The sequence below is a fragment of the Streptomyces sp. NPDC007863 genome (assembly GCF_040633895.1).
Taxonomy (GTDB): domain Bacteria; phylum Actinomycetota; class Actinomycetes; order Streptomycetales; family Streptomycetaceae; genus Streptomyces.
The window spans coordinates 334,750-547,287 of record NZ_JBEYEI010000002.1; the positions used below are offsets into that span (position 1 = coordinate 334,750).

Sequence of the window (212,538 nt, forward strand, 5' to 3'; positions counted from 1 at the left end):
CCCCGCCTGGTGGTCGAGGTCGAGGTCGAGGCGTACAGGAGTGATGCGGCATGAGCCTCGCCGTACGCGTGATCCCCTGCCTGGACGTGGACAACGGTCGGGTCGTCAAGGGCGTCAACTTCCAGAACCTGCGGGACGCCGGCGACCCCGTCGAGATGGCCAAGCTGTACGACGCCGAGGGCGCCGACGAGCTGACCTTCCTCGACATCACCGCCTCCTCCGGCAACCGCGAGACCACCTACGACGTGGTGCGCCGCACCGCCGAGCAGGTCTTCATCCCGCTCACCGTCGGCGGCGGCGTCCGCTCGGCGGAGGACGTCGACAAGCTGCTGCGGGCCGGCGCGGACAAGGTCGGCGTCAACACCGCCGCCATCGCCCGCCCCGAACTGATCCAGGAGATCGCCGAGCGCTTCGGCCGCCAGGTCCTGGTCCTGTCGGTCGACGCCCGGCGCACCGCCTCCGGCTCCTTCGAGGTGACGACGCACGGCGGCCGCAAGGGCACCGGCATCGACGCCGTCGAGTGGGCCCACCGCGCCGCCGAGCTCGGCGCGGGGGAGATCCTGCTCAACTCGATGGACGCGGACGGCACCAAGGACGGCTACGACACCGAGATGATCACGGCCGTGCGCAAGCACGTGACCGTGCCGGTGATCGCGTCCGGCGGCGCCGGCAAGCTCGGCGACTTCGCCCCGGCCGTCGCCGCCGGTGCGGACGCGGTGCTCGCCGCCTCCGTCTTCCACTTCGGCGACCTGCGGATCGGCGAGGTCAAGGAAGCGCTGCGGGAAGCGGGTAACGAGGTCCGCTGAGACGTCGTTCCGCCGGTGGGAAGGGCCCCTTCGGGGGCCCTTTTCGTCCGCCGAATGCACAAGAAAAATTGTGCAATCTTCGTTGCGCAAATTTTCCTGCGCGTCTACGGTCGTGGACATGACCTCCTCCGAGACCCGCCGGATCACCGAGCTCGGCACCCTCAAGGCCATCTCGCACCCGCTGCGCATGCGCCTCTACCGGGCCCTCTTCGTCGCCCGCACCGCGACCGCCTCGCAGCTCGCCGACCAGGTCGACGAGGCCGTGTCCCTGGTCAGCTACCACCTGCGCAAGCTCGCCGACGGCGGGCTCATCGAGGAGGCCGAGGCGCAGTCCGCCGACGGGCGCGAACGCTGGTGGCAGCCCAGCTCCTACGGCTTCGGCATCCACGAGGAGGACGTCAAGGACGCCCCCGAGCTCGCCGCGGCCAGCGCCGCCTTCGGCCGTACCGTCAGCGAGCAGCGGACCGAGATGCACACCCGCTTCCTCGACGAGCGCCTCACCTGGTCCGACGCCTGGCGCTCCGCCTCGATCAGCTCCGAATGGCTGCCCCGGCTCACCGCCGCCGAACTCACCGCCCTCGGCACGGAGCTGGAGGCCGTCCTCCGGAAGTACGACCAGGCCGCCCGCGCCGCCGAGGCCGCCGGCGACACCGAGGGCCGCGAGAACGTCGCCGTCCACCTCCACGCCTTCCCCTACCGCCCGTGACCGCGCTCACCGAGGCCGCCGCCCGCCCCGCCCACCGCAGCCCTCAGGTCCTGCGCTGGCTCGGCGCCTACACCGCCTCCACCCTCGGCGACAGCGTCTTCTACCTGGCACTCTCCTGGGCCGCCGTCAGCGGCGGCACCCCCGCCCAGGCCGGGCTCGTCATGGCCGTCGCGGCCGTGCCCCGCGCGCTGCTCATGCTCTTCGGCGGAGTGATCGCCGACCGGCTCGGCCCGCGCCGGGTCGTCGTCGTCTCCGACACCGTCCGCTGCCTGGTCACCCTCGGCCTCGCGGCCACCCTCTTCCTCGCCTCGCCCGGCCTGGGGGCGCTCGCCGCCGTCGCCCTCGTCTTCGGCACCGTCGACGCCCTCTTCCTCCCGGCCGTCGGCGCCCTGCCGCCCCGCATCGCCGACCGCGACCAGCTCGCCCGCGTCCAGGGCATGCGCGGCCTCGCCTATCGGACGGGCGCCATCGTCGGCGCCCCGCTCGGCGGCCTCGCCGTCGCCGTCGGCGGCACCGCGAGCGCCTTCGCCGTCGCCGGCGCCCTCTTCGCCTTCTCCCTGCCCCTGCTCGCCGCGCTCCGGCTCCGCCCGCTGCCCCGGGAGGAGGCCCGCGACGGCTCCGCCGCGCGCGGCCTCACCGACGGCCTGCGCTACCTCCGCGGCCACCCGGTGCTCGGCCCGCTGATGATCGTCGTCCTCCTCGGCGACCTCGGCTTCACCGGTCCGCTCAACGTCGGCCTCGCCGTCCTCGCCGAGCAGCGCGGCTGGGGCGCCACCGGCATCGGCTGGGTCCTCGCCGGCTTCGGCGTCGGCGCGGGCGCCGCCTCCCTGCTGCTGACCGTCAAGGGCCACGTCCCCCGGACCGGCCTCGTCATGGGCTGGACCATGGTCGTCGGCGCCGTGTCGATCGGCGCGCTCGCCCACCTCCCCAGGCTGCCGCTCGCCGTCCTCGCCGCCCTCTCCATCGGCCTGCTCGCCGGCCTCTCCGGAGCCCTGTGCAACGCCCTGATCCAGACCGAGTGCGACCCCGCCTACCTCGGCCGGGTGAGCGCCGTCGCCAGTCTCGGCAGCCTCGGCATCGCCCCGCTGAGCTACCCGGTCACCGGCGCGGCGATCGGCCTGTGGGGGACCGGCCCGGTCTTCGCCGTCAGCGCCGCGGTCTGCGCCCTCTCCGGGGTGTACGGCCTCGCGGTCCGCGCCGTCCGCCGCGCCGAGCTCCCGAAACCCGAGCGCCTGCCCTAGGCCGTGTCTTCCGGATCAGGCCGGAAGACACGGTCTAGATCCCCAGCTGCTTCGTCGTGCTCAGCAGCTCGATCGCGTCCGGCTCGCCCTCCAGGCCGACCTTCGCGACCTCCGTACGCCCGTACAGGTACATCGTCAGCTCGCCCGGCTCACCGGAGACCGTCACCACCGGGGTGCCGCGGTGGGCGACCACCGTCTGGCCGTTCGGGCGGCGCAGCACCAGGCCCACCGGGGCCTTGCGGCCGAGGAGGCGGGCGCCCTTCTCCAGGCGGGACCAGAGCGCGTCCGAGAAGACCGGGTCCAGCTCCCGCGCCGACCAGCCGGGCTGGGCCCGCCGGACGTCCTCCGCGTGGACGTAGAACTCGACCACGTTCGCACCCTCGTCCACCTGCTTGATCGTGAACGGGGAGAAGCGCGGCGGACCCGTACGGACGAGCTGGATCAGCTCCTCGTACGGCTTTCCGGCGAACTCCTCCTGCACCCGCTCCAGGCGGTCCTTCAGCGCCGGCACGAGCGTCCCCGCCGCCGCGTCGGGGCGTCGCTCCCGCACCACCACGTGCGCCGCGAGGTCCCGGGTCCGCCAGCCCTCGCACAGCGTCGGGGCGTCGGGACCGGCCGCCTCCAACAGATCAGCGAGCAGAAGCCGTTCACGTTTGGCATGGGTCGACATGCCCGCCAGCGTACGATCCCGCCACGCCGTCCGCCCAGTGGACGCCCGGCCGGACACGCCGCCGCGCCACGGCACAATGGCGCCATGAGCAGCACGCCCCGGACCCCCAGCGACCTCGACCCGGCCATCGCCGCCCGCCTCAAGCGCAGCGCCGACGGACTGGTCCCCGCCATCGCCCAGCAGTACGACACCGGCGAGGTGCTCATGCTCGGCTGGATGGACGACGAGGCCCTGCACCGCACCCTCACCACCGGCCGCTGCACCTACTGGTCCCGCAGCCGCGGCGAGTACTGGGTCAAGGGCGACACCTCCGGGCACGTCCAGCACGTCAAGTCGGTCGCGCTCGACTGCGACGCCGACACGCTCCTCGTCCGGGTCGACCAGGTCGGCGCCGCCTGCCACACCGGCGCCCGCACCTGCTTCGACGCCGACGTCCTCCTTCCCGCATCCGAGTAGGGTCTGGCGCCATGGATCTCGAGACCTTCCGCAAGCTGGCGGCCGACCGCCGCGTCATCCCCGTCAGCCGCAGGCTCCTCGCGGACGGCGACACCCCGGTCGGGCTCTACCGCAAGCTCGCCGCCGAACGCCCCGGCACCTTCCTCCTCGAATCCGCGGAGAACGGCCGCAGCTGGTCCCGCTACTCCTTCATCGGCGTCCGCAGCGACGCCACGCTGACGGTGAAGGACGGCGAGGCCCACTGGCTCGGCACCCCGCCCGTCGGCGTCCCCGTCGACGGCGACCCGCTCGCCGCCCTGCGCGCCACCGTCGAGACCCTCCACACCCCGCGCGACCTGGCCGGCGACCTCCCGCCGTTCACCGGCGGCATGGTCGGCTACCTCGGCTACGACATCGTCCGCCGCCTGGAGCGCATCGGCGACTCCACCCGCGACGACCTGCGGCTCCCCGAGCTCACCATGCTGCTCACCAGCGACCTCGCCGTCCTCGACCACTGGGACGGCTCGGTCCTCCTGATCGCCAACGCGATCAACCACAACGACCTGGAGACCGGCGTCGACGAGGCGTACGCCCACGCCGTCGCCCGCCTCGACGCGATGGAGGCCGACCTGGCCCGCCCCGTCGCCACCACCCCCGCCGCCCTCCCGCCCTCCGAGCTCCCCGAGTACTCGGCGCTCTGGGGCGGCCCCGCCTACCAGGACGCCGTCGAGGACATCAAGGAGCGGATCCGGGCCGGCGAGGCCTTCCAGGTCGTCCCCTCGCAGCGCTTCGAGACGCCCTGCACGGCCTCCGCGCTCGACGTCTACCGGGTCCTGCGGGCCACCAACCCGTCCCCGTACATGTACCTCTTCCGCTTCGAGAACGGCTTCGACGTCGTCGGCTCCAGCCCCGAGGCCCTCGTCAAGGTCGAGGACGGGCAGGCGATGCTCCACCCCATCGCCGGCACCCGGCACCGCGGCGCCACCCCGCAGGAGGACCACGACCTCGCCGAGGAGCTGCTCGCCGACCCCAAGGAGCGCGCCGAGCACCTCATGCTCGTCGACCTCGGCCGCAACGACCTCGGCCGGGTCTGCGCCCCCGGCACCGTCGAGGTCGTCGACTTCATGTCGATCGAGCGGTACTCCCACGTCATGCACATCGTCTCCACCGTCACCGGCCGCGTCGCCGAGGGGAAGACCGCCTTCGACGTCCTCACCGCCTGCTTCCCGGCCGGCACCCTCTCCGGCGCGCCCAAGCCCCGCGCGATGCAGATCATCGAGGAGCTGGAGCCCTCCCGCCGCGGCCTGTACGGCGGATGTGTCGGGTATCTCGACTTCGCCGGTGACTCCGACACCGCCATCGCCATCCGCACCGCGCTGCTCCGCGACGGCACGGCGTACGTGCAGGCCGGAGCCGGTGTCGTCGCCGACTCCGACCCGGCCGCCGAGGACGCCGAGTGCCGCAACAAGGCCGCCGCCGTGCTCCGCGCGGTGCACACCGCCAACCGGATGAACGGTTCGGCGAGGCCGTAGGGGATAGTGGGGTACGTGAGTGCCGCATCCGTACCCCAGCCCCGAGCCGCCCGCGCGGCCGTCACCTCCGGCGGCCGGCGGAGCCTCGCCCTCGCCCTGCTCCTCGGTGCCCTCGGGGCCACCGTCGTGCTGCTCTCCGCCGGCCAGATCTGGGCCGAGGGCACCGCGTCGGTCGCCGGGGGCACCGTCCCGGTCGAGGCCGACGGCGGCACCGTCACCGGCGTCCCGACCGCCCTCGCGATCGTCGGGCTCGCCGCCCTCGTCGCCGTCTTCGCCGTCCGCCGCACCGGCCGCACCCTCGTCGCCGGGCTGCTCGCGCTCAGCGGCGCCGGCGCCGCCCTCGCCGCCTTCCTCGGCGCCTCCGACAGCGCCGCCCTGGACGCCGAGGCCGCCCGGATCAGCGGCGACACCGCCGCGGCCGTCGCCGGCCTCACCCACACGGCCTGGCCGTACGTCGCCGCCACCGGCGCCCTCCTCATCCTCGTCGCCGGCCTCTTCGCCCTCCGCTACGGCAAGAGCTGGCCCGCGATGGGCGGCCGCTACGAGCGCTCCGGCGCCCCCCGGCCGTCCCGCCGTCCCGCCGCCGGCGACCCCGACCGCCCCGAGGACCTGTGGAAGGCGCTCGACCGCGGCGAGGACCCGACGCACGACGCGTGATCGTCCGGGACCCCCCGAGTCACCTCCGCGGGGTCATGTGCGGAAGAATGACGCCGTCATCACATGACAGCCGTCATCTTCGACGTCACCACCGAGCAACATCTACGAGGAGCAACTCATGGCGGGCAGCGCCCACGGACACACCCCGGCCGCCTGGACCGGTGTCATCATCTCCTTCATCGGCTTCTGCATCGCCGGAGTCTTCATGGTGGCGGCGAACACCCCCGGCTTCTGGGCCGGCATCGGCGTCATCCTCCTCGGCGGTGTCGTCGGCGGCGCGATGAAGATCGCCGGCCTCGGCATGCCCAAGGAGTCCCAGGCCGTCGCCTCGGCCCGCGAGTCCGCGACCGCCGCGATCAAGGCCCGCGCCTGATCCACGGCCCGGTCCCCGGGCCCGGCGCGTGACACGCGCGGGCCCGGAACCACACGAACGGCGCAGTCCGGCACGGCCGGGCCGCGCCGTCGTGCGTCCCCGGGCCGCCCGGGCGACAATCACGGCGTGACCGCCGAGCCCACCCCCCAGACCGCCCCCCGGCCCCACGAGGCCGAGGAGTTCCGGCGCAGGCCGCTCGGCCGGCGGCTGCTCGCCCCGCTCGCCACCCTCGCGGGCGTCGGCGCCGCCTTCACCTACGTCGGCCTCGTCGACCCCAACGAACCCGGCCACTACCCGGTCTGCCCGCTGCTCCGCTTCACCGGCCTGTACTGCCCCGGCTGCGGCGGCCTGCGCGGCGCCCACGCCGTCGCCCACGGCGACCTCGCGACCGCGCTCGGTGCCAACGCCCTCGCCGTCGCCGGCTACGCCGTCTGCGCGGTCCTCATGGCGGTCTGGCTGGTTCACGCCGTCCGCGGCCGGCCCACCCGGATCGTCCTCACACCCGCCCGATGGTGGGCGATCGGGGCCCTGACCGCCCTTTTCACGGTGGTCCGGAACCTTCCGTTCGGCTCCGCGCTGGTCCCCTGAAGTCCCAGCTTGTGGGACGCCGCGCCGCTCGATGCGGATCAGAGGCCCCGCTGCGGATACCATCGACATGGCTGAACCGTGTTCATTCAGGTTCCGTGGAACCGTCACCGTCCCGGAAGGGGGCCTCTCGCGTGAGTGTGCTCGACGAGATCATCGAAGGCGTGCGCGCCGACCTCGCAGAGCGGCAGGCGCGGGTCTCCCTCGACGAGCTCAAGGAGCGGGCCGCCAAGGCCCCGCAGGCCAAGGACGGGGTCGCCGCGCTGCGCGGCGACGGCGTCACGGTGATCTGCGAGGTCAAGCGCTCCAGCCCGTCCAAGGGAGCCCTCGCGGCCATCGCCGACCCGGCGGGGCTCGCCGCCGACTACGAGGCGGGTGGCGCCGCCGTCATCTCCGTCCTCACCGAGCAGCGCCGCTTCGGCGGCTCGCTCGCCGACCTGGAGGCCGTGCGCGCCCGGGTGGACATCCCGGTCCTGCGCAAGGACTTCATCGTCACCGCCTACCAGCTCTGGGAGGCCCGGGCGTACGGAGCGGATCTCGCGCTCCTCATCGTCGCCGCCCTGGAGCAGGAAGCCCTCGTCTCCCTCATCGAGCGCGCCGAGTCCATCGGGCTCACCCCGCTCGTCGAGGTCCACGACGAGGAGGAGGTGGAGCGCGCGGTCGACGCCGGCGCCCGGATCATCGGCGTCAACGCCCGCAACCTCAAGACCCTCCAGGTCGACCGCTCCACCTTCGAGCGCGTCGCCCCGGAGATCCCGGCCGGCATCGTCAAGGTCGCCGAGTCCGGCGTCCGCGGCCCGCACGACCTCATCGCCTACGCCAACGCCGGCGCCGACGCGGTGCTGGTCGGCGAGTCGCTGGTCACCGGCCGCGACCCGAAGACCGCCGTCGCCGACCTGGTCGCCGCCGGCGCGCACCCCGCCCTGCGGCACGGGCGGAGCTGACCCGACCGTGACCCCGCGCCGCGCCGTGCCGACCGCCCCGGGCTCCGCAGCCCGCGGGCCCGTCGGTGTGCGCGCGGTCGCCGTGGCGGCCCACGCCCGGCTCGCCCGGGGCTGCCGGCCCCGCGGCTGCCGGGCGCCCGCCCGCCGGGTCCACGGCCGCCGGGTCCGCCACTGCATCGGCTCCGAACCGGGCACGGTCCCCGGCATGCGATGGCGCGCCCGCACCTCACACGCGCGCCCGTCGTTTCGTCGTGGGCATACGTTCCGCTAGGGCGGAACGGGTGGGCACAACGGAACGGCACCCTTCGCGGGTGCCTCCGCACCTGCGCCTGAACCCGCACCCCTGAGAAGCCGTGCGTCGGGTGCGGGCTCAGGCCCGGAAGGCCTAGGCCCGGCAGAGGGGCGCCGTCCCTGTGCCCACCCGTCCCTCCCCCAAGGACTTCGTCCAGGGGGGACCCCCAAGCGGGACGATTGCCCACAGGGACGGCGGGATCGCCGCGCGCGTGTGTACGAAGCGAGTCACGTCCTATCGACCGCATCGCCCCGCGAGGAGCAGCATCAGCATGACCAGCGAGTTCTTCATCCCGGACCCGGAGGGTCAGGTCCCGTCGCCCGAGGGCTACTTCGGCGCCTTCGGCGGCAAGTTCATCCCCGAGGCCCTCGTCGCCGCCGTCGACGAGGTCGCCGTCGAGTACGAGAAGGCCAAGAACGACCCCGAGTTCGCCCGCGAGCTCGGCGACCTCATGGCCAACTACACCGGCCGGCCCAGCGCCCTCACCGAGGTCCCCCGGTTCGCCGAGCACGCCGGCGGCGCCCGGATCTTCCTCAAGCGCGAGGACCTCAACCACACCGGCTCGCACAAGATCAACAACGTGCTCGGCCAGGCCCTGCTGACCAGGCGGATGGGCAAGACCCGGGTCATCGCCGAGACCGGCGCCGGCCAGCACGGCGTCGCCACCGCCACCGCCTGCGCCCTCTTCGGCCTCGACTGCACCATCTACATGGGCGAGGTCGACACCCAGCGCCAGGCCCTCAACGTGGCCCGGATGCGGATGCTCGGCGCCGAGGTCGTCGCGGTGAAGTCCGGCAGCCGCACCCTCAAGGACGCCATCAACGAGGCGTTCCGCGACTGGGTCGCCAACGTCGACCGCACGCACTACCTCTTCGGCACCGTCGCCGGACCGCACCCCTTCCCGGCGATGGTCCGCGACTTCCACCGGGTGATCGGCGTCGAGGCCCGCCGCCAGCTCCTGGAGCGGGCCGGCCGCCTCCCCGACGCGGCGATCGCCTGCGTCGGCGGCGGCTCCAACGCCATCGGCCTCTTCCACGCCTTCCTGCCCGACACCGGCGTCCGGCTCATCGGCTGCGAGCCGGCCGGCCACGGCGTCGAGACCGGCGAGCACGCGGCCACCCTCACCGCCGGCGAGCCCGGCATCCTGCACGGCTCCCGGTCGTACGTCCTCCAGGACGACGAGGGCCAGATCACCGAGCCGTACTCGATCTCGGCGGGCCTCGACTACCCGGGCATCGGCCCCGAGCACTCGTACCTCAAGGACACCGGCCGCGGCGAGTACCGGGCCGTCACCGACGACGCCGCCATGCAGGCGCTGCGGCTGCTCTCCCGTACCGAGGGCATCATCCCGGCCATCGAGTCGGCGCACGCGCTCGCCGGCGCCCTGGAGGTCGGGAAGGAGCTCGGCAAGGACGCGCTCCTCGTCGTGAACCTCTCCGGCCGCGGCGACAAGGACATGGACACGGCCGCCCGCTACTTCGGCCTGTACGACGGGGAGGGGTCGAAGTGACCACCGGGAACATCCAGCTGCTCGCCGACACCCTCGACCGCGCGAAGGCCGAGGACCGGGCCGCGCTCATCGCCTACCTCCCGGCCGGCTTCCCGACCGTGGACGGCGGCATCAAGGCGGTCAAGGCGGCCTTCGAGGGCGGCGCCGACGTCGTCGAGGTCGGCCTCCCGCACAGCGACCCGGTCCTGGACGGCCCCGTCATCCAGACCGCCGACGACATCGCCCTGCGCGGCGGCGTGAAGATCGCCGACGTCATGCGGACGGTGAAGGAGGCCCACGAGGCCACCGGCAAGCCGGTCCTCGTCATGACCTACTGGAACCCGATCGACCGGTACGGCGTCGAGCGCTTCGTCCGGGAGCTCGCCGAGGCCGGCGGCGCCGGCTGCATCCTGCCCGACCTGCCGGTCCAGGAGTCCGCGCTGTGGCGGGAGCACGCCGACGCGCACGGTCTCGCCACCGTCTTCGTCGTCGCCCCCAGCAGCAAGGACGAGCGGCTCGCCACCATCACGGCGGTCGGCTCCGGCTTCGTCTACGCCGCCTCCCTCATGGGCGTCACCGGCACCCGCGCGTCGGTCGGCGAGCAGGCCGCCGACCTGGTCCGCCGCACCCGGGTCACCTCGAAGATCCCGGTCTGCGTCGGCCTCGGCGTCTCCAACGCCGTCCAGGCCCGCGAGGTCGCCGCCTTCGCCGACGGCGTCATCGTCGGCTCGGCCTTCGTCCAGCGGATCCTGGACGCCGACGGCGACGAGGCCGCCGGACTCGCCGCCGTAAAGGAACTGGCGGCCGAACTGGCGGACGGCGTACGCCGCAGCTGATCACCCGATGTAGTCCATTCGGGTGGATATGGGACCGGGGAGGCGCGGACGCGCCTCCCCGGTTCGTTGCTGTGGGCGTGAGCGAGAAGAACCGTGACGGTAGTAACAAGAGCGCGCGGGAGCGCCTCCAGCAGCAGCGCGAGCGCGAGAAGGCCCGTGAGAAGCAGCGGCGGGTCCTCATCGTGACGGCGGGAGTGGTCGGCGTCCTCGGCCTCGCCGCCGTCGTCGGCGTGATCGCCGCGAGCGGCGACAAGGACTCCGGGTCCGACAAGGCCGGGCCCGTCGTCGCCCCCTCCGGCTCCATCGAGGGCGACAAGCCGGCCATCCCCACCGGGAAGACGGACGCCCCGTCCACCCTCCAGATCTGGGAGGACTTCCGCTGCCCGGCCTGCGCCCAGTTCGAGAACGTGATGCGGGACTCCATCCACGAGCTGGAGTCCGCCGGGGCACTCAAGGCCGAGTACCACCTCGCCACCCTCATCGACGGCAACATGGGCGGCAGCGGCTCGCTGCGCGCGGCGAACGCGGCGGCCTGCGCCCAGGACGCCGGAAAGTTCACCCCGTATCACGACACGCTGTACACCAACCAGCCGCAGGAGACCGACGACGCCTTCGGGAACAACGCCAAGCTGATCGAGCTGGCCGCCAAGGTCCCCGGCCTCGACACGCCGTCGTTCCGCTCCTGCGTCGAGGACGGCACGCACGACAGCTGGGTGGAGAAGTCAAACGAGGCCTTCCAGAACGGCGGCTTCCGCGGCACCCCGTCCGTCCTGCTCAACGGAGAATCGATCTTCCCGACCAAGGACGGCGAGCAGATCTCGCCGGAGAACCTGAAGAAGTGGGTCGCCGAGGCCAACAAGGGCAAGAAGCCGGGCACGGCCTCCCCCTCGGCCGGATAGCGCCGACGGGTTAGTTACCCAGACGTTGCCGGGCGGGCTGCCGGTCCGCCCGCCCGGCAGGGTAGCGTCGGACCTGCCATGGACCTTGCCTACATTCCCAGCCCGTCGACCGGTGTCATCCACCTCGGACCGATCCCGCTGCGCGGCTATGCCTTCTGCATCATCCTCGGTGTCTTCGTCGCCGTCTGGCTCGGCAACAAGCGCTGGATCGCCCGGGGCGGCACCGCCGGCACCGTCGCCGACATCGCCGTCTGGGCGGTGCCGTTCGGCCTCGTCGGCGGACGCCTCTACCACGTGATCACCGACTACCAGCTGTACTTCAGCGAGGGTGAGAACTGGGTCGACGCCTTCAAGATCTGGGAGGGCGGCCTCGGCATCTGGGGCGCCATCGCCTTCGGCGCCGTCGGCGCCTGGATCGGCTGCCGCCGCCGGGGCATCCCGCTCCCGGCGTACGCGGACGCCATCGCGCCCGGCATCGCCCTCGCCCAGGCCATCGGCCGCTGGGGCAACTGGTTCAACCAGGAGCTGTACGGCAAGCCCACCGACCTGCCGTGGGCGCTGAAGATCACCGAGAGCGCCAACCGCGAGGCCGGGCTCTACCACCCGACCTTCCTCTACGAGTCGCTCTGGTGCATCGGCGTCGCGCTCCTCGTCATCTGGGCCGACCGCCGCTTCAAGCTCGGCCACGGCCGCGCCTTCGCCCTGTACGTGGCCGCCTACTGCGCCGGCCGCGGCTGGATCGAGTACATGCGGGTCGACGAGGCCCACCACATCCTGGGCCTGCGCCTCAACGTGTGGACCGCGATCATCGTCTTCCTGCTCGCCGTCCTCTACATGGTCCTCTCGGCGCGGATGCGCCCGGGCCGCGAGGAGATCGTCGAGCCCCGCTCCCGCAAGCCGGTGGACATGGAGAAGACCGAGCAGGCGGAGGAGACGGAGCAGGCGGACGACGCCGAGGACGCCGGTGAGCCCGCCGAGGACGCGGAGGAGTCCGGCGACGCCGATTCCGGCGGTGACGTCGAGAACGGCGCCGGATCGGCCGCCAAGAAGGGCTGACCCGCCGCACGGAACACGAGGGCCGCCGGGACCGAGGAGGTCCCGGCGGCCCTCGCGCGTGTCCCGGTACGGGTCAGCAGACGCGGTCCGCGAGGGCCAGGACCCGGTGGGCGCCCGCCACCACCGCCGCGTCCACGAACCGGCCGTCCGCCAGGGCCAGCGCGCCCCGGTCGGTCTCGGCCGCCGCCACCACCGCGCGGGCGGCGTCGACCTCCTGCGGGGTCGGCAGATAGGCCCGCTCGATCACCGGGAGCTGCCGGGGGTGGATGGCGGCCCGGCCGAGGAAACCGAGCGCCCGGCCCCGGGCGCAGCCGGCGGCGAGGGCGTCGAGGTCGCCGATGTCCGCGTGGACCGACTGCACGGGCGGCGGCAGCCGCGCCGCCCGGGCCGCGACCACGATCCGGCTGCGCGGCCAGTCGAGCCCGCTGTCCTCGCGTACCCCCAGGTCGGCGCCGAGGTCGGCCTCCCCGAGGGAGAGGCCGCGCACCGCCGGGTGGGCGGTGGCGATGGCGTACGCCTGCTCCACGGCCAGCGCGTCCTCCAGGAGCGGGTACAGCGGGAGGCCGGGGGCGAGCTCGCTGATCCGGTGGATGTCGGAGGGGTGTGTCACCTTGGGTACACGGAGACCGCCGAGGCCGGGGAGGGAGGCCAGGACGGGGATGTCGCGCGGGGTGTGGATGCGGACGTGCACCGGGACCGGGTGGGCGTCGGAGAGCAGATCGACGGTGGCGTCGAGGGCGTACGCCTTGCGGTCCGGGGCGACCGCGTCCTCCAGGTCCACGATGACCACGTCGGCGCCCGAGCCGAGCGCCTTGCCGACCACCTCCGGGCGGTCGCCGGGGGCGTACAGCCAGGTGAGGGGGAGACGGCCGCGGTGGCGGCGGCCGTTCACGGCGCCCGGGGCGCTCATACCGCCCCCTGGGCGCGCAGGGCGCTGATCTCGGCCGGGGCGAAGCCGGCCGCGGTCAGGACCTCGTCGGTGTCGGCGCCGTGCGGGCGGCCGGCCCAGCGGATCCCGCCGGGCGTCCCGGAGAGCCGGAAGAGCACGTTCTGCATGCGGATCGGGCCGAGTTCCGGGTCGGGGACCTCGGTGACCGTGCCGAGCGCCTGGAACTGGGGGTCGGCCAGGACGTCCCGGACGTCGTAGACCGGGGCGATCGCGGCCTCCGCCTTCTCGAAGGCGGCCATGGCCTCGTCACGGGTGTGGCGGGCGATCCAGGAGCCGACGGCCTCGTCGAGGACGTCGGCGTGCGCGGCGCGGCCCGTGCCGTCGGCGAACCACGGCTCGTCGATCAGCTCGGCGCGGTCCACCAGGCGCATCACGCGCTCGGCGATGGACTGAGCGGAGGTGGAGACGGCCACCCAGGAGCCGTCGGAGGTCCGGTAGGTGTTGCGGGGGGCGTTGTTGCGGGAGCGGTTGCCGGTGCGCGGCTGGACGTAGCCGAGCTGGTCGTACCAGAGGGGGTGGGGGCCGACGACGGAGAGCATCGGTTCGATGATGGCCATGTCGACGACCTGGCCCTGGCCGGTCGTCGTCCTCGCGGTGAGCGCGGTCATCACCGCGTACGCGGTGGCGAGGGCGGCGATCGAGTCGGCGAGGCCGAAGGGGGGCAGGGTCGGCGGGCCGTCCGGCTCGCCGGTGATCGCGGCGAAGCCGCTCATCGCCTCGGCGAGGGTCCCGAAGCCGGGGCGGTGGGCGTACGGCCCGAACTGGCCGAAGCCGGTGACCCGCGCGAGCACGAGGCGGGGGTTGACCGTGGACAGCTCGTCCCAGCCCAGGCCCCAGCGCTCCAGGGTGCCGGGCCGGAAGTTCTCCACGATCACGTCGGCGTCGGCGGCCAGCCGGAGGAGGGCGTCCCGGCCGCCGGGCGTGGACAGGTCGAGGGTGACGGTCCGCTTGTTGCGGCCCAGGACCTTCCACCACAGGCCCACCCCGTCCTTGGCGGGGCCGTGGCCCCGGGACGGGTCGGGCTTGCGGGGGTGCTCGACCTTGACGACGTCGGCGCCGAAGTCGCCGAGCATCATGGCGGCCAGCGGCCCGGCGAAGAGCGTCGCCAGATCGAGGACGCGCAGCCCCTCCAGGGGCGGGGCGGGGGAGGGGGCGGTGGTCATGCGGGATCGGCCTCCAGGGACGCGGGGGAGCCGAGGGCCGTGTCGATCTCGGTGCGGTACGGCATCGAGGTCGACGCGCCCTCGCGCCGGACGGACAGCGCGGCGGCCGTGCCGGCCCAGGCCAGCGCCTCGGGCACGGGACGGCCCTCGCCGAGGGCGACCGCGAGGGCGCCGACGAAGGTGTCGCCGGCCGCGGTGGTGTCCACGGCCCGCACCCGGGGGGCGGGCACGGAGAGCAGATCCGCGCCGCGCGCCGCGTAGAGACAGCCGGCCGCGCCGAGGGTGACGACGACCTCGGGGACGACTTCGAGGAGGGCGAGCGCGGCGGCGTGCGGGTCGGCGCGGCCGGTGAGCGCCGTGGCCTCGTGCTCGTTGGGTACCAACAGGTCGGTGACGTCGAAGAGTTCGGGCGGCAGCGGCTGGACGGGGGCCGGGGTGAGGACGGTCTTCACGCCGCTCCGGCGGGCGTGCGCGGCGCCGTCGACGACCACGGAGAGGGGGAGTTCGAGCTGGAGGAGGAGCAGGTCGGCGGTGGTGATCAGGGCCTCGTCGCCCTGGCTGAGGGAGGTGACGGTGCCGTTGGCGCCGGGGACGACGACGATCGCGTTGCCGCCCTCGTCGTCCACGACGATGTGCGCGGTGCCCGAGGGGCCCTCGACGGTGCGGAGCAGGTCGGTGTCGACGGAGCAGTGCTCCAGGACGTCGCGGAGCCGGTGGCCGAAGTCGTCGGCGCCGACCGCGCCGATCATGGCGACCTCGCCGCCCGCGCGGGCGGCCGCGACCGCCTGGTTGGCGCCCTTGCCGCCGGGGATCGTGCGGAACGAGCGGCCGGTGACGGTCTCGCCGCGGGCCGGTGCCTTCGCCACGTACGCGACGAGGTCCATGTTGGTGCTCCCGAGCACCACGATGCTGGTCATGGGCGTACTGCCTCCAGGTGCGTCAGGTCGGCGAGGGCGTCGAAGCCGGTGCCGTCGAAGGACGGCACCGACGTCGAGAGCCGGTTCTTGAGGGGGGAGGTCCAGCGGTCCGGGAGCCGGTCCGGATGTCCGGCGAGGAGACCGGCGACGGAGCCGGCGGTGGCGCCGTTGGAGTCGGTGTCCCAGCCGCCGGAGACGGCCGCGCAGACGGAGCGGGTGAAGTCGCCGTCGGCGTGGGTGAGGGCGGCGGCGAGCAGCGCGGTGTTCGGCACGGCATGGACCCAGTGGTACCCGCCGTAGCGGGCGTGCAGCCGGTCGACGACGGTGTCGAACGCGGGGACGGCGCGGGCGGTGGCGATGCCGTACCGGACGGCCCCGGCGAGCCGGGAGCGGGGCGGGACGACGGAGAGGCCGGCGGCCAGCGCCCGGTGGACGTCGTGGCCGCCGTCCGCGGCGGCGGCCAGGGTCGCGGCGACGAACATCGCGCCGTGGACGCCGGAGCCGGTGTGGCTGAGGACGGCGTCCCGGTGGGCCTGGGCGGCGGCCCCGGCCGGGTCGCCGGGGCGGGTCCAGCCGTGGACGTCGGCCCGGATCTGGGCGCCGATCCACTCCCGGAAGGGGTTGCGGCGGACGGCGGTCAGCGGCGGTTCGACGCCGTCGAGGAGGTTGCGGTAGGCGATCCGCTCGGCGGTGAAGGTCCGGCCGGCGGGGAGTTCGTCCAGCCACAGGCGGGCGACGTCGGCGGTGGTGAAGCCGCGGCCGTGGCGGCGGAGGAGGAGCAGGGCGAGGAGGGGGTAGTTGAGGTCGTCGTCCTCGGGCATGCCGTCGATGTTCTCGGCGAGCGAGGTGGGGGCGGAACGGCGGTTCCAGGGGTGCGCGGCCAGCAGCTCGGGCGCCACCCCGCGCGCGGTGAACCAGTCGTCGAGCGGCCAGTTCCCCGCGGCCCGGGCGAGCGCCCGGATCGCGTCCAGCGGCAGCTTCTCGACCGGCTTCCCGAGCAGACATCCGACGGCCCTGCCGAGCCAGGCGGCGTGCAGCCGGTCGCGGAGGGCGGGGTCGTGGGCCGCCCCGTCCGGTCCGGGGGCGGGCCAGTCGGGGCAGGCGGCGACGATCGCGTCGAGGGCGGTGGGTTCGTCGGCGGCGAGGGGGGAGGGGAGGGCGGCGAGGGCGTCGAGCAGCTCCTCGGCGAGCGGCCGCAGGTCCGGCCGCGCGTCGGGGGAGGCGCCGGCGGCGGGCGGCGCGGGGTGCCCGCCGGCGGCGTACCAGCGGGCCGCGCACTCCCGCGCGTCCCGCCCGTCCTCGCCGGCCTGCCGCAGCTCGTGCCCGACGAGGTCCTCGGGCTGCACCCAGGTGAGACGGAGGGCGGCCGCGGGTGCCGTGCGGCCGCGCGGGGCGGGCGGGGCGGCACGGCCGGGCGGCGTGGACGCGACGAGGGGGGCGGGTGCCGCGTCCGTCATCGGGTCGTGCCCGTCAGGGTGGCGCGGGCGGACTCGTGGGCGCGGCGGCGGGCGGCGTCGCGGGCGAAGACCTCGGCGGCCACGGCGGCGAGGGAGCGGGCCGGGGCGTGGAGGTCGAGGCGGCTGGCCTCCGCCACCCGCTTCGCCCACTCCGCGGGGACGGCCGCCTCGCCGTGCAGGGCGCCGGCGATCGCCCCCGCCATGGTGGCGATGGAGTCGCAGTCGCGGCCGTAGTTGACCGCGCCGAGGACCGTACGGCGGTAGTCGCCCTCGCCGACCAGGAGCATGCCGAGCGCGATCGGCAGCTCCTCGATGGAGTGCAGGCGGGAGGGGCGGCGGGCGTCGAGACCGGGACTGCGGTAGTCGGGGCCGACGGAGTCGTACGGGGCCACCGCCCGGCGCAGCGGTACGAGCGCGGACTCGAAGTCGCGGTGGCGGTCGGCGACTTCGGCGACCGCCTCGATCGCGGCGCGGGTGCCGTCCTTGGCGAGGGCCAGGACGGTGTCGACGACCGTGCGCGGGGTGGCGCCGGGGACGCAGGCCGCCGCGACCGCCGCCGCGAAGACGCCCGCGGCCTCGCGGCCGTACGAGGACTGGTGGGCGCCGGCGACGTCGATCGCCTCGGCGTACGCGCCGTGCGGGTCGGCGGCGTTGACCAGGCCGACCGGGGCCATGTACATCGCGGCGCCGCAGTTGACGATGTTTCCGGTGCCGGCCTCGCGGGGGTCGTTGTGCCCGTAGTGGAGGCGGGCGACCAGCCACTTCTCGGCGAGGAAGATCCGCTGGAGCGGCAGCGCCTCCGCCTCCAGCTCGGGGATCCACACGGGCGTGCCCATGAGTTCGGGGACGAGGTGGTCCGCGACCGCGTACGCGTCGAGGTGGTCGCGGACCCGTTCGTACACCCGGACCAGGGCGTGGGTCATCAGGGTGTCGTCGGTGACGTGCCCGTCGCCCTTGTGGTACGGGGCGATGGGGCGGGCGGTGCGCCAGGCGTCGCCGTTCCAGGGGCCGACGACGCCGGTGACGCGGCCTCCGTGGCGTTCGGTGATCTGCTCGGGGGTGTACCCCTCCACGGGGCCGCCGAGGGCGTCGCCGACGGCGGCCCCGAGGAGACTTCCGGTGATCCGGTCATCCAGTGTGGGTGTCATGTCGGAATTGTCCACCTGGGGGTGCCGGTTCCGTGGCTCCCAGGAGCCCGGCGAGTTCCACCAGGTCCGTACCGGCGAGGCGGGGGAGCGCGCAGCCGGAGAGCGTCCGGCAGGCGTCCCGCCAGCTCGCCGGGACCGAACGGCCGCCGCCGAGGGCGCCGGTGAGCGCGCCGGCCAGGGCGGGGGCGGAGTCGGCGACCCGGGACAGGCAGGCGGCCGCCGGGACGGCGGCGGTCATCGCGCCGCGCGCGGCGACGGTCAGCGCGAGGGCGACCGGGACGGTCTCGGCGGCGGCGATGCCGTAGCTGTAGACGTGGTCGACGATCTGGTGCTCCAGGAGGGGGACCAGTTCGAAGGCGGTGTCGGCGGTGCGGGCCAGCTTCACGGCGTGGCGGGCGTTGCGGCCGATCTCGGTGACGGACGGGAGTTCGGCGAGCGCGGCCTCGACGGCGGTGTCGGGGTCGGCGCCGCCGAGGGCCGCGGCGACCGCGGCGGCGGTGGCGCGGGCGCCGTGGACGCCGTCGCCGTCCTGGGTGTACCGGGCGTCGAACTCGGCGAGTTCGGCGGCGGCGCGCGGGTCGCCGGGGTGGACGGTCGCGAGGACGGCGGCGCGGACGCAGGCGGCGTCGTCGAAGTAGTGCGGGTTGTCGTGGCCGGTGGCGGGCGGGCGCAGCCCGGTGGCCAGATTGCCGAGGCCGGCGCGGACGGAGATGCGGGCGCGGAGGGGGAGGACGGCGGACTCGATCTCCAGCGCGCGGTCGGCGGCGGCCGCGACCTGGCCCGCGAGGTGGTTCCAGGCGACGTCGACGGCGGCGCGCAGGCGGCGCTCCGTGGGGAGGGCGGCGAAGAGGGGGCCGGTGGCGGCCAGGACCGCCTCCGCGGTGAAGGCCGCCCACTCGGCGTCGTCGGAGGGGCCGAGGCGGAGGGGCTCGGGGGGCTGGTTCAGGGCGATGGGGACGGGGAGGGTGGTCGTCGCGTTCTGCTCCGCGAAGGTGTCGAGTTCGCGGGTCAGGCGGCGGGTCCACTCGGGCATGCGGGCGGCGCGGTGCCGGGCGGCGGGCCAGCCGGCGGCGTCGCCCGCGGCGAGCCCGAGCAGCAGCCCCTCGACCCGGTCGCGGCTCGCTCCGGCCCGGGCGGCCGGCCCCGGAGCCTCCGCCGCGTGGGGGGCGGGCCAGGTGCCGGTGGTGCGGGGGGCGGCGGTTCGGGGCGTACCGGCGCCGGGCGCGTCGGTCGCGTGAAGGGCGCCCGGCACCGGGGGCGGCTCCGGCAGGACGGCGGCCCGTTCGACGGCGCCCCGCACCGGCAGGCCCGGCGGGGCGAGGTCCCGCGTGTCGGTGGCAACGGACGCTGCGGGGGCGACGGGGGCAGCCGGGGCCGCAGGGGTCGTACGTTCCGTGGGGGGTGTCGCGTTGGTCGTGGTGGGGGCGCTCATGGGGTGGGCTCCGGGGTGAGGAGGTCGGCTACTTCCAGGACGTGGTGGCCGCGCATCGTGGGGAGGCAGCTGCCGGTGACCGGGGTGATGGCCGTTGCCCATTCGTGGGGGATCGCCGTGACGCCGCCCGCCGCGCCGGCCAGGGCGCCGGCCACCGCGGCCGTGGTGTCGGCGTCGCGGCCCATGTTCACGGCCGTCAGGACCGCCGTGCGGAAGTCGCCGCGGGCCGCCGCGAAGGCGCCGAAGGCGAGGCCGACGGCCTCCGGGGCCAGGTCGGTCCAGGGGTAGCCGCCGATGACCACCGCGGAGCGGACCTGGCGTTCGCGGGTGAGCGGGTCCGGCTGGACCCGCTGCGCCGCGACCACCGCGCGGCGCAGCGAGCGGGCCGTCCAGGAGTCCATGGGGATCACCGAGAGGGCCGCCGCGATGACGGAGGTGACCGTCGCGCCGGACATCGCCGCCGCGACGCCCGCCGCGACCGCCTGGCCTCCGTAGATGCCCTCGCCCTCGTGGCTGACGCTGCCGTCGATGGCGACCAGGCGGGCGGCCTCCGCCGGGCGGCCCGCGGCGAAGACGCCGAAGGGGGCGGCCCGCATGGCGAGGCCGTCCGACCACGCGTGGCGGTGCTGGGCGGAGATGGGGGCCGCCAGGCCGCGCCGGAGGTTCTCCAGGGTGCCGCGCTCCGAGAAGCCGGCGCCGCGGAAGGGGCCCTCGTCGAGGTCGGCGATCCAGCGGTGCCAGGCCCGCTCGACGTGGGCGACGGTGAGCGCCGAGCCGTGCCGGGCGAGCAGCAGCGCCGAGAAGATCGCGTACTCGGTGTCGTCGGTGCCGGCGGGCCGGTCCGTCAGGAAGCCCTCGATCCGGCCCCAGCGGCGGCGGATCTCGGAGGGCTTCATGTTCTCGGCGGGGGCGCCGAGCGCGTCGCCGACGGCGAGGCCGAGCATCGCCCCCCTCGCCCGTTCCCGGGTGTCGCATGCCGTGGTCACCATCCGCGCGCCCCTTCCCTCGGTGCGGGCACCGCTTCGGCGGTACCCCATCGCCTGGATCTGTGCCACGGCGGGCCGGCGACTCGCCGGTGGACGGCTTCTGTCACCCGTCTGTCGGTGGGGGAAGGGGGGTTGAGGGGGTGTCAGGCAAGGCTTCCCACACTGAGGCGGGCCTTACTAAGTACGGCCTGCCTTGCTGGCGGGACCCTTACATCGGGCGTATTTTCGAGTGCGTTGGGGGCGGCGGGTGCGACCCGGCCCGCCGTGACGAGGGGAGAAGCATGTCCATCATCGAAGCCCAGGCACCACTGCACGAGGCGCACCGAGACAACCACACCCACCGTGACGTGAACGGCGGTTGGCTGCGGCCCGCGGTCTTCGGCGCGATGGACGGACTGGTCTCGAACCTCGCCCTGATGACCGGCGTCGCCGGCGGTGCCGTCTCCTCGCAGACCATCGTCGTCACCGGCCTCGCGGGCCTCGCGGCCGGCGCCTTCTCCATGGCGGCCGGCGAGTACACCTCCGTCGCCTCGCAGCGCGAACTCGTCCAGGCCGAACTGGACGTGGAGCGCCGGCAGTTGCGCAAGCACCCGATCGACGAGATGGAGGAGCTCGCCGCCCTCTACGTCTCCCGGGGCGTGGAGCCCGCGCTCGCCCGCGAGGTCGCCATGCAGCTGTCGAGGGATCCCGAGCAGGCGCTGGAGATCCACGCCCGCGAGGAGCTGGGCATCGACCCCGACGACCTGCCGTCGCCGATGGTCGCCGCGGTGTCGTCCTTCGGCTCCTTCGCGCTCGGCGCGCTGCTGCCCCTGCTGCCGTACCTGCTCGGTGCGACCGCGCTCTGGCCGGCGGTCCTCCTGGCGCTCCTCGGGCTCTTCGGCTGCGGCGCGCTGGTCGCCCGCGTCACCGCCCGCGGCTGGTGGTTCAGCGGCCTGCGCCAGCTGCTTCTCGGCGGTGCCGCGGCGGCCGTGACGTACGGCCTCGGCATGGCCTTCGACGCGGTCCTCTAGCCCGCGGAGGCGTCGCCCTCCCGTCCGCGGAATCCGTACCGTCCGGCCCGCGGAATCCGTACCGCCCTCCATGCCCGAGGGGCCCCGCAAGGGGCCTTTCGGGCTTTTCGGGATGACTTTTCGGGACCCAAGCCTCATTCTCGCTGTGACGCATATCCCTGTTCGGAATCCGCGCGGCGGTGAGACACTATGCACGACGCCACATATGTAGCCGGTTACCCGGCGGTTTCGAACCCGTGACCACCGGGAAAGAGGCAGAAGCGTCGTTGGGCAATGAGGCCCTTCCGAGACGGACCGGTACGGTTCCGTCCCCCGCGGAGCAGTCACGGTGCAGTCACTGCCGCCGCATCCAGAGGAAACAGGTGAACGCGCACCACCGCTCCGTGTCGGAGGTGTCCGCATGCTGGAACGAGCTATCCGCTAGGCGAGAAGCACGCCATCATGTAACCTGCACGAAATTTCGCGGAGGGCCAACGTCGTCCCTCGGCATCTGCATATGCCACGACGACGACGGGAGAGCCGATGCGTTCCGACGCCTGGTCGCCCATGGACGGTCGCCCCGCCCCCCAGGGCATGTACGACCCCCGTAACGAGCACGACGCCTGCGGCGTCGGGTTCGTGGCCACCCTCACCGGTGTGGCCAGCCACGCGCTGGTCGAGCAGGCGCTGACCGTACTGCGCAATCTCGAACACCGCGGCGCCACCGGCTCCGAGCCGGACTCCGGCGACGGCGCCGGCATCCTGCTCCAGATCCCGGACGCCTTCTTCCGCGCCGTCACCGGCTTCGAACTGCCCGCGGCCGGCGCGTACGCGGTGGGCACCGCCTTCCTCCCGGTCGACGGCGCCGACGAGACCGCCGCCGCCGTCGAGGCCATCGCCGCCGACGAGGGCCTCACCGTCCTCGGCTGGCGCGAGGTCCCCGTCGCCCCCGCGCTGCTCGGCGCCACCGCCCGCGCCACCATGCCGGCCTTCCGCCAGCTCTTCGTCACCGACGGAGAGACCACCGGCATCGCCCTGGACCGCAAGGCCTTCGTGCTGCGCAAGCGCGCCGAGCGCGAGGCCGGGGCGTACTTCCCGTCGCTCTCCGCCCGCACCCTCGTCTACAAGGGCATGCTGACCACCGGCCAGCTGGAGCCCTTCTTCCCGGACCTGTCGGACCGGCGCCTGGCCTCCGCCATCGCCCTCGTCCACTCCCGGTTCTCCACCAACACCTTCCCGAGCTGGCCGCTCGCCCACCCGTACCGCTTCGTCGCCCACAACGGCGAGATCAACACGGTCAAGGGCAACCGCAACTGGATGACGGCCCGCGAGGCCCAGCTCGCCGGCGACGTCTTCGGCGAGAGCAAGGCCGGCAAGGGCCTGGACCGGATCTTCCCGATCTGTACGCCGGACGCCTCCGACACCGCCTCCTTCGACGAGGTCCTGGAGCTGCTCCACCTCGGCGGCCGCTCGCTGCCCCACTCGGTCCTGATGATGGTCCCCGAGGCGTGGGAGAACCACGACTCCATGGACCCGGCCCGGCACGCCTTCTACCAGTACCACTCCACGATGATGGAGCCCTGGGACGGCCCGGCCTGCGTCACCTTCACCGACGGCGTCCAGGTCGGCGCGGTCCTCGACCGCAACGGTCTGCGCCCCGGCCGCTACTGGGTCACCGACGAGGGCCTCGTCGTCCTCTCCTCCGAGGTCGGCGTCCTCGACATCGACCCCGCCAAGGTCGTCCGCAAGGGCCGCCTCCAGCCCGGCCGGATGTTCCTCGTCGACACCGCCGAGCACCGCATCATCGAGGACGACGAGATCAAGGCCGGCCTCGCCGCCGAGCAGCCCTACGCCGAGTGGCTGGAGACCGGGGAGATCGAGCTCTCCGACCTCCCCGAGCGCGAGCACATCGTGCACACCCACGCCTCGGTCACCCGCCGCCAGCAGACCTTCGGCTACACCGAGGAAGAGCTCCGCGTCCTCCTCGCCCCGATGGCCCGCTCCGGCCTGGAGCCGATCGGCTCCATGGGCACCGACTCGCCGATCGCGGCCCTCTCCGAGCGCCCCCGGCTCCTCTTCGACTACTTCACCCAGCTGTTCGCGCAGGTCACCAACCCGCCGCTGGACGCCATCCGTGAAGAGCTCGTGACGAGCCTCCGCTCCTCCCTCGGTCCCCAGGGCAACCTGCTCGACCCGACCGCGGCCTCCTGCCGCTCGGTCACCCTGCCCTTCCCGGTGATCGACAACGACGAGCTGGCCAAGCTCATCCACATCAACCACGACGGCGACATGCCGGGCATGAAGGCCGCCACGCTCTCCGGCCTCTACCGGGTCTCCGGCGGCGGCGAGGCCCTCGCCGCCCGCATCGACGCCATCTGCGCCGAGGCCGACGCGGCGATCGAGGGCGGCGCCCGCCTGATCGTCCTCTCCGACCGGCACTCCGACGCCGAGCACGCGCCGATCCCCTCGCTGCTGCTCACCGCCGCCGTCCACCACCACCTCATCCGCACCAAGCAGCGCACCATGGTGGGCCTGCTCGTCGAGGCCGGTGACGTCCGCGAGGTCCACCACGTCGCCCTGCTCATCGGCTACGGCGCCGCGGCGGTCAACCCGTACCTCGCCATGGAGTCCGTCGAGGACCTGCTCCGCGCCGGCACCTTCCTGTCGGACATCGAGCCCGAGAAGGCCATCCGCAACCTGATCTACGCCCTCGGCAAGGGCGTCCTCAAGGTCATGTCGAAGATGGGCATCTCCACGGTCGCCTCCTACCGGGGCGCCCAGGTCTTCGAGGCCGTCGGCCTCGACGAGGAGTTCGTCGGCCGGTACTTCAACGGCACCGCCACCAAGATCGGCGGCGCCGGTCTGGACGTCGTCGCCCAGGAGGTCGCCGCCCGCCACGCCAAGGCGTACCCGGCCACCGGCATCGCCTCCGCGCACCGCGCGCTGGAGATCGGCGGCGAGTACCAGTGGCGCCGCGAGGGCGAGCCGCACCTGTTCGACCCGGAGACCGTCTTCCGCCTCCAGCACGCCACGCGGAACAAGCGGTACGACATCTTCAAGAAGTACACGGACCGGGTGAACGAGCAGTCCGAGCGCCTGATGACGCTCCGCGGCCTGTTCGGCTTCGCCGCCGAGGGCCGTACCCCGATCTCGATCGACGAGGTCGAGCCGGTCTCCGAGATCGTCAAGCGCTTCTCCACCGGCGCCATGTCGTACGGCTCCATCTCCCAGGAGGCGCACGAGACCCTCGCCATCGCCATGAACCGGCTCGGCGGCAAGTCGAACACCGGTGAGGGCGGCGAGGACCCGGAGCGCCTGTACGACCCGGCGCGCCGCTCCTCGATCAAGCAGGTCGCCTCCGGCCGCTTCGGCGTCACCTCCGAGTACCTGGTCAACGCCGACGACATCCAGATCAAGATGGCCCAGGGCGCCAAGCCCGGCGAGGGCGGCCAGCTGCCCGGCCACAAGGTCTACCCGTGGGTCGCCAAGACGCGTCACTCGACGCCCGGCGTCGGCCTCATCTCGCCGCCGCCGCACCACGACATCTACTCCATCGAGGATCTGGCCCAGCTGATCCACGACCTGAAGAACGCCAACCCGCGGGCCCGCATCCACGTGAAGCTGGTCTCCGAGGTCGGCGTCGGCACGGTCGCGGCCGGCGTGTCCAAGGCCCACGCGGACGTCGTCCTCATCTCCGGCCACGACGGCGGCACCGGCGCCTCCCCGCTGACCTCGCTGAAGCACGCGGGCGGCCCCTGGGAGCTCGGCCTCGCCGAGACCCAGCAGACGCTGCTGCTCAACGGCCTGCGCGACCGGATCGTCGTGCAGACCGACGGACAGCTGAAGACCGGCCGTGACGTCGTCATCGCCGCGCTGCTCGGTGCCGAGGAGTTCGGCTTCGCCACCGCGCCGCTCGTCGTCTCCGGCTGCGTCATGATGCGCGTCTGCCACCTCGACACCTGCCCGGTCGGCATCGCCACCCAGAACCCGGTCCTGCGCGACCGCTTCTCCGGCAAGGCCGAGTACGTCGTCAACTTCTTCGAGTTCATCGCGCAGGAGGTCCGCGAGCTCCTCGCCGAGCTGGGCTTCCGCACGATCGAGGAGGCCGTCGGCCACGCCGAGCTGCTCGACACCAGCCGCGCCGTCACTCACTGGAAGGCGCAGGGCCTGGACCTGGAGCCGCTCTTCTACGTGCCGGAGCTGCCCGAGGGCGCGGTCCGCCACGCCCTGATCGAGCAGGACCATGGCCTGGAGAAGGCGCTCGACAACGAGCTGATCCAGCTCGCCGCCGAGGCGCTGAACGCCGACTCCGCCGAGCAGGCCCAGCCGGTCCGCGCCCAGGTCGCGATCCGCAACATCAACCGCACGGTCGGCACCATGCTCGGCCACGAGGTGACGAAGAAGTTCGGCGGCGCCGGCCTCCCGGCCGACACCATCGACCTCACCTTCACCGGCTCCGCCGGCCAGTCCTTCGGCGCCTTCCTGCCGTCCGGTGTCACCCTCCGCCTGGAGGGCGACGCCAACGACTTCGTCGGCAAGGGCCTCTCCGGCGGCCGTGTGATCGTCCGCCCCGACCGGGGCGCCGACCACCTGGCCGAGTACTCCACCATCGCGGGCAACACCATCGCGTACGGTGCCACCGGCGGCGAGCTCTTCCTGCGCGGCCGCACCGGCGAGCGCTTCTGCGTCCGCAACTCCGGCGCCCTGGTCGTCTCCGAGGGCGTGGGCGACCACGGCTGCGAGTACATGACCGGAGGCACGGCGGTCGTCCTCGGCGAGACCGGCCGCAACTTCGCGGCGGGCATGTCCGGTGGCGTCGCCTACGTCATCGACCTCGACCGGTCCAACGTCAACTCCGGCAACCTCGACGCCGTCGAGGCCCCGTCGGACGCCGACAAGGCGTGGCTGCACGACGTCGTGCGCCGCCACCAGGAGGAGACCGGCTCCACCGTGGCCGAGAAGCTCCTGGCCGACTGGGACGCGGCGGTGAGCCGCTTCAGCAAGATCATCCCGACCACGTACAAGGCAGTGCTCGCCGCCAAGGACGCCGCTGAGCTCGCCGGTCTCTCCGAGCAGGAGACCACCGAGAAGATGATGGAGGCGGCGACCCATGGCTGACCCGAAGGGCTTTCTCACCACCGGCCGCGAGGTCGCCCAGACCCGCCCCGTCGCGGAGCGCGTCCGCGACTGGAACGAGGTCTACGTCCCCGGCTCCCTGCTGCCGATCATCAGCAAGCAGGCCGGCCGCTGCATGGACTGCGGCATCCCGTTCTGCCACAACGGCTGCCCGCTCGGGAACCTGATCCCCGAGTGGAACGACTACGCCTACCGCGAGGACTGGTCGGCGGCGTCCGAGCGCCTCCACGCCACCAACAACTTCCCGGAGTTCACCGGCCGCCTGTGCCCGGCTCCGTGCGAGTCGGCGTGCGTGCTCGGCATCAACCAGCCGGCCGTCACCATCAAGAACGTCGAAGTCTCCATCATCGACAAGGCGTGGGACGCCAACGACGTCACGCCGCAGGTGCCCGAGCGCCTCTCCGGCAAGACCGTCGCCGTCATCGGCTCCGGCCCGGCCGGTCTCGCCGCCGCCCAGCAGCTGACCCGGGCCGGCCACACCGTGGTCGTGTACGAGCGCGCCGACCGCATCGGCGGCCTGCTGCGCTACGGCATCCCCGAGTTCAAGATGGAGAAGCGCCACATCAACCGCCGCATCGAGCAGATGCGCGCGGAGGGCACCAAGTTCCGCACCGGCGTCGAGGTCGGCCGCGACATCACCGCCACCGACCTGCGCAAGCGGTTCGACGCGGTCGTGGTCGCCGCCGGCGCCACCACCGCCCGCGACCTGCCCGTCCCGGGCCGCGAGCTGGCCGGCATCCACCAGGCGATGGAGTACCTGCCGCTCGCCAACAAGGTCGTCGAGGGCGACTTCGTGGCCTCGCCGATCACCGCCGAGGGCAAGCACGTCGTCGTCATCGGCGGCGGCGACACCGGCGCCGACTGCGTCGGCACCGCCCACCGCCAGGGCGCGGCCTCCGTCACCCAGCTGGAGATCATGCCGAAGCCGGGCGAGGAGCGGAACGCGGGCCAGCCCTGGCCGACCTTCCCGATGCTGTACAAGGTCACCTCGGCGCACGAGGAGGGCGGCGAGCGGGTCTACTCCGTCTCCACCACCCACTTCGAGGGCGACGAGGACGGCAACGTCCAGTTCCTCCACCTCATCGAGGTCGAGTTCGTCGACGGCAAGCTGACCCAGAAGCCCGGCACCGAGCGGAAGATCCCCGCCCAGCTGGTCACCCTCGCCATGGGCTTCACCGGCACCGACGTCGTCAACGGCCTGGTCTCCCAGTTCGGCGTGGAGCTCGACGAGCGGGGCAACATCGCCCGCGACGCGGACTTCGCCACCAACGTCGACGGCGTGTACGTCGCCGGCGACGCCGGCCGCGGCCAGTCGCTGATCGTGTGGGCCATCGCGGAGGGCCGCTCGGCCGCCCGCGGCGTGGACCGCTACCTCACCGGCGCCAGCTCCCTGCCGGCCCCGATCCGCCCGACGGACCGGTCCCTGCTGGTCTGACCGGCCCCACCGAACGTCCCGTACAACGGCGTACGGAACCGAACGACGCCCGCCCCGTCCCCGACCAAGGACTCAGGGGCGGGCGTCGTGGTGTTCTCAGCTCTTGCCGGGGAAGATCCAGGTGACCAGCGAGGCGGCGGACACCGCGAGGACCCCGACGAGCCCCATCCAGCGGGCCCAGGACGTCCTGCGGCGGACCTTCGCCGCCCGGTCCTTCTCGTGCCGCAGCAGGCCCGCGGCGCTGGAGGGGAACGTCGCGCCAGGCCGCTCGTGGACGGCCGACACCATCAGCCACGAGGCCAGGAGCAACAGCAGGAACGCCCCGGCGAGCAGTCCGATGACCCACCAGCGGGGCCCGGTGGTCATCTTGCTCAGGTTCTCCTGGCCCTTGAGCACGAAGACGACCGTCAGCAGACCGGTGAGGGTCGTGAGGAAGTTCCGGTACCCCTCGGCCTGCTGGACCGCGGCCCTCAGCTGCTCCGGCGGTGTCGCCATCGACCGGACGCGCGCCTCGGCGTCCCGCAGCTCCTGGGGCGTGAACCCGCTCACAGCGACGACCCCGGCGGCGGAGGCGCGATCCAGAACGACGCCCCGCAACCCTCCCGCACCTCGGCCGGCCGGTCCACATGCCAGGTCGCGCAGAGGCACATCGCGAACTCCGGCTCCCCATCGGGGAAGAGTCCCGCCTTCTTCCCGATCCGGCGCCCCTTGGCGACGTACTGGACGGCGTCCCACGCCCGGGTCGTCACACACCGGCACACCGGACACTCGCCCGTGGCCTCCACGCCCCCGCCGTCGCGCGGCCGGAAGAGGAAGGTGACGGGGGAGGTGGCAGGCAGATCGTCGGCCTGGTAAGGGACGGCGGAGCTCATGAGCGGGGGCCTCCGGGGCGGTCGGGGAGCGTCAGGTCGAACAGCCGGGCGTAGCGTCGGAGACGGTCGAGGACGTACTCCTGGGTCTGTTCCGTCTCCTCCGAGAGGAGAACGACGTGCTCGGGCGTCACGGTTCCCGCCAGCGCGGGTGCCCGCCCGGTCAACTGCTCGGTGAGGACGACGACATCGACCCAGTTCGGCGTCGTCTCCCGCTCCTCCGGGAGCAGTTCGGGGACGGTGACGTCGAGTCCGAGCGCCCCGAAGGGGGCGTATCGGTCGTAGGTCTCCCCGAGGGGCCAGCCGAAGCGGCCCGCCACGAGGACGAGTTCGAGGGGGCCGAGGCGGCCGGAGCCGAGGAGATCCGCCTTGAAGGCCACGAGATCGAGGGAGGTCGGCTCGAACGCGGCGAGGGGACCGGTGGCTTCGCCGGGAACAGCAGGGCCTCCGAGGGGCTGGAACGCTTCGAACGCCTCGATCGTCGCGCCGAGCGTGTCGTAAGCGGAACGCGTGGCTTGGAGGAGATCCCAGTGCGTCAGCGTGGTGCCGGAGCCGTCCCGTTGCGCTCTCACGGATCCCACCAGGTGGCGTACGAGGAAGTGGTGGGGGACCAGGGAGCCGACCTCCTCCGGAAGGTCGGGGAGACGGAGCGGGAGCCGGACGTCGAGTTGGGCGAGCTCGTCGACGGCGGCGCCCATCGTGGTGCGGACGTCGGCCGCGTACTCCAGCAACAGCGGCATGGGAACCTCTGACCCGAGATGCGTGGGGGTCAGCTCCGTCGCGTAGCTGGCGAAGGCCCGGCCGAGCAGGTCCTCGAGACGGGGCGACATGTGCTCGAACTGGTCCACGACGACGGCGACAGGGTCCGCCAGCAGACCGCACGCCTGCAGAAGGGTGAGTTCCCCGCGGAACTCCTCGGGGGAGGGGGAGGGGCGGTGGCGCTCCACGTCGTGGATCAGACGCCAGGAATTGAGCGGCGCTTCGTCGCCGGACGCGGTGGCAGGGCCGGAATCCTCCTCCTGTACGGACCAGGGCGCCGGGATCCACGTCAGACATTGCGCCGGGACTTCCGGTACGGACACGCCGGTAGCGGGTTCCAGGTCGGCGATCTCCCGGGCCACGGCGCCGAGTGGTCGTCGCAGCGCGGCGCTGCGCTGGACGAGTTGGCGCATGGTCAGCCGGCCCGCCGGAAGCCAAGGAGGCAGCCCGTCGACGTCCCTCGACAGCAGCCTCAGTTCCATGGAGGTCAGGGGAGGGTGGTCCAGGGTCCTCTCGCTCACCGTGGGGGCGAGACGGAATCCGAGCGGTTCCCAGGCCGTGATGCGCTCGGCCAGGCGACGTCGCTGCGCGGGCCGGGGCGCACGCCAGAGCAGGTCGGTCGGGTGCACGGTGGCCGGGTGCCACGCGTCCAGGTCCAGACCCAACGACGTCAGGCGCTCGACCTCCCAGGAGGGCGGCTTCGTCTGCAGATCGATGGTCGCCAGCACGTCCGGCGGGGGGACTTCGACGCCGAGGTTCCACAGGGCGCACAGGTCGGGGACGAGGGCGGAGGGCGGCATGTCGCGTCTTGCGGCCAAAGCCAGCAAGGGGGCGTGGAGCGCCGGGGACGCGGAAGTAGTCCGCCTGGGGGCGGTCTCGTACAACCGGCAGAGGTCCGCCATCGCGGAGCGGGGAACGCCGACCTCGCGCAGCGCGGTGATACTGCGCACAGCCGGGACCTTGACCCCGGCGATGGCGTAGCGGCGCAAGGCCCGGATGCTCCGTACGAGCGGGGTCTTGGCGAGGGCGGCGGCCCGGATCGCCGTATGCCAGCCGTCGATAAAGGCGCCGGGGGTCACGAGCATTGCGTCGAGGCCGACGGGCTCCGGGTAGTGCGCGAACGAGAGTGAGCTATCCGACGGGCGTTCGACACCCAGGGAGGTCAGCCGCCAGGTCTCCTGGAGAATGTCACCAGTGGGGCGCGTTTCAGTGACATGCGAGCGGTCGATGGCGAAGATTCCCGCGCCTCGCACGGGTATGCGGGAGTGGAACGTCCGGTAGTCGTCCGGGTCCGAGTCCAAGACGCCGATGGTGTCCGCCGGCAAGACGTCGAAGAGGTGGACGAGGAGCCATGGCTCGGCCGTCGCCACGTCCCACAGCCACGGCACGGACACCTCGCCGAGAGCCCCGGCCGCCTCCGGGATCCCCGCAAGGATCTCCTCCTCCACCGCTCTCCTGTCGTAGGAGAGCAGGGAGTTCCGATCCACGCTCGGCACCGGGCGGTGCCTCTCCCGGAGGTTGAAGACGAAGCCGGTGACCTCGGGCGCGTTCTCCACCACCACGCCGTCCAGCAGGAGCTGTCCCTTCCCCTGCACGATCCAGTTCGCACCGGCCGGCGCCGGGTCGCCGAACCACTCGAAGGCGCGGTCCTCGGACGCCTGCAGCACCCCGGGTTCCCACTCCTCCGAGCGGATCACCTTGCCGTCCCGGTCCTGCTCCTCCGCCGTCACCGGGAAGTCGCTCACCCACAGGAGCCGCCGCAGCGTCTCCACCACCGACGGCGATTCCGTCTCGGCGTCCTCCGGGCTCAGGTACAGACGGACGACCGTGCCGCCCAGCTGCGGGCCGGTGGCCGTCTCGCGGATCTGGAGGAGGCCGGAGCCGGACTGGACGGTGGCCTGGAGCGGGGAGACCGCACGGTCGAGGTTGCCGTGCTGGTCGATCGCGGCGGTGCTGACCGTGACCTCCTCGGCCAGCATGAAGTAGCTGAACACGCCGATGCCGAAGCGGCTGTTGAAGGGGATCGGCTCCATGCCGACCCGTCGCCAGTTCCGGCGCTCCTGGACGTACTCGGGATCCTGCTCGTACCGCTTGCCGGCGCGGGCGAACATCGACGTGACCTTCTCGCGGCTCATCCCGGAGCCTCCGTCGTGGCACTCGATGTACAGGCGGTCCCCGTCGTACCCCTGGACGAAGCGGATCACGGGGTCGCCGTCCGCGCCGCTGTACCGTTCCCGCCTGCGGCCGTACTCGACCCGCAGCTTCCGGTGGCGGCAGGCGTCCAGGGCGTTCTGGTAGAGCTCGCGCACCGCCAGCATCCGGTCGCCGTACAGTTGGGTGCCCATGAGGAGAGGGCGGATCTCGTCCTCGGCGAGGCGGAAGCGTTCCAGGGGCTTCGTGTACGAGTGGTCCATGGGCTTCAGGAAGTCGGCGGTCACCCGGCGGGGCACCCCGCGGAGCAGGTCGGCGACGTCCTTCCCCTCGCTCCGCGCGGTCCGGTGCAGGGTGCGTACGGAGGAGTCGGCCGTCGCCACGAGCTCTTCGAGCGCGGCGTGCAGCGCCGGATGCGGGCAGTCGAGGCGGAGCGCGTACCCCGTCGTGCCGTCTCGCTCGACCGTCTCCCAGCCGAGGCCGGCGAGTCTGTCGACCACCTCGGCCGGGGCGAGCGGCCGGTGCGCGCCCAGGTGGTCGACGAGCACGCTCGACATGCGGCGCGGATCGGCGGCGAGGAGCGCCGCGAACCACAGCAGGCGGGCGAGCTCCCCGTCGCGCCATCTGTTGCCGGGCACGGGGCGCTCGTCCCGGCTCCAGTGGGGTGTGCCGGTGTCGTCGATGCGGGGGCCGGAGCCCGGGGCGACCGTCATGTGGGGCAGGACCCGGCGGACGTGCTGTCCGACGACGCGGGGTTCGGGCCTGGCGCCGTCCGCGCCGGCCGAGACCGCCGTGACCACCATGTCGAGCAGCCGGTGGACGGCGCCGTAGCCGTTGCCCCGGTCCCACAGCCCGTCCCAGTCCGCGATGAACCGGTGGCGCAGCCAGTGGTCGGCGGCGGTGGCGGCGTCCGTCAGGTGGCGGCGGCGCAGTGCCTCTCCCGCGAGGGCGACCCGTGAATGGGCCCGGCAGGTGTCGGCGGCGGCCTCGCACACGAGCCGGTCGTCGTCCTTGACGGGATCCTCGCCCCGGTCCTCGTTCCACCGGTCGAGCCGGTCCGGACGGAGCCGGGTGAGTTCGCTCAGGGCGACGGCGACGACGCCCTCGTGCAGGAGCGGCGCGGCGAGCAGGGCCGCCGTCTCGGCGGGGGAGAGGCGGTCGGCGGGGTCCAGTCCGGCGTCCTCGACGAGACGGCCGAGCAGGTGGACGACCCGTTCGGGGTACGTCTCGTCGTGCCAGGGGGTGTCGAGCGGGGACTCCGAGACGACCCGGCTCCTGGCGACCTCCGCCGCCAGGTCGGCGAGCCCCTCCTTGACCCGCTCGTGGACCTCGGCGCTGCCCGAGGTGTGCCGCCAGAGGGCCGACTCGGCCACGATCCTCGCCCAGCGGACGGTTTCCTCGGAGCCGCTGCACAGGGGCAGTTCGCGCGCCCACGCCTCGCGTCCCGGAGCGGGGTCGAGCTCGACGGTCGGGGGCGGGCCCTGCATCGTCCGGGTCAGGCGGCCGATGCGCCCCTGGACGAACCCCTTGATCTCGCCGAGCGTCTGCGGCGGATGGGCCGGTGAGAGCGCTTCGGACAGGGCGAGGCCGAAGTAGCTGCCGCGCTCGCGGTCCGCGAAGGTCGCCTGGCCCCGGCTGCTCGCCCGCAGCCAGACCACGTTGTCGTACGCGTCGCCGGCGGCGGTCCGGTTCTTCCGGAAGGCGGTTCCGGTGCTCTCCGTGCGGCAGGTGTCCAGACAGACCACGACGGTCACGCCGGCGGGGACCTCGCCCAGCAGGTCGGTCACGGTCGTCTCGACGAGAGTCTTGGCGATCAGGGTGCCGTCGGCACTGTGCCGGGCGTCGGAGGGAAGGAGGTAGTCGCTGCCGTCGATGGTGACGCCGTGGCTGGAGACGTACACGAAGGCCGTGTCACCGGGGGAGCACTCCCCCAGGAAGTCCACCATGGCCTGCGTGATCATGCCCTGGGAGGTGTCGCGTTGATCGTCCTGCTCATGTCCCGGGTGGAAGGACCGCACCTCGTACTCCGAGGCCAGCAGGGCCTCCTCGATGCGGCGGACGTCGCCGTCGACGCACTCCAGAGGCGGGTAGAGCGCGGCGAGACGCGGGTGCCTCGCCAGAATTCCGGTGTCCCGGACCCCGATGAGCAGAGCCCTGCGGACGCCCGTCGCCGCCTCCGTACCCTGTTCCGCCGTCGTGCCCACACGCCCCCGCTTCCCTCGCTCCGCCCCGAACGGCCATGATTCCAGAAGAGAGAGAGGGGGGCTCATGGCATTGAGTCTGCGGAAGGTCGAGGAGGAGGCGCCCGCGCTGGTCGGCCTCTACAAGACGGCTGGGGAGTCGCTGCGCCGGCACGGGGTCGACGGGCAGCGGGTCGCCGTCTACCTGGTGGTCGACTACTCCGGCTCGATGAAGCCGTACTACCGGGACGGCAGCGTCCAGGCGCTCGCCGACCGGGTCCTCGGGCTCTCCGCGCAGCTCGACGACGACGGGCGGGTGCCGGTCGTCTTCTTCTCCACCGACGTCGACGCCGAGACCGAGATCCGCCTCGACGACCACCAGGGGCGGGTGGACCGGATCGTCGCCGGCCTCGGCCACATGGGCAAGACGAGCTACCACCTCGCCATGGACGCCGTCATCGACCACTACCTCGACAGCGGGGCCACCGCGCCCGCGCTCGTCGTCTTCCAGACCGACGGCGGCCCCGTCAACCGGCTCGCCGCCGAACGGTACGTCTGCAAGGCGGCCCGGCTGCCGATCTTCTGGCAGTTCGTCGGCTTCGGCGACCCCGGCAGCAAGCAGTTCGACTTCCTGCGCCGGCTCGACGAACTCGCCGTCCCCGAGCGCCGGTGCGTCGACAACGCCGGCTTCTTCCACGCCGGGAGGGAGCCCGGCCGGCTCGCGGACGCGGAGCTGTACGACCGGCTGGTCGGCGAGTTCCCCCGCTGGCTCACCGCCGCCCGCGCTCAGGGCATCGTCCGGTCATGACGCCGGCGCGGCCGACAGGCGGGCGAACTGCTCGTCCGTGAGCCGTACGTCCAGCGCGCCCAGGTTCTCCTTCAGATGGCGCTCGGAGGAGGTGCCCGGGATCGGCAGGACGTGCGGCGCCCGGTGCAGCAGCCAGGCCAGGGCCGTCTGCGACGGGGTGGCCCCGAGCTCGCGGGCCACCTCCGCGACCGGGCCGCCCGGAGCCGCGTGCCCGCCCATGGCGATCGGGAAGAAGGGCACGAAGGCGATGCCGCGCCCGGCGGTGTGCTCCAGGACCGCCTCGTGGTCGCGGGCCGCCAGGTTGTACAGGTTCTGCACCGCCGCGACCGGTGCCTCCGCCTCGGCCTCCGCCAACTGGGCCACCGTCACCTCGGAGAGCCCGATGTGCCGGACCTTCCCTTCCTCCCGGAGCCGCCGCAGGGCCCCGAGCTGCTCGGCCACCGGCACGTTCTCGTCCAGCCGGTGCAGGTAGAGCAGATCGATCCGCTCGGTACGGAGCCGGCGCAGGCTCAGCTCGGCCTGCTGGCGCAGATAGGCGGGGTGACCGAGCGGCACCCACTCGGTGGGGGAGGGCCGCACCACGCCCACCTTGGTCGCGACGGCGACCTCGTCCCCGTACGGGGCGAGCGCCTCGGCGAGCAGCTCCTCGCCGGCGCCCAGGGCGTACGCGTCCGCCGTGTCGAAGAGCGTCACCCCGGCGTCGGCGGCCGTCCGCAGCAGCCGGACCGCCGCCGCCCGGTCGGCCGGCGCCGTCCAGATCCGGGCCTCGGGCCCGGTGGGGTCCGAAGGGCCGTCGGCGAGCCGCATGGTGCCGTAGCCGATGCGGCGCACGGGGAGGTCGCCGCCCAGCCGGAATACGGTGGAGTCGTTCGTGTCCGTCGTCGTGTTCGTGTTCGTGTTCGTCGTGTTCGTCGTCATGGGGAGACGCTAGGAGCTCACATGGATGTGAGCTTCAAGCTCCGGCCGTGCGATGTGAGGGGGGTCACATGAAGATCGGTGAGCTGTCGCAGGAGACCGGCGTCGCCGTCCGGCTGCTGCGCTACTACGAGGAGCAGGGCCTGCTCGTCCCGGACCGCACCCCGGGCGGCCAGCGCCGCTACGGCCCCGACGCCCCGGCCGTCGTCCGCCGCATCCGCGCCCTCCTCGGCGCCGGCCTCCCCACCCGGGTCATCGCCGAGGTCCTGGACTGCGTCTGCGGCAGCGAGGCGGAGATCGAGCCCTGCCTCAGCCCCCTCCTGATCGCCCGCCTCGACGCGATCGACGCCCGGATCCACGACCTCCAGGGCGCCCGTTCCTCGCTGGCGGCCCTGGTCGCCGCCACCGAGGGCAAGGCCCTCGCGGACGCCGCCGGATGACGGACCGCCGGAATTCCCTGGCCGCCCTCCGGGGCGAGGGGGATCATGACGCCATGAGCTCTCTCGTACGCCATGTGACCATCGACTGCGCCGACGCCTACACCCTCGCCACGTTCTGGGCGGAGGTGCTCGACGGCAGGCTCGCCGACGACGACAACCCCGGGGACCCCGAGGCCACGGTCGAATCGGCGGGTGCCTCCCTGCTCTTCATCCGGGTCCCCGAGGGGAAGACGGTGAAGAACCGGGTCCACCTGGACCTCCAGCCGCAGGACCGGACCCGGGACGAGGAGGTCGAGCGGTTGCTCGCGCTCGGGGCGAAGCTGCTCGACGACCACCGCAAGCCGGACGGGACGGGCTGGGCGACCCTGGTCGACCCGGAGGGCAACGAGTTCTGCGTGGAGCGCAGCAAGGCGGAGCGGGCCGGCGCCTGACCGCTGCCGGACACCCGGAGCAATCCGGACAGTAGGTGTCGGGTATCCGGTGTTTCCTTGGATCATGAGCGACACCGGAACCCTCACCTGGGCGGACTTCGAAGCCGCCGAACCCGCCTTCGCCGCGACCGTGCGCGAGCGCTTCGGGCAGTACACCCACCACGCCCTCGCGACCCTCAGGAAGGACGGCTCGCCGCGGCTCAGCGGCATCGAGGCCGACTTCCGGGGCGGCGAGCTGTGGCTCGGCATGATGCCGAACTCGCGCAAGGCGCTCGACCTGCGCCGCGACCCCCGGTTCTCGCTGCTCGCCAACCCCGGCTCCGGGACGGACATGGGCGGCGGGGACGTCCGGATCTCCGGCCGGGCCGTCGAGGTCACCGACCCGGACGCGCTCGCGCGGTACGCCGCCGAGGCCGGGGCGCCGCTGCCCTTCCACCTCTTCCGGGTGGAGCCCGCCGAGGTGGTGCGGATCTGGGTGTCGGGCGACGAGATCCACTTCGCCACCTGGCGCCCCGGCCGCGCGCTGCGCACCCTGTCGCGCGGCAACGACGACGCCCCGCCGCGCGAGGACGGGTGACCGCTTCGGCGCGGACGCCCGGGCGCGGACCGACGACAATGGGCGGGTGTCAGCGACCAAGAAGAAGAACCAGGTGAACGCACCGGCGCCCGAGCGGCGCCGGGAACTCCTCGACACCGCCGCCGAGGTGTTCGCCGCCCAGGGGTACAACGCCACCACCGTCCGCAAGATCGCGGACGCCGCCGGCATGCTCGCCGGCAGCCTCTACTACCACTTCGACTCCAAGGAGTCGATGCTCGACGAGATCCTCTCCACCTTCCTCGACGAGCTGTGGGAGGGGTACGACGCCGTCCTCGCCGCCGGTCTCGGTCCCCGGGAGACCATCGAGGCCCTCGTCACCGAGTCCTTCCGGGAGATCGACCGGCACCGCGCCGCCGTCGCCATCTACCAGAAGGAGTCCCGCCACCTCACGGACCTGCCCCGCTTCCACTACCTCGCGGACTCGCAGCGCAGGTTCGAGAAGGCGTGGCTCGGCACCCTGGAGCGGGGTGTGGCGGACGGGGTGTTCCGCGCCGACCTCGACATCCGGCTCACCTACCGCTTCGTCCGGGACACCGTCTGGGTCGCGGCCTCCTGGTACCGGCCGGGCGGCCGGCACAGCCCCGAGGAGATCGCCCGCCAGTACCTGTCGATGGTCCTCGACGGCATCGCGGTGGGCGGCTGACACCCCCCGTCCTCGTCGTACGCGGGTGGGCGCGGCCCCCGCACGGGCCGCGCCGCGCCCCGCGTCAGCCGGCCAGCCGCTCCCGCAGGCCCGCGAGGGCGCGCGGGTCCAGGCCGAGGCCGGCCGTCACATAGCGGTACAGGCCGCCGTAGCCGGCGCGGACCTCGCCGAGGGCCGCGTCCAGGTACTCCTGGCGGACCTCCTGGAGAGGCACGATCAGCTCCGGGTTCTGCATGAGGCCGCCCTGCTTGAGCCCTTCGCGGACCCGGGCGTCGTGGGCGGCGCGGAGGGCGTTGGAGGCCAGGTAGTCCTCGGTGGCGAACCGTTCCGGCACGCCGACGAGGAGCAGCAGCAGCCAACTGGTCCAGCCGGTGCGGTCCTTGCCCGAGGTGCAGTGGTAGAGCGCCGGGCCCGAGCCGGGCGCGGCGAGCTCGCGCAGGGTCCGTCCGAAGGCCTCCCGGTTGGCCGGGTCGGTGACGAAGGTCCGGTACACGTCCGACATGAAGGCGGCCGCCCGCCCGCCGCCGAGCATCTGCTCCTGCCGCACCGGGTCGCGCGAGCCGATCGCGGCCATCAGCTGCCCGAAGAGGCCGTTGTCGGTGACGGGCCGGGAGACCGCGGCCACCCCGGCGGGGAGCCGGTCGGTGCCGTCGTACCCGACCTCCGTCGGGATCCGGAAGTCGACGGCGCGGGCGAGTCCGAGTCCGGCGAGCGTGAGCAGGTCGGCGTCGGTGAGCTTCCCGAGGTGGTCGCCCCGGTAGACGAGTCCGTGGCGGACCCGTTCGCCGTCGTAGGTGGGGTAGCCGCCCAGGTCGCGGACGTTCACCGCGCCCTGGAGCGGGATCTGGCGGATCGGGCTGCCGGTCCTGGGGCGGGCGGCGGCCGGAGGGGCGACCGCGGCCAGGGCGGCGGCGGCGCCGGCGGTACCGGCGGTGCTCAGCAGTGCGCGTCTCGACAGGGGCATGGCCGACTTCCCTTCCACCAAACATTAGTTAGGTGACGTCGAGGGGGAAGGTAGCAGCCCGGTGGGGCCGACGGGGAGGGTCGTGCCGGCTACTCGCCCCCGGAGAGCCCGCGGGCCGCGGCGCGCTGCCGCTCCGTGGCGCCGGTCGGGAAGCGCGGCACCGTGCGCGGAAGGCGCGCGAGGCGCACCCCCGCCCCGGCGGGCGTCAACGGCGGCGCGGGGCGGTCCATTCGAGCCGGGTCCTGACCCGGGCGTCGCGCACGAACTCCAGGGCGGCCAGCGCCGTCTCCCGGGGCGCGCCGTCCGGGTCGCCGTCCGCCAGGACCGCCGCGAGCGCGTCCACCGCCCGCGGGTCCTGCCGGATGGCGAGCCCGCGGGCCGCCTCCGCCGCCGTCTCCGGATCGGGGTCGGCGAGCCGCTCCGCCAGCGCCTCCCGCACGAGCGGGGTGTCGTCCGGCAGCTCGGCGAGGGCCAGCACCGCCCAGTCCCGCACCCGCGCGTCCCCGTCCCGGCTCAGCTCCAGCAGCACCCCGAACGCCTCCAGGTGCCCGGCCGGCACGAGCCCGGCGAGCGCGCCCGCCACCGCCCGCCGCACCTCCGGGTCCGGGTGATCCGCCGCGGCGAGCAGCTCCGGCACCGCCGCCGGGTCCCCGCACGCCCCGAGCGCCGTCACCACCGACAGCACCGGCTCCCGCGCCGGCTCTCCCGCCTCCACCGCCACGCTCCGCAGCACCGGCACCGCGCTCGCCGCGAACCCCGGCAGGGTGCCCAGGACGCGCGCGCCGAGCGCCCGCCGCAGCGGATCGCGGTCGGCGCACCAGGCCGCCGCCGCCACGAAGGTCTCCTCGTCGGCCCGCCCGGCGAGCGCGTCCACCGCCGTCGTCCAGTCGTCCAGCTCCGGGTCGCCGCGGCGCAGCGCCCGCGCGGCCAGCTCCTCGTGCGGCACGCGCAGGCCCAGCGCCACCTCCAGGAGGGTCGCGACCGCCGCGTGCCCGGTCTGCCGCTCGTCGCCGCGCCCGGGCCGCCCGTCCTCCCGCAGCAGCTCGACGACCACGGTCACCCCGCCGTCCTCCCGCACCCGCCGCACCACGGCCTCGTACGTCTCCCCGCCGCCGTTCCCGGCGACGAGTCCGCGCCGCAGCTCGGCCGCCACGTCCACCCCGATCCACCGCCGCGCCTCCCGCAGCGCGCCCTCGGCGCCCCGCGCCCCGCCGTCGAGCAGCGCCCGTACGCAGGCGGCGGAGCCCCGCCGGGCGGCGGCGGCCAGCGGCTCAAGGCCGTCGGGTCCGACCCGGTCGGGCGCGGCCCCGGCCGCGAGCAGCGCCCGTACGACCTCGGCGTGCCCGAGCCGCACCGCCCAGGCCAGCGCGGTGAATCCGAACTCCTCCTCCTGGTCGACCCCGGCGCCCGCCGCGAGCAGTGCCCGCACGGTCTCGGCGTGCCCGCCGCAGGCCGCCCCGCACAGCGGCAGATCGCCGCCCTCGGGCCCACTCGCCCGCCCCGGGTCGGCCCCGGCGGCGAGCAGCAGCCGTACGATCCCCGGTTCGTCGGCGACCGCCGCCCGGTAGAGGGCGGTCTCCCCGTCGTCGGTGGCCTCGGGGTCGGCCCCCGCGCGCAGGGCCCGGACGACCGCGTCCTCGTCCCCGCCCGTGATGGCGTCGAACAGCGTGCTCATGGCACGACCCTGACCCGCCGTCCGGTCCGGGCGCAAATCCGTTCCGGCCGGCTCAGCGCTTGCGCGCCTCGATGAGGAAGCGGCTCGTCGTGGCCGTGAACGGCCCCTCGCGGCCGATCCGTTCGTGCAGCTCCCGCAGCCGGTCCCGGTACGCCTCCACCGTGAAGCCCGGCACCATCCAGATCACCTTCCGCAGGAACCAGACCACCGCGCCGACGTCCCGGAACTCGGTCCGCAGCGCCTCCGCGCGCAGGTCCACCACCTCCAGGCCAGCCGCCTCGGCGTCCCGCCGCGCGTCCTCGGGGTGCCGGGCCCGGCGGACCTCCTCCGGCTGCGGACCGAGGAAGTACTCGACCAGCTCGAAGACGCTGGCCGGGCCCACCTGCTGGGAGAGGTAGGTGCCTCCGGGCCGCAGCACGCGGGCGATCTCGGCCCACCACACGGTCACCGGGTGGCGGCTGACGACCAGGTCGAAGGCGGCGTCGCCGAAGGGCAGCGGCGGCTCGTCCTCGTCGTGGACGACGACCGCGCCGAGCGGGTGCAGCAGCCGGGTCGCCGCGGCCACGTTCGGCGGCCAGGACTCGGTGGCCGCCGTCAGCGGCGGCAGCTTCCCCGCCCCGGCCAGCACCTCCCCGCCGCCGGTCTGGACGTCCAGCGCGGCCGTGGCCGCGGCCAGCCGCTCGCCGAGCAGCCGCTGGTAGCCCCAGGAGGGCCGCTGCTCGGCGGCCCGACCGTCGAGCCAGGAGAAGTCCCAGCCCTCCATCGGGGCCGCCTCGGCCTCCGCCACCAGGTCTTCGAAACTCCGCGTCATGCCCGCATTGTCCCCATCGGGGCCGTGACGTGCGCGGATTTTTTCACCCGGCGCAGTCGTGGACCGCCCCGCACAGCCGGCAGCGGGCCCGTACGTCGCGTCCGGCCGGGACGCGCAGCCGCTGGTGGCAGACCGGGCAGGGGAAGGTGACGCCGGTCGCGGGCGCGCCGCCGGTGAAGGCGTACGGGGCGTCGGGGGCGGCGCGGCCGAGCCGGCGGTCGTGGGCGTAGCGGCGGCGGGCCGTCCAGCCCGCGGCGGCGAGCGGCGGCAGCCGCCGTTCCCGGCGCGCCTCCGCCCGGCCGCGCCGCCAGGCCTCGTACGCGGCCGCGCTGGTGAACCACGGCGAGGGGTCCTCGCCGAAGAGCTCGGCGCGCCGGGCGAGCACCCAGCCGAACTCCTCCGGGGTGAGGTAGCCGAGCTTCTGGCTCTCGGCGCCGTCCTGCCGGAAGGCGTCGAGAAGCAGCCAGCCCGCGCCGAGGTAGGCGGTCACGACGTCGGTGAGGATCTCGTTCCGTTCCCCGTCGGGGAAGCCCAGGCCGAGGCGGTGCAGCAGGACGTGGGTGATCTCGTGGGCGAGGGCGGCGCCGATGTCCCGGGGGCGGCCCCGGAAGCGTGCGTTGAGTTCGACGAAGTACTCGGGTCCCGCGGCGAGTTCGACGGTGGCGGCGTGCTCCATCTCGCGGAACGACACCACCATCCGGGCTTCCGGGAGGCGCAGGTGGCGGACCAGGACCCCGGCGACCCGGGTGGCGCCGAGGAGCGGGTCCTCGCCGGGGGAGAGGGCCACGTCGGCGGCGGTCACGCTGGTCGGATAGCGGTCGACGCCGGTGGGTCCGAGGCGGCGGTAGAGGGCGGTGAGCGAGGCCCGTACGGCCTCCCGGTGGGGGAAGCCGTGCTCCACCCCATGGGTGTCCTCGCGGACCCGGTCGGCCCCGTGGCGGTCCGTCATGCGTCCTCACCCCCGCCCTCCACTGTACGGTCCGGGCACGATGTCTGGCCGAAAAGGCTTCCTTGTGGCGGCAGTTGAAGCTGTCCATAATCCGGACATGGCTTGACGGGCGCATGTCAGCAAGCGGGGCGTGCGCGACCCACCGTCGGTGCCGCACCCCCCATGCGCCACCCCCCACGAAAGAAGGCAGACCGTGCAGAAGAACAGGTTCGTCCGCACCCTGCAGAAACTCGCCGCCGCCGGCGCCGTCGCGCTCGCCGCGCTCAGCCTCCAGCCCGCCTCCACCGCCACCGCGGCCCCCGCGCCGGTCGTCGGCGGCACCCGCGCCGCCCAGGGCGAGTTCCCCTGGATGGTCCGGCTCTCCATGGGCTGCGGCGGCTCCCTGATCAGCCCGCAGATCGTCCTCACCGCCGCCCACTGCGTCAGCGGCTCCGGCAACAACACCTCCATCACCGCCACCGCCGGCGTCGTGGACCTCCAGTCGAGCAGCGCCATCAAGGTCCGCTCCACCAAGGTCCTCCAGGCCCCCGGCTACAACGGCAAGGGCAAGGACTGGGCGCTCATCAAGCTCGCCAGCCCCATCACCTCGCTGCCCACCCTGAAGATCGCCGAGACCACCGCGTACAACAGCGGCACCTTCACCGTGGCCGGCTGGGGCGCGGCCCGCGAGGGCGGCGCGCAGCAGCGCTACCTCCTCAAGGCCAACGTCCCCTTCGTCTCGGACGTCTCCTGCCAGGCCGCGTACGGCAGCGACCTGGTCCCGTCCGAGGAGATCTGCGCCGGATACAGCCAGGGCGGGGTCGACACCTGCCAGGGCGACTCCGGCGGCCCGATGTTCCGCAAGGACAACGCCGGCGCCTGGATCCAGGTCGGCATCGTGAGCTGGGGCGAGGGCTGCGCGCGGGCCGGCTACCCCGGCGTCTACACGGAGGTCTCGACCTTCGCCGCCGCGATCAAGTCCGCCGCGGCCACGCTGTAACCCACCCCAGGACCGGGGCCCCGGGGCGGCACAGCGCCCCGGGGCCCCACCCCGTCCCCCTCAGCGCAGCTCCACACCCGAGGGCCCGTCGCCCTCCAGCTCCAGCACCCACACCTCGTTCGTCCCCTCCCGCAGCACCGGGCCCGGCACGAACAGGCCCTCCTGCGGGCCCGCCGACGGCCAGGAGCGGCCCAGGCAGAAGCCGTTCACCCAGACGAAGCCCCGGCCCGCGCCCGGCAGCCGCAGCTCCGCGTCCCCGGCGCCCGCCACCTCCACCGAGGCCCGGTACAGACCCCGCCCGTCGGACCGCTCCGCCGCCGGCCGGAACGGCACCCGGCCCACCGCCTCCGCCGTGAACGCGTCCAGGCGCAGCCCCCGGGCCCGTACCCCGTGCACGTACTGCCGCTCGTGCAGCAGCCCACCGGTGATCCCCTTCGGCTCGGCGAGCCGCGGCCCGTAGTTCACCCGGCCCAGCGACTCCACCCACACGTCCACGACCGCCGGCCCCGCCACCGGCTCGGGCAGCACCGCGTCCTCCTCCGTGAGCACCCCGGCGAAGACGCCGTCCACCCACACCTGCGCCCGGTCCCGCAGCCCCGTCACCGCCAGCGGATACGGCTGCCGCGGCCCCGGCACGAAGAAGCGGTACCGCACCAGACCCCGGTCCACGTCCAGCTCCTCGAAGGTCGGCGGCACCCCCGCCTCGGCCTCCCGACGGCCCAGCGCCCCCAGGACCGCGCCGAGCGACGCCCACTGGGCCGCCTCCGCCCGCACCGGCGCCGCCAGCCGCGCCGGCGGCTCCGGCACCTCGGGCAGCGGGCCCGCCGCGTACCGCGCCAGCACCTCCCGGAAGCGGTGGTACTTCTCCGTGGGCCGGCCCCACTCGTCCACCGGGGCGTCGTAGTCGTACGAGGTCACCGTCGGCAGCAGCCGGCCGTCGTGCAGGTCGCCCGAGCGGTTCGCGCCCGCCCAGCCGCCGAAGTTCGAGCCCCCGTGCGCCATGTAGACGTTCACCGACGCCCCGCGCTTCAGGACCTCCCGCAGCGCCTCCGCCGCGTCCGCCGCGTCCCGCGCCGCGTGCTCCGTGCCCCAGTGGTCGAACCAGCCGCACCAGAACTCCATGCACATCAGCGGCCCCGACGGACGGTGCCGGCGCAGCGCCGCGAACCCCTCCTCCGCGCCCGAGCCGAAGTTCGCCGTCGCGAGCACCCCCGGCACCGAACCGCCCGTCAGCATGTGGTCCTCCGGCCCGTCCGAGGTGAAGAGCGGCACCGTCACCCCGCACTCCCGCAGCAGCCCCGCCAGCCACTCCAGATAGCGGGCGTCACTCCCGTAACTCCCGTACTCGTTCTCCACCTGGACCATCAGCACCGGCCCGCCCCGGTCCGCCTGCCGCGCCACCACCTGCGGCAGCAGCCGCCGGAACCACCGCTCCACCGGCGCCAGGAACTCCGGGTCCCGGGTCCGCACCCGCCGCCCCAGCGGCCCCGTCACCCAGTGCGGAAGCCCCCCGTTCTCCCACTCCGCGCAGATGTAGGGTCCCGGGCGCACGAGCGCCCGCATCCCCGCCGCCGCCACCGCGTCCAGGAAGCGGCCCAGCGCCTCCGGATCCGCCCACCGGCCCGGCTCCGGCTCGTGCAGGTTCCACGGCACGTACGTCTCCACGCACTCCAGGCCCATCGCCCGCAGCATCCGGAGCCGGTGCTCCCAGTGCCCCTCGTGCACCCGGAAGTAGTGCAGCGCCCCCGACAGCAGCCGCACCGGCCGCCCGTCGAGCAGAAAGTCCTCGTCACCCACAGCGAACGTGCTCATGGCCTCACCCTCGCCCCCTGGCGGCGGACCGGTCCATGGACAAAGATCGTCGCAGTTTGGACGTTAGACAGGGCGCGGAGGGGCGGGCCGGCGGATGTACCACACCTGGATGCGCTACTTCACGCCCGGCCCCGTTCACCACCGCCTCGGCCTCGTCTGCCTCGGCGTCGGACTCCAGCACGGCAGGCTCCCCGTCGTCGGCCCCCGCACCCTCGACCACCACGTCGCCGTCCTCGTCTCCGCCGGCGGCGGCTGGTACCGCTCCGCAGACGGCCGCACCACCCCCGTCGCCGCCCCCGCCCTCCTCTGGCTCACCCCCGGCGTCCCCCACCACTACGGCGCCGACCCCGCCACCGGCTGGGACGAGTCCTTCGTCGACTTCACCGGACCCGCCGCCGCCACCTACACCGAACTCGGCTACATCGAACCCGACCGGCCCGTCGTCCCCCTCGCCGACGCCGGCCCCGCCCGCGCCGCCATCGGCCGCATCGCCCGCGCCGCCCGCCCCGGCAACCCGCTCCTGGAGGTCGAGACCGCCGCCGCCGTCCACGAACTCCTCGTCGCCCTGCGCCGCGCCCGCGCCGACACCGACGCCGACGGCGACCCCGTCCTCACCGGCCTCGCCCGCGACGCCTTCCAGCCGCTCTCCGTCGCCGAACACGCCGCCCGGCACGGAATGACCGCCGCCGAGCTGCGCGCCGCCGTCCGCCGCGCCGCCGGCTGCAGCCCCAAGGACTACCTGCTCACCGTCCGCCTCGGCCGCGCCAAGGAACTCCTCGCCGCCACCGAACTGCCCGTCGCCTCCGTCGCCCGCCGCGTCGGCTACGACGACCCCGCCTACTTCTCCCGCCTCTTCACCCGAAGGGTCGGACTGGCCCCCGTCCGCTTCCGCGAGCAGCAGGGCCGCGCCGTCCACGGCGGCTGGAGCGACCGCGTACCGGATCCCGAACACCCGCCCACCCTCACCGGGGACTCCGGCTAGGCTCGCTGACCATGAGCGACACCAGGAACGACTCCCGCGACATCGACCCCGCCGTCCGAGCCGAGCTGACCCGGCTGCGCGAGTCGATCGACAACATCGACGCCGCCGTCGTCCACATGCTCGCCGAACGCTTCAAGTGCACCCAGCAGGTCGGCGTCCTCAAGGCCGAGCACCAGCTGCCGCCCGCCGACCCGGCCCGCGAGGCCCGCCAGATCGCCCGGCTGCGGGAACTCGCCGAGAGCGCCAAACTGGACCCGGCCTTCGCGGAGAAGCTCCTCAACTTCATCATCGCCGAGGTCATCCGCCACCACGAGACGATTGCGGACGGAGCACGCTGATGGCCCGCGTCACGGTCTTCACCCTCGGAGGGACCATCTCCGCGCGAGGCGGTGACGCGGCCCGGATGACCGGCCCCGAGGTCCTCGCGGCCCTCGGCGCCCCCGAGGACGTCGAGCTGCGCGACTTCCGCCGGCTCCCCTCCTCCTCCCTCGCCCCCGAAGACCTCGCCGCCCTCGCCGCCGAGGTGAACGAGACGGTCGCCGCCGGCTCCGGCGTCGTCGTCGTCCAGGGCACCGACACCCTGGAGGAGACCGCCTTCCTCCTCGACCTGCTCTGCCCCACCGAGCGGGCCCCCATCGCCGTCACCGGCGCCATGCGCCGCCCCGACCTGCCCGGCGCCGACGGCCCCGCCAACCTCGCCGCCGCCCTCGCCGTCGCCGCCGACCCCGCCTGCCGGGGCCTGGGCGTCCTCGTCGTCCTCGCCGACGAGATCCACGCCGCCCGGCACGCCCGCAAGACCCACACCACCTCGGTCGCCACCTTCGCCTCGCCCGGCGCCGGCCCCCTCGGCACCGTCGTCGAGGGCACCCCGCGGATCCTGCTCCGCCCCGCCGTGCCCACCGCGCCCTGCCGGCTCTCCTACGACCCCACGGTCCGGATCGCCCTGCTCACCCTCACCCTCGGCGACCGGGGCGAGCTGCTCCCCGCCGTCGACGACCGCTTCCAGGGCCTCGTCGTCGCCGCCTTCGGCGCCGGCCACGCCCCCTCCTGGCTCGTCGAACCCCTCGCGGAGCTCGCCCGCCGCATCCCGGTCGTCCTCGCCTCCCGCACCGGAGCGGGCACCGGACTCACCGAGACCTACCGCGGCCCCGGCTCCGAGCACGACCTCCTCCACCACGGCCTGATCCCGGCCGGCCCGCTCGACCCCGCCAAGGCCCGGCTGCTGCTCGCCGCCCTCGTCTCCAGCGGCGCCGCCGGGCCCGCCGGCTACGACCGCCCCCGGATCACCGCCGCCTTCGCCCACCTCGACGGCACCGGCCTCGCCTGAACCGCTTGGGAGCCCCCGAACCGGGACGGATCGACGTCACCCCTGCCCGCCGACCGGACGATCGGGCAGCATAGGGCCATGTCCGTACTGACGCGCGACGAAGCGCAGACCCGTGCCCAGCTGCTCGACGTCCACCACTACACGGTGGACCTCGACCTCACCGACGGCGACGAGACCTTCGGGTCCACCAGCCGCATCCGCTTCACCGCCCGCGCCGCCGGGTCCACCTTCGTCGAAGTCAAGCCGGACACCCTGCACTCCGCGACCCTCGACGGCAAGCCGCTCGACCCCGCCGCGCTCACCGAGAACCGGCTCCCGCTCGACCTCACCGAGGGCGAGCACGAGCTGACCCTCACCGCCACCATGCGCTACTCGCACACCGGCGAGGGCATGCACCGCTTCCTCGACCCCACCGACGGCGAGTCCTACGTCTACACCCAGCTCTTCATGGAGGACGTCCAGCGCGTCTTCGCCGCCTTCGACCAGCCCGACCTGAAGGCCGTCTTCGACATCGCCGTCACCGCCCCCGAGGGCTGGACCGTCCTCTCCAACGGCATCACCGAGCAGCAGGACGACGGCCGCTGGACCGCGGCCACCACCCCGCCGCTCTCCACCTACTTCGTCTGCGTCGCCGCCGGACCCTGGCACTCGGTCCGCACCGAGCACGCCGGACTGCCCTTCGGCATCCACTGCCGCCGCTCGCTCGCCCCCTACCTCGACGCCGACGCCGACGAGATCATCGCCGTCACCAAGGCCTGCTACGACCGCTTCCACGAGAAGTTCGACGAGCCCTACCCGTTCGACTCGTACGACCAGGCCTTCGTCCCCGAGTTCAACGCCGGCGCCATGGAGAACCCCGGCCTCGTCACCTTCCGCGACGAGTTCGTCTTCCGCTCCGCCGTCACCGCCACCGAGCGGATGACCCGCGCCATGGTCATCGCCCACGAGATGGCCCACATGTGGTTCGGCGACCTCGTCACCCTCCGCTGGTGGGACGACATCTGGCTGAACGAGTCCTTCGCCGAGTACATGGGCTACCAGACCGTCAACGAAGCCTGCTCCGACCTCTTCGCCGACACCTGGATCGACTTCGGCGTCGCCCGCAAGGCCTGGGGGTACGACGCCGACCAGCGCCCCTCCACCCACCCCGTCGCCCCCGACCCCGAGGCCGTCCCCGACACCGCCTCCGCCCTCCTCAACTTCGACGGCATCTCCTACGCCAAGGGCGCCTCCGCCCTCCGCCAGCTCGTCACCTGGCTCGGCGAGGCCGACTTCCTCGCCGGCATCAACATCCACTTCAAGCGCCACAAGTTCGGCAACGCCACCCTCGCCGACTTCATCGACAACCTCGCCGCCGCCACCGACCGCGACGTCCACGCCTGGGCCGAGCAGTGGCTGCGCACCACCGGCGTCGACACCCTCACCCCCCGGCTCACCGGCGAGGGAAGCCGCTGGGAGCTCACCGTCGACCGCGCCGGCAGCCGCCCCCACCGCATCGAGGCCGGCCTGTACGACCGCCGCCCCGACGGCGAACTCGCCCTGCGCGAGCGCGTCGCCCTCGACGTCCCGCAGCAGGAGCCCGCCCGCCTCACCGGCCCCCGCCCGGCCCTCGTCGTCCTCAACGACGGCGACCTCAGCTACGCCAAGCTCCGCTTCGACGAGGTCTCCGAGGAGTCCGCCCTCCGCGGCCTCGCCCGCGTCCCCGACCCGCTCACCCGCGCCGTCGTCTGGAACAGCCTCCGCGACATGGTCCGCGACGGCGAACTGGCCCCCGCCGACTACCTGGAGACCGCCCTCGCCCACCTCACCGAGGAGACCGAACTCGGCGTCGTCCAGGGCGTCCTCGCCTTCGCCCGGCAGCAGGTCGCCGACCGGTACGTCGCCGGGGAGCAGCGCTCCGCCGCCCTCGCCACCCTCCGCGAGATCGCCCGCGCCCTGCTCCGCCGCACCGAGGACGGCGAGGACCCCGGACTGCGCCTCACCGCCGTCCGCGCCCTCATCGACAGCGCCACCACCCCCGACCAGATCGCCTCCTGGCTCGACGAGGGCACCGTCCACGGCGGCCCCGAGCTCGACCCCGAGCTGCGCTGGCGGATCCTCGCCCGGCTCGCCGTCCTCGGCGCCACCGACGAGGCCGCCATCGCCGCCGAGCTGGAGCGCGACCCCAGCGCCACCGGCCAGGAGGGCGCGGCCCGCTGCCGCGCCTCGCTGCCCGACCCGGCCGCCAAGGCGGCGGCCTGGGCCGCCATGTTCGACTCCGACGACCTGTCGAACTACCTCTTCACCGCCACCGCCCTGGGCTTCTGGCAGCCCGAACAGGCCGACCTGGTCGGCGAGTACGTCGAGCGCTTCTACGACGCCGCCGCCGCGCTCGGCGACCGCCGGGGCCCCGCGATGGCCGAGGCCGCCGGCCGGTACGCCTTCCCCGCGTACGCGATCGACGCCGACTCCCTCGCCCTCGGCGAACGCCGGCTCGCCGACGACGCCATGATCCCGGCCCTGCGGCGCAAGCTCGTCGACCAGCTCGACGACCTGGCCCGCGCCCTGCGCGTCCGCCAGGGCTGATACCGAAGGGACGGCACCCCGCACCGGGGTGCCGTCCCTCGTTCGGGTCACAACCCCCGACTCCCCGGACAGCGGCGCACCGGCCCCGGCACCCTGTCGTCCATGCGTGTCGCACCCCCGCCGCCCCTCGCCGCCCAGCCCACCCCGCTCAGCCGGCTCCTCGGCATCACCCTGGACGCGCTGCGCACCGGCGCAGAGGAACGCGGCGGGCCGCTGCCGCCCGGCGGACCGGCGGCCGTCACGGCACGCGTGCGCGCCGCCCTCGGAGACGTACTCCCCGAGACCGGGACCGGGGCGGACGAGGCGCTGCGCACCCTCGTGCACCTGGTCGCCGCCGGCGCCGCCGACCCCGCGCACCCGCTGTGCGCCGCCCATCTGCACACCCCGCCGCTGGCCCTCGCCGCCGCCGCCGACCTGGCCGCCGCCGCGCTCAACCCCTCGATGGACTCCTGGGACCAGGCCCCGGCCGCCTCCGCCCTGGAGGCCGAGGTGACCGCCGCGCTCGCCGCCGAGGTCTTCCCGGCGGCCGACCGGCCCGACGCGCTCGTCACCACCGGCGGCACCGAGTCCAACCAGCTCGCCCTGCTCCTCGCCCGCGAGCGGCACGGCCCCGGCCTCACCACCGTCACCGGCGCCCACACCCACCACTCCGTCCACCGCGCCGCCTGGCTCCTCGGCCTCCCCGAGCCGGTCACCGTCCCGACCCCGCGCGGGGTCCTCGACCCGGAGGCCACCGCCCGGGTCCTCGCCGCCCAGGACGGGCCGGTCCTCCTCGCCGCCACCGCCGGCACCACCGACGAGGGACTGATCGACCCGCTGCCCGCCCTCGCCGACGCCTGCGCCGCGCACGGCGCCGAGCTGCACGTCGACGCCGCCTACGGCGGCCCGGTCCTCCTCAGCGCCGCCCACCGCCACCTCCTGGACGGCCTGGACCGGGCCCGCACCGTCACCCTCGACCTGCACAAGCTCGGCTGGCAGCCGGTCGCCGCCGGGCTCCTCGCCGTCCGCGAGTGCGGCGACCTCGCCGCCCTCGCCCACACCGCCGACTACCTCAACGCCGACGACGACACCGAGGCCGGCCTCCCCGACCTCCTCGGCCGCTCCCTGCGCACCACCCGCCGCCCCGACGTCCTCAAGGCCGCCGTCACCCTGCGCGCCCTCGGCAGGACCGGGCTCGGCGCCCTGGTGGACCGGTGCGTGGAGCGCGCCCGGGACCTCGCCGACCTGGTGGAGAAGCACCCGGACCTCGAACTCCGCGACCGGCCCGTCCTCACCACCGTCCTCTTCCGCCCCGCCGGCGCCGACGACGCGGCGGTCGCCGGGGTCCGCCGCCGGCTCCTCGCCGAGGGCCGCGCCGTCCTCGGCCGCGCCGAGGCCGACGGCCGGCTCTGGCTCAAGGCCACCCTCCTCAACCCCCACACCACCCCCGACGACCTGGACCGGCTCGTCGCCCTCATCCTCGCGGCACTCGTGGAAGGCAGCACCGACCGATGACCGGCAGCACCCCCCAGCAGGACCTCGACCGCCCGCACGACCTGGTGGGCGTCGGCATCGGCCCGTTCAACCTCTCGCTCGCCGCCCTCGCCGACGGCGTCCCCGGCGGCATCGCCGCGAGCTTCTTCGAGCAGCGCCCGGCCTTCCACTGGCACCCGGGCCTCCTCATCGAGGGATCCACCCTCCAAGTGCCCTTCCTCGCCGACCTGGTGACCCTCGCCGACCCGGCCAGCCCCTGGTCCTTCCTCGCCTACCTGAAGAGCCGCGAGCGCCTCTTCCCCTTCTACTTCGCGGAGAAGTTCCACATCCAGCGGGCCGAGTACGACGCCTACTGCCGCTGGGTCAGCGAGCGGCTGCCCGGCCTGCACTTCGGCCACCAGGTCGACTCGGTGCGCTGGAACCCCGAACGGCGCCTCTTCGAGGTCGACTTCACCCAGCTCGACCCGGACGGCGAGGCCGCCGCCCTCGGCCGCGCCTACAGCCGGAACGTGGTCCTGGGCGTCGGCACCGAGCCGTACGTCCCCGAGCCGCTGCGCCCGCTCGCCGACGCCCCCGGCGTGCCGGTGATCCACGCCGCCGACTACCTCGCCCACCGGGAGTCGCTGCTCGCCGCCGGGCACGTCACCGTCATCGGCTCCGGCCAGTCCGGCGCCGAGGTCTTCCTCGACCTGCTGCGGGGCCGGCCGGCCGGCGCCGAGCGGATCAGCTGGCTCTCCCGCACCGAGGCCTTCGCGCCGATGGAGTACTCGAAGCTGGGCCTGGAGCACTTCACCCCCGACTACACCCGCTACTTCCACGCCCTGCCCGAGCAGGTCAGGGGCGAACTCGTGCCCCGTCAGTGGCAGTTGCACAAGGGGATCGACGCGGAGACCATCGCCGCCGTCCACGACGAGCTGTACCGCCGCACCCTGCACGGCGGCTGGCCGGACGCCGTCCTCACCCCCGGGGTGCGGGTCCGCACGGCCGGCCGGGTCGCCACCACGCAGGTCGAGCTGCACCTGGAGCACGTCCAGCAGGGCACCCGGTCCCGGCTCACCACCGACGCCGTGGTCCTCGCCACCGGCTACCGGGAGCGCCCGGTCGACCGGATGCTGGCCGGCCTCGATCCGTACCTGCGGCACGACGCGGCGGGCCGGGCGAGGATCGACGAGCACTACCGGCTGGTCCTCGACCCGTCCGTCACCGGCGCGGTGTACGTGCAGAACGCGGAGCGCCACACCCATGGCGTGGGCGCCCCCGACCTGGGCCTGGCGGCCTGGCGCAGCGCGGTGATCCTCAACGCGGTGACCGGCAAGGAGCCGTACCCGCTGCCGCGCCGGACCGCCTTCACCAGCTTCGGCCTGGTGGCGCGAGAGGCGCCGAGCATTCCGTCGCAGGAACGGAAGCTGACGCCTCTCGTGGAGCACTGAGCCCCTGGGGGAGAGCCCTTAGAAGACGGGGGTGCCGTCCCGGGTCAGCTTCCAGCCCACGGACGCGAACTGCCCCGGGTCGACCGTGCCCTTGGCCTGCACCCACTGGATGATCGTGTTGCGGATCTCGTCCGAGTTCGCCCACAGCTGCTCGGCCTTGGCGACGTGCGGGAAGGCACCGCCGCCGCTGGCGCGGTAGTTGTTGACGGCGAGGACGAACCGCGCGGCCGGGTCGAGCGGCTCGCCCTCGAAGGAGAGGCCGGTGATCCGCTGCCCGGCCGGCTTGGCGATGTCGATGTCGTACGTGAGCCCGGAGACGGCGTCGTAGTTGTAGTCCGGGGTGCCGTCCGCGTTGGTGAGCTTCGCGGTGTCGACGGGGGCGCCCGCCGGGGTCTGGACGTAGTACTTCGCCGAGTACTCCAGGTACTCCTTCAGCTGGGCGCCCGTCATCAGGCGGGCCTCCAGGGTGTTCTCGAAGGGGTAGAGCCCGGCGGCGTCCTTGATGGTGATCTCGCCGGCCGGGATGCGGGCCGTGCGGGAGAAGCAGGAGGCCTGCGAGAGCACCGGCAGGGCCGCGTACGCGCCGCCGGCCAGGGCCGCCTTCACGGTCTCCGCCTGGACGACGTTGATCAGGTCGATGATCGGCTCGTCCTTCCACGGCGCGTCGGCCGTGGTCATGACGGCGGTGGAGGTGCCGATGACGGTGTTGACGTAGGCCACGACCTTCTTGTGCTCGTCGGCGAGGAGCCCGGTGATCTCCGGGTCCTCCTCCACGGTGTTGGAGTTGAGGACCTGGGCGGCGACCTTCTCCACCGTCCAGCGGCCCTTCTCCCACACGAGGTCGAAGTCGAAGAGGGTGAGGCGCTGGCCCCACTTGAGCGGCTCGGAGAGGACGACCTCCTTGCCGGTCTCCTTGTTGGCGATCCGGTACTCGGGGATCTCGGTGTGGGCGTGGCCGACGAGGATCGCGTCGATGCCGGGGACCTGCTCGGCGACGAGGCCGGCCGCGTTCTCGACGTGGGGGAGCTGGTCGCCGTACGAGGAGGTGCCGCTGGAGCCGGAGTGGGCGGAGACGATCACGACGTCGGCGCCCATGGAGCGCAGCTTCGGCACCCACTTCGCGGCCTGCTCCTCCAGGCCGGGGAAGACCATCCTGCCGTTGACGTTGGCCTTGTCCCAGATGGCGATGCCGGGGTTGGTCAGGCCGAGGACCGCGACGCGGACGTCCTTGCCGTGCGGGGTGCGCAGCCGGTGGAAGCTGTACGGGGGGAAGGCCGGGCGCAGCGTCTTCGCGTCGAGCGCGTTGGCGCCGAGCAGCGGGAAGTCGCACTGCTCCTCGAACTTCCGCAGCACCGGGATGCCGTAGTTGAACTCGTGGTTGCCGAGCGCGGCGGCGTCGTAGCCGATGGCGTTCATGGCCTGGGCCATCGGGTGGACCGGGCCGCCCTGGCGGGTGATCGGGTCGACCTTGGCGTAGTAGTACGAGAGCTGGGTGCCCTGGATGGTGTCGCCGGCGTCGATGAGGAGGGTGTTGCGGCGGCCCTTGGCGGCGCGGACCTGGTTCACCAGGGTGGAGATCTTGGCGAGGCCGACGTCGTTGTGGGCCTTGTCGTCGAACTCCTTGTCCGTGAAGTAGTCCCAGTTGAGGACGTTGCCGTGCAGGTCGGTGGTGCCCATGACGGTGAAGGAGTACCGCTTGGCCGGCCTGGGGCGGGTTCCGTGGGCCTCGGCGGGGGCGGCGGTCCCGGCGGTGAGGGCGGCCCCGGCCCCGAGGGCGGCGGAGCTCTCCAGGAAGGTCCGGCGGTTCAGCGGCATGTGTGTCTCTCCTTGTTCCGTGGCGCTGCCTCGGTGCACAACGCGCGTAGATTCTGGCTCAGACCTTTCGCCGGCAACAGCCCTTTCGGGTTACGGAGTGGGAAAGTGTTCGTATGCCACCGATCCCCGGTCCGGAGGAGCCCGCCGTGACGCACCCCCACCCCACCCCCGAGGCGCCGCAGGTGACGGTCCGTGGCGAGGGGCTGATCGAGGTCGAGCCGGAGCTGGCCCGCATCGCGGTGACCGTCTCGGCGCGCGGCGTCGACCGGGCCCCGGTCCTCGCGGACCTCACCCGGCGCAACGCCGAGGTCCTCGACCTGATCAAGGCGCGCGGGGCGGCCGTGGCCAGGCTGGAGACGGGCGGCTTCTCGGTCGCCCCGGAGCGGCCGCGCCGGGGGAAGGGCGAGCGGACCCGGATCCACCAGGGGCACGTGCGGATCACCGCCGAGCTCACCGACTTCACCGCCCTCGGCGAGCTGGTGCCCGAACTCGCCGACCGGGACCAGGTCGAGGTGTACGGCCCGTGGTGGGAGCTGCGCCAGGACTCGGAGGCGTACGCGGAGGCGCGCCGGCTCGCGGTGACGGAGGCGGTGCGGCGGGCGCGGGCCTACGCGGAGGCGCTGGACACCTCGCTGGGCTCACTCCTCGAACTGTCGGACGCCGGACTGTCCGAGCCGGGGGCGCGGGGCGGCGGCGGCTTCTCCCCGGTGCTCACCGCCTACGCGGCGGAGGAGCCCGGCGGGGCCCCCACGCTCGACCTCGAACCACAGCGGCAGACGGTGACCGCCGAGGTCGTTGCGCGCTTCACGATGCGCCCGCCCGCACTCTGAGACGAGGCGCCCGAGGGCGCGAAAATCGCTCATCGGAGCACTCCGGCGCACAGATTCAAGTCTTGTCAACAACGTTTCACGGAAAGGTTGTTGAGTAGTCATGCGGGACCCCACGGCTACTGATGGGTAAGGCCCTAGGCTCGACTCATGCGCCGAGCGAAAATCGTTTGTACCCTTGGGCCCGCCACCGAAACATACGACCAGATCAAGGCGTTGATCGAGGCCGGCATGGACGTGGCCCGTCTCAACCTCAGCCACGGCACCTACGCCGAGCACGAGGAGCGATACCGGCGGGTCCGCAAGGCGGCCGACGAGACCGGCCGCAGCGTCGGTGTCCTCGCCGACCTTCAAGGCCCGAAGATCCGGCTCGGCCGTTTCCGCGAGGGGCCCGTACTGCTTGAACGCGGCGACGCGTTCACCATCACCGTCGAGCCGACGGAGGGCGACCGCCACTGCTGCGGCACCACCTACGCCGGCCTCGCCGAGGACGTCACCGCCGGTGAGCGGATCCTCGTCGACGACGGCCGGGTCACCCTGGAGGTCACCTCCGTCGACGGCCCCCGGGTGCACACCCGGGTCGTCGAGGGCGGCATGGTCTCCGACCACAAGGGGCTCAACCTCCCGGGCGTCGCCGTCTCCGTCCCCGCCCTCTCCGAGAAGGACGTCGAGGACCTCCGCTGGGCGCTGCGCACCGGCGCCGACGTCATCGCCCTCTCCTTCGTCCGCTCCGCCCGGGACGTCGAGGACGTCCACCGGATCATGGACGAGGAGGGCCGCCGCCTCCCGGTCATCGCCAAGATCGAGAAGCCGCAGGCGGTCGAGAACATCGAGGAGATCGTCGCCGCCTTCGACGGCATCATGGTCGCCCGCGGCGACCTCGGCGTCGAGATGCCGCTGGAGCAGGTGCCGATCGTCCAGAAGCGCGCGGTCAAGCTCGCCAAGCGGAACGCCAAGCCGGTCATCGTCGCCACCCAGATGCTCGACTCGATGATCGACAACTCCCGGCCCACCCGCGCCGAGGCCTCCGACGTCGCCAACGCCGTCATCGACGGCACCGACGCCGTGATGCTCTCCGGCGAGACCAGCGTCGGCCGCCACCCCATCGAGACGGTCCGCACCATGAGCCGGATCGTGGAGGCCGCCGAGGAGGACGTCCTCGCCAAGGGCCTGCCGCCGCTGACCGAGCGGAACAAGCCGCGCACCCAGGGCGGCGCGGTGGCCCGGGCCGCCGCCGAGATGGGCGACTTCCTCGGGGCCAAGTTCCTGGTCGCCTTCACCCAGTCCGGCGACACCGTCCGGCGGCTCTCCCGCTACCGCTCGCCGATCCCGCTGCTCGCCTTCACCCCGGACCCGGCGACCCGCTCGCAGCTCAACCTCACCTGGGGCGTCGAGACCTTCCTCGGCCCGCACGTCGACTCCACCGACGCCATGGTCGCCCAGGTCGACGAGGAGCTGCTCCGCATCGGGCGGTGCAAGAAGGGCGACGTCGTGGTGATCACGGCCGGCTCGCCGCCCGGCGTCTCCGGCTCCACCAACCTCGTCCGCGTCCACCACATCGGAGACCCGCTCTCGTAGCCGCGAGCGACGCGCCTCCGGAGCGACCGCGCGCGACGGTATACCGAAATAAACCCCGCCACCAGCCTTGGTGGCGGGGTTCTCGCGTTCCCGGGCGGATTGGCATGCCAATCGGAAGTTACGGCCCGGGAGCCCTTGACGGGTCCTCTCGGCGAAAACTACGTTCTGTCGCACGGAAATCGGCTTCCGCTTTGTGGAAACGTCCGAATGTCCGCCCCCCAACTCCCTCGGTCGCCGGAGACCCCCCTGCCACTCGGCGACCCAGAGCACCTGTGAGGGCCCTGATGACCGCCCTGGACTCCACCCGGCCGCCCGAGACCGCGACGCCGGCCGCCGCCACCACCAGTTCCGTCCTCTACACCTACGACCTGGCCCCCACCAAGAGGGAAGGACGGCGCTGGGGCGCGTACAACGTCTTCACCCTCTGGGCCAACGACGTGCACAGCCTCGGGAACTACGCCTTCGCCCTCGGCCTCTTCGCCCTCGGCCTCAACGTCTGGGGCATCCTGGCGGCCTTCGTCCTCGCCTCGGTCCTGCTCTTCCTGCTGCTCACGCTCTCCGGCTTCATGGGCCACAAGACCGGCGTCCCCTTCCCGGTCATGAGCCGCATCGCCTTCGGCATCCGGGGCGCCAAGATCCCCGCCGCCGTCCGCGGCGTCGTCGCCATCGCCTGGTTCGGCATCCAGACCTATCTGGCCTCCACCGTCCTCGGCGCCCTGCTGATCGCGATGTTCCCCGGCCTGGGCTCCCTGGACGAGGGCTCCTTCCTCGGCCAGTCCGCCCTCGGCTGGATCACCTTCCTCGCCCTCTGGGCCGTCCAGCTCGTCATCGTCAGCTACGGCATGCAGATGATCCGCCGCTACATGGCCTTCGCCGCGCCGACCACCCTGATCACCATGTGCGCCCTCGCCGTCTGGATGTTCGTCCGGGCCGACGGCTCGATCTCCTTCTCCGTCGACGCCCCGCTCTCCGGCGGCGAGATGTGGCTCCAGATCCTCCAGGCCGCCGCCCTCTGGGTGGTCATCTACGGCACCTTCGTCCTGAACTTCTGCGACTTCACCCGCTCCGCCCGCAGCCGCTCCTCGATCGTCCGCGGCAACGTCATCGGCATCCCGGTGAACATGCTCTTCTTCGCCGCGATCGTCGTCGTCCTCAGCGGCGCCCAGTTCAAGCTCGACGGCCGGATCATCACCAGCCCCACCGACATCGTCCGCACCATCCCGAACATGGCGCTCCTCGCGGTCGCCTCGCTCGCCCTGATCGCCCTCACCGTGGCGGTCAACCTGCTCGCCAACTTCGTGGCGCCGATCTACGCCCTGATCGACCTCTTCCCGCGCCGGCTGAACTTCCGCCGGGCGGGCGTGGTCAGCGCCCTCGTCGGCCTGGTGATCCTGCCCTGGAACCTCTACGACAGCCCGGTCGTCGTCAACTACTTCCTCGGCGGACTCGGCGCCCTCCTCGGCCCGCTCTTCGGCGTGATCATGGCCGACTACTGGCTGCTCCGGAAGGCCCGGGTCAACGTCCCCGACCTGTACAGCGAGGACCCGCGGGGCGAGTACCACTACCGCGCCGGCTTCAACCCGCGCGCCGTCGCCGCCTTCGTGCCCAGCGCGGCGGTCGCCGTCGCCGTCGCCCTCGTCCCCTTCTTCCACGCCGTCGCGGGCTTCTCCTGGTTCGTCGGCGCCCTCCTCGGCGCCGCCGTCTACGCGGTCATCGCCGACCGCACCGCCCCCATGCGCGACGTGGACGGCGAGGCCATCGCCGTCGCCGCCGAGTGACCCCGCCCCCCTCCTGTCCGACCGAAAGCCGTCCCATGCGCATCCTCGTCGTCAACGTCAACACCACGCAGTCGATCACCGACGCCATCGGCCGGCAGGCCGCCGCCGCGGCCTCGCCCGGCACCGAGATCGTCCCCCTCACCCCCGCCTTCGGCGCCGAGTCCGTCGAGGGCAACTACGAGAGCTACCTCGCCGCCGTCGCGGTGATGGAGGCCGTCCGCGCCCACCCCGAGCCCTTCGACGCCGTGATCCAGGCCGGCTACGGCGAGCACGGCCGCGAGGGCCTCCAGGAACTCCTCGACGTCCCCGTCGTCGACATCACCGAGGCCGCCGCGAGCACCGCCCTGTTCCTCGGCCGCGCCTACTCCGTCGTCACCACCCTCGACCGCACGGTCCCGCTGATCGAGGAGCGGCTGCACGTCGCGGGCCTCAGCGCCCGCTGCGCCTCGGTGCGCGCCAGCGGACTGCCCGTGCTCGCCCTGGAGGAGGACGAGGAGACCACCGTCGAGGCGATCGTCGAACAGGCCGTCCGCGCCGTCGAGGACGACCGGGCCGAGGTGATCTGTCTGGGCTGCGGCGGCATGGCCGGCCTCGCCGAGCGGGTGGTGGAGCGCACCGGCGTCCCCGTCGTGGACGGCGTCAGCGCCGCCGTGACCGTCGCCGAGTCCCTCGTGCGGCTCGGCCTGTCCACCTCGAAGGTGCGCACCTACGCGCCGCCGCGACCGAAGGCGATCCTCAACTGGCCCCCGAGGGGCCGATAAGTCTCATTCCTAGGAATCAAAGGTAATGTGCCCCGGGTGGGATTCGAACCCACGCTGGATGGTGTTTGAGACCACTGCCTCTACCGCTGGGCTACCGGGGCTTCCTTTGAAAGCAAGGGTCATGATCACCCGCCGTGCCCCTACCTTACAGGAGGTGGGTAGGCTCATGGGGAGCTGTATCCGCCTCGGAACGAGGCCATGGAACGAGGAGCCCGCGTGACTGCCCCCGAGTCGCCCCAGCCCGCCGCCGACGACGCCGACGGGTCCCACGTCCCGCCGCTGACCACCCGCGTCGTCATCGCCGAGGACGAGGCCCTGATCCGCCTCGACCTCAAGGAGATGCTGGAGGAGGAGGGCTACACGGTCGTCGGCGAGGCCGGCGACGGCGAGACCGCCGTCGAACTCGCCCGCGAGCACCGCCCCGACCTGGTCATCCTGGACGTGAAGATGCCCAAGCTCGACGGCATCTCCGCCGCCGAGAAGATCGCCGGCGAGTCCATCGCCCCGGTCCTCATGCTCACCGCCTTCTCCCAGCGCGACCTCGTCGAGCGCGCCCGCGACGCCGGCGCCATGGCCTACCTGGTCAAGCCCTTCAGCAAGAGCGACGTCGTCCCCGCCATCGAGATGGCCGTCTCCCGCTTCGCCGAGCTGCGCGCCCTGGAGCAGGAGGTCGCCGACCTCAGCCAGCGCCTGGAGACGCGCAAGCTGGTCGACCGCGCCAAGTCGATCCTCCAGACCCAGTACGGCCTCTCCGAGCCGGCCGCCTTCCGCTGGATCCAGAAGACCTCCATGGACCGCCGCATGTCCATGCAGCAGGTCGCCGAGGCCGTCATCGAGGACGCCGAGGAGAAGAAGGCCGCCAAGGGGCAGTAGCCCGTACCGGCACACGGCAGGAGGCCCGCCCCGCGCGATGCGGGGCGGGCCTCCTCGTGTGCGTACGGCTCAGTCCTCGCCGAGGTACGCCTTGCGCACCGACTCGTCGTGCAGGAGGTCGCCGCCCGTGCCCGAGAGCACGATCTTGCCGATCTCCATCACGTGACCGTGGTCCGCGAGGGCCAGCGCGGCCTGGGCGTTCTGCTCGACGAGCAGGATCGTGGTGCCCTGGGCCTTCAGCTCGGCGATCGTCGCCATGATCTTCTGCATCATGATCGGCGACAGACCCATGGAGGGCTCGTCGAGCATGAGCAGCTTCGGCTGGGACATCAGCGCCCGGCCCATGGCGAGCATCTGCTGCTCACCGCCGGAGAGCGTGCCGGCCGCCTGCTTGCGACGCTCGCCCAGGATCGGGAAGAGGTCGTAGGCGCGCTGCACGTCCTTGGCGATGCCGGCGCTGTCCTTCCGGAGGAAGGCGCCGAGGAGCAGGTTCTCCTCGATGGTCATGCGCGGGAAGATGTGCCGGCCCTCGGGGGAGTGGGCCAGACCCAGCGAGACGATCTTGTGCGCGGGGATCTTGCGGAGGGACTTGCCCTCGAACTTGATCTGGCCGCCGACCGGCTTGAGGAGCCCGGAGAGGGTCCGCAGGGTGGTGGTCTTCCCGGCGCCGTTGGTGCCGATGAGGGTGACGACCTCGCCCGCCTCCACGGAGAAGGAGATGCCCTTGACGGCCTCGATCTTTCCGTAGGCGACGCGCAGGTCCTCGACTTCGAGCAGTGCGGTCATGCGTCGTTCTCCTTGCCCGGAGCGGCGTCCTTCGCGGCGCCCGCCGCGTCCGCCGGGGTGTCGTCCTCGTCCTCCGAAGCCTCGGGAGTCTCCTCGGCCTCGGGGGTCTCCTCGGTCTCCTCGGCCTCGGGGGACTCCGGGGCTTCCGGAGCCTCGGGTGCCTCGGGGGCGTCGGCCTTCGGCGCCGGGGTGTCCTCGATCGGCTCGCCGAGGTACGCGGCGATGACCCGCTCGTCGCTCTGGACGGTCTGGCTGTCGCCCTCGATCAGCTTCTGGCCCTGCACGAGCACGGCGACCCGGTCGCACAGGTTGAAGATGAAGCGCATGTCGTGCTCGATGACGAGCACGGCGATGCCCATGTCCCGGATGGCGAAGATGAGTTCCTCGGCCGCCCGGGTCTCCTGCGGGTTCATGCCGGCGGTCGGCTCGTCGAGCAGGATCAGGCCCGGGTCGCTCGCGAGGGCGCGGGCGATCTCCAGCTTGCGCTGCTCGCCGTACGGCAGGTTCTTGGAGAGGTGCTGCGCCTTCTCCGCGAGCCCGACGAACTCCAGGAGCTCCATCGCCCGCTTCTCGGAGGCCGCCTCGGCCCGCTTGAAGCCCGGCCCGCGCAGCAGGGCGGACCAGAGGCCCTCCTTGGTGCGGGTGTGCCGGCCGACGAGCACGTTCTCCAGGACCGTCATGTTGTTGAAGAGACGGATGTTCTGGAAGGTACGGGCGATGCCGGCCGCGGTGACCTTGAAGGACTTCGGCGGCAGGACCTGGCTCTTGTAGCGGACCTCGCCCTCGGTGGGCACGTACAGACCGGTCAGGCAGTTGAAGAAGGTCGTCTTGCCGGCGCCGTTCGGGCCGATCAGACCGACGATCTCGCCGGCGTTGACGGTCAGGTTCACGTCGCGGACGGCGGTCAGACCGCCGAAGCGCATGGTGACCCCGCGCGCGTCGAGCACGGTCTCTCGGGCGGCCGGCTCCGCGGTGGCGTCGGCCTTGGTGGTGGTCGTCGTCATGGTTCAGGCACCTGCCTTGGCGGGCGTAGCGTCCGGCGCCGGCTGCTCGTCGTGCTCGTGGAACTCCAGCTGACGCCGCTTGTCGGCGACGATGCCCTCCGGACGGAAGCGCATGATCAGGACGAGCGCGACGCCGAAGGCGAAGAGCTGGTACTCGCCCATGAACTGGAGCTTGTTCGGGATGAGGAAGAGCAGGGCCGCGCCGACCAGCGGGCCGCTCATCGTGCCCATGCCGCCGAGGACGACGGCCGCGAGCAGGAAGGCGGAGTTGGGCGGGATGGGACCGGCGAAGAGGTACTGCTCCGGGGTCACCGTGTACGTGACGTGGGCCTGCACCGTACCGGCGAGACCGGCCAGACCGGCGCCGAGCGCGAAGGCGACCAGCTTCACCCGGAAGCCGTTGATGCCCATCGCGAGCGCGGCGGTCTCGTCCTCGCGGATCGCCACCCAGGCGCGGCCGATGCGGGAGTCGCCGGAGCGCCGGAAGACCAGCACGACGACCGCCGTGATCAGCAGCATCAGGAAGAAGTAGTTGGCGAAGCGGCCGATGGTGAAGCCGGCGATGCTGTGCGCCTGGCCGAAGTCGAACCCGAAGAGGTTCAGGTTCGGGATGGACGCGATGCCGTTGGAGCCGTTGGTGATGTCCGGGCCGGAGGTGCCGTCCGTGTTCATCACCGTGATGCGGAAGATCTCACCGAAGCCGAGCGTCACGATGGCGAGGTAGTCGCCGCGCAGCCGCAGGGTCGGGGCGCCGATCAGGACGCCGAAGACCACCGAGGCCGCGGCGCCGACCAGGATCGCCGCCCAGAAGGGGAAGTGCACGCCGAACGGCGAGGTCGGGGCGCCCGAGACGAGGGCCGCCGCATAGGCGCCGACGCCGAGGAAGGCGACGTAACCGAGGTCGAGCAGACCCGCGAGGCCGACGACGATGTTCAGGCCCAGGGCCACCGTGGCGAAGATCAGGATGTAGACGCCGAGCGTCGCGTACTGGTCGTCGGTCTGGGTGAAGGGGAACAGCGCCGCGGCGATGAACGCGCCCGCGATCGACAGGTTCTGGTGCTTCGCCGTGAGCTGCGTGGCCTGCTTGAGCAGACCGGAGGCGCCGACCGCGGCGAAGCCGAGACCGGCCGTGATCAGGAAGCCGAGGAAGAGCTGGTCGTACTCGGTGCCGATGCCGTAGGTGAAGACGCCGAGCGCCACCGCGAGGACACCCGCGATGATCAGGATCTCCACGGCGGAGGGCAGCGGCGGGAGCTTCTTCACCGGGCGGGGGGCGGAGAAGGACGCCCGGAAGGAGGCCCAGCCGTTGCCGGCCCGGTGCTTGAACTGGTCCCAGCCGGTGTCCTCCGGGTCGACCGGCAGCACGGCCGGACGCTTGAAGGGCAGGTCCAGCGCGGCCAGCAGGGTGACCAGGGTGGCCACCGCCAGGACGAAGCCGCCGGGCTCCAGGTTGACCAGCCCGCCGAGCTCGACGCTGATCGCGATGACGGTGAACCAGGCGGTGCCGAAGGAGGCCAGCGCGCCGAGCTTGACCGCGCCGTCGGCGCCGGCCGGCGTCAGCCAGCCGAGGCCCTTGACGCCGTACGAGGAGAGGGTGAAGAGGGCGGTCAGGACACCGAGCACCAGCACCTGGAGCTGGAGGCCGGCCGGGTAGCCGTACACGGTGAGGTCACCCGGGAAGCTGGAGTCCCAGGTCCAGGCGAGGAAACAGCTCGCGACGGTGAGGACGGAGCCGCCGAGGACGACGGCGCGGGCCACCCGCTCGGGAAGGAAGCCGATGAGACCACGGTCGGCGGTCTTCACGGTCTCCGCGGCGGCGGGTGCCTGGGGGTTCTCGGAGATGGTGGTCATGGTGCTCACGCCCTGTCCGCGACGCGCTCGCCGAGCAGACCCTGGGGCCTGACGAGGAGCACGACGATGAGGAGTACGAAGGCCCAGACGTTGGCCCAGGACTGGCCGCCGAGCTGCTCCATACCGGGGATCTGGTCGACGTAGGCGGTGGCCATGGTCTCGGCGACGCCGAGGACGAGGCCGCCGATCATGGCGCCGTAGATGTTGCCGATGCCGCCGAGGACGGCGGCGGTGAACGCCTTGAGTCCGAGGAGGAAGCCCATCTTGTAGTCGACGACGCCGTACTTGAGGCCGTACGCGACGGCACCGACGGCGGCGAAGACGGCGCCGAGGGCGAACGCGATCACGATGATGCGGTCGGTGTTGACGCCCATGAGCTTCGCGGTGTCCGGGTCCTGCGCCGTGGCCTGCATGCCGCGCCCGGTGCGGGTGCGCATGACGAAGAAGGCGAGGAAGGCCATGCAGATCGGGGCCGCGATCACCAGGAAGACGTCACCGGTCTGGATGGTGACCGGGCCGAGCTCGATCGGGCCGCCGGGGATCTGCGGGAAGGTCCGGGCGGACTTCGCCTCCGGGTACCAGACCCAGACCGCGTACTGCAGGGCGAGCGAGAGGCCGATGGCCGTGATGAGCGGGGCGAGACGCGGGCCGCCGCGTAGCGGACGGTAGGCGAAACGTTCCGCTCCGACGGCTATGGTCGTCGCGACGATCACGGCACCGATGATCATGAGGGGCAGTGCGACCCACATGCTGGTGCCGCCGGGCAGGATGAGCCAGACCGTCAGGGCCCCGAAGCCGCCGGTCATGAAGATCTCGCCGTGGGCGAAGTTGATGAGCTGGACGATGCCGTAGACCATCGTGTAGCCGACGGCGACCAGCCCGTACATGGATCCCAGTAGCAGGCCGTTGACCAGCTGCTGCGGCAGTTCGTTCACCGCATTGTCCTCCGAGACTTTCGACGGATATGACACCGCGCGGGGTGCCTGTGGTGTGCGGCCCCCCGCGCGGTGAAAGATCGTGCTGAGTGGTGCTGGGTGGTGCTGTGTGGTGCTGGGTGGTGCTGAGTGGGGTGGAGCTGAGGATCAGCCGCCGAAGGCCTCGGTCACTCGCCGAAGGTGTCGGACTTGACCGGCGTGTGGGCGCCGTTCTTGACCTGGTAGACGGTCAGCTGCTTGTTGGTGGTGTCACCGAACTCGTCGAAGGCGACCTTGCCGGTCACACCGTCGAAGGAGACGCCCTGGACGGCCTCGACGACCTTGGCGCGGGCGTCCTCGGGGAGCTTGCCGCCGTTGCCGTCGACGACCTTCTTGACCGCCTCGATGAGCGCCCAGGTCGAGTCGTAGGAGTAGCCGCCGTAGGCCTCGTAGGCCTCCTTGTAGTTCTCGGCCTTGTAGTTGGCCAGGAACTCCTTGGCGGAGGCGAGGGTCTCGATCGGGGCGCCGACGGAGGTGGCGAAGTCGCCCTCGGCCGCGGCGGCACCGGCGAGCTTCACGTACTCGGGGCTGAAGAGCGCGTCACCGCCGACGAGGGTGACCTTGGCGCCGGCCTCCTTGATCTGCTTGGCCAGCGGGCCGGCGGCCGGGTACTCGCCACCGAAGTAGACGACGTCCGCGCCGGAGCTCTTGACCTGGGTGGCGACCGCGGAGAAGTCCTTGGTGTCGGGGTCGATGTGCTGGGTGCCGACGACCTTGCCGCCGAGCTTCTCGAACTCGCCCTTGAAGGTGCCCGCGAGGCCGGCGCCGTAGGTCTTCTTGTCGTCGATGATGAACGCCTTGGTCTTCTTGGCGTCGTTGAAGACGTACTGGGCGGCGAACGGGCCCTGGATGGCGTCCGTGGTGGCGGTGCGGAAGTACGACTTGTAGCCGCGCTTCTTGTCGCCGGAGGCCCAGTTCGGGCCCTGGGAGAGCGCCGGGTTGGTGTTGGCCGGGGAGATCTGCGCCAGCTTGGCGTCGTCGAAGACCTTCTGCATCGACTCGGCGACGCCGGAGTTCAGCGGGCCGACCACGCCGAGGACGGTCTTGTCGGCGACCAGCTTGGTGGCGTTCTGCTGGCCGGCGGAGGGCTGGGCCTGGTCGTCCAGGGTCTCCAGCTTGAAGGTGACGCCCTTGACGTACTGCTTCTTGTTGGCCGTCTTGACCGCGAGGTCGGCCGAGTTCTTGATGCCGAGGCCGAGGGCCGAGAGCTCACCGGTGAGCGGGGAGTCCAGACCGATGGTGACGGTGACGCCGCCGCCCTCGCCCGAGCTGTCGCCGCCCTTGTCGTCGCGGGAACCGCAGGCGGTGAGGGTGAGCGCTCCCGCGGTGACCGCGGTGGTGAGTATGAGCAACGAACGGTTTCGCACGAAGGGTCCTTTCCCAGGCGCGGCCCCCTCTGCCGAGGCGGTGCCGTGGAGCTGCGGAGCAAGAGGTGCCGTAAGTGAATGCCGGGCCGTACTGCGTGGTGGTACGTGGCCGTGCAGGCGGTCCCGCCCCGGTGGCGCGGTGACTGGCGGTGACTCTAAGCGCAGGTGGGGAGGGTCGGGGAGCGGCGAGGGAAGGATGTGACTGTCTTGTTATGCCGACGGGCGGAGCGAGGCTGAGAGGTCAGGCGAAATCCGGGCATTGCGGTCCGTGGCCCGGTGTTCACATCGTGAGAACGTGCAGTTCCGCTAAGGGGCTTGAGGGAATCTTGGTGCTTACGTGAATCTTTGGTGGGTCTCCGGATATCGGACACTGCGCCCGAACTGAGCGGACGGATGTCAAGCCTCGGCGTCCTTTCGACATCCCCTGTTGATGATCACCCAGCGTGACGAAAACCGCCTCCCGAAAGGTCGGTCGGTTACTCTTCCTTCGGCTGGAACCCGCCCCTCTCGAACGTATCTACGAGGATGGGGAGTTGGGAGTGACTGGCGTGAAAGAGGCGTGGGGGTAAAGGAGTTGGGGCGCGGAGGGTGACCGTGGGAGGGAATCGGCGCGGGTGGGTCATGCGCCCGGGGTTTCCCGCGAAGTGCCCGGATCCGTCGGGCATGTACCGAAGATGCTGCCCGCATCCCTCGCGCGTACGCCGGAGGGGGCGGTACGCGCTTCGCGTACCGCCCCCTCCGGCGAAACAGGCTGTCCGCCCGGCCCTGTCCGGGCTCAGGCTCAGGCTCAGGCGAGCTTCCCCTCCTGCGGCAGGTTGCCCGCGTCCAGCGGGCCGATCTCCCGCAGCATGCAGGTGAGGCGGGCCGAGCAGACCCGGCGCCCCTCCTCGTCGCTGATGACGATCTCGTACGTCGCCGTCGACCGCCCGCGGTGCACCGGGGTCGCCACGCCGGTCACCAGACCGCTGCGCGCGCCCCGGTGGTGCGTGCAGTTCAGGTCCACGCCCACCGCGATCTTCGACGAGCCGCCGTGCAGCATCGAGCCCACCGAGCCCAGGGTCTCCGCGAGCACCGCCGAGGCGCCGCCGTGCAGCAGCCCGTACGGCTGGGTGTTGCCCTCCACCGGCATCGTGCCGACGACCTTCTCCGCCGAGGCCTCCAGGATCTGGACGCCCATCCGGTTCCCCAGGTGCCCCGCCGAGAACAGCGCCGGCAGATCCACGCCGAGCGCGGCGTACTCGTCGATGATCTCCTGCGGGAACTTCACGTGCTGCTGCTCACCCATGGCCCGGCTCCGTTCGTCGTCGTACGGCTGATCCTTCCGTCGCCCGGCTGGCTGAGCAAGCGCTTAGGCGGACGGCTGCGGTGATTCTTCCAGACGCACGATCACGGACTTGCTCGCGGGGGTGTTGCTGATGTCGGCCGTCGACTCCAGCGGCACCAGCACGTTCGTCTCCGGGTAGTAGGCCGCCGCGCAGCCCCGGGCCGTCGGGTAGTGCACCACCCGGAAACCGGGCGCCCGCCGCTCGCTCCCGTCCGTCCACTCGCTCACCAGGTCCGCGTACGCCCCGTCGGCGAGGCCGAGCGCCGCCGCGTCCTCGGGGTGCACCAGGACCACCCGGCGGCCGCCCCTGATCCCCCGGTAGCGGTCGTCCAGACCGTAGATCGTGGTGTTGTACTGGTCGTGCGAGCGGAGCGTCTGCAGCAGCAGCCGGCCCTCCGGCACCCTCGGGTACTCCACCGGCGCCGCCGTGAAGTTCGCCTTGCCGGTCTTCGTCGGGAAGCGCCGCTCGTCCCGGGGCGCGTGCGGCAGCGCGAAACCGCCGGGGTCCGCCGCGAGCCGCGCGTTGAAGCCCTCGAAGCCGGGCACCACGCGCGCGATCCGGTCCCGGACCGCCGCGTAGTCCGCCTCGAACTCCTCCCACGGCGTCCTCGACGCCTCGCCGAGCACCGCCCGCGCCATCCGGGCCACGATCGCCGGCTCGGAGAGCAGATGCGGGCTCGCCGGCGGCAGGTTGCCGCGCGAGGCGTGCACCTGGCCCATCGAGTCCTCGACCGTCACGAACTGGCGCCCGCTCCTCTGCACGTCCTTGTCCGTGCGGCCCAGCGTCGGCAGGATCAGCGCCCGGGTGCCGGTCACGGCGTGCGAGCGGTTCAGCTTCGTCGACACGTGCACCGTCAGCCGGGCCCTGCGCATCGCCGCCTCGGTCACCTCGGTGTCCGGGGTGGCGCCGACGAAGTTCCCGCCCATGGCGAAGAAGACCTTCGCCTCGCCGTCCCGCAGCGCCTGGATCGAGCGCACCACGTCGAAGCCGTGGTGGCGCGGCGAGACGATCCCGAACTCCTTGTCCAGCGCGTCCAGGAAGGCCGGCGCCGGGCGCTCGAAGATGCCCATCGTCCGGTCGCCCTGCACGTTCGAATGCCCGCGCACTGGGCAGACGCCCGCGCCGGGCCGGCCGATGTTCCCGCGGAGCAGCAGCAGGTTGACCACCTCGCGGATGGTCGGCACGGAGTGCTTGTGCTGGGTCAGGCCCATCGCCCAGCAGACGATCGTCCGCTCCGAGGCCAGCACCATCTCCAGGGCCCGCTCGATCTCCGCGCGGGACAGCCCGGTCGCCGCGAGCGTCTCCGCCCAGTCGGCCTCCCCGGCGGCCGCCGCGAACTCCTCGAAGCCGTGGGTGTGCTCCCGTACGAACTCCTCGTCGACCGCCCCGGGCGTCTGGAGGACCAGCTTGTTCAGGAGCCGGAAGAGGGCCTGGTCGCCGCCGATCCGGATCTGGAGGAAGAGGTCGGTGAGCGCCGCCCCGCGCAGCATGCCCTGCGGGGTCTGCGGGTTCTTGAACCGCTCCAGGCCCGCCTCCGGCAGCGGGTTCACCGAGATGATCCGCGCCCCGGCCGCCTTCGCCTTCTCCAGCGCCGACAGCATCCGCGGGTGGTTCGTGCCCGGGTTCTGCCCCGCCACGACGATCAGGTCCGCCCGGTGCAGGTCCTCCAGGGAGACGCTGCCCTTGCCGATGCCGATCGTCTCGGTCAGCGCCGAGCCGGAGGACTCGTGGCACATGTTCGAGCAGTCCGGGAGGTTGTTCGTGCCGAACTCGCGGGCGAAGAGCTGGAGCAGGAACGCGGCCTCGTTGCTGGTGCGGCCCGAGGTGTAGAAGAGCGCCTCGTCGGGGGAGGAGAGCGCGGTCAGCTCCTCCGCGAGGATCGCGAAGGCCCGCTCCCAGGTCACCGGCTCGTAGCGGTCGGCGCCCTCGGGCAGATACATGGGCCGGGTGATCCGGCCCTGCTGCCCCAGCCAGTAGCCGCTCCGCTCCGCCAGCTCCGCCACCGGGTGCGCGGCGAAGAACTCCGGCGTCACCCGCCGCAGCGTCGCCTCCTCGGCGACCGCCTTCGCGCCGTTCTCGCAGAACTCCGCGAGGTGCCGCTTGTCGCCCTCGGGCCAGGCGCAGCCGGGACAGTCGAAGCCGTCCTTCTGGTTGACCTTGAGGAGGGTGCGCGCGGTGCGCACGGCGCCCATCTGCTCCTGGGCGATCCGCAGGGTGTGCCCGATCGCGGGCAGACCGGCGGCGGCGTGCTGCGGCGGCGTGACCTGCGGTGCGTCCTGGACCGGGTCGCCGGCCGGCGGCTTGCTGACCATCGCGCTCTCCCTTGAGCGATCATCCTGCGTCGTACGCCTCCGATCCTGTCACGCGGCACCGACAGTCCGGCACCCCGGCCGGTGTGGAGGGGATTGTCGGCGGTCCGTGGCAGGATCGTCGTGTGGCCCAGACAGCATCGAAGAACCCCGCAGACACCCGCCCCCGCCTGCTCCTCATGGACGGGCACTCGCTCGCGTACCGGGCGTTCTTCGCGCTGCCCGCGGAGAACTTCACGACCGTGACGGGGCAGCCGACGAACGCGATCTACGGCTTCGCGTCGATGCTGGCGAACACCCTGCGCGACGAGGCGCCCACGCACTTCGCGGTCGCCTTCGACGTCTCCCGCAAGACCTGGCGGTCCGAGGAGTTCCCCGAGTACAAGGCGAACCGCTCCAAGACCCCCGACGAGTTCAAGGGGCAGGTCGAGCTGATCGGCGAGCTCCTCGACGCCATGAACGCGCCGCGGTTCGCCGTCGACGGCTTCGAGGCCGACGACATCATCGCCACCCTCGCCACCCAGGCCGAGGCCGCGGGCTTCGAGGTCCTCATCGTCACCGGCGACCGGGACTCCTTCCAGCTGGTCACCGAGCACACCACCGTGCTCTACCCCACCAAGGGCGTCTCCGAGCTGACCCGCTTCACCCCGGAGAAGGTCCAGGAGAAGTACGGCCTCACCCCCTCCCAGTACCCGGACTTCGCCGCCCTGCGCGGCGACCCGTCCGACAACCTCCCGGGCATCCCCGGCGTCGGCGAGAAGACCGCCGCCAAGTGGATCAACCAGTTCGGCTCCTTCGCCGAGCTGGTCGAGCGCGCCGAGGAGGTCAAGGGCAAGGCCGGGCAGAACTTCCGGGACCACCTGGAGTCCGTCAAGCTCAACCGCGTCCTCACCGAGATGGTCCGGGACGTCGAGCTGCCGAAGACCGTCGCCGACCTCGCCCGCGAGCCGTACGACCGCAAGGCCGTCGCACTGGTCCTCGACACCCTGGAGATCCGCAACCCCTCGCTGCGCGAGCGGCTCCTCGCCGTCGACCCCGGTGCCGCCGAGGAGGCCGAGCCGGCCCCCGCCCCCGGCGTCGAGCTCGACTTCACCGTCCTGGGCTCCGGCGAGCTCGCCCCCTGGCTGGCCGCCCACGGCGAGGAGCCCCTCGGCGTCGCCACCGTCGACACCTGGGCCCTCGGCACCGGCTCCGTCTCCGAGGTCGCCCTGGCCGGCGCCGGCGGGGACGCCGCCTGGTTCGACCCGAGCGAGCTCGACGAGGCCGACGAGCGGGCCTGGGCCGCCTGGATCGCCGACCCGGAGCGCCCGAAGGTCCTGCACAACGCCAAGGGCGCGATGCGGGTCTTCCCCGAGCACGGCTGGAGCGTCGCCGGCGTCACCATGGACACCGCGCTCGCCGCCTATCTCGTCAAGCCCGGCCGCCGCTCCTTCGCCCTTGACGCCCTCTCCCTGGAGTACCTCGGCCGCGAGCTCGCCCCGGCCGCCGCCACCGAGGGGCAGCTCGCCTTCGGCGCCGAGGACCACGCCGAGGCCGAGGCCCTGATGACCCAGGCCCGCGCCGTCCTCGACCTCGGGGCCGCCTTCGAGTCCAAGCTCGACGAGGTCGGCGCCCGCGCGCTGCTGTACGACGTCGAACTGCCCACCTCCGTCCTCCTCGCCCGCCTGGAGCGGCACGGCATCGCCGCCGACCGCGACCACCTGGAGGCGATGGAGCAGCAGTTCGCCGGGGCCGTGCAGCAGGCCGTCAAGGAGGCCCACGCCTCCGTCGGCCACGAGTTCAACCTCGGCTCGCCCAAGCAGCTCCAGGAGGTCTTCTTCGGCGAGCTCAACCTCCCGAAGACCAAGAAGACCAAGACCGGCTACACCACCGACGCCGACGCGCTCGCCTGGCTGGCCGGCCAGACCGAGCACGAACTGCCGGTGATCATGCTCCGCCACCGCGAGCAGGCCCGGCTCCGGTCCACCGTCGAGGGTCTGATCAAGACCGTCGCCGCCGACGGCCGGATCCACACCACCTTCAGCCAGACCGTCGCCGCCACCGGCCGCCTCTCCTCCACCGACCCCAACCTGCAGAACGTGCCGGTGCGGACGGACGAGGGCCGCGCCATCCGGCACGGCTTCGTCGTCGGCGAGGGCTTCGAGTCCCTCATGACCGCCGACTACAGCCAGATCGAGCTGCGCGTCATGGCCCACCTCTCCGAGGACGAGGGCCTCATCGAGGCCTTCACCTCCGGCGAGGACCTGCACACCACCGTCGCCTCCCAGGTCTTCGGCGTCGAGCGGTCCGAGGTCGACGCCGAGATGCGCCGCAAGATCAAGGCCATGTCGTACGGCCTGGCCTACGGCCTCTCCGCCTTCGGCCTCTCCCAGCAGCTGAACATCGACCCGGGCGAGGCCCGCGGCCTGATGGACACCTACTTCGAGCGCTTCGGCGGGGTGCGGGACTATCTGCGCCGGGTCGTCGACGAGGCCCGCGCCACCGGCTACACCGAGACCATGCTCGGCCGCCGCCGCTACCTCCCGGACCTCAACAGCGACAACCGCCAGCGCCGCGAGGCCGCCGAGCGGATGGCGCTCAACGCCCCGATCCAGGGCACCGCCGCCGACATCGTCAAGGTCGCCATGCTCAAGGTCGACCAGGCCCTCACCGAGGCCGGCCTCGCCTCCCGGATGCTCCTCCAGGTCCACGACGAAATCGTCCTGGAGATCGCCCCCGGCGAGCGCGAGCGCGTCGAGGCCCTGGTCCGCGAGCAGATGTCGGCCGCCGCCGACCTCCGCGCCCCGCTCGACGTCTCCGTCGGCGTCGGCCCGGACTGGGACTCCGCCGCGCACTGATCCCGTACCGCTCCGCCGGTGGCCGCGCCTCCCCGAGGGGTGCGGCCACCGGCGTGTGCGCCGGGTGGAGCAGTCCGGGAGCGGGGCGGGCGGAGCGCTCCCGAGACTGGGAGGCATGATCACGACCCGTCGCCGCAGGCCGCCCGTCTGGGCCCTCCTCGGCGCCCTGCTCGGGGCCACCGGAGCCGCCCTGCCCGCCGAGGACCGGCGGGCGCCCGCCGCCTGCGTCTCCACCCGGGAGCCCGCGCTCGCCGCCCGGCTCTCCCAGGACCTCGCCGCCGCCCTCGACGGGCGCGACAGCACCGTCGGCGTCGCCCTCCACGACCCCGTACGCGGCCTGCGCTGCGGGCTCGACGACACCCGGCTCTACGACTCCGCCAGCGTCGCCAAGGTCCTCATCATGCAGGCCGTCCTCGGCCGCGCGGAGGAACTCGGCAGGGAACCCACGGCCCTGGAGTCCCAGCGGCTCGAGGCGATGATCACCCGCTCCGACAACGACGCCGCCGGCGCGCTCTGGCAGGGGCTCTCCCGCGCCCGCCTCGACCGGGTGCTGCGCGAGGCCGGCGCGCGGGACACGGTCCTCGGCCCCGACCGCTACTGGGGCCTCACCCGCACCACCGCCCGCGACCAGCTCGCCCTGCTCGCCGCCGTCTCCCGCCGCCCCCAGGCCCTCACCCTCATGGGCCAGGTCGTCGCGAGCCAGGCCTGGGGCGTCACCGCCGGCGCGCCCCGCACGGTCAGGGTCCACCTCAAGAACGGCTGGCTGCCCCGCTCCACCCACGGCTGGCGGGTGCACAGCGTCGGCGTCGTCCGCGGCACGGGCTCCGCCGCGGCGGCCACCGACTACCGGATGGCCCTGCTCAGCCACGACAACGCCTCGATGGGCTACGGGGTCCGCACCCTGGAGGGCGTCGCCCTCGCCGTCCACCGCCGCCTCTCCGGCACGGCCGCCGCCCGCGGCCGCACCCCCGCCTCCGGGATCAGCGAACGCCCGGACGGGAGCGCGCCGTACGGCCCGCCGGCTCTCCCGCCGTTCCCGCTCCCGGACCGGGGACAGGGGCCGGGGCCGCTCGCCGCCCTCGCAGCCGGGCCGCCGTCCCGTACAGCAGCAGCCCCGCGACGAGCCCCGCGCCCGCCCCGAAGCAGGCGGTCGGGATGATGTCGAGCGGGGTCTCGATCCGGCCCCAGCCCCAGTACGCCGCCCACCGCAGCACCCGGTGCGCGATCCCGGCGAGCACGCACGCCCCGATCAGCAGCAGCGCCGCCCGCCGCTCCCGCCGCCCCGGCCCCGGCACCGCGGCGGGCGCCTCCCCGGCCGGCACCGACCGCAGCGCCCGGGCCGTGAACCAGCCGAGCAGGACGAGCGCCAGCGCCGAACCGCCGTACTGCGCGTACAGATAGACCGGGAAGCCGGCCACCACCTCCGCCAGGAAGGGGACCGCCCGCGTCCCCCACCGGTCGAGGTGGGTGAAGGCGTCCCAGACGACGTGGGTGACCGCGCCGAGCACCGCCGAGACGGCGAACCAGGCGACGAGCCCGGCCGGCCGCCGCTCCCGCCACGGCCGGCCGCGCACCACCCCGTACACCCGGCCGCGCCACCGCTCCGGCAGCAGCCCCACCAGCGGCTCACGGACCGTCAGCCACAGCCCCACCAGGGCGGCGGTGATCAGCACGTCGACGGTGACGATCCCGACGGGGGAGTGGGTCACGTCCCCGAAGGCCATCGCCCCGGGCGCCACCGTCGCCGCGAAGTAGGTGAGGTCGGGGGAGAAGCTGCCGGCGACGAGGGCGGAGGCGACGAGCGGACCCCGCGCGGTCCCGTCCCGCCGCAGCCCCGGCAGGACGGCGGCGGCGTGGCTCAGGGTGAAGGGCACGGAGAACCTCCCGGTCGTACGGATGATCGGCCCGAGTGCAAGAGGTACCGGACCGCCCCCACGGTTCCCACGCACCCCATGCACCCCATGCACGCCACGCCCCCCACGCCCCCCACGCACGCTATGCACCCCATGCACCCCGCGCGTCCCGTACGCCCCGGGGACCCCGGGGGTGGCCGGCTCCGGAGGCCCGGACTCCGGAGTGCGGACCTCCGTGTCCGGCCGCCGGGAGGCCAAGGGGTGACGAAAGCGTGAAACACGGTCAGGCCGTGGTGTCGTGTGCTAGGGACATCGCATAGGGTCGCCTGAGGTCACGCGCGGGGAGCGCGCGGCCGCAGTCGAATGGGGAGGGAGTTCCGGAATGGCAGCGCAATTCGGCCGCCGCCTGCGCAGGGGAGCCACGAGCGGCGCGATCGTCGCCGCCGCGGTCGCGGCGCTGGCCGCCTCGCAGGGCCCGGGGGCGATCCCGCCGCCGACCGACAACCTCAGCGGCGACACCACCATCGGCGCCGGCGACGCCACGACCCCGCCCGGCGACGCCGCCGGCTCGGCGACCGGCGACTCGCCCTACTACACCGACCTGCCGCCGCTGAACCCGCCGAAGGTGCCCGGAGTGGCGCCCACCGGACCCCAGGTGCCGATCGTCACCGGCCCCGCCGAGGCCGGCATACCCGCGACCGTCCTCGCCGCCTACCGCCGCGCCGAGGCCTCGGTCCGCGCCTCCGACCCCTCCTGCAACCTGCCCTGGCAGCTCCTCGCCGGCATAGGCAAGGTCGAGTCCGGCCAGGCCAGTGGCGGCCGTGTCGACGGCAACGGCACCACCTTCACCCCGATCCTCGGCCCGGCCCTCGACGGCAACGGCTTCGCGCTCATCCAGGACACCGACGACGGCGCCTTCGACGGCGACACCACCCACGACCGGGCCGTCGGTCCCATGCAGTTCATCCCGTCCACCTGGGCCGTCTGGGGCCAGGACGCCAACGGCGACGGGAAGAAGGACCCCAACAACATCTACGACGCCGCCCAGGCCGCGGGCATGTACCTGTGCGCCGGCGGCCGGAACCTGGCGATCAAGGCCGACCTCGACAAGGCGATCCTCAGCTACAACCGCTCCACGGAGTACCTGACCACCGTCCTCAACTGGTTCGAGTACTACGGCCGCGGCGCCCATACCGTCCCGGACGGCACCGGGCGGCTCCCGGTCGACCGCAGCGACCGCCCCGGCTCCGGCCGGTCCCCCTTCCCCGTGTCGCCGAGCTCGCCGGCCACGCCGTCGCCGCGCCCGTCGCCGGACCGTCCGTCGCCGAAGCCCACCGACCCGGCCACGACCCCGCCGTCGAAGCCCTCGGAGCCGTCGAAGCCGTCGACCACGAACCCGAGCGGGCCGGACGTCGGCACGCCCGTCGAGGTCCCGCCGACCCTCCGGGTCTCCCGCCTCAAGCCCGGCACGGCGACGCTCACCGCGGTCACCGGAAGCACCTTCGCCCAGGCCGCGTCCGTCACCGCCGTGGACGCCACCGGCCGCCCGGTCGCCGGCGTCAGCGTCCGCTTCGTGCTCCCCGCCACCACCGACGCCCGCTTCCCCGCCGGCGCCACCACCGTCACCGTCGCATCGGACGCGCGGGGCGTCGCCACGGCGCCCGCCCTGCGCGCCGGCGAGAAGGCCGCGTCCTTCACCATCCGCGCCACCGTCCCGGGCCGCTCCTCCCTGCCGGCCGCCGAGCTGAAGGCGACCGTCGAGGTCCGCAAGGCCGACGCCCTCACCCGGATCGGCGACACCGCCCTGACGGCCGAGACCGGCGCCGGCTACGCCGACGTCACCGTCGAGTCCCGCCTCGCCGGTGCCCTCGCCCCGGGCGTGACCGTCACCGCCGTCGTCACCGACTCGGCGGACTCCACCGGTCAGAGCGCCGACGGCCCGTCCTTCGGCAAGGACGCCGCGGGCAACCCGATCCGCACCAAGGTCCTGAAGACCGACGCCCAGAGCCGCCTGGTCGTCGAGGGCCTCGTGGCGGGCGAGAAGGCCGGCAGCTACGTCCTGCTGCTCACCGCGCCCGGCGGCGGCACCGTGAAGGTGCCGCTCACCGTCACCGCCCCGGTCACCACGCCGCCCACGACCCCGGACCCGACCGAGGAGCCGACCCCGGACCCGGCGCCGACCACGTCCTCGTCGACGTCTCCGTCGACCTCTCCCTCCGCCACCACCTCGCCCACCGCGAGCGCCTCGCCCTCCGCCTGACCCGCACCTCCTCCCTCCGCGCCGCCCCCGCCGTCCCCTCCCGGGACGCCGGGGGCGGCGCGCGTTTCGGTTCGTCCCGCCACGAGCTGTTCTCATCTCACGGTCGCGTTGCTACGGTGCCCCCGCCCTGACGACCCATCAGATCACTTGCCGGGAGGCCGACATGCGCGCCCTCGTCGCCGCGGCGATCGGACTCGTACCCGTCCTGCTCTTCGTCCTGCTCGTCTCCCTGGTCGATCTGCCGCCCGACGGCCCCACCTCACCCAGACCCCTGCTCACCGCCGACCCCGGCCCCAAGAAGTAGGGAGCAGCCCGTGCGCCGCCGAGCCAGCCTCGTCCTCCTCTCCTTCGCCGTCCTCTTCGCCGCCATGGCCCCCACCCTGCGCTGGTACGCCTTCCCCCGGCTGGCCAAGGTCCCGCCGAACCAGTACCAGGAGGTGGTCCTGGAGGCCCGCCCCGCCACCCTCCTCGACTACGGCACCCTCAAGTCCCGCGAGGTCGAGAAGATCACGATCGTCCAGACCCTCAAGGGCAACGTGGAGGAGTCGAAGCGGATCGAGGCCGGCACCGACCGCGACGTGGTGGTCTGGGACTCCCTCTCCTACTTCATGGGACCCGACGGCAAGATGGTGTCCAAGATCCCCGAGCGGTACATCTTCGACGCCCACACCCAGGACCCGGTGAACGCCCCCGGCGAGATGGTCGACGGCGACCCGGTCAAGCGCGAGGGCATCGAGTTCAAGTGGCCCTTCCTCACCGAGAAGCGCGACTACCTCTACTTCGACGCCCAGACCCGCACCGCCGCCCCCATCCACTTCGCGGGCACCCGCACCTTCCGCGGCCTGGAGGTCTACTACTACGAGCAGACCATCCCCTGGACCCAGGTCCCGATGCCCAAGACCATGCCCGTCGACGGCATCACCCCCGAACTCATCGCCTCCACCGGCCTCACCCGCTGGTACACCACGAAGCGCATGTTCTGGGTCGAGCCCGTCACCGGCGCCCCCGTCAACGGCGAGGAGATCCACAAGGAGGAGCTCCGCGGCGCCAAGGCCCTCATGGGCACCGACACCCTCACCGTCTTCGACGGCCACGTGAAGATGCGCGAGGACTACATCGCCGACACCGTCGAGCTGGTCTCCGCCAACCGCACCACCGTCCTCCTCCTCGTCTCCCGGCTCCCCTGGACCTTCACCGTCCTCGCCCTCCTCCTGTTCGCCCTCGCGCTCTGGCTGGAGCACCGCTCCCGCCGCCCCGCCCCCGGCACCGCCCCGAAGCCGGCGCCGCGGACCGCCCCCGAGCCGGTCACCCCTCCCGTCTGAGCCGCGCGCTCGTGTGCCGGGTCGCCACCCCCGCCGAAGGGTCCTCCGGCCACGGATGCCTCGGGTACCGCCCCCGCAGCTCCGCCCGCACCGCCCGGTAGCCGTCCCGCCAGAACGAGGCCAGATCGGCGGTCACGGCCGCCGGCCGCCCGGCGGGGGAGAGGAGATGGACGAGGACCGGCACCCCCGCCACCCGAGGCGTCTCGGCGAGCCCGAACATCTCCTGGAGCTTCACCGCCAGCACCGGCCGCCCCTCCCCGTACGCCACCCGGATCCGCGAACCGCTCGGCACCTCGATCCGCTCCGGCGCCAGCTCGTCCAGCCGTCCCGCCTCGCCCGAGGCCCACGGCAGCAGCCGCCGCAGCGCCTCCCCGGCGTCGATCCGCCCCAGATCCGCCCGCCGCGCCGCCCGCGACAGCTCCGGCTCCAGCCACTCCTCGGCCCGCTCCACCAGCGCCTCCTCCGCCACGTCCGGCCACGCCCCGCCGACCGCCCCGCGCAGGAACGCCAGCCGCTCCCGCAGCTCCACCGCCTCCCGCCGCCACCGCAGCAGTCCCGTCCCCTCCCGCCGCAGACCGTCGAGGAGCGCCTCCCGCACCAGCGCCGGATCCGCCCCCGTCCCCAGCGGGCGTACCGTCAGCTCCACCGCCCCGAGCCGCTCCACCGACCGGGCCACCACATCGCCGTCCTCCCAGCGCACCTCCTCGTCCGAGCGGAGCAGATGGCCGCCCGCCCGCCGCGCCACGGCCTCGTCCACCACGGCCGCGAGCCGCACCCGCGCCGTCGCGTCCCGGGCCGTCCGGTCCGCCACCGCCACCGCCAGCCACGGCGCCGACCGCAGCCCCGAACCCTCGGCGAGCCGCGCCCCGCTCCCGGACACCATCAGATGCCCGCCGCGCTCCCGCGCCCGCGCCACCCGCTCCGGGAACGCCAGCGCCGTCACCACTCCCGCCACCGCGTCCTCCCCGGCCGCACTCCCTTCCCCCGTGCCGCCCTCCGCCTCCGAGGCCGCCGCCCGCTCGAGGCGCCGCACCTCCGCCCGCCACCGTGCCCCGTACGCGTCCCCGCCCCGGCGGGCCTCCCGCCAGGCCGCCGCCAGATCGTCCCCGTACTCCCGCGGCGGCTCCTCGCTCAGCAGCGCCACGACCTCGGCCGCCCGCCGCGCGCCCACCTCCGCCGCCCCGTCGAGCAGCGCCCGCCCGAGCCGCGGATGCACCCCGAGCCGGGCCATCCGGACCCCGCGGCCGGTCGCCTTCCCCGACGCGTCCACGGCCCCGATCGCCGCGAGCACCGAACGGGCCGCCGTCAGCGCCCCGGCCGGCGGCGCGTCGAGCAGCGCCAGGCCCTCCGCCGTGGGATCGCCCCAGCAGGCGGCCCGCAGCGCGAACCCGGTCAGGTCGGCGATCCGGATCTCCGGCGCCGGGAACCGCGCCCGTCCGCTCTCCTCCGCCGCCGACCAGCACCGGTACACCGTCCCCCGCGCCTCACGCCCCGAGCGCCCCGCCCGCTGCGTCGCCGCCGCGGCCGACACCGGCACCGTCGCCAGCGACCCCAGGCCGCGCGCGTGGTCCATCCGCGGCTCCCGGGCCAGCCCCGCGTCCACCACGACCCGCACCCCCGGCACCGTGAGGCTCGACTCGGCCACCGACGTCGACAGCACCACCCGCCGCCGCCCACCGGGCCCCGCACCCCGCAGCACCGCGTCCTGTACCGCCGCGGGAGCCCGCCCGTGCAGCTGGAGCACCTCGGCGTCCACCCCGTCGAGCAGCCCCGCCGTCCGCGCGATCTCCCCGGTGCCCGGCAGGAAGCAGAGGACGTCGCCCTCGTGCCGCGCCAGCGCCCCGCGGACCGTCGCCGCCACGTGCCGCAGCAGCGCCGGATCCACCCAGGTGCCGTGCGCCGGCCGGATCCCCGCCGGCGGCGGCGCGTGGACCACCGCGAAACCGTGCCCCTCGCCCTCGCTGCGCACCACCGGCGCGGGCCCGCCGCCCTCCTGGGAGGTCAGCAGCCGGGCCCAGGCCTCCGCGTCACTGGTCGCCGAGGCCGCGACGACCCCGAGCTCCGGTCGCAGCGCGGCCCGTACGTCCACCAGGAACGCCAGGGCCGTGTCGGCGTCCAGATGGCGCTCGTGACACTCGTCGAGGAGCACCACGTCCACCCCCGCCAGCTCCGGATCCCGCTGCAGCCGCTGGAGCAGCAGACCGGTCGTCACGACCTCGACCCGTGTCGCGGGCCCCGCCCGCCGCTCCCCGCGCACCGCGAAGCCGACCGTGCCGCCGACGTCCTCGCCCAGCAGCCAGGCCATCCGCCCGGCCGCCGCCCGCACCGCCATCCGGCGCGGCTCGGCCACCAGCACCCGCCGCTCCGGCCCGTCCCCTATCAGCCCCGCGAGCGCCAGCGGCACCAGCGTGGTCTTGCCGGTGCCGGGCGGCGCGTGCAGCACCGCCGTGCCGCGCCCTTCGAGCGCGGCCAGCAGCTCGGGAACGGCATGCCGGACGGGAAGCAGATCGAGTACGTCGTTTCGGATCACGCACTCAGTCTCGTACGCCAAGGAAAAAAGGCGGGCCCGGTTGTCCACAGGCCCGCCTGTAAGTACGACTGTCGGACATCCGACGGTCGGTGTGCGAAGGAGTCGGGGGTCCGGCTCAGTCCTCGCGCTCGCACACGAAGATCGCCGTGCCCGGGATCAGGTTCCCCCGCAGCGGGGACCAGCCGCCCCACTCCTGGCTGTTCCATTCCGGCCACTCCGGCTCGACCAGGTCCACTAGCCGGAAGCCGCCCGCCACCACGTCCCGCACCCGGTCGCCGAGCGTCCGGTGGTGCTCCACGTACACCGCCCGCCCCTGCTCGTCCTGCTCGACGTAGGGCGTGCGGTCGAAGTAGGAGGCGGCGACCGACAGGCCCTCCGGCCCCGGCTCGTCCGGGAACGCCCAGCGGATCGGGTGGGTCACCGAGAACACCCAGCGCCCGCCCGGCCGCAGCACCCGGCGCACCTCCCGGAAGACCCGGACCGGATCGGCGACGAACGGCACCGCCCCGTACGCCGAGCACGCGAGGTCGAAGGCGCCGTCGCGGAAGGGCAGCGCCCCCGCGTCCGCCTCGACCAGCGGCACCTCCCCGCCGATCCGCAGGGCGTGCTGGAGCTGCCGGTGCGAGAGGTCGAGCGCCACCGGCCTGGCCCCCTGGGCCGCCAGCCACCGGGAGCACTGCGCGGCGCCGGCGCCGATCTCCAGGATGTCGAGCCCCTTCAGTCCCTCCGTCGGCCCGAGCAGTCCGGCCTCGGCCTCGTCGAGCCCCTCCGGACCCCATACGAACCGGTCGTCGCCGAGGAAGGCGCCGTGGTCGTTCTGGTACTCGTCGGCGTTCCGGTCCCACCAGCCCCGGCTCGCCCGGCTGCTCTCCGCGTCGCCGGCGTCACGCCTGGTCGCCACCGCCTCGTCCTCGTCCGTCTCGAAGCGGTCGTCCTGTTCGTACTCTTGGTTCATCTCGCCCGTCGATGTAGTTTGCGCTCAGTGCCGCGGAACGGCGGAGGACCGCCGATGGCCCGTGGACGGACACGAGTTGTGCCGGGTTCGCGCACTTCTGTCCCGGCTGCGCGCTTCGCGCATTGACCCTGTCCGGCCGTCCCCGTATGCTAAAGGTTGCGCTGCGGGCCTGCGCGCCTCAGACGGAGCAGGCCGCGCTCGCACCTGTTGCAGTCCCCTCGGTTTTCGAGGCGCCCCCGGTCTCCGGAAGGCGCTTCATCAGCTGTCCGGCTTCTTCAGTGCGATACGGGCTCTCGGCGTAGCAGTACCTACGACTTTCTGTCCGTAACCGGAGCCCTTTCCCACATGACGAGCAGCACCGAGACCACCGCCACCACCCCGCAGGTTGCGGTCAACGACATCGGTAACGAGGAAGCCTTCCTCGCCGCGATCGACGAGACGATCAAGTACTTCAACGACGGCGACATCGTCGACGGCGTCATCGTGAAGGTCGACCGGGACGAGGTCCTGCTCGACATCGGTTACAAGACCGAAGGTGTCATCCCGAGCCGCGAGCTCTCGATCAAGCACGACGTCGACCCGAACGAGGTCGTCAAGGTCGGCGACGAGATCGAGGCCCTTGTTCTCCAGAAGGAGGACAAGGAAGGCCGTCTGATCCTCTCGAAGAAGCGCGCCCAGTACGAGCGTGCCTGGGGCACCATCGAGAAGATCAAGGAAGAGGACGGCATCGTCACCGGTACCGTCATCGAGGTCGTCAAGGGTGGTCTCATCCTCGACATCGGCCTCCGCGGCTTCCTCCCGGCCTCCCTGGTCGAGATGCGCCGTGTCCGCGACCTCCAGCCCTACGTGGGCAAGGAGCTCGAGGCGAAGATCATCGAGCTGGACAAGAACCGCAACAACGTGGTCCTGTCCCGCCGTGCCTGGCTGGAGCAGACCCAGTCCGAGGTCCGCCAGACCTTCCTCACGACCCTCCAGAAGGGTCAGGTCCGCTCCGGCGTCGTGTCCTCGATCGTCAACTTCGGTGCCTTCGTGGACCTGGGTGGCGTCGACGGTCTCGTCCACGTCTCCGAGCTGTCCTGGAAGCACATCGACCACCCGTCCGAGGTTGTCGAGGTCGGCCAGGAGGTCACCGTCGAGGTTCTCGACGTGGACATGGACCGCGAGCGTGTCTCCCTGTCGCTGAAGGCGACGCAGGAGGACCCGTGGCAGCAGTTCGCCCGTACGCACCAGATCGGCCAGGTCGTCCCCGGCAAGGTCACCAAGCTGGTTCCGTTCGGTGCGTTCGTCCGCGTGGACGAGGGCATCGAGGGTCTGGTCCACATCTCCGAGCTGGCCGAGCGCCACGTGGAGATCCCGGAGCAGGTCGTCCAGGTCAACGACGAGATCTTCGTCAAGGTCATCGACATCGACCTCGAGCGTCGCCGGATCTCGCTGTCCCTGAAGCAGGCCAACGAGTCCTTCGGTGCCGACCCGGCGTCGGTCGAGTTCGACCCGACCCTGTACGGCATGGCCGCGTCCTACGACGACCAGGGCAACTACATCTACCCCGAGGGCTTCGACCCCGAGACCAACGACTGGCTCGAGGGCTACGAGACCCAGCGCGAGGCCTGGGAGGCCCAGTACGCCGAGGCGCAGGCGCGCTTCGAGCAGCACCAGGCCCAGGTCATCAAGTCCCGCGAGGCCGACGAGGCCGCCGCTGCCGAGGGCGCTGCCGCCCCGGCCGCCGGCAACGCCGGTGCGGGCATCTCGGGTGGCTCCTACTCCTCGGAGTCGGACGACTCCGCCGGCGCCCTGGCGTCGGACGAGGCCCTCGCCGCCCTCCGCGAGAAGCTCGCCGGCGGCCAGAGCTGAACAGGCTCTCCGCTGAGCGGCGCTAGTCGCTAGCAGTACACCGGGGCCCGCTCCCTCCCGGGGGAGCGGGCCCCGGTCGTTTTTCCGCCACATCGGCCCGAACGAGCCTTGGCGGGAATGACCTTGCGCTCCGGGGCGTTCTTCCGGGAGACGCGAGGAGGAGCGGTAACCGTGCTTGATCCCCAGGATTTGTACGAATGGGACGCCAAGGGCCTGGCCGTGGTCGACCTTGCCCTGGCACAGGAGTCGACCGGGCTGGTCATGCTGTACCACTTCGACGGCTACATCGACGCGGGAGAGGCCGGCGAGCAGATCGTCGAGCGGGTGCTCGACACCCTTCCCCACCAGGTCGTCGTCCGCTTCGACCACGACCGGCTGGTGGACTACCGGGCCCGCCGCCCGCTGCTGACCTTCCGGCGCGACCGCTGGGCCGGGTACGACACCCCGGCCATCGAGGTCCGCCTCGTCCAGGACGCCACCGGCGCCCCCTTCCTCTTCCTCTCCGGCCCCGAGCCGGACGTCGAGTGGGAGCGCTTCGCCGCCGCCGTCGCCCAGATCGTCGAACGGCTCGGCGTACGGCTCGCCGTCAACTTCCACGGCATCCCCATGGGCGTGCCGCACACCCGGCCCGTCGGCCTCACCCCGCACGGCAACCGCACCGACCTCATGCCCGGCCACCGCAGCCCCTTCGACGAGGCCCAGGTGCCCGGCAGCGCCCAGTCCCTCATCGAGTTCCGGCTCTCCGAGGCCGGTTTCGACACCCTCGGGGTCGCCGCCCACGTGCCGCACTACGTGGCCCGCTCCCCGTACCCGGACGCGGCGCTCACCGTCCTGGAGGCCGTCACCGCCGCCACCGGCCTCGTCCTCCCGGGCGTCGCCCACGCGCTGCGCACCGAGGCCCGCCGCACCCAGACCGAGATCGACCGGCAGATCGGCGCCGGCGACGAGGAGCTGGTCGCCCTGGTCCAGGGGCTTGAGCACCAGTACGACGCGGTGGCCGGCGCCGAGACCCGCGGCAGCCTGGTCGCCGAGCCCGTCGACCTGCCCTCGGCCGACGAGCTGGGCCGCGAGTTCGAGCGCTTCCTCGCCGAGCGGGAGGGCGACTCCTAGGACCGCGGAGCCGGGGGCCTAAGCTGCCGCTCATGCTGAAGATTGGCCTGACCGGCGGCATCGGCGCCGGCAAGAGTGAGGTGTCGCGGCTGCTCGTCTCGTACGGGGCCGTGCTGATCGACGCGGACCGGATCGCCCGCGAGGTGGTCGAACCGGGCACCGAGGGGCTCGCGGCGGTCGTGGCCGCCTTCGGGGAGTCCGTCCTCACCGAGGACGGCACCCTCGACCGGCCGAAACTCGGCTCCATCGTCTTCGCCGACCCGGAGCGGCTGGCCACGCTCAACGCCATCGTGCACCCGCTCGTCGGCGCCCGGTCGGCCGAGCTGGAGAGCGCCGCCGGCCCCGGGGACGTGGTGATCCACGACGTACCCCTGCTCACCGAGAACGGCCTCGCGCCCCTCTACGACCTCGTGGTCGTCGTCGACGCCTCGCCCGAGACCCAGCTCGACCGGCTGGTACGGCTCCGGGGCATGGCCGAGGCGGAGGCGAAGGCCCGGATGGCGGCGCAGGCCGGCCGGGCGGCCCGGCTGGAGATCGCGGACCTCGTGATCGACAACGACGGCCCGCTCGACGCGCTGGAGCCGCAGGTGCGGAAGGTGTGGGAGGAGCTGGAGCGCCGGGCGGCCGAAACCGTCTAGACGCCGGGCGCCCGTCCGGTGTCCGGGACCCGGATCGTGGGAAGGATGCAGTTCATGGCCGAGAGAAATCCGGAGACGCACGTCATCGACTTCCGTGCCGCCGAGCACCTGCTGGCCGCACGGGACCCGCGTGGTGCCGTGAAACTGCTGGACTCGGTCATCGCCGAGCACCCGGAGAACACGGCGGCACGGCTGCTGCGGGCGCGGGCCTTCTTCGCCGCCGCCCAGCTGCGGCCCGCGCAGCTGGAGTTCGAGCTGGTCCTGGAGCGGGAGCCGGACAACGCCTTCGCCCACTTCGCGCTCGCCCGCACCCTCCAGCGCTCCGGACAGGAAGCCCGGGCCACCCGGCACTTCCGGCTCGCCGCCGCGCTCGACCCCCGGCCCGAGTACGTCCAGGCCGCGGGCTTCGGCACCGAGGACTGACCGGCCCGCTCCGCCGCGGCTCAGCGGTCGCCGCGGTCCGGGCCGTCGTCCGGGTGCCGGGGCCGTCCGTCGCCGTGCTCCCGGCCGTCGTCCGACCGCCAGGGCCACCCGTCGCCGCCCCGGTCGCCGGTGTACCCGCTCCGGGAGCGGCCGTCGCCGTGGTCCGGCTCGTACGGCGGGATGTCACGGCCCGGCTGCCAGTGCGGGCCCTGCCGGAGATGGCGCAGGACCATCGTCATGTCGGCCGCGACCACCAGGAGCAGCACCGCGCAGGCCACCGCCCAGCCGGGGCGGCCCACCAGCACGAAGACGACCGTGCCGAAGACCGCCCACACCATTCCCCAGGCACTCAGCCAGAACCGCAGCCGCAGCGCGCTGCGCGCGGTGACCGGCTCGCTACCGGTACGCATGACGGCGCCCTCTTCCGTCGGATCCCTGTGGGCACTTCCAGCATGTACCCGCACGGAGGCGAAGGGAACGGCGTCGGCGGCCGGGCTCAGTGCACGATCGAGTAGCTGTGCCAGGCCAGGGTGCCCGGCGCGATCGAGTCGGTGCTGTTGGTCGGCAGGTAGATCGTGTCCTCGCCCCGGCAGTGCGGGGTCCGGTAGAGGATCAGGTCCACCAGGGTGCCGTTCTCGACCCGGGTCGCCCCGAGCGGCATCCGGTGGCAGCCCCGCACCGGCGGGCTCATCACGCGCACGATCTTCGCCCCGCGCGCCTCGTAGGTGACGGGGCCCACGGCGGTGCGGCCGAGGCCCGAGCAGCCCGCGACCGTGAGCGTGAGCAGCACGGCCCCGGTGGCGGTCGTGAGACGCCGGCGAACGGACATGGCGGATCCCCTTCGATCGGGCGAGCGAGGCGGTCGGCGGCAGCCCCGGGGGCGAAAAGCCCTGGTCGACGCCACCCTCCCGCCGTCGGAGGCGGCTGTCATCCGGGGTTGGGCCGGTCGGGGGACACACGTCGGCGCCCGTTGTCAGAGCCCGCCCGTAAGGTCGGGGGTACCGACGCGGACGTTCCGCGCCGGCCGGTGGACCCCGGGGAAGCAGGGCGGCACATGACGGAGCGCTGGACGGCCCGTGCCGCCGTCTTCCTGCCCGCGGCGCTGCCCCGCCAGGGAAGGATCGCCCTCTGGGCGCCCGACGGGGTGCCCCTGCCCGATCCCGACGGGCTCGCCGGCGCGGAGTCCACCCGGATCACCGTGGCCGGCCGGCACGGCACCGGCACCCGCCGCCGCGAGGTCCCCGCCGTCACCCTGCCGGTGGCCACCGCCCTGCCCCTGCTCGTCGCCGCCCGCCACCGTCCCGCCGCCCACCCCGCCACCGCCTGCTGGGGCGCGGCCGCCCTGCACGCCCTGCACCTCGTCGCCCGTGGCCGGCTGCTGCCCGGGCTCACCGCCGACGACCTGGACGCCTGGCGGGCCGGTCCGCTCGACGCCGAGGACATCGCCCATCTGCGGGCCGTCGCCGCCGCGATGCCGTACGAGGCGCACGCGGTGCCCGTCGTGGGATCCGGCCCGCTCGCCCTGCCCGATCCGGAGGCCCTGGTGCGGGCCTTCCTCGACGCGGTCGCCGACACCCTGCCCCGTACCCCCGCGGCCGTGCACGCGGTCGGCGCGCCCTTCGCCGCCGCCGCGCCGCAGCACCTCCCCGGGGCCCGCGCCTGGGCCGCCGAGGCCGCCGCCGGCATGGACGCCGGAGTGAGGATCTCGCTCCGCCTCGACCTCTCCGCCGCCGAGCTGTTCGACAGCGCCGACGAGGCCGAGGACGGCCCCGAGCGGCAGGCGGCCGCCGCCATCCTCCAGGTGCACAGCCTCGCCGACCCGACCCTCGTCATCGACGCCGCCGCCCTCTGGGCGGGGGAGGGCGAGCACTTCGGCCCCCGCGCCCGGATCGACGCCCTCCTCGCGCTGCGCCGAGCCGCCCGGATCTGGCCCCCGCTCGGCCGGCTCCTGGAGCGGGACGTGCCCGACGTCCTCGCCGTCGGCGAGGCCGAGTTGTACGAGCTGCTCGGCCCGGCCGCGGCCCGGCTCGCCGACGCCGGGGTCGCCCTGCACTGGCCGCGCGACCTGGCCCGCTCCCTCAGCGCCTCCGCCGTCGTCCGCCCCGCCCGCTCCGCGCCCGGCTCCGCCACCGACGGCACCAGCTTCTTCGACTCCACCGAACTGCTCCGCTTCGACTGGCAGCTCGCCCTCGACGGCGACCCGCTGACCCAGGGCGAGATGGACGTCCTCGCCGAGGCACACCGCCCCGTCGTACGGCTCCGTGACCGCTGGGTCGTCGTCGACCCCGACCTCGTCCGCAAGGCCCGCAAGCGCGAACTCGGCCTGCTCGAACCGGTCGACGCCCTCGCCGCCGCCCTCACCGGAAGCGCCGAGGTCGACGGCGAGACCGTCCCCGCCGTGCCGGTCGGGGCGCTCGCCGTCCTCCGCGACCGGCTCCTCGCCGGCCCCGAGCCGGCCGCGCCACCGCCCGGACTCGCCGCCACCCTGCGGGACTACCAGCTCCGCGGCCTCGCCTGGCTCGACCTGATGACCTCGCTCGGCCTCGGCGGCTGCCTCGCCGACGACATGGGCCTCGGCAAGACCGTCACCGTCCTCGCGCTCCACCTGCGCCGGGCCCGCCGCGAACCCACCCTCGTCGTCTGCCCCGCCTCCCTCCTCGGCAACTGGCAGCGGGAGGCGGCGAAGTTCGCCCCCGACGTGCCCGTCCGCCGCTTCCACGGCTCCGCGCGCGAGCTGGGCGACCTCGACGGCGGGATCGTCCTCACCACCTACGGCACCCTGCGCACCCGCGCCGCACAGCTCGCCGAGCGGTCCTGGGGGATGGTCGTCGCCGACGAGGCCCAGCACGTGAAGAACCCGTTCTCCGCGACGGCCAAGGCGCTGCGCACCATCCCCACCCCCGCCCGGGTCGCGCTCACCGGCACGCCCGTGGAGAACAACCTTTCCGAGCTGTGGGCCCTCCTCGACTGGACCACCCCCGGACTCCTCGGCCCGCTCAAGGCCTTCCGCTCCCGGCACGCCCGCGCCGCCGAGAACCACGAGGAGCTGGAGAACGAGGAGGCGGTGGAGCGGCTCGCCCGGCTCGTCCGCCCCTTCCTGCTGCGCCGCCGCAAGTCCGACCCCGGCATCGTCCCCGAACTGCCGCCCAAGACCGAGTCCGACCACCCGGTGCCGCTCAGCCGCGAACAGGCCTCGCTGTACGAGGCGGTGGTCCGCGAGACCCTCGGCCTGATCGAGGCCGCCGAGGGGATGGCCCGGCGCGGACTGGTGATGAAGCTGCTGACCTCGCTCAAGCAGATCTGCAACCACCCCGCCCAGTACCTCAAGGAGGACGCCCCGCGCGGCGGCGGCACCGCGCGCCTCGCCGGCCGCTCCGGCAAGCTCGCCCTCCTCGACGAACTGCTCGACACCATCCTCGCCGAGGACGGCTCCGTGCTGGTCTTCACCCAGTACGTGACGATGGCCCGGCTCCTCGCCGACCACCTCACCGCCCGCGGGATCGGGAGCCAACTCCTGCACGGGGGAACGCCGGTGGCGGAGCGGGAGCGGATGGTCGACCGCTTCCAGGCGGGCGAGGTCCCCGTCTTCCTGCTCTCCCTCAAGGCCGCCGGCACCGGCCTCAACCTCACCCGCGCCGGCCACGTCGTCCACTACGACCGCTGGTGGAACCCGGCGGTCGAGGACCAGGCCACCGACCGCGCCTACCGCATCGGCCAGACCCAGCCCGTACAGGTCCACCGGCTCGTCACCGAAGGCACCGTCGAGGACCGCATCGCCGAACTGCTCCGCGCCAAGAAGGCCCTGGCCGAGGCCGTCCTGGGCTCCGGCGAGGCCGCCTTCACCGAACTCACCGACCGCGAACTGGCCGACCTGGTCTCCCTGAGGAGGTCCGCGTGAACCGCCCCGGAGCCCGGGCCGCCCGCCCCGCGCCGCGCGGGGCCGGCCCCCGCCACGACGACCGCCGCCGCACCTTCCCGGCCGTCCCGCCCCGCGCGGCCGCCGACGGGCGCTTCGCCGCCACCTGGTGGGGCAACGCCTGGGTGTCCGCCCTGGAGCGCACCGCCCTCGACCAGGCCCGCCTCGCCCGGGGCAGGGCCTACGCGGAGCGCGGCCACGTCGACGCCATCACCGTCACCCCCGGCCGGGTCGTCGCCTATGTGCACGGCAGCCGGATCCGCCCGTACCGGACCGAGATCCGGATGCGGACGCTCGGCGACGACGGCTGGGAGCTCTTCCTCGACGAGGCCGCCGCCCGCCCCGAGCACATGGCCGCGCTCCTCGACAAGGAGGTCCCGCACGCCCTGGAGGCCGTCGAAGGGCTGCTGCCCGCCCCCGGCGACCTGCTGCCCGACTGCTCCTGCCCCGACGACGGTTTCCCCTGCAAGCACGCCGCCGCCCTCTGCTACCAGGCCGCCCGCCTCCTCGACGAGGACCCCTTCGTCCTCTTCCTGATGCGCGGCCGGGGCGAGGGCGAACTCCTCGCCGAACTCTCGCGGCGCAACGCCGCCCGCTCCGCCGCCGAGACCACCGCCGCCGCGCCCGTGCTCCCCGCCGTGCCCGCCCGCGAGGTGCTCGCCGCCGGGCCCGTGCCGCCGCTGCCCCCGCCGCTGCCGCTCCCCGACCGGCCCGGGCGGCCCGCCGTCTTCCCGCCGGACCCGCACGCCCCGGACCCGCTGGCGCTCGACCTGCTCGCGGGCGAGGCCGCCGCCCGCGCCCACGCCTTCCTGGCCACCGGCCACGACCCGGTCGCCGACCTCACCCCCTGGCAGGACGCGGTCCGGCTCGCCGCCGCCCACCCCGGCTCCGGACTCACCGCCTCGACCCGGGCCCTCTACCGCGACCTGGCCGACGCGCTCGACCGCACCCCCACCGACCTCGCCCGCGCCGTCGCCGCCTGGCGCCAGGGCGGCGCGGAGGGCCTCGCGGTCCTGGAGGAGCCCTGGGACCCGCCGGCCGGTCCCTTCGACCGCGCCAGACCGGCCCTCCTCGCCGCCGACTTCCCGGCCTTCCGTCCCTGGCGCAACCACCTCTCCACCTCCTCGCTCCAACTCCGGCTGGGCAAGGACGGCCTGTGGTATCCGTACGAATCGGATGGCGGCCGCGAGGACTGGTGGCCGCGCGGCACACCCGACGCCGACCCGGTCGGAGCCCTCACCGAACTCCTCGGCGGTGAGGGCCCGTCCGGGGTCACCACTCGAACGGCGCCTCCCTCGAAGGAGTGAAACCCGCCAACGGCCGGATCCGGCAGACGCGTTCGTCGCGTTTATTCCGGTACGGGCAATCGCCCGTGCAACTCCGGAAGGCAGGAAGCCATGAGGCAGATGCGCCGAAGTGGTCTGGCCACACTGTTGGTCACGGGTGGTGCGCTCGCGCTGTCGGCGGGTGCCGCCCACGCGGACTCGGGTGCCGAGGGCGCCGCGGTCGGCTCCCCGGGAGTCGGCTCCGGCAACACGATCCAGCTGCCGGTCCACGTACCGGTCAACCTCTGCGGGAACACGGTCAACGTCGTCGGGCTGCTCAACCCGGCCGCGGGCAACGCCTGTGCCAACACCTCGGCCCCGGCCGGGGAGCAGAGGGACGGCGGCCCCGGCCGCACCCACAAGGACGAGGCCGTGACCCCGCGCGGCGGCGAGCAGACCGACGGCGGCGGTTCGTCCGACGGCGGGGCCGTCAACGGCGGCGGGGCCACCGCGGAGAGCCACGCCGAGGGCTCCCCGGGCGTGCTGTCCGGGAACGGCCTCCAGCTCCCGATCGACCTGCCGGTCAACGTCGTCGGCAACTCGGTCAACGTCGTGGGCGTCGGCAACCCGGCCGTCGGCAACACCGGGGTCAACGCCCCGAGCACGCCCGAGGAGCCGCAGGTCGAGATCCCGACCCCGCGCCCGCAGACCCCGGTGCGCAACCTGCCGCCGAAGCCGGTCGCCGAGCAGGAGAAGCCGGCCGTCCCGGCGCCCGCCCCGGCCCCGGCCCCGCAGGGCGAGACCGAGCGGGTCGTGCTCGCGGCCACCGGCAGCGACTCCGTCGGCTACGCCGCCGCGGGCAGCGCCGCGCTCCTCCTCGGCGGCGCGCTGATGTACCGCCGCGCCCGCCGCGCGGGCGACCAGGTCTGACCCGGACCTGCCACGCCGGAGCCGGCCCCGCTGACGTCCGAGCCGTCAGCGGTCAGCCCGCCCCGGCGTCCCCTCCGCGCCCGTCGTGCCCGTCACGCCGGGCGCGTCCCTGTGCCCGGAACCCGGCGCGCGCCAGGCGCGCAGCACCGTCTCGATGGCGGCGGAGACCCGGGTGCGGGCCTGATGGCGGGGGACACCCGACATCAGCAGCGCGTCGTACGGCGTGTCCACGTGCCGCACCGAGGCGCGGACCGCGGCCGTCACGGCGCCCCGGTCGAGGGCGCGGCCGGCGGCCGTCCTGCCCACCCGGCCGCTGCCCTTCGCGGAGGCGTGGACGGCGATCTCGACCGCCCGCTCCGGCGGCATCGCGGGGAAGAGCCGCAGGATCTCCGCCCGCAGGGCCTCGGTGACCCCGGCGTCCCGCACGGCGCGCCGCTCCGCGTCCCGGGCCCGGCGCCGCGCCCGGGCCTCCGCGTCGGCGAGGCAGGCCGCCTCCGCCCGGGCGAGGGCCGCCTCCTCGACGAGCAGCCCCTGGCGCTCGTAGCGGGTGCGGCGCCGGTTGTGGCGTACCACCACCGCCCACAGGGCGCTCTGTTCGCGGGCCCGCCGGGTGAGCGCGGTGTCCCCCCGGCGCAGGAAGACGAGGTGGCCGAGGTCGGCGCAGTCCAGGCAGACCGGCTGGTTGTACTCGACGATCATCCGCTCCAGCGGACCCTGCCGGCACTCCGAGCAGCGGCGGCGGCGCAGCGGCTCGACGACGACGGGGGCGACGAGGTCCATGGCCGCCGTCCTCAGCGGAGTCCGGGCGCGGCGGCGGCGACGAACCGGGCGAGAGCTTCCTTGGCCTGGTCGGAGCGGTGGGCCCGGTCGGCCGTGCCGACCGCCTCGTGCATGCAGTGCGTCTCGTCGAAGGCGGCCTCGGCGAGCCGCCGCAGGTCCGCGTCGTCGCAGACCAGCTGGACGCGGAAGAGGGCCTGCCGGGCGGCGGTCCGCTGCCGGTAGGAGGCGTGCCGCGATTCCTCGGCCTCCTCCGAGCCGGGCTCCTCGACGGCCCGGAACCAGCGGTCGTTCTGGCTGTGCCGGTACTCGACGACGGCGCCGGCGAAGGCGCTGTAGGTGGCGATCCGCTCCTGGCGGAGCTGTTCGTTCCGGGCGAGCGCGGCCGTGCGCAGGGTCGTCCGTCCCTGGAACCAGTGGGTGGCGATCACGCCGAGAAGCGTGCCCGCCACCGCTATCAGCGCCACATCCATGGCGTGGTCCTCCCCCGAGTCGCCGTTCCCGAACGTCCGAAGATCCTTCGGACCGTCAGATCATGGCATTCCGGCGGGGGCCGCGTCACCGTCGTACCGGGCGGCGAGGGCCGCCGCCAGCCGGTCCCTGGCCGCCGTCTGCGCGGCGATGCGGGCGTCGAGCACGGCGAGCCGCTCGCGGGCGATCTCCAGGCCGCGGGCGGACGGGCGCACCGACGGCAGGTCCCCGTCGAGGCAGGAGCGGAAGGCCGCCACGTCGTCGAGGGTGAGCCCGGCGCCGAGGAGGTAACGGATGTTGGCGACGCGGACCACCGCGCCCTCCTCGTACACCCGGTAGCCGTTGGCCGCGCGGTCCGAGGCGATCAGGCCCGCCTGTTCGTAGTGGCGCAGGGACCGCGCCGACACGCCTGTCCTCCGGGCCAGTTCACCGATGCGCACCCGCCCAGTCGTATCACGCGACGAGCGCGCCTCCGTCGACCGGGAGCACGGTGCCGGTGAGGAAGGAGGCCTCGGGGTCGGCGAGCGCGGTGATCGCCCAGGCGACCTCCTCGGGCCGGCCGATCCGTCCGAGCGGGGTGTGGGCGAGCTGCCAGGCCCGGACGGCCTCGCGCCGCTCCGGGCCGAGGCCCATGTGGTCGGCGATCGGGGTCTCGATCGCACCGGGGGCGACCGCCACCACCCGGACGCCGACGGGCGCGAGTTCGACGGCCCAGCAGCGGGTGAGGGTCTCCAGGGCGCTCTTGGTCGCCGGATAGACCGAGTTGTCCGGCCAGCCGCGCTGGCCGACGGTCGTCGTCACGTTCACGACCACGCCGCCGGAGGAGCGCAGCGCGGGGAGCGCGGCCCGGGTGAGGAGCACCGGCGCGAGCAGGTTCGTCTCCAGCAGGGGCGCGATCACGGCCCGGTCGAGGGTGCCCAGGGGGCCGCCGGCGGCGATGCCCGCGTTGTTGACCAGGACGTCGAGGCGGCCGTGGTCGGCGAGGACGCGGTGGACGAGCGCCTCGGGCGCGCCCTCGGCCGTGATGTCGGCGGGGAGCGGGTGGATCGCGTCGGGGGCCTCGGCGGCGGTCTCCCGCAGGGGCTCGGGCCTGCGGCCCACGGCGACGACGGTCGCGCCCCGCCGGGCGAAGGCACGGGCGGTGGCCCGGCCGATGCCGGTGCCCGCGCCGGTGACGAGGACGACCCTGGCGGAGACGGAGGTGACGGAGGGGTCAGTGGTGTTCATGCGGACGATGGTGGAACGGTGACGCCAGTGGCAAGGTCAAGTCGGGGGAGGGCGCGGGGCAGAATGGGTGGGATGCGATACGAGGCGATCACCTGGGGCCGGATGGCCGGGCGGCTGGCACGGCACGTGGACCGGCTCGCGCCCGGTGACGGCGGCGACCGGCTGAAGATCGCCGTCGACGGGGCCCCGGCCGCCGGGGGCGAGGAGCTGGCCGGGCTGCTCGCGGAGCAGCTGCGGGACCGCGGGCGCCCCGCGCACGTCGTCGGCACCCAGGGGTTTCTGCGGCCCGCCTCGCTGCGGTACGAGCACGGTCGGCAGGACCCCGACGCGTACTACGACGGCTGGACCGACACCGGGGCCCTGTGGCGCGAGGTGTTCACGCCGCTGGAACCGGGCGGCGACGGGCGGGTGCTGCCCGATCTGTGGGATCCGGTGAAGGACCGGGCGACCCGGAGTCCGTATGTGACGCTGCCGCCCGGCGGCGTCCTGCTGCTGCACGGGCCGTTCCTCCTCGGCCACTGGTTCCCCTTCGATCTGACCGTCCATCTGCGGCTGTCGCCCGGTGCCCTCGCGCGGCGTACCGGGGAGCCCTGGGCACTGCCCGCCTTCGCCCGGTACGAGACGGAGGTCGACCCGGCCGGGGCCGCCGACGTCGTCGTCCGGGCCGACGACCCGCGGCACCCGGCCTGGACCGGGCTCGGGGACCTCGGCTCAGACTGACGACGGGCGGTCCGAGGGCGGTCTGCCGCCCACCACGGTCACCGCTTCGGCGCCCGCCGCGCACCCCGCCCGCGCCGCCTCCGCCGGGTCCGCGCCCGCGAGCCGCGCCGCGAGGAACGCGCCCGTGAACGCGTCGCCCGCGCCCGTCGAGTCGAGGCGTCGTCCCGGCGGCACGACCGGGGCCGTGACCCGGGCGGTGACCGTGCCGCCCTCGGCGATCAGCGCGCCGTCCGCGCCCAGGGTCACGACCGCCAGCGGGACGCGCCGGCTCAGTGCCCGCGCTGCCGCCTCCGCGTCCGGGGCGCCGGTGAGCAGCCGGGCCTCGTCGGCGTTGGGCAGCAGCACGGAGGCGCCCTCCACGGCCGCGAGGAACCGCTCCGGGCCCAGCTCCGCCAGGAAGCCGGCCGACGCCGGGTCCACGCTCACCGGTATCCCGGCCGCCCGGGCGTCCGCGAGGGCGAGCCGGGCCGCCGCCCGGCTCGGCGGGGCGAAGAACAGATAGCCGGAGAGGTGCAGGGCGGCCACGCCGTCGAGGAGTCCGGCGGACCAGTCGTCGGGGCAGAGGCGGAGCACGGCGCCGCTGTCCGTCAGGAAGGTCCGCTCGGCCGCCGGGTCCACCAGGGCGATCACGGTGGCCGTGGGCACCTCCGGATCCGGCACGAGGAGCGGGCGGACGCCCGCCCCGGTCAGCTCGCGCCCGTGCCAGGCGGCCGACTCCGCGCCGACCCGGCCGAGCAGCCGCACGTCCCGGTGTCCCGAACGGACCGCCCAGCAGGCCGCGTTGGCCCCCGCGCCGCCCGGCAGGGTGCGGATGGAGGCCGCCGTGTCCGTCGCGGGAGCGAGCGGTCCCCGGTGCCGGGCCACCACGTCCGTGACGACGTCCCCGACGACCAGCAGCGCCCCGCCCGGTGCCGGCCCGCCCGCCGCCGTCACCGCTCGCCCGCGGCGTACGCCCCCGCGATCCGGGCCGCGAGCCGGACGTTGCCCCGCACCGCCGCCAGGTTGGCCTCCAGGGACGCGCCGTCCGTGTGCGTGGTCAGGTACTCCAGGAGGAAGGGGGTGACGGCCTGCCCGGTGATGCCCTTCTCCTTCAGCTCGGCGAGGCCCCGCGCCAGCACCCGGTCGTGCAGCGCCGGGTCCAGCTGCTCCGCCTCGGGCACCGGATGGGCGACGACCAGCGCGGACCAGGGCCGGCCGAGCGCCTCCCGGGCGCGTATGACCGCGGCGACCTCCTCCGGGGTGCGCAGCGTCCAGTCGACCGGCTCCCCGGAGGAGGAGAGGTAGAAGCCGGGGAAGGTCTCGGTGCCGTACCCGGCGACCGTGACGCCCAGCGTCTCCAAGCGCTGGAGGGTGGCCGGGACGTCGAGGATCGACTTCACGCCCGCGCACACCACCGTGAGGCCCACCTCGGCGAGCAGCCGCAGGTCGGCGGACTCGTCCTGGGTCTCGTGCCACTCGCGGTGCACTCCGCCGAGGCCGCCGGTGGCGAAGACCCGTATGCCCGCCGCGTCGGCGAGCCGGGCCGTCGCGGAGACCGTGGTCGCGCCGGTGGCGCCGGTGGCGAGCGCGGGGGCAAGGTCCCGGTGGCCGAGCTTGCGGACCGACGGGTCCTGCGCGATCCGGGTCAGCCCGGCCCGGTCGAGGCCGATCCGCGCCACGCCGTCGAGCACGGCGATGGTGGCCGGCACGGCGCCCTCGGCCCGTACCGACTCCTCCAGCTCCACGGCCACGGCCAGGTTCCGCGGGCGCGGCAGGCCGTGGGCGATGATCGTCGATTCGAGGGCGACGACGGGCCGGCCCTCGCGGAGCGCGTCCCGCACCTCTTCGGACACCAGTGTGGTCGTGGTCATGGTCCATTCCTGGCGCGACCGCCCGCCTCCCAAACACCTCTGGCGATCTGCCGCCACCCCCCTTTCGCACGCGGGTGCGAGGGGGGTACGGATTCGGTTCTCCGGCGCCCGGCGCCGCGCGCCCGGGCGGGGCAGGACCCGCCCGGGCGGCGGGCAAGGCCCCGGTGCGGAATCCGTCGCGCTCGGTCCGGATCGGTAACGTGCCTGGTCAGGACGGTGGACGGAGGGATTCCTTCCGCCCTCCCGGCCGCACCGGCCGCTCCGCGACCCGGCTACAGTCACCGCCCATGACGACTCACGACCTCCCCTCCTTCGCCGTCCACATCCCCGACGCCGAGCTGGAAGCCGACCCGCTCGACCCCGCCCAGATCGTGTCCGGCACCCCCGAGGTGTCCGGCAAGGTGCTGTGGGAGTCCGCCGACGGCAAGCAGCTGCGCGGCATCTGGCAGATCACCCCCGGCGTCGTCACCGACACCGAGGCGAACGAGCTCTTCGTCGTCGTCAGCGGCCGGGCCACCGTCGCCGTCGAGGGCGGCGCCACGATGGAGGTCGGGCCCGGTGACGCCTGTGTGCTCCGCGAGGGCGACCGGACCACCTGGACCGTCCACGAGACGCTGCGCAAGGCGTACCACATCACCCTGCCCTGACCCGGGCGCCGGTCAGGCCCTGCGGAGCACGCCCCGCAGGGCCAGGGCCGCCATCGGCAGCAGCAGACAGGCGGCGATCGCGTTGAGCGGACCGTAGCCCGCCTTGGAGACGATCACCCCGGCCAGCAGGCCGCCGAGGCCCGCCGCCGTGTTCATCGCCGTGTCCGACAGGCCCTGGACGGCCGCCCGCGCCGCCTGCGGCACCGAGTCCGTCAGCAGCGCCGAGCCCGACACCAGCCCGGCCGACCAGCCGAGCCCCAGGACGAACAGTCCCGCCGCGACCCGGGTGTGGCTCGCGCCCGCGGTGCCGGCGAGCAGCGCCGCGACCCCGAGCAGACCGACCGCGAGACCGATCACCGCGAGCCGGCCGAGCCGGTCCGAGAGCCAGCCCATGACGGGCGAGAACGCGTACATGCCCGCGATGTGCACGCTGATGACGAGCCCGATCAGCTCGATGCCGGCCCCGTGGTGCGTGAGCGCCACCGGCGTCATCGACATGATCGACACCATCACCGTCTGCGAGGCGACCACCGTGACCAGGGCGATCCGGGCCTGCGACGACGCGCGGACCGCCCGCAGCCCCGCCCGCAGGGACCGGCCCTCGGGCCGGTCGTCCGCCCCGCTCCCGTCCGCGGCGGCCAGCGCCCGCGCCGTCAGCAGCGGATCGGGCCGCAGCAGCACTGCCACCACCAGCGCCGAGACCACGAAGACCACCGCGGCCCACAGGAACGGGCCTGCGGCCACGGGTATGCCGAGGCCCGCGACGCTCCGCCCGGCCGGCGCCGCGATGTTCGGGCCGAGGACGGCGCCGATCGTGGTCGCCCAGACCACCGTCGAGATGGCCCGCGCCCGGCGGTCCGGCGGCGCCAGGTCGGCGGCCGCGAACCGGGCCGTCAGATTTGCCGAGGACCCCGCGCCGAAGCCCACCAGACCCACGAGGAGCAGCGGGAAGCTGCCGAGGACCGCGCCGAGCACCGCGACACCGGCCCCGAGCGCGCCCAGCAGATAGGCGAGCACCAGACCGGCCCGCCGCCCCCGCCGCGCCATCAGCGCGGCGAGCGGCATCGCGAGCAGCGCGGGCCCGGCGACCGTCGCCGTCGAGGCGAGCCCGGCCAGCGCGTCCGTACCGCTCACCTCGGTGGCGAGGACGGCGGCGAGCGCGACTCCGGTGGCGATCCCGAGACCGCCGAGGATCTGGGTGGCGACGAGCACGGCCTGGACCCGGCGGCGCAGCGCCGGCAGCGCGGCGGGGGAGAGCGGCGCGGCGGTCTCTCCGGGCACGAGGATGTCAGGGGCGTCGGGCGTTTCGGTCACTACCGGAGTGTGCCAGCCCGCGCACCCGAGGGGAACGGCGGGGAACGGCGGGGAACGGAACCCCCGGGGGCACCGCCTCCCCGGCGGGCGGCACGGGACGGGACCCGGAGCCGCTCAGAACAGCGGTTCCGGCAGCACGCCCTCCAGGGCGAGCAGTCTTCGCTTCGTCTCCAGGCCGCCGCCGAAGCCGCCGAGCCCGCCGTCGCTCTCCACCACGCGGTGGCACGGCACCACCACCGGCAGCGGATTGGCGCCCATCGCCGCCCCCACCGCCTGCGCCGCCGCCGGCTGGCCGACGCGCCGCGCCAGCTCGCCGTACCCGACCACCGTCCCGTACGGGACGCCGGCGGCAAGCTCGCGCAGCACCTGGCGGTTGAAGCCGGTCGTCAGCGACCAGTCCAGCGGCAGGTCGAACGCGCGCAGCGCCCCCGCGAAGTACCGCTCCAGCTGCCGCACCGGCTCGGCGAGCAGCCCCGTGGCGCACTCGACGGCCGGGCCGCCCAGCTGCTCGGCCAGCCGCCCCGGCATCCGCGCGCCGCGGTCCCGGCCCGCGTGGAACTCGACCCGCACCAGCCCCCGCCCGGTGGCCGCCAGGAAGAGCGGGCCGATGCCGCTCTCCACCACCGCCCACTCGGCGCGCGGGCCGCGCGGTCCGTCCTCGATGTCCATGCCCTCACCGTACGGCCCGGCACCGACAGCCGGGCCCGGACGCCCCTTTCCGGCCACGCCCCGACGACGTCCGTCAGCCAGAACGGTCGTTCGGCGGCGATCCGGCGGCGGGACCCCCTCCCGAGGTCACGGACCGGTCTCGCTCCGGTCTCACGACCGGAAAATCGCCGGTCAGGTGCCCGCGGAACCCTCGGCGGGCCATAATCTCGCCCCGGTAGTACTACCCAGCGGTACCGACTGTTTTCGGACGTCCATGCGCCAGGGGTGGGAGGGCACACGCTCATGCAGGGCACGGTCGACGGATTCAGCTACGGGGTCGTCACGCCGGTGGCGGCCTTCCTCATGGCCTGCCTCGGCGGTGCCCTGGGGCTGAGATGCACGACCCGCTCGCTGCGTCACCGGGACTCCTTCAAGGCCGGCTGGCTGGCCCTCGGCTCCACCTCCATCGGCACCGGCATCTGGACGATGCACTTCATCGCCATGATGGGCTTCACGGTCGAGCGGGCGCCGATCGACTACGACCGGCCGATCACCTTCGCCAGTCTCGCCGTCGCCATCGTCATGGTCGGCATCGGCATCTTCATCGTCGGCTACCGGGGCGCCACCGCGCTCACCCTCGTCACCGGCGGCACCATCACCGGCCTCGGCGTGGCCACCATGCACTACCTCGGCATGGCCGGGATGCGGCTGCCCGGCCGGATCGAGTACGACACCCTGACCGTGGCCCTCTCCGTGGTCATCGCCGTCGTCGCCGCCACCACCGCCCTCTGGGCGGCGGTCTCCGTCCACGGCTTCCTCGCCAGCCTCGGTGCCAGCCTCGTCATGGGCGTCGCCGTCAGCGGCATGCACTACACCGCCATGGCGGCCGTCAGCGTCCACCTGCACGCCGCCTCCGCCGCGCCCACCGGCGCGACCACGGGGTCGATGCTGCTGCCCATGCTGATCGGCCCGGCGGTCTTCCTCATCCTCGCCGCCGTCGTCGTCATGTTCGACCCGCTGCTCGTCATGGGCGACCCCGACTGGCAGCGGCCCCCGGCCCGCTCCCCGTACCGCCCCGGCGTCCCCGCCCCCCGGCACGTCCCCGGCTACGGCCGGCCCGCGGACGGGACCGCCCGTTCCGGCGGACGCGGCTTCCGGAGGTCCGTCCCGCGCGGCGGCCACGGCTCCCAGGACTGGTGAGGCGCCGATCACCGCCCGACTGTCGGTGGCGGGTCGTACGGTGGTGGCATGCGGCCCGTTTCCAAGATCGAACGTTCGGTGGCGCCCTTCGAGGTCGTCTCCCCCTACCAGCCGAGCGGTGACCAGCCGACGGCCATCGCCGAGCTGGACAAGCGCATCCGCGCCGGCGAGAAGGACGTCGTCCTCCTCGGCGCCACCGGCACCGGCAAGTCGGCCACCACGGCCTGGATGATCGAGAAGCTCCAGCGCCCCACCCTGGTGATGGCGCCGAACAAGACCCTGGCCGCCCAGCTGGCGAACGAGTTCCGCGAGCTCCTGCCCAACAACGCGGTCGAGTACTTCGTCTCGTACTACGACTACTACCAGCCCGAGGCGTACGTCCCCCAGTCGGACACCTACATCGAGAAGGACTCCTCGATCAACGAGGAGGTCGAGCGGCTGCGCCACTCCGCCACCAACTCCCTGCTCACCCGCAGGGACGTCGTCGTGGTCGCCTCCGTCTCCTGCATCTACGGCCTCGGCACCCCGCAGGAGTACGTGGACCGCATGGTCCCGCTCAAGGTCGGCGACGAGATCGACCGCGACCAGCTCCTCCGCCGCTTCGTCGACATCCAGTACACGCGCAACGACCTCGCGTTCACCCGCGGCACCTTCCGGGTCCGCGGTGACACCATCGAGATCTTCCCCGTGTACGAGGAGCTCGCCGTCCGCATCGAGATGTTCGGCGACGAGATCGAGGCGCTCTCCACCCTCCACCCGCTGACCGGCGAGATCATCAGCGAGGACGAGCAGCTGTACGTCTTCCCCGCCAGCCACTACGTCGCCGGCCCCGAGCGCATGGAGCGGGCCGTCAACGACATCGAGCGCGAGCTCGACGGCCGCCTCAAGGAGCTGGAGAAGCAGGGCAAGATGCTGGAGGCCCAGCGCCTCCGCATGCGCACCACCTACGACATCGAGATGATGCGCCAGATCGGCTCCTGCTCCGGCATCGAGAACTACTCGATGCACTTCGACGGCCGCGAGCCCGGCTCCCCGCCCAACACCCTCCTCGACTACTTCCCGGACGACTTCCTCCTCGTCATCGACGAGTCGCACGTCACCGTGCCCCAGATCGGCGCCATGTACGAGGGCGACGCCTCCCGCAAGCGGACCCTCGTCGACCACGGCTTCCGGCTCCCCTCCGCCCTCGACAACCGCCCGCTGAAGTGGGAGGAGTTCCAGGAGCGGATCGGCCAGACCGTCTACCTCTCCGCCACCCCCGGCACCTACGAACTCTCCCGGGGCGACGGCTTCGTCGAGCAGATCATCCGTCCCACCGGCCTCGTCGACCCCGAGGTCGTCGTCAAGCCCACCGAGGGCCAGATCGACGACCTGGTCCACGAGATCCGGCTGCGCACCGAGCGGGACGAGCGCGTCCTCGTCACCACCCTCACCAAGAAGATGGCCGAGGACCTCACCGACTACTTCCTGGAGCTCGGCATCCAGGTCCGCTACCTCCACAGCGACGTCGACACCCTGCGCCGCATCGAGCTGCTGCGCGAACTGCGCTCCGGCGAGTACGACGTCCTCGTCGGCATCAACCTGCTCCGCGAGGGCCTCGACCTCCCCGAGGTCTCCCTCGTCGCCATCCTCGACGCCGACAAGCAGGGCTTCCTGCGCTCCGGGACCTCCCTCATCCAGACCATCGGCCGCGCCGCCCGTAACGTCTCCGGCCAGGTCCACATGTACGCCGACACCATCACCCCTGCCATGGCCCAGGCCATCGACGAGACCAACCGGCGCCGCGAGAAGCAGGTCGCCTACAACAAGGAGCACGGGATCGACCCCCAGCCGCTCCGCAAGAAGATCAACGACATCGTCGCCACCATCGCCCGCGAGGAGGTCGACACCGAGCAGCTGCTCGGCACCGGCTACCGCCAGGGCAAGGACGGCAAGGGCGCCAAGTCCCCGGTGCCCTCGCTCGCCGCGCACGCCCCGAAGGCGGCGAAGGCCGGCAAGGCGGGCGCCAAGGCCGGCTCGACGCTGGAGCTCGGCGACCGCCCCGCCGCCGAACTGGCCGGAGTCATCGAGGAGATGACCGAGCGGATGCGCGCCGCCGCCGCGGAGCTGCAGTTCGAGGTGGCCGCCAGGCTGCGGGACGAGGTCGCCGAACTGAAGAAGGAGCTGCGGCAGATGAAGGAGGCGGGACTGGCGTGACCCGTGGCGGCCCGGTGTGTTGCAAGACCGACACAAAACCGGGCCGCGCCCGGCACGTTGTCAGTGGGCCTGCGTAGGGTGCTGCCACAACGACGAGAGGGGCAGCGCGTGACGGTCAACATGACCAAGGGGCAGGCCATCAGCCTGGAGAAGCAGGGCGGGGGCAGCCTCAACCAGGTGCGGATGGGGCTCGGCTGGCAGGCCGCGCCGCGCCGGGGGCTCTTCGGCTCCCGCACCCGGGAGATCGACCTGGACGCCTCCGCGGTGCTCTTCGCCGAGAAGCAGCCCGTGGACGTGGTCTTCTTCCGCCACCTGGTCAGCGACGACGGCTCCGTCCGCCACACCGGCGACAACCTCGTGGGCGGCGTGGGCCAGGGCGGCGACGACGAGGCCATCCTCGTCGACCTCCAGCGGGTGCCCGTCCACATCGACCAGATCGTCTTCACGGTGAACTCCTTCACCGGACAGACCTTCCAGGAGGTGCAGAACGCCTTCTGCCGGCTCGTCGACGAGACGAACGGCCAGGAGCTGGCGCGCTACACCCTGGACGGCGGCGGCCAGTACACCGCGCAGATCATGGCGAAGGTGCACCGGGCCGGCACCGGCTGGCAGATGACCGCCCTGGGCAACCCGGCCAACGGCCGCACCTTCCAGGACCTGATGCCGGCGATCCTGCCGCACCTGTAGGCGGACCCGCGGGGCGGACTCCGCCGCCCCGCCGCCGCACCGCAGCTCCCGACGGGCACCGGCCCGCCGGGAGCTGTCCCGCGTGACCGCGTGGACCGCGTGACCGCGTGGACCGCACGACCGCATGACGACGCCGTGGCAGCGCGCCACGACCGCATGACCGACCCGAAGCGCCGAGGGGAAACAGAGTCCAGATGACGGCCGAGCTGGTCCGGGGGCAGAACCACCCCCTGCCCGACACCCGACTCGAACTCCGGGTCTCCGCCGGACACCCGGTCGTCGCCGGGGCGACCCTCGGCGACGAGCGGGGCCGCGTCGGCGGCGCCGAGTGGATCGCCCACCCCGGCGCCCCCGTACGCCCCGGGGTCGAGGTGCCCGGCGAGGCCGCGGCCGAGCACCGCATCGCCGTGGACCTCGCCGCCCTCCCGGACGCCGTGCACCGGCTCTCCCTGCTCCTCGCGCTGCCGCCGGGCGGGAGCGGCCCGGCCCGCTTCGGCACCGCCGCCGCCCCCTTCGTGACCGTCGCCGACCCGGCGGGCGCCGCCGTCGCCACGTACACCATCACCGGTCTCGACCGGGAGTCCGCCGTCGTCGCCCTGGAGCTCTACCGCCGCCAGGGCGCCTGGAAGGTCCGCGCGGTCGGGCAGGGGTACGAGGGCGGGCTCGCCGAGCTCCTCGCCGACCAGGGCGCACCGGCCGCCGCCGACCTCGCCGCCGCCGTCCTGGACGCGGTCGCCCCCGCCGACGCCCCGGTGCCGCCGCCGCTGGTCCCCGAGACCGCCCCGGCCGACCCCTCCTCCACCACCGCGATCAGCTACTCCCACCCGGGGCGCCGCCCGGCCGCCCCGACGGCCGGCGCCGGGGCCGTACCGCCGCCGTCCGAGCCGCCCTCCGAGCGGCCGTCCGGGCAGCCGGACGCGCCGTCGGCCGAGTCCCGGCCGGCGCCCGTCGCCGGGGATGCCAGCGGGTGGTCCATGGACGAGCGGCTCTACAACCAGGTGTGGGGCATGTTCGAGGACCTCGCCAGGACCGTCGCCGCCTACCGCAGCGCCCGCGACTTCGCCGACCACCGCCTCGACCGGGCCGTCGACCAGGTCCTCGCCGACCCGAGCACCCGGGTCGGCGCGGCCGGCGACGCCGCGCGGGCCGCCGCCCGGGCCACGCACGAGGAGCTGATGGGCCGGGCCCAGGAGGTCCTCGACCGGGACCTCGCGCAGCTCACCGCCGAGTCCGAGGTCGTCGAACCCGCCCTGCCCGTCGCCTACGCCCGCTGGGACAACCCCGTCTGGCACGCCTACCGGACCCCGGAGGAGCCCCCGATGGCGGTCCGCCTCGGCGACCTCCACGTCCCCGAGCGGAGCGCCCTCAGGATCCCCTTCCTGGTCCGGCTCCCGCTGGAGCGCGGCCTCTGGGTGGACTCGGGGCCCGGCCGCACCTCCGCCGCCGGACTGCTGGACGAGGCGGAGCTGCGCCGGCTCGCCCTGGACAGCGCCGTCGCCCACACCGCCCGGCTGCTCGCCACCCACCCCGCGGGCTCCCTCACCGTCCACGTCCTCGACCCGGCCGGCGGCGGGGCCGCCGCCTTCGCGCCGCTCGTGGAGACCGGGGTCCTCGCCGGCCCGCCGGCCCGGGGCGCGGCCGGGGTCACCGACGTCCTCGCCCAGCTCACCGAGCGGGTGGACCTGCTGCAGATGGCGGTGCGCGGCGACGCCTCCGAGGACCTGCCGCCCGGCTTCGACCCGGCGCGCCAGCTGCTCGTCGTCCACGACTTCCCGCACGGCTTCGACGACCGGGCCGTCACGCGGCTCCGCTACCTCGCCGACGAGGGCCCTTCGGTCGGCGTCCACCTGCTGATGGTCGCGGACCGGGCCGACGCCGCCGCGTACGGGCCGGTCCTCGACCCGCTGTGGCGCTCGCTGCTCCGGCTCACGCCGGTGCCCGACGACCACCTCGCCGACCCGTGGGTCGGCCACGCCTGGACCTACGAGCCGCCGACGGTCCCGCCGGGCAGCGCGGTGCTCTGGCAGGTGCTCGGCCAGGTGGGGGAGGCGCGGCGGCGGAATTCCGGCTGATCCCGACCCGCCGTGGTAAAGGGCTCCGACCTGCGCTTTTGAGTCACCTTTACCCTTTCCTTTACCTTCTCTTGGTTCTTCGGGTACTCTCTTTCTCAGCGGAGGGGAGTACTCCCCATGCGCGGCGTACCCGTCAATACGGACGGATCAAGGACATCCGGTCCCGGGGCGTCGGCCCGGCGGTCATGTGTGACGGCCCCGGGTGGAAGAGACCTCCGGCAGCGACGACGCTGATCAGCCGTACGACGCCGGAGGCGCAGTGGACGTATCGATGACCATCTGGGTGCTGACCATTCTCGGTCTGGGCGCCCTGATCGCGGTCGACTTCTTCATCGGGCGCAAGCCCCATGACGTGTCGATCAAGGAAGCCGGAATCTGGACCGTGGTCTGGATCGTGCTCGCCGTGCTCTTCGGCATCGGCGTCTCGATCTGGGGCGGCGGCCAGGCGGGCGGAGAGTTCTTCGCCGGCTTCATCACGGAGAAGTCGCTCAGCGTCGACAACCTCTTCGTCTTCATCCTGATCATGGCGAAGTTCTCCGTGCCGAGCCACCTCCAGCAGCGGGTGCTGCTCGTCGGCGTGCTCATCGCCCTCGTCCTGCGGGCGATCTTCATCGCGGCCGGTGCCGCGATCATCGCGAGCTTCTCGTGGGTCTTCTACCTCTTCGGCGCCTTCCTCATCTACACCGCGTGGAAGCTCGTCAAGGAGGCCATGACGGACGAGGACGAGGACGACTGGGACGAGAACCGCCTCCTGAAGTCCATCGAGAAGAAGTTCGGCGTCGCGGACCGCTACCACGGCACCAAGCTCTTCATCGTGCAGTCCGGCAAGAAGGTCATGACGCCGCTCCTGGTCGTCATGCTCGCCATCGGCATGACCGACGTGCTGTTCGCGATGGACTCGATCCCCGCGATCTTCGGCCTCACCCAGGACCCGTACATCGTCTTCACCGCCAACGCCTTCGCCCTCATGGGTCTGCGTCAGCTGTACTTCCTGATCGGCGGCCTGCTGAAGAAGCTGGTCCACCTCAGCTACGGCCTGTCGGTGATCCTCGGCTTCATCGGCGTCAAGCTGGTGCTGCACGCCCTGCACGAGTCCGGCGTCCACGTCCCCGAGATCTCCATCCCGGTCTCCCTCGCGGTCATCTGCGGCGTCCTGGTCATCACCACGATCACCAGCCTGATCGCCTCCAAGAAGCAGTCCGAGAAGGCGGCCGTCGAGGCGGCCGACAAGGACAGCAAGGACAGCAACGACAGCAAGGACAGCGTCGAGGCCTGATCCGCCTCTTCTCCCCCCTGCGTGACGGCGACGGCCGGTCCGGGCACGGTGCCCGGACCGGCCGTCGCCGTTCCCGCTCCACCCCGCTAGGCGGCCGCGGCCTCCGTCTCCGCCGCCTCCTCGGGCCGCCGCTCCGGCAGCGTCTCCGGAAGCAGCGCGAAGCAGCCGAGGCTCACCAGGGCCACCACCGTCAGATAGGCGGCCACCCCCCACGGCGGGCCCGAGCCGCCCTCCGACAGGGTCGTGGCCACGATCGGGGTCAGCGCGCCGCCGAGGACCCCCGCCAGGTTGTAGCCGACCGCCGCTCCGGTGCAGCGGACCCGGGGCTCGTACAGCTCCGGGAGGTACGCGGCGACGACCGCGAACATGGTGATGAAGGCCAGCAGCGCCCCCAGGAACCCCAGGAACATCAGCAGGGGCTGCGCGGTGTGCAGCAGCGCCACCATCGGGAACATCCACACGGCCGCCGCCGCGCACCCCGCCAGGCAGAGCGGCCTGCGCCCCCAGCGGTCGCCGAGCAGGGCCAGGAAGGGCGTCGCGGCGCCCTTGACCGCCACCGCGGCCATCACGCAGACCAGCATCACGGTGCTGCTCACCCCGAGCCGCTCGGTCCCGTAGGCCAGGGCCCAGGTGGAGACCGTGTAGAAGATCGCGTACCCGACGGCGAGGGCGCCGGCGGTCAGCAGCACCAGCCGCCAGTGGTCGCGGGCGACCTCGGCGAGCGGCGCGTTCGCCCGCCGTCCGGACGCGGACAGCTCCTCGAACTGCGGGGTCTCCGCGAGCGAGGAGCGCAGCAGCAGGCCGAGGGCGGCGAGCAGGCCCGCCGCCCAGAACGGCACCCGCCACCCCCAGGAGCGGAAGTCGGCGTCGCTCAGGCCGGCGGTGAGCGCCAGCATCACCCCGTTCGCCAGCAGGAAGCCGACCGCCGGGCCGATCTGCGGGAAGCTCGCCCACAGGGCGCGGCGGTGCGGCGGGGCGTGCTCGGCGGTCAGCAGGACGGCGCCGCCCCACTCGCCGCCGAGGCCGAGCCCCTGGAGGAAGCGGAGCAGGAGCAGCAGCAGGGGAGCGGCGACGCCGATCGCGTCGTACGTGGGGACACAGCCGACGGCGACGGTGGCGCAGCCGGTGAGCAGCAGCGAGGCGAAGAGCACCGGCCGGCGCCCGTGCCGGTCCCCGATGTGCCCGAAGAGGACCGAGCCCATGGGGCGGGAGAGGAAGCCGATGGCGAAGGTGCCGAAGGCGGCGAGCGTCCCGGCGAGCGGGGAGAAGGTCGGGAAGAAGAGCGGCCCGAGGACGAGGGCGGCGGCCGTCCCGTAGACGAAGAAGTCGAAGAACTCGATGGCGGTGCCGACGAGCGAGGCGCCGGCGAGCCGGGCCATCGACGGCGGACGGGCGGCCGCCGGTGGCGACGGAGTGTGACTGGGGTGCATGTGCCGCCAACTACCCGCCCGCCGTCCGGGTTACGGGGGCGTGCGGGAGTGCCCCCGGCGTCACCGGGGGCGCTTCGGCACCGGCTGGCTCACCAGCCGCGCTCGCGCCACTCCGGGAGGTGGGGGCGCTCGTCACCGAGCGTGGTGTCCTTGCCGTGGCCGGGGTAGACCCAGGTCTCGTCCGGCAGCGCGGCGAAGAGCTTGGTCTCCACGTCGTGCAGGAGGCTCGCGAAGGCCTCCGGGTCCTTCCAGGTGTTGCCGACGCCGCCGGGGAAGAGGCAGTCGCCGGTGAAGAGGTGCGGGTGGCCGTGCGGGTCGTCGTAGACGAGCGCGATCGAGCCCGGGGTGTGGCCGACGAGCCGGCGGGCGGTGAGCTCGACCTCGCCCACGCGGATCGTGTCGCCGTCCTCCACCGGGACGTCGGTGGCGACCGGGATGCCCTCCACGTCGTACGCGCCCGCGTACGTGGTCGCGCCGGTGGCGGCGACGACCTGGGCCAGGGCCTGCCAGTGGTCGCCGTGCCGGTGGGTGGTGACGACGGCGGAGATGCCGTCGTCGCCGATCAGCGTGAGCAGGGTCTCCGCGTCGTTGGCCGCGTCGACGAGCAGCTGGGCGCCGGTGGCCCGACAGCGCAGCAGGTACGCGTTGTTGTCCATCGGGCCGACCGCGACCTTGGAGATCATCAGGTCCTTCAGCTCGTGGACGTCGGCCGGACCGCCCACCCTCACCGCTCCGCTGTACGTCATGGCCTCAGCCTAGCCCCGGCCGCCCGCGCCGGTCCCGGTGAGCCCGGGCTACAGCGGCGGGAGCTGGGGGAGCGGGCCGCCCTTGGTGGTGAGGGCCGAGCCGTCGCGGCGGCCGGCCAGCCAGCCGAGCAGGTCGGCCGCGGGGCCGGTGACGACGACGCCGTCCTCGCCGGAGGCCGCGCCGGTCGTCCAGGTGCGGCCGTCCTCTGCCCACAGGACGGTCGGGGGCACGTTCCCCATGGTGGTGAAGCGCTCGGCGAGGAAGTCGATCTCGCGCCCGACGAACTCGCCGGGGAGGTCCTCCAGCTCGTAGCCGCAGTCGAGGTCCACGTGGTGCAGGTCGACCTCGACCCAGCGGCGGAAGGGGATCCGGGAGGCGCTGTCGGTGATGCCGTTGCGCAGCTCGACGACACGGCTCCAGTCGGCCGGGGCGGCGGCCACGGCCCGGAGGTGCTCGGCCGTGTCGCGGACGTCGGCGAGCTGGACGTCGAGGGGGCGGCCGGCGTCGCGCTCGATGTCGGCGTCGCGCGCCTCGGCGCTCGTGTACATGGGGCGGCCTTCCAGGACGTTCACCAGAGCCTCGGCGTTCCGGGCCAGGTGGGCTAGGACGTGGCCACGCGTCCAGCCCGGAAGCCGTGACGGCTGGGCGACGGAGGCGTTGTCCCAGGAGGCGGCGTCGGTCAGCAGCCGCTCGGTCGCTTCGTACAGGGAGGCGAGGTCGCGCTCGTGATCGATCATGGCGCCGACCCTAGCGCCGACCACTCGTTCGGGTGAAGCAGGCAGGCGATCGCCGGAAATCGAATGTACGTGCTATAGGCTCGTGGTGGCAGCCGCCGACCACGGAAGCATCCGGCATCCTTGGTTGTTGGGTGTTCTGTCAATCCGCTCTCTCAAGAAAGGTGCGGACCGGCGTGGCCGACCGTCTCATCGTCCGTGGCGCGCGCGAGCACAACCTCAAGAACGTCTCGCTCGACCTCCCCCGTGACTCCCTCATCGTCTTCACCGGGCTCTCGGGATCGGGCAAGTCCTCCCTCGCGTTCGACACGATCTTCGCCGAGGGGCAGCGCCGGTACGTCGAGTCGCTCTCCTCGTACGCACGGCAGTTCCTCGGCCAGATGGACAAGCCGGACGTGGACTTCATCGAGGGTCTCTCGCCCGCCGTCTCCATCGACCAGAAGTCGACCTCGCGCAACCCGCGCTCGACGGTCGGCACCATCACCGAGGTCTACGACTACCTCCGCCTGCTCTTCGCCCGCATCGGCAAGCCGCACTGTCCCGAGTGCCGCCGGCCGATCTCCCGCCAGTCGCCGCAGGCGATCGTCGACAAGGTCCTGGAGCTGCCCGAGGGCAGCCGCTTCCAGGTGCTCTCCCCGCTGGTGCGCGAGCGCAAGGGCGAGTTCGTCGACCTCTTCGCCGACCTCCAGGCCAAGGGCTACAGCCGCGCCCGGGTCGACGGGCAGACGATCCAGCTCAGCGAGCCGCCGACGCTGAAGAAGCAGGAGAAGCACACCATCGAGGTGGTCGTCGACCGCCTCACCGTGAAGGACTCCGCCAAGCGCCGCCTCACCGACTCCGTCGAGACCGCCCTCGGGCTCTCCGGCGGCATGGTCGTGCTCGACTTCGTCGACCTCGCCGAGGACGACCCCGAGCGCGAGAAGATGTACTCGGAGCACCTGTACTGCCCGTACGACGACCTCTCCTTCGAGGAGCTGGAGCCCCGCTCCTTCTCCTTCAACTCGCCCTTCGGCGCCTGCCCCGACTGCACCGGCATCGGCACGCGGATGGAGGTCGACCCCGAGCTGGTCGTCCCCGACGAGGAGAAGTCCCTCGACGAGGGCGCCATCCACCCGTGGTCCCACGGCCACACCAAGGAGTACTTCGGCCGGATGATCGACGGGCTCTCCCAGGCCCTCGGCTTCCGCACCGACATCCCCTACGCGGGCCTCCCGCAGCGGGCCAAGAAGGCCCTCATGCACGGCCACAAGACCCAGATCGAGGTCCGCTACCGGAACAGGTACGGGCGCGAGCGCGCCTGGACCAGCCCCGCCTTCGAGGGTGCCGTCTCCTTCGTGAAGCGCCGCCACAGCGAGGCCGAGAGCGACTCCAGCCGGGAGCGCTTCGAGGGCTACATGCGCGAGGTGCCCTGCCCCACCTGCCACGGCACCCGGCTCAAGCCGATCGTGCTGGCGGTCACCGTGATGGAGAAGTCCATCGCCGAGGTCTCCGCCATGTCGATCAGCGACTGCGCCGAGTTCCTGGGCCGCCTCACGCTCAACGCCCGGGACAAGAAGATCGCCGAGCGGGTCCTCAAGGAGGTCAACGAGCGGCTGCGCTTCCTCGTCGACGTCGGCCTCGACTACCTCTCCCTCAACCGCGCGGCCGGCACCCTCTCCGGCGGCGAGGCGCAGCGCATCCGGCTCGCCACGCAGATCGGCTCCGGCCTGGTCGGCGTGCTCTACGTCCTCGACGAGCCGTCCATCGGCCTCCACCAGCGCGACAACCACCGTCTGATCGAGACCCTCGTCCGCCTCCGCGACATGGGCAACACGCTCATCGTCGTCGAGCACGACGAGGACACGATCAAGGTCGCCGACTGGGTCGTGGACATCGGCCCCGGCGCCGGCGAGCACGGCGGCAAGGTCGTCCACTCCGGCACCTTGAAGGAGCTCCTCGCCAACGAGGAGTCGATGACCGGGCAGTACCTCTCCGGCCGCCGGGCGATCACCACCCCGGACATCCGCCGCCCCGTCGACGCCGGACGGCTGCTCACCGTCCACGGCGCCCGCGAGAACAACCTGCGGGACATCGACGTCTCCTTCCCGCTGGGCGTCCTCACCGCCGTCACCGGAGTCTCCGGCTCCGGCAAGTCGACGCTGGTCAACGACATCCTCTACACCCACCTGGCGCGCGAGCTGAACGGCGCCAAGACGGTGCCCGGCCGGCACACGCGCGTGGAGGGCGACGACCTCGTCGACAAGGTCGTGCACGTCGACCAGTCGCCGATCGGGCGCACCCCGCGCTCGAACCCGGCGACGTACACCGGAGTCTTCGACCACGTCCGCCGGCTCTTCGCGGAGACGATGGAGGCGAAGGTGCGGGGCTACCTGCCCGGCCGCTTCTCCTTCAACGTCAAGGGCGGCCGCTGCGAGAACTGCTCCGGCGACGGCACGATCAAGATCGAGATGAACTTCCTCCCGGACGTGTACGTGCCGTGCGAGGTCTGCCACGGGGCCCGGTACAACCGGGAGACCCTGGAGGTCCACTACAAGGGCAAGTCCATCGCCGAGGTCCTCGACATGCCGATCGAGGAGGCCCTCGACTTCTTCGAGGCCGTCCCCACGATCGCCCGCCACCTGCGGACGCTCAACGAGGTCGGGCTCGGATACGTCCGCCTCGGGCAGTCCGCGCCGACGCTCTCCGGCGGCGAGGCGCAGCGCGTCAAGCTCGCCTCCGAGCTGCAGAAGCGGTCGACCGGCCGTACGGTCTACGTCCTCGACGAGCCGACCACCGGTCTGCACTTCGAGGACATCTCGAAGCTCATCAAGGTCCTGTCGGGCCTGGTCGACAAGGGCAACTCGGTGATCGTCATCGAGCACAACCTCGACGTCATCAAGACCGCCGACTGGATCATCGACATGGGCCCCGAGGGCGGCAGCGGCGGCGGCATGGTCGTCGCCGAGGGCACCCCCGAGGAGGTCGCCTCGGAGCCGGCCAGCCACACCGGCAAGTTCCTCCGCGAGATCCTCGGCGCGGACCGCGTCAGCGACGCGGGGGTGCCGGCGGCGCGCGGGACGGCCGCGAAGAAGGCCGCCGTGAGGAAGACGGCGGCGAAGAAGGCGCCGGCCGCGAAGAAGACGGCCGCCGCGAAGAAGGCCGTGGCGAAGAAGGCCGCGCCGGCCAAGAAGACGGCGACCCGCGCCCGCAAGGCGTGACGCCGCCGCCGGGCCTACCGGGGATCTCGGTCCCCGGAGGCCCGGCGCCCGGAGGCCCGGCGCCCGGAGGCCCGGCGCCCGGAGGCCGGTTGGCCTGGTGCCCGGTAGGGCTGGTATCCGGTAGGGCTGGTGTCCGGATGGCCTGGCGGCCGGATGGCACGGCGCTCGGTAGGTCCGGTGCCCGGTCGGCTCGGTGGCCGGACCGGCGGTCGGCGTCGTCTCCCGTGGGTCCTCGCCCGGCCCGTCGGGCGGGCGTCGCGTGCCCGCCGGGCGTGGTGGCCAGGGCCCGGGCGCGAGGGGCGGAGCCCGCCGTGCGGGGCCCTGGGCCCGGCCGAAACCGGATCAAAGGGCGCGGGTATCGTCGGGGCTGACCACCGTCCCCCGCACCCGTGGAGCGCGATCATGTCCGGCCAGTCCACCCGCCGCACCGTCCTGAAGGGTGCCGCTCTCGCCGGTGCCGCCGGGCTGGGAGTCGCCGCCTGCTCCACCGAGTCGAAGCTGGGGCACGCCGGGGTGCCGACGCCGACCGCGCCGGTGGAGCTCGGTTCGCCGGACGAGGTCCCGGTCGGGGGCGCCACGCTCTTCCGCGAGCAGAAGGTCCTGGTGAGCTGCCCCGCCAAGGGCCAGTACAAGGCCTTCAGCGCCCAGTGCACCCACGCCGGCTGCGTCCTCGACAAGATCGAGGACAACGAGGGCAACTGCCCCTGCCACGGCAGCCGTTTCGACGTCACCACCGGCAAGGCGCTCAAGGGGCCCGCCACCGTCCCGCTGCCCGCCGTCGAGATCCGCGTCGAGGGCGGCAGGCTCATCGCCGGGCCGAAGGCCGCGCCCTCCGCCTGACCCGGTCCGCGGGGCTCAGGACCAGTCCCAGTCGATTCCCAGGATCCCGGGACGCACTCCCTGCTCCACCAGGTGCACCGTGCGGTGCCGGCCGCCGAGCGTCAGCTCCGTACGGCCACCGCGCGGGGCGCCCGCAGACGCCTGGGCGAAGCGCCGGCAGCGTACCGGCAGGGCCGCCTCGTCGAAGGCGACCTGGAGCACGTACTGCCCGCCCGCGAAGCTGAAGCCGCGTACGTACTCGCCGCTCGGACCGGCCGTCCCGTCCTCGAAGCCGTAGGTGAACAGGTGCGTGTCGCCGGCCCGCAGCCGCGCGTCGAAGAGCAGCTCGGCGACGACCACGCCCGTCTCCGCGTGCCACCGCACCCGCCCCGTACGGCAGTTCTCCACCGACCGCACCCGCACCCGCGACGGATCGCAGCCCGGGTCGCCGTGGTGGATCGCGAGATACCGGTCGACGCCGTCCCGGTGCGCCCGCACCACGTGCTGCGACTCGCGGCCCACCAGTTCCCGGCCGGGACCGATCCGCACCCGCTCGTGGTGGCCGACCGTGTGCAGCCCGCCGTCCGCCGGCGACTCCAGCTCCGCGAACAGCTCCTCCACCGCGCCCGAGGCCTCCACCAGCGAGCGGTACGAGCGGGCCGCCGGCCGTTCCACGCCCTCCCGGGCCGCCGCGTCCTCCGTCAGCAGCCGCAGCAGCGAGTTCCCCGGCAGCTGGAGGACCTCCTCCAGGGCCCGGACCGCCTTCAGGGACTCCGGCCGCTGCGGCCGGCGGGCGCCCTGCTGCCAGTAGCTCAGCGAGGTCACGCCGACCTTGACGCCCCGGTGCGCGAGATGGTGCTGGACCCGCTGGAGCGGCAGCCCGCGCACGGCCAGCGCGGTCCGCAGCGCCAGGTGGAAGGGGCCGGTGTGCAGCAGCTGCTCCAGATCGGCCTCGGTGTGGCTCACACGGGCCTCCTCGGGCTCCACGCGCTCTTTCCGGCTCTTCGGGCTCCGGGGTGAACGTTCACGCGCGCGCCACGGACCGCCGGTGCCCGGACGGCGGGCGGGCAGGTCGGCGGCGGGCACGCGTTCACACCCGCGCCACACCGTTCACAGCCCGATGTCACCCCGCATTGAAGCGTGTTGACCCGCTCCCGACAACGACCGATGCTCCAAGCGGTGTCCGGACGCCACCCCACCCCCCACGCACCCCCCACCCCATCCCCACCCCCCCGCACTGGGAGGAACCCCATGCGCAGACGACTCCAGAACGGGAAGCGGAGCCTCGTGGCGTTCGCCGCCGCCGCGCTGCTCCTCGTCCCCACCGCGGCCTCGGCGTCCGCCGCACCCGCCCCCGTACCCGCCGAGACGACCGCCGCGCTCGGCACCAAGCGCCTGAACATCACCATGCAGGCCCAGCAGAAGACCAACTGGTGCTGGGCAGCCGGCGGCAACACGATCGCGACGTGGTTCGGCCGCGGCTACAGCCAGAACCAGTTCTGCAACGCCGCCTTCCAGCGCCAGCAGGGCTACGACTGCCCCAACTGGCAGGCCACCCTCGGCAACGTCCAGACCGGACTCTCCTGGGCCGGGATCAACCCCGGCTCGTACGTCGACGGCTGGCTGCGCTACTCCACCGTCCAGACCGAGATCAACGCGAACCGGCCGATCGAGACCCGCATCCAGTGGTCGAGCGGCGGCGGCCACATGCACGTGCTGTACGGCTACGACGACGCCGACAGCTGGGTCTACTGGGGCGATCCGTGGCCCTCCAGCAATCGGTACAACTGGGCCTCCCACGCGTGGTACGTCAACAACGGATCCTTCTCCTGGACCCACTCGCTCTACCGGATCGGGGCGTGACCATGACCACCACGACCGCACTCGTCACCGGAGCCGCCGCCGCGCTCCTCGCCCTCGGCGCCGCCGCCCCGGCCGCCGCCGCGGGCCCCGGCGCGCCGCTGCCGGTGGCGCCCACCGCCGAGCGGGCCGCCGCCGCGCCCGAGACCCTGGCCACCCTCGGCCGCTTCTTCGCCCGCGACGGGGCGCTCGCCCGCGCCGACGCGGCGCCCCGGATATCCGGCGCGTCCGTCCCGGTGCGGATCCTCTCCGCGGACTTCGTCGCCGGGAAGCCGGGCGCGCCCGTGGCCCGGGAGGAGTTCCGGGCCAGCCTCGCCGTCGCCGCGGACGGCCGGAAGGCGTCCCTGTGGACGGTACGGAGCGCCGCCGGCTGGCAGGTGGTGAACATCGCCACCGGCGACGACGAGCTCCGGTACGCCCGGGAAGGCGCCGGGAAGCTCCCCGGCGGGCTCGTCTTCCGCGAGCCGCAGATCGACGCCTGGTACGTCCAGAAGGGGACGAGGGTGCTCCCGCTGGACGAGGACGCGGTCCGGGCCGTCGGCCGGGACGGCACCACCCTCGCCGCCTACCGCGACCGCGTCACGCGCGCCTACGCCGACAAGCTCCCCGACTCCGCCTACGCCCGCAAGGGCGCGGCCGGCGGCTACGCCCCCGAGGCCCCCGGCTCCGCGCCCGGCTCCGCGCCCGTGATCGCGGCCGCCGGGCCCACCGCGCCGGCCGAGGGCACGGCGGCGGGCGGGCCCCGCCACCAGCCGGCCGCTGCCACCGCCGCCTCCACGGTCGCCGCCTTCGGCGCCGTGGCCGCCCTCGCCCTGATCGGCGCCACCGCCCTCCGCCGCCGGGCGGCGGGCCGCCGCACCCCGGAGTCCTGACCGCCCGCTCCTGACCGCCCGCTCCGGACCACCCGCTCCCGGCCGCCGGCCGCCGGCCCGGGTCGCCCACGAGGCGGCCCGGGCCGTCCCCCGGACCAGGCCCCGCGGACGGGCTCCCGGGCCGCCCCGTGCGGGCCCGTCCTGTCACCGTGCGCCAGTAGGGTGGGCGCATGGCCGACCCCACCAGCTATCGACCCGCGCCGGGGCAGATTCCCGACGTCCCGGGTGTCTACAAGTTCCGGGACGAGCACCGGCGGGTGATCTACGTCGGGAAGGCGAAGTCGCTGAAGCAGCGGCTGGCCAACTACTTCCAGCCGCTCGCGAGCCTGCACCCGCGGACCGCCACCATGGTGACCACGGCCGCCTCCGTGGAGTGGACGGTCGTCTCCACCGAGGTCGAGGCGCTCCAGCTGGAGTACTCCTGGATCAAGGAGTACGACCCCCGGTTCAACGTGAAGTACCGGGACGACAAGAGCTACCCCTACCTCGCCGTGACGCTGAACGAGGAGTTCCCGCGCGTCCAGGTCATGCGGGGGCAGAAGAAGAAGGGCGTGCGGTACTTCGGGCCGTACGCGCACGCGTGGGCGATCCGCGAGACCGTCGACCTGATGCTGCGGGTCTTCCCGGTACGGACCTGCTCGGCGGGGGTGTTCCGGAACGCGGCCTCGGCCGGCCGGCCCTGCCTGCTCGGCTACATCGGCAAGTGCTCGGCGCCCTGCGTCGGCCGGGTCGACCCCGGGGAGCACCGCGAACTGGCCGAGGATTTCTGCGACTTCATGGCCGGCCGCACCGGCACCTACATCCGCCGCCTGGAGAAGCAGATGACGGCGGCGGCCGAGGAGATGGAGTACGAGAAGGCCGCCCGGCTCCGCGACGACATAGAGGCGCTGCGCCGGGCCATGGAGAAGAGCGCCGTCGTCCTCGCTGACGCCACCGACGCCGACCTCATCGCCCTCGCCGAGGACGAGCTGGAGGCCGCCGTCCAGATCTTCCACGTCCGCGGCGGACGCGTCCGCGGCCAGCGCGGCTGGGTCACCGACAAGGTCGAGGCCGTCGACACCGCCGGGCTCGTCGAGCACGCGCTCCAGCAGCTCTACGGCGAGGAGAGCGGCGACGCCGTGCCCAAGGAGGTCCTGGTCCCGGCGCTGCCCGAGGACACCGAGGCCGTCACCCAGTGGCTCTCCGGCCGCCGCGGGTCCAACGTCTCCCTGCGGATCCCGCAGCGCGGCGACAAGAAGGACCTGATGGCGACCGTCGCCCGCAACGCCCAGCAGGCGCTCGTCCTGCACAAGACCAAGCGGGCCAGCGACCTCACCACCCGCTCCCGGGCCCTGGAGGAGATCGCCGAGGCCCTGGACCTGGAGTCGGCGCCGCTGCGCATCGAGTGCTTCGACATCTCCCACCTCCAGGGCGAGGACGTCGTCGCCTCCATGGTCGTCTTCGAGGACGGGCTGCCCCGCAAGAGCGAGTACCGCCGCTTCCAGATCAGGTCCTTCGAGGGCCAGGACGACGTCCGCTCCATGCACGAGGTGATCGGCCGCCGCTTCCGGCGCTACCTCGCGGAGAAGGAGAAGACGGGGGAGTGGGGCGAGGACGGCGAGGTCGCCGTCGACGAGGCCGGCGACGAGGGCCGGCCCAAGCGCTTCGCCTACCCGCCGCAGCTCGTCGTGGTCGACGGCGGGCAGCCGCAGGTCGCCGCCGCCCGCCGGGCCCTCGACGAGCTGGGCATCGACGACGTCGCCGTCTGCGGGCTCGCCAAGCGCCTGGAGGAGGTCTGGCTGCCCGGCGAGGACGACCCGGTGGTGCTGCCCCGCTCCAGCGAGGGCCTCTACCTCCTCCAGCGGGTCCGTGACACCGCTCACGATTTCGCCATCCGCTATCAGCGCTCCAAGCGGACCAAACGGCTCCGGAGCAGCCCCCTCGATGCCGTCCCCGGCCTCGGCGACACGCGCAAACAGGCCCTGATCAAGCATTTCGGCTCGGTGAAGAGGCTGAAGCAGGCGACAATCGAGCAGATCTGTGAGGTCCCCGGCTTCGGCCGGAAGACCGCGGAGGCGGTCGCCGTGGCCCTGGCCCAGGCGGCCCCCGCCGCACCCGCCGTGAACACGGCCACAGGAGAGATCATGGAAGACGACGGGGGCACCACGGCATGACCGAGCACGACGGGCACCACGAGCACGACGGGCACCACCGAGAAGACGGAGCAGGACACGTGAGTACGGGCACGAAGGAGACCGCGGGCGACAACGGCGCCGAGGCGGCCATCCCCGAGCTGGTGATCATCTCCGGCATGTCCGGAGCCGGCCGGTCCACCGCGGCGAAGTGTCTGGAGGACCTCGGCTGGTTCGTCGTCGACAACCTGCCGCCCGCGCTGATCCCCACCATGGTGGAGCTCGGCGCCCGCTCCCAGGGCAACGTCGCCCGGATCGCGGTCGTCGTCGACGTCCGCGGCCGGCAGTTCTTCGACGCCCTGCGGGAGTCCCTCGCCGACCTCGACGCCAAGCAGGTCACCCGCCGGATCGTCTTCCTGGAGTCCTCCGACGAGGCCCTGGTCCGCCGCTTCGAGTCGGTCCGCCGCCCCCACCCGCTCCAGGGCGACGGCCGCATCGTCGACGGCATCGCCGCCGAGCGCGACCTGCTGCGCGAGCTGCGCGGCGACGCCGACCTGGTCATCGACACCTCCAGCCTCAACGTCCACGAGCTGCGCGCCAAGATGGACGCCCAGTTCGCCGGCGAGGAGGAGCCCGAGCTGCGGGCCACCGTCATGTCCTTCGGCTTCAAGTACGGACTGCCGGTCGACGCCGACCTCGTCGTCGACATGCGCTTCCTGCCCAACCCGCACTGGGTCCCCGAGCTGCGCCCGTACACCGGCCTCAACGAGGAGGTGGCGAACTACGTCTACAACCAGCCCGGCGCCAAGGAGTTCCTGGACCGCTACACCGAGCTGCTCCAGCTGATCGCCGCCGGCTACCGCCGCGAGGGCAAGCGGTACGTGACGATCGCCGTCGGCTGCACCGGCGGCAAGCACCGCTCGGTCGCCACCGCCGAGAAGCTCGCCGCCCGCATCGCCGCCGAGGGCGTGGAGACGGTGGTCGTCCACCGCGACATGGGGCGCGAGTGAAGCCGTACCGCCGGCGTCCCTCCTCCACCCTCTCGGTGAAGCGGGCGCTCCGCAGGCGTGGTGCCCAGCCGAAGGTCGTCGCCCTCGGCGGCGGCATGGGCCTCTCCGCCTCCCTCGCCGCGCTGCGGCGGATCACCGGCGACCTCACCGCGGTCGTCACCGTCGCCGACGACGGGGGCTCCAGCGGCCGGCTCCGGGAGGAGCTGGGCGTGCTGCCCCCCGGCGACCTGCGCAAGGCGCTCGCCGCGCTCTGCGGCGACGACGACTGGGGCCAGACCTGGGCCCGGGTCATCCAGCACCGCTTCCGGTCCAAGGGCGAGATGGGCGGCCACGCCGTCGGCAACCTGCTGATCGTCGCCCTCTGGGAGCAGCTGGGCGGCGACCCGGTGCAGGCCCTCGACCTGGTGGGCCGGCTGCTCGGCGCCCAGGGCCGGGTGCTGCCCATGTCCGCCGTGCCGCTGGAGCTCCAGGCCCTGGTCAGGGGCCACGACCCGGAGCGCCCCGAGGACGTGGACACCGTCTGCGGGCAGGCCACCGTGGCGCTCACCCCGGGCGAGGTGCAGTCCGTGCACCTGGTGCCGCACGACCCGCCGGCCGTGCCGGAGGCCGTCGCGGCGGTCCTCGACGCGGACTGGGTCGTCCTCGGTCCGGGCTCCTGGTTCTCCTCGGTGATCCCGCACCTCCTCGTGCCCGAACTGCTCGACGCGCTGGTCGAGACCAAGGCCCGCAAGGTGCTCTCGCTGAACCTCGCGCCCCAGCCGGGAGAAACAGAGGGCTTCTCCCCGCAGCGTCATTTGGAGGTTTTGGGACGACACGCCCCTAAACTCGCCCTGGACGTGGTGCTGGCCGACGAGGCCGCCGTGCCCGACGTGTCAGCCAGGGAACCCCTCGTCGACGCCGCCAAGCGGCTCGGCGCCGCGCTGGAGCTGGCGCCGGTGGCCCGCGCCGACGGCTCTCCGAAGCACGACCCGGAGCGCCTGGCCGCCGCGTACGACCGTATTTTTCGGATGCATGGAAGGATCGGCCCATGGCGATGACGGCAGCGGTGAAGGACGAGATCTCCCGGCTTCCCGTCACCCGGACCTGCTGCAGGAAGTCGGAGGTCTCGTCGATCCTCCGGTTCGCGGGCGGTCTGCACCTGGTCAGCGGCCGGATCGTGATCGAGGCGGAGCTCGACACGGCGATGGCGGCCCGGCGGCTGAAGCGGGACATCCTGGAGATCTTCGGGCACAGCTCGGAACTGATCGTGATGGCCCCCGGCGGGCTGCGGCGCGGCTCCCGCTTCGTGGTGCGCGTGGTGGCGGGCGGCGACCAGCTGGCCCGCCAGACGGGCCTGGTCGACGGCCGGGGCCGCCCCATCCGGGGTCTTCCCCCGCAGGTGGTCTCCGGGGCCACGTGTGACGCCGAGGCGGCCTGGCGGGGTGCCTTCCTCGCCCACGGCTCGCTGACGGAGCCGGGCCGCTCCTCCTCCCTGGAGGTCACCTGCCCGGGTCCGGAGGCCGCGCTCGCCCTCGTCGGGGCCGCCCGGCGGCTCTCCATCGCCGCCAAGGCCCGCGAGGTCCGCGGGGTGGACCGGGTCGTGGTCCGCGACGGCGACGCGATCGGCGCCCTGCTCACCCGGCTCGGCGCGCACGAGTCGGTGCTGGCCTGGGAGGAGCGGCGGATGCGCCGCGAGGTCCGCGCCACCGCCAACCGCCTCGCCAACTTCGACGACGCCAACCTGCGCCGCTCGGCCCGGGCCGCCGTCGCCGCCGGAGCCCGGGTGCAGCGCGCCCTGGAGATCCTCGCGGACGAGGTGCCCGAGCACCTCGCGGCGGCCGGCCGGCTGCGCATGGAGCACAAGCAGGCCTCCCTGGAGGAGCTGGGCGCGCTCGCCGACCCGCCGCTCACCAAGGACGCGGTGGCCGGCCGGATCCGCCGGCTGCTCGCCATGGCCGACAAGCGGGCGCAGGACCTGGGCATCCCCGGCACCGAGTCGAACCTGACGGAGGAGCTGGACGAGAGCCTGGTCGGCTGAGTCCGGCGGCCCTTCCGGACGGCCGCCCCCGGCCGCCCGGGACGGCCACCCGGCCGGTCCGCACGGCCCCCGAACGGCTTCCCCGAACGGCCCCCCGCCCCTGCCGGGACGGGGGGCCGTTCGCGTATCCGCGGAAGCGTGAACTCCGCTGAGGCGAAACGTTTCTGACCTTACGCCACCATCCCGCCGTCCCGCGGCCGTTGCCGCGAGGCACCCTTGACAGGACCATGAGCGCCCCAGAGCCTGGCCTCCGTTCACCTTCGTGACGGAACACACCAAGGGGGGCTCATGAGACGAAGAGCGCGGGCGATCCTCGCCGCCGCTTCCCTGCTGGTCGCGGGCATCGCGGCGGCACCCGCCGCCGGAGCGCGGCCGGCGGACCCGGAGGGCGGCGACGCCCTCTCCGTATGGCGCGCCACGGTCACCCAGGAGCAGGTGCCCCTGCTCCTGGAGGCCGGTACCGACGCACACGAACTGACCGAGCGGGTGCCCGAGCAGGGCACCGCCACCGTCGAGCTGTACCTGACCGAGGCGCAGGCCGGAGCCCTGCGCGGCCGGGGCGTCACGCTCGCCGAGCACGACCCCGGCCCGGCCGCCGCCCGGCGCGCGGCCGCCGCCGGCGACGGCGTCTTCCGCCCCTACGGCGGCCCCGGCGGCCTCAAGGAGGAGATCCTCGCCACCGCCGCCGACCACCCCGGCCTCACCAAGGTCGTCTCCCTCGGCAAGACCGTGAAGGGCCAGGACATCCTCGCCGTCAAGGTCAGCAAGGGGGCCCGGAAGACGAGGGACGGCTCCCGGCCGGCCACGCTGTACCTCTCCAACCAGCACGCCCGCGAGTGGATCACCCCGGAGATGACCCGGCGGCTGCTCCACCACTACCTCGACAACTACGGGACCGACGGGCGGGTCACCCGGATCGTCGACTCCACCGAGCTGTGGTTCGTGCTCTCCGCCAACCCCGACGGCTACGACTTCACCCACGCCGACCCGGCCAACCGCCAGTGGCGCAAGAACCTCCGCGACAACGACGGCGACGGGACGACCGGCGGCGCCGACGGCGTCGACCTCAACCGGAACTTCGCCTACAAGTGGGGCTACGACGACGAGGGTTCGTCCCCCGACCCGGCCGACGAGACCTACCGCGGCAAGGGCCCCATGTCCGAGCCGGAGACCCGGGCCCTGGACGCCTTCCAGAAGCGCATCGGCTTCTCGTACGGCGTCAACTACCACTCCGCCGCCCAGCTGCTGCTCTACGGCGTCGGCTGGCAGGTCGCCACCGACACCCCGGACGACACCGCCCTGGAGGCGCTCGCGGGCACCCCGCAGAACTCCGCGGTCCCCGGCTACCGGCCGCAGGTCTCCTCCGAGCTGTACACCACCAACGGCGAGGCCGACGGACACGCCGCCAACGTCAACGGCATGCAGATGTTCACCCCCGAGATGTCCACCTGCGCCACCGCCTCCCGCGTCGACCCGAACGACGCCTGGGAGGCCGCCGACTGCGCCTCCGTCTTCACCTTCCCCGACGACGAGAAGCTGATCCAGGCCGAGTTCGCCAAGAACATCCCCTTCGCGCTCGCCGTCGCCGAGTCCGCCGCCCGCCCCGACGACCCGGTCTCCCCGGTCGGCGCCCCGGCCCAGGCCCTCACCCCCGACGCCTTCACCACCTCCTACGCCGCCGCCGGCGAGGAGCAGCCGGTGGCCGTCACCGCCCGGAAGTCGCTGCGCGCCAAGACCCTCCACTACCGGATCAACGGAGGCCGCACCCACCGCGCCGCGGTCGAGGCCTGGGAGGGAGGCGAGACCTACGGCGGCGAGGACAACCTGTACTACGACCAGTACCGCGGCGAGGTGCGGGGCGCCCGGCCCGGCGACTCCGTCGAGGTCTGGTTCACCGCCCGCGGCCGCGACGGCCGGACCGCCGCCACCACCCCCTTCACCTACCGGGTCGCCGAACGCGCCCGCGGGGACGTCCTCGTCCTCGCCGAGGAGGGCGGTACGAGCGCCGCGCGGCACGTCGCCGCGTACACCGGGGCGCTCGCCGCGACCGGCCGGAAGGCCGCCGTCTGGGACGTCGCCACCCAGGGCGCCCCGCACGCCCTCGGCGCCCTCTCCCACTTCCGCACCGTCGTCTGGTACACCGGCGCCGAGCGCCCGTCCGGGGCCGTCGAGCTCGCCGTCCGCTCGTACCTCAACGAGGGCGGCAAGCTCCTCACCGCCGGAGAGAAGACCGGCGGGCTGACCCGGATCGGCCGGGCCGAGTCCAACGACTTCGCCCAGTACTGGCTCGGCGCCTACCACCGGGCCGGTCTGGACGCCCCGCCCTCCTTCGCGGGCTCCGGACGTCTCGCCGGACCGCCGACCGGGCTCGCCGCCGCCGACGGCAACCCGCTCGACAACGCCGGTGCCTTCACCGTCACCTCCGACGCCCTCGACCCGGAGACGTACCCGCAGTTCGCCTCCAGCGCCCCGGCCGGCGACTACCCCGGCGTGCGCACCCCCTTCGAGCCGGCCGAGGGCGCGTCCTTCGCCGCCGTGCGGCACGCCGACGACACCTGGGCCCGGCTCAGCCGCACGGTCGACCTCACCGGCACCACCGCCGCCGACGGGCCCCGGCTCGACTTCCAGGTCAGCCATGACACCGAGCCCGGCTACGACAACCTCGTCGTCGAGGCCAGGACCGCCGGCCAGGACGACTGGACCACCCTGCCCGACCGCAACGGCGGCACCTCCACGGAGCCGCCCGCCGACTGCGGCGAGGGCTACTACCTGAAGCTCCACCCCGCCCTGGGCCGCTATCTCACCCTCGGCGAGGACGGCTGCGCGCCCACCGGCACCAGCGGCGCCTGGAACGCCTTCACCGGCCCCTCCAACGGCTGGCGGCAGGCCTCCGTCGACCTCTCCGCCTACGCGGGCAAGCGGGTCGAGCTCTCCCTCTCGTACGTCTCCGACCCCGGCACCGGCGAGACCGGCGCCTTCGTCGACGACGTCCGCCTCGTCACCGCGGCGGGCACCGAGCGCGAGGGCTTCGAGAGCTCGCTCGGCGCCTGGACCGTGCCCGGCGCCCCGGCCGGCAGCCCCGGCAACGGCGCCGACTGGACCCGCTCGCCCGCCCTCTTCCACTCCGTCGCCGCCGTCACCACCCGTGACACCGTCCTCCTCGGCTTCGGCCTGGAGCACGTCGGATCGGCGGCCGAGCGGCAGCGGCTCCTCGACCGTGGCCTCACCGCGCTCCGCCGCTGACGGAGAGTAGTGAGGACAAAGGTCCCACGACGGTCCGTACCCGTTGGTAGGTACGGGCCGTCGGCCGTTTTCCGGTCACTTTCCGGGCTCGAACGGCTGCGCTTGATGTCACTCGGCGGCGCCCGGAGGGGTAGGGTCGTAAGCGGTCGGGGACATCCCAAAAAAAATCAAGATCTCGCCGGTGTGACATTTCACCCGGCGTTCTCATACGAGGAGATCGGTTCGTGACGATCCGCGTAGGCATCAACGGCTTTGGCCGTATCGGTCGCAACTACTTCCGCGCGCTCCTTGAGCAGGGTGCCGACATCGAGGTCGTGGCCGTCAACGACCTGGGCGACACCGCGACCACGGCCCACCTGTTGAAGTACGACACCATCCTGGGTCGCCTCAAGGCCGAGGTCTCCCACACCGCCGACACCATCACCGTCGACGGTCACACCATCAAGGTCCTGTCCGAGCGCAACCCCGCCGACATCCCCTGGGGCGAGCTCGGCGTCGACATCGTCATCGAGTCGACCGGCATCTTCACCAAGCGCGACGACGCCGCCAAGCACCTCGCCGGCGGCGCCAAGAAGGTCCTCATCTCGGCTCCGGCCACCGGCGAGGACATCACGATCGTCATGGGTGTCAACCAGGACCAGTACGACCCGGCGAACCACGACGTCATCTCGAACGCGTCCTGCACCACCAACTGTGTCGCCCCGATGGCCAAGGTCCTCGACGAGAACTTCGGCATCGTCCGCGGTCTCATGACCACGGTCCACGCGTACACCAACGACCAGCGCATCCTGGACTTCCCGCACAAGGACCTGCGCCGCGCCCGCGCCGCCGCGGAGAACATCATCCCGACCACGACGGGTGCCGCGAAGGCCACCGCCCTGGTCCTCCCGCAGCTCAAGGGCAAGCTGGACGGCATCGCCATGCGCGTCCCGGTCCCCACCGGCTCCGCCACGGACCTGGTGGTCACCCTGGACCGCGAGGTCACCAAGGACGAGGTCAACGCGGCCTTCAAGAAGGCCGCCGAGGACGGCCCGCTGAAGGGCATCCTCTTCTACACCGAGGACCCGATCGTCTCCTCGGACATCGTCAGCGACCCGGCGTCGTGCACCTTCGACTCCTCGCTGACCATGGTCCAGGACGGCAACTCGGTCAAGATCCTCGGCTGGTACGACAACGAGTGGGGCTACTCCAACCGTCTCGTCGACCTGACCACCTTCGTCGGCGACCAGCTCTGACGTACTAGGGTTCAACAGGGCAGGGCTTTCGATGTGAGCAGGGCTCGGGCAGCGCGACGAAGCGCTGCGCGGGCCCTGTCTCGTGTGCTCCACCGCGTACCAAGGAGTCAGTGAACAGATGAAGACGATCGACGAGCTTCTCGGCGAGGGCGTCGAGGGCAAGCGGGTGTTCGTCCGCGCCGATCTCAACGTGCCGCTCGAAGGCACGACCATCACCGACGACGGCCGCATCCGCGCCGTCGTCCCCACGGTCAAGGCGCTCGCCGACGCCGGCGCCCGGGTCGTGGTCGCCTCCCACCTGGGCCGCCCCAAGGGCGCCCCGGACCCGGCGTTCTCCCTCGCCCCCGCCGCCGCGCGGCTCGGCGAACTGCTCGGCGCCGAGGTGGCCTTCGCCACCGACACCGTCGGCGAGTCCGCCCGGGCGACCGTCGCGGGCCTGACCGACGGCAAGGTGGCCGTCATCGAGAACCTGCGCTTCAACGCCGGCGAGACCTCGAAGGACGACGCCGAGCGCGACGCCTTCGCGGACCAGCTGGCCGCCCTCGCCGACCTCTACGTCGGCGACGGCTTCGGTGCCGTGCACCGCAAGCACGCCTCGGTGTACGACCTCCCGGGCAAGCTGCCGCACGCGGCCGGCTACCTGATCGCCACCGAGGTCGGCGTCCTGAAGAAGCTGACCGAGGACGTCCGGCGGCCGTACGCGGTCGTCCTCGGCGGCGCCAAGGTCTCCGACAAGCTCGGCGTGATCGACCACCTCCTGGAGAAGGCCGACCGCATCCTCGTCGGCGGCGGCATGGCCTACACCTTCCTCAAGGCCCAGGGCCACGAGGTCGGCATCTCCCTCCTCCAGGAGGACCAGATCCCGGCCGTGCTCGACTACCTCAAGCGGGCCGAGGAGAAGGGCGTGGAGTTCGTCCTCCCCGTCGACGTCCTGGTCTCGCCGTCCTTCCCGGACCTCAAGACCAAGGCCCCGACGAACCCCACCACGGTCGCCGCGGACGCCATCCCGGCCGACCAGGAGGGCCTGGACATCGGTCCGGAGACCCGCAAGCTGTACGCCTCGAAGCTCGCCGACGCGGCCACCGTCTTCTGGAACGGCCCGATGGGCGTCTTCGAGCACCCCGACTACGCCGAGGGCACCAAGGCCGTCGCCCAGGCGCTCGTCGACTCCCCGGCCTTCAGCGTGGTCGGCGGTGGCGACTCCGCCGCCGCGGTCCGCATCCTGGGCTTCGACGAGAACGCTTTCGGCCACATCTCGACCGGTGGCGGCGCCTCCCTCGAATACCTCGAGGGCAAGCAGCTCCCCGGCCTCGTCGCACTGGAGGACTGACCTTCCCATGACCACCCGCACCCCGCTGATGGCGGGCAACTGGAAGATGAACCTCAACCACCTGGAGGCCATCGCCCACGTCCAGAAGCTCGCCTTCACCCTCACCGACAAGGACTACGACGCCGTCGACGTCGCCGTCCTCGTCCCCTTCACCGACCTGCGCTCCGTGCAGACCCTGATCGACGGCGACAAGCTGAAGATCAAGTACGGCGCCCAGGACCTGTCGGCCCACGAGTCCGGCGCGTACACCGGTGAGATCTCCGGCGCCATGCTCGCCAAGCTGAACACCGCCTTCGTCGCGGTCGGCCACTCCGAGCGCCGCCAGTACCACGGCGAGTCCGACGAGCTCTGCAACGCCAAGGTGAAGGCCGCCTTCGCCCACGGCATCACCCCGATCCTCTGCGTCGGCGAGGAGCTGGACGTGCGCGAGGCCGGCAACGCAGTCGCGCACACCCTCGCCCAGGTCGAGGGCGGCCTCGCGGGCGTCCCGGCCGAGCAGGCCGAGACGGTCGTCGTCGCCTACGAGCCCGTCTGGGCCATCGGCACCGGCAAGGTCTGCGGCGCCGGGGACGCCCAGGAGGTCTGCGGGGCGATCCGCGGCAAGCTCGCGGAGCTGTACTCGCAGGACGTCGCCGACAAGATCCGCATCCAGTACGGCGGCTCCGTCAAGGGCGGCAACGTCGCCGAGATCATGGCGCAGCCCGACATCGACGGCGCCCTGGTCGGCGGTGCCTCGCTGGACGCGGACGAGTTCGTCAAGATCGTCCGTTTCCGCGACCAGTGACGATGTAGAGCGGCGGAGGTGATCCGTCGTACCCTTGCGGGGGTCGGGCAGGTGCCCGGCCCCCGTCCCTTTTCAAGCTCCGAGGAAGTTGGTCCAGCCGTGGTTATGGGGTTCTCGATCGCCCTGATCGTCTTCAGCGGCCTGCTGATGCTGCTGGTGCTGATGCACAAGGGGAAGGGCGGCGGCCTCTCCGACATGTTCGGTGGCGGCATGCAGTCCTCCGTCGGCGGCTCCTCGGTCGCCGAGCGCAACCTCGACCGGATCACGGTCGTGGTCGGCGTGCTGTGGTTCGCCTGCATTGTGGTACTTGGTCTGCTCATGAAGCTGGACGGGTAACTCCGCACACTGGACGCGCGTTGGGCCTTCCGTAGACTGGGGCATCTTCGAGCACCATCACGCAGGGAGTTACGACCGTGGCAAGTGGCAACGCGATCCGGGGAAGCCGGGTCGGAGCGGGGCCGATGGGGGAGGCCGAGCGGGGCGAGTCGGCGCCGCGCCTCCGCATCTCCTTCTGGTGCTCGAACGGGCACGAGACCCAGCCGAGTTTCGCGAGCGACGCGCAGGTCCCCGACACCTGGGACTGTCCCCGCTGCGGTTTCCCGGCCGGCCAGGACCGGGACAACCCGCCGGACCCGCCGCGCACCGAGCCGTACAAGACCCACCTCGCCTACGTGCGGGAGCGTCGCAGCGACGCGGACGGCGAGGCCATCCTCGCCGAGGCGCTCGCCAAACTGCGGGGCGAGATCTGAACACAGGACGAACACCGGCCGAAGGGCCCCGGACGCGAACCGGCTTCGCGACCGGGGCCCTTCGTCGTGTCCGGTACCGGTGGCACGGATCGCCCCGCGCGATCAATTAGGTTGGAGGAGCAGCGGGGCAGAAACGTACGAGAAGAAGTGGGCGATGTCCGAAATGACCACTGAAGGACGCATCAGGCTCAACCGACTGCCGGAGTGGGCGGCCCTCGGCAAGCACCGGGAGCAGCTGGGCGACACCCGGCTGCGCGAGCTGTTCGCGGCCGACCCGGAGCGCGGCACCGGCTACACCCTGCGGGTCGGCGACCTCCACCTGGACTACTCCAAGCAGCTCGTCACCGACGAGACCCTGGCGCTGCTGCGCGAACTGGCCGACGCCACCGACGTCGCCGGCCTGCGCGACGCCATGTTCCGCGGCGAGAAGATCAACACCACCGAGGACCGGGCCGTCCTCCACACCGCGCTCCGCGCCCCCCGCGGGGCCGTGATCGAGGTCGACGGCGAGAACGTCGTCCCCCAGGTCCACGCCGTCCTCGACAAGATGGCCGGCTTCGCCGACCGGGTCCGCTCCGGCGCGTGGACCGGCCACACCGGCAAGCCGATCAAGAACATCGTCAACATCGGCATCGGCGGCTCCGACCTCGGACCCGCCATGGCCTACGAGGTCCTGCGCGCCTACACCCAGCGGGACCTGACGTTCCGTTTCGTCTCCAACGTCGACGGCGCCGACCTCCACGAGGCCGTCCGCGACCTCGACCCCGCCGAGACGCTCTTCATCGTCGCCTCGAAGACCTTCACCACCATCGAGACGGTCACCAACGCCACCTCCGCCCGCGACTGGCTCCTCGGCGGTCTCGGGGCCGGCCAGGAGGCCGTCGCCAAGCACTTCGTGGCGCTCTCGACCAACGCCGAGAAGGTCCAGGACTTCGGCATCGACACGGCCAACATGTTCGAGTTCTGGGACTGGGTCGGCGGCCGCTACTCGTACGACTCCGCCATCGGCCTCTCCCTGATGATCGCCATCGGCCCGGACCGGTTCCGCGAGATGCTCGACGGCTTCCACCTCGTCGACGAGCACTTCCGCACCGCCCCCGCGGAGGAGAACGCCCCGCTCCTGCTCGGCCTCCTCGGCGTCTGGTACGGCGGCTTCTTCGACGCCCAGTCGCACGCCGTCCTGCCGTACTCCCACTACCTGTCCAAGTTCACCGCCTACCTCCAGCAGCTCGACATGGAGTCCAACGGCAAGTCCGTGGACCGCCAGGGCGAGCCGGTCGACTGGCAGACCGGGCCGGTCGTCTGGGGCACCCCCGGCACCAACGGGCAGCACGCCTACTACCAGTTGATCCACCAGGGCACCAAGGTCATCCCCGCCGACTTCATCGGCTTCGCGCGGCCCGTCGCCGACCTGCTGCCCGGCCTGGTCCCCCAGCACGACCTGCTGATGGCCAACTTCTTCGCCCAGACCCAGGCCCTCGCCTTCGGCAAGACGCCCGAGGAGGTGCGCGCCGAGGGCGTGCCCGAGGAGCTCGTCCCGCACAAGACCTTCCGGGGCAACCACCCCACCACCACGATCCTCGCCGACGAACTGACCCCCTCGGTCCTCGGCCAGCTGGTGGCGCTCTACGAGCACAAGGTCTTCGTCCAGGGCGCGATCTGGAACATCGACTCCTTCGACCAGTGGGGCGTCGAGCTCGGCAAGGTCCTCGCCAAGAGGATCGAGCCCGTCCTCACCGGCGACGGGGACACCGAGGGCCTCGACAGCTCCACCGCGGCCCTCGTCACCGCCTACCGCGCGCTGCGCGGCCGGAGCTGACCGATGGCGGGGGAGGACGCGGTACGGCTCCGGCCGCCCAGGAACGCCGTGGACCGCAGGGCGGTCGGCTGGTGGCGGACCCAGTGCCTGCTCGGCACCGCCGTCCCGGTCGCCGTCCTGGCCGTGCTCGGCGCCCTGATCGGACCGGCCAGGACCTGGCTGCTCGCCGCGGCCGCCGTCCTGGCCGCCCTCGGGCTCGCCTGCACCGCGTTCTTCCCCGCCTGGTGGTACCGGGTGCACCGCTGGGAGGTCACCGACGAGGCCGTGTACGTCCGCACCGGAGCCCTGTGGCAGGAGTGGCGGATCGCCCCCATGTCCCGGATCCAGACCGTGGACACCGTACGCGGCCCGCTGGAGCAGCTCTTCGGGCTCGCCACCGTCACCGTCACCACCGCCTCCTCCAAGGGCGCGCTCCGGGCGGAGGGGCTCGACCACGAGCTCGCCGCCGAGCTCGCCGAACGGCTCACCGCGCTCACCCGGGCCACCCCCGGGGACGCCACGTGAGCGCCGGACCCGAGGGGGAGTGGCGGCGGCTCGACCCGCGCACCCTCCTCGTCACCGCCGCCGTGTTCTGCGGGATCGCGGTCGGCGCCGGAGTGCCCGTGGCCGCCGGACTCGCCGGCGGCCGGCCGCTGTGGCAGGCCGTCGCCTGGGTCCTCGCCGGCGCCGCCCTCCTCGTCGGCGGCGGCACCGTCGCCGACTGGGTGCGCTGCCGGCGCACCCGCTACCGGATCGGCCCCGACCGGATCGAACTCCACACCGGACTGCTCCTCCTCAAGCGCCGCTCCCTGGCCCGCGACCGGATCCGCAGCGTCGACCTCACCGCCAACCCGCTCCAGCGCGTCCCCGGCCTCGTCAAGGTCCGCATCGGCACCGGCGAGTCCACCGGCGGCGGCGAGTCCACCCTCGAACTCGAACTCGTCACCCGCGCCGAGGGCGAACGGCTCCGCCGCGCACTCCTCACCCGCCCCGCCGAAGCGGCCGACCCCGCCCACGACGGCACCCTCGCCGTCCTCGACCCCCGCTGGATCCGCTACGCCCCCGTCTCCTTCGTCGCCCCCGCCCTCGGCGGCGCCGCGGCCGGCGCGGTCATGCAGGTCAGCGAGTGGTTCGGCGCCCAGGCCGAGGTCATCGACTGGATAGGGGACCGCTTCGCGTCCGTCTCGCTGACCTGGATGATCGTCGACCTGGTCCTCCTCGCCACCCTCGCCGGCGCGGTCGGCGCCCTCGGCCTCTGGATCGAGATGTGGTGGAACTTCCGGCTCGAACGCGAACCGGGCGGCACCCTCCGGGTCCGCCGCGGCCTGTTCACCGCCCGCTCGGTCACCCTGGAGGAGCGCCGGCTGCGCGGCGTCGAACGGGTCGAGCCGCTCGGCGTCCGGCTCTTCGGAGCCGCCCGGCTCGACGCCGTCGCCACCGGCCTCACCGAGGACGACGACGAGAAGCACACCGACCTCAAGGCCCTGCTCCCGGCCGCGCCCCGGGCCGTCACCGACCGCGTCGCCGCCGAGGTGCTGCGCGAGCCCGAGCCGCCCACCTCCGCCCCGCTCACCGCCCACCCCCGCGCCGCCCGCACCCGCAGGCTCCGCTGGGCCCTCGCCGCCGTGCTGCTGCCCGCCGCCGTCCTCGCCCTCCTCGGGGCGCTCCTCACCCCGACGCTGCTGTACGTGGCGGCCGGCTGGACCGTGGTGCTCGCGCCGCTCGCCGTGCTCCTGGCCCGGGACGCGTACCGCTCCCTCGGACACACCGTCAGCGGCGGCTACCTGGTGACCCGTTCGGGCACGGTACGCCGGGCCACCGTCGCCCTGCAGCGGACCGGGATCATCGGCTGGACGGTCAAGCAGTCGTACTTCCAGCGCCGTGCCGGGATCCTCACCGTCACCGCCACCACGGCCGCGGGGGAGGGCGCCTACGACGTCCTGGACACCGGGGAGTCCCAGGGCCTCGCCCTCGCCGACCGGGCCGTACCGGGGCTGCTCGCGCCCTTCCTCGTACCGGCCGACGCCCCGGCCGACGCCCCGGCCGAAGTGCCGGGCAGAACGCCGGAGGCCCGGCCCACCTCTCGGTGAACCGGGCCTCCGCGAGGGCCGGTCGGCGCTACGGCAGCTCCGAGGCCGCCGCCGTGTCCATCAGCCACAGCGTGCGCTCGGTGCCGCGGGCGCCGGACGCCGGGACCCGCGCCTCCTCCGCGTCGCCGGAGAGCGCGAGGGCCGCGGCCTTCGCCTTGTCCTCGCCGGCCGCGAGCAGCCAGACCTCCCGCGCCGCCCGGATCGCCGGGAGGGTCAGGGAGATCCGGGTCGGCGGCGGCTTGGGCGCGTCGTGCACCCCGACCACCGTCCGCCCGGTCTCCCGGACCGCCGGGAGCTCCGGGAAGAGCGAGGCCACGTGGGTGTCCGGGCCGACGCCCAGCATCAGCACGTCGAAGGCCGGCACCTCGGCCCCCGGGCCGGCCGCCGCGGCCAGCTCGGCCGCGTAGGCCGCCGCGGCGGCGTCGGCGTCGTCCCCGTACGGCCCGTCCGAGGCCGGCATGGCGTGCACCCGGGCCGGGTCCAGCGGGACCCGGTCGAGCAGCGCCTCACGGGCCTGGGTGACGTTCCGCTCCGGGTCGCCCTCGGGCAGGAACCGCTCGTCGCCCCACCACAGGTCGAGCCGCGACCAGTCGATCGCGTCCCGGGCGGGTGCCGCGCCGAGCGCGGCGAGCAGGCCGTTGCCGTTGCGGCCGCCGGTCAGCACGACCGAGGCGGTGCCCCGGTCGGACTGGGCGTCCACGACCGCGGTGATCAGCCGGGCCGCCGCGGCCTCGGCCATCAGCTCCTTGGTCCGGTGGACCACCAGGCGAGGGGCGCTCACTTGGCCGCCGCCTTCTTCGCCGGGGCCTTCTTGGCGGGCGCCTTCTTCTCCGCCTCGGCCGGGGCCTCGGCGGCCTCGGCCGGGGCGGCGGTCACGTCCACCGGCTGCTCGGGCGCGGGGGCGGTGGTGGCCGCCTCCTCGTCGAGCCGCTCCAGGCCGTACCGCAGCGACGCCGCGTAGGTGTCGTCCGGGTCGAGCCGGCGCAGCTCCTCCGCGATCAGCTCGGCCGTCTCGCGCCGCTTGAGCGCCACCGCGCGGTCCGGCTGTCCCTGTATGGAGAGGGTGGCGAGCGAGCCGTCGGGCCGGTCGAGGACGATCGGTCCGGCGCTGGTCTGCAGCCGTACGGAGGTGAGGCCGGGGCCGTTCGACCGGGAGCGCCGCACCGGCACCTTCAGCCGCTCGGCCAGCCACATCGCGAGGAGTTCGACGCTCGGGTTGAACTCCTCGCCCTCCACCTCGGCCGAGGTCACCGTGCAGTGGACCTGGTCGAGCGCGGCGGCCAGCATCGAGCGCCACGGGGTGATCCGGGTCCACGACAGGTCCGTGTCGCCGGGGGTGTACGTGCCCGCCCGCGCGGTCAGCTCCTCGATGGGCTGCTCGGCGGCGTACGTGTCGGTCACCCGCCGCTGGGCGAGGGCGCCCAGCGGGTCGTTCGCCGGGTCGGTCGGCGCGTTCACCGGCCACCAGACGACGACGGGGGCGTCCGGGAGGAGCAGCGGCAGGACCACCGACTGGGCGTGGTCGACGACCTCGCCGTACAGCCGGAGGATCACCGTCTCCCCGGAGCCGGCGTCGGCGCCGAGGCGGACCTCGGCGTCGAGCCGGGTGTTGGCCCGGTCCCGGGGCGAGCGCGAGCCCCGCTTGATGACCACGAGGGTCCGCGAGGGGTGCTCGCGGGAGGCCTCGTTGGCCGCCTTCAGGGCGTCGTAGGCGTTCTCCTCGTCGGTGACGATGACGAGGGTGAGCACCATGCCGACGGCCGGGGTGCCGATCGCCCGCCGCCCGAGCACCAGCGCCTTGTTGATCTTCGAGGACGTGGTGTCCGTCAGGTCGGTCTTCATGGCCGGCGCCAGCTCCTGCCGTCTCGTGCGAGCATCTCGTCCGCCTCGACCGGACCCCAGGTCCCGGACTCGTACTGGGCGGGCTTGCCGTGCTTGTCCCAGTACTGCTCGATCGGGTCGAGGATCTTCCAGGACAGCTCGACCTCCTCCACGCGCGGGAAGAGGTTGGAGTCGCCGAGCAGGACGTCCAGGATGAGCCGCTCGTACGCCTCGGGGCTGGACTCGGTGAAGGACTCGCCGTAGGCGAAGTCCATCGACACGTCCCGGATCTCCATCTGGGTGCCGGGCACCTTGGAGCCGAAGCGGACGGTGACGCCCTCGTCGGGCTGGACCCGGATGACGATGGCGTTGCGGCCCAGCTCCTCCGTCGACGTGTGGTCGAAGGGGGAGTGCGGGGCGCGCTGGAAGACCACCGCGATCTCGGTGACCCGGCGGCCGAGGCGCTTGCCGGTGCGCAGGTAGAAGGGGACGCCCGCCCAGCGGCGGTTGTCGATCTCCAGCTTGATCGCCGCGTAGGTGTCGGTCTTCGACTGGGGGTCGATGCCCTCTTCCTCGAGGTAGCCGACGGCCTTCGCGCCGCCCTGCCAGCCGGCCGCGTACTGACCGCGGACGGTGGACTTCGCCAGGTCCTTCGGCAGCCGGACCGCGCCCAGGACCTTGGTCTTCTCCGCGGCCAGCGCGTCGGCGTCGAAGGAGGCGGGCTCCTCCATCGCGGTCAGCGCGAGCAGCTGGAGCAGGTGGTTCTGGATGACGTCACGCGCGGCGCCGATGCCGTCGTAGTAGCCGGCGCGGCCGCCGATGCCGATGTCCTCGGCCATGGTGATCTGGACGTGGTCGACGTACGACCGGTTCCAGGTCGGCTCGAAGAGCGTGTTGGCGAAGCGGAGCGCCAGGATGTTCTGGACGGTCTCCTTGCCGAGGTAGTGGTCGATGCGGAAGACCGCCTCGGGCGGGAAGACCTCGTGGACGACCTCGTTGAGCTCCTTGGCGGAGACGAGGTCGTGGCCGAAGGGCTTCTCGATGACGGCGCGGCGCCAGGAGCCGTTCTTCTGGTCGGCGAGGCCGTGCTTCTTCAGCTGCTGGACGACCAGGGGGAAGAACTTCGGCGGCACGGACAGGTAGAAGGCGAAGTTGCCCCCGGTGCCCTGGGCCTTGTCCAGCTCCTGGATGGTGTCCTTGAGCTGCTCGAAGGCCTCGTCGCTGTCGAAGTCGCCCTGGACGAACCGCATGCCCTGGATGAGCTGCTGCCAGACCTCCTCGCGGAAGGGGGTGCGGGCGTGCTGCTTGACCGCGTCGTGGACCTCCTGCGCGAAGTCCTCGTCCTGCCACTCCCGGCGGGCGAAGCCGACGAGCGAGAAGCCCGGCGGCAGCAGACCGCGGTTGGCCAGGTCGTAGACCGCGGGCATCAGCTTCTTACGGGACAAATCGCCCGTGACGCCGAAGATGACCAGGCCCGACGGCCCCGCGATGCGCGGGAGCCGTCGGTCGGCGGCGTCACGGAGCGGGTTGGCTCCGTCGACGGTGCTCAAGGTGGTCAGCCCTCCGAAGGGACGCGGCGCGCGAGCTCCGCCTCGGTCGAACCGAGCAGGTCGTTCCAGGACGCCTCGAACTTCTCGACGCCCTCGTCCTCCAGGAGCTGGACGACCTCGTCGTAGGAGATGCCCAGCTTGCCGACGGCCGCCAGGACCTCGCGGGAGGCGTCGTAGGTGCCGCGGATGGTGTCGCCGGCGACCTCGCCGTGGTCGGCGGTGGCCTCCAGGGTCGCCTCCGGCATGGTGTTCACCGTGCCCGGGGCGACCAGGTCCACCACGTACAGCGTGTCCTTGTACGCCGGGTCCTTGACGCCGGTCGAGGCCCACAGCGGGCGCTGCTTGTTGGCGTGCGCCTTGTCCAGGGCCGCCCAGCGCTCCGAGGAGTCCGAGAAGACCTCCTCGTACGCCTCGTAGGCCAGGCGCGCGTTGGCGAGCGCGGCCTTGCCCTTGAGGGCCTTGGCCTCGTCGGTGCCGATGCCGTCCAGGCGCTTGTCGATCTCCGTGTCCACGCGGGAGACGAAGAAGGACGCCACCGAGTGGATCTTCGCCAGGTCGAGGCCGCGCTCGCGGGCCTTCTCCAGGCCCGCCAGGTAGGCGTCCATGACGGCGCGGTAGCGCTCCAGGGAGAAGATCAGCGTCACGTTCACGCTGATGCCGAGGCCGATGACCTCGGTGATCGCCGGCAGACCCGCCTGGGTGGCCGGGATCTTGATGAGCGTGTTGGGGCGGTCGACCAGCCAGGCCAGCTGCTTGGCCTCGGCGATGGTGGCGACCGTCTCGTGGGCGAGCCGCGGGTCGACCTCGATCGAGACCCGGCCGTCCTGGCCCTCGGTCGCGTCGAAGACCGGGCGCAGGATGTCGGCGGCGTCGCGGACGTCCGCCGTCGTGATCATGCGGATGGCCTCGTCCACGGTCACCTTGCGGGCGGCCAGGTCGGCGAGCTGCTGCTCGTACCCGTCGCCGGAGGTGATCGCCTTCTGGAAGATCGACGGGTTGGTGGTGACCCCGACCACGTGCGACTGGTCGATCAGCTCGGCCAGGTTGCCGGACGTGATCCGCTTGCGCGACAGGTCGTCCAGCCAGATCGCGACGCCTTCGTCGGAGAGGCGCTTGAGAGCGTCTGTCATGAGAAATGCATCTCCAAAAAGTCGTACGTATCCGCGTCAGCGCGCGGCGGCGGCGATCGATTCCCGAGCGGCGGAAGCGACGGCCTCCGGCGTGAAACCGAACTCACGGAACAGGACCTTGGCGTCGGCCGAGGCACCGAAGTGCTCCAGCGAGACGATCCGGCCGGCGTCACCGACGTACCGGTGCCAGGTCAGGCCGACACCGGCCTCCACTGCGACCCGCGCCTTCACCGACGGCGGCAGGACGGAGTCCTTGTACGCCTGGTCCTGCTCCTCGAACCACTCCACCGACGGCATCGAGACCACCCGGGTCGGGACGCCCTCGGCCTGGAGCCGCTCACGGGCCTCGACGGCCAGGTGCACCTCGGAGCCGGTCGCGATGATCACGACCTGCGCGTCGCCGCCTTCGGCGTCGAAGAGCACGTAGCCGCCCTTGGCCGCGTCCTCGTTCGGCGCGTAGGTCGGCACGCCCTGACGGGTCAGCGCCAGACCGTGCGGCGCGCCCTTCAGGTACTCGCGGGTGTGCCGCTTCATGATCTCGCGCCAGGCGATCGCCGTCTCGTTGGCGTCGGCCGGGCGGACCACGTTCAGGCCCGGGATCGCGCGCAGCGAGGCCAGGTGCTCCACCGGCTGGTGGGTCGGGCCGTCCTCGCCGAGGCCGATCGAGTCGTGCGTCCACACGTAGGTCACCGGCAGGTGCATCAGGGCCGACAGGCGCACCGCGTTGCGCATGTAGTCCGAGAAGACCAGGAAGGTGCCGCCGTAGATGCGGGTGTTGCCGTGCAGCGCGATGCCGTTCATCTCCGCGGCCATGGCGTGCTCGCGGATGCCGAAGTGGATCGTGCGGCCGTACGGGTTCGCCTCCGGCAGCGGGTTGCCCTCGGGGAGGAACGACGACGACTTGTCGATCGTCGTGTTGTTCGAGCCCGCGAGGTCGGCCGAGCCGCCCCACAGCTCCGGGAGGACCTCGCCCAGCGCCTGGAGGACCTTGCCCGAGGCGGCGCGGGTGGCGACGGACTTGCCCGCCTCGAAGACCGGGAGCTTCGCCTCCCAGCCGGCCGGCAGCTCGTTCGCCTGGATCCGGTCGAACTCGGCGGCCCGCTCCGGGTTGGCCGTGCGCCACTCGGCGAGCTGCTTGTCCCAGGCGGCGTGGGCCTCGCGGCCGCGGTCGCCGAGCGCGCGGGTGTGGCCGATGACCTCGTCGGTGACCTCGAAGCTCTGCTCCGGGTCGAAGCCCAGGACGCGCTTGGTGGCCGCGACCTCGTCGTCGCCGAGCGCCGAGCCGTGCGCGGCCTCGGTGTTCTGCGCGTTCGGCGCGGGCCAGGCGATGATCGAGCGCATCGCGATGAACGACGGACGCCCGGTCTCGGCCTCGGCGGCCTTGATCGCCGCGTACAGGGCGGCCGGGTCCAGGTCGCCGTCGGCCTTCGGCTCGACGCGCTGCACGTGCCAGCCGTACGCCTCGTACCGCTTCATCGTGTCCTCGGACACGGCGGTCTCGGTGTCGCCCTCGATCGAGATGTGGTTGTCGTCCCACAGCAGGATCAGGTTGCCGAGCTTCTGGTGGCCCGCGAGCGAGGACGCCTCGGCGGAGATGCCCTCCTGGAGGCAGCCGTCGCCGGCGATCACGTAGACCTTGTGGTCGAAGGGGGAGGTGCCGGGGGCCGCCTCCGGGTCGAAGAGACCGCGCTCGTAGCGGGCGGCCATCGCCATGCCCACCGCGTTCGCCACGCCCTGGCCCAGCGGGCCCGTGGTGGTCTCGACGCCGGCCGTGTGGCCGTACTCGGGGTGGCCCGGGGTCTTCGAGCCCCAGGTGCGGAAGGCCTTGAGGTCGTCGAGCTCCAGACCGAAGCCGCCCAGGTACAGCTGGGTGTACAGGGTCAGGGAGGAGTGGCCCGCGGAGAGCACGAAGCGGTCGCGGCCGACCCACTCGGGGTCGGACGGGTCGTGGCGCATCACCTTCTGGAAGAGGGTGTACGCGGCCGGCGCGAGGCTCATCGCCGTACCGGGATGGCCGTTGCCGACCTTCTGTACGGCGTCCGCGGCCAGGATGCGGGCGGTGTCGACGGCCCGCTGGTCCAAATCGGTCCACTGGAGGTCTGTGGTGGTCGGCTTAGTGCTCACCCTGGGTCAGGGCTCCTCTCCACATGTCTGTAGCCGGTGACTGAGGGTGTACCGGCGCTGTCGAGCCTACCCCCGAAAAAGCCCCCTCTTTTCGTGTCCATGCCCCTCAAATGAGCGGACGGAGCAAGACTGCCGGTGGCCGTGGCGGTTCGCCTCCCGAACGGCGCGCCGAAGGGTGTCCGCCCCTTGATACGAGGGGGGACGCGAGGGGCGACGGGAAGGGGGACGCGTGCCCACGGGTGAGCCCCGCCAACACGACCCCACCCCCGCGAAGATCGGTGTCTGGGCAACGTCTACAGTGGCGTGGTACGCGCAAGTTTCACCCCGTCTCTATCCGGGGAACTTGCTGGGATTTCTCTGTCAGGGGTGTGCGTGACGGCCGTCGAGTCCCGACCCGCAGGGGTCGACCTGGCTAACGGCCCGGGGGGCCATCGGCCGTTCGGGGCCCGCGTCAAGGCATTCGTGGCGCTGACCAAGCCGCGGATCATCGAACTGCTGCTCATCACCACCGTTCCGGTGATGTTCCTCGCCGAGCAGGGCGTGCCGGACCTGTGGCTGGTGCTCGCCACCTGTTTCGGCGGCTACCTCTCCGCCGGCGGAGCCAACGCGCTCAACATGTACATCGACCGCGACATCGACGCGCTGATGGACCGCACCGCGCAGCGCCCGCTGGTCACCGGCATGGTCTCGCCGCGCGAGGGCCTGGTCTTCGGCCTCACCCTGGCCGTCGTCTCCACCCTCTGGTTCGGCCTGCTGGTCAACTGGCTCTCCGCCTGGCTCTCGCTCGGCGCGCTCCTCTTCTACGTCGTGATCTACACGATGCTCCTGAAGCGGCGCACCGCGCAGAACATCGTCTGGGGCGGCATCGCCGGCTGCATGCCGGTCCTCATCGGCTGGTCGTCGGTCACGAACTCGATGTCCTGGGCCGCCGTCATCCTCTTCATGGTCATCTTCTTCTGGACGCCGCCGCACTACTGGCCGCTGTCGATGAAGGTGAAGGAGGACTACGCGCGCGTGGGCGTGCCCATGCTCCCCGTGGTCGCCTCCAACAAGGTCGTCGCCAAGCAGATCGTCGCCTACAGCTGGGTCATGGTCGCGGTCTCGCTGCTGCTCACCCCGCTGGGCTACACCGGCTGGTTCTACACCGCCGTCGCCCTGGCCACCGGCGGCTGGTGGCTCTGGGAGGCGCACGGCCTCCTCAACCGCGCCAAGTCCGAGGTCACCGGCGCGCAGCTCAAGGAGATGCGCCTCTTCCACTGGTCCATCACCTACGTCTCGCTGCTCTTCGTGGCGGTCGCGGTGGACCCCTTCCTCCGCTAGCCGTCCTCCGGCTCCGACGGCCGGGTCGTGTGGGCTGTCCCACGCGGCCCGGCCGTCGTCAGTCGATCTACCGCTCGGTAGCATCCTTGTCATGGCAGACACCAAGGAAGACACCACGGCCGTCGCCCCGCGCGACGCGCGCAAGGCGGCCAAGCTGGCCAAGGAGATCCGCGCCTTCGGCAAGGAGCACGGCGGGGTCGAGGGCCAGCTCGCCCACATCGGCCAGGCCGGCACCCGGATCGTCCTCGTCGGCGAGGACGGCGGCTGGGGCGACCTGGTGGCCCCCACGTACGCGATCGCCCAGCAGGCCGCGGAGAAGGCCGAGCTGACCCTGCACGACGAGTTCGACGGCGAGTTCGCCGCGAAGGTCGTGACCGGCCCCTACGAGTGGACCCGCATGGCCGGCATCCAGCTCGGCGGCCCCGCCAACGCCTGAACCGGCGCCGCCCGGACCGGCGACCGCCGGCCCGGCGACCCGCCGTGCCCGTGACGGCCGGACAGGTGACGGCCGGACCGCTCGCCGCGGCGGGCGGATCGGGCGACGCCGGGGCTCCCAGGCAACAACCTCGCACGGGGCTCACCCGTTAGGACGTGTGGAGACACGTCCACGCAGGGAGCCCCCGAGATGATCGACACGCCGCGCCTGGTGGACCAGTACTGCCACGGGGTGCTCCGGACGGAGCTGGGCCTCGGCACCTTCGAGGCCCACCTCGGCCCCGCCGCCGTGCTGCCCGCCTCCGGCACCACCTTCTTCGACACCCAGACGGGCTTCGCCGTACGGCGCTGGTGCCCGCCGCTCCTCGGTCTCGAACCCCACTGCCCGCCGGCCCGCTACCTCGCCCGCCGCCGCGAGCTCGGCGTCGCCGAGACCGGCCGCCGGCTGCTGCGCGCCGCCGGCATCGCCACGTACCTCGTCGACACCGGCCTCCCCGGCGATCTCACCGGGCCCTCCGAGCTGGCGGCCGCGGGCGAGGCCCGCGCCCACGAGATCGTCCGCCTCGAACCCCTCGCCCAGCAGGTCGCCGACACCTCGGGCACCGTGGACGCCTTCCTCGCGAACCTCACCGAGGCCGTCCAGGACGCCGCGACGCGCTCCGTGGCCTTCTCCTCGGTCTCCGCCGCGCGCTGCGGCCTCGCCGCCGACGCGGAGCCCCCCGGGCGCGCCGAGACCCGCCGCGCCGCCGGACGCTGGCTCGCGCAGCGGACCGCCGGCGGCCCCCTCGACTCGCCGGTGCTGCTGCGCCGCCTGCTGTGGATCGCGGTGGGCGCGGGCCGGCCGCTCCAGCTGCACACCGGGGACCGGGACCCGGCCGGACTGGCCGGCTTCGCCGCCGCCACCGCCGGGCTCGGCGCCGACCTCGTGCTGCTGCACGGCACGCCGCACCACCGCACGGCCGCCCGGATGGCGGCCGTCTTCCCGCACCTCTACGCCGACCTGGGCGCCGCCCTGGCGCACACCGGGGCGCGGGCGGCGGACGTCCTCGCCGAGGTCCTGGAGCTCGCCCCGTTCGGCAAGCTGCTCTACTCCAGCGGCGCCCGCGCCCTGCCCGAGCTGCACGTGGTCGCCGCGAGCGCCTTCCGCACCGCCCTCGGCCGGGTGCTCGGCGCCTGGGTCCAGGACGGCGCCTGGTCCCGTACCGACGCCCAGCGGGTCGCCGCGATGATCGCGGCGGAGAACGCGACGCGGGTCTACCGGCTGGCCTGAGCCGGGCTCAGGCCTTCGCGAGCTCCGGGTCCGCCTGGGCCGGGATCTCCGGGGTGGCCAGTGGGCGCTCGCGCAGGCTCAGGGCCAGGCGGAGCACCGCGATCCACATCAGCGAGGAGCCGAGCATGTGGGCGGCGACCAGGAGCTCCGGGACGCCGGTGAAGTACTGGACATAGCCCACGGCACCCTGCGCCAGCAGGACGATCAGCAGGTCGCGGGCGCGGGCGCGGGTGTCGTCCGGGGCGTCGACGACGCGCAGGACCAGCCACATGGCGACGGCGAGGGCGCAGACGGCCCAGGCGGCGATGGCGTGGAGGTGGGCGGCGTTCGTCCAGTCCCACGGCATGCGGGGCACGTCGCTGCTGTCGCCCGCGTGCTTGCCGGCGCCGGTCACCGTGGTGCCCAGCACGATCAGCAGGCCCGAGGTGACGCTGATCGCCCAGGACAGCTTCCGTACCGGCCCCGGCACGCGCGGACGCGGGGCGGTGTCGCCCTCGCCGGTCCGGTGCCAGGTGATCACGGCGACGGTCAGCAGCGCGTTGGCGGCCAGGAAGTGGCCGGCCACGGTCCACGGGTTGAGGCCCATCCAGACGGTGATGCCGCCGATGACGGCGTTGCTCATCACGATCCAGAACTGCACCCAGCCCCAGCGGGTGAGGCCGCGGCGCCACGGCTTCGTCGAGCGGGCGGCGATGATCGCCCAGCCGACGGCGGCCGAGAGGACGTAGGTCAGCATCCGGTTGCCGAACTCGATCAGCCCGCGGTAGCCCTGCTCGGGCGTCACGATCAGGCTGTCGTCCGTGCACTTCGGCCAGGTGTCGCAGCCGAGACCGGAACCGGTCAGCCGGACCGCGCCGCCCGTGACGATGATGAGCACGCTCATCACGACGGCGGAGAGCGCGGCGCGCCGGAGGATCCGGGGGGACGGAGTCCAGCGCTGGGCGATGAAGGCGAGGGGGGTCTGCACGGGCCCTATCGTAGGCGCGGGCTTGTGCACGCTTTCACGAGGGGTGGCTTGTCGGGAAACGTCACCCTCTGGCTCGGTGCCGCTACTCCCAGCGGAAGAACCTCGCCGCCGCGCCGAGGCCCAGGACGGCCCAGACGGCGAGGATCCCGGCGTCGGCCCACGGCATCCCCGCGCCGTCCTGGAGGACGTCCCTGAGGCCGTCGGAGAGGGCGGAGATCGGCAGCAGCGCCAGCACGTCGCCGGCCGCGCCGAACTTCTCCAGCGGGACGATCACCCCGCCGCCGACGAGCAGCAGCAGGAAGACGAGGTTGGCGGCGGCGAGGGTCGCCTCGGCCTTGAGCGTGCCGGCCATCAGCAGGCCGAGCCCGGAGAAGGCGGCGGTGCCGAGCACGAGGAGGAGCAGCACGGCGAGCGGGTTGCCGTGCGGGGACCACCCGAGGCCGAACGCGATCGCGGTCAGGAGCGCGATCTGCAGGACCTCGGTGACCAGGACGGCGAGCGTCTTGGCGGTCATCAGGGCCCAGCGGGGCAGCGGGGAGGCGCCGAGCCGCTTGAGGACGCCGTAGCGGCGCTCGAAGCCGGTGGCGATGGCCTGGCCGGTGAAGGCGGTGGACATCACGGCGAGCGCGAGGACGCCCGGGGCGAGGAAGTCCACGGCCTTCCCGTCGCCCGTGTCGACGACGTCGACGGTCGAGAAGAGCACCAGCAGGAGGGACGGGATGATCACCGTGAGGAGGAGCTGCTCGCCGTTGCGGAGCAGCATCCGGGTCTCCAGGGCCGTCTGGGCCGCGATCATCCGCCCGACGGGGGCGGCCCCCGGCTTCGGCGCGTACGTACCGGCGCTCATGCGCGCAGCTCCTTGCCGGTCAGTTCCAGAAAGACGTCTTCGAGGGTGTGGCGCTCGACCGAGATGCGGTCGGGCATCACGCCGTGCTGGGCGCACCAGGTGGTGACGGTGGCGAGCAGCTGGGGGTCGACGGTGCCGGTGATGCGGTACGTGCCGGGGAGCGGCTCGGCGGCCTCGGTGCCGTCCGGGAGCGCCTTGAGCAGGGAGCCGAGGTCGAGGCCGGGGCGGCCGGTGAAGCGGAGGGTGTTCTCGGCGCCGCCGCGGCAGAGCTGCTCGGGGCTGCCCTGGGCGGCGACCCGGCCGGCGTCGACGATGGCGACGTCGTCGGCGAGCTCCTCGGCCTCCTGCATGAAGTGGGTGGTGAGGACCACGGTGGCGCCGTCGGCGCGCAGCTCCCGGACGAGGTCCCAGGTGGCGCGGCGGGCCTGCGGGTCGAGGCCGGCGGTGGGCTCGTCGAGGAAGACCAGTTCGGGGCGGCCGACGACGGCCATGGCGAGGGCGAGCCGCTGCTGCTGGCCGCCGGAGAGCCGCCGGTAGGTCGTACGGCCGCAGGAGCCGAGGCCGAGGCGTTCGATCAGCGCGTCGACGTCGAGCGGGTGGGCGTGCAGTTTCGCCATGTGGCGGAGCATCTCGTCGGCGCGCGCGCCGGAGTAGACGCCGCCGGACTGGAGCATCACGCCGACGCGGGGGCGCAGGGCGGCGGCGTCGGCGAGGGGGTCGAGGCCGAGGACGCGGACGGTGCCGGCGTCCGGCCTGCGGTAGCCCTCGCAGGTCTCGATGGTGGTGGTCTTGCCGGCGCCGTTGGGGCCGAGGACGGCGGTGACGGTGCCGGTCCGTACGTCGAGGTCGAGGCCGTCGACGGCGGTCTTGGTGCCGTACCGCTTGACCAGGCCGCGGACGCGGACGGCGGTGTCGACGGACTCGTTTCGCATGCCCGGAAGTCTAGGAGAGGGTGGGCGGGGCCCGACCGTCCGGGCCCCGGATTCATCCCACCAATGATCGTTTCCGCAGGTCAGGTAAGCCTTACCTGAGTGATGCACGCCATCGTGACCGCTTCCGGCGCCGCTTGTCACTGCCTGATTAATTACGCAACAATGGCGTTGTGAAAAACCTTGGCGCGGCTCCTTCGGAGGAACTCGCAACCCGAGAGCGGTCGACCCGCAACCGGGTCGCGCGGTCCATCCTGGATCACGGCCCGTCGACGGTCGCCGACCTCGCCGAGCGGCTCGGCCTCACCCAGGCCGCCGTCCGCCGGCACCTCGACGCGCTCGTCGCCGAGCAGGTCGTCGAGGCCCGCGAGAAGCGCGTCTACGGCGCACGGACCCGCGGCCGCCCGGCGAAGGTCTTCGCCCTCACCGACGGCGGCCGGGACGCCTTCGACCAGTCGTACGACTCCCTCGCCGTCGAGGCGCTCCGCTGGATCGAGCGCAACGCCGGGGGAGAGGCCGCCGTCGCGGCCTTCGCCCGCGACCGGATCGAGGCCCAGGCCGAGAACTACCGCGAGGCCGTCGAGTCGGTGGAGCCCGAACAGCGGGCCGAGGCTCTGGCCAAGGCCTTGACGGCGGACGGGTACGCTGCCACTGCGCGGAACGCGCCGGTCGGCGAGCAGCTCTGCCAGCACCACTGCCCGGTCGCCCACGTCGCCGAGCAGTACCCACAGCTGTGCGAGGCGGAGACGGAGATCTTCTCCCGCCTCCTGGGAACGCACGTCCAGCGTCTGGCCACCATCGCCCACGGTGACGGCGTCTGCACCACGTTCATCCCGCACAGCACCCCGCAGACCACTGAGACAGCATCCGCAAGTACGGCCGGGAGGAAGCCCGCATGACCACCGAGATCAGCCACCCCGAGCTTGAGGGCCTGGGTCGGTACGAGTACGGCTGGGCCGACTCCGACACCGCAGGCGCCACCGCCAAGCGCGGCCTGAACGAGGACGTCGTCCGCGACATCTCCTCGAAGAAGAGCGAGCCCGAGTGGATGCTGAAGCTCCGCCTCAAGGGCCTGAAGCTCTTCGACAAGAAGCCCATGCCCACCTGGGGATCCGACCTCGGCGGCATCGACTTCGACAACATCAAGTACTTCGTGCGGTCCACCGAGAAGCAGGCCGAGTCCTGGGAGGACCTGCCGGAGGACATCAAGAACACGTACGACAAGCTCGGCATCCCGGAGGCGGAGAAGCAGCGCCTCGTCGCCGGTGTCGCGGCCCAGTACGAGTCCGAGGTCGTCTACCACCAGATCCGCGAGGACCTGGAGGAGCAGGGCGTCATCTTCGTCGACACCGACACCGCGCTGAAGGAGCACGAGGAGCTCTTCAAGGAGTACTTCGGCACCGTCATCCCGGTCGGCGACAACAAGTTCGCCTCGCTGAACACGGCCGTGTGGTCCGGCGGGTCGTTCATCTACGTGCCGAAGGGCGTGCACGTCGAGATCCCGCTCCAGGCCTACTTCCGCATCAACACGGAGAACATGGGCCAGTTCGAGCGGACGCTGATCATCGTCGACGAGGACGCCTACGTCCACTACGTCGAGGGCTGCACCGCCCCGATCTACTCCTCCGACTCGCTGCACTCCGCGGTCGTCGAGATCATCGTGAAGAAGGGCGGCCGCTGCCGCTACACGACCATCCAGAACTGGTCGAACAACGTCTACAACCTGGTGACCAAGCGCGCCGTCGCCTACGAGGGCGCCACCATGGAGTGGGTCGACGGCAACATCGGCTCCAAGGTCACCATGAAGTACCCGGCCGTCTACCTCATGGGCGAGCACGCCAAGGGCGAGACGCTCTCCATCGCCTTCGCGGGCGAGGGCCAGCACCAGGACGCCGGCGCCAAGATGGTCCACCTGGCCCCGAACACCTCCTCGTCCATCGTCTCCAAGTCGGTGGCGCGCGGCGGCGGCCGCACCTCCTACCGCGGCCTGATCGAGATCGGCGAGGGCGCCCCCGGCGCCAAGTCCAACGTCCTCTGCGACGCCCTGCTCGTCGACACCATCTCCCGCTCCGACACGTACCCGTACGTGGACGTGCGCGAGGACGACGTGACCATGGGCCACGAGGCCACGGTCTCCAAGGTCTCCGAGGACCAGCTCTTCTACCTGATGCAGCGCGGCCTCTCCGAGCAGGAGGCCATGGCGATGATCGTCCGAGGCTTCGTCGAGCCGATCGCCAAGGAGCTGCCGATGGAGTACGCGCTGGAGCTGAACCGGCTGATCGAGCTGCAGATGGAAGGCGCGGTCGGCTAGTACCGCCACCGCCCCACCCGTACCGCAGCGACTGATTTCTTACGCAGGAAGAGAGCAAGACGACAGCCATGGCTGAGGCTCAGAACATCCCCGCGGGCTCCACCACCGCGGGCTCGATCGCGGTGGCCGCCGAGTCCACCGTCGCCACCCGCATGAGCGCCCCGCCGTCCTTCGACGTCGCGGACTTCCCCGTCCCGCACGGCCGCGAGGAGGAGTGGCGCTTCACCCCGCTCGCCCGCCTCCGCGGTCTGCACGACGGCACCGCCGTCGCCACCGGCGAGGGCGTCCGGGTCGAGATCGAGGCCCCCGAGGGCGTCACCGTGGAGACCGTCGGCCGCGACGACGCGCGCCTCGGCAAGGCCAAGCCGGTCGACCGGGTCGCCGCCCAGGCGTACTCCTCCTTCGAGAAGGCGTCGGTCGTCACCGTCGCCAAGGAGGCCGTGCTCGCCGAGCCGATCCGGATCGCCGTGCACGGCGAGGGCGGCGTCGCCTTCGGCCACCAGGTGATCGAGCTCGGCGCCTTCGCCGAGGCCGTCGTCGTCATCGACCACACCGGTGACGCGGTGCTCGCCGCCAACGTGGACTACGTGCTCGGCGACGGCGCCAAGCTCACCGTCGTCTCCGTCCAGGACTGGGACGAGAAGGCCGTCCACGTCGCCCAGCACAACGCCCTCGTGGGCCGCGACGCCTCCTTCAAGTCGGTCGTGGTGACCTTCGGCGGCGACCTGGTGCGCATCCACCCGCGGGTCGAGTACACCGCCCCCGGCGGCTCCGCCGAGCTCTTCGGCCTGTACTTCACCGACGCCGGCCAGCACCAGGAGCACCGCCTCCTCGTCGACCACAACACCCCGCACTGCACCTCGAACGTCGCCTACAAGGGCGCGCTCCAGGGCCAGGACGCGCACGCGGTCTGGATCGGCGACGTCCTCATCCAGGCCGCCGCCGAGGGCACCGACACCTACGAGCTCAACCGGAACCTCGTCCTCACCGACGGCGCCCGGGTCGACTCGGTGCCGAACCTGGAGATCGAGACCGGCGAGATCGCCGGCGCCGGCCACGCCTCCGCCACCGGCCGCTTCGACGACGAGCAGCTCTTCTACCTGATGGCCCGCGGCATCCCGGAGACCGAGGCCCGCCGCCTCGTCGTCCGCGGCTTCTTCGCCGAGCTGGTCCAGCAGATCGGCCTGCCCGACGTCGAGGAGCGCCTGATCGCCAAGGTCGAGGCCGAGCTGGAGGCTTCCGTCTGATGGCCTTCGTCCGCGTCTGCGCGCTCAGCGAGCTGGAGGCCGACACCCCGAAGCGGGTCGAGGTCGACGGCACGCCGGTGTCGGTCGTCCACACCGAGGGCGAGGTGTTCGCGATCAACGACATCTGCTCGCACGCCAACGTCTCCCTCTCGGAGGGCGAGGTCGAGGACTGCGCCATCGAGTGCTGGCTGCACGGTTCCAGCTTCGACCTCCGTACCGGCAAGCCGTCCGGCCTTCCCGCGACGCGCCCCGTCCCCGTGTACCCCGTAAAGATCGAAGGGGACGATGTGCTCGTCTCCGTCACCCAGGAGTCCTGAGTCACCCATGGCAACGCTCGAAATCCACGACCTGCACGTCTCCGTCGAGGCGGAGAACGGCCCCCGCGAGATCCTCAAGGGCGTCGACCTGACCATCAAGCAGGGTGAGACCCACGCGGTCATGGGCCCCAACGGCTCCGGCAAGTCGACCCTGGCGTACTCCCTGGCGGGTCACCCCAAGTACACGGTCACCGGCGGCACCGTCACCCTCGACGGCGAGGACGTCCTGGAGATGTCCGTCGACGAGCGCGCCCGCGCCGGCGTCTTCCTCGCCATGCAGTACCCGGTCGAGGTCCCCGGCGTCTCGGTCTCCAACTTCCTGCGCACCTCCGCCACCGCCATCCGCGGCGAGGCCCCCAAGCTGCGCACCTGGGTCAAGGAGGTCCGCGAGGCCATGGACAAGCTGTCCATGGACCCGGCCTTCGCCGAGCGCAACGTCAACGAGGGCTTCTCCGGCGGTGAGAAGAAGCGCCACGAGATCCTCCAGCTGGAGCTCCTCAAGCCGAAGATCGCGATCCTCGACGAGACCGACTCCGGCCTCGACGTCGACGCCCTGCGCATCGTCTCCGAGGGCGTCAACCGCGTCCGCGAGTCCGGTGAGGTCGGCACCCTCCTCATCACCCACTACACGCGCATCCTGCGCTACATCAAGCCCGACTTCGTGCACGTGTTCGCGAACGGCCGCATCGTCGAGTCCGGCGGCGCCGAGCTCGCCGACCAGCTGGAGAACGAGGGCTACGACAAGTACGTGAAGGGTGGCGCATCCGCGTGACTTCCGCCCATCAGGGGCTGACCGGCCTCCTCGACACCGAGGCGATCCGCAAGGACTTCCCGCTCCTGGATCGCACGGTCCACGACGGCAAGAAGATCGTGTACCTGGACTCCGCGGCCACCTCGCAGAAGCCGCGACAGGTCCTCGACGCGCTCAACGCCTACTACGAGCGGCACAACGCCAACGTCCACCGCGGCGTCTACACGGTCGCCGAGGAGGCCACCGCGCTGTACGAGGGCGCCCGCGACAAGGTCGCCGCCTTCATCAACGCGCCGAGCCGCAACGAGGTGATCTTCACCAAGAACGCCTCCGAGTCGCTCAACCTCGTGGCCAACATGCTGGGCTGGGCCGACGAGCCCTACCGCGTGGACCACGAGACCGAGATCGCCATCACGGAGATGGAGCACCACTCCAACATCGTCCCGTGGCAGCTGCTCTCGCAGCGCACCGGCGCGAAGCTGAAGTGGTTCGGCCTCACCGACGACGGCCGTCTCGACCTGTCGAACATCGAAGAGGTCATCACGGAGAAGACGAAGATCGTCTCCTTCACGCTGGTCTCCAACCTGCTCGGCACCCAGAACCCGGTCGAGACCATCGTCCGGCGCGCCCAGGAGGTCGGTGCGCTCGTCTGCATCGACGCCTCGCAGGCGGCCCCGCACCAGGTCCTGGACGTGCAGGCGCTCCAGGCCGACTTCGTGGCCTTCACCGGCCACAAGATGTGCGGCCCGACCGGCATCGGCGTGCTGTGGGGACGGCAGGAGCTCCTGGAGGACCTCCCGCCCTTCCTCGGCGGCGGCGAGATGATCGAGACCGTCTCGATGCACTCCTCCACCTACGCCCCGGCCCCGCACAAGTTCGAGGCGGGTACGCCCCCGATCGCCCAGGCCGTCGGCCTCGGCGCGGCCGTGGACTACCTGTCGGCGATCGGCATGGAGAACATCGCGCGCCACGAGCACGCGATCACCGAGTACGCCGTCCGCCGCCTCCAGGAGGTCCCGGACCTGCGGATCATCGGCCCCACCACGGCCGAGGACCGCGGCGCGGCGATCTCCTTCACGCTCGGGGACATCCACCCGCACGACGTGGGCCAGGTCCTCGACGAGCAGGGCATCGCGGTCCGGGTCGGCCACCACTGCGCGCGGCCGGTCTGCCTGCGGTACGGAATTCCTGCGACCACGCGGGCGTCGTTCTATCTGTACTCCACCCCGGCCGAGGTCGACGCCCTGGTCGAGGGGCTGGAGCACGTCCGGAACTTCTTCGGCTAGGGGACGCGCTGTGAAGCTGGATTCGATGTACCAGGACGTCATCCTGGACCACTACAAGCACCCGCACGGGCGGGGCTTGCGGGACGGCGACGCCGAGGTGCACCACGTCAACCCGACGTGCGGCGACGAGATCACGCTCCGCGTGAAGTACGACGGCGAGCGCATCGCGGACGTGTCGTACGAGGGCCAGGGCTGCTCCATCAGCCAGGCCTCGGCCTCCGTCCTCAACGAGCTGCTCGTCGGCAAGGAGCTGACCGAGGCGCGGAAGATCCAGGAGACCTTCCTGGAGCTGATGCAGTCGAAGGGCCAGGTCGAGCCGGACGACGCGATGGAGGAGGTGCTGGAGGACGCCGTGGCGTTCGCCGGCGTCTCCAAGTACCCGGCCCGGGTGAAGTGCGCGCTGCTCAGCTGGATGGCGTGGAAGGACGCGACCGCCCAGGCCCTGGGCGACGCGGAGAGGAAGTCGGCATGACTGAGAACATCGAGGCCACGATCAAGCCGGCCTCCGAGACTGTATCCATTCAGCCCGCAAGCGAGGCGGAGATCCGCGAGGCGCTGTACGACGTCGTCGACCCCGAGCTGGGCATCGACGTCGTCAACCTCGGCCTGATCTACGGGATCCACATCGACGACTCCAACGTCGCGACGCTGGACATGACGCTGACCTCGGCGGCCTGTCCGCTGACCGACGTCATCGAGGACCAGGCCCGCTCCGCCACCGACGGCATCGTCAGTGAGCTGCGGATCAACTGGGTCTGGATGCCCCCGTGGGGCCCCGACAAGATCACCGACGACGGCCGCGAGCAGCTCCGCGCGCTCGGCTTCAACGTCTGAGACGTGACCTGACGGACACGAGAAGAGGCCCCCGGCATCGCCGGGGGCCTCTTCTCGTGTCCGTCAGGTCCTGGCCGCCGTCGCGGCCAGGACCGGGGCCAGGTTCTCCTTGCGGATGCGCTGGTCGACGTAGAGGAGGCCGGAGGTCAGCGGCAGGAGCGGGCCGAGGAGCAGCTGGGTCAGCAGCTGGACGAGGCCGCCCGTGAGCGCCATGGTGGCGACGGACGCGAAGACGGTGCCGGGGGTGGCGTGCTGGGCGAGCGGGACGGCGAAGACCGAGGCCTGCGTCACCACGGAGATCGCCATCTGCACGGCGAACGAGACGCCGCCGACGATCAGCGCCATGACCAGCGTGTAGCCGAAGACCCGCCACCAGGAGCCGCGGACCAGCTGCGCCGAGCGGCGCAGGGCGGTCAGGGCGCCGGCCGACTCGACGACCGCGGCGGTCGGGGCGAGGCTGAACTTCACCCAGATCCAGAGGGCGAGCGGCATCGTCGCCGCGCTCAGGAGCAGGACGAGCAGACCGGTGAGCGCGAGCCCGGCGCCGTTGTCGACGCCCTCGTTCGCGTCGATGCTCGCGATCATCGCGCCCAGCATCAGGCATGCCCCGAAGAGGAAGAGCAGCGCCGGCACGAGGGCGGCCAGGGCCGGCAGGACGACCGTGCCGAGCACCGAGCCGAGCCGCGACCAGGCCCCGCGCCACACCCTCCCGAAGCCGACCCGGCGGCCGAGCACCGCCTCCTGGACCACGACCGCGACGGCCCCGTGCAGCAGGCCCGTCGCCACCAGCACCCCCAGGGCGGTGACCAGCCAGAGACCGGCGAGGCCGACGAAGAGCGGCGCCAGGTCGGAGAGGCCGGCGTCCCCGGTGGAGGGGGTGTCGCCCATGGCCCGCCACGGGCCGGAGAGGGCGGCCCAGCCGGCCGCGCCGAGGCCGACGACCACCACGGCGGCCAGCGCGTAGGCGGCCACCGCCATGCCGAACAGCGCCTTCCAGTGCCGGCGGTAGGCGCCGAACGCCCCCGACAGGACGTGGTTCAGGTCGAGCGGCGCCAGGGGTATCACGCCGGGCTTCGGCGGCGGGGGGACGGGCGCGTAGCCGTACCCGTACGGCCCAGGGGCATAAGTCATGCGCCATACGGTAACGGGAGGCGTTGTGTACGCCCGTACACAACGCCGGGTAGCCTCCCGCCCATGGGATACGGACTGCTCGCCGGGGCCATCGCGGCCGAGATCATCGCCACCACCTCCATGAAGTACAGCGAGGGCTTCAGCAAGCTGTGGCCTTCGCTGATCACCGGGGCCGGGTACGTCATCGCCTTCGCGCTGCTCGCCCAGGCCCTCAAGACCCTCCAGGTCGGCACCGCCTACGCGATCTGGTCCGGGGTCGGCACCGCGGCCGTCGCCGGCATAGGGATCCTCTTCCTCGGGGAGACCCTGAGCCTCGCCAAGATCGCCGGGATCGTCCTCATCATCGCCGGGGTCGCCGTCCTCAACCTCGGCGGGGCGCACTGATGGCCCGCCCCCGGCGGTACGACCCCGGGCGCCGGGAACGGCTCGTGGCCGCCGCCCTGCGCGTGGTCCGGCGGGACGGCATCGCCGCGCTGAGCCACCGCGCGGTCGCCGCCGAGGCCGACGTGCCGCTCGGCTCCACCACCTACCACTTCTCCTCCCTCGACGAACTCCTCGTCGCCGCCCTGCGCGAGGTCAACGCCGGCTTCGCCGAACAGCTGCGGAGCGGCGCAGGCCGCGCCGGGGACGACCTCGCCGGCGGACTCGCCCGGCTCCTGGGGGAGTGGCTCGGCGCCGAACGGAGCCAGGTGGAGCTGGAGTACGAGCTCTACCTCGCCGCCCTGCGCCGCCCCGCGCTGCGCCCCGTCGCCGCCGAATGGACCGAGGAGGCCACCGCCGCCCTCGCCCCCCGCACCGGACGGGCCACCGCCCGCGCCCTGATCGCCCTCCTCGACGGCATCGGCCTCCAGGTCCTGCTCACCGGCGCGCCGTACGACGAGGCCCACGCCCGGGAGATGATCGCCCGGATCCTGAACGAAGGCCCGAAGACGCAGGCCGGGGGCTTGTCGGATGCTCCGGCGCGCCCGCCCGGCACCTGAGACCGGTTGGCCCGGGCGGGGGCCCGACCGTTAGGTTTTCCGTCATGACCACCACTGCTCCCCGTACCACCGGCGCCGTCGCCGCCGGCCTCGCCACCCTCGCCGGTGACGGCACCGTTCTCGACACCTGGTTCCCCGCCCCCGCGCTCACCGAAGAGCCCGGCGAGGCCGGCACCACGCGACTCTCCACGGACGAGGCGGTGAACGCCCTCGGCGAGGGCGCCGCCAAGGCCCTCGGCGTGGACGCCCGCCGCGGCGTCGAGGTGGTCGCCGTCCGCACCGTCATCGCCTCCCTCGACGAGAAGCCGCTCGACGCCCACGACGCGTACCTCCGCCTCCACCTGCTCAGCCACCGTCTGGTGAAGCCGCACGGCCAGAGCCTGGACGGCGTCTTCGGCCTGCTCGCCAACGTCGCCTGGACCTCGCTCGGCCCTGTCGCGGTCGACGACGTCGAGAAGGTGCGGCTCAACGCCCGCGCCGAGGGCCTCCACCTCGCCGTCACGAGCATCGACAAGTTCCCCCGCATGACCGACTACGTCGTGCCCGCGGGCGTCCGCATCGCCGACGCCGACCGGGTCCGCCTCGGCGCCCACCTGGCCGCCGGCACCACCGTCATGCACGAGGGCTTCGTCAACTTCAACGCCGGCACCCTCGGCACCTCCATGGTCGAGGGCCGCATCTCCGCGGGCGTCGTCGTCGGCGACGGCTCCGACATCGGCGGCGGCGCCTCCACCATGGGCACCCTCTCCGGCGGCGGCAACGTCGTCATCTCCATCGGCGAGCGCTGCCTGATCGGCGCCGAGGCCGGCGTCGGCATCGCGCTCGGCGACGAGTGCGTCGTCGAGGCCGGTCTGTACGTCACCGCCGGCACCCGGGTCACCATGCCCGACGGCGAGATCGTCAAGGCCCGTGACCTCTCCGGCCGCTCGAACATCCTCTTCCGCCGCAACTCGGTCACCGGCGCCGTCGAGGCCCGCCCGAACAACGCGGTCTGGAGCGGCCTCAACGAGATCCTGCACAGCCACAACTGAAGCCGGTGACTCCGCGTTGACAGAGCGCGGAGTCACCGCACCCAGTCAAGGCGAGGAGTCGGCATGAGGACGAGGACGAGGCCCGTGGTCGCGGGGGTGCTCACGGTGGCGGCGGCCCTGCTGCCGGCCGGGACGGCCGCGGCGGACGAGACGCACACGCACAACGGCCCGACGGTGACCAACGGCCCCGCCCTCAACCTCCACACCGGGCAGATCGACGATCCGCTGGAGGACGTCCTGGAGCACGCGGCGATCCTCGGGCGGACGAACACCACCGACTCCGCCTGAGCCGGCTCAGTCCCGCAGCAGCTCTTCGAGCAGGACCCGCAGCCCGTCGGCCGTCTCCCGGCCGGCGGGCCGCAGCGGTTCCCGGACCGGGCCGCCGAGCAGCGCCTTCACGGTGACCGTCCCCGGCAGGCCGTCGGCCATCATCCGCTCGACGAGCGGCAGCGTCCGGGCGTGCAGCCGGGCGGCCAGGGCGGTGTCGCCGGAGTCGTACGCGTCGAGGACGGCCGCGAAGGGGCGCGGCGCCACGTTGGCGACCGTGCCGACGTAGCCCGCGCCGCCGACCGCGTACAGCGGGAGGTTCAGCTCCTCGCTGCCGGAGTAGTACGCCAGCCCCGTCTCGGCGATCAGCCGGGCGGCGGCCAGCAGGTCGTACGAGCAGTCCTTCACGGCCGTGATCCGCGGGTGCGCCGCGAGCCGGCGCAGGGTGTCGGGCTCGACGCGGGTGCCGGTGCGGCCGGGGATGTCGTAGACCATCAGCGGCAGGCCGGTGGCGTCCGCGACCTTCAGGAAGTGGGCGGCGACCGCGTCCTGCGGCGGGCGGCTGTAGTACGGGGTGACGACGAGCAGCCCGTCGGCGCCGGCCGCCTCGGCCTGGCGCGCCAGCTCCACGGTGTGCCGGGTGTCGGCCGTGCCGACCCCCGCGACGAGCGGGGCCGCCGGGCCGACCGCCTCCCGCACGGCCCGGATCAGCGCCGCCTTCTCGGCGTCCGTGGTGGTCGGGGACTCCCCGGTGGTGCCGTTGAGGACCAGACCGTCACAGCCGTCCCCGAGGAGTCGGGCGGCCAGCTTCCCGGCGGCGTCGAGGTCCAGGGCGCCGGAGTCGGTGAACGGGGTGACCATCGCGCACAGGGCGCGGCCGAAGGGCCGGTGAGTGCTCATACGGGAAGTCTGGGCGCCGCCGACCGTGAAGGTCCACTTAGATCTGCTTGGCCGGAATGTTCAGCCGGGCTGAGGAGTGGCAGCTCAGAGGGCCAGCTTGAAGCCCTCGTGGCTGCGGGCGTAGCCGAGCGAGGCGTAGAAGCGGTGGGCTTCGGCGCGCTCCTTGTTGCTGGTCAGCTGGACGAGGGCGCAGCCGCGCCCGCGCGCCCGGTCCGCCGCCAGCTCCATCAGCCGGCGGCCGAGCCCGCCGCCGCGCCGGTCGGCCCGGATCCGGACCGCCTCGATCAGGGCGCGCTCGGCGCCGCCCTTGCCGAGCCCCGGGATGTAGGTGGCCTGGAGGCAGCCGAGGACGAGGCCGCCGTCCACCAGGACCAGCATCTCGTTGCGCGGGTCGGCCTCGATGGCGGCGAAGGCCCGCTCGTACGCCTCGGTGACCCGGACCGACGCGGGGTCGACGACCCGCTCCTCGTCGGCGAGGAGGGCGAGGACGGCGGGGAGTTCGGCGCGGGTGGCGGGGCGAAGGATCACGGCCGGAAGTCTCCCATGCCCAACCCCCTTGGCCTCGACCAAGGTTGAGGGTGGAGAGTCGAACCGTTCGCACCGAGCAGGAGGAGACACCCCATGAACGCCGTCGCACACCCCGATGCCCGTCCCGACCTCCACCGCCCCGGAGTCGGCGCCGTCCTCGTCAGCACCTGGCGGGTCGGCACCCCCGAGCGCCAGCGCGCCGCCGTCGACGCCATCCGGAAGGCCTGGGAGAGCCGCGCGTGGCCGGACCTCGGTCTGCTCTCGTACAGCGTCCTGGCCGGCACCGACGGGGACACGCTGCTGCACTACTCGCAGTGGACCGGACAGGGGGCCTACGACGACTTCGTCCGCACCTACCGCGACGACCGGAACGCCGAGATCGACGCCGCCGTGCCGGGCATCGAGCGGGTGGAGCTCCGCCGCTACGGGCCGATCCACCGCTCCACCGTCCGCGGCGCGACGAGCACGGGGGAGCTGCCCGGGATCGTCGTGATCGTCGAGGCGGACTTCGACCCGTCCGACGCGGGGCGCCGGGAGGAGTGGGTGGACGGCGTGTTCGCCGCGCTGGACGAGGACGCGGTGACGCGGCCCGCGCCGGGCGGGATCAGCGGTCAGTTCCACCTCTCCACCGACGGCGGCCGGGTCCTCAACTACGCCGAGTGGGAGAGCGAGCGCGCCCATGAGGAGTGGCTGGCGGACGACGCCCCGCTGAGCGAGGCGTGGGCGCGGGTGCGGCACCACCCGGCGCTGACGGGCGGCCGGGTGCGCAGGTACGCGCCCGCGCTCAGCCTGAGCGCGGGCGCGTAGCGCGGGATCCGGGTTACGGGCGGAAGCGCAGGACCTGCGGGTCGTGGTCGCTGTTCTGGTCCGCGAACTCGGCGTTGACGTGCACGCTGTCGTACTCGAAGTGGTGCACGCCGGGGCTGGTCAGGATCTGGTCGAGGACCTGGCTGTTGCCCTGGTAGACGTACGAGTAGCGCTCCGAGCGGGGCAGCGACTTCACGGCCGGGTAGAGGGCGTCGCCGTCGGTCAGCGCCTCGGTCGTGCCGGAGAACTCGAAGTCGTTGATGTCGCCGACGACGAGGACGTCCGCCTGCTTGTCGACCGCGATGACCTCCTTCACGAAGGCGTTGACGGCCTGCGCCTGGAGGAGGCGCTTGGCCTCGGAGGAACGGTTCGGCGGCTGGTGGTGGGAGACGAGCGACTCGTCGCCGCCCTTCGAGCCGAAGTGGTTGGCGATGACGAAGACCGTCCGGCCGCGGAAGGTGAACTCGCCCGCCAGCGGCTTGCGGCTGGACTCCCAGGCGGTGTTCGCCGGGTCGATCCGGCCGGGGGAGAGGGTGAGGGCGGCGCGGCCCTTCGAGCCCGTGACGCCGGTCGCGGTGGTCGCGTCGCCGCCCGCGCGGTCCACGAAGGAGACCCGCTCGGGGTTGAAGAGGAAGACCTGACGGATGTTGCCGCCGGGCTCGCCGCCGTCCTTGTTGTTCTCCGGGTCGATCGACCGCCACTCGTACGCGGGGCCGCCGGCCGCGACGATCGCGTCCGTGAACTTCTTCAGCGTCTGGCCGGCCGAGACCGTGCCGTCGTTCTTGGCGCCGTTGTCGTCCTGGATCTCCTCCAGGGCCAGGACGTCCGGCGCGGCGAGGTTCTCGACGACCGCCTTGGCGAGCGCGTCGAACTTCTCCTGCGGGTCGCTCGGGTCGAGGTTCTCCACGTTGTACGTGGCCACGGCCAGCTCGTTCTTGTGCTGCTTCGCGGTGACCTCGCGCTCCAGGCCCATGTCCCGGAGGGTGCCGATCGTGCGGGCGGTCAGCGTGTAGCCGCCGAACTGGTTGAAGTCGAGCGGGCCCTCGGTCGAACCGGTCAGCCAGTCGCCGACGTTCGCCTTCGGGAAGGGCTGCTGGGCGAGCGGGATCAGCGACTGGATCTGGAGCCGGCCGGTGTTCTGGGACTCGTACGAGCCGTAGACGGTGCCGCCGCGCTCGTTGTCGTTCTCCCAGGGCTTCACCGTGACCCACAGCTCGGAGTACGGGTCCGTGGCGCCGACGACCCGGGAGGAGCCGACGCGGACGTTGGTGCCCTCCAGGGACTCGTAGTAGTCCAGGGCGTACGTCTCGGGGTCCAGCTCCAGGCCGTTGACGGAGCCGCCGTTCGCCGGGTCGCCGGCGGGCGCGTAGGCGTCCGGCACCGACCAGGGGGCGATGGTGACCGGGGCGGGCAGCGCGTTGCCCTGGGAGACCACGGTGACCTTGGGGCGGGAGAGCTGGGTCAGCGACTGGTTGCCGGAGTTCAGGCCGCCGGGCACGTACTCGGTGACCGTGCCGTCGACGCTGACCGCGTCGCCGACCGCGACCGTCGGGTTGGAGCCCGTGAAGACGAACAGGCCCTCGCTGGTGGCGGGGTTCTCGTCGCCCTGCGGGTCCTGCATCCAGAAGCCGCGCGAGGAGCCGTAGGCCCGGACGCCGGTGACGACGCCGGTCACCCCGGTGACCTGCTTGCCGACCAGCGGCGAGACCCGCGTCGTGCCCTGGACGTCGTGGATGCGGACCGCGGCGGCGTCCTCGGCCACGGCGGTCTGCGAGCCGGCGAGCAGTCCGGCCGCGAGGGCGGCCGCGACCACCGCGGAGACGGCGGCGGTTCTCGGTATGGAGGAAGACATCAGGAGGCTCCGAGGGTGCTTGGAGGAACGGCAGAGGGATCTACGCGCGTCAATCTCTTGTGAGAGCCCACCACTTGTCAAGGGTCGACGGGTGTACGAAGGCTGACGGGCCCGTGAACCGTCGGGAGGCCCCCCGGATGCGTCTACGCTGAGGACGCCGGCCCCCACCGGCACCGGACCGGATCCCGCCGGTCCCCATCGCGAACCCCACAAGCCCACGCGCGCGTCGAGGAGTCCCCCACATGGCTGCGGAGCACCCCACCCTTCCCCCCGTTCGGCTGCCCTCGGACGCGGAGCTGGCTCGGGACGCCCTGGCCGCCCCCCTCCTCGCCCACGCCGTGCGCCTCGCCCGCTGGGCCGGACCGGACACCCGGGTCGGCGCGGGCGGCGAACTCGTCGACGAGCAGCTGCCGGACGCCGCCGGCGTCCTCGGCCTCGGGGACGACGAGGACGCCGAGTACTGGGCGGGCGACGCCTGGCGGCTCGCCGTCGACACCGGCCTCGTCGACGTCGAGGACGGCGCCGACGACGACACCCCCGGCACCGCCGCCCCCGGCGAGAACCTCGCCGTCGTCACCGGCGGCGCGCCGAAGGACGTGCTCGCGCTCTGGCTCGACGCCTTCGAGGCCGTCTTCGCCGACGCCGTCGCGCCCGTCCTCGACGACCTGGAGCCGCTGCTCGACGACGACGGCGGCCTCGACCTCGACCACCTCGACTGGGACCCGGAGGCGGAGGCCGACTTCCTGGAGGGCGTCCTCGGCAACCTCTACCTGTTGACCGTCAGCGAGGGCGGCCCCGGCGAAGGGCCCGTGCCGCTGCCCGCGCTCGCCGCCTCCATGGTCGTCCCCGACGACATGGGCGAGCCCACCGACGACGTCCTGGAGCAGGTCTCCGACGCGATGATGCGGCTCGACGAGCAGTTCCGGCTCCTGGAGCCGATCGGCCTCGTCGAGTACCAGCCCGTCGACGAGGCCCTGATGGCCGAGGAGGGCGAGGAGCCCGCCCCGCCCGTCGACGACGAGGACGTCTCCCGCTACGGCATGGTCCGGCTCACCCCGCTCGGCCTCTACGGCGTCCGCACCCGCATGGTCGAGGCCGGCGTCGACGCCCCCGCCGTCGGCGACCTCGCCGAGCGGGACGCCGAGGCCCTCCTCACCGGGCTCACCGGCTACCCGGAGGCCGCCGCCCGCGCCGAGACCGAGGCCTGGCTCGCGGGGCGCGAGCCGGTGCCCGCCGCCGCCGAACTCCTCGCCGCCGCCCGCGGCTCCGACCCCGCCTCCCCGCTCCGCCGCCTCCACTGCCAGCAGGCCCTCGCCCTCGTCGGCCCCGAGGCCGAGCCGGTGGTCCGCGCGGTCCTCGACGACCCGGAGCTCGGCGGCCTCGCCCGCGTATGGCTCGCCGAGCGCGGCGCGGCGGACGTTCCCGCCCCGCCGGAGTCCATGATCTTCTGGCTCGCCGTGGACACCATCGCCGCCCAGCTCGACGCCGGCGGCGACATGGAGGAACTCCAGGAGCTCGTCGAGGGCCTGACGAGCCGCCACACCGGCTTCCTGGAGACCGCCTGGCGGGTCGAGCACCCCTACACGGCCGAGGTCCTCGACGCGATGGGCCGGCTCCACCCGGACAAGACGGCCGCCAAGGAGGCCCGCAAGGCCGCCTTCAAGGCCCGCTCCCGCACCGGCTCGGCCTGACCCCGCCCCACCCCGGTCGCCCCGGAGCCTTTCCCCGGTCCGGGGGAGGCGCTCCGCGGGCGTTCCCGTGCCGTTCAGCCGCCGTTCCCGCGGGCGCGCGAGGGTGTGCGCGACAACCGGCCAGCAGCAGGGGAGAGACCGCACACCATGGCCCTCAACCGCAGAGAGTTCACGCAGAAGTCCGCCGTCGCGGGCCTCGCGCTCACCGGCGCCGTCGGCGTCCTCGCCACCGCCCCCGAGGCCCTCGCGGGCGACGACCACGACGGCGGCCACGACGACGGCCACGGCCACGACGACGGCCACGGCCGGGGGCACGGTCACGACCGCCTCGGCTACGGCCCGCTCGTCGCCGACCCCGAGGGCCTCCTCGCGCTGCCCGAGGGCTTCGCCTACCGCGTGATCACCCGGACCGGCGTCACCCGCCTGGAGAGCGGCGAGTTCACCCCGGCCAAGCACGACGGCACCGCCGCCTTCGCCGGCCCGCGCGGCACCACGTACCTCGTGAACAACCACGAGATCAAGGGCGACCGGGCCAAGGCGGAGTTCCCCGTGCCGCTCGCCGAGGGCCTCGTCTACGACCCCAAGGCGGCCGGCGGCTGCACCGTCGTCGAGGTGCACCGCGACGGCACCGTCGCCGAGTGGGTCGGCATCGCCGGCACCTCGCAGAACTGCGCCGGCGGCCGCACCGCCTGGGGCACCTGGCTGACCTGCGAGGAGACCGCCGACCGCGCCGGCCAGAACGGCATGACCAAGGACCACGGGTACGTCTTCGAGGTCGACCCGCGCGACCGCCGGGCCAACCTCGACCCCAAGCCGCTGAAGTTCTTCGGCCGCTACGAGCACGAGGCCGTCGTCATCGACCCCAAGCGCGGCCACGCCTACCTCACCGAGGACTCCTCGGGCCCCAACGGCCTCCTCTTCCGCTGGGTGCCGCCGCAGGGCTTCGAGCACGGCCGCGGCAGGCTGCGCACCCTCGCCGACGACGCCGGCGTGCTCCAGGCGGCCCGGTGCGTCGACTCCGCCGGGCGGTTCGTCGACGACTTCTCCCGCGCCACCCGGATCGGCACCGTCTACGGCGTCGACTGGGTCGACGTCCCCGACCGCGACGCCCGCACCACGCCCGTCCGCAAGCAGTTCACGGACGGCCAGGTCACCCGCGGCCGGAAGCTGGAGGGCATGTGGTGGGCCGACGGCGGCACGTACGTCGTCTCCTCGTACGCCCGTGAGGAGAGCCCCGGCGAGGACCACGACGGCCAGGTCTGGTTCTACGACCCCAAGCGCCGCACCCTCACCCTCAAGGTGCTGTTCGGCGTGAACCCCGCGCCCGAGGAGGACGGCGCGTACGACTCCCCGGACAACATCACCGTCTCCCCGTACGGCGGTCTCGTCATCGCCGAGGACGGCGAGGGCGTCCAGCACCTCGTCGGCGCCACCGACTCGGGCCGCACCTACCCGATCGCGCGCAACGACCTCAACGACAGCGAGTTCGCCGGCGTCGTCTTCTCGCCCGACGGCGACACCCTGTACGCCTGCGTCCAGAACCCGGGCATCATGGTCGCGATCACCGGACCCTGGCGCCGCCAGCCCCGCCGCTGACGCCCCGTCGGCCCGGCCGGCGCCTGCGGGGACGCCGTGAGGATTCCCGTCGGGTTCCCGACGGGTTCCCGCCGGATTCCCCGACCCCCTGTCGCCTCCATGGACTGACATCTAACCTGTCAGTCCATGGACGACGCTCTGCGGCCCGTGGGCCGGACCCTGCTGCGCGACCGGGCCTACGAGTCGCTGCGCGAGGCGATCGTGCGCGGCGAACTCGCCCCCGGCGCCCTGCTCAAGGACTGCGACCTCGCCGACCGTCTCGGGCTCTCCCGCGCCCCCGTCCGCGACGCCCTCGCCCGGCTCACCGTCGAGGGCCTCGTGGAGACCAAGCCGCAGAGCTACACCCGGGTCACCCGGCCGGTCAGCCGGATCGTCCGGGACGCCGCCTCCGTGGTGCGGGTGATGCACGAACTCGCCGCCCGCACCGCCGTGCCGCTCCTCGGCCCCGAGGCCATCCGCGCCATGCGCGAGGCCAACGAGCGCTTCGCCGCCGCCGTCCAGGCCTCCGACGTCGAGGCAGCCCTCGCCGCCGACGACGAGCTGCACCAGGTCCTCGTCGGCGCCAGCGGCAACCACGCGGCCGCCGCCACCATCGACCGCTACACCCCGCTGATCCGCCGGGTCGAGCGCAGGCTCTTCGGGGACTCCGGCAGCTGCGGCTCCGTCGAGCTCCACGCCCGCCTCATCGACGCCTGCGCCGCCGGCGACGCGGAGGCGGCCGTCCGCATCACCAGCGAGATCTGGGCCGCGCTCGAACAACTGGCGGACGACGCCATCGAGGTGGCCGAGGTCACGGGCATCCCCGCCCCGGTCTGACCCGGCCGCGCCCGCGGAGCCGCGCGCCCCGCGCCCGCCGGGCGGGGCCCCGTGCCTCCGTCCCCGGAGCCGTACTCCTCGTCGTCCCGCCCGCCACCCCAGGGAGATTCCGCCGTGCCGATCACCGACTTCGACCGTTACCCGCTGCTCTTCGGGCCCTCGCCGGTGCATGCGCTGGAGCGGCTCGCGCACCATCTCGGCGGGGCCGCGCTGTGGGCCAAGCGCGAGGACTGCAACTCCGGTGTCGCGTACGGCGGGAACAAGACGCGCAAGCTGGAGTACCTGGTCGCGGACGCCCTCGCGCAGGGCTGCGACACCCTCGTCTCCATCGGCGGCGTGCAGTCCAACCACACCCGCCAGGTCGCCGCGGTCGCGGCCCGCGCGGGGCTCAGGTGCGTGCTGGTGCAGGAGAGCTGGGTCGACTGGCCGGACGCCGTCTACGACAAGGTCGGCAACATCCTGATCAGCCGGCTCGCCGGAGCCGACGTGCGGCTGGTGCGGGCCGGTTTCGGGATCGGCTTCAAGGAGAGCTGGGAGCAGGCGCTGCGCGAGGTCGAGGAGGGCGGCGGGAAGCCGTACGCGATCCCGGCCGGTGCCTCCGACCACCCGCTCGGCGGCCTCGGCTTCGCCAACTGGGCCTACGAGGTGGCCGAGCAGGAGCGGGAGCTCGGCGTCTTCTTCGACACGGTCGTCGTCTGCTCGGTGACCGGCTCCACCCAGGCCGGCATGGTCGCCGGCTTCGCCGCGCTCGCCGAGGAGGGCGGCCGGCCGCGCCGGATCATCGGCGTCGACGCCTCCGCGAAGCCCGCCGAGACCCACGACCAGATCACCCGGATCGCCCGGGACACCGCCGCCCTCATCGGCGTCGAGCGCGAGGTGACCGGCGCCGACGTGGAGCTGGACGAGCGCTACCACGCCGGCGTCTACGGCGTCCCGGACGAGGCCACCCTCGACGCGATGCGGCTCGCCGCCCGCACCGAGGGCATGGTCACCGACCCCGTCTACGAGGGGAAGTCGATGGCCGGGCTGATCGACCTGGTGGACCGGGGCGAGATCGGCCGGGACTCGACCGTGCTCTACGCCCACCTCGGCGGCCAGCCCGCCCTCAACGCCTACAGCGCGCTGTTCTCGTAGCGCGCGGGCCGGCCGCTCAGAGCGCCTGGGCGGCCGGCTTCACCATGCCCCGGACGGTCCGGGACTTCACGAACTCGCCCATCGCCGTCATCTCCCACTCGCCGGTGAACTGCTTGATGAGCTTGGCCATCATCACGCCGGTCTGCGGCTCGGCGGTGGTCAGGTCGAAGCGGACCAGCTCCTCGCCGGTCGCCGCGTCCATCAGCCGGCAGTACGCCTTGGCGACCTCGGTGAACTTCTGCCCGGAGAAGGAGTTCACCGTGAAGACCAGGCCGGTGGCGTCGGCGGGCAGCCGGCCGAGGTCGACGGTGATGACCTCGTCGTCGCCCGCGCCCTCGCCCGTCAGGTTGTCCCCGGAGTGCCGGACCGCGCCGCCGAGGATGGTCAGCTTGCCGAAGTAGCAGCTGTCCAGGTGGTTGCGCTGGGGTCCGTAGGCGATGACCGAGGCGTCCAGGTCGATGTCCTTGCCCCGGTACGCGGGCTCCCAGCCGAGGCCCATCTTCACCTGGGAGAGCAGCGGACGGCCGCCCTTGACCAGCGACACCGTCTGGTTCTTCTGGAGGCTGACCCGGCCCTTGTCGAGGTTGATCTTGCCGGTGGACGCGGGAGCGGCGGCGGGGGCGGCCGGGGCCGCGGCGGCGAGCCGCGGGTCCACCGGCGGGGCCGGCGGCATCGGCGGGGGCGTGAAGGACGGCAGCGTCTGACCGGGCTGCGCGGGCGGGGCCACCGCCGCCGGCGGGACCGGGGCGGCGGCGGGCTCCTCGTCCACGCTCACGCCGAAGTCGGTGGCGATGCCGGCCAGGCCGTTCGCGTATCCCTGGCCGACGGCGCGGACCTTCCACGCGCCGTTGCGCTGATAGATCTCGACGACCACCAGGGCCGTCTCGGTGGCCAGCTGCGGCGGGGTGAAGGTGGCGATGACTGCGCCGCTGTCGGCGTCGCGGACGGTCGCGGTGGGCTCGATGCCCTGGAAGGTCTGTCCTGCGGCGTCCGGGCTGGCCGTGACCACGATCCTCTCGATGCCGGCGGGCAGGCCGCCGGTGTCCACCAGGATCGCGTCCGGCGCCGTGCCGCCGCCGGAGCGGTAGGTGACACCGGGGCCCGCGGGCTGGTTGTAGAAGATGAAGTCGTCGTCCGAGCGCACCTTGCCGTCGGCGCCGAGCAGCAGACCCGAGACGTCGAGCCGCACGGGGGCGGCGACGTCCACCGCCACGCGGGGGGCGGTGAGCGGAAGGTTCGAGCCGGGGGTCATTGCGGTCATGCCAGGCCTAACGCTCCGGGGCGCTTTGCCGTTCCCTTACCCACGACGGGTTCGGCCACCCTGGTTACGGGGGTGGTCCCGGGCCTGCCGCTCGTTGCCGAAACGGTACGCCCCCGTCCAGCGGGCCATCAGCAGCTGGACGTCGCCGGACTCCGCCTCGGCCAGGAACCGCGCCGCCCTGGCACCGCGCAGCACCCCGGCGGCGCGGCCGTGGTGGGTGAGGACGACGGAGCCGTCCTTGCGCTCTTCGTACGCGAATCCCCGGGGTCGTGGCATGACGGGCATCCTGCCCGTCCCGGGCAGGTCCGTCATATGAATTATCTTTCGCTTCGTGGGTGCTGTGGGTGGGAACTCTTTTACGACCGGGGACGTCGACGAGGCGCGTCAGGAACTCGACGCGCGCTACTACACGAGCCGGATGGACGTCGTCGACGAGCACCGCTCCTTCGCCGCCCGCTTCGACATCGTCGAGTTCGGGCCGCTCGTCATCGGCGACCTGAGCTGCGGCGCCGACGTCCGGATGAGCTTCGGCGAGCTCGGCGCGTACCACGTCAACGCGCCGCTCAGCGGCACCATGGAGATGCGCCAGGGCCGCGGCCCCGCCGTGTACGCCTCCGCCCGCGACGCGCTGCTCCTCGACCCCGCGGGCGACACCTTCCTCGACCGGTGGAGCGGCGACGGGCGGATCCTCTCCGTCAAGGTCGGCGCCACCGAGCTGCGTGACCGCCTGGAGAGCCTCCTCGGCCGCCCGGCGCACGGCGGCCTCGCCTTCCGGCCCGGCCTCGACATCTCGCGCGGCCCGGGCCTGAGCTGGGTGCGCTTCGCCCGCCGGGTCGCCGCCGAGGCGCTCGCCGGGGAGGGCCTCGCCCACCACGAACTCGTCGCCCGGCCGCTCCAGGAGGCGCTGCTCAACGGCCTGCTGCTGGCGGCCGAGCACCCCTGGCGGGACGAGCTCGCCCACCCCGGAGGGCCGCGCCGCCCGGCCCCGGTCAAGCGGGCCATGGACGCGGTCCGCGAGCGCCCCGAGCACCCCTTCACCACGACCGAACTCGCCCTCCACGCGCGCGTGAGCGTCCGCCGCCTCCAGGAGTCCTTCCGGGAGTACGTCGGGATGTCGCCGATGGCGTACGTCCGCGAGGTCCGGCTCGAACGGGTCAGGGAGGAGCTGCGGGCGGCCGAACCGGACGAGGTGAGCGTCAGCGAGGTCGCCTGGCGCTGGGGCTTCGCCCACCAGGGACGATTCGCCGCGCGCTACCGCGAGCGGTTCGGCGAGTCCCCGTCCCGGACCCTGCGGTCGGCTCCCTGAGCCGTGTGCCCCCGCGCGCACCCGTCGACCGCGCATTCCGGACAGAGGCCGCGTTACGCGGCTCGCGGTGATCTTGGTGGCCGCCTACGGTGGGGAGCGTCCGGCGCTGCCAGCGCGCGCCGTCGAACCGGGCCCGGTCGGCTCCCCCGTATCACCGGCCGGGCCCGTGGCGCGCCCTGGGCGTGCCGCGCCCCCTGGACACCCCCTCCGGCTCCTCCGTACGGTCGGCCCCCGGGCGGTCGGCCGGAGAAGGGCGGGGCGATGGGTCACGCGGAGACGATGGGCCTCACGGCGGGGCAGGCGGTGCGGGAGTTCGGCGCGGACGACGACACGGACGACGCGATCCGGGACGACATCCGGCTCGTGACCGGTCGCGAACTGCTCGACGACGCCTCCGAGGAGGCGGCGGACGCCGTGCTGTGGTGGTGGCGGGAGGGGGACGGGGACCTGACGTCCGAGCTGCGGTACGAGGCGGGGCCGTTGGCGGAGAACGGGTCGATCTGGGTCCTGACGCCGAGGCAGGGCAAGCCGGGGCACGTTCCTGCGCCGGAGATGGCGGAGCTCGCCGTCGACGCGGGCCTCCGGGTGCGCGCCGTCACCCCCCTCGGCGGCTGGACCGGCCACCACCTGTACCGCCCCTGAGGCCCCGTCCCGTTGCGGTCACGGTGCGGTGAAGGCGCCGCCGATGTAGTCGTCGCCCGGGGACGGCAGGGGCTGGAGGGTCAGGAGGCGGGGGGCGTGGAGTTCCGAGTCGTCCTGGGGGGCGTAGCCGAGGGCGCGGGCCGGGGCCAGGTCCCACCAGCCGCGGGTGTTGGCCGAGGAGCCGTACACCACCGTGTGCCCGACCGACTCCGCCGTGAGCGCCGCGTCCAGCAGGCGCGCGCAGTCCGCGGGGCTCAGCCAGAGGGACAGCATGCGGAGCGTCGTCGGCTCGGGGAAGCAGGAGCCGATGCGCACCGAGACCGTCTCGATGCCGTGCCGGTCCCAGTACAGCTGCGCCAGGTCCTCGCCGAAGCACTTGGAGAGGCCGTAGTAGGTGTCGGGCCGGTGCGGGGTGGTGACCGGGACCAGGGGCTCGCCGTCGCGCGGGCGGCGGGTGAAGCCCACGGCGTGGTTGCTGGAGGCGAAGACGACGCGGCGGACGCCCTCCTCGCGGGCCGCTTCGTAGAGCCGGTGGAGGCCGGTGACGTTCGCCGCGACGATCGCGTCGAAGTCGGCCTCCACGGAGATGCCCGCGAGGTGCACGATCGCGTCCACCCCCCGCACCGCCTCCCGTACGGCCTTGCGGTCGGCGAGGTCGGCGACGATCGCGTCCGGCGCGTCGGGCACGGGCGCGACGTCGAGGAGGCGGAGCTCGTAGCCGTACTCCGGGAGCAGTCCCCGCATGAGGGTGCCGACGCCGCCGGCGGCACCGGTGAGCAGGAGGGTGCGGGGTGCGGGCATCGGTGGTACTCCTCGACCGGAAGGCTGGTGCATTCATGGACGTGGACACGCTAGGGAGGGGGTGAAGGGGCGTCAAGGTGCTGTCCCGTCGGGGTTCCGGCCCTTGACCGAGGCCTCCCGCGCGGTTAGCGTTCGCGAGACGTTCATGGATGTGAACGTGTGAGCCGCCGTGTGACGCGTACCCTCGGAGCGCCCGTGACCAGCCCCGCCCGGCCCCGTACGGGAGCCTTCCTGTACCCCTGGGACGTCGACGGCGACCCCGCCGCCCCCGCGCTCCTCGCCGGACTCGGCGTGCGGCAGGTGACGCTCGCCGCCGCGTACCACTCCACCCGGGCGCTCAGCCCCCGCCACCCGGCCCGGCGGGTCGTCACCGCCGAGTACGCCGCCGTGCTCTACCCGCCGGACCCGGAGCGCTGGGCCGGCCGCCGGCTCGCCCCGTACCCGGCGGGCGCCTGGGCCCCGGGCGACGCCTGGGCGCGGGCCGCCGAGGCGCTCGACGGCACCGGTCTCGACGTGCACAGCTGGGTCGTCCTCGCCCACAACTCCCGGCTCGGCGCCGACCATCCCGACACCTCCGTCGTCAACGCCCACGGCGACCGCTACCCGTGGGCCCCCTGCATCGCCCACCCCGAGGTCCGGGCGCTGCTCGTCGGCCTCGCCGCCGAGGCCGCCGTCCGCCCCGGCGCGACCGGCACCGAGCTGGAGTCCTGCGGCTGGTACGGCTACGCGCACCTGCACGCCCACGACAAGACCGGCGGCGTCCCGCTCGACGAGCGGGCCCGGTTCCTGCTGTCGCTCTGCTTCTGCCCGCACTGCCGGCGGGGGTACGCGGACGGGGGCGCCGACCCGGACGCGCTGGCCGCCGCCGTCCGTATCGCCCTCGGCCCCGTCTGGACCGGCACCGGGCCCGCCGGGGAGCTCGGCGAGCTCGCCGAGCCCGCCCTCGCCTGGCGCGCCGCGACCGCCCGCTCCTTCCAGGAGGCGGCCGTCGCCGCCGTGCGGGCCGCCGCCCCGCCCGGCTTCCGGATCCTGCTGCACGCCGACCCGGACCCGTACCGCTGCGGCGCGGACGCCGGCACCGACCCCGCGCACGTCCTCGGCCTCGCGGACGGCGTGGTGGCCCGGCCCGGCCGGCTCGCCGCCTTCGCCGCCCGCCGGCCGCCGGGCGCCATCCTCGCGGCCAACCTCTCCGTCGTCGCCGGCATGGGCGGCGCCCCCGGCCGGCTCGCCGAGGACGCCCGGCGGGCCCTCGCCGAGGGCGCCACCGAACTCCGCCTGTACCACGCGGGCCTGGCCTCCGACGCCGACCTGGCGGCGGTCCGCACCGCCCTGGCCGCGCTCGGTTAGCCGATCAGACGGCCGTCCCTGGCCACCACCCGGCCCGCGCGGACCACCAGGTCGCGGCCCGGCAGGTCCACCACGACCTGCGGCAGGCACTCGCCCTCGACCAGCATGAAGTCGGCCGGGGAGCCCGGGCGCAGATCGGCGGCGGGCAGCCCCATGAGCGCGGCGCCGCCGTGCGCGGCGACCGCGAAGCAGGCCTCAAGGTCCTCGTCGAGCCGGGCGTCCAGGGCCCAGCCGGCCAGCCAGGCGCGGTGCAGCATGTCGGCGTCGCCGTACGGGCTCCAGCTGTCGCGGACACCGTCCGAGCCGAGGCCGACCGTCACCCCGCGCTCGGCGAGCCGCCGGAACGGCAGGACCGTCGTCTCGCCCAGGGCGACCGTGGTCAGCGCGACCCCGGCCCCGGCGAGCAGGTCCGCCGTCTCGTCGAGCTCCCGGTCGGCGAGGCCCGCCACCGCGAAGGCGTGCGCCACCGCCACCTTGCCGTGCAGGCCGGCCGCGCGGGTGCGGGCGGCGATGTCCCGGATCACCGCGAGGCCCGGCTCGCCCCGCTCGTGCAGGTGGATGTCGAGCCCCAGGCCGTGCTTCTCGGCGAGGCCGAAGACCAGGCCCAGCTGATCGCCGTCCCCGCCGCCGGAGGCGTCGAAGCCGGTCGGGTCGATGCCGCCCACATGGGTGACCAGACCGCTCGCCGCCGCCTCGGCGAGCAGCTCCGCCGCGCCCGGTTCCCGGACCACGCCGTGCTGCGGGAAGGCGACCAGCTCGACGTCGACGATGCCGGCCAGCCGCGCGGCGGCGTCCGCGACGCCCTCGATCGCGGCGAGGCCGTAGGCGGGGGCCACGTCCGCGTGGGCCCGCATGGCGCGGGTGCCCCGGGCCGCCGCGTGGGACATCAGGCGCAGCGCCCGCTCGCCCACCGGGGTGGGCAGCGAGCGGGCCAGCTCCACGTCCCCGGCGACGTGGTCGGCGATGCCGGCGGCGGGGCGGCGGCGGTGCCAGGGCTCGCCCCAGGAGGTCTTGTCCGGGTGGATGTGCGCGTCGACCAGGGTGGGCAGGGCGAGCCGCCCGCCGCCGTCGACCCGCTCGACGACCGCCCCGTCGGGGACCTCCGCGACGAGCACCCCGTCGACGGCGATCAGCTCGCCGGCCGGCCCGCCGAAGGGCCGTACGTCGTGGAAGAGGGTCGCGGCGCGGGGCGTGGGGCTCACGGGGGTCTCCTTCGGGCTGGACGCAACCCTTTTGGTATACCATGTGGGCCTCCGGGTGCCCCACCCCCTCACCAGGCCAGCTTCTCCAGCGCGTCCAGGTCCAGGGGCGCCGTCGGGGCGGGTCCGGGACCGGCGACCTCCGGGCCGCCGTCCCCGCCGTTCGGGCCGACCCGGAGCTCCGCCCAGATCGTCTTGCCGCGCCGCCCGTACCGCGTGCCCCACCGCTCCGCGAACCGCGCCACCAGGTACAGCCCGCGGCCGCCCTCGTCCGTCTCCGCCGCGTGCCGCAGATGCGGCGAGGTGCTGCTGCCGTCCGACACCTCGCACACCAGCGTCCGGTCGTACAGCAGGCGCACCCGCACCGGGTCCACCCCGTACCGCACCGCGTTGGTGACCAGCTCGCTCAGGATCAGCTCCACCGCGAAGACCGCCTCGTCGAGGCCCCACTCCGCCAGCTTGGCCGCCGCCGCGTTCCGCACCGGCGACACCGCCGCCGGGTCCCGGGCGACCTCCCACTCCGCGATCCGGTCCCCCGGCAGCCGCCGGGTCCGGGCCACGAGCAGCGCGATGTCGTCCCGGGGCGCCGGCGACAGCAGGGTCGCCAGCACGTCCGCGCAGATCTGCTCGGGGCTCCGGGCCGGCCGCTCCAGGGTCCGGCTCAGCAGCCGCAGCCCCGTCCCCACGTCCCGGCCCTGGTCCTCCAGGAGCCCGTCCGTGAACAGCACCAGCTTGCTGCCCTCCGCGAGCCGCAGCTCCGTCGACTCGAACGGCACGTCCCCGAGCCCGAGGCCCAGCGGCAGCCCCGGCGCCAGCGGCGGGAACTCCACCCGCCCCTCCGCGTCCACCACCGCGGGACCCGGATGCCCGGCGCTCGCCACCGTGCACACCCCGGACGCCGAGTCGTAGATCGCGTACAGACAGGTCGCGCCGGTGATGGTCTCCTGCCCCCGCCCCCGGCCGCCGTCGCCGCCCGGGGCCGGCTCGCCCTCCTCGTCGATCCGCCCGGTCAGCTCGTCCAGATGGCCCAGGATCTCGTCCGGCGGCACGTCGAGCGTCGAGAAGTTGTGCACCGCCGTCCGCAGCCGGCCCATCGTCGCCGCCGCGTGCAGCCCGTGCCCCACCACATCGCCCACCACGAGCGCCACCCGCGCCCCCGGCAGCGGGATCACGTCGAACCAGTCGCCGCCCACCCCCGCCTTCGCCGGCAGATAGCGGTACGCCACCTCCACCGCGTTCTGGTCGGGCAGCACCCTCGGCAGCAGGCTCCGCTGGAGCGTCACCGCCATCGCGTGCTCCCGGGTGAACCGCCGGGCGTTGTCGATCGCCACCGCCGCCCGCGCCGCCAGCTCCTCCGCGAACTCCAGGTCCTCCTCCCCGAACGGCTCCGCCGTGTCCGCCCGCCAGAAGTTCGCCATTCCCAGGGTCACGTCCCGGGCCAGGAGCGGCACCGTGAGCAGCGAGTGCATCCCGTACGCCAGCGCCCCGGCCGCCCCCTCCGGGTCCTGCGCCCGCCAGCCCTCCGCCGCCGCCAGCTCCGCCTGCACCACCGCGTGCCCCTCGGCCAGCGCCGTCGCCATCGGCGTGCTCGGCACATGGAAGCGGATCACCTCGCCGACCCGCTGGAGCGGCTGCTCCTCCCGCACCCCGCTCAGCGCGGTCCTGCGCATCTCCGCCAGCGTCGCGTCCTGCGGCGGCTCCTCGCCCCGCAGCACCGGTTCGAGCAGCTCCACCGTGGCGAAGTCCGCGAAGCGCGGCACCGCGACCTCCGCCAGCTCCTCCGCCGTCCGGACCACCTCCAGGGTCGTCCCGATCCGCACCCCCGCCTCGTAGAGCAGCTGGAGCCGGCCCCGGGCCACCGCCGCCCGCCCGGAGAGCGCGGCCAGCTCGGTGGTGTCCCGCATCGTCATCACGCTGCCCGCGCCGGAGTCGTCCGGGGCGGTGGGCCGCACGCTGACCGCGAGGAGCCGGTCGCCCGCCCGGTGCACCTCGTCCGTCGCGGTCCGCCCCGACTCCAGGAGCTCGACCGTACGGGGATCGAGCCCGAGCTCCGCGACCGGGCGCCGCTCGGCGTCCGCCGGCAGGCCGAGCAGCCGCCGCGCCTCGTCGTTGGCGAGCAGCAGCCGCCGGTCCTCGCCGACGATCAGCACCCCCTCGCGGACCGCGTGCAGCACCGCCTCGTGGTGTTCCTTCATCCGGGTCATCTCGGCCGGGCCCAGGCCGTGCGTCTGGCGCCGCAGCCGCCGCGAGACCAGCGCCGCGCCGCCCACCGCGAGCAGCAGCGCGCCGCCGCCCGCCGCCAGGAGCACCACGAGACGGCCCTGGACCGCCTCGCTGATCGACTGCACCTCGATGCCGCTCGTCACCATGCCGACGATCCGGCCGTCGTCGGCGACCACCGGCACCACGGCCCGTACGGCGTCGGTCGGCGAACCGCGGAAGGTCTCCGTGAACGACTCGCCGTCCTCCACCGCCCGGGAGAGGTCGCCGGTCGCCCGCTCGCCGATCAGCCCGGGCTCGGCGTCCGTGTACCGCACCCCGTCCCGGCCGAGGACCGCGACGAAGTCGACCCCGGTCGCCGCCCGGGTCTGCTCCGCCCGTTCCTGGAGCGCCGCCGTCGGGTCCGGCGAGGTCAGCGCCGCGTCCACGCCGGGCGCCTTCGCGAAGGCCTCCGCCACCGCGAGCGACCGCGTCCGGGCGTCCCGCAGCACGTCCCCGCGGGCCTGCTGGTAGGTGACGACGACCGCCGCCACGATCAGCAGGAGCGCGATCAGCGCCTCCAGGGCGAGGACCTGCCCGGCGAGGCTCCGCAGCCCGGAGCCGTCCCGCGGGCGCGCACCGTCCCGGCGGGCCGTCATCCGGTGCTCCGGGCGATGAGCAGCGCCACGTCGTCCTGGGCGCCGGGGCGGCGCAGCTCCCGCAGCAGCCGGTCGCAGCTCTCCTCCAGGGACAGCTCCCGCGTCTCCTCGACGAGCCGGACGAGCAGCGCGAGCCGTTCGTCGATGGGGGCGTCCCGGGTCTCGATCAGCCCGTCCGTGTACAGCACCAGCCGGTCGCCGGGGCGGAACGGCACCCGCGCGGTGCGGAAGGTGCCCCCGCCGACGCCCAGCGGCACCCCCGTGGAGACGGCGACCAGTTCGGCCGGGCCGTCGGCCGGGAGCCGCACCGGCGGCAGATGGCCCGCGTTGGAGATCCGGCAGCGCCGTCGCGCCGGATCGTGCACGGCGAAGAGACAGGTGGCGATGGACGGCTCCAGTCCGACCGCGATCCGGTCCAGGTGCCGCAGCACCTGCCCGGGGGAGAGGCCGAGGTCCGCGAAGGCGCGGACGGCGGTCCGCAGCCGGCCCATGGTCGCCGCCGCGTCGATGCCGCTGCCCATCACGTCCCCGACCACCAGGGCCGTCCGGTCGTCGGGCAGCGCGATCACGTCGTACCAGTCCCCGCCGACCTCGCTCGACGCCTGCGCCGGCTGGTAGCGGGCCGCCGCCGCGAGGCAGGGGCGGGCGGGCGGATCGCCCGGCAGCAGACTGCGCTGGAGGGTGACGGCGGCGTTCCGCATGCTCTGGTACCAGCGGGCGTTGTCGATGCTGACGGCCGCGCGGGCCGCCAGCTCCATGGCGAGCAGCACGTCGTCCGCGTCGAAGGGCAGCGGGTTGTTCCGGTCCCGCTTCAGGTCGAGCGCGCCGAGCACCTCGCCGCGCGCGATCAGCGGCACCGCCAGGTAGGAGTGCACCCCGGCCCGCGCGAGGAGCTCGGCGGCCTCGGGGCCGCGCGCGATCCGCGACAGGTCCTCGGGGCCGACCCGGGCCACCAGGACCGGCCGGCCGGTGTGCGCGCAGCGGGTCACCAGCCGGTCGGCGCCGTACAGCGCGACCGAGCCCGGCGGGTCGGCGGCCGCCAGCGCCTCCGTCTCGTGCCCGGCCTTCACCGCGAGCGCCCGGAAGAGCGCCGGGCCCCGCTCGGGGATGCCGGGCCGGCGCAGGGCGAGCACCGAGTCGAGGACGTCGACCGCGGCCACGTCGGCGAGGGCCGGCACCACCACCGACGCCAGCTCGTCCGCCGTCCGCTCCACCTCCAGGGTGGTGCCGACCCGGGCCGAGGCGTCCGCGATCAGGGCGAGCCGCCGCCGGGACCGGCCGGCCTCCGTGTCCGCCCGGTGCCGCTCGGTGACGTCCACCACCCAGGCCGCCACGCCGAGGACCCGGCCGCCGGCCGCCTCCAGGCGGTAGAAGGACACCGACCAGGCGTGCCGGCCGCCGCCCGGGTCCGCCGGGGTGGCGCCCATCGCCTGGAGGTCGAGCAGCGGCGTCCCCGTCTCCAGGACCTGCCGGGCCGCCGCCTCCAGCGGTGCCGCGTCCACGCCCGGCAGCACCTCGGCGGGCCTGCGGCCCAGGTGCCGGGCGGCCGGCAGCCCGTTGAACCGTTCGAGGGCCGGGTTGACCAGGACGTACCGCAGCTCGGTGTCGAGGACCGCGAGGCCCAGCGGGGACTGGTCGACCAGCCGGTCGGAGAGCGCCAGCTCCGTCTCCATCCGGGCGACGACGGTCCGGTCGGCGCAGATGCCGAGCGCGTACAGGTCGCCCAGGTCGTCGGTGAGCCGCATGTTGCGGAACTCCACCTGCCGGGTCGTCCCGTCCTTGTGCCGTACGGGGAAGGTGCCCGCCCAGGTGGTGCCGCGCCCCAGGACCTCGCCGAAGAGCCGCTTGGCCTCGGCCCGGAGCTCCTCGCCGACGATCAGTCGGGCCACGTACTGCCCCAGGGCCTCGTCGGCCCGGTACCCGAACAGGGTCTCCGCCTGCGGGCTCCACAGCACGATCCGCCCGGCCGCGTCCACCACCACGGCGGCCACCCCGAGCACGTCGAGCAGCCCACGCCCGCCGAACACGGTCCCGGGCGCCGACCCGGCCGCCGGACCGGGTCCGGGAGGGGCGCCGGATCCGGGAGGGGCGCCGGGTTCGGGAGAGCCACCGGGCCTGGGAGGAGCGCTCGGCCAGGGAGAGTCACCGGGTCCGGGAGAGGCGCCAGGGCCGGGTGAAACGCTCGGCCCGGGAGAGGCGCCGGATCCGGAAGAGGCGTTCGGCCCGGAAGAGGCACCAGGGCCGGGCGGGGTGCTTCCGGGCGCGGCGGCGCGTGCCTCCTCCGTCCCCGTGCCCGTCTCCGGGAAGGAACCGGCCGTCACCCTGCCCTCCTCCCGCCGAGCCCACGTCCCCTTCCATGCTCCCCGGCCCCCCGCGGGGACGCACCACGAGACGGTCCGACCTAGGTCACGGCCCCCCGCACCGCCGCCCTGGCCGTGCGCAGCGCCCCGGCGAGGCCCGCCACCGCCAGGGCCGGGAGCAGGAGGCGGACGTCCACGGCGGTGACCAGGGCCGCGCCCAGGGCCAGGGCCAGCGCGTTCGGGACGAAGAGCGCGGTGTTCGCGGTCGCCGCGAGGCGGCCGGCCGCCTCCGCCGGGGCCTCCCGCTGGACCGCCGTCATCGCCGCCACCAGGACCCACGGCAGGCCGAGCCCGATCACCGCGCTCGCCGCCAGGGCCGTCGCCTCGTACGGCAGCGCCCGTACCCCGGCCGCCGCCGCGAAGAGCGCGAGCCCGGCCGCGGCGAGCAGCCGCTCCGGCACCCGGCGCAGCAGCGGACCGGTGGTCAGGCCCGCCAGGACCGAGCCCGCGCCCTGCACCGCGTACAGCACGCCCGCGTACGCCGCCGGCCGCCCGAGCCCGTCCACCACCGCCCACACCGCCGCCCCGTTCACCCCGGCGAGCAGCATGGTGAAGGACCCGGTGGCCACCAGCGGCCGCAGCACCGGCGAGGCGGCCAGCAGGCGGACGCCCTCCGCGGTCTCCCGCCGCCACGTCCCCCGCTCGCGCGCGACCGGGACCGGCCGCTCCTCGCGCACCCGCATCGCGGCGAAGGCGCCCGCCGCGAGGGCGAAGCTCGCCGCGTCCAGGAGGGCCACGGGCCCGCCCCCGTACCGGGCGAAGAGCCCCGCCGCGGTCAGCGGGGCGATCAGCTTCATCGACTCGTTGGCCGTCATCCGCCAGCCGTTGACCGAGCCGAGCCGCTTCTTGTCGAAGCCGGTCGACAGCAGCGCCTGCTCGGCGGCGTCATGGACGGCGCCCTGCGCCCCGTACAGCACCAGGACGGCGAAGAGCAGCCACACCCGGTCGGCGGAGGTCACCCAGAGGAGCAGCGGCAGCACCGCCACCATGGAGAGGTCGAGGGCCATCAGCAGCGGACGGCGGCGCACCCGGTCCGCGAGCGTGCCGAGCAGCGGCCCGAGGAGGGCGGGGGCCCAGAGGGCGAAGGCGGTGAGGGCCGCGAGCCCGTCCGAACCCGTCAGCGACTTGACCCAGATCCCGGAGACCAGCCACATCGCCGTCGTCCCGAACCCGGACACGACCACACCCGTCAGATACCAGCGCATGGACGGAGACTCGCGTCTGAGGCGCCCCGCCGGGATCGGGCAACCGCCCTATTCCGGCGGGCTCCCGGCCCCTATTTCCCGGCGGTCGCGACGTCCCCGTCCCGGTCCTCCGGCCAGGTCGCGGCCTCCCCGTCCCGGTCCTCCGGCCAGGGCCGGGCGGTCGCGGCCTCCGCGGCCCGGTCCTCGCGCCAGAGCGCCGCGCCCGTGAGCACCGCCCCGAGCCCCTCCCACAGGCCGACCCCGAGGAAGCCGGACGGGGCGCGTTCCGTGATCACCGCCACGGTGAAGACCGCGCAGGTCAGCAGCCGGAAGGGGACCGTCCAGCGGAAGAACGCCCGCCAGTCGGCGAGCGCGGCGAGCACGTAGTAGACGCCCATGTTGAGCGCGGCCATCGAGGAGGCGGTGAGGAAGACCAGCGTGTGGTCGCCCTCGGCGCGCCCGCCGGCCGGCACCGGCTCGAAGCCCATCACCGTGAGGAGGACGTCCGGGGCGACCAGCCCCACCACCCCGAGGGCGGCGGCGAGGACGCCGAAGACCGCCATGGTCCAGCCGGAGAGCGAACGGGGCAGGCGGTGCAGGCGACGCACGAAGGTCCTCCGCGAGGCGAGCGAGATCGGCAGTTCGAGAACACCTGTTCTCTTCGAGCGTGACCTTGCCTATCGCACGAGGGCCCGCGGGGGCCAATCCGGCCCCCGCGAACGTCACTTCAGGGCCGCCGCCATCATCTTCTGCGCCACCGGCGCCGCCAGACCGTTGCCGCTGACCTCGGAGCGGGCCGCGCCCGAGTCCTCGATCAGCACGGCCACCGCGACCTGCTTCCCGGTCGACGGGTCCTTGGCGTAGGAGGTGAACCAGGCGTACGGCGTCTTGCTGTTGTTCTCGCCGTGCTGCGCCGTGCCCGTCTTGCCGCCGACCTCCGCCCCGGCGATCGCCGCGTTGGTGCCGGTGCCCTGCTCCACCACCGTCACCATCGCGCTGCGCAGCTGCTCGGCGGTGGCGGAGGAGACGATCCGGGTGGCGTCGCCGTCCTCGAAGGACCGCAGCGCGTCGCCGTCGGAGTCGACGACCTCGGAGACCATGTGCGGGGCGGCGAGCTGCCCGTCGTTGGCGATCACCGCCGAGACCATCGCCATCTGGAGCGGGGTGGCGGTCACGTCGAACTGCCCGATGCCGGTGAGCGCCGTCTGCGCCTGGTCCATCCCGGACGGGTAGACGCTCGCGTAGGCCCGGACCGGCACGTCCAGCTCGTCGTCGTTGAAGCCGAACTTCTCCGCCATCGCCTTCACCTTGTCCTGCCCCAGGTCGGCGGCCATCTTGCCGAAGACGTTGTTGCAGGAGTAGCGCAGCGCGGTGCGGATCGTGGCGTTCTCGCAGGGCGCGGAGGCGTTCTCGTTCTTCAGGACGGTCCGGGTGTTCGGCAGGGTGTACGGGTCCGGGCTCGTGGTCGGCACGTCGACGGAGGAGTACAGGCCGTTCTCCAGGGCGGCGGCCGCGACGACCAGCTTGAAGGTGGAGCCGGGCGGCAGCGGCTGCCGCAGCGCCCGGTTGACCAGCGGCTTGTCGGGGTCCTCGGTCAGCTCCTTCCAGGCGTCGCCGTCGTGCGTGCCCGCGATGTCCGACGGGTCGTAGGAGGGGGTGGAGACCATGCCGAGGATCCGGCCGCTCACCGGGTCGATCGCGACGGCCGCGCCCTTCTTCTTCCCGAGCGCCTCGTAGCCCGCCTTCTGCACGGCCGGGTCGATCGTGGTGACGACCGTGCCCGGCTTCTGCTGCTTGCGGGTGACCGCGTCCACCGGGTTCTTCAGCCGGTCGTCGGTGCCGTCCAGGATCCCGGAGTAGATGCCCTCCAGCTGGGTGGCGCCGTACGCCTGCGAGCTGTAGCCGGTGACCGCCGCGTACAGCTCGCCGTCGGTGTAGCTGCGCTCGTACGCGAGGTCACCGCTCCGGGTGCGCTCGGAGCCGGTGACCGGCGAGCCGGCCACCACGATGTTCCCGAGCGGCTGCGCGTACTGCGCGATGGTCTTCCGCCGGTTCTTGCTGTCGTTCGCGAGCGCCTTGCCCTCGTACGCCTGCACCCAGGTGGCCCGGCCGAGGAGGGCGAGCACGAGGAGCAGCGCGAAGACCGAGGTGCGCCTGATCGTCTTGTTCATGGCACCTGGAGGGACGAACGGGGCGGCGGCGGACGTTCCGGTTGTGGTCCGATTCTCAGGAAACGTTCATCCGGGACCGACGGGATCGAAGGGGCCGAACGGTCACCCGGGCCTCGGGTCCGGGCCCGGGGCGCCCGGTCCCCGTCACAGCCGCCGCGTCGCCAGCGTCAGCCGGTCGCGCGCGTCGAAGAGGGCGTCCTTGATCAGCTGCTCGTGCGCCGGGGTCAGCCGGGCGGCCGGCACCGAGCAGCTCAGCGCGTCCCGGGCCGGGGACCGGTAGGGGATCGCCACCGCGAAGCAGCGCAGTCCCAGGGTGTTCTCCTCGCGGTCCACCGCGTAGCCGAGCTCGCGCACCCGCGCCAGCTCCTCGATCAGCCGCTCCCGGTCGGTGATCGTGTGCTCGGTCACCGACGGCAGCTCCTTCGGGAGCAGCTCCCGCACCTGCTCGTCGTCGTGGCCGGCGAGCAGCGCCTTGCCGAGCGCCGTCGAGTGCGCGGGGAGCCGCCGGCCGACCCGGGTGAAGGGCCGCAGGTGGTGCTGGGACTGGCGGGTGGCCAGGTAGACCACGCTGGTGCCGTCGAGCCGGGCGAGGTGGACGGTCTCGGTGGTGTCGTCGGAGAGCCGGTCGAGGGTGACGCGGGAGGCCGCCACGACCTCGTCGCCGTCGATGTACGAGGTCCCCACGAGCAGCGCCCGCACGCCGATGCCGTACCGCGTGCCGGTGGCGTCGGTCTCCACCCAGCCCAGGTCGACCAGGGTGCGCAGCAGCATGTACAGGCTCGACTTGGGGTAGCCCATGGTCTCCTGCACGGCGGCCAGGGTGTGCATCCCCGGCCGTCCGGCGAAGAACTCCAGGAGCTCCACCGTCCGCACCGCGGACTTCACCTGCGCACCGTTCGCGTCGGCACCCGCCATGTCCCCGCCCTTCTCGCCGGACTCCCGGACGACCCTCTGTCTCCCGGGCGACCTTGTGGGAACGCCCGTGGCGTCCCTAGAGTCCACCCTGAAGCGTTCATGCACAAGAACGGCGTTCATCATAGTGAACAGGGGTGTGGTCGTGTCGGCAGCAGCAGTGTGGAGTGTGGACCCCCGGACGGGGAAGCCTCGCGAGCGGGTCGGCACGGAGGCCACGGCCGCCGACGTCGACCGCGCGGTCCGCGCCGCGCACGCCACCCGGGAGTCCCTCGCCGACCGCGCGGTCCGCGCCGCCTTCCTCAGGACCGCCGCCGACCTCCTCGACGCCTCCGCCGACGAGGTCGTCGCCACCGCCGACGCCGAGACCGCCCTCGGCGCCCCCCGGCTCACCGGCGAACTCGCCCGCACCAGCGGCCAGCTCCGGGCCTTCGCCGCGGTCGTCGAGGACGGCGCCTACCTCGACGTGCGCATCGACCTGCCCGACCCGTCGGCCGTGCCGCCCCGCCCCGACCTGCGCCGCTGGAAGATCCCGCTCGGCGTCGTCGCCGTCTACGCGGCCAGCAACTTCCCGCTCGCCTTCTCCGTCCCCGGCGGCGACACCGCCAGCGCCCTCGCCGCGGGCTGCCCCGTCGTCGTCAAGGCCCACCCCGACCACCCGGCCACCTCCGAGCTGGCCGCCGCCCTGCTGCGCCGCGCCGCCGTCAAGGCCGGGCTGCCCGAGGACGTCGTCGTCCTCGTGCACGGCTTCGACGCGGGCGTCGGGCTGGTCCGCCACCCGCTGGTCGCGGCCGTCGGCTTCACCGGTTCCGTACGCGGCGGCCGGGCGCTCTTCGACGCCGCCGTCGCCCGCCCCGTACCGATCCCCTTCCACGGCGAGCTCGGCTCCCTCAACCCGGTCGTCGTCACCCCCGGCGCGGTCGCCGAGCGGGCCGAGGAGACCGGCGCGGGCCTGGCCGGCTCCATGACCCTGGGCGCGGGCCAGTTCTGCACCAAGCCCGGCTTCGTCCTGGCGCCGGCGGGACCCGACGGCGACCGCTTCCTCGCCGCGCTCACCGAGGGCGTCGCCCGGGCCGGCGCCGCCGTCCTGCTCGACCACCGGATGCGGGCCGCCTTCGTCGACGGCGTCACCGAGCGGGCCGCCCTCGACGGCGTCGAGGCCCCCGTCGTCCCCGGCGCCGCCGACGAGCACACCGTCACCCCCGGCGTCCTCGCCGTCGACGCGGCCCGGCTCGCCGCCGGCGAGCACGCGCTCCTCCTGGAGGAGTGCTTCGGCCCCGTCACCGTCGTCGCCCGCTACACCGACGAGACGGAGATCGCCGCCGTCCTCGGCCGGCTGCCCGGCAACCTCACGGCGACCCTGCACTGCGCCGACGAGGACCCCGCCGCCCCCGGCCTGCTCGCCGCCCTCACCCCGCTCGCCGGCCGCGTCCTCGTCGGCGGCTGGCCCACCGGCGTCGCCGTCGCCGCCGCCCAGCACCACGGCGGCCCCTACCCCGCGACCACCTCCACCGCCACCTCGGTCGGCGCCACCGCCATCGAACGCTGGCTCCGCCCGATCGCCTACCAGTCCACCCCGCAGCACCTGCTCCCGCCGGAGCTGCGCGACGACAACCCGCTGGGCGTTCCCCGGCACTGACCCGCCCGACCGGGCCCACGGGCCGGAGCACGGCGCCGCGGCCCGTGCTCCGCCTCACATCGGGGGCGAAAGCGGAATGAAATCCGCCGGGGCGGGCGTTGCGCGCAGGAGAGACCCCACCCGCCCCCGGAGAAGGAAACCCATGCGCGTCGAGATCTGGTCGGACATCGCCTGCCCCTGGTGCTACATCGGCAAGGCCCGCTTCGAGAAGGGACTCGCGGCCTTCGCCCACCGCGAGGACGTCGAGGTCGTGCACCGGTCCTTCGAGCTCGATCCGCACCGCGCCAAGGGCGACACCGGGCCCGTCCTGGAGATGCTGGCGAAGAAGTACGGGCGGACGCTCGACGAGGCCCGCGCCATGGAGGCGCACGTCGCCTCCAACGCCCACTCCGAGGGTCTGGAGTACCTCGCCGACGGCCGCGACCACGGCAACACCTTCGACATCCACCGGCTGCTCCACCTCGCCAAGGAGCGCGGCCGGCAGAACGAGCTCCTCGACCTCGCCTACCGGGCCAACTTCGCCGAGGAGCGGTCCGTCTTCGACGCCGGGACCCTGGTGACCCTCGCCGTCGAGGCCGGGCTCGACGAGGCCGAGGCGCGCGCCGTCCTCGCCGACGAGACCGCCTACGCCGACGCCGTGCGCGCCGACGAGCGCGAGGCCGCCGAACTCGGCGCCAACAGCGTCCCGTTCTTCGTCCTCGACCGCCGCTACGGCGTCTCCGGCGGCCAGCCCGCCGAGGTCTTCACCCAGGCCCTGGAGCAGGCCTGGCAGGGCCGCGCCCTCCAGCCGGTCGGCGCCGCCGACGCGGAGGCCTGCGGTCCGGACGGCTGCGAGGTCCCGCCGCGCGACTGACCGGTCCCACCGGCCTGACCTGCGGAGATAAGCGGCGCTTGGGGGTTCCCCATGATCGAACGGCATTGACGGGCGGTCGTGGGGAGCCCAGGGTGGGGGCATGGATTCCCTCGATGACTCCCTCGATCTGCCGCTCGGCGGCGCCGAGTTCGCCCCCACGCGGACCTATCTGAACACCTCCGCCTGCGCGTTGCTGCCGCGCCGCACCGTCGCGGCGATCACCGCCCTCGCCGAGGAGACCGCCGACGGGCGGGCGGGCGGCGCCGGCAGCTTCGACGTCGTCGACGAGGCCCGGGCCTCCTTCGCCCGGCTCGTCTCGGTCGCCCCCGAGCGGGTCGCGGTCGGCAGTTCGGTCGCCGTCCACGCCGGGATGATCGCCCAGTCGATGCCCGCCGGGGCTGAGATCCTCTTCCCCGAGGGCGACTTCTCCTCCCTCATCACGCCCTTCACCGTCCGCGGCGACCTGAAGGTCCGCTTCGTGCCGCTGGAGCGGCTCGCCGAGTCCGTCCGCCCGGAGACCGCCCTGGTCGCCTTCTCCGCCGTGCAGTCGGCGGACGGGCGGACCGCCGACTTCGCCGCCGTCCGCGCCGCCGCCGCGGCCCACGGGGCCCGCACCCTGCTCGACGCCACGCAGTCCGCGGGCTGGCTGCCGCTGCGGGCGGGGGAGTGGGACTACACGGTCGCCGGTGCCTACAAGTTCCTGCTCTGCCCGCGCGGCGCCTCCTTCCTCACCGTCACGGAGGAGGCCCAGGGCAGCCTGCTGCCGATCCACGCGAACTGGGTCACCGGCGAGGAGCGGTGGGTCAACAGCTACGGCCCGGTGCGGGAACTCGCCCGCTCCGCGCGCCGCTTCGACGAGCCCGCGGCCTTCCTCTCGTACCACGGCGCGGCCGCCTCGCTCGCGCTCCTGGAGGAGGTCGGCATCGAGCGGATCGAGGCCCACGACAAGGGGCTCGCCGCCCGCTTCCGCGCCGGGCTGGTCTCGCTCGGGCACGAGCCGGTGGCGGACGACTCCACGGTCGTCGCCGTCCCGGGTCTCGGCCACCGCGCGGACGCCCTGGAGGCGGCGGGCATCGTGCTCTCGGACCGCGCCGGCCATCTGCGGGCCTCGTTCCACCTGTACAACACCGCGGCGGACGTCGACCGCGCCCTGGACGTCCTGGCGGGCTGAAAGCCCCCGGGGGGCCGGGAGCTCAGCAGTCGATCGGCGGGCAGTCGCCCGCGTCGCCCGCCTCCGCGCGCAGGTTCTCCGCGAGGACCCCGAGGAGGCGGGCCAGCTCGGCCCGCTCGGCCGGGTCGAGGCCGGCCAGCGAGCTGGCCTCCAGGTCGGACCAGGCGTTCTCGACGCCGGCCTTCAGCGCCTGCCCCTCCTCCGTCGCCTCGACGAGCACCGCCCGCCGGTCGGCGGGGTCGGGGGAGCGGCGCACGTATCCGCACTGCTCCAGGCGCTGGAGCATCTTCGTCACGGTCGACGGGTCGAGGCCGAGCGACTGGATCAGCTCCGACTGGCGGGCCGCGCCGCGGTCCCACAGCCGCATCATCATCAGCTCCTGGCCCGGGTAGAGACCGAGCTCGCGCAGCCGGCGCCCCATGGCTATCCGGTGGGTCCGGGAGACCCGGGCGAGGGTCATGCCGACCGGGCCGCCGCGCGCGGCGGACGGCAGCTGCTCGGTGCAGGCGGGTTCGACTGCGGTCATCAGGGGCTCCTCGGGGCGGCTCTACCTCCCTCAGGGTACCGCGAGCGGGCATTTGCTTGGCTGGCCAATCAATGCGTACAGTGGCGGCGGGCCACATGCTTGGCCGACCACATATTATTTCGGGAGACCGTCATGACCACCGCCTTCGACCCCGTAGACCTCGCCGGCACCCGCCTCGCCAACCGGATCGCCATGGCTCCCATGACCCGCAGCCGGGCCGACGGCCAGGACCGCACCCCGACGGCGATCGTCGCCGAGTACTACGCCCAGCGCGCCTCCGCGGGACTGATCATCAGCGAAGGCATCCAGCCGGTCGCCGAAGGCCAGGGCTACCCCAACACCCCCGGCCTGCACAGCCGCGAGCAGATCGCCGCCTGGCGCGAGGTCACCGACGCCGTCCACGAGCGCGGCGGCCGGATCTTCGCCCAGCTCATGCACTCCGGCCGGATCGGCCACCCCGATCTCCTCGACGGCGACCTCCACCCCGTCGGCCCCTCGCCCGTCGCCGCCGCCGGCCAGGTCTACACCCACGAGGGCCCCAAGGACTTCGTCACCCCGCGCGAGCTCACCGGCGACCAGGTCCACGAGGCGGTCGCCGGCTTCGCCGCCGCCGCCCGCAACGCCGTCGAGGCCGGCTTCGACGGCGTCGAGATCCACGGCGCCAACGGCTACCTGATCCAGCAGTTCCTCGCCTCCGGCTCCAACCACCGCACCGACGAGTGGGGCGGCTCCGTCGAGAACCGCGTCCGCTTCGCCGTCGCGGTCGTCAAGGCCGTCGCCGCCGAGATCGGCCCCGAGCGCACCGGCCTGCGCATCTCCCCGGCCAACACCCTCAACGACATCGCCGAGACCGACACCGAGGAGCTCTACTCCGCGCTCCTCACCGCGATCGAGCCCGTCGGCATCGCCTACCTCCACGTCCTGGAGACCGCCCCGGAGCGCCGCCCGCTCGTCCTCGACCTGCGCAAGCGCTTCGCCGGCACCTTCATCCTCAACCCGGCCACCGGCGCCGACCCGACCGGCGCCGAGTCCCTCGCCCTGATCGAGGACGGCACCACCGACCTCGTCGCCTACGGCCGGCTCTTCATCGCCAACCCCGACCTGCCCGCCCGCCTGAAGGCCGACGGCCCCTACGCCACCCCGGACCCCGCCACCATGTACGGCGGCGGCGCCCAGGGCTACGTCGACTACCCCGCGCTGTAGGGCGCGGACACGCGGAAGGGGCGGGGGTCCGGACCCCCGCCCCTTCCCCGTACCGGAACTACCAGGCCGCCGTGACCGCCCGGCGCGCGCCCTCCAGGTCCACCGTCAGGCCCGCCTCGCCGAGCACCGCGCCCAGCGCGGCCAGCGAGGACTGCACCGCGTTCGGCGTCGCGTCGGGCCCGTAGTGGTTCACCCGGACCATCTCCTTCGCCAGCGCCCCGCCGCCCGCGATGACCGGCAGCGACGGGTCGGCGGCCAGCGCCTTCGCCACCAGCTCGGAGGCGTCGAGCCCGGCGGGCACCCGCAGCGTCGTCGCCACCGGCGCCGCGTCCCCCGCCTCGTACACGTACGGCTCCAGACCGCCGCCCAGCGCGAGGGCGCCCGCGCGGGTCGCCGCCGCGGCCGAGGCGTGCCGGGCCATCAGCGCGTCCAGGCCCTCCGCCTCGATCCGCTCCACGCACGCCTCCAGGGCCAGCATCTCCAGCTGCGCCGGGGCGTGCAGCAGGGCCTTGCGGCCGCCGTCGATCCAGCGCTCCTTCCAGTCCAGGAGGGAGAGGTACGAGCGGCGCGGGGCGGCCGGGTTGGCGGCGAAGCGCTCCCAGGCCCGCTCGCTCACCGACACCGCCGAGACGCCCGCCGGGCCGCCCATCGCCTTCTGCGCGCCGATGATGCACATGTCGACGCCCCAGGCGTCCGGCAGGACCGGCTCGGCGCCGATCGAGGCCACCGCGTCCAGGTAGAACAGCGCACCGTGGGCGCGCACGACCTCGCCGATCTCCGCGACCGGGTTGGTGTTGCCGGTGGCGGCCTCCGCGTGCACCAGCGAGACGAAGTCGATCTCCGGGTGCTCGGCCAGCGCCCGCTCCACCTGCTCGGCGGTGACCGCCGTGTGGAAGGGCACGGCCAGGTCGACCACGGTCGCCCCGCAGTCGCGCAGCCAGTTCCCGAAGGTCTGCCCGTACGGACCGGTGACCACGTTCAGCGCGGTCGAACCGGCCCGCGCCCCGCTGCGGATGCACCCCTCCAGGGGCAGCAGCGCCTCGCCCTGGGTGATCACCACGTCCTGCTCGGTGGAGAGCAGCGCGGCGACCCGCCGCTCGATCGACGCGAAGTGCGCGGCGGTCATCGGAGCCAGGTCGAGCAGCGGATGTGTCACGGTCACGGTGGTGCCTTCTCGGGGTCGGTGGTACGGCCGGTGGCCAGCGTACGCCCACCGTTCCCCGGTGCCCCCGCATCCCGCGGCCGTACAGTGCAGCCATGAGCGATCACGAGGTGTTGCACGTGAAGGGGCGGGTGCTCGTCGGCCCGGAGGACGTGCGGGACGAACTCTGGTGCGTGGACGGGCGGATCACCTTCGAGCGGCCCGCCGGGGAGGCCGTCGTCGTCCAGGGCTGGGCGCTGCCCGGGCTCGTCGACGCGCACTGCCACGTCGGGCTCGACCGCCACGGCCCCGTCGACGAGGTCACGGCCGAGAAGCAGGCGCTCGCCGACCGGGACGCCGGGACCCTGCTCATCCGGGACGCCGGCTCGCCCTCCGACACCCGCTGGATCGACCAGCGGGAGGACCTGCCGAAGATCATCCGGGCGGGCCGGCACATCGCCCGCACCCGCCGCTACATCCGCAACTACGCCCACGAGATCGAGCCCGCCGACCTGGTGGAGTACGTGGGCCGGGAGGCCCGGCGCGGCGACGGCTGGGTCAAGCTCGTCGGCGACTGGATCGACCGCGAGGTCGGCGACCTCACCCCGTCCTGGCCGCGCGCCGAGGTCGAGGCGGCGATCGCCGAGGCGCACCGGCTCGGCGCCCGGGTCACCGCGCACTGCTTCGCCGAGGACTCGCTGCGCGACCTCGTCGAGGCGGGCATCGACTGCGTCGAGCACGCCACGGGCCTGACCGAGGAGACGATCCCGCTCTTCGCGGAGCGCGGGGTGGCCATCGTGCCGACCCTGATCAACATCGCGACCTTCCCGCACCTCGCCGACGGCGGCGAGGCCAAGTTCCCCCGCTGGTCGGCCCATATGCGCCGGCTGCACGAGCGCCGGTACGACACCGTCCGCGCCGCCTTCGACGCCGGGATCCCGGTCTTCGTCGGCACCGACGCGGGCGGCTCCCTCGCCCACGGCCTGGTCGCCGAGGAGGTCGAGGAGCTGACGAAGGCCGGCATCCCGGCGCTCGACGCGCTCTCCGCCACCACCTGGGGGGCCAGGGCCTGGCTGGGCCGCCCCGCCCTGGAGGAGGGCGCCCCCGCCGACCTCGTCGTCTACGACCAGGACCCGCGCGCGGACGTCCGCGTCCTGGCGGCGCCGCGGCGGGTCGTGGTCGAGGGCAGGATCATCGCCTAGCTCAGGCGGCGGCCCTGCGGAGGAAGGCCAGCCGGGCCTTCTTCTCCGGGATGAAGACCTCCGGCAGGTCGACCTCGGGGAGGACGACCTCCGGGCCCAGCTCGAAGCCGGCCCGCGCCATGCGGGCGACGGCCTTCTCGTTCGCCGCGTCCGGCTCCACCACGATCCGGGTGTGGTCGCGCAGGCAGAAGGCGACGAGAGCGGAGAGCAGTCCGGCGGTGAAGCCGGGGGACGGGGCGGTGCTCGGGGCGATGAAGAGGTGGCAGCCGATGTCGCCCTCCTCGACCTCGTAGCACTCGCTGACCCGGTCGGCCTCGGGCTCGTACGTCTGGAAGATCGAGACCGGCGCGCCGTCGACCTCCACGAGGAACCCGTGGTGGGTGGTGAGCGAGTCCAGGTGGGCGTAGACGTCCCTGACCTGCTCGACGGTGGTGCCGTTCATGCCCCAGAAGGAGGCCCGCTCCTCGTTGACCCAGGCGTGGATGAGCGGGGCGTCGGCGTCCGGGACGATCGGTCGGACGGCGACGGTGCCGAGGCCCTCGACGGCGTGGACGTAGACGGGGGTGGTCATCCCTGCTCCTTGGTGAGGCGGTTCCAGTCGGTGGTGACGGGGGCGAGCTCGCCCCGCAGCCACAGGGGGAGTTGGTCTTCGTGGTGCGGGTCGCCGGCCACCCCGGAGGCGCCGAAGGGCACGATCCAGCCGCTGCGTTCGCGGTCGGCGAGGTCCCACACGTAGCGGGCGGCGGACGCCCGGGCGCTCCGGTCGGTGTAGCCGGGGACGCTGGAGGTGGAGAGCACGCAGTCGTGGTCGCCGCCGAGCCCCGGCCACCGGTCGTCGTCCGGGTGGGGCAGCGCCTGCCAGGGCGCGAGCCGGTGCGTGGTCCCCCAGGCGGCCGGCGGCTCGCCCGCGCCGGTCTCCTCCAGCGCCTCCCGCACGATCCGGTCCACGTCCGGGGCGGGTACGGGTCCGGCCACCAGCAGGGTCTCCAGGGCGAGGCCGACCCGGGGGCCGAGGTACAGCCACGGGCGGAACACCTCCGGGTACGCCCCCGGTTCGCGCAGCCCCGCGAAGACCCCGTGCGCGGCGAGCCGCCGCACGACCGCGCCCCGCACGGCCGCGTAGAGCCCGGCGTCGGCGCTGTCGGCGTCCATCCGCCGGTCCCAGGCCAGCAGCCGCTCCCGCACCCGGCGGGCGGCGGCGGAGAGCTCCGCTCCGGCGCCGTCCCCGGCGGGGCCGCCCGCCGCCTCGACCGCGGCCAGGAGGCGGGCCGCCGCGCGGTTGCCGGTGTCGCGGTGGACGGCGGTCGTGGTGTCCGGGGTCCAGGCGGCGGAGGCGGCGAGGAGCTCGGCGATGCGGTCGGCGCGGTGCGGGGGCGCGAACTCGACGCCGAGCGGCGCGGCGATGCCGCGGGCGTTGGCCATCACCGCGTATCCGTCCGTCACGCCGGCCCGGGGCAGCGGCGCGGGCTCCGGCTCCCAGGCGTGCGCCGGCTCCCAGGCGGGCACGGGCCGCAGGGAGTTGGCCCGGTCGCGTACGGGCACGTGCCCGGCGACCCGGTGCAGCAGCCCGCCGTCGGTGTCGGCGGCGAGCACCACGTTCACCGGCTCCACCCAGGCGTCGAGCGCCGCGTCGACGTCGGCGACGGTACGGGCGGCGAGCAGGCGCGGCAGGGTCTCGAAGCCCAGCCGGCCGGTGACCCGGGGCACGTACCGCAGGCTCAGCCCCTCCCACTCGGCGCCGGCCGCGTCCGGCTCCTCGCCGGTGATCACCGGGCCGCGGCCGGTCTCGACGACCTCGACGAGGACCGGCTCGCCGCCGGCGACCTCGACGGTCTCGGTGTGCGCGGCGGCCGGGCGCCAGCCCTCGGGGCCGTACGCCTCCACGCCGCCGCCCTCGGTGCGCCGCAGCCGCTCCCGGTAGAGGTCCTGGTAGTCGGCCATGGCGTTGGTGATGGCCCAGGCGACCGGGCCGGCGTGCCCGAAGTGGGCGAGCCCGGGGACGCCGGGCACGGCGAGGCCGACGACGTCGTACGCGGGGCAGGCGAGCCGGATCTGCTGGTAGACGCCGGGCGCCTCGATGAAGCGGTGCGGGTCGCCGGCCACCAGGGCGGCGCCGCTCGCGGTCCGCTCCCCGGCCACGAGCCAGCCGTTGGACCCGGCCGTGGCCGGCCCGTCGGCGGCGAAGAGCTCGGTCCACTCCTCGCCGAGTCCGGTGGCGACCTGTTCGCGCCACAGCTTCGTCGGGAAGCCGGCGAAGAGGATGTGGGTGGAGAGCCAGACGGCCAGCGGCGTCCACGCCTCCCAGCGGCCGGGGACGAGCCCGGTGGCGGCGAACTCGGGGGCCCGGCGGGCCCCTTCGGCGAGGCCGGCGTTGACCCCGTCCGCGTACGCCCGCACCCAGTCCGCGGTCTCCGGGTCGCTCTCCTCCAGGCGCGCCAGGCAGCCGCGCGCGGTGTCGGCGAGCCGGGCCCGGCGGACGAAGGCGTCCCAGCCGGCCTCGGCGGCGCCGAGGAAGGAGGCGCTGGTGCCGCGGGCCCGGTGGCGCTCGACCTCCAGCTGCCAGGCCCGGTCCAGGGCGGTCACCCGGCCCTGCGCGAAGGCCAGTTCCTCCGGGTCCGCCGCGCGCAGATGGGGGACGCCGTACGCGTCCCGGTAGACCTCGATGCTCACCCTTACCGATCCCGTCCGTGTGCTTTCAGGTGCCGTTAGGTTAGGCTGACCTAAATTGATCGTCGACCCAAGGTAACCCATGGGTTCGGGGGAGGAGTGCGCGGTGGGTCACGGGTGGCAGGGCGCCGTTCTCAAGCTGATGGGCGCCAAGGACTTCACGTTCACGGTCACGGGGGCCGAGCAGGTCACCGAGGACTACCGGCGGGTCCACTTCACGGACGGCGGGCTGCTCGCCGCCGCCGGGGTGCACCCCACGATGTGGGTCCGGATCTGGTTCGCGAACGCCGGGAAGCCGCACCAGCGCGCCTACACCCTGGTCGACCCCGACCGGGACGCCGGCACCTTCAGCCTGGAGTTCGCCCTCCACGACGGCCCCGCCAGCCACTGGGCCCGCGACTGCGCCCCGGGCGACACCGTCGAGGCCACCCTCCAGGGCACCGGCTTCGAGACCCCCGAGCCCCGGCCCGAGCGGCTCCTCGTCATCGGCGACCCGGCCTCGCTGCCGGCCGTCAACTCGCTTCTCGACGCCCACCCCGACCTCCCGGCCACCATCTGGTTCGAGACCCAGCACGCCTCCGACGAGGAGCTGCCCTTCCGGGTCGACCCGGGCCGCCACGAGCTGCGCCGGATCCCCCGGCAGCGCTCCGGCGCCGGCCTCGTCGAGCGGGTCAGGGCCGAACTGCCCGCGCTGGCGGGACCGGAGGCGTACGTGTGGATCGCCTGCGACACCGCGACGACCCGCGCCCTCGCCGGGTACGTCCGCAAGGAGCTCGCGCTGCCCAAGGAGCGGGTCCACGCGCTGGGCTACTGGCGCCCCAGCTGAACCGTTCCGCCCCGGCGTGACGTTGACGATCCGTGACCCCGTCGGGGCGCGGATCGTTTTCCTGCGCGACGCAGGGGACTACCGGTAACGGTTGTGTCGAAAAAATTCGAAAATGAACACGGAAACCCCCCTTTGGAGTGAACTCACGTCAGGCGACTGTCGGTTCACTCTCCGTGCGTAAAGATTCCGGTGTCCCAGTCGCCGCAGCCGCGCGAAGCCACCGTCCCCGTGGCGAGCGGCCGGCGACGCCATGCCTTTTCGTGGGGGTTCCACCACCTTGAACAGCAACACCTTCCGTGCGCCCGTCCGCCGCACCGCGGCCGCCGCGACCGTCGTCGCCCTGGCCGCAGGACCCGTCCTGCTCGCGGCCCCCGCCGCGCAGGCGACGGACGGAGAGCGCCGCGAGGGCCGCGCCACCGCCGCCGTGCTGCGCACCGGGCTCGACGTCTCCCTCCTCGGCGAGACCGTGAGGATCCCGGTCCGCGCCTCGCTCAACGAGGTCGAGGCGCCCGAGAGCGAGAGCGAGACCGCCCTCAGCGTGAAGGTCCAGGGCGCGGAGGGCGGCAAGCCCGTCGACATCCTCACCGCCGACGTCGCCACCTCCACCGCCACCGTCGACGAGCGCAAGGCCGAGGGGTACGTCAACCTCGCCAAGGCCCGCGTCCACGTGCCCGGCCTGCCCGCCCTCGCCCTCATCGAGGTGGAGAAGGTCACCTCCAAGGCGGTCTGCGAGACCGGGAAGAAGCCGGTCGCCGAGTCCAACGTCCTCGGGCACGTCCGCGCCCTCGGCAAGAAGATCACGCTCACCGCCGGCGGCCGCACCGAGATCGACGTGCCCGCCGTCGGCCGGATCACCCTCGACCTCTCCCGCACCGGCACCACCTCGCGCACCGCGGCCGCCACCGCCCTGGAGCTCGACGTGGAGGTCAACCCGCTCAACCTCGGCGTCGCCAAGGTCAAGGGCAAGGTCACGCTCGCCGAGGCCACCTGCGAGACCCCCGACGCCCCGGCCCCGACCGAGAAGCCGACCGAGAAGCCCACGGAGAAGCCCACGGAGAAGCCCACCGAGAAGCCCACGGCCGAGCCCACCCAGGAGCCGACCGGGCAGCCCTCGCCGCAGCCCACCGAGCCCCAGGGCGACGGCGGGATCAAGACGAACAACGGCGGCTCCGTCCCGACGCAGAACCTCGCCGAGACCGGCGGCAGCTCCGCCACCCCGTACATCGCGGGCGGCGCCCTCGCCCTCGTCCTCGCCGGCGGCGGCGCCGTCGCCCTGACCCGCTTCCGCGCCCGCGCCCGGGGCTGACCGCCCGAGGGGGAGACGCGTCAGGGGGACGCAGGGGGAACCGGCCCGGGGCGGGCGGTGGGCACGACGCCACCACCCGCCCCGGGCCGCCCCGCGTGGTCGTACGGCCCCGAGGGCATCGGTCGGGGCCCTACGGCCCCGAGGGCTAGCCCCCCAGCAGGAGGGCCTGGTCCAGCGCCTGGAGGAAACGATTCGTCGTCGCCCGGTCCCGGACCGCGAGCCGCAGCCAGTGCCGGTCGAGCCCCGGGAACGTGTCCCCGCGCCGCGCCGCGAACCCGAGCAGCCGCAGCCGCTCCCGCACCGCGTCCGCGCCCTCGATCCGGATCAGCACGAACGGCCCCTCGGCCGCCGCCACCGTCCGCACCTCGTCGAACTCCGCGAGCCCCGCGAGCAGATGCGCCCGCTCCGTCCCGATCCGGTGCGCCGCGTGCTCCGCCTCCGCCAGCGCCGCCCGCGACATGCACGCCTCCGCCGCCACCAGCGCCGGCGTCGACACCGGCCACAGCGGCTGCGCCCGCTCCAGGAGCGCCACCGTCTCCGGCTCCGCGAGCACGTACCCGATCCGCAGCCCCGCGAGGCCCCAGGTCTTCGTCAGGCTCCGCAGCACCACCAGGCCCGGCAGGTCCGTCCGCCCGGCCAGCGACTCCCGCTCGCCCGGCACCGCGTCCATGAAGGCCTCGTCCACGACCAGATACCGCCCCGGCCGGGCGAGCGCCGCGATCGTCTCCGCCGGATGCAGCACCGACGTCGGGTTGGTGGGATTGCCGATCACCACCAGGTCCGCGTCCTCCGGCACCGCCGACGGGTCGAGCCGGAAGCCGTCCTCCTCGCGCAGCAGCACCCGGCGCACCTCGTGCCCGGCGTCCCGCAGCGCCGCCTCCGGCTCGGTGAACTGCGGATGCACCACCACCGGCCGGCGCACCGGCAGCGCCCGCGCGAGCAGCACGAAGGCCTCCGCCGCGCCCGCCGTCAGGAGCACCCGCGCCGGCGGGAGGTCGTGGCGCTCGGCCACCGCCGCACGGGCCGACCGCCCGTCGGGGTAGTGCGCCAGACCCGTCAGGGAATGGGCGATCCGCTCGCGCAGCCAGTCCGGCGGGGTCGCCGTGCGGACATTGACCGCGAGGTCGACGAGCTTCTCGTCGCGGACCTCGGCGTCGCCGTGATGGCGCAGGTCGTGGGCGTGGGTGCCCGTGTCGGGGCCGTCCGTGTGGGTGTCCATGTCCGCCGTCGTGTGGGGGGTGGGGATGTGGGGTGTGCCAGGCTCGCCAGCGATGTACCCGCACGTCAAGGGCAACAACCGTGCGACGGACGTCACTTCGTGCGAACGAAACGGGACATTCATCGCGATTGCGCAGGTCACGCGGCGTGATTTCCGCTTCGGCACCAGCAGGACCGCCCCCGGCCCCGCCGCCCGCAGCGCCGCCGCCTCCGCCACCGACGCCGTCCCCGTCGCCGCCCGAGGCACCTCCGACGGATGCGGCACGGCCACCCCGGCCAGCTCCTCCGCCGCGAACCCGGTCACGGGCACCCCGAACCGCTCCGCCGCCCCCACGATCCCCGGCTCCCGCACGCGCGCGTGCAGGGTCGCGAACCCCACCACGCGCGCGTGCCCCACGAAGCGCCCGGATCCCACCACGCGCGCGTGCCCACCACCGGCCGCGCCCGCACCGGTCCCCGCCTCCGCGAGCGCCTCCCGGACCAGCGCCAGGACCTCGTCCCGTGTCGCGCCCGAGCGGACGCCGACACCGATGTGCAGACCCGGCCCCCCATCCGCTACCAAGGGGCCATGGCTGTGCTCGTCGCGCTCGGCGCGTTCCTGATGACGCTCTTCGGCGGCTGGGTCGCGCAGCGCGTCACCGACCGCCGGCACCTCGTCCTCGGCCTCGCCGGCGGGCTCATGCTCGGCGTCGTCGGACTCGACCTGCTGCCCGAGGCCCTGCAGGCCGCCGGGGAGGAGGTCTTCGGCGTCCCCCAGGCCCTGCTGCTCTTCGTCGGCGGCTTCCTCTTCGCCCACGTGGTGGAGCGCCTCCTCGCCACCCGCCGGGCCGCCCACGGCGCCGACACCGGGGAGAAGGCGGGGCGGAAGCCGGGAGGGGGACCCGGGGAGAAGGCGAGGGAGCGGACCCCGCAGGTCGGGCTCGTGGCGGCCGGCGCCATGGTGCTGCACAGCCTCATGGACGGCATCGCGCTCGGCGCCGCCTTCCAGGTCGGCGGCGGCATGGGCGCCACCGTCGCGCTCGCCGTCGTCACCCACGACTTCGCCGACGGCTTCAACACGTACACGCTCACCAGCGTGTACGGGAACGAGCGCCGCAAGGCCCTCGCGATGCTCTTCGCCGACGCGCTCGCCCCGGTCGCCGGCGCCGCCCTCGCCACCCTCCTCACTCTTCCGGAGGAACTCCTCGGCAGCTATCTCGGCTTCTTCGGCGGCGCCCTGCTCTACCTCGCCGCCGCCGAGATCCTGCCCGAGGCCCACCACGAACACCCCGCCCGCACCACCCTGCTCTGCACGGTCGCGGGCGTCGGCTTCATCTGGCTCGTGGTGGGGCTCTCCGGCGGCTGAGCTCACGCGCAGTGCCCGACGAACCGCGCGGCGATCCCCGGGGCCCCCGCCCAGTGGGTGTGCACATAGCTCGCGTGCACCCCGCCCCGCACGAAGCCCTCCACCCGGGGCTCCGGCTGCCGCAGCCCCCAGGCCGCGAACTCGCCCGCGCCCGGTTCGATGACCGTGCGGTGGAACTCGTGCCCGCGCACCCGCGTCCCGGCCGCCGCGAGCACGCTGTCGCCGACGGCCACCGCGTCCCGGTACCCGAGCGTCAGCCGCTCCGACATCCGCGCGTCCGCGTCGAGGACCCCGCACATCGGCGTCCCGTCCAGCGACCGCGCCAGGTACAGCAGCCCCGCGCACTCGGCGGCGACCGGCGCCCCCGACGCGGCGAGCTCCGCCACGGCCTTCCGCAGCGGCTCGTTGGCGGCGAGCTCCGCCGCGTACATCTCGGGGAACCCGCCGCCGATCACGAGCCCGCGCGTCCCCTCCGGGAGGGTCTCGTCCCGCAGCGGATCGAAGGTCACGACCTCGGCGCCCGCGGCGGTGAGCAGCTCCGCGTTCTCGGCGTACGAGAACGTGAACGCGGCCCCGCCGGCGACGGCGACGACCGGCCGGCCCCCGGCCGGGGGCGCCACGACGGACGGGCTCCACTCCGTCGTGGACAGCGGCGGCGCCGACCGGGCGAGCGCGAGCAGCCCCTCCAGGTCGCACCCGGCGAGCACCTGCTCCGCCTGCGCGGCCACCGCCTCCACCGCCTGCGCCTGCCGCTCGGCGACCGGGATCAGACCCAGGTGCCGCGAGGGCGTGGCGACGGCGGGAGCCCGCCGCAGCACGCCGAGGACCGGCACGCCCGACTCCTCCAGGGCCTCCCGGAGCAGCGCCTCGTGCCGGTCGCTGGCGACCTTGTTGAGGATCACCCCGCCGAGCCGCACCTCCGGGTCCCAGGACGCGAAGCCGTGCACGAGCGCCGCCACCGAACGCGACTGCGAGGACGCGTCCACGACGAGCACCACCGGCGCCCGCAGCAGCTTGGCGACCTGCGCGGTGGAGGCGAGCTCGCCCTGGCCGGCGGCGCCGTCGTACAGCCCCATCACGCCCTCGACCACGGCCAGGTCGCAGCCGCGCGCACCGTGCGCGAAGAGCGGCGCGACCAGCTCCGTCCCGCACATGTACGCGTCGAGGTTGCGGCCCGGGCGGCCGGTGGCGAGCGCGTGGTAGCCCGGGTCGATGTAGTCGGGCCCCACCTTGTGCGGGGAGACGGCGAGACCGCGGGAGGCGAACGCGGCCATCAGGCCGGTCGCCACCGTGGTCTTGCCGGCTCCCGACGAGGGGGCCGCGATGACGAGACGCGCTACCACTCGATGCCCCGCTGGCCCTTCTGGCCGGCGTCCATCGGGTGCTTCACCTTGGACATGTCGGTGACGAGGTCGGCGAAGTCCACCAGCTCCTGCGGCGCGTTGCGCCCGGTGATGACGACGTGCTGCTGCCCGGGACGGTCCCGCAGCACCTCCACGACCTCCTTGACGTCGATCCAGCCCCAGTGGAGCAGGTACGCGAACTCGTCGAGGACGTAGAACTTGTACCGCTCCTCGGCCAGGTCCCGCTTGACCTGCTCCCAGCCCTCGCGCGCCTTGTCCTCGTGGGACTGCTCGCCCTCGGCGACCTCGCGCTGGATCCAGGACCAGCCCTCGCCCATCTTGTTCCAGGTGACCGTGCCGCCCTTGCCGGTCTCGCCGAGCGCCTTGAGGGCGTTCTCCTCGCCGACCTTCCACTTGGCGGACTTCACGAACTGGAACACCCCGATCGGCCAGCCCTGGTTCCAGGCGCGCAGCGCCATCCCGAAGGCGGCCGTCGACTTCCCCTTGCCGACGCCCGTGTGCACCATCACCAGCGCCCGGTTGCGGCGCTGACGGGTCGTGAGGCCGTCGTCGGGCACGACGGTCGGCTGTCCCTGCGGCATTAAGCGGCCCTCCTGACAGAGCGGTTGACTTGTGCTTCCCGTACGAGCCCGGCGATCGCGTCGGCCCGCAGCTCGTCCAGCGTGACGGCGGTGCCGCCCAGATCACGGGCGAGGTTCCCGGCGAGACCGAGCCGCACCGGGCCCGCCTCGCAGTCCACGACCACGGCGGCCGTGCCGTCGGCGGCGTGCAGCCGCGCGGCCCGCGCGGCGAGGCCCACCGGGTCGGGCCCGCCGCCGGTCGCCCGCCCGTCGGTGACGACGACGAGCAGCGGCCGGCGCGAGGGGTCCCGCAGCCGCTCCACCCGCAGCACGTCATGGGCCTTCAGCAGCCCGTCGGAGAGCGGCGTACGCCCTCCGGTCGGCAGCTCCTCCAGGCGGGCGGCGGCCGCGTCCACGGAGGACGTCGGCGGCAGCGCGAGCTCGGCGCCGCGCCCCCGGAAGGTCACCAGGCCCACCTTGTCGCGCCGCTGGTAGGCGTCGAGCAGCAGCGACAGCACGGCGCCCTTGACGGCGCCCATGCGCTTGCGGGCCGCCATCGACCCGGAGGCGTCCACGACGAAGAGCACCAGGTTCCCCTCGCGCCCCTCCCGCACCGCCTGCCGCAGGTCGTCCCGGCGCACCACGAGCCCCGCCCCGGACCGCCCGCGCGCCCGCTGGTGCGGGGCGGCGGCCCGTACGGTCGCGGCCAGGTGCAGCTTGGTCAGCGCGCCCCGGGGCCGGGTGGAGCCGGTGGTCCGCCCGTGCTCGGTCCGCGCCCGGGACCGTCGTCCGGCCGCCCCGTCGCCGAGTCCGGGCACGCTGAGCATCTTCGTACGGAACGGCTCGCCGGCCTTCACGGCGGCCCGCTCACCGCCGCTCCCCCGCGGAGCGGGTGCCTGCGCGGGAGTCTCCTCCGGTACGTCACCGGCCTCGGGCGCGTCCCCCTCACCGCCCTGCGGCGGCACTCCACCGCCACCACCGGGCCCGCCGTCCCCCGGCCCGTCGGGCCCCGGGTCGGGATCGTCGTCGTTCTCGTCGCCCCTGAACTGCTCCAGGGTCTCGTCGAGCTTGTCCTCGTCGAGGCCGGGCGCGTCGAAGGGGTTGCGCCGCCGCCGGTGGGGGAGCGCGAGCAGCGCGGCCTGCCGCACGTCCTCGGAGGTGACCTCGTCCCGCCCCGCCCACGCGGCGAGCGCGGTCGCGGTCCGGGCCATCACGATGTCGGCGCGCATGCCGTCGACCTCGAACGCGGCGCAGGTGGCGGCGATCTGGAGCAGCACGGCGTCCCCGAGGGACACCTTCGGCAGCAGCTCCCGCGCGGCGACGATCCGCTCCCGCAGCGCGGCCTCCTCGCCGGCCCACCGCTCGGCGAACGCGGCCGGATCGTCCTCGAACGCGAGCCGCCGGCGCACCACCTCGACCCGCTCCTGCGGATCGCGCGAGGCGGCGACCTCCACGGTCAGCCCGAACCGGTCGAGCAGCTGCGGCCGCAGCTCGCCCTCCTCGGGGTTCATGGTCCCGACGAGCAGGAACCGCGCGGCGTGCCGCACGGAGACGCCCTCGCGCTCGACGTGGGAGGCGCCCATGGCGGCGGCGTCGAGGAGATGGTCGATGAGGTGGTCGCTCAGGAGGTTGACCTCGTCGACGTAGAGGATCCCCCGATGGGCGGCGGCGAGCAGCCCCGGCTCGAACGCCTTCACGCCCTCGGCGAGCGCGCGCTCGATGTCGAGCGCTCCGACGAGCCGGTCCTCGGAGGCCCCGACGGGCAGCTCGACCATCCGCGCGGGACGCGCGTCCGACCCCCCGTCGGGGTGGGGCCCGTCCGGGCACCCCGGGTCGGGCGAGGCGGGATCACAGCTGAAGCGGCACCCGGCGACGACGGCCACCTCGGGCAGCAACTCGGCGAGCGCGCGCACGGCGGTGGACTTGGCGGTCCCCTTCTCCCCCCGCACGAGGACTCCGCCCACGGCCGGGCTGACGGCGTTGAGCAGCAGCGCGAGCCGCAGGTCGTCCATGCCGACGACGGCGGTGAACGGAAAGCGGGTGCTCATCGGGCGATCACTCCTCGGAAAGACAGGGATGCGGCTTCGTCGTGCTGGGGTCCCGCGCCGCGGCGCACCGACCGTGGTTCCAGGGCGGGGACGCCCCCCACGCACCCGGCGGCCGCCGACGGCGGGCAACCGCCCACGGGGGCCACCCGCGCGGCTCGCCCGCGCGGCGCCCTCGCCCCGCGCCCCCTCACGGCGCACCCGGCGGCACGAACGGCAGGTCCTTCGGGGCGCCCCGCTCGATGAGCCGCAGCAGCGCGTCCGTGTCGGCGTGCTCCTCGATCAGGTCGCCGAGCCGGTCGAGCTGCTCCTCCCGCAGCGCGCCGAACGAGGTGTCGGGCGCGGGCACGAACGCCCGTCCCGCCGCCGCCGCGACCTCGCGCAGGAACGCCCGGCGGAAGCCGTCGCTCTCCAGGGAGCCGTGCCAGTGGGTGCCCCAGACCGCGCCGACCCGGCAACCGTCGAGGAACGCCTCCCCGCCGCGCACGTCCGCGACGCCGTGGTGGATCTCGTACCCCTCGACCCGCTCCCCGAGCGCCTCGCCGACCGGCCGCGCGAGGGTCTTCTCGCGGGCGAACCGGACGCGTACGGGCAGCAGCCCGAGGCCGTCGACGGCGCCCGCCTTCGACTCGACCTCGTCCTCGATGTGCTCGCCGAGCGCCTGGAAGCCGCCGCAGACACCGAGCACCGGCCGGCCCTCCGCGGCCCGTCGGGCGAGCGCGTCGGCGAGGCCCCGCTCGCGCAGCCACGCCAGCGCCTTGACCGTCCCCCGCGTACCCGGCACGACCACGAGGTCCGCGTCGGCCAGCTCCTCCGGACGGTCGACGAACCGCACGATCACGCCCGGCTCGGCGGCCAGCGCGTCCACGTCGGTGAAGTTCGACATCAGCGGTACGGCGCAGACCGCGACGCGCAGCACGTCGGCGCCGACCGGCGGCGCGACGACCGACTCGCGGACGGTGCCGCGCAGCGAGACCCGCAGCCCGTCCTCCTCGTCGATGCCGAGCCCGTGCGCGTACGGCAGGACGCCGAGGGTCCGGCGTCCGGTCAGGCCGTGCAGCATGTCGAGGCCCGGCTCCAGGAGCGTCACGTCGCCGCGGAACTTGTTCACCAGGTATCCGGCGATCAGCTCCTGGTCCTCGGGCGCGAGCAGCGCCGTCGTGCCGAAGAACTGGGCGAAGACCCCGCCCCGGTCGATGTCGCCGACCACGACGACGGGCAGCCGCGCGGCCCGCGCGATGCCCATGTTGACGATGTCGGTCCGCCGCAGGTTGATCTCGGCGGGGCTGCCGGCCCCCTCGCAGATCACCGCGTCGTGGGTGGCCCGCAGCTCCTCCAGGCAGGCGAGCACCGGCTCGAAGAGCGTCTGCTGCCGCCCCCCGTGGTAGCCGCGGGCGCTCATCTCGCCGACCGGCTTGCCCATCAGCACGACCTGGCTGGACCGGTCACCGCCCGGCTTGAGCAGCACCGGGTTCATCAGCGCGGTCGGCTCGACGCGGGCCGCCTGCGCCTGCATGGCCTGCGCGCGCCCGATCTCGGCGCCCTCCCGCGTGACGAAGGAGTTGAGGGACATGTTCTGCCCCTTGAACGGCGCGACCTTGACGCCCTGCCGGACCAGCCACCGGCAGATGCCCGCCGTGACGACGCTCTTGCCCGCGTCGGAGGTCGTCCCGGCGACGAGCAGCCCCCCACCCCTCACTTCGTCCTCCGCTTCACCGTGGTCTCGAAGACCGTGTCGGTCAGGATCCGGCCGCCCACGCAGGCGGCCAGGGTCAGCCAGGTCACCCGGCGGGAGAGCCGGACGGCCCGGTCGATGTCGGCGACCTCCACGGGCCGCCCGTCCCCGTTGAGGACGGGCCGGTGTTCGACCCGCCCGCCGTACGAGAGCGTCCCCCCGAGCCGTACCCCGAGCGCGCCCGCGAACGCCGCCTCGACGGGTCCGGCATTGGGGCTCGGGTGCTGTCCGGCGTCCGCCCGCCAGGCCCGTACGGCTCCGCGCCGGTCGCCGCCCGCGAGGACCGCGAGCGCGGCGGTGAGCCGGGCGCCGGGCCAGCCGGCCACGTCGTCGAGGCGGGCGGAGGCCCAGCCGTAGCGGCGGTACCGGGGCGACTTGTGGCCCACCATGGCGTCCAGCGTGTTGACGGCCCGGAAGCCGAGCAGTCCGGGCACGCCCGCGACCGCGCCCCAGACGAGGGCGCCGACGACGGCGTCGGAGGTGTTCTCGGCGACGGACTCGACGACCGCGCGGGCCATCGCCGCCCCGTCCAGGGCCTGCGGGTCGCGTCCGACGAGGTGCGGCATCCGCTCCCGGGCGACCTCCAGGTCGCCCGCCGCCAGCGCCCCGCCGATGGCCCGGGCCTCCCGGCCCAGGGTCGTGCCGCCGACGACGGCCCACACGGCGGCGGCGGTCAGCGCGGCGGAGCCGGTACGGCTGCCCCGGGCCGCCCGGGCGGCCAGTGCTCCGGCGGCGACGGCGCCGCCCGCGCAGACGGCGGTGTGCAGGGCGCCCCGGCCCCGGTGGTCGCGCCAGAGGAGCTTCTCGGCGGCGGCGGCGGCCCGCCCGAAGGCGGCGACGGGGTGCCCGCGGCGCGGGTCGCCCAGGACCAGGTCGACGGCGAGGCCGGCGGCCGCTCCGTACGCGAAGACTGCGGTGGTCCGGGAGACCACGGGGGTGCGGCCGGGCATGGCGGCGTGTCCTCACTCAGGGTCCGCGCCCTGGCTCGACGTGACCGGCGGCGAGAGTTCCTGACTCCCGGCCCGGGCTGTTCACCGGGGCCGGTCACAGTGGCGGGACCGCGCCGGAATCGCACCGGGCTTCCTCTCCATTGCCGCCGTATTGGCCCCGGCAGTCCACCACGCCCCGCGAACGGCCGTCAACTCACCCTTGACCTGCGACGGGTCACTGTGCGGAGCGCCACAGACACGAGGGCCGGGCCCGCCCTCGCGTGGAGGAGCGGGCCCGGCCCGGGGTCGTCGCGGGTGTCAGGCGACGATCAGATAGATGCCGTACGCGACGGCCGCGGCGCACAGCGCGAAGCAGGCGTACGCGCCGGTCCTGGCGAGGACGGCGGAGCCCCCCTCGGCGGCGGCCTTCTCCTGCTTGCCGAGGCCGACGATCCCGAGGGTGAAGAGGCCCACGAGGGCGACGGTCGCCACGAGGCTGACTCCGAAGACGGAGCCGAGAGCTGCCCAGTCGATCTTCATGGCTTGGTTCCCGTTTCCTTAGGGGTTCTCAGACCGCGGCGGCGGGGGCCGGGGGAGCGGCGGGGTCGTTCGGGCCCGGCGCGTGGATGGTGGTCTTGAGGCCGTCGTCGGCGACCGCGGCGACGGAGCCGGCGGGCGGCGGGGTGACGGCGGCGATGGCCGTGGTCACGACGCCCGCGGGCTCGCCCGTGGTGTCGTCGTCGTTGACGTTGGTGTGGTCGACGACCTGGCGGCGGGAGTAGAGCCAGATGCCGAGGCAGGAGGCGACCAGGAAGCCGGCGACGAGGTAGACGCCCCAGTCGCCCTGGCGGGCCACGAACTCGGCCCCGGCCGCGACCAGGCCGGCGGCCGGCAGGGTCAGGCCCCAGGCGACGAACATCCGGGTGGCGGTCGACCAGCGGACGACGCCGCCCTTGCGGCCCAGGCCCGCGCCCATCACGCCGCCGGAGCAGACGTGCGTGGTGGAGAGGGAGTAGCCCAGGTTGGAGGAGGCCAGGATGACGGTGGCCGCGCTGGTCTGGGCGGCGAAGCCCTGCTGCGGCTGGAGGTCCGTGAGGCCCTTGCCCATCGTGCGGATGATGCGCCAGCCGCCGAGGTAGGTGCCGAGCGCGATCGCCGTACCGGCGGAGACGATGACCCACAGGGGCGGGTTCGAGCCGGGGACGAGCGCGCCGCCGGCGACCAGGGCGAGGGTGATGATGCCCATCGTCTTCTGGGCGTCGTTGGTGCCGTGGGCGAGGGAGACCAGGCCGGCGGAGGCGATCTGGCCCGCGCGGTAGCCCTTCTCCGTGGTCTTGGCGTCCGCGTTCCGGTCGAGGCGGTACGTCAGCCGGGCGGCGAGCATCGAGGCCAGGCCGGCGACGATCGGTGCGGCGATCGCGGGGAGGAGGACCTTGGTGACGACGACGTCGCCGTTGACACCGCTGAAGCCGATCGAGGCGACGGTCGCGCCGATGAGGCCGCCCATGAGGGCGTGGGAGGAACTGGACGGCAGTCCGACCAGCCAGGTCAGCAGGTTCCAAAGGATTGCGCCGACGAGCGCGGCGAGGATGACTTCGGGCTGGATGCCCTCCTCGTTGACCAGTCCCTTGGAGATCGTGTTGGCGACCTCCACGGACAGGAACGCGCCGACCAGGTTCAGCACGGCGGACATGGCCACCGCCGTCTTGGGCTTGAGGGCACCGGTCGAGATGGTCGTGGCCATCGCGTTGGCGGTGTCGTGGAAACCGTTCGTGAAATCGAACACGAGAGCTGTCACGACCACAATGGCGAGCAGCAGCGTGATGTGTTCCATTTACCCAGGCAATCGTTTGACGTCAGTGGCTGGTCGAACGTAGGCAACCTGAGTGAACGGAAGGTGAACTGGGCGGGGCATCACGGTGTCCCGATCCGGCGTCGTGAGATTCCGCTTCCCTTCCGGAGCGCCCCCCTGTCCACCATCCGGTCACCCCGGAACCACGGGTAATCCCGCCCCCCACGGCCCCCGCCGGACCGCCGCCCTCCGCGCCCCGGTCCCCCCCGTCCCACCCCCTGGACGACTTCATCCCCACGGACCACCCCCCGAGGAGACCCTCGTCACCCTCAGGAGCGAAGACCGGGGACACCCGCCCGCCCCGCCCGGGGACACCCGCCCGGCCCCCGCCCGGTGGCAGCCTCGCCGCCCCGTCCCGAGACTGGGAACGTGCGCCCGGCTACAGCGACGGCAGCGGCCGTCACCACCCTGATCGGTCTCGGTGCGGCCGCCGTGGCGGCCGGCCGCCACGCCAGCGACGTCGCCCTCAAGGCGGCCTCGGGGCGGCCCCTCCCCGGAGACCCCAAGCTCACCGTGCACGCCACGGGACCCGAGCGGGTCACCCTCACCCGCAGCCTCGCCTCGCTGCGCCCCGGCACGTACGGGATGACGGCACCCGGCCTGCACGCGGTCACCGGGCCGGTCCTCGACCGCGTCCCGCACACCGCCGACACGGTCGTCCGCCGCCTCGAACGCGTCGAGCGCGGCGCGCTCGGCCCCGGCAGCCGGGTCCGCCTCACCCCCCAGCTGCACACCGGCACCCCGGAGACCGCCCTCGGCCTGCCGCACGAGGACATCGAGATCCCCGGCGAGCTCGGCCCGCTCCCCGCCTGGCTGGTCACCGGCCCGCGCTCCACCTGGGTCGTGGCCCTGCACGGCATCGGCACGGGCCGCGAGCACACGCTGAACCTCGTCCCCTTCTACGCGCGCCGCCGCGTCCCCGTCCTCGTCCCCGCCTACCGCGGCGACCGGGGCGCCCCCGCGCCGGCCGACGGCCTCGCCCAGCTCGGCGACACCGAGTGGCGCGACGTCGACGCGGTCCTGCGCTACGCGGTCCGCCGCGGCGCCTCCAAGATCGTCCTGCACGGCTGGGGCACCGGCGCCACCATGGCGCTGCGCGCCGCCGCCGAGTCCGGCGTGCGCGACCGCATCGCCGGTCTGGTCCTGGACTCCCCGGTCCTCGACTGGGAGGCCACCGTCCGCAACCTCGCCGCCGCCCGGGGCGTCCCGGGCCCGCTGGTCCCGCTCGCCGTCCGCGCCGCCCTCGGCCGCACCGGCCCGCACCCCGACCACTCGGCGGACCTGCGCATCCCGGTCCTCCTGGCGCACGGCCCCGACGACACGATCTCCCCCTGGGAGCGCTCCGTCGAACTCGCCGCGCGCCGCCCGGACCTCGTGACCCTGCTGACCGTCCGGCAGGCCCCCCACACCGCGATGTGGAACGCGGACCCCCTCCGCTACGAGGAAGCCCTGCGCCGCTATCTGACCCCCCTCATGTAGCGCCCCCACGGCCCCCGGCGCCCCGTCCGCGACGGCGCGGCGGATTCCGATTGGGCTTTCGGGCCGTCAGCGGGAAGACTGCCCCCGTGACGTCTCGAAAGCCCGATGAACCATTGGCGCGCAACTCCAGACTCCGCCTCGTCCGTCCGCGCTCGCTGGCCACCGCACGGCGGGCCGCGACGACGCGCCGCACCCGGCCTGCCCCGAGGCCGCCCGAGGGCACTCCGCCCCGCGCGGAACTGGCCCGCCAGGCCAGACTCGTCCTCGCCGACGCCGTGCGGATCGCCCGCTGGGCCGCCGCCCCGCGCGGCCCCCAGCCGGGGCTGCGCGCGGCGACGGCCCCGCCGTCCTCCGCTTCCGCCGCTTCCGGCTCCGCCTCCGCCCCCAGCGCGACCACCGCCGAACAGGCCGCCGCCGCCCTCGACCTGACGCCGGACCGGGTCCGGGCCGGCTGGGACCGGGCCCGGCTCGCCGGCCTCGTCGAGCTGCACGGCGCCACCGTCCGCCCGGGCTGGCGGCTCCAGGCCTGGGACCGGGACGACTCCGCCGTGCTCCGCGGCTGGGTCGCGCTCCTCGACGCCTGGTCGCTGGTCCACCCCGCGCCCGAGGGCGTCGCGCCCGGCGCGGTCGCCGAGGTCGTGGAGGCGGTGCCGCAGGTCCTGTCGCTGCTGCAGCTCTCCCAGGGCCCCGTCCTCGTCCCCGCCCTCCTCGACCTCCTCGGCCAGCGCGTCGACGAACTCCGCGAGGAGCGCTGCGAGGTGCCCGGCGACGGCGCGCCCGCCCCCTGCCCGCCCCCCGCCGAGCGGCTGCCCGCCCTGCTCGACTGGGCCCTGGAGGGCCTCGCCGAGGTCGGCGCGCTCACCCTGGACGGCGAGGCCGGCCCGGAGGGACGTCACGCGACCCTGACCCCGCTCGGCAACTGGGCGGTGTGGGTCAAGCTGGAGCAGATCTGCGTGGCCGCGCAGAGCCCGGCCGGCAACATCGAGCAGTCCGCCGCCGACATGCTCCGCGGCTGCGCCCGGCTCACCCCCGGCCCGGCCCGCGACGAGTACCGCGCCTGGCTCGCCGCCCGCCCGCTGGCCGGCGCGGTCGCCGAACTCCTCGCCGCCGCGCGCGGCGAGGACGCCCTGCTGCGCGGCCTCGCCTTCGAGGCGCTGCGGGTCGTCGGCGCCCCCGCCGAGGCGGAGGTCCGCGCCGCGGTCGCCGAGCCCTCGCTGCGCCCGTACGCGCTGCTGTGGCTCGCCGAGTACGAGGGCACCGACCCCGACGACGCCCCGGAGGTCCTCACCCGCGAGGAGGCGACCTGGCTCTGGGTGGACACCGCGGCCGCCGTCGCCGACCACGGGGAGAGCGAGCTGCTGGTGCGGCACCTGGACTCGGCCGTCCAGGGCACCGTGCCCGCCCTCCTGGAGGAGGTCAGGGCGGTGGGCCACCCGAGGACCGTCCAGGTGCTCGTGGCCCTCGCCGCGGCCCACCCCGACCCGGCCCTGGCCAAGGCGGTCCGCCGCGCGGCCTTCCAGGTCCACACCGGCACGCTCTGACGCCGGCGGTCCGGCGGGCGCCCCTCCGGGCGCCCGCCCCGCCGGGTCCCGGGTCAGTCCGACGCGCCGGGCGCGTACGTCCCGAAGCTCCAGATGTTGCCCTCGCCGTCGCGGGCCATGTAGTCGCGGGAGCCGTAGTCCTGGTCCGTGGGCGGCATGAGGATCTCCACGCCGTGGGCGGCGGCGCGGGCGTGGTGCTCGTCGACGTCGCGGACCCGGACGTAGACGCCCACCGGACCGGAACCGGCCATCAGCTTGTCGAACTCGCTGCCCGTGCCCGAGCTGCCGAGCATCACCGTCCCGTTCCCGTACGACAGCTCCGCGTGGGCCACCAGGCCGTCCTCGCCCTCGTACACCGCGGTGGCGGTGAACCCGAAGGCCTCGGTGAGCAGCGTGATCGCCGCCTTCGCGTCCCGGTACGTCAGCGCCGGACAGATGTCGGGTGCCTCGGACATCCCGCTCACTCCCTCTCGATCGACCCCGCTCGGCCAGATGTGACCTAGGACACAGTCTTGCAGTCCGCGTCGCCGCTCAGCGGAAGGTGTTGCACTGGGCCATGTCGCCGGTCCGGTAGCCCGTGTGGAACCACTGCCGGCGCTGCTCCGCCGAGCCGTGCGTCCAGTTCTCCGGGGTCACCCGGCCCTGGAAGCGCTCCTGGATGCGGTCGTCGCCGACGGCCGCCGCCGCGTCCAGGCCGTCCCGGATGTCGGTGTCGTCGATCCGGGTGAGCAGCGGCCGTCCGGTGGACTCGTCGGGGGTGGCCGTCGCGTGCCGGGCCCACACGCCCGCGTAGCAGTCCGCCTGGAGCTCGACGCGGACCGCGTTGGAGCCCGCCCCGGTCCGCCCGTCCTGGGAGCGGCTGAGCGTCCCCATCAGGTTCTGGATGTGGTGGCCGTACTCGTGGGCCACCACGTACGCCTGGGCGAAGGGCCCGCCGCTGGAGCCGAACTTCGTCCGCAGCTCCTCGAAGAAGCCCAGGTCCAGGTAGACCTTCCGGTCGCCGGGGCAGTAGAAGGGGCCGACCGCCGCGCTCGCCGCGCCGCACGCCGTGCTCACCCGCTGGCTGAACAGGACGGTGGAGGCGGGGGCGTAGGTGCCGCCCCGGCGCGCGTACTCGCCCCGCCAGTAGTCCTGGAGGCTGTTGACCACGGCCACCGTCCGGCAGTCCGGCCGGCTGTTGGCGTCCGCGCCGGTCCGGCAGTCCCGGCTCACCTGCGCCGCGGAGGAGGAGCTGGCCGCGGGCGTGTCCTCGCCGCCGCCGGAGAGCCCGAGCTGGTCGGGGCCGACCCCGAGGAACAGGCCGAGGATCAGGGCGATGAAGCCGATGATCCCGCCCCCGACGGTGGCCTTCCCGCCCGGGATGCGGCTGCCGCGGACGTCCTTCACCTCGGAGGTGTCCAGACGGGCGTCGTCGTCGAACTGCACGGTCCACCTCCGCGTCGCCGCGGCGGCCAGACCGCCGCCCTCCGCCGAGTATCGAATGATCTCGACTGATCCGCTCTTTTTGTCAGTGATTCAGGCGATCCGCTGAGTCATGAGAGAAAAGTCCCTCTTCGTCCTCCGTCGCCCGTGTGGCCGAAAACCAGTTGCATCAGCCCGTTAGACTGGCCGCATGGCCGTTCTCCTCTGGGTGCATTAGCGGCGCCGACGCCCGCCACCAGCCGTCTCTTCCGCCGTCTTCCCACCGCCCTGGAGTCTGTCCGTGATCACCGCTTCCGGCATCGAGCTGCGCGCCGGCGCCCGCATCCTCATCGAGAACGCTTCCTTCCGCGTCGCCAAGGGCGACCGCATCGGTCTGGTCGGCCGCAACGGCGCCGGCAAGACCACCCTCACCAAGTGCCTGGCCGGCGAGGGCCAGCCGGCTGGCGGCACGATCGCCCGCTCCGGCGAGGTCGGCTACCTCCCGCAGGACCCGCGCACCGGCGACCTCGACGTGCTCGCCCGCGACCGCGTCCTCTCCGCCCGCGGCCTCGACGTCCTCCTCCGCAAGATGCGGCAGAACGAGGAGCGGATCGCCACCGGCGCCGGCGCCACCCGGGAGAAGGCCCTCAAGCAGTACGAGCGCCAGGAGACCGAGTTCCTCACCAAGGGCGGGTACGCCGCCGAGGCCGAGGCCGCCACGATCGCGGCCGCCCTCGGACTGCCCGACCGGGTCCTCGGCCAGCCGCTGCACACCCTCTCCGGCGGTCAGCGCCGTCGCATCGAGCTCGCCCGGATCCTCTTCTCGGACGCCGACACGCTCCTCCTCGACGAGCCGACGAACCACCTCGACGCCGACTCGATCGTCTGGCTGCGCGACTACCTGAAGACCTACCGCGGCGGCTTCATCGTCATCTCCCACGACGTCGACCTGGTCGAGACCGTCGTCAACAAGGTCTTCTACCTGGACGCCAACCGCTCCGTCATCGACGTCTACAACATGGGCTGGAAGCTCTACCAGCAGCAGCGCGAGGCCGACGAGAAGCGCCGCAAGCGCGAGCGCCAGAACGCCGAGAAGAAGGCCGCCGCCCTCAACTCGCAGGCCGACAAGATGCGCGCCAAGGCCACCAAGACGGTCGCCGCGCAGAACATGGCCAAGCGCGCCGAGCGCCTGCTCTCCGGCCTGGACGCGGTCCGCGTCTCCGACAAGGTCGCCAAGCTGCGCTTCCCCGAGCCCGCGCCCTGCGGCAAGACCCCGCTCACCGCGGAGGGCCTGTCCAAGTCGTACGGCTCCCTGGAGATCTTCACCGACGTCGACCTGGCCATCGACAAGGGCTCCCGGGTCGTCATCCTCGGCCTCAACGGCGCCGGCAAGACCACCCTGCTCCGCCTCCTCGGCGGAGTGGAGCAGCCCGACACCGGCGAGGTCACCCCGGGCCACGGCCTCAAGCTCGGCTACTACGCCCAGGAGCACGAGACCCTGGACCCGGAGCGCTCGGTCCTGGAGAACATGCGCTCCGCCGCGCCCGACCTCGACCTGGTCGAGGTCCGCAAGGTGCTCGGCTCCTTCCTCTTCTCCGGCGACGACGTCGACAAGCCCGCCGGGGTGCTCTCCGGCGGCGAGAAGACCCGGCTCGCCCTGGCGACCCTGGTCGTCTCCTCGGCCAACGTGCTGCTGCTCGACGAGCCCACCAACAACCTCGACCCGGCCAGCCGCGAGGAGATCCTCGGCGCGCTGCGCACCTACAAGGGCGCGGTCGTCCTGGTCACCCACGACGAGGGCGCCGTCGAGGCGCTCGACCCGGAGCGGATCATCCTGCTCCCGGACGGCGTCGAGGACCTCTGGGGCCCGGACTACGCGGACCTGGTCGCGCTCGCCTGAGCCCCGACTGGATCATTCGGCTCATCGCCGGATCCGTCATCTGAGTGAGAAGGTCTCGTACCCCCGGCGCGGGCCTCTGCCGAATCCTTCCGGCAGGGCCCGCGTCGCACGTTTGTTCCCTCGATACGCCTGACCTGGCAGTCCCTTGATCCACTCCTTCGAGGGACGCGATCCGGCCGCGCGGAATGTCGGCTTCCGATCGTGAGGACGCCGTACTCGTCCGCAAACCCGGCAGGACGGACCTTGTCGAATGGGTGGCCAGGATGCCGGGGAGGGGTGATCATGAGAAGTCCAGAGCGCACTTCCCATGAGGAGGCACGGGTGGCCGAGACTCTGAAGAAGGGCAGCCGGGTGACCGGCGCCGCGCGCGACAAGCTCGCGGCAGACCTGAAGAAGAAGTACGACTCCGGAGCGAGCATCCGGGCGCTGGCCGAGGAAACGGGCCGCTCCTACGGATTCGTCCACCGGATGCTCAGCGAATCCGGAGTGACGCTGCGTGGTCGCGGCGGCGCGACCCGGGGCAAGAAGGCAGCCTCGGCCTGACGCCGGGGGCGGCTCGACCGGTCCACCGGGAACCTCCCGGTGGGCACCCGGTCGGTCCTGCGACCGGCCGGGTGGTTACTGTGCAGTCACTTAGCATCGATTGCAGTGCTGCACCGGAACCGGAGGCGCCCCATGACCACGCCCGACGACTCCCAGCTCGTCTTCGACAAGGACGGTGTACGGCTCACCGTCGAGGACGCCGTTGCCACGGTGACCCTGACCAACCCGGCGAAGCGCAACGCCCAGTCTCCCGCTCTGTGGCGGGCGTTGACGGAAGCCGGCCGGTCACTGCCGGGCAGCGTGCGGATCGTCGTCCTGCGCGGTGAGGGCACGTCCTTCTCCGCCGGACTCGACCGACAGGCCTTCACGCCCGAGGGCTTCGACGGAGAGCCGTCCTTCCTCGACATGGCGCGCGGGTCCGACGCGGACCTCGACGCGGTCATCGCCGAGTACCAGGAGGCGTTCACCTGGTGGCGCCGCAGCGACCTCGTGTCCATCGCGGCCGTCCAGGGCCACGCCATCGGTGCGGGCTTCCAGCTCGCCCTCGCCTGCGACCTGCGGGTCGTCGCCGAGGACGTGCAGTTCGCGATGCGCGAGACCAGCCTGGGCCTCGTCCCCGACCTCACCGGGACGCACCCGCTCGTCTCCCTCGTCGGCTACGCCCGCGCGCTGGAGATCTGCGCCACCGGCCGCTTCGTCCACGCCGAGGAGGCCGAGCGGATCGGCCTGGCCAACATCGCCGTGCCCGCCGACGAGCTCGACGCGGCCGTACGGGACCTGAGCGCCGCCCTCCTCGCCGCGCCGCGCGACGCGGTCGTCGAGACCAAGGCGCTGCTCCAGGGTGTCGCCGGACGCTCCTACGAGGAGCAGCGCGTCGCCGAGCGCGCCGCCCAGGCCCGCCGCCTCCGCGACCTCGCCGGCCTCGGCGACTGACGCCGGCTCCTAGGTTCTGTCGTCAAATGTCAGGCCCACATCAGGAGTGATGCGAGTGTGACTGCTGCCTCGTAGGACTCGGCGGTCTTGTCGTATCGGGTGG

184 protein-coding genes, 1 tRNA gene, 1 pseudogene and 1 riboswitch (1 of these 187 only partly in view) are annotated in these 212,538 nt (G+C 73.6%); of the genes and pseudogenes, 107 read left to right on the plus strand and 79 right to left on the minus strand.

The genetic code is table 11. The features are described from left to right. The 4 genes from ABZ621_RS04145 to ABZ621_RS04160 form a co-directional block, all read left to right on the plus strand. On the plus strand, positions 1 to 54 hold the 3' end of the coding sequence (locus tag ABZ621_RS04145) for a RidA family protein (RefSeq protein WP_360600461.1). It extends 345 nt beyond the left edge of the window; only the last 54 of its 399 coding nucleotides appear in the window; the start codon falls outside the window, past its left edge; its stop codon occupies positions 52 to 54. Beyond that, positions 51 to 806, plus strand: a complete 756-nt coding sequence (hisF, locus tag ABZ621_RS04150) for an imidazole glycerol phosphate synthase subunit HisF (RefSeq protein ID WP_360600463.1) — start codon at positions 51 to 53, stop codon at positions 804 to 806. The genes ABZ621_RS04145 and hisF overlap by 4 nt, the downstream gene beginning before the upstream one ends. 118 nt (positions 807 to 924) lie before the next feature. Further along, complete coding sequence (locus ABZ621_RS04155; RefSeq protein WP_360600465.1) at positions 925 to 1,512, plus strand: helix-turn-helix domain-containing protein; 588 nt, start codon at positions 925 to 927, stop codon at positions 1,510 to 1,512. Then, positions 1,509 to 2,753: an MFS transporter gene (locus ABZ621_RS04160; protein WP_360600467.1), complete on the plus strand. Its 1,245-nt coding sequence runs from the start codon at positions 1,509 to 1,511 to the stop codon at positions 2,751 to 2,753. The genes ABZ621_RS04155 and ABZ621_RS04160 overlap by 4 nt, the downstream gene beginning before the upstream one ends. Positions 2,754 to 2,787: 34 nt before the next feature. Here ABZ621_RS04160 and ABZ621_RS04165 read toward each other — a convergent pair whose 3' ends face one another. Then, a complete protein-coding gene (locus tag ABZ621_RS04165) occupies positions 2,788 to 3,423 on the minus strand; it encodes a TIGR03085 family metal-binding protein (RefSeq protein ID WP_360600469.1) in 636 nt (211 codons plus the stop codon). Positions 3,424 to 3,507: 84 nt separating this feature from the next. On the opposite strand from ABZ621_RS04165, the gene hisI reads away from it, so the two are divergent. From hisI to lgt, 11 genes are all read left to right on the plus strand, one after another. After that, positions 3,508 to 3,879 carry a phosphoribosyl-AMP cyclohydrolase gene (gene hisI / locus ABZ621_RS04170; protein ID WP_360600471.1) on the plus strand — a complete coding sequence of 124 codons (372 nt, stop codon included), beginning with the start codon at positions 3,508 to 3,510 and terminating at the stop codon, positions 3,877 to 3,879. Between the two features lie 11 nt (positions 3,880 to 3,890). Further along, positions 3,891 to 5,390, plus strand: a complete 1,500-nt coding sequence (locus ABZ621_RS04175) for an anthranilate synthase component I (protein ID WP_360600473.1) — start codon at positions 3,891 to 3,893, stop codon at positions 5,388 to 5,390. A gap of 6 nt (positions 5,391 to 5,396) precedes the next feature. Continuing rightward, positions 5,397 to 6,047 (plus strand): TIGR02234 family membrane protein, encoded by a 651-nt coding sequence (locus tag ABZ621_RS04180; RefSeq protein ID WP_360600475.1) that lies wholly within the window; start codon positions 5,397 to 5,399, stop codon positions 6,045 to 6,047. A gap of 118 nt (positions 6,048 to 6,165) precedes the next feature. Beyond that, entirely contained in the window at positions 6,166 to 6,420 is a 255-nt protein-coding gene (locus tag ABZ621_RS04185; protein ID WP_360600477.1) for an HGxxPAAW family protein, read from the plus strand. A gap of 207 nt (positions 6,421 to 6,627) precedes the next feature. After that, entirely contained in the window at positions 6,628 to 7,008 is a 381-nt protein-coding gene (locus ABZ621_RS04190; protein ID WP_360600821.1) for a DUF2752 domain-containing protein, read from the plus strand. Between the two features lie 131 nt (positions 7,009 to 7,139). Then, positions 7,140 to 7,949 carry an indole-3-glycerol phosphate synthase TrpC gene (trpC, locus tag ABZ621_RS04195; RefSeq protein ID WP_360600479.1) on the plus strand — a complete coding sequence of 270 codons (810 nt, stop codon included), beginning with the start codon at positions 7,140 to 7,142 and terminating at the stop codon, positions 7,947 to 7,949. 67 nt (positions 7,950 to 8,016) lie between these two features. Next, the gene (locus ABZ621_RS04200; RefSeq protein ID WP_360600823.1) at positions 8,017 to 8,220 is read left to right on the plus strand and encodes a hypothetical protein; all 204 of its coding nucleotides are present in this window, start codon (positions 8,017 to 8,019) and stop codon (positions 8,218 to 8,220) included. Positions 8,221 to 8,512: 292 nt separating this feature from the next. Further along, positions 8,513 to 9,751, plus strand: a complete 1,239-nt coding sequence (gene trpB / locus ABZ621_RS04205; RefSeq protein ID WP_360600480.1) for a tryptophan synthase subunit beta — start codon at positions 8,513 to 8,515, stop codon at positions 9,749 to 9,751. Continuing rightward, a complete protein-coding gene (gene trpA, locus ABZ621_RS04210) occupies positions 9,748 to 10,566 on the plus strand; it encodes a tryptophan synthase subunit alpha (RefSeq protein ID WP_360600482.1) in 819 nt (272 codons plus the stop codon). The genes trpB and trpA overlap by 4 nt, the downstream gene beginning before the upstream one ends. 77 nt (positions 10,567 to 10,643) lie before the next feature. Next, positions 10,644 to 11,465 (plus strand): thioredoxin domain-containing protein, encoded by an 822-nt coding sequence (locus tag ABZ621_RS04215; RefSeq protein ID WP_360600484.1) that lies wholly within the window; start codon positions 10,644 to 10,646, stop codon positions 11,463 to 11,465. Positions 11,466 to 11,543: 78 nt separating this feature from the next. Beyond that, a complete protein-coding gene (gene lgt / locus ABZ621_RS04220; protein WP_360600486.1) occupies positions 11,544 to 12,521 on the plus strand; it encodes a prolipoprotein diacylglyceryl transferase in 978 nt (325 codons plus the stop codon). 73 nt (positions 12,522 to 12,594) lie between these two features. On the opposite strand, the gene ABZ621_RS04225 is transcribed toward lgt, so the two are convergent. Genes ABZ621_RS04225 through ABZ621_RS04255 form a run of 7 tightly spaced genes read right to left on the minus strand, consistent with a single transcriptional unit; the run spans position 12,595 to position 20,576 of the window. Beyond that, positions 12,595 to 13,431 carry a CoA ester lyase gene (locus tag ABZ621_RS04225; protein WP_360600488.1) on the minus strand — a complete coding sequence of 279 codons (837 nt, stop codon included), beginning with the start codon at positions 13,429 to 13,431 and terminating at the stop codon, positions 12,595 to 12,597. Next, a complete protein-coding gene (locus ABZ621_RS04230) occupies positions 13,428 to 14,633 on the minus strand; it encodes a CoA transferase (protein WP_360600490.1) in 1,206 nt (401 codons plus the stop codon). The genes ABZ621_RS04225 and ABZ621_RS04230 overlap by 4 nt, the downstream gene beginning before the upstream one ends. Then, entirely contained in the window at positions 14,630 to 15,550 is a 921-nt protein-coding gene (rbsK, locus tag ABZ621_RS04235; protein WP_360600492.1) for a ribokinase, read from the minus strand. Before rbsK ends, ABZ621_RS04230 begins: the two co-directional genes overlap by 4 nt. After that, entirely contained in the window at positions 15,547 to 17,007 is a 1,461-nt protein-coding gene (locus tag ABZ621_RS04240; RefSeq protein ID WP_360600494.1) for an ADP-ribosylglycohydrolase family protein, read from the minus strand. The genes rbsK and ABZ621_RS04240 overlap by 4 nt, the downstream gene beginning before the upstream one ends. Continuing rightward, positions 17,004 to 18,155 carry an ADP-ribosylglycohydrolase family protein gene (locus ABZ621_RS04245; protein WP_360600496.1) on the minus strand — a complete coding sequence of 384 codons (1,152 nt, stop codon included), beginning with the start codon at positions 18,153 to 18,155 and terminating at the stop codon, positions 17,004 to 17,006. Before ABZ621_RS04245 ends, ABZ621_RS04240 begins: the two co-directional genes overlap by 4 nt. Next, the gene (locus ABZ621_RS04250) at positions 18,136 to 19,587 is read right to left on the minus strand and encodes an ADP-ribosylglycohydrolase family protein (protein ID WP_360600498.1); all 1,452 of its coding nucleotides are present in this window, start codon (positions 19,585 to 19,587) and stop codon (positions 18,136 to 18,138) included. The genes ABZ621_RS04245 and ABZ621_RS04250 overlap by 20 nt, the downstream gene beginning before the upstream one ends. Continuing rightward, entirely contained in the window at positions 19,584 to 20,576 is a 993-nt protein-coding gene (locus ABZ621_RS04255; protein WP_360600500.1) for an ADP-ribosylglycohydrolase family protein, read from the minus strand. The genes ABZ621_RS04250 and ABZ621_RS04255 overlap by 4 nt, the downstream gene beginning before the upstream one ends. A 278-nt stretch (positions 20,577 to 20,854) precedes the next feature. On the opposite strand from ABZ621_RS04255, the gene ABZ621_RS04260 reads away from it, so the two are divergent. The 3 genes from ABZ621_RS04260 to ABZ621_RS04270 all read left to right on the plus strand — a co-directional run bounded on the left by ABZ621_RS04260 (position 20,855) and on the right by ABZ621_RS04270 (position 28,133). Then, positions 20,855 to 21,583, plus strand: coding sequence for a VIT1/CCC1 transporter family protein (locus ABZ621_RS04260; RefSeq protein ID WP_360600502.1), 729 nt, complete (start codon positions 20,855 to 20,857; stop codon positions 21,581 to 21,583). Positions 21,584 to 22,105: 522 nt separating this feature from the next. Beyond that, positions 22,106 to 26,680: a glutamate synthase large subunit gene (gene gltB, locus ABZ621_RS04265; protein ID WP_360600504.1), complete on the plus strand. Its 4,575-nt coding sequence runs from the start codon at positions 22,106 to 22,108 to the stop codon at positions 26,678 to 26,680. Continuing rightward, on the plus strand, positions 26,673 to 28,133 hold the full coding sequence (locus ABZ621_RS04270; protein ID WP_360600506.1) for a glutamate synthase subunit beta: 1,461 nt from the start codon (positions 26,673 to 26,675) through the stop codon (positions 28,131 to 28,133). The genes gltB and ABZ621_RS04270 overlap by 8 nt, the downstream gene beginning before the upstream one ends. A 96-nt stretch (positions 28,134 to 28,229) precedes the next feature. On the opposite strand, the gene ABZ621_RS04275 is transcribed toward ABZ621_RS04270, so the two are convergent. From ABZ621_RS04275 to ABZ621_RS04285, 3 genes are read right to left on the minus strand one after another with little or no spacing between them, the layout of a single operon-like run. Beyond that, positions 28,230 to 28,682, minus strand: coding sequence for a hypothetical protein (locus ABZ621_RS04275; RefSeq protein ID WP_360600508.1), 453 nt, complete (start codon positions 28,680 to 28,682; stop codon positions 28,230 to 28,232). After that, positions 28,679 to 29,005 carry a hypothetical protein gene (locus ABZ621_RS04280; RefSeq protein WP_360600510.1) on the minus strand — a complete coding sequence of 109 codons (327 nt, stop codon included), beginning with the start codon at positions 29,003 to 29,005 and terminating at the stop codon, positions 28,679 to 28,681. Before ABZ621_RS04280 ends, ABZ621_RS04275 begins: the two co-directional genes overlap by 4 nt. Further along, positions 29,002 to 34,116: a caspase family protein gene (locus tag ABZ621_RS04285; RefSeq protein ID WP_360600512.1), complete on the minus strand. Its 5,115-nt coding sequence runs from the start codon at positions 34,114 to 34,116 to the stop codon at positions 29,002 to 29,004. The genes ABZ621_RS04280 and ABZ621_RS04285 overlap by 4 nt, the downstream gene beginning before the upstream one ends. Before the next feature lie 64 nt (positions 34,117 to 34,180). Here ABZ621_RS04285 and ABZ621_RS04290 point away from each other — a divergent pair, with 64 nt between their 5' ends. After that, positions 34,181 to 34,900: a VWA domain-containing protein gene (locus ABZ621_RS04290; protein WP_360600514.1), complete on the plus strand. Its 720-nt coding sequence runs from the start codon at positions 34,181 to 34,183 to the stop codon at positions 34,898 to 34,900. Here the strand turns inward: ABZ621_RS04290 and ABZ621_RS04295 are convergent. Continuing rightward, on the minus strand, positions 34,895 to 35,818 hold the full coding sequence (locus tag ABZ621_RS04295) for an aldo/keto reductase (protein ID WP_360600515.1): 924 nt from the start codon (positions 35,816 to 35,818) through the stop codon (positions 34,895 to 34,897). The genes ABZ621_RS04290 and ABZ621_RS04295 overlap by 6 nt on opposite strands. A 68-nt stretch (positions 35,819 to 35,886) precedes the next feature. Between ABZ621_RS04295 and ABZ621_RS04300 the strand changes: the two genes are divergently transcribed. The 4 genes from ABZ621_RS04300 (at position 35,887) to ABZ621_RS04315 (ending at position 37,927) form a co-directional block, all read left to right on the plus strand. Then, positions 35,887 to 36,255: a MerR family transcriptional regulator gene (locus ABZ621_RS04300; protein WP_360600517.1), complete on the plus strand. Its 369-nt coding sequence runs from the start codon at positions 35,887 to 35,889 to the stop codon at positions 36,253 to 36,255. A gap of 53 nt (positions 36,256 to 36,308) precedes the next feature. After that, positions 36,309 to 36,686, plus strand: coding sequence for a VOC family protein (locus ABZ621_RS04305; RefSeq protein WP_360600519.1), 378 nt, complete (start codon positions 36,309 to 36,311; stop codon positions 36,684 to 36,686). Between the two features lie 64 nt (positions 36,687 to 36,750). Beyond that, a complete protein-coding gene (locus tag ABZ621_RS04310; protein WP_360600521.1) occupies positions 36,751 to 37,263 on the plus strand; it encodes a pyridoxamine 5'-phosphate oxidase family protein in 513 nt (170 codons plus the stop codon). A 46-nt stretch (positions 37,264 to 37,309) separates the two neighbouring features. Further along, positions 37,310 to 37,927, plus strand: coding sequence for a TetR/AcrR family transcriptional regulator (locus ABZ621_RS04315; protein WP_360600523.1), 618 nt, complete (start codon positions 37,310 to 37,312; stop codon positions 37,925 to 37,927). Positions 37,928 to 37,991: 64 nt separating this feature from the next. On the opposite strand, the gene ABZ621_RS04320 is transcribed toward ABZ621_RS04315, so the two are convergent. From ABZ621_RS04320 to ABZ621_RS04335, 4 genes are all read right to left on the minus strand, one after another. After that, positions 37,992 to 38,891: a tyrosine-protein phosphatase gene (locus tag ABZ621_RS04320; RefSeq protein ID WP_360600525.1), complete on the minus strand. Its 900-nt coding sequence runs from the start codon at positions 38,889 to 38,891 to the stop codon at positions 37,992 to 37,994. Positions 38,892 to 39,096: 205 nt separating this feature from the next. Beyond that, a complete protein-coding gene (locus ABZ621_RS04325; protein ID WP_360600527.1) occupies positions 39,097 to 40,566 on the minus strand; it encodes an ankyrin repeat domain-containing protein in 1,470 nt (489 codons plus the stop codon). Between the two features lie 52 nt (positions 40,567 to 40,618). Next, entirely contained in the window at positions 40,619 to 41,377 is a 759-nt protein-coding gene (locus tag ABZ621_RS04330) for a class I SAM-dependent methyltransferase (RefSeq protein WP_360600529.1), read from the minus strand. A 43-nt stretch (positions 41,378 to 41,420) separates the two neighbouring features. After that, positions 41,421 to 42,326: a hypothetical protein gene (locus tag ABZ621_RS04335; protein ID WP_360600531.1), complete on the minus strand. Its 906-nt coding sequence runs from the start codon at positions 42,324 to 42,326 to the stop codon at positions 41,421 to 41,423. Positions 42,327 to 42,519: 193 nt separating this feature from the next. Here ABZ621_RS04335 and ABZ621_RS04340 point away from each other — a divergent pair, with 193 nt between their 5' ends. Beyond that, complete coding sequence (locus ABZ621_RS04340; RefSeq protein WP_360600533.1) at positions 42,520 to 43,305, plus strand: serine protease; 786 nt, start codon at positions 42,520 to 42,522, stop codon at positions 43,303 to 43,305. Positions 43,306 to 43,365: 60 nt separating this feature from the next. Here ABZ621_RS04340 and ABZ621_RS04345 read toward each other — a convergent pair whose 3' ends face one another. Next, complete coding sequence (locus ABZ621_RS04345) at positions 43,366 to 45,117, minus strand: beta-galactosidase family protein (protein WP_360600535.1); 1,752 nt, start codon at positions 45,115 to 45,117, stop codon at positions 43,366 to 43,368. 94 nt (positions 45,118 to 45,211) lie between these two features. Here ABZ621_RS04345 and ABZ621_RS04350 point away from each other — a divergent pair, with 94 nt between their 5' ends. The 6 genes from ABZ621_RS04350 (at position 45,212) to ABZ621_RS04375 (ending at position 52,894) form a co-directional block, all read left to right on the plus strand. Then, positions 45,212 to 46,099: an AraC family transcriptional regulator gene (locus tag ABZ621_RS04350; protein WP_169085826.1), complete on the plus strand. Its 888-nt coding sequence runs from the start codon at positions 45,212 to 45,214 to the stop codon at positions 46,097 to 46,099. 11 nt (positions 46,100 to 46,110) lie between these two features. Beyond that, a complete protein-coding gene (locus ABZ621_RS04355) occupies positions 46,111 to 46,437 on the plus strand; it encodes a chorismate mutase (protein WP_189945232.1) in 327 nt (108 codons plus the stop codon). Continuing rightward, complete coding sequence (locus ABZ621_RS04360; RefSeq protein WP_360600537.1) at positions 46,437 to 47,426, plus strand: asparaginase domain-containing protein; 990 nt, start codon at positions 46,437 to 46,439, stop codon at positions 47,424 to 47,426. Before ABZ621_RS04355 ends, ABZ621_RS04360 begins: the two co-directional genes overlap by 1 nt. A gap of 78 nt (positions 47,427 to 47,504) precedes the next feature. Further along, on the plus strand, positions 47,505 to 49,991 hold the full coding sequence (pepN, locus tag ABZ621_RS04365) for an aminopeptidase N (protein WP_360600539.1): 2,487 nt from the start codon (positions 47,505 to 47,507) through the stop codon (positions 49,989 to 49,991). Between the two features lie 102 nt (positions 49,992 to 50,093). Further along, positions 50,094 to 51,485, plus strand: coding sequence for an aminotransferase class V-fold PLP-dependent enzyme (locus tag ABZ621_RS04370; protein ID WP_360600541.1), 1,392 nt, complete (start codon positions 50,094 to 50,096; stop codon positions 51,483 to 51,485). Then, positions 51,482 to 52,894 (plus strand): SidA/IucD/PvdA family monooxygenase, encoded by a 1,413-nt coding sequence (locus ABZ621_RS04375; RefSeq protein ID WP_360600543.1) that lies wholly within the window; start codon positions 51,482 to 51,484, stop codon positions 52,892 to 52,894. Before ABZ621_RS04370 ends, ABZ621_RS04375 begins: the two co-directional genes overlap by 4 nt. Positions 52,895 to 52,912: 18 nt before the next feature. Here ABZ621_RS04375 and ABZ621_RS04380 read toward each other — a convergent pair whose 3' ends face one another. Continuing rightward, positions 52,913 to 54,709 carry a 5'-nucleotidase C-terminal domain-containing protein gene (locus ABZ621_RS04380; RefSeq protein WP_360600545.1) on the minus strand — a complete coding sequence of 599 codons (1,797 nt, stop codon included), beginning with the start codon at positions 54,707 to 54,709 and terminating at the stop codon, positions 52,913 to 52,915. A 146-nt stretch (positions 54,710 to 54,855) separates the two neighbouring features. Between ABZ621_RS04380 and ABZ621_RS04385 the strand changes: the two genes are divergently transcribed. From ABZ621_RS04385 to ABZ621_RS04400, 4 genes are all read left to right on the plus strand, one after another. Beyond that, entirely contained in the window at positions 54,856 to 55,539 is a 684-nt protein-coding gene (locus tag ABZ621_RS04385; protein WP_360600547.1) for an SIMPL domain-containing protein, read from the plus strand. Between the two features lie 147 nt (positions 55,540 to 55,686). Beyond that, complete coding sequence (gene pyk / locus ABZ621_RS04390) at positions 55,687 to 57,114, plus strand: pyruvate kinase (protein ID WP_360600549.1); 1,428 nt, start codon at positions 55,687 to 55,689, stop codon at positions 57,112 to 57,114. Between the two features lie 284 nt (positions 57,115 to 57,398). Then, positions 57,399 to 58,892: an NCS1 family nucleobase:cation symporter-1 gene (locus ABZ621_RS04395; RefSeq protein ID WP_360600551.1), complete on the plus strand. Its 1,494-nt coding sequence runs from the start codon at positions 57,399 to 57,401 to the stop codon at positions 58,890 to 58,892. 35 nt (positions 58,893 to 58,927) lie between these two features. Next, positions 58,928 to 59,653 (plus strand): aspartate/glutamate racemase family protein, encoded by a 726-nt coding sequence (locus tag ABZ621_RS04400; RefSeq protein WP_360600553.1) that lies wholly within the window; start codon positions 58,928 to 58,930, stop codon positions 59,651 to 59,653. A 28-nt stretch (positions 59,654 to 59,681) separates the two neighbouring features. Here ABZ621_RS04400 and ABZ621_RS04405 read toward each other — a convergent pair. Then, a tRNA-Leu gene (locus tag ABZ621_RS04405) sits at positions 59,682 to 59,754 on the minus strand. Positions 59,755 to 59,869: 115 nt separating this feature from the next. Between ABZ621_RS04405 and ABZ621_RS04410 the strand changes: the two genes are divergently transcribed. Beyond that, the gene (locus ABZ621_RS04410) at positions 59,870 to 60,526 is read left to right on the plus strand and encodes a response regulator (protein WP_359526574.1); all 657 of its coding nucleotides are present in this window, start codon (positions 59,870 to 59,872) and stop codon (positions 60,524 to 60,526) included. 69 nt (positions 60,527 to 60,595) lie between these two features. On the opposite strand, the gene ABZ621_RS04415 is transcribed toward ABZ621_RS04410, so the two are convergent. From ABZ621_RS04415 to ABZ621_RS04445, 7 genes are all read right to left on the minus strand, one after another. Beyond that, complete coding sequence (locus tag ABZ621_RS04415; protein WP_043219280.1) at positions 60,596 to 61,312, minus strand: ABC transporter ATP-binding protein; 717 nt, start codon at positions 61,310 to 61,312, stop codon at positions 60,596 to 60,598. Next, positions 61,309 to 62,316: an ABC transporter ATP-binding protein gene (locus tag ABZ621_RS04420; protein WP_360600556.1), complete on the minus strand. Its 1,008-nt coding sequence runs from the start codon at positions 62,314 to 62,316 to the stop codon at positions 61,309 to 61,311. Before ABZ621_RS04420 ends, ABZ621_RS04415 begins: the two co-directional genes overlap by 4 nt. A 3-nt stretch (positions 62,317 to 62,319) precedes the next feature. Beyond that, positions 62,320 to 64,167, minus strand: a complete 1,848-nt coding sequence (locus tag ABZ621_RS04425; RefSeq protein WP_360600558.1) for a branched-chain amino acid ABC transporter permease — start codon at positions 64,165 to 64,167, stop codon at positions 62,320 to 62,322. 5 nt (positions 64,168 to 64,172) lie between these two features. Continuing rightward, complete coding sequence (locus ABZ621_RS04430) at positions 64,173 to 65,102, minus strand: branched-chain amino acid ABC transporter permease (protein WP_360600560.1); 930 nt, start codon at positions 65,100 to 65,102, stop codon at positions 64,173 to 64,175. A gap of 167 nt (positions 65,103 to 65,269) precedes the next feature. After that, on the minus strand, positions 65,270 to 66,508 hold the full coding sequence (locus ABZ621_RS04435; RefSeq protein WP_360600562.1) for a branched-chain amino acid ABC transporter substrate-binding protein: 1,239 nt from the start codon (positions 66,506 to 66,508) through the stop codon (positions 65,270 to 65,272). A 787-nt stretch (positions 66,509 to 67,295) separates the two neighbouring features. Then, a complete protein-coding gene (locus ABZ621_RS04440) occupies positions 67,296 to 67,793 on the minus strand; it encodes a hotdog fold thioesterase (RefSeq protein ID WP_360600564.1) in 498 nt (165 codons plus the stop codon). A 63-nt stretch (positions 67,794 to 67,856) separates the two neighbouring features. After that, complete coding sequence (locus ABZ621_RS04445) at positions 67,857 to 70,145, minus strand: FdhF/YdeP family oxidoreductase (protein WP_360600566.1); 2,289 nt, start codon at positions 70,143 to 70,145, stop codon at positions 67,857 to 67,859. Between the two features lie 122 nt (positions 70,146 to 70,267). Here ABZ621_RS04445 and polA point away from each other — a divergent pair, with 122 nt between their 5' ends. Together polA and ABZ621_RS04455 are read left to right on the plus strand one after the other, a co-directional pair. Beyond that, positions 70,268 to 72,979: a DNA polymerase I gene (gene polA / locus ABZ621_RS04450; protein WP_360600568.1), complete on the plus strand. Its 2,712-nt coding sequence runs from the start codon at positions 70,268 to 70,270 to the stop codon at positions 72,977 to 72,979. 475 nt (positions 72,980 to 73,454) lie between these two features. Next, a pseudogene (locus ABZ621_RS04455) lies at positions 73,455 to 73,790 on the plus strand (serine hydrolase); the annotation flags it as partial. A 169-nt stretch (positions 73,791 to 73,959) separates the two neighbouring features. On the opposite strand, the gene ABZ621_RS04460 reads toward ABZ621_RS04455, so the two are convergent. Then, the gene (locus ABZ621_RS04460; protein WP_360600570.1) at positions 73,960 to 74,853 is read right to left on the minus strand and encodes a DUF4184 family protein; all 894 of its coding nucleotides are present in this window, start codon (positions 74,851 to 74,853) and stop codon (positions 73,960 to 73,962) included. A 361-nt stretch (positions 74,854 to 75,214) separates the two neighbouring features. Between ABZ621_RS04460 and ABZ621_RS04465 the strand changes: the two genes are divergently transcribed. The 3 genes from ABZ621_RS04465 (at position 75,215) to ABZ621_RS04475 (ending at position 78,414) form a co-directional block, all read left to right on the plus strand. Continuing rightward, the gene (locus ABZ621_RS04465; RefSeq protein WP_360600572.1) at positions 75,215 to 77,092 is read left to right on the plus strand and encodes a lytic transglycosylase; all 1,878 of its coding nucleotides are present in this window, start codon (positions 75,215 to 75,217) and stop codon (positions 77,090 to 77,092) included. Between the two features lie 163 nt (positions 77,093 to 77,255). After that, a complete protein-coding gene (locus ABZ621_RS04470; protein ID WP_107063131.1) occupies positions 77,256 to 77,396 on the plus strand; it encodes an SPW_0924 family protein in 141 nt (46 codons plus the stop codon). Between the two features lie 10 nt (positions 77,397 to 77,406). Continuing rightward, positions 77,407 to 78,414: a DUF3068 domain-containing protein gene (locus ABZ621_RS04475; RefSeq protein WP_360600574.1), complete on the plus strand. Its 1,008-nt coding sequence runs from the start codon at positions 77,407 to 77,409 to the stop codon at positions 78,412 to 78,414. Here the strand turns inward: ABZ621_RS04475 and hrpB are convergent. Both hrpB and ABZ621_RS04485 read right to left on the minus strand, forming a co-directional pair. Continuing rightward, positions 78,398 to 80,944, minus strand: a complete 2,547-nt coding sequence (hrpB, locus tag ABZ621_RS04480; RefSeq protein ID WP_360600576.1) for an ATP-dependent helicase HrpB — start codon at positions 80,942 to 80,944, stop codon at positions 78,398 to 78,400. The genes ABZ621_RS04475 and hrpB overlap by 17 nt on opposite strands. 115 nt (positions 80,945 to 81,059) lie before the next feature. Then, positions 81,060 to 81,899: a methyltransferase domain-containing protein gene (locus tag ABZ621_RS04485; protein WP_360600578.1), complete on the minus strand. Its 840-nt coding sequence runs from the start codon at positions 81,897 to 81,899 to the stop codon at positions 81,060 to 81,062. A gap of 345 nt (positions 81,900 to 82,244) precedes the next feature. On the opposite strand from ABZ621_RS04485, the gene rpsA reads away from it, so the two are divergent. The 4 genes from rpsA (at position 82,245) to ABZ621_RS04505 (ending at position 85,921) form a co-directional block, all read left to right on the plus strand. Next, on the plus strand, positions 82,245 to 83,750 hold the full coding sequence (gene rpsA, locus ABZ621_RS04490) for a 30S ribosomal protein S1 (protein WP_031002689.1): 1,506 nt from the start codon (positions 82,245 to 82,247) through the stop codon (positions 83,748 to 83,750). A gap of 171 nt (positions 83,751 to 83,921) precedes the next feature. Further along, complete coding sequence (locus ABZ621_RS04495) at positions 83,922 to 84,860, plus strand: PAC2 family protein (protein ID WP_360600580.1); 939 nt, start codon at positions 83,922 to 83,924, stop codon at positions 84,858 to 84,860. 32 nt (positions 84,861 to 84,892) lie between these two features. After that, positions 84,893 to 85,498 carry a dephospho-CoA kinase gene (gene coaE, locus ABZ621_RS04500; protein WP_360600582.1) on the plus strand — a complete coding sequence of 202 codons (606 nt, stop codon included), beginning with the start codon at positions 84,893 to 84,895 and terminating at the stop codon, positions 85,496 to 85,498. Positions 85,499 to 85,552: 54 nt separating this feature from the next. Continuing rightward, complete coding sequence (locus ABZ621_RS04505; protein ID WP_360600584.1) at positions 85,553 to 85,921, plus strand: tetratricopeptide repeat protein; 369 nt, start codon at positions 85,553 to 85,555, stop codon at positions 85,919 to 85,921. A gap of 20 nt (positions 85,922 to 85,941) precedes the next feature. Here the strand turns inward: ABZ621_RS04505 and ABZ621_RS04510 are convergent, their stop codons facing one another. Next, on the minus strand, positions 85,942 to 86,331 hold the full coding sequence (locus tag ABZ621_RS04510; RefSeq protein WP_360600586.1) for a DUF6343 family protein: 390 nt from the start codon (positions 86,329 to 86,331) through the stop codon (positions 85,942 to 85,944). 86 nt (positions 86,332 to 86,417) lie between these two features. Beyond that, positions 86,418 to 86,750, minus strand: a complete 333-nt coding sequence (locus ABZ621_RS04515; protein WP_360600588.1) for a hypothetical protein — start codon at positions 86,748 to 86,750, stop codon at positions 86,418 to 86,420. Between the two features lie 225 nt (positions 86,751 to 86,975). Between ABZ621_RS04515 and ABZ621_RS04520 the strand changes: the two genes are divergently transcribed. The 3 genes from ABZ621_RS04520 (at position 86,976) to ABZ621_RS04530 (ending at position 92,032) form a co-directional block, all read left to right on the plus strand. Next, the gene (locus ABZ621_RS04520) at positions 86,976 to 89,819 is read left to right on the plus strand and encodes a DEAD/DEAH box helicase (protein WP_360600590.1); all 2,844 of its coding nucleotides are present in this window, start codon (positions 86,976 to 86,978) and stop codon (positions 89,817 to 89,819) included. Next, positions 89,816 to 91,144, plus strand: a complete 1,329-nt coding sequence (locus tag ABZ621_RS04525; RefSeq protein ID WP_360600592.1) for an SWIM zinc finger family protein — start codon at positions 89,816 to 89,818, stop codon at positions 91,142 to 91,144. Before ABZ621_RS04520 ends, ABZ621_RS04525 begins: the two co-directional genes overlap by 4 nt. A 90-nt stretch (positions 91,145 to 91,234) precedes the next feature. Continuing rightward, positions 91,235 to 92,032 carry a chaplin gene (locus ABZ621_RS04530; protein ID WP_360600594.1) on the plus strand — a complete coding sequence of 266 codons (798 nt, stop codon included), beginning with the start codon at positions 91,235 to 91,237 and terminating at the stop codon, positions 92,030 to 92,032. 45 nt (positions 92,033 to 92,077) lie between these two features. Here the strand turns inward: ABZ621_RS04530 and ABZ621_RS04535 are convergent, their stop codons facing one another. Genes ABZ621_RS04535 through ABZ621_RS04550 form a run of 4 tightly spaced genes read right to left on the minus strand, consistent with a single transcriptional unit; the run spans position 92,078 to position 94,507 of the window. After that, the gene (locus ABZ621_RS04535; RefSeq protein ID WP_360600596.1) at positions 92,078 to 92,812 is read right to left on the minus strand and encodes a DUF2293 domain-containing protein; all 735 of its coding nucleotides are present in this window, start codon (positions 92,810 to 92,812) and stop codon (positions 92,078 to 92,080) included. Positions 92,813 to 92,823: 11 nt separating this feature from the next. Continuing rightward, complete coding sequence (locus ABZ621_RS04540) at positions 92,824 to 93,282, minus strand: hypothetical protein (protein ID WP_360600598.1); 459 nt, start codon at positions 93,280 to 93,282, stop codon at positions 92,824 to 92,826. Between the two features lie 60 nt (positions 93,283 to 93,342). Next, positions 93,343 to 93,720 (minus strand): MerR family transcriptional regulator, encoded by a 378-nt coding sequence (locus ABZ621_RS04545; protein ID WP_360600600.1) that lies wholly within the window; start codon positions 93,718 to 93,720, stop codon positions 93,343 to 93,345. 13 nt (positions 93,721 to 93,733) lie between these two features. Next, complete coding sequence (locus tag ABZ621_RS04550) at positions 93,734 to 94,507, minus strand: SDR family oxidoreductase (RefSeq protein WP_360600602.1); 774 nt, start codon at positions 94,505 to 94,507, stop codon at positions 93,734 to 93,736. 72 nt (positions 94,508 to 94,579) lie between these two features. Between ABZ621_RS04550 and ABZ621_RS04555 the strand changes: the two genes are divergently transcribed. Next, positions 94,580 to 95,227 carry a uridine kinase gene (locus tag ABZ621_RS04555; protein ID WP_360600604.1) on the plus strand — a complete coding sequence of 216 codons (648 nt, stop codon included), beginning with the start codon at positions 94,580 to 94,582 and terminating at the stop codon, positions 95,225 to 95,227. Here the strand turns inward: ABZ621_RS04555 and ABZ621_RS04560 are convergent. Together ABZ621_RS04560 and ABZ621_RS04565 are read right to left on the minus strand one after the other, a co-directional pair. Further along, complete coding sequence (locus ABZ621_RS04560) at positions 95,219 to 96,160, minus strand: PfkB family carbohydrate kinase (RefSeq protein ID WP_360600606.1); 942 nt, start codon at positions 96,158 to 96,160, stop codon at positions 95,219 to 95,221. The two genes, ABZ621_RS04555 and ABZ621_RS04560, sit on opposite strands and share 9 nt — an antisense overlap. Beyond that, positions 96,157 to 97,077, minus strand: a complete 921-nt coding sequence (locus ABZ621_RS04565) for a pseudouridine-5'-phosphate glycosidase (RefSeq protein ID WP_360600608.1) — start codon at positions 97,075 to 97,077, stop codon at positions 96,157 to 96,159. The genes ABZ621_RS04560 and ABZ621_RS04565 overlap by 4 nt, the downstream gene beginning before the upstream one ends. Positions 97,078 to 97,364: 287 nt before the next feature. Between ABZ621_RS04565 and ABZ621_RS04570 the strand changes: the two genes are divergently transcribed. Continuing rightward, positions 97,365 to 97,724 (plus strand): cupin domain-containing protein, encoded by a 360-nt coding sequence (locus ABZ621_RS04570; protein ID WP_351109013.1) that lies wholly within the window; start codon positions 97,365 to 97,367, stop codon positions 97,722 to 97,724. Positions 97,725 to 97,736: 12 nt separating this feature from the next. Here the strand turns inward: ABZ621_RS04570 and ABZ621_RS04575 are convergent, their stop codons facing one another. Both ABZ621_RS04575 and ABZ621_RS04580 read right to left on the minus strand, forming a co-directional pair. After that, complete coding sequence (locus ABZ621_RS04575; RefSeq protein WP_360600610.1) at positions 97,737 to 99,038, minus strand: MFS transporter; 1,302 nt, start codon at positions 99,036 to 99,038, stop codon at positions 97,737 to 97,739. A 114-nt stretch (positions 99,039 to 99,152) separates the two neighbouring features. Then, a complete protein-coding gene (locus tag ABZ621_RS04580; RefSeq protein WP_360600612.1) occupies positions 99,153 to 99,707 on the minus strand; it encodes a methylated-DNA--[protein]-cysteine S-methyltransferase in 555 nt (184 codons plus the stop codon). 282 nt (positions 99,708 to 99,989) lie between these two features. Here ABZ621_RS04580 and ABZ621_RS04585 point away from each other — a divergent pair, with 282 nt between their 5' ends. The 5 genes from ABZ621_RS04585 to ABZ621_RS04605 all read left to right on the plus strand — a co-directional run bounded on the left by ABZ621_RS04585 (position 99,990) and on the right by ABZ621_RS04605 (position 107,117). Continuing rightward, on the plus strand, positions 99,990 to 100,886 hold the full coding sequence (locus ABZ621_RS04585) for an MHYT domain-containing protein (protein WP_360600614.1): 897 nt from the start codon (positions 99,990 to 99,992) through the stop codon (positions 100,884 to 100,886). 48 nt (positions 100,887 to 100,934) lie between these two features. After that, the gene (uvrB, locus tag ABZ621_RS04590; RefSeq protein WP_360600615.1) at positions 100,935 to 103,082 is read left to right on the plus strand and encodes an excinuclease ABC subunit UvrB; all 2,148 of its coding nucleotides are present in this window, start codon (positions 100,935 to 100,937) and stop codon (positions 103,080 to 103,082) included. A 108-nt stretch (positions 103,083 to 103,190) separates the two neighbouring features. Continuing rightward, the gene (locus ABZ621_RS04595; protein WP_360600617.1) at positions 103,191 to 103,769 is read left to right on the plus strand and encodes a TerD family protein; all 579 of its coding nucleotides are present in this window, start codon (positions 103,191 to 103,193) and stop codon (positions 103,767 to 103,769) included. Positions 103,770 to 103,963: 194 nt separating this feature from the next. Beyond that, positions 103,964 to 105,841 (plus strand): TerD family protein, encoded by a 1,878-nt coding sequence (locus ABZ621_RS04600; protein ID WP_360600619.1) that lies wholly within the window; start codon positions 103,964 to 103,966, stop codon positions 105,839 to 105,841. A 271-nt stretch (positions 105,842 to 106,112) separates the two neighbouring features. Continuing rightward, positions 106,113 to 107,117 (plus strand): TerC family protein, encoded by a 1,005-nt coding sequence (locus ABZ621_RS04605; protein ID WP_360600621.1) that lies wholly within the window; start codon positions 106,113 to 106,115, stop codon positions 107,115 to 107,117. Positions 107,118 to 107,203: 86 nt separating this feature from the next. Here ABZ621_RS04605 and ABZ621_RS04610 read toward each other — a convergent pair whose 3' ends face one another. From ABZ621_RS04610 to ABZ621_RS04620, 3 genes are all read right to left on the minus strand, one after another. Next, entirely contained in the window at positions 107,204 to 108,496 is a 1,293-nt protein-coding gene (locus ABZ621_RS04610) for an MFS transporter (protein WP_360600825.1), read from the minus strand. A 140-nt stretch (positions 108,497 to 108,636) separates the two neighbouring features. Beyond that, positions 108,637 to 109,293: an MBL fold metallo-hydrolase gene (locus tag ABZ621_RS04615; protein WP_360600623.1), complete on the minus strand. Its 657-nt coding sequence runs from the start codon at positions 109,291 to 109,293 to the stop codon at positions 108,637 to 108,639. 48 nt (positions 109,294 to 109,341) lie between these two features. Then, complete coding sequence (locus tag ABZ621_RS04620) at positions 109,342 to 110,031, minus strand: maleylpyruvate isomerase family mycothiol-dependent enzyme (RefSeq protein ID WP_360600625.1); 690 nt, start codon at positions 110,029 to 110,031, stop codon at positions 109,342 to 109,344. A gap of 173 nt (positions 110,032 to 110,204) precedes the next feature. Here ABZ621_RS04620 and uvrA point away from each other — a divergent pair, with 173 nt between their 5' ends. Together uvrA and ABZ621_RS04630 are read left to right on the plus strand one after the other, a co-directional pair. After that, positions 110,205 to 113,225, plus strand: a complete 3,021-nt coding sequence (gene uvrA, locus ABZ621_RS04625) for an excinuclease ABC subunit UvrA (RefSeq protein WP_360600627.1) — start codon at positions 110,205 to 110,207, stop codon at positions 113,223 to 113,225. A gap of 402 nt (positions 113,226 to 113,627) precedes the next feature. Then, positions 113,628 to 114,065 (plus strand): Rieske (2Fe-2S) protein, encoded by a 438-nt coding sequence (locus ABZ621_RS04630; protein WP_360600629.1) that lies wholly within the window; start codon positions 113,628 to 113,630, stop codon positions 114,063 to 114,065. Positions 114,066 to 114,080: 15 nt separating this feature from the next. On the opposite strand, the gene ABZ621_RS04635 is transcribed toward ABZ621_RS04630, so the two are convergent. Beyond that, a complete protein-coding gene (locus ABZ621_RS04635; protein WP_360600631.1) occupies positions 114,081 to 115,010 on the minus strand; it encodes a hypothetical protein in 930 nt (309 codons plus the stop codon). A gap of 285 nt (positions 115,011 to 115,295) precedes the next feature. Here ABZ621_RS04635 and ABZ621_RS04640 point away from each other — a divergent pair, with 285 nt between their 5' ends. From ABZ621_RS04640 to ABZ621_RS04710, 15 genes are all read left to right on the plus strand, one after another. After that, positions 115,296 to 115,907: a papain-like cysteine protease family protein gene (locus ABZ621_RS04640; protein ID WP_360600633.1), complete on the plus strand. Its 612-nt coding sequence runs from the start codon at positions 115,296 to 115,298 to the stop codon at positions 115,905 to 115,907. Positions 115,908 to 115,909: 2 nt separating this feature from the next. Beyond that, complete coding sequence (locus ABZ621_RS04645) at positions 115,910 to 116,776, plus strand: hypothetical protein (protein WP_360600635.1); 867 nt, start codon at positions 115,910 to 115,912, stop codon at positions 116,774 to 116,776. Between the two features lie 170 nt (positions 116,777 to 116,946). Next, a complete protein-coding gene (gene uvrC / locus ABZ621_RS04650; protein WP_360600637.1) occupies positions 116,947 to 118,929 on the plus strand; it encodes an excinuclease ABC subunit UvrC in 1,983 nt (660 codons plus the stop codon). Continuing rightward, positions 118,926 to 119,897 (plus strand): RNase adapter RapZ, encoded by a 972-nt coding sequence (gene rapZ, locus ABZ621_RS04655; protein WP_360600639.1) that lies wholly within the window; start codon positions 118,926 to 118,928, stop codon positions 119,895 to 119,897. The genes uvrC and rapZ overlap by 4 nt, the downstream gene beginning before the upstream one ends. Next, positions 119,894 to 120,934, plus strand: coding sequence for a uridine diphosphate-N-acetylglucosamine-binding protein YvcK (gene yvcK, locus ABZ621_RS04660; RefSeq protein WP_360600641.1), 1,041 nt, complete (start codon positions 119,894 to 119,896; stop codon positions 120,932 to 120,934). The genes rapZ and yvcK overlap by 4 nt, the downstream gene beginning before the upstream one ends. Continuing rightward, positions 120,925 to 121,914: a DNA-binding protein WhiA gene (whiA, locus tag ABZ621_RS04665; RefSeq protein WP_031002759.1), complete on the plus strand. Its 990-nt coding sequence runs from the start codon at positions 120,925 to 120,927 to the stop codon at positions 121,912 to 121,914. Before yvcK ends, whiA begins: the two co-directional genes overlap by 10 nt. Positions 121,915 to 122,202: 288 nt before the next feature. Further along, positions 122,203 to 125,157 (plus strand): M14 family zinc carboxypeptidase, encoded by a 2,955-nt coding sequence (locus ABZ621_RS04670; RefSeq protein ID WP_360600643.1) that lies wholly within the window; start codon positions 122,203 to 122,205, stop codon positions 125,155 to 125,157. A 224-nt stretch (positions 125,158 to 125,381) separates the two neighbouring features. Further along, positions 125,382 to 126,392, plus strand: coding sequence for a type I glyceraldehyde-3-phosphate dehydrogenase (gene gap, locus ABZ621_RS04675; RefSeq protein ID WP_360600645.1), 1,011 nt, complete (start codon positions 125,382 to 125,384; stop codon positions 126,390 to 126,392). 118 nt (positions 126,393 to 126,510) lie between these two features. Further along, positions 126,511 to 127,722, plus strand: coding sequence for a phosphoglycerate kinase (locus tag ABZ621_RS04680; RefSeq protein WP_360600647.1), 1,212 nt, complete (start codon positions 126,511 to 126,513; stop codon positions 127,720 to 127,722). A gap of 7 nt (positions 127,723 to 127,729) precedes the next feature. Continuing rightward, positions 127,730 to 128,506: a triose-phosphate isomerase gene (gene tpiA, locus ABZ621_RS04685; RefSeq protein ID WP_360600649.1), complete on the plus strand. Its 777-nt coding sequence runs from the start codon at positions 127,730 to 127,732 to the stop codon at positions 128,504 to 128,506. Positions 128,507 to 128,611: 105 nt separating this feature from the next. Beyond that, on the plus strand, positions 128,612 to 128,842 hold the full coding sequence (secG, locus tag ABZ621_RS04690; RefSeq protein WP_031002768.1) for a preprotein translocase subunit SecG: 231 nt from the start codon (positions 128,612 to 128,614) through the stop codon (positions 128,840 to 128,842). Positions 128,843 to 128,919: 77 nt separating this feature from the next. Beyond that, entirely contained in the window at positions 128,920 to 129,255 is a 336-nt protein-coding gene (locus ABZ621_RS04695) for an RNA polymerase-binding protein RbpA (RefSeq protein ID WP_003957010.1), read from the plus strand. Positions 129,256 to 129,418: 163 nt separating this feature from the next. Then, positions 129,419 to 131,074 (plus strand): glucose-6-phosphate isomerase, encoded by a 1,656-nt coding sequence (gene pgi / locus ABZ621_RS04700; RefSeq protein ID WP_360600651.1) that lies wholly within the window; start codon positions 129,419 to 129,421, stop codon positions 131,072 to 131,074. A gap of 3 nt (positions 131,075 to 131,077) precedes the next feature. Then, positions 131,078 to 131,578, plus strand: a complete 501-nt coding sequence (locus tag ABZ621_RS04705; protein WP_360600653.1) for a PH domain-containing protein — start codon at positions 131,078 to 131,080, stop codon at positions 131,576 to 131,578. Further along, positions 131,575 to 133,143: a PH domain-containing protein gene (locus tag ABZ621_RS04710; protein WP_360600655.1), complete on the plus strand. Its 1,569-nt coding sequence runs from the start codon at positions 131,575 to 131,577 to the stop codon at positions 133,141 to 133,143. Before ABZ621_RS04705 ends, ABZ621_RS04710 begins: the two co-directional genes overlap by 4 nt. Before the next feature lie 28 nt (positions 133,144 to 133,171). Here the strand turns inward: ABZ621_RS04710 and pgl are convergent, their stop codons facing one another. From pgl to tkt, 5 genes are read right to left on the minus strand one after another with little or no spacing between them, the layout of a single operon-like run. Beyond that, positions 133,172 to 133,924, minus strand: coding sequence for a 6-phosphogluconolactonase (gene pgl / locus ABZ621_RS04715; protein WP_360600657.1), 753 nt, complete (start codon positions 133,922 to 133,924; stop codon positions 133,172 to 133,174). Beyond that, the gene (gene opcA, locus ABZ621_RS04720) at positions 133,921 to 134,985 is read right to left on the minus strand and encodes a glucose-6-phosphate dehydrogenase assembly protein OpcA (protein ID WP_360600659.1); all 1,065 of its coding nucleotides are present in this window, start codon (positions 134,983 to 134,985) and stop codon (positions 133,921 to 133,923) included. The genes pgl and opcA overlap by 4 nt, the downstream gene beginning before the upstream one ends. Further along, a complete protein-coding gene (zwf, locus tag ABZ621_RS04725) occupies positions 134,982 to 136,514 on the minus strand; it encodes a glucose-6-phosphate dehydrogenase (protein ID WP_360600661.1) in 1,533 nt (510 codons plus the stop codon). Before zwf ends, opcA begins: the two co-directional genes overlap by 4 nt. Positions 136,515 to 136,519: 5 nt before the next feature. Beyond that, positions 136,520 to 137,644 carry a transaldolase gene (gene tal, locus ABZ621_RS04730; RefSeq protein WP_360600663.1) on the minus strand — a complete coding sequence of 375 codons (1,125 nt, stop codon included), beginning with the start codon at positions 137,642 to 137,644 and terminating at the stop codon, positions 136,520 to 136,522. 36 nt (positions 137,645 to 137,680) lie between these two features. Further along, the gene (gene tkt, locus ABZ621_RS04735) at positions 137,681 to 139,768 is read right to left on the minus strand and encodes a transketolase (protein ID WP_360600665.1); all 2,088 of its coding nucleotides are present in this window, start codon (positions 139,766 to 139,768) and stop codon (positions 137,681 to 137,683) included. A gap of 372 nt (positions 139,769 to 140,140) precedes the next feature. On the opposite strand from tkt, the gene ABZ621_RS04740 reads away from it, so the two are divergent. The 3 genes from ABZ621_RS04740 to ABZ621_RS04750 all read left to right on the plus strand — a co-directional run bounded on the left by ABZ621_RS04740 (position 140,141) and on the right by ABZ621_RS04750 (position 142,793). Next, positions 140,141 to 141,088, plus strand: coding sequence for a heme o synthase (locus tag ABZ621_RS04740; protein ID WP_360600667.1), 948 nt, complete (start codon positions 140,141 to 140,143; stop codon positions 141,086 to 141,088). 91 nt (positions 141,089 to 141,179) lie between these two features. Then, a complete protein-coding gene (locus ABZ621_RS04745; RefSeq protein WP_360600669.1) occupies positions 141,180 to 141,524 on the plus strand; it encodes a hypothetical protein in 345 nt (114 codons plus the stop codon). Between the two features lie 189 nt (positions 141,525 to 141,713). Beyond that, positions 141,714 to 142,793 carry an amidohydrolase family protein gene (locus ABZ621_RS04750; RefSeq protein WP_360600671.1) on the plus strand — a complete coding sequence of 360 codons (1,080 nt, stop codon included), beginning with the start codon at positions 141,714 to 141,716 and terminating at the stop codon, positions 142,791 to 142,793. A gap of 7 nt (positions 142,794 to 142,800) precedes the next feature. On the opposite strand, the gene ABZ621_RS04755 is transcribed toward ABZ621_RS04750, so the two are convergent. From ABZ621_RS04755 to ABZ621_RS04765, 3 genes are read right to left on the minus strand one after another with little or no spacing between them, the layout of a single operon-like run. Beyond that, positions 142,801 to 143,790 (minus strand): COX15/CtaA family protein, encoded by a 990-nt coding sequence (locus tag ABZ621_RS04755; RefSeq protein WP_360600673.1) that lies wholly within the window; start codon positions 143,788 to 143,790, stop codon positions 142,801 to 142,803. Between the two features lie 52 nt (positions 143,791 to 143,842). After that, positions 143,843 to 144,607 carry an ABC transporter permease gene (locus ABZ621_RS04760; RefSeq protein WP_360600674.1) on the minus strand — a complete coding sequence of 255 codons (765 nt, stop codon included), beginning with the start codon at positions 144,605 to 144,607 and terminating at the stop codon, positions 143,843 to 143,845. Next, entirely contained in the window at positions 144,604 to 145,539 is a 936-nt protein-coding gene (locus ABZ621_RS04765) for an ABC transporter ATP-binding protein (protein WP_360600676.1), read from the minus strand. Before ABZ621_RS04765 ends, ABZ621_RS04760 begins: the two co-directional genes overlap by 4 nt. A 170-nt stretch (positions 145,540 to 145,709) precedes the next feature. Here ABZ621_RS04765 and ABZ621_RS04770 point away from each other — a divergent pair, with 170 nt between their 5' ends. The 8 genes from ABZ621_RS04770 to ABZ621_RS04805 all read left to right on the plus strand — a co-directional run bounded on the left by ABZ621_RS04770 (position 145,710) and on the right by ABZ621_RS04805 (position 152,282). After that, complete coding sequence (locus ABZ621_RS04770; protein ID WP_360600678.1) at positions 145,710 to 146,435, plus strand: metalloregulator ArsR/SmtB family transcription factor; 726 nt, start codon at positions 145,710 to 145,712, stop codon at positions 146,433 to 146,435. Further along, positions 146,432 to 147,847: a Fe-S cluster assembly protein SufB gene (gene sufB, locus ABZ621_RS04775; RefSeq protein WP_360600680.1), complete on the plus strand. Its 1,416-nt coding sequence runs from the start codon at positions 146,432 to 146,434 to the stop codon at positions 147,845 to 147,847. The genes ABZ621_RS04770 and sufB overlap by 4 nt, the downstream gene beginning before the upstream one ends. A gap of 68 nt (positions 147,848 to 147,915) precedes the next feature. After that, positions 147,916 to 149,094: a Fe-S cluster assembly protein SufD gene (gene sufD / locus ABZ621_RS04780; RefSeq protein ID WP_360600682.1), complete on the plus strand. Its 1,179-nt coding sequence runs from the start codon at positions 147,916 to 147,918 to the stop codon at positions 149,092 to 149,094. Further along, positions 149,094 to 149,411 (plus strand): bifunctional 3-phenylpropionate/cinnamic acid dioxygenase ferredoxin subunit, encoded by a 318-nt coding sequence (locus ABZ621_RS04785; protein ID WP_030322524.1) that lies wholly within the window; start codon positions 149,094 to 149,096, stop codon positions 149,409 to 149,411. The genes sufD and ABZ621_RS04785 overlap by 1 nt, the downstream gene beginning before the upstream one ends. Before the next feature lie 7 nt (positions 149,412 to 149,418). After that, entirely contained in the window at positions 149,419 to 150,183 is a 765-nt protein-coding gene (sufC, locus tag ABZ621_RS04790) for a Fe-S cluster assembly ATPase SufC (protein ID WP_360600684.1), read from the plus strand. Beyond that, positions 150,180 to 151,448 (plus strand): cysteine desulfurase, encoded by a 1,269-nt coding sequence (locus ABZ621_RS04795; RefSeq protein ID WP_169085948.1) that lies wholly within the window; start codon positions 150,180 to 150,182, stop codon positions 151,446 to 151,448. The genes sufC and ABZ621_RS04795 overlap by 4 nt, the downstream gene beginning before the upstream one ends. A 10-nt stretch (positions 151,449 to 151,458) precedes the next feature. Then, a complete protein-coding gene (gene sufU / locus ABZ621_RS04800; protein ID WP_169085950.1) occupies positions 151,459 to 151,920 on the plus strand; it encodes a Fe-S cluster assembly sulfur transfer protein SufU in 462 nt (153 codons plus the stop codon). Continuing rightward, positions 151,917 to 152,282, plus strand: coding sequence for a metal-sulfur cluster assembly factor (locus ABZ621_RS04805; protein WP_360600687.1), 366 nt, complete (start codon positions 151,917 to 151,919; stop codon positions 152,280 to 152,282). The genes sufU and ABZ621_RS04805 overlap by 4 nt, the downstream gene beginning before the upstream one ends. A 63-nt stretch (positions 152,283 to 152,345) precedes the next feature. Here ABZ621_RS04805 and ABZ621_RS04810 read toward each other — a convergent pair whose 3' ends face one another. Next, positions 152,346 to 153,413 carry an oxidoreductase gene (locus ABZ621_RS04810; protein ID WP_360600689.1) on the minus strand — a complete coding sequence of 356 codons (1,068 nt, stop codon included), beginning with the start codon at positions 153,411 to 153,413 and terminating at the stop codon, positions 152,346 to 152,348. Positions 153,414 to 153,476: 63 nt separating this feature from the next. On the opposite strand from ABZ621_RS04810, the gene ABZ621_RS04815 reads away from it, so the two are divergent. The 4 genes from ABZ621_RS04815 (at position 153,477) to ABZ621_RS04830 (ending at position 155,712) form a co-directional block, all read left to right on the plus strand. After that, a complete protein-coding gene (locus ABZ621_RS04815; RefSeq protein WP_360600691.1) occupies positions 153,477 to 153,797 on the plus strand; it encodes a multidrug efflux SMR transporter in 321 nt (106 codons plus the stop codon). Continuing rightward, complete coding sequence (locus ABZ621_RS04820; RefSeq protein ID WP_360600693.1) at positions 153,797 to 154,393, plus strand: TetR family transcriptional regulator; 597 nt, start codon at positions 153,797 to 153,799, stop codon at positions 154,391 to 154,393. The genes ABZ621_RS04815 and ABZ621_RS04820 overlap by 1 nt, the downstream gene beginning before the upstream one ends. Positions 154,394 to 154,437: 44 nt before the next feature. Next, the gene (dapD, locus tag ABZ621_RS04825; protein WP_360600695.1) at positions 154,438 to 155,424 is read left to right on the plus strand and encodes a 2,3,4,5-tetrahydropyridine-2,6-dicarboxylate N-succinyltransferase; all 987 of its coding nucleotides are present in this window, start codon (positions 154,438 to 154,440) and stop codon (positions 155,422 to 155,424) included. 63 nt (positions 155,425 to 155,487) lie between these two features. After that, positions 155,488 to 155,712: a hypothetical protein gene (locus ABZ621_RS04830; RefSeq protein ID WP_360600697.1), complete on the plus strand. Its 225-nt coding sequence runs from the start codon at positions 155,488 to 155,490 to the stop codon at positions 155,710 to 155,712. Between the two features lie 6 nt (positions 155,713 to 155,718). Here ABZ621_RS04830 and dapA read toward each other — a convergent pair whose 3' ends face one another. Both dapA and ABZ621_RS04840 read right to left on the minus strand, forming a co-directional pair. After that, positions 155,719 to 156,591: a 4-hydroxy-tetrahydrodipicolinate synthase gene (dapA, locus tag ABZ621_RS04835; RefSeq protein ID WP_360600699.1), complete on the minus strand. Its 873-nt coding sequence runs from the start codon at positions 156,589 to 156,591 to the stop codon at positions 155,719 to 155,721. A gap of 84 nt (positions 156,592 to 156,675) precedes the next feature. Beyond that, positions 156,676 to 157,119, minus strand: coding sequence for a GNAT family N-acetyltransferase (locus ABZ621_RS04840; RefSeq protein WP_360600701.1), 444 nt, complete (start codon positions 157,117 to 157,119; stop codon positions 156,676 to 156,678). Positions 157,120 to 157,212: 93 nt separating this feature from the next. Between ABZ621_RS04840 and ABZ621_RS04845 the strand changes: the two genes are divergently transcribed. Then, positions 157,213 to 157,926: an antibiotic biosynthesis monooxygenase gene (locus ABZ621_RS04845; protein ID WP_360600703.1), complete on the plus strand. Its 714-nt coding sequence runs from the start codon at positions 157,213 to 157,215 to the stop codon at positions 157,924 to 157,926. Positions 157,927 to 157,939: 13 nt separating this feature from the next. Here the strand turns inward: ABZ621_RS04845 and ABZ621_RS04850 are convergent, their stop codons facing one another. Beyond that, a complete protein-coding gene (locus ABZ621_RS04850; protein WP_360600705.1) occupies positions 157,940 to 159,778 on the minus strand; it encodes an endonuclease/exonuclease/phosphatase family protein in 1,839 nt (612 codons plus the stop codon). Positions 159,779 to 160,020: 242 nt separating this feature from the next. On the opposite strand from ABZ621_RS04850, the gene ABZ621_RS04855 reads away from it, so the two are divergent. The 4 genes from ABZ621_RS04855 (at position 160,021) to ABZ621_RS04870 (ending at position 165,015) form a co-directional block, all read left to right on the plus strand. Further along, a complete protein-coding gene (locus ABZ621_RS04855; RefSeq protein WP_360600707.1) occupies positions 160,021 to 161,469 on the plus strand; it encodes a hypothetical protein in 1,449 nt (482 codons plus the stop codon). Between the two features lie 147 nt (positions 161,470 to 161,616). Further along, complete coding sequence (locus ABZ621_RS04860) at positions 161,617 to 163,065, plus strand: alkaline phosphatase PhoX (protein WP_360600709.1); 1,449 nt, start codon at positions 161,617 to 161,619, stop codon at positions 163,063 to 163,065. A 126-nt stretch (positions 163,066 to 163,191) separates the two neighbouring features. Continuing rightward, the gene (locus ABZ621_RS04865; RefSeq protein WP_360600711.1) at positions 163,192 to 163,881 is read left to right on the plus strand and encodes a GntR family transcriptional regulator; all 690 of its coding nucleotides are present in this window, start codon (positions 163,192 to 163,194) and stop codon (positions 163,879 to 163,881) included. Between the two features lie 114 nt (positions 163,882 to 163,995). Continuing rightward, on the plus strand, positions 163,996 to 165,015 hold the full coding sequence (locus ABZ621_RS04870) for a 1-aminocyclopropane-1-carboxylate deaminase (protein WP_360600713.1): 1,020 nt from the start codon (positions 163,996 to 163,998) through the stop codon (positions 165,013 to 165,015). 16 nt (positions 165,016 to 165,031) lie between these two features. Here ABZ621_RS04870 and ABZ621_RS04875 read toward each other — a convergent pair whose 3' ends face one another. Together ABZ621_RS04875 and ABZ621_RS04880 are read right to left on the minus strand one after the other, a co-directional pair. After that, on the minus strand, positions 165,032 to 166,276 hold the full coding sequence (locus ABZ621_RS04875; protein WP_360600715.1) for a TerD family protein: 1,245 nt from the start codon (positions 166,274 to 166,276) through the stop codon (positions 165,032 to 165,034). Between the two features lie 36 nt (positions 166,277 to 166,312). Next, on the minus strand, positions 166,313 to 166,552 hold the full coding sequence (locus ABZ621_RS04880) for a hypothetical protein (protein ID WP_360600717.1): 240 nt from the start codon (positions 166,550 to 166,552) through the stop codon (positions 166,313 to 166,315). A 55-nt stretch (positions 166,553 to 166,607) separates the two neighbouring features. On the opposite strand from ABZ621_RS04880, the gene ABZ621_RS04885 reads away from it, so the two are divergent. Then, positions 166,608 to 167,582, plus strand: coding sequence for an AraC family transcriptional regulator (locus ABZ621_RS04885; RefSeq protein WP_360600719.1), 975 nt, complete (start codon positions 166,608 to 166,610; stop codon positions 167,580 to 167,582). 261 nt (positions 167,583 to 167,843) lie between these two features. After that, on the plus strand, positions 167,844 to 168,224 hold the full coding sequence (locus ABZ621_RS04890) for a DUF3052 family protein (protein ID WP_360600721.1): 381 nt from the start codon (positions 167,844 to 167,846) through the stop codon (positions 168,222 to 168,224). A gap of 18 nt (positions 168,225 to 168,242) precedes the next feature. Here ABZ621_RS04890 and ABZ621_RS04895 read toward each other — a convergent pair whose 3' ends face one another. After that, positions 168,243 to 169,025 carry an NAD(P)-dependent oxidoreductase gene (locus ABZ621_RS04895; protein WP_360600723.1) on the minus strand — a complete coding sequence of 261 codons (783 nt, stop codon included), beginning with the start codon at positions 169,023 to 169,025 and terminating at the stop codon, positions 168,243 to 168,245. A gap of 195 nt (positions 169,026 to 169,220) precedes the next feature. On the opposite strand from ABZ621_RS04895, the gene ABZ621_RS04900 reads away from it, so the two are divergent. Further along, positions 169,221 to 170,372 (plus strand): hypothetical protein, encoded by a 1,152-nt coding sequence (locus ABZ621_RS04900; protein WP_360600725.1) that lies wholly within the window; start codon positions 169,221 to 169,223, stop codon positions 170,370 to 170,372. On the opposite strand, the gene ABZ621_RS04905 is transcribed toward ABZ621_RS04900, so the two are convergent. The 7 genes from ABZ621_RS04905 to ABZ621_RS04935 all read right to left on the minus strand — a co-directional run bounded on the left by ABZ621_RS04905 (position 170,369) and on the right by ABZ621_RS04935 (position 181,059). Further along, complete coding sequence (locus ABZ621_RS04905; RefSeq protein WP_360600727.1) at positions 170,369 to 171,574, minus strand: amidohydrolase; 1,206 nt, start codon at positions 171,572 to 171,574, stop codon at positions 170,369 to 170,371. The genes ABZ621_RS04900 and ABZ621_RS04905 overlap by 4 nt on opposite strands. A gap of 68 nt (positions 171,575 to 171,642) precedes the next feature. Beyond that, positions 171,643 to 174,429, minus strand: coding sequence for a SpoIIE family protein phosphatase (locus ABZ621_RS04910; RefSeq protein ID WP_360600729.1), 2,787 nt, complete (start codon positions 174,427 to 174,429; stop codon positions 171,643 to 171,645). Then, on the minus strand, positions 174,426 to 176,456 hold the full coding sequence (locus ABZ621_RS04915) for a SpoIIE family protein phosphatase (RefSeq protein WP_360600731.1): 2,031 nt from the start codon (positions 176,454 to 176,456) through the stop codon (positions 174,426 to 174,428). The genes ABZ621_RS04910 and ABZ621_RS04915 overlap by 4 nt, the downstream gene beginning before the upstream one ends. Positions 176,457 to 176,830: 374 nt before the next feature. After that, positions 176,831 to 177,994 (minus strand): MFS transporter, encoded by a 1,164-nt coding sequence (locus ABZ621_RS04920; RefSeq protein WP_360600733.1) that lies wholly within the window; start codon positions 177,992 to 177,994, stop codon positions 176,831 to 176,833. Between the two features lie 71 nt (positions 177,995 to 178,065). Continuing rightward, a complete protein-coding gene (locus tag ABZ621_RS04925) occupies positions 178,066 to 178,536 on the minus strand; it encodes a hypothetical protein (RefSeq protein ID WP_360600827.1) in 471 nt (156 codons plus the stop codon). Positions 178,537 to 178,695: 159 nt separating this feature from the next. After that, positions 178,696 to 180,144: a penicillin-binding transpeptidase domain-containing protein gene (locus ABZ621_RS04930; RefSeq protein WP_360600735.1), complete on the minus strand. Its 1,449-nt coding sequence runs from the start codon at positions 180,142 to 180,144 to the stop codon at positions 178,696 to 178,698. A gap of 144 nt (positions 180,145 to 180,288) precedes the next feature. Beyond that, positions 180,289 to 181,059 (minus strand): IclR family transcriptional regulator, encoded by a 771-nt coding sequence (locus ABZ621_RS04935; protein WP_169085987.1) that lies wholly within the window; start codon positions 181,057 to 181,059, stop codon positions 180,289 to 180,291. A 142-nt stretch (positions 181,060 to 181,201) separates the two neighbouring features. Between ABZ621_RS04935 and ABZ621_RS04940 the strand changes: the two genes are divergently transcribed. The 3 genes from ABZ621_RS04940 to ABZ621_RS04950 all read left to right on the plus strand — a co-directional run bounded on the left by ABZ621_RS04940 (position 181,202) and on the right by ABZ621_RS04950 (position 184,719). Then, on the plus strand, positions 181,202 to 182,695 hold the full coding sequence (locus tag ABZ621_RS04940) for an aldehyde dehydrogenase (NADP(+)) (protein WP_360600737.1): 1,494 nt from the start codon (positions 181,202 to 181,204) through the stop codon (positions 182,693 to 182,695). Between the two features lie 142 nt (positions 182,696 to 182,837). Beyond that, entirely contained in the window at positions 182,838 to 183,548 is a 711-nt protein-coding gene (locus ABZ621_RS04945; RefSeq protein ID WP_360600739.1) for a DsbA family oxidoreductase, read from the plus strand. 100 nt (positions 183,549 to 183,648) lie between these two features. Beyond that, on the plus strand, positions 183,649 to 184,719 hold the full coding sequence (locus ABZ621_RS04950; protein ID WP_360600741.1) for an aminotransferase class V-fold PLP-dependent enzyme: 1,071 nt from the start codon (positions 183,649 to 183,651) through the stop codon (positions 184,717 to 184,719). Positions 184,720 to 184,741: 22 nt separating this feature from the next. On the opposite strand, the gene ABZ621_RS04955 is transcribed toward ABZ621_RS04950, so the two are convergent. Next, positions 184,742 to 185,245 carry a MarR family transcriptional regulator gene (locus ABZ621_RS04955; protein ID WP_360600743.1) on the minus strand — a complete coding sequence of 168 codons (504 nt, stop codon included), beginning with the start codon at positions 185,243 to 185,245 and terminating at the stop codon, positions 184,742 to 184,744. Positions 185,246 to 185,377: 132 nt separating this feature from the next. On the opposite strand from ABZ621_RS04955, the gene ABZ621_RS04960 reads away from it, so the two are divergent. After that, a complete protein-coding gene (locus tag ABZ621_RS04960; RefSeq protein ID WP_360600745.1) occupies positions 185,378 to 186,448 on the plus strand; it encodes an alkene reductase in 1,071 nt (356 codons plus the stop codon). A gap of 58 nt (positions 186,449 to 186,506) precedes the next feature. Here ABZ621_RS04960 and ABZ621_RS04965 read toward each other — a convergent pair whose 3' ends face one another. Beyond that, a complete protein-coding gene (locus ABZ621_RS04965; protein ID WP_360600829.1) occupies positions 186,507 to 187,604 on the minus strand; it encodes an aminotransferase class V-fold PLP-dependent enzyme in 1,098 nt (365 codons plus the stop codon). 101 nt (positions 187,605 to 187,705) lie between these two features. Here ABZ621_RS04965 and ABZ621_RS04970 point away from each other — a divergent pair, with 101 nt between their 5' ends. After that, on the plus strand, positions 187,706 to 188,791 hold the full coding sequence (locus ABZ621_RS04970; protein ID WP_360600747.1) for an amidohydrolase family protein: 1,086 nt from the start codon (positions 187,706 to 187,708) through the stop codon (positions 188,789 to 188,791). A 1-nt stretch (position 188,792) separates the two neighbouring features. On the opposite strand, the gene ABZ621_RS04975 is transcribed toward ABZ621_RS04970, so the two are convergent. Together ABZ621_RS04975 and ABZ621_RS04980 are read right to left on the minus strand one after the other, a co-directional pair. Beyond that, complete coding sequence (locus tag ABZ621_RS04975) at positions 188,793 to 189,362, minus strand: GNAT family N-acetyltransferase (RefSeq protein WP_360600749.1); 570 nt, start codon at positions 189,360 to 189,362, stop codon at positions 188,793 to 188,795. Next, complete coding sequence (locus ABZ621_RS04980; RefSeq protein WP_360600751.1) at positions 189,359 to 191,461, minus strand: penicillin acylase family protein; 2,103 nt, start codon at positions 191,459 to 191,461, stop codon at positions 189,359 to 189,361. Before ABZ621_RS04980 ends, ABZ621_RS04975 begins: the two co-directional genes overlap by 4 nt. Before the next feature lie 103 nt (positions 191,462 to 191,564). Here ABZ621_RS04980 and ABZ621_RS04985 point away from each other — a divergent pair, with 103 nt between their 5' ends. Both ABZ621_RS04985 and ABZ621_RS04990 read left to right on the plus strand, forming a co-directional pair. Next, positions 191,565 to 192,284, plus strand: coding sequence for a siderophore-interacting protein (locus tag ABZ621_RS04985; RefSeq protein WP_360600753.1), 720 nt, complete (start codon positions 191,565 to 191,567; stop codon positions 192,282 to 192,284). A gap of 277 nt (positions 192,285 to 192,561) precedes the next feature. Further along, the gene (locus ABZ621_RS04990; RefSeq protein ID WP_360600755.1) at positions 192,562 to 193,590 is read left to right on the plus strand and encodes an SCO1860 family LAETG-anchored protein; all 1,029 of its coding nucleotides are present in this window, start codon (positions 192,562 to 192,564) and stop codon (positions 193,588 to 193,590) included. Between the two features lie 145 nt (positions 193,591 to 193,735). Here the strand turns inward: ABZ621_RS04990 and cobC are convergent, their stop codons facing one another. Beyond that, positions 193,736 to 195,370, minus strand: a complete 1,635-nt coding sequence (gene cobC / locus ABZ621_RS04995) for an Rv2231c family pyridoxal phosphate-dependent protein CobC (RefSeq protein ID WP_360600757.1) — start codon at positions 195,368 to 195,370, stop codon at positions 193,736 to 193,738. A 6-nt stretch (positions 195,371 to 195,376) separates the two neighbouring features. Between cobC and ABZ621_RS05000 the strand changes: the two genes are divergently transcribed. Further along, positions 195,377 to 196,153: a ZIP family metal transporter gene (locus tag ABZ621_RS05000; protein WP_360600759.1), complete on the plus strand. Its 777-nt coding sequence runs from the start codon at positions 195,377 to 195,379 to the stop codon at positions 196,151 to 196,153. A 2-nt stretch (positions 196,154 to 196,155) separates the two neighbouring features. On the opposite strand, the gene ABZ621_RS05005 is transcribed toward ABZ621_RS05000, so the two are convergent. The 7 genes from ABZ621_RS05005 to ABZ621_RS05035 all read right to left on the minus strand — a co-directional run bounded on the left by ABZ621_RS05005 (position 196,156) and on the right by ABZ621_RS05035 (position 204,620). Beyond that, complete coding sequence (locus ABZ621_RS05005; RefSeq protein WP_360600761.1) at positions 196,156 to 197,496, minus strand: cobyrinate a,c-diamide synthase; 1,341 nt, start codon at positions 197,494 to 197,496, stop codon at positions 196,156 to 196,158. Beyond that, positions 197,490 to 198,098 carry a cob(I)yrinic acid a,c-diamide adenosyltransferase gene (cobO, locus tag ABZ621_RS05010; protein WP_189950455.1) on the minus strand — a complete coding sequence of 203 codons (609 nt, stop codon included), beginning with the start codon at positions 198,096 to 198,098 and terminating at the stop codon, positions 197,490 to 197,492. The genes ABZ621_RS05005 and cobO overlap by 7 nt, the downstream gene beginning before the upstream one ends. After that, positions 198,098 to 200,125, minus strand: coding sequence for a putative cobaltochelatase (locus ABZ621_RS05015; RefSeq protein WP_360600763.1), 2,028 nt, complete (start codon positions 200,123 to 200,125; stop codon positions 198,098 to 198,100). Before ABZ621_RS05015 ends, cobO begins: the two co-directional genes overlap by 1 nt. Before the next feature lie 187 nt (positions 200,126 to 200,312). Then, a complete protein-coding gene (locus tag ABZ621_RS05020) occupies positions 200,313 to 201,821 on the minus strand; it encodes a cobyric acid synthase (RefSeq protein WP_360600765.1) in 1,509 nt (502 codons plus the stop codon). Beyond that, positions 201,818 to 202,807 (minus strand): cobalamin biosynthesis protein, encoded by a 990-nt coding sequence (locus ABZ621_RS05025; protein WP_360600767.1) that lies wholly within the window; start codon positions 202,805 to 202,807, stop codon positions 201,818 to 201,820. The genes ABZ621_RS05020 and ABZ621_RS05025 overlap by 4 nt, the downstream gene beginning before the upstream one ends. Before the next feature lie 54 nt (positions 202,808 to 202,861). Further along, a riboswitch (cobalamin riboswitch) is annotated at positions 202,862 to 202,944 on the minus strand. Positions 202,945 to 203,104: 160 nt separating this feature from the next. Beyond that, on the minus strand, positions 203,105 to 203,326 hold the full coding sequence (locus tag ABZ621_RS05030; protein WP_169086019.1) for a hypothetical protein: 222 nt from the start codon (positions 203,324 to 203,326) through the stop codon (positions 203,105 to 203,107). 28 nt (positions 203,327 to 203,354) lie between these two features. Next, the gene (locus ABZ621_RS05035) at positions 203,355 to 204,620 is read right to left on the minus strand and encodes an inorganic phosphate transporter (protein ID WP_360600769.1); all 1,266 of its coding nucleotides are present in this window, start codon (positions 204,618 to 204,620) and stop codon (positions 203,355 to 203,357) included. Positions 204,621 to 205,007: 387 nt separating this feature from the next. Between ABZ621_RS05035 and ABZ621_RS05040 the strand changes: the two genes are divergently transcribed. Both ABZ621_RS05040 and ABZ621_RS05045 read left to right on the plus strand, forming a co-directional pair. Then, positions 205,008 to 206,117 (plus strand): hypothetical protein, encoded by a 1,110-nt coding sequence (locus tag ABZ621_RS05040; RefSeq protein WP_360600771.1) that lies wholly within the window; start codon positions 205,008 to 205,010, stop codon positions 206,115 to 206,117. A gap of 155 nt (positions 206,118 to 206,272) precedes the next feature. Next, a complete protein-coding gene (locus tag ABZ621_RS05045) occupies positions 206,273 to 207,658 on the plus strand; it encodes a hypothetical protein (RefSeq protein ID WP_360600831.1) in 1,386 nt (461 codons plus the stop codon). A 53-nt stretch (positions 207,659 to 207,711) separates the two neighbouring features. On the opposite strand, the gene ABZ621_RS05050 is transcribed toward ABZ621_RS05045, so the two are convergent. Together ABZ621_RS05050 and ABZ621_RS05055 are read right to left on the minus strand one after the other, a co-directional pair. Beyond that, positions 207,712 to 208,113, minus strand: a complete 402-nt coding sequence (locus ABZ621_RS05050; RefSeq protein ID WP_360600773.1) for a VOC family protein — start codon at positions 208,111 to 208,113, stop codon at positions 207,712 to 207,714. Between the two features lie 76 nt (positions 208,114 to 208,189). Beyond that, a complete protein-coding gene (locus ABZ621_RS05055; RefSeq protein WP_360600775.1) occupies positions 208,190 to 209,083 on the minus strand; it encodes a neutral zinc metallopeptidase in 894 nt (297 codons plus the stop codon). A gap of 277 nt (positions 209,084 to 209,360) precedes the next feature. Between ABZ621_RS05055 and ABZ621_RS05060 the strand changes: the two genes are divergently transcribed. From ABZ621_RS05060 to ABZ621_RS05070, 3 genes are all read left to right on the plus strand, one after another. Further along, on the plus strand, positions 209,361 to 210,959 hold the full coding sequence (locus ABZ621_RS05060) for an ABC-F family ATP-binding cassette domain-containing protein (protein ID WP_360600777.1): 1,599 nt from the start codon (positions 209,361 to 209,363) through the stop codon (positions 210,957 to 210,959). A 321-nt stretch (positions 210,960 to 211,280) separates the two neighbouring features. After that, a complete protein-coding gene (locus ABZ621_RS05065) occupies positions 211,281 to 211,502 on the plus strand; it encodes a helix-turn-helix domain-containing protein (protein WP_006123601.1) in 222 nt (73 codons plus the stop codon). A 132-nt stretch (positions 211,503 to 211,634) separates the two neighbouring features. Further along, a complete protein-coding gene (locus tag ABZ621_RS05070) occupies positions 211,635 to 212,435 on the plus strand; it encodes an enoyl-CoA hydratase/isomerase family protein (protein ID WP_360600779.1) in 801 nt (266 codons plus the stop codon). Positions 212,436 to 212,538 lie beyond the last annotated feature (103 nt).

Excerpts from the sequence above, each read along its gene's own strand:
- ABZ621_RS04310 (WP_360600521.1), top strand. The coding sequence starts at position 36,751 with ATGAGCGACACCGGAACCCTCACCTGGGCGGACTTCGAAGCCGCCGAA.
- secG (WP_031002768.1), top strand. The coding sequence starts at position 128,612 with ATGGGGTTCTCGATCGCCCTGATCGTCTTCAGCGGCCTGCTGATGCTG.
- ABZ621_RS04920 (WP_360600733.1), bottom strand. The coding sequence starts at position 177,994 with ATGCGCTGGTATCTGACGGGTGTGGTCGTGTCCGGGTTCGGGACGACG.
- ABZ621_RS04630 (WP_360600629.1), top strand. The coding sequence starts at position 113,628 with ATGTCCGGCCAGTCCACCCGCCGCACCGTCCTGAAGGGTGCCGCTCTC.
- tal (WP_360600663.1), bottom strand. The coding sequence starts at position 137,644 with ATGACAGACGCTCTCAAGCGCCTCTCCGACGAAGGCGTCGCGATCTGG.
- ABZ621_RS04415 (WP_043219280.1), bottom strand. The coding sequence starts at position 61,312 with ATGACCGCACTGCTCGAAGTCGAGGACCTGCGCGTCGCCTACGGAAAG.
- ABZ621_RS04295 (WP_360600515.1), bottom strand. The coding sequence starts at position 35,818 with ATGACGACGAACACGACGAACACGAACACGAACACGACGACGGACACG.
- ABZ621_RS04945 (WP_360600739.1), top strand. The coding sequence starts at position 182,838 with ATGCGCGTCGAGATCTGGTCGGACATCGCCTGCCCCTGGTGCTACATC.
- ABZ621_RS04745 (WP_360600669.1), top strand. The coding sequence starts at position 141,180 with ATGGCAGACACCAAGGAAGACACCACGGCCGTCGCCCCGCGCGACGCG.
- coaE (WP_360600582.1), top strand. The coding sequence starts at position 84,893 with ATGCTGAAGATTGGCCTGACCGGCGGCATCGGCGCCGGCAAGAGTGAG.
- ABZ621_RS04580 (WP_360600612.1), bottom strand. The coding sequence starts at position 99,707 with ATGGACATCGAGGACGGACCGCGCGGCCCGCGCGCCGAGTGGGCGGTG.
- ABZ621_RS04760 (WP_360600674.1), bottom strand. The coding sequence starts at position 144,607 with ATGAGCGCCGGTACGTACGCGCCGAAGCCGGGGGCCGCCCCCGTCGGG.
- ABZ621_RS04230 (WP_360600490.1), bottom strand. The coding sequence starts at position 14,633 with ATGACCACCGCCCCCTCCCCCGCCCCGCCCCTGGAGGGGCTGCGCGTC.
- uvrC (WP_360600637.1), top strand. The coding sequence starts at position 116,947 with ATGGCCGACCCCACCAGCTATCGACCCGCGCCGGGGCAGATTCCCGAC.
- ABZ621_RS04280 (WP_360600510.1), bottom strand. The coding sequence starts at position 29,005 with ATGAGCTCCGCCGTCCCTTACCAGGCCGACGATCTGCCTGCCACCTCC.
- ABZ621_RS04600 (WP_360600619.1), top strand. The coding sequence starts at position 103,964 with ATGACGGCCGAGCTGGTCCGGGGGCAGAACCACCCCCTGCCCGACACC.
- ABZ621_RS04750 (WP_360600671.1), top strand. The coding sequence starts at position 141,714 with ATGATCGACACGCCGCGCCTGGTGGACCAGTACTGCCACGGGGTGCTC.
- ABZ621_RS05000 (WP_360600759.1), top strand. The coding sequence starts at position 195,377 with ATGGCTGTGCTCGTCGCGCTCGGCGCGTTCCTGATGACGCTCTTCGGC.
- ABZ621_RS04910 (WP_360600729.1), bottom strand. The coding sequence starts at position 174,429 with ATGACGGCCCGCCGGGACGGTGCGCGCCCGCGGGACGGCTCCGGGCTG.
- ABZ621_RS04225 (WP_360600488.1), bottom strand. The coding sequence starts at position 13,431 with ATGAGCGCCCCGGGCGCCGTGAACGGCCGCCGCCACCGCGGCCGTCTC.
- sufB (WP_360600680.1), top strand. The coding sequence starts at position 146,432 with ATGACCACCGAGATCAGCCACCCCGAGCTTGAGGGCCTGGGTCGGTAC.
- ABZ621_RS04830 (WP_360600697.1), top strand. The coding sequence starts at position 155,488 with ATGAGGACGAGGACGAGGCCCGTGGTCGCGGGGGTGCTCACGGTGGCG.
- ABZ621_RS05070 (WP_360600779.1), top strand. The coding sequence starts at position 211,635 with ATGACCACGCCCGACGACTCCCAGCTCGTCTTCGACAAGGACGGTGTA.
- ABZ621_RS04680 (WP_360600647.1), top strand. The coding sequence starts at position 126,511 with ATGAAGACGATCGACGAGCTTCTCGGCGAGGGCGTCGAGGGCAAGCGG.
- ABZ621_RS04260 (WP_360600502.1), top strand. The coding sequence starts at position 20,855 with ATGTCCATCATCGAAGCCCAGGCACCACTGCACGAGGCGCACCGAGAC.
- whiA (WP_031002759.1), top strand. The coding sequence starts at position 120,925 with ATGGCGATGACGGCAGCGGTGAAGGACGAGATCTCCCGGCTTCCCGTC.
- ABZ621_RS04380 (WP_360600545.1), bottom strand. The coding sequence starts at position 54,709 with ATGCCGCTGAACCGCCGGACCTTCCTGGAGAGCTCCGCCGCCCTCGGG.
- ABZ621_RS04640 (WP_360600633.1), top strand. The coding sequence starts at position 115,296 with ATGCGCAGACGACTCCAGAACGGGAAGCGGAGCCTCGTGGCGTTCGCC.
- ABZ621_RS05035 (WP_360600769.1), bottom strand. The coding sequence starts at position 204,620 with ATGGAACACATCACGCTGCTGCTCGCCATTGTGGTCGTGACAGCTCTC.
- ABZ621_RS04395 (WP_360600551.1), top strand. The coding sequence starts at position 57,399 with ATGACCGCCCTGGACTCCACCCGGCCGCCCGAGACCGCGACGCCGGCC.
- ABZ621_RS04330 (WP_360600529.1), bottom strand. The coding sequence starts at position 41,377 with ATGACGCGGAGTTTCGAAGACCTGGTGGCGGAGGCCGAGGCGGCCCCG.
- tpiA (WP_360600649.1), top strand. The coding sequence starts at position 127,730 with ATGACCACCCGCACCCCGCTGATGGCGGGCAACTGGAAGATGAACCTC.
- ABZ621_RS04610 (WP_360600825.1), bottom strand. The coding sequence starts at position 108,496 with ATGGCCCGGCTCGCCGGCGCCTCGCTCGTCGGCACCGCCATCGAGTTC.
- ABZ621_RS04815 (WP_360600691.1), top strand. The coding sequence starts at position 153,477 with ATGGGATACGGACTGCTCGCCGGGGCCATCGCGGCCGAGATCATCGCC.
- ABZ621_RS04850 (WP_360600705.1), bottom strand. The coding sequence starts at position 159,778 with ATGTCTTCCTCCATACCGAGAACCGCCGCCGTCTCCGCGGTGGTCGCG.
- pepN (WP_360600539.1), top strand. The coding sequence starts at position 47,505 with ATGTCCGTACTGACGCGCGACGAAGCGCAGACCCGTGCCCAGCTGCTC.
- ABZ621_RS04975 (WP_360600749.1), bottom strand. The coding sequence starts at position 189,362 with ATGACCACCCCCGTCTACGTCCACGCCGTCGAGGGCCTCGGCACCGTC.
- ABZ621_RS04375 (WP_360600543.1), top strand. The coding sequence starts at position 51,482 with ATGACCGGCAGCACCCCCCAGCAGGACCTCGACCGCCCGCACGACCTG.
- dapA (WP_360600699.1), bottom strand. The coding sequence starts at position 156,591 with ATGAGCACTCACCGGCCCTTCGGCCGCGCCCTGTGCGCGATGGTCACC.
- ABZ621_RS04335 (WP_360600531.1), bottom strand. The coding sequence starts at position 42,326 with ATGACGGACCGCCACGGGGCCGACCGGGTCCGCGAGGACACCCATGGG.
- ABZ621_RS04245 (WP_360600496.1), bottom strand. The coding sequence starts at position 18,155 with ATGACACCCACACTGGATGACCGGATCACCGGAAGTCTCCTCGGGGCC.
- ABZ621_RS04255 (WP_360600500.1), bottom strand. The coding sequence starts at position 20,576 with ATGGTGACCACGGCATGCGACACCCGGGAACGGGCGAGGGGGGCGATG.
- ABZ621_RS04970 (WP_360600747.1), top strand. The coding sequence starts at position 187,706 with ATGAGCGATCACGAGGTGTTGCACGTGAAGGGGCGGGTGCTCGTCGGC.
- ABZ621_RS04955 (WP_360600743.1), bottom strand. The coding sequence starts at position 185,245 with ATGACCGCAGTCGAACCCGCCTGCACCGAGCAGCTGCCGTCCGCCGCG.
- ABZ621_RS04290 (WP_360600514.1), top strand. The coding sequence starts at position 34,181 with ATGGCATTGAGTCTGCGGAAGGTCGAGGAGGAGGCGCCCGCGCTGGTC.
- ABZ621_RS04820 (WP_360600693.1), top strand. The coding sequence starts at position 153,797 with ATGGCCCGCCCCCGGCGGTACGACCCCGGGCGCCGGGAACGGCTCGTG.
- ABZ621_RS04400 (WP_360600553.1), top strand. The coding sequence starts at position 58,928 with ATGCGCATCCTCGTCGTCAACGTCAACACCACGCAGTCGATCACCGAC.
- ABZ621_RS04505 (WP_360600584.1), top strand. The coding sequence starts at position 85,553 with ATGGCCGAGAGAAATCCGGAGACGCACGTCATCGACTTCCGTGCCGCC.
- ABZ621_RS04855 (WP_360600707.1), top strand. The coding sequence starts at position 160,021 with ATGGCTGCGGAGCACCCCACCCTTCCCCCCGTTCGGCTGCCCTCGGAC.
- ABZ621_RS04370 (WP_360600541.1), top strand. The coding sequence starts at position 50,094 with ATGCGTGTCGCACCCCCGCCGCCCCTCGCCGCCCAGCCCACCCCGCTC.
- ABZ621_RS04705 (WP_360600653.1), top strand. The coding sequence starts at position 131,078 with ATGGCGGGGGAGGACGCGGTACGGCTCCGGCCGCCCAGGAACGCCGTG.
- ABZ621_RS04585 (WP_360600614.1), top strand. The coding sequence starts at position 99,990 with ATGCAGGGCACGGTCGACGGATTCAGCTACGGGGTCGTCACGCCGGTG.
- ABZ621_RS04305 (WP_360600519.1), top strand. The coding sequence starts at position 36,309 with ATGAGCTCTCTCGTACGCCATGTGACCATCGACTGCGCCGACGCCTAC.
- pgi (WP_360600651.1), top strand. The coding sequence starts at position 129,419 with ATGACCACTGAAGGACGCATCAGGCTCAACCGACTGCCGGAGTGGGCG.
- ABZ621_RS04155 (WP_360600465.1), top strand. The coding sequence starts at position 925 with ATGACCTCCTCCGAGACCCGCCGGATCACCGAGCTCGGCACCCTCAAG.
- sufD (WP_360600682.1), top strand. The coding sequence starts at position 147,916 with ATGGCTGAGGCTCAGAACATCCCCGCGGGCTCCACCACCGCGGGCTCG.
- hisF (WP_360600463.1), top strand. The coding sequence starts at position 51 with ATGAGCCTCGCCGTACGCGTGATCCCCTGCCTGGACGTGGACAACGGT.
- ABZ621_RS04865 (WP_360600711.1), top strand. The coding sequence starts at position 163,192 with ATGGACGACGCTCTGCGGCCCGTGGGCCGGACCCTGCTGCGCGACCGG.
- ABZ621_RS04620 (WP_360600625.1), bottom strand. The coding sequence starts at position 110,031 with ATGATCGATCACGAGCGCGACCTCGCCTCCCTGTACGAAGCGACCGAG.
- uvrB (WP_360600615.1), top strand. The coding sequence starts at position 100,935 with ATGCGGCCCGTTTCCAAGATCGAACGTTCGGTGGCGCCCTTCGAGGTC.
- pyk (WP_360600549.1), top strand. The coding sequence starts at position 55,687 with ATGCGCCGAGCGAAAATCGTTTGTACCCTTGGGCCCGCCACCGAAACA.
- ABZ621_RS04350 (WP_169085826.1), top strand. The coding sequence starts at position 45,212 with ATGTACCACACCTGGATGCGCTACTTCACGCCCGGCCCCGTTCACCAC.
- ABZ621_RS04345 (WP_360600535.1), bottom strand. The coding sequence starts at position 45,117 with ATGAGCACGTTCGCTGTGGGTGACGAGGACTTTCTGCTCGACGGGCGG.
- ABZ621_RS04785 (WP_030322524.1), top strand. The coding sequence starts at position 149,094 with ATGGCCTTCGTCCGCGTCTGCGCGCTCAGCGAGCTGGAGGCCGACACC.
- ABZ621_RS04925 (WP_360600827.1), bottom strand. The coding sequence starts at position 178,536 with ATGGCGGTCTTCGGCGTCCTCGCCGCCGCCCTCGGGGTGGTGGGGCTG.
- ABZ621_RS04550 (WP_360600602.1), bottom strand. The coding sequence starts at position 94,507 with ATGAACACCACTGACCCCTCCGTCACCTCCGTCTCCGCCAGGGTCGTC.
- ABZ621_RS05025 (WP_360600767.1), bottom strand. The coding sequence starts at position 202,807 with ATGCCCGGCCGCACCCCCGTGGTCTCCCGGACCACCGCAGTCTTCGCG.
- ABZ621_RS04175 (WP_360600473.1), top strand. The coding sequence starts at position 3,891 with ATGGATCTCGAGACCTTCCGCAAGCTGGCGGCCGACCGCCGCGTCATC.
- ABZ621_RS04930 (WP_360600735.1), bottom strand. The coding sequence starts at position 180,144 with ATGAACAAGACGATCAGGCGCACCTCGGTCTTCGCGCTGCTCCTCGTG.
- ABZ621_RS05050 (WP_360600773.1), bottom strand. The coding sequence starts at position 208,113 with ATGTCCGAGGCACCCGACATCTGTCCGGCGCTGACGTACCGGGACGCG.
- ABZ621_RS04605 (WP_360600621.1), top strand. The coding sequence starts at position 106,113 with ATGACCATCTGGGTGCTGACCATTCTCGGTCTGGGCGCCCTGATCGCG.
- ABZ621_RS04440 (WP_360600564.1), bottom strand. The coding sequence starts at position 67,793 with ATGGGTGAGCAGCAGCACGTGAAGTTCCCGCAGGAGATCATCGACGAG.
- ABZ621_RS04360 (WP_360600537.1), top strand. The coding sequence starts at position 46,437 with ATGGCCCGCGTCACGGTCTTCACCCTCGGAGGGACCATCTCCGCGCGA.
- ABZ621_RS04530 (WP_360600594.1), top strand. The coding sequence starts at position 91,235 with ATGAGGCAGATGCGCCGAAGTGGTCTGGCCACACTGTTGGTCACGGGT.
- rpsA (WP_031002689.1), top strand. The coding sequence starts at position 82,245 with ATGACGAGCAGCACCGAGACCACCGCCACCACCCCGCAGGTTGCGGTC.
- ABZ621_RS04420 (WP_360600556.1), bottom strand. The coding sequence starts at position 62,316 with ATGACGACGACCACCACCAAGGCCGACGCCACCGCGGAGCCGGCCGCC.
- ABZ621_RS04510 (WP_360600586.1), bottom strand. The coding sequence starts at position 86,331 with ATGCGTACCGGTAGCGAGCCGGTCACCGCGCGCAGCGCGCTGCGGCTG.
- gltB (WP_360600504.1), top strand. The coding sequence starts at position 22,106 with ATGCGTTCCGACGCCTGGTCGCCCATGGACGGTCGCCCCGCCCCCCAG.
- ABZ621_RS04875 (WP_360600715.1), bottom strand. The coding sequence starts at position 166,276 with ATGACCGCAATGACCCCCGGCTCGAACCTTCCGCTCACCGCCCCCCGC.
- ABZ621_RS04465 (WP_360600572.1), top strand. The coding sequence starts at position 75,215 with ATGGCAGCGCAATTCGGCCGCCGCCTGCGCAGGGGAGCCACGAGCGGC.
- ABZ621_RS04470 (WP_107063131.1), top strand. The coding sequence starts at position 77,256 with ATGCGCGCCCTCGTCGCCGCGGCGATCGGACTCGTACCCGTCCTGCTC.
- ABZ621_RS04515 (WP_360600588.1), bottom strand. The coding sequence starts at position 86,750 with ATGTCCGTTCGCCGGCGTCTCACGACCGCCACCGGGGCCGTGCTGCTC.
- sufC (WP_360600684.1), top strand. The coding sequence starts at position 149,419 with ATGGCAACGCTCGAAATCCACGACCTGCACGTCTCCGTCGAGGCGGAG.
- ABZ621_RS04355 (WP_189945232.1), top strand. The coding sequence starts at position 46,111 with ATGAGCGACACCAGGAACGACTCCCGCGACATCGACCCCGCCGTCCGA.
- ABZ621_RS04300 (WP_360600517.1), top strand. The coding sequence starts at position 35,887 with ATGAAGATCGGTGAGCTGTCGCAGGAGACCGGCGTCGCCGTCCGGCTG.
- lgt (WP_360600486.1), top strand. The coding sequence starts at position 11,544 with ATGGACCTTGCCTACATTCCCAGCCCGTCGACCGGTGTCATCCACCTC.
- rapZ (WP_360600639.1), top strand. The coding sequence starts at position 118,926 with ATGACCGAGCACGACGGGCACCACGAGCACGACGGGCACCACCGAGAA.
- ABZ621_RS04565 (WP_360600608.1), bottom strand. The coding sequence starts at position 97,077 with ATGACCACGACCACACTGGTGTCCGAAGAGGTGCGGGACGCGCTCCGC.
- cobO (WP_189950455.1), bottom strand. The coding sequence starts at position 198,098 with ATGCCGCAGGGACAGCCGACCGTCGTGCCCGACGACGGCCTCACGACC.
- ABZ621_RS04185 (WP_360600477.1), top strand. The coding sequence starts at position 6,166 with ATGGCGGGCAGCGCCCACGGACACACCCCGGCCGCCTGGACCGGTGTC.
- ABZ621_RS04845 (WP_360600703.1), top strand. The coding sequence starts at position 157,213 with ATGAACGCCGTCGCACACCCCGATGCCCGTCCCGACCTCCACCGCCCC.
- ABZ621_RS04880 (WP_360600717.1), bottom strand. The coding sequence starts at position 166,552 with ATGCCACGACCCCGGGGATTCGCGTACGAAGAGCGCAAGGACGGCTCC.
- ABZ621_RS04935 (WP_169085987.1), bottom strand. The coding sequence starts at position 181,059 with ATGGCGGGTGCCGACGCGAACGGTGCGCAGGTGAAGTCCGCGGTGCGG.
- ABZ621_RS04250 (WP_360600498.1), bottom strand. The coding sequence starts at position 19,587 with ATGAGCGCCCCCACCACGACCAACGCGACACCCCCCACGGAACGTACG.
- hisI (WP_360600471.1), top strand. The coding sequence starts at position 3,508 with ATGAGCAGCACGCCCCGGACCCCCAGCGACCTCGACCCGGCCATCGCC.
- ABZ621_RS04895 (WP_360600723.1), bottom strand. The coding sequence starts at position 169,025 with ATGCCCGCACCCCGCACCCTCCTGCTCACCGGTGCCGCCGGCGGCGTC.
- ABZ621_RS04670 (WP_360600643.1), top strand. The coding sequence starts at position 122,203 with ATGAGACGAAGAGCGCGGGCGATCCTCGCCGCCGCTTCCCTGCTGGTC.
- ABZ621_RS04555 (WP_360600604.1), top strand. The coding sequence starts at position 94,580 with ATGCGATACGAGGCGATCACCTGGGGCCGGATGGCCGGGCGGCTGGCA.
- ABZ621_RS04890 (WP_360600721.1), top strand. The coding sequence starts at position 167,844 with ATGGGTCACGCGGAGACGATGGGCCTCACGGCGGGGCAGGCGGTGCGG.
- ABZ621_RS05015 (WP_360600763.1), bottom strand. The coding sequence starts at position 200,125 with ATGAGCACCCGCTTTCCGTTCACCGCCGTCGTCGGCATGGACGACCTG.
- ABZ621_RS04320 (WP_360600525.1), bottom strand. The coding sequence starts at position 38,891 with ATGCCCCTGTCGAGACGCGCACTGCTGAGCACCGCCGGTACCGCCGGC.
- ABZ621_RS04325 (WP_360600527.1), bottom strand. The coding sequence starts at position 40,566 with ATGAGCACGCTGTTCGACGCCATCACGGGCGGGGACGAGGACGCGGTC.
- ABZ621_RS04960 (WP_360600745.1), top strand. The coding sequence starts at position 185,378 with ATGACCACCGCCTTCGACCCCGTAGACCTCGCCGGCACCCGCCTCGCC.
- dapD (WP_360600695.1), top strand. The coding sequence starts at position 154,438 with ATGACCACCACTGCTCCCCGTACCACCGGCGCCGTCGCCGCCGGCCTC.
- ABZ621_RS04860 (WP_360600709.1), top strand. The coding sequence starts at position 161,617 with ATGGCCCTCAACCGCAGAGAGTTCACGCAGAAGTCCGCCGTCGCGGGC.
- rbsK (WP_360600492.1), bottom strand. The coding sequence starts at position 15,550 with ATGACCAGCATCGTGGTGCTCGGGAGCACCAACATGGACCTCGTCGCG.
- ABZ621_RS04765 (WP_360600676.1), bottom strand. The coding sequence starts at position 145,539 with ATGCGAAACGAGTCCGTCGACACCGCCGTCCGCGTCCGCGGCCTGGTC.
- ABZ621_RS04805 (WP_360600687.1), top strand. The coding sequence starts at position 151,917 with ATGACTGAGAACATCGAGGCCACGATCAAGCCGGCCTCCGAGACTGTA.
- ABZ621_RS04535 (WP_360600596.1), bottom strand. The coding sequence starts at position 92,812 with ATGGACCTCGTCGCCCCCGTCGTCGTCGAGCCGCTGCGCCGCCGCCGC.
- ABZ621_RS04240 (WP_360600494.1), bottom strand. The coding sequence starts at position 17,007 with ATGACGGACGCGGCACCCGCCCCCCTCGTCGCGTCCACGCCGCCCGGC.
- ABZ621_RS04445 (WP_360600566.1), bottom strand. The coding sequence starts at position 70,145 with ATGGTCAGCAAGCCGCCGGCCGGCGACCCGGTCCAGGACGCACCGCAG.
- ABZ621_RS04425 (WP_360600558.1), bottom strand. The coding sequence starts at position 64,167 with ATGACCACCATCTCCGAGAACCCCCAGGCACCCGCCGCCGCGGAGACC.
- ABZ621_RS04645 (WP_360600635.1), top strand. The coding sequence starts at position 115,910 with ATGACCACCACGACCGCACTCGTCACCGGAGCCGCCGCCGCGCTCCTC.
- ABZ621_RS04485 (WP_360600578.1), bottom strand. The coding sequence starts at position 81,899 with ATGAACCAAGAGTACGAACAGGACGACCGCTTCGAGACGGACGAGGAC.
- ABZ621_RS04810 (WP_360600689.1), bottom strand. The coding sequence starts at position 153,413 with ATGACTTATGCCCCTGGGCCGTACGGGTACGGCTACGCGCCCGTCCCC.
- ABZ621_RS04540 (WP_360600598.1), bottom strand. The coding sequence starts at position 93,282 with ATGGATGTGGCGCTGATAGCGGTGGCGGGCACGCTTCTCGGCGTGATC.
- ABZ621_RS04615 (WP_360600623.1), bottom strand. The coding sequence starts at position 109,293 with ATGACGTACAGCGGAGCGGTGAGGGTGGGCGGTCCGGCCGACGTCCAC.
- ABZ621_RS05030 (WP_169086019.1), bottom strand. The coding sequence starts at position 203,326 with ATGAAGATCGACTGGGCAGCTCTCGGCTCCGTCTTCGGAGTCAGCCTC.
- ABZ621_RS04520 (WP_360600590.1), top strand. The coding sequence starts at position 86,976 with ATGACGGAGCGCTGGACGGCCCGTGCCGCCGTCTTCCTGCCCGCGGCG.
- ABZ621_RS04165 (WP_360600469.1), bottom strand. The coding sequence starts at position 3,423 with ATGTCGACCCATGCCAAACGTGAACGGCTTCTGCTCGCTGATCTGTTG.
- ABZ621_RS04570 (WP_351109013.1), top strand. The coding sequence starts at position 97,365 with ATGACGACTCACGACCTCCCCTCCTTCGCCGTCCACATCCCCGACGCC.
- trpB (WP_360600480.1), top strand. The coding sequence starts at position 8,513 with ATGACCAGCGAGTTCTTCATCCCGGACCCGGAGGGTCAGGTCCCGTCG.
- opcA (WP_360600659.1), bottom strand. The coding sequence starts at position 134,985 with ATGAAGACCGACCTGACGGACACCACGTCCTCGAAGATCAACAAGGCG.
- ABZ621_RS04270 (WP_360600506.1), top strand. The coding sequence starts at position 26,673 with ATGGCTGACCCGAAGGGCTTTCTCACCACCGGCCGCGAGGTCGCCCAG.
- ABZ621_RS04950 (WP_360600741.1), top strand. The coding sequence starts at position 183,649 with ATGGATTCCCTCGATGACTCCCTCGATCTGCCGCTCGGCGGCGCCGAG.